The sequence below is a fragment of the Arthrobacter sp. UYCu512 genome (assembly GCF_040547075.1).
GTDB lineage: Bacteria > Actinomycetota > Actinomycetes > Actinomycetales > Micrococcaceae > Arthrobacter.
Genome location: NZ_JBEPPA010000007.1, coordinates 1 through 225,512, shown reverse-complemented (window position 1 = coordinate 225,512; position 225,512 = coordinate 1). Strand labels below are relative to the sequence as shown.

General features: G+C 66.5%; 214 protein-coding genes, 1 tRNA gene, 2 pseudogenes and 1 riboswitch (1 of these 218 running past the window's edge). Of the genes and pseudogenes, 96 read left to right on the top strand and 121 right to left on the bottom strand.

Features of this window, described 5'->3' with window-relative positions:
- Window positions 1–422, top strand: partial view of a potassium channel family protein gene (locus tag ABIB49_RS09775; protein ID WP_024365693.1) — the 3' portion only. Its footprint begins 217 nt before the window's first position; 422 of the gene's 639 nt are visible here — the last part of the coding sequence; the start codon falls outside the window, past its left edge; the stop codon is at window positions 420–422.
- A gap of 76 nt (window positions 423–498) precedes the next feature.
- On the opposite strand, the gene ABIB49_RS09770 is transcribed toward ABIB49_RS09775, so the two are convergent.
- From ABIB49_RS09770 to ABIB49_RS09735, 8 genes are all read right to left on the bottom strand, one after another.
- Entirely contained in the window at window positions 499–1,083 is a 585-nt protein-coding gene (locus ABIB49_RS09770; RefSeq protein ID WP_282358654.1) for an HhH-GPD-type base excision DNA repair protein, read from the bottom strand.
- A gap of 57 nt (window positions 1,084–1,140) precedes the next feature.
- On the bottom strand, window positions 1,141–1,974 hold the full coding sequence (gene proC / locus ABIB49_RS09765; RefSeq protein WP_226775488.1) for a pyrroline-5-carboxylate reductase: 834 nt from the start codon (window positions 1,972–1,974) through the stop codon (window positions 1,141–1,143).
- A gap of 369 nt (window positions 1,975–2,343) precedes the next feature.
- Window positions 2,344–2,685, bottom strand: coding sequence for a YciI family protein (locus ABIB49_RS09760; RefSeq protein WP_282358656.1), 342 nt, complete (start codon window positions 2,683–2,685; stop codon window positions 2,344–2,346).
- Between the two features lie 101 nt (window positions 2,686–2,786).
- Window positions 2,787–3,830, bottom strand: a complete 1,044-nt coding sequence (locus ABIB49_RS09755; protein WP_226775486.1) for a Ppx/GppA family phosphatase — start codon at window positions 3,828–3,830, stop codon at window positions 2,787–2,789.
- Between the two features lie 61 nt (window positions 3,831–3,891).
- Window positions 3,892–4,341, bottom strand: coding sequence for an SseB family protein (locus tag ABIB49_RS09750; RefSeq protein WP_226775485.1), 450 nt, complete (start codon window positions 4,339–4,341; stop codon window positions 3,892–3,894).
- Between the two features lie 111 nt (window positions 4,342–4,452).
- Window positions 4,453–5,493, bottom strand: a complete 1,041-nt coding sequence (locus ABIB49_RS09745) for a type IV toxin-antitoxin system AbiEi family antitoxin domain-containing protein (protein WP_354157000.1) — start codon at window positions 5,491–5,493, stop codon at window positions 4,453–4,455.
- Between the two features lie 129 nt (window positions 5,494–5,622).
- Window positions 5,623–8,361 carry a type I DNA topoisomerase gene (topA, locus tag ABIB49_RS09740; RefSeq protein WP_226775483.1) on the bottom strand — a complete coding sequence of 913 codons (2,739 nt, stop codon included), beginning with the start codon at window positions 8,359–8,361 and terminating at the stop codon, window positions 5,623–5,625.
- A gap of 182 nt (window positions 8,362–8,543) precedes the next feature.
- A complete protein-coding gene (locus ABIB49_RS09735) occupies window positions 8,544–9,212 on the bottom strand; it encodes an ArsR/SmtB family transcription factor (RefSeq protein ID WP_226775482.1) in 669 nt (222 codons plus the stop codon).
- Window positions 9,213–9,290: 78 nt separating this feature from the next.
- Here ABIB49_RS09735 and ABIB49_RS09730 point away from each other — a divergent pair.
- Window positions 9,291–10,547 (top strand): annotated as a pseudogene (locus ABIB49_RS09730) (MFS transporter); the annotation flags it as partial.
- Between the two features lie 27 nt (window positions 10,548–10,574).
- Here the strand turns inward: ABIB49_RS09730 and ABIB49_RS09725 are convergent.
- Together ABIB49_RS09725 and ABIB49_RS09720 are read right to left on the bottom strand one after the other, a co-directional pair.
- Complete coding sequence (locus tag ABIB49_RS09725; RefSeq protein ID WP_226775481.1) at window positions 10,575–12,209, bottom strand: DUF7059 domain-containing protein; 1,635 nt, start codon at window positions 12,207–12,209, stop codon at window positions 10,575–10,577.
- 35 nt (window positions 12,210–12,244) lie between these two features.
- Window positions 12,245–13,096, bottom strand: coding sequence for a MerR family transcriptional regulator (locus tag ABIB49_RS09720; RefSeq protein ID WP_226775480.1), 852 nt, complete (start codon window positions 13,094–13,096; stop codon window positions 12,245–12,247).
- Between the two features lie 163 nt (window positions 13,097–13,259).
- Between ABIB49_RS09720 and ABIB49_RS09715 the strand changes: the two genes are divergently transcribed.
- Window positions 13,260–13,742 (top strand): DUF6023 family protein, encoded by a 483-nt coding sequence (locus tag ABIB49_RS09715; RefSeq protein WP_226775479.1) that lies wholly within the window; start codon window positions 13,260–13,262, stop codon window positions 13,740–13,742.
- Window positions 13,743–13,781: 39 nt separating this feature from the next.
- Here ABIB49_RS09715 and trhO read toward each other — a convergent pair whose 3' ends face one another.
- On the bottom strand, window positions 13,782–14,675 hold the full coding sequence (trhO, locus tag ABIB49_RS09710) for an oxygen-dependent tRNA uridine(34) hydroxylase TrhO (protein WP_226775478.1): 894 nt from the start codon (window positions 14,673–14,675) through the stop codon (window positions 13,782–13,784).
- Between the two features lie 214 nt (window positions 14,676–14,889).
- On the opposite strand from trhO, the gene ABIB49_RS09705 reads away from it, so the two are divergent.
- A complete protein-coding gene (locus tag ABIB49_RS09705) occupies window positions 14,890–15,582 on the top strand; it encodes a GNAT family N-acetyltransferase (RefSeq protein ID WP_226775477.1) in 693 nt (230 codons plus the stop codon).
- Window positions 15,583–15,639: 57 nt separating this feature from the next.
- Window positions 15,640–18,027: a DEAD/DEAH box helicase gene (locus tag ABIB49_RS09700; protein WP_226775476.1), complete on the top strand. Its 2,388-nt coding sequence runs from the start codon at window positions 15,640–15,642 to the stop codon at window positions 18,025–18,027.
- A gap of 59 nt (window positions 18,028–18,086) precedes the next feature.
- Here the strand turns inward: ABIB49_RS09700 and ABIB49_RS09695 are convergent, their stop codons facing one another.
- The 7 genes from ABIB49_RS09695 to ssd form a co-directional block, all read right to left on the bottom strand.
- Window positions 18,087–18,500 carry an Rv3654c family TadE-like protein gene (locus ABIB49_RS09695; RefSeq protein WP_354156999.1) on the bottom strand — a complete coding sequence of 138 codons (414 nt, stop codon included), beginning with the start codon at window positions 18,498–18,500 and terminating at the stop codon, window positions 18,087–18,089.
- The gene (locus ABIB49_RS09690; protein ID WP_502913789.1) at window positions 18,497–18,880 is read right to left on the bottom strand and encodes a TadE family type IV pilus minor pilin; all 384 of its coding nucleotides are present in this window, start codon (window positions 18,878–18,880) and stop codon (window positions 18,497–18,499) included. Before ABIB49_RS09690 ends, ABIB49_RS09695 begins: the two co-directional genes overlap by 4 nt.
- 104 nt (window positions 18,881–18,984) lie before the next feature.
- Window positions 18,985–19,278 (bottom strand): DUF4244 domain-containing protein, encoded by a 294-nt coding sequence (locus ABIB49_RS09685; RefSeq protein WP_226775475.1) that lies wholly within the window; start codon window positions 19,276–19,278, stop codon window positions 18,985–18,987.
- A gap of 160 nt (window positions 19,279–19,438) precedes the next feature.
- Entirely contained in the window at window positions 19,439–19,993 is a 555-nt protein-coding gene (locus ABIB49_RS09680) for a type II secretion system F family protein (protein WP_226775512.1), read from the bottom strand.
- Between the two features lie 53 nt (window positions 19,994–20,046).
- Window positions 20,047–20,874 carry a type II secretion system F family protein gene (locus ABIB49_RS09675; RefSeq protein ID WP_396021295.1) on the bottom strand — a complete coding sequence of 276 codons (828 nt, stop codon included), beginning with the start codon at window positions 20,872–20,874 and terminating at the stop codon, window positions 20,047–20,049.
- A complete protein-coding gene (locus ABIB49_RS09670) occupies window positions 20,871–22,088 on the bottom strand; it encodes a TadA family conjugal transfer-associated ATPase (protein ID WP_502913790.1) in 1,218 nt (405 codons plus the stop codon). The genes ABIB49_RS09675 and ABIB49_RS09670 overlap by 4 nt, the downstream gene beginning before the upstream one ends.
- A gap of 119 nt (window positions 22,089–22,207) precedes the next feature.
- Window positions 22,208–23,326 (bottom strand): septum site-determining protein Ssd, encoded by a 1,119-nt coding sequence (gene ssd / locus ABIB49_RS09665; protein ID WP_354156998.1) that lies wholly within the window; start codon window positions 23,324–23,326, stop codon window positions 22,208–22,210.
- Between the two features lie 117 nt (window positions 23,327–23,443).
- Between ssd and ABIB49_RS09660 the strand changes: the two genes are divergently transcribed.
- Together ABIB49_RS09660 and ABIB49_RS09655 are read left to right on the top strand one after the other, a co-directional pair.
- Window positions 23,444–25,165 carry a bifunctional 3'-5' exonuclease/DNA polymerase gene (locus ABIB49_RS09660; RefSeq protein ID WP_354157012.1) on the top strand — a complete coding sequence of 574 codons (1,722 nt, stop codon included), beginning with the start codon at window positions 23,444–23,446 and terminating at the stop codon, window positions 25,163–25,165.
- Window positions 25,166–25,307: 142 nt separating this feature from the next.
- The gene (locus ABIB49_RS09655) at window positions 25,308–25,538 is read left to right on the top strand and encodes a YegP family protein (protein WP_253032009.1); all 231 of its coding nucleotides are present in this window, start codon (window positions 25,308–25,310) and stop codon (window positions 25,536–25,538) included.
- On the opposite strand, the gene ABIB49_RS09650 is transcribed toward ABIB49_RS09655, so the two are convergent.
- The 3 genes from ABIB49_RS09650 to ABIB49_RS09640 form a co-directional block, all read right to left on the bottom strand.
- Window positions 25,529–26,227, bottom strand: a complete 699-nt coding sequence (locus ABIB49_RS09650) for an NUDIX hydrolase (RefSeq protein WP_282358680.1) — start codon at window positions 26,225–26,227, stop codon at window positions 25,529–25,531. The two genes, ABIB49_RS09655 and ABIB49_RS09650, sit on opposite strands and share 10 nt — an antisense overlap.
- Window positions 26,224–27,039 carry an endonuclease III gene (gene nth, locus ABIB49_RS09645; RefSeq protein WP_354157011.1) on the bottom strand — a complete coding sequence of 272 codons (816 nt, stop codon included), beginning with the start codon at window positions 27,037–27,039 and terminating at the stop codon, window positions 26,224–26,226. Before nth ends, ABIB49_RS09650 begins: the two co-directional genes overlap by 4 nt.
- Before the next feature lie 74 nt (window positions 27,040–27,113).
- Complete coding sequence (locus tag ABIB49_RS09640; RefSeq protein WP_354156997.1) at window positions 27,114–28,436, bottom strand: hypothetical protein; 1,323 nt, start codon at window positions 28,434–28,436, stop codon at window positions 27,114–27,116.
- 410 nt (window positions 28,437–28,846) lie between these two features.
- On the opposite strand from ABIB49_RS09640, the gene acs reads away from it, so the two are divergent.
- The 5 genes from acs to ABIB49_RS09615 all read left to right on the top strand — a co-directional run bounded on the left by acs (window position 28,847) and on the right by ABIB49_RS09615 (window position 34,229).
- Window positions 28,847–30,877: an acetate--CoA ligase gene (gene acs / locus ABIB49_RS09635; protein WP_226775508.1), complete on the top strand. Its 2,031-nt coding sequence runs from the start codon at window positions 28,847–28,849 to the stop codon at window positions 30,875–30,877.
- Between the two features lie 43 nt (window positions 30,878–30,920).
- Window positions 30,921–32,159 (top strand): protoporphyrinogen/coproporphyrinogen oxidase, encoded by a 1,239-nt coding sequence (locus ABIB49_RS09630; protein ID WP_354156996.1) that lies wholly within the window; start codon window positions 30,921–30,923, stop codon window positions 32,157–32,159.
- Entirely contained in the window at window positions 32,156–32,578 is a 423-nt protein-coding gene (locus ABIB49_RS09625) for an SRPBCC family protein (RefSeq protein ID WP_226775468.1), read from the top strand. The genes ABIB49_RS09630 and ABIB49_RS09625 overlap by 4 nt, the downstream gene beginning before the upstream one ends.
- 119 nt (window positions 32,579–32,697) lie before the next feature.
- Window positions 32,698–33,171: a type II 3-dehydroquinate dehydratase gene (gene aroQ / locus ABIB49_RS09620; protein ID WP_354156995.1), complete on the top strand. Its 474-nt coding sequence runs from the start codon at window positions 32,698–32,700 to the stop codon at window positions 33,169–33,171.
- Between the two features lie 2 nt (window positions 33,172–33,173).
- A complete protein-coding gene (locus ABIB49_RS09615) occupies window positions 33,174–34,229 on the top strand; it encodes a DUF2332 domain-containing protein (RefSeq protein WP_282358686.1) in 1,056 nt (351 codons plus the stop codon).
- A gap of 4 nt (window positions 34,230–34,233) precedes the next feature.
- Here the strand turns inward: ABIB49_RS09615 and ABIB49_RS09610 are convergent, their stop codons facing one another.
- Complete coding sequence (locus tag ABIB49_RS09610; protein WP_282358687.1) at window positions 34,234–35,418, bottom strand: MarP family serine protease; 1,185 nt, start codon at window positions 35,416–35,418, stop codon at window positions 34,234–34,236.
- A gap of 203 nt (window positions 35,419–35,621) precedes the next feature.
- Here ABIB49_RS09610 and ABIB49_RS09605 point away from each other — a divergent pair, with 203 nt between their 5' ends.
- Complete coding sequence (locus ABIB49_RS09605) at window positions 35,622–36,299, top strand: Crp/Fnr family transcriptional regulator (protein WP_011693220.1); 678 nt, start codon at window positions 35,622–35,624, stop codon at window positions 36,297–36,299.
- Between the two features lie 259 nt (window positions 36,300–36,558).
- Here ABIB49_RS09605 and ABIB49_RS09600 read toward each other — a convergent pair whose 3' ends face one another.
- From ABIB49_RS09600 to sp36, 3 genes are read right to left on the bottom strand one after another with little or no spacing between them, the layout of a single operon-like run.
- On the bottom strand, window positions 36,559–37,470 hold the full coding sequence (locus ABIB49_RS09600) for an NUDIX hydrolase (protein WP_282358705.1): 912 nt from the start codon (window positions 37,468–37,470) through the stop codon (window positions 36,559–36,561).
- A 12-nt stretch (window positions 37,471–37,482) separates the two neighbouring features.
- The gene (locus ABIB49_RS09595; protein ID WP_282358706.1) at window positions 37,483–38,052 is read right to left on the bottom strand and encodes a RidA family protein; all 570 of its coding nucleotides are present in this window, start codon (window positions 38,050–38,052) and stop codon (window positions 37,483–37,485) included.
- A 2-nt stretch (window positions 38,053–38,054) separates the two neighbouring features.
- Window positions 38,055–38,210 (bottom strand): Sp36 family protein, encoded by a 156-nt coding sequence (gene sp36, locus ABIB49_RS09590; RefSeq protein WP_144671455.1) that lies wholly within the window; start codon window positions 38,208–38,210, stop codon window positions 38,055–38,057.
- Between the two features lie 37 nt (window positions 38,211–38,247).
- Here sp36 and ABIB49_RS09585 point away from each other — a divergent pair, with 37 nt between their 5' ends.
- From ABIB49_RS09585 to ABIB49_RS09565, 5 genes are all read left to right on the top strand, one after another.
- Window positions 38,248–40,548, top strand: coding sequence for a transglycosylase domain-containing protein (locus ABIB49_RS09585; protein ID WP_282358709.1), 2,301 nt, complete (start codon window positions 38,248–38,250; stop codon window positions 40,546–40,548).
- Window positions 40,545–41,492, top strand: coding sequence for a metallophosphoesterase (locus ABIB49_RS09580; RefSeq protein WP_226775461.1), 948 nt, complete (start codon window positions 40,545–40,547; stop codon window positions 41,490–41,492). The genes ABIB49_RS09585 and ABIB49_RS09580 overlap by 4 nt, the downstream gene beginning before the upstream one ends.
- A gap of 375 nt (window positions 41,493–41,867) precedes the next feature.
- A complete protein-coding gene (locus ABIB49_RS09575) occupies window positions 41,868–43,700 on the top strand; it encodes an ABC transporter ATP-binding protein (RefSeq protein WP_226775460.1) in 1,833 nt (610 codons plus the stop codon).
- Window positions 43,697–45,526 (top strand): ABC transporter ATP-binding protein, encoded by a 1,830-nt coding sequence (locus ABIB49_RS09570; RefSeq protein WP_282358712.1) that lies wholly within the window; start codon window positions 43,697–43,699, stop codon window positions 45,524–45,526. Before ABIB49_RS09575 ends, ABIB49_RS09570 begins: the two co-directional genes overlap by 4 nt.
- Before the next feature lie 88 nt (window positions 45,527–45,614).
- Window positions 45,615–45,691, top strand: a tRNA-Pro gene (locus ABIB49_RS09565).
- Window positions 45,692–45,836: 145 nt separating this feature from the next.
- Here the strand turns inward: ABIB49_RS09565 and ABIB49_RS09560 are convergent.
- Window positions 45,837–46,052, bottom strand: coding sequence for a hypothetical protein (locus ABIB49_RS09560; RefSeq protein ID WP_226775458.1), 216 nt, complete (start codon window positions 46,050–46,052; stop codon window positions 45,837–45,839).
- A gap of 129 nt (window positions 46,053–46,181) precedes the next feature.
- On the opposite strand from ABIB49_RS09560, the gene ABIB49_RS09555 reads away from it, so the two are divergent.
- Window positions 46,182–47,474, top strand: a complete 1,293-nt coding sequence (locus ABIB49_RS09555; protein WP_226775457.1) for a helix-turn-helix domain-containing protein — start codon at window positions 46,182–46,184, stop codon at window positions 47,472–47,474.
- Here ABIB49_RS09555 and ABIB49_RS09550 read toward each other — a convergent pair.
- Together ABIB49_RS09550 and purD are read right to left on the bottom strand one after the other, a co-directional pair.
- A complete protein-coding gene (locus tag ABIB49_RS09550; protein ID WP_226775456.1) occupies window positions 47,471–48,448 on the bottom strand; it encodes a phosphoribosylaminoimidazolesuccinocarboxamide synthase in 978 nt (325 codons plus the stop codon). The genes ABIB49_RS09555 and ABIB49_RS09550 overlap by 4 nt on opposite strands.
- Window positions 48,449–48,450: 2 nt before the next feature.
- A complete protein-coding gene (purD, locus tag ABIB49_RS09545; RefSeq protein WP_226775507.1) occupies window positions 48,451–49,761 on the bottom strand; it encodes a phosphoribosylamine--glycine ligase in 1,311 nt (436 codons plus the stop codon).
- Window positions 49,762–49,944: 183 nt separating this feature from the next.
- On the opposite strand from purD, the gene ABIB49_RS09540 reads away from it, so the two are divergent.
- Genes ABIB49_RS09540 through ABIB49_RS09530 form a run of 3 tightly spaced genes read left to right on the top strand, consistent with a single transcriptional unit; the run spans window position 49,945 to window position 53,060 of the window.
- A complete protein-coding gene (locus ABIB49_RS09540; RefSeq protein ID WP_282358718.1) occupies window positions 49,945–51,597 on the top strand; it encodes a molybdopterin-dependent oxidoreductase in 1,653 nt (550 codons plus the stop codon).
- 36 nt (window positions 51,598–51,633) lie between these two features.
- The gene (locus tag ABIB49_RS09535) at window positions 51,634–52,650 is read left to right on the top strand and encodes an asparaginase (RefSeq protein ID WP_226775454.1); all 1,017 of its coding nucleotides are present in this window, start codon (window positions 51,634–51,636) and stop codon (window positions 52,648–52,650) included.
- 2 nt (window positions 52,651–52,652) lie between these two features.
- Window positions 52,653–53,060, top strand: a complete 408-nt coding sequence (locus tag ABIB49_RS09530; protein WP_226775453.1) for a sterol carrier family protein — start codon at window positions 52,653–52,655, stop codon at window positions 53,058–53,060.
- Window positions 53,061–53,080: 20 nt separating this feature from the next.
- Here ABIB49_RS09530 and ABIB49_RS09525 read toward each other — a convergent pair whose 3' ends face one another.
- The 5 genes from ABIB49_RS09525 to ABIB49_RS09505 form a co-directional block, all read right to left on the bottom strand.
- Window positions 53,081–53,842, bottom strand: a complete 762-nt coding sequence (locus ABIB49_RS09525) for an SDR family oxidoreductase (RefSeq protein ID WP_253031990.1) — start codon at window positions 53,840–53,842, stop codon at window positions 53,081–53,083.
- Window positions 53,843–53,906: 64 nt separating this feature from the next.
- Entirely contained in the window at window positions 53,907–54,233 is a 327-nt protein-coding gene (locus ABIB49_RS09520; RefSeq protein ID WP_282358719.1) for a hypothetical protein, read from the bottom strand.
- A gap of 36 nt (window positions 54,234–54,269) precedes the next feature.
- Complete coding sequence (locus ABIB49_RS09515) at window positions 54,270–54,938, bottom strand: HAD family hydrolase (RefSeq protein WP_282359038.1); 669 nt, start codon at window positions 54,936–54,938, stop codon at window positions 54,270–54,272.
- An 85-nt stretch (window positions 54,939–55,023) separates the two neighbouring features.
- Entirely contained in the window at window positions 55,024–55,332 is a 309-nt protein-coding gene (locus ABIB49_RS09510) for a YegP family protein (RefSeq protein ID WP_226775450.1), read from the bottom strand.
- A 112-nt stretch (window positions 55,333–55,444) separates the two neighbouring features.
- Window positions 55,445–57,250, bottom strand: coding sequence for a glycoside hydrolase family 15 protein (locus ABIB49_RS09505; RefSeq protein ID WP_282358720.1), 1,806 nt, complete (start codon window positions 57,248–57,250; stop codon window positions 55,445–55,447).
- A gap of 262 nt (window positions 57,251–57,512) precedes the next feature.
- Here ABIB49_RS09505 and ABIB49_RS09500 point away from each other — a divergent pair, with 262 nt between their 5' ends.
- Window positions 57,513–58,481, top strand: coding sequence for an App1 family protein phosphatidate phosphatase (locus ABIB49_RS09500; RefSeq protein ID WP_282358722.1), 969 nt, complete (start codon window positions 57,513–57,515; stop codon window positions 58,479–58,481).
- Here the strand turns inward: ABIB49_RS09500 and ABIB49_RS09495 are convergent.
- Entirely contained in the window at window positions 58,478–59,962 is a 1,485-nt protein-coding gene (locus ABIB49_RS09495; protein ID WP_282358724.1) for a glycoside hydrolase family 1 protein, read from the bottom strand. The two genes, ABIB49_RS09500 and ABIB49_RS09495, sit on opposite strands and share 4 nt — an antisense overlap.
- Before the next feature lie 111 nt (window positions 59,963–60,073).
- Window positions 60,074–60,856 (bottom strand): phosphatase PAP2 family protein, encoded by a 783-nt coding sequence (locus tag ABIB49_RS09490; RefSeq protein ID WP_282358726.1) that lies wholly within the window; start codon window positions 60,854–60,856, stop codon window positions 60,074–60,076.
- A gap of 130 nt (window positions 60,857–60,986) precedes the next feature.
- On the opposite strand from ABIB49_RS09490, the gene ABIB49_RS09485 reads away from it, so the two are divergent.
- From ABIB49_RS09485 to ABIB49_RS09470, 4 genes are all read left to right on the top strand, one after another.
- Window positions 60,987–62,075: a DNA alkylation repair protein gene (locus tag ABIB49_RS09485; protein WP_282358728.1), complete on the top strand. Its 1,089-nt coding sequence runs from the start codon at window positions 60,987–60,989 to the stop codon at window positions 62,073–62,075.
- A 163-nt stretch (window positions 62,076–62,238) separates the two neighbouring features.
- Window positions 62,239–63,912, top strand: a complete 1,674-nt coding sequence (locus ABIB49_RS09480) for a purine-cytosine permease family protein (RefSeq protein WP_282358729.1) — start codon at window positions 62,239–62,241, stop codon at window positions 63,910–63,912.
- Between the two features lie 17 nt (window positions 63,913–63,929).
- Window positions 63,930–65,057 carry a cyclase family protein gene (locus ABIB49_RS09475; RefSeq protein WP_282358730.1) on the top strand — a complete coding sequence of 376 codons (1,128 nt, stop codon included), beginning with the start codon at window positions 63,930–63,932 and terminating at the stop codon, window positions 65,055–65,057.
- A gap of 108 nt (window positions 65,058–65,165) precedes the next feature.
- Window positions 65,166–65,375 (top strand): hypothetical protein, encoded by a 210-nt coding sequence (locus ABIB49_RS09470; protein ID WP_226775443.1) that lies wholly within the window; start codon window positions 65,166–65,168, stop codon window positions 65,373–65,375.
- 50 nt (window positions 65,376–65,425) lie between these two features.
- Here ABIB49_RS09470 and ABIB49_RS09465 read toward each other — a convergent pair whose 3' ends face one another.
- Window positions 65,426–66,196 (bottom strand): FadR/GntR family transcriptional regulator, encoded by a 771-nt coding sequence (locus tag ABIB49_RS09465; protein WP_226775442.1) that lies wholly within the window; start codon window positions 66,194–66,196, stop codon window positions 65,426–65,428.
- 89 nt (window positions 66,197–66,285) lie between these two features.
- Here ABIB49_RS09465 and ABIB49_RS09460 point away from each other — a divergent pair, with 89 nt between their 5' ends.
- From ABIB49_RS09460 to ABIB49_RS09450, 3 genes are read left to right on the top strand one after another with little or no spacing between them, the layout of a single operon-like run.
- The gene (locus ABIB49_RS09460; protein WP_282358733.1) at window positions 66,286–67,197 is read left to right on the top strand and encodes a proline iminopeptidase-family hydrolase; all 912 of its coding nucleotides are present in this window, start codon (window positions 66,286–66,288) and stop codon (window positions 67,195–67,197) included.
- 36 nt (window positions 67,198–67,233) lie between these two features.
- Complete coding sequence (locus ABIB49_RS09455; RefSeq protein ID WP_282358735.1) at window positions 67,234–68,667, top strand: APC family permease; 1,434 nt, start codon at window positions 67,234–67,236, stop codon at window positions 68,665–68,667.
- Window positions 68,664–69,608 carry an acetamidase/formamidase family protein gene (locus ABIB49_RS09450; protein ID WP_282358736.1) on the top strand — a complete coding sequence of 315 codons (945 nt, stop codon included), beginning with the start codon at window positions 68,664–68,666 and terminating at the stop codon, window positions 69,606–69,608. The genes ABIB49_RS09455 and ABIB49_RS09450 overlap by 4 nt, the downstream gene beginning before the upstream one ends.
- Before the next feature lie 48 nt (window positions 69,609–69,656).
- On the opposite strand, the gene ABIB49_RS09445 is transcribed toward ABIB49_RS09450, so the two are convergent.
- From ABIB49_RS09445 to ABIB49_RS09410, 8 genes are all read right to left on the bottom strand, one after another.
- On the bottom strand, window positions 69,657–70,493 hold the full coding sequence (locus ABIB49_RS09445; RefSeq protein WP_282358738.1) for a hypothetical protein: 837 nt from the start codon (window positions 70,491–70,493) through the stop codon (window positions 69,657–69,659).
- 68 nt (window positions 70,494–70,561) lie between these two features.
- Window positions 70,562–71,791: a D-mannonate dehydratase ManD gene (gene manD, locus ABIB49_RS09440; RefSeq protein ID WP_226775437.1), complete on the bottom strand. Its 1,230-nt coding sequence runs from the start codon at window positions 71,789–71,791 to the stop codon at window positions 70,562–70,564.
- 59 nt (window positions 71,792–71,850) lie between these two features.
- Complete coding sequence (locus ABIB49_RS09435) at window positions 71,851–72,840, bottom strand: sugar kinase (RefSeq protein ID WP_282358740.1); 990 nt, start codon at window positions 72,838–72,840, stop codon at window positions 71,851–71,853.
- Window positions 72,837–73,523 carry a bifunctional 4-hydroxy-2-oxoglutarate aldolase/2-dehydro-3-deoxy-phosphogluconate aldolase gene (locus tag ABIB49_RS09430; RefSeq protein WP_282358742.1) on the bottom strand — a complete coding sequence of 229 codons (687 nt, stop codon included), beginning with the start codon at window positions 73,521–73,523 and terminating at the stop codon, window positions 72,837–72,839. Before ABIB49_RS09430 ends, ABIB49_RS09435 begins: the two co-directional genes overlap by 4 nt.
- 5 nt (window positions 73,524–73,528) lie before the next feature.
- Window positions 73,529–74,677 carry a galactonate dehydratase gene (dgoD, locus tag ABIB49_RS09425; RefSeq protein WP_282358744.1) on the bottom strand — a complete coding sequence of 383 codons (1,149 nt, stop codon included), beginning with the start codon at window positions 74,675–74,677 and terminating at the stop codon, window positions 73,529–73,531.
- Window positions 74,678–74,684: 7 nt separating this feature from the next.
- Window positions 74,685–75,566, bottom strand: coding sequence for a carbohydrate ABC transporter permease (locus ABIB49_RS09420; RefSeq protein WP_282358745.1), 882 nt, complete (start codon window positions 75,564–75,566; stop codon window positions 74,685–74,687).
- Entirely contained in the window at window positions 75,563–76,516 is a 954-nt protein-coding gene (locus ABIB49_RS09415; protein ID WP_226775432.1) for a carbohydrate ABC transporter permease, read from the bottom strand. The genes ABIB49_RS09420 and ABIB49_RS09415 overlap by 4 nt, the downstream gene beginning before the upstream one ends.
- A 114-nt stretch (window positions 76,517–76,630) precedes the next feature.
- Complete coding sequence (locus tag ABIB49_RS09410; RefSeq protein WP_282358749.1) at window positions 76,631–77,926, bottom strand: ABC transporter substrate-binding protein; 1,296 nt, start codon at window positions 77,924–77,926, stop codon at window positions 76,631–76,633.
- 141 nt (window positions 77,927–78,067) lie between these two features.
- Here ABIB49_RS09410 and ABIB49_RS09405 point away from each other — a divergent pair, with 141 nt between their 5' ends.
- A complete protein-coding gene (locus tag ABIB49_RS09405; protein WP_282358750.1) occupies window positions 78,068–78,862 on the top strand; it encodes a FadR/GntR family transcriptional regulator in 795 nt (264 codons plus the stop codon).
- Between the two features lie 27 nt (window positions 78,863–78,889).
- Here ABIB49_RS09405 and ABIB49_RS09400 read toward each other — a convergent pair whose 3' ends face one another.
- Window positions 78,890–79,921, bottom strand: coding sequence for an aldo/keto reductase (locus ABIB49_RS09400; protein WP_282358751.1), 1,032 nt, complete (start codon window positions 79,919–79,921; stop codon window positions 78,890–78,892).
- Window positions 79,922–79,958: 37 nt separating this feature from the next.
- Window positions 79,959–80,831, bottom strand: a complete 873-nt coding sequence (locus ABIB49_RS09395) for an NAD-dependent epimerase/dehydratase family protein (protein ID WP_282358753.1) — start codon at window positions 80,829–80,831, stop codon at window positions 79,959–79,961.
- 190 nt (window positions 80,832–81,021) lie between these two features.
- Between ABIB49_RS09395 and ABIB49_RS09390 the strand changes: the two genes are divergently transcribed.
- The 4 genes from ABIB49_RS09390 (at window position 81,022) to ABIB49_RS09375 (ending at window position 83,998) form a co-directional block, all read left to right on the top strand.
- Window positions 81,022–81,486 carry a universal stress protein gene (locus ABIB49_RS09390; protein ID WP_226775427.1) on the top strand — a complete coding sequence of 155 codons (465 nt, stop codon included), beginning with the start codon at window positions 81,022–81,024 and terminating at the stop codon, window positions 81,484–81,486.
- Complete coding sequence (locus tag ABIB49_RS09385; protein WP_282358755.1) at window positions 81,483–82,355, top strand: hypothetical protein; 873 nt, start codon at window positions 81,483–81,485, stop codon at window positions 82,353–82,355. Before ABIB49_RS09390 ends, ABIB49_RS09385 begins: the two co-directional genes overlap by 4 nt.
- Window positions 82,356–82,470: 115 nt before the next feature.
- Window positions 82,471–83,181, top strand: coding sequence for an SRPBCC family protein (locus ABIB49_RS09380; RefSeq protein WP_282358757.1), 711 nt, complete (start codon window positions 82,471–82,473; stop codon window positions 83,179–83,181).
- Between the two features lie 91 nt (window positions 83,182–83,272).
- Window positions 83,273–83,998, top strand: a complete 726-nt coding sequence (locus ABIB49_RS09375; protein ID WP_282358758.1) for a hypothetical protein — start codon at window positions 83,273–83,275, stop codon at window positions 83,996–83,998.
- Between the two features lie 5 nt (window positions 83,999–84,003).
- On the opposite strand, the gene ABIB49_RS09370 is transcribed toward ABIB49_RS09375, so the two are convergent.
- From ABIB49_RS09370 to mgtA, 3 genes are all read right to left on the bottom strand, one after another.
- Window positions 84,004–84,417: a DUF302 domain-containing protein gene (locus tag ABIB49_RS09370; RefSeq protein WP_282358759.1), complete on the bottom strand. Its 414-nt coding sequence runs from the start codon at window positions 84,415–84,417 to the stop codon at window positions 84,004–84,006.
- Entirely contained in the window at window positions 84,414–85,775 is a 1,362-nt protein-coding gene (locus tag ABIB49_RS09365; RefSeq protein ID WP_282358760.1) for a phosphoribosyltransferase family protein, read from the bottom strand. Before ABIB49_RS09365 ends, ABIB49_RS09370 begins: the two co-directional genes overlap by 4 nt.
- 99 nt (window positions 85,776–85,874) lie before the next feature.
- Complete coding sequence (mgtA, locus tag ABIB49_RS09360) at window positions 85,875–88,616, bottom strand: magnesium-translocating P-type ATPase (RefSeq protein WP_354156994.1); 2,742 nt, start codon at window positions 88,614–88,616, stop codon at window positions 85,875–85,877.
- A 245-nt stretch (window positions 88,617–88,861) separates the two neighbouring features.
- On the opposite strand from mgtA, the gene ABIB49_RS09355 reads away from it, so the two are divergent.
- Complete coding sequence (locus ABIB49_RS09355; RefSeq protein ID WP_282358764.1) at window positions 88,862–89,611, top strand: GAF and ANTAR domain-containing protein; 750 nt, start codon at window positions 88,862–88,864, stop codon at window positions 89,609–89,611.
- On the opposite strand, the gene ABIB49_RS09350 is transcribed toward ABIB49_RS09355, so the two are convergent.
- From ABIB49_RS09350 to ABIB49_RS09320, 7 genes are all read right to left on the bottom strand, one after another.
- A complete protein-coding gene (locus tag ABIB49_RS09350) occupies window positions 89,608–91,647 on the bottom strand; it encodes a putative bifunctional diguanylate cyclase/phosphodiesterase (RefSeq protein WP_354156993.1) in 2,040 nt (679 codons plus the stop codon). The genes ABIB49_RS09355 and ABIB49_RS09350 overlap by 4 nt on opposite strands.
- A gap of 58 nt (window positions 91,648–91,705) precedes the next feature.
- A complete protein-coding gene (locus ABIB49_RS09345) occupies window positions 91,706–92,419 on the bottom strand; it encodes an esterase/lipase family protein (RefSeq protein WP_354156992.1) in 714 nt (237 codons plus the stop codon).
- Window positions 92,416–93,225, bottom strand: a complete 810-nt coding sequence (locus ABIB49_RS09340; RefSeq protein WP_282358767.1) for an alpha/beta fold hydrolase — start codon at window positions 93,223–93,225, stop codon at window positions 92,416–92,418. Before ABIB49_RS09340 ends, ABIB49_RS09345 begins: the two co-directional genes overlap by 4 nt.
- A gap of 69 nt (window positions 93,226–93,294) precedes the next feature.
- The gene (locus ABIB49_RS09335) at window positions 93,295–93,504 is read right to left on the bottom strand and encodes a hypothetical protein (RefSeq protein WP_226775416.1); all 210 of its coding nucleotides are present in this window, start codon (window positions 93,502–93,504) and stop codon (window positions 93,295–93,297) included.
- Window positions 93,505–93,630: 126 nt separating this feature from the next.
- A complete protein-coding gene (locus tag ABIB49_RS09330; protein WP_226775415.1) occupies window positions 93,631–93,987 on the bottom strand; it encodes a cupin domain-containing protein in 357 nt (118 codons plus the stop codon).
- Between the two features lie 57 nt (window positions 93,988–94,044).
- The gene (locus ABIB49_RS09325) at window positions 94,045–94,476 is read right to left on the bottom strand and encodes a VOC family protein (protein WP_226775414.1); all 432 of its coding nucleotides are present in this window, start codon (window positions 94,474–94,476) and stop codon (window positions 94,045–94,047) included.
- Window positions 94,477–94,649: 173 nt separating this feature from the next.
- Window positions 94,650–95,216: a type 1 glutamine amidotransferase domain-containing protein gene (locus ABIB49_RS09320; protein ID WP_226775413.1), complete on the bottom strand. Its 567-nt coding sequence runs from the start codon at window positions 95,214–95,216 to the stop codon at window positions 94,650–94,652.
- 251 nt (window positions 95,217–95,467) lie between these two features.
- On the opposite strand from ABIB49_RS09320, the gene ABIB49_RS09315 reads away from it, so the two are divergent.
- Window positions 95,468–95,719, top strand: a complete 252-nt coding sequence (locus ABIB49_RS09315; RefSeq protein ID WP_226775412.1) for a DUF2630 family protein — start codon at window positions 95,468–95,470, stop codon at window positions 95,717–95,719.
- Window positions 95,720–95,781: 62 nt separating this feature from the next.
- On the opposite strand, the gene ABIB49_RS09310 is transcribed toward ABIB49_RS09315, so the two are convergent.
- Window positions 95,782–96,498 carry a GAF and ANTAR domain-containing protein gene (locus tag ABIB49_RS09310; protein ID WP_226775411.1) on the bottom strand — a complete coding sequence of 239 codons (717 nt, stop codon included), beginning with the start codon at window positions 96,496–96,498 and terminating at the stop codon, window positions 95,782–95,784.
- A gap of 523 nt (window positions 96,499–97,021) precedes the next feature.
- Here ABIB49_RS09310 and ABIB49_RS09305 point away from each other — a divergent pair.
- Genes ABIB49_RS09305 through ABIB49_RS09295 form a run of 3 tightly spaced genes read left to right on the top strand, consistent with a single transcriptional unit; the run spans window position 97,022 to window position 99,924 of the window.
- On the top strand, window positions 97,022–97,339 hold the full coding sequence (locus ABIB49_RS09305; protein ID WP_283480840.1) for a DUF6221 family protein: 318 nt from the start codon (window positions 97,022–97,024) through the stop codon (window positions 97,337–97,339).
- Between the two features lie 34 nt (window positions 97,340–97,373).
- Window positions 97,374–99,245: a Na+/H+ antiporter gene (locus tag ABIB49_RS09300; protein WP_283480839.1), complete on the top strand. Its 1,872-nt coding sequence runs from the start codon at window positions 97,374–97,376 to the stop codon at window positions 99,243–99,245.
- The gene (locus tag ABIB49_RS09295) at window positions 99,223–99,924 is read left to right on the top strand and encodes an NADPH-dependent F420 reductase (RefSeq protein ID WP_354156991.1); all 702 of its coding nucleotides are present in this window, start codon (window positions 99,223–99,225) and stop codon (window positions 99,922–99,924) included. Before ABIB49_RS09300 ends, ABIB49_RS09295 begins: the two co-directional genes overlap by 23 nt.
- A 30-nt stretch (window positions 99,925–99,954) precedes the next feature.
- Here the strand turns inward: ABIB49_RS09295 and ABIB49_RS09290 are convergent, their stop codons facing one another.
- Window positions 99,955–101,643, bottom strand: coding sequence for a long-chain-fatty-acid--CoA ligase (locus ABIB49_RS09290; RefSeq protein ID WP_354156990.1), 1,689 nt, complete (start codon window positions 101,641–101,643; stop codon window positions 99,955–99,957).
- 128 nt (window positions 101,644–101,771) lie between these two features.
- On the opposite strand from ABIB49_RS09290, the gene ABIB49_RS09285 reads away from it, so the two are divergent.
- The 5 genes from ABIB49_RS09285 (at window position 101,772) to ABIB49_RS09265 (ending at window position 104,930) form a co-directional block, all read left to right on the top strand.
- Complete coding sequence (locus ABIB49_RS09285) at window positions 101,772–102,269, top strand: YidH family protein (RefSeq protein WP_309485695.1); 498 nt, start codon at window positions 101,772–101,774, stop codon at window positions 102,267–102,269.
- Window positions 102,270–102,271: 2 nt separating this feature from the next.
- Window positions 102,272–102,616, top strand: a complete 345-nt coding sequence (locus ABIB49_RS09280) for a DUF202 domain-containing protein (RefSeq protein WP_226775406.1) — start codon at window positions 102,272–102,274, stop codon at window positions 102,614–102,616.
- 98 nt (window positions 102,617–102,714) lie between these two features.
- Window positions 102,715–103,287, top strand: coding sequence for an MOSC domain-containing protein (locus ABIB49_RS09275; RefSeq protein WP_282468034.1), 573 nt, complete (start codon window positions 102,715–102,717; stop codon window positions 103,285–103,287).
- Window positions 103,288–103,375: 88 nt separating this feature from the next.
- Window positions 103,376–104,290 carry an alpha/beta fold hydrolase gene (locus ABIB49_RS09270; protein ID WP_354156989.1) on the top strand — a complete coding sequence of 305 codons (915 nt, stop codon included), beginning with the start codon at window positions 103,376–103,378 and terminating at the stop codon, window positions 104,288–104,290.
- A gap of 436 nt (window positions 104,291–104,726) precedes the next feature.
- Window positions 104,727–104,930, top strand: coding sequence for a hypothetical protein (locus tag ABIB49_RS09265; protein WP_226775403.1), 204 nt, complete (start codon window positions 104,727–104,729; stop codon window positions 104,928–104,930).
- Window positions 104,931–105,258: 328 nt separating this feature from the next.
- Here ABIB49_RS09265 and ABIB49_RS09260 read toward each other — a convergent pair whose 3' ends face one another.
- The 6 genes from ABIB49_RS09260 to ABIB49_RS09235 all read right to left on the bottom strand — a co-directional run bounded on the left by ABIB49_RS09260 (window position 105,259) and on the right by ABIB49_RS09235 (window position 110,523).
- Window positions 105,259–105,639 (bottom strand): hypothetical protein, encoded by a 381-nt coding sequence (locus ABIB49_RS09260; protein WP_282358786.1) that lies wholly within the window; start codon window positions 105,637–105,639, stop codon window positions 105,259–105,261.
- 14 nt (window positions 105,640–105,653) lie between these two features.
- Entirely contained in the window at window positions 105,654–106,376 is a 723-nt protein-coding gene (locus ABIB49_RS09255; protein ID WP_226775402.1) for an SDR family NAD(P)-dependent oxidoreductase, read from the bottom strand.
- A gap of 19 nt (window positions 106,377–106,395) precedes the next feature.
- Window positions 106,396–107,160: an SDR family NAD(P)-dependent oxidoreductase gene (locus ABIB49_RS09250; protein WP_226775401.1), complete on the bottom strand. Its 765-nt coding sequence runs from the start codon at window positions 107,158–107,160 to the stop codon at window positions 106,396–106,398.
- Window positions 107,157–108,551: an MFS transporter gene (locus ABIB49_RS09245; protein WP_226775400.1), complete on the bottom strand. Its 1,395-nt coding sequence runs from the start codon at window positions 108,549–108,551 to the stop codon at window positions 107,157–107,159. The genes ABIB49_RS09250 and ABIB49_RS09245 overlap by 4 nt, the downstream gene beginning before the upstream one ends.
- Complete coding sequence (locus tag ABIB49_RS09240; RefSeq protein ID WP_226775399.1) at window positions 108,551–109,438, bottom strand: polysaccharide deacetylase family protein; 888 nt, start codon at window positions 109,436–109,438, stop codon at window positions 108,551–108,553. The genes ABIB49_RS09245 and ABIB49_RS09240 overlap by 1 nt, the downstream gene beginning before the upstream one ends.
- A 68-nt stretch (window positions 109,439–109,506) precedes the next feature.
- Window positions 109,507–110,523: an asparaginase gene (locus ABIB49_RS09235; protein ID WP_354156988.1), complete on the bottom strand. Its 1,017-nt coding sequence runs from the start codon at window positions 110,521–110,523 to the stop codon at window positions 109,507–109,509.
- Between the two features lie 289 nt (window positions 110,524–110,812).
- On the opposite strand from ABIB49_RS09235, the gene ABIB49_RS09230 reads away from it, so the two are divergent.
- Window positions 110,813–111,838 carry a LacI family DNA-binding transcriptional regulator gene (locus ABIB49_RS09230; RefSeq protein ID WP_226775397.1) on the top strand — a complete coding sequence of 342 codons (1,026 nt, stop codon included), beginning with the start codon at window positions 110,813–110,815 and terminating at the stop codon, window positions 111,836–111,838.
- Window positions 111,839–111,898: 60 nt separating this feature from the next.
- On the opposite strand, the gene ABIB49_RS09225 is transcribed toward ABIB49_RS09230, so the two are convergent.
- Window positions 111,899–113,362: a PucR family transcriptional regulator gene (locus tag ABIB49_RS09225; protein ID WP_226775396.1), complete on the bottom strand. Its 1,464-nt coding sequence runs from the start codon at window positions 113,360–113,362 to the stop codon at window positions 111,899–111,901.
- Window positions 113,363–113,482: 120 nt separating this feature from the next.
- Here ABIB49_RS09225 and pxpA point away from each other — a divergent pair, with 120 nt between their 5' ends.
- From pxpA to ABIB49_RS09175, 10 genes are all read left to right on the top strand, one after another.
- Window positions 113,483–114,238, top strand: a complete 756-nt coding sequence (pxpA, locus tag ABIB49_RS09220) for a 5-oxoprolinase subunit PxpA (protein ID WP_354156987.1) — start codon at window positions 113,483–113,485, stop codon at window positions 114,236–114,238.
- Between the two features lie 35 nt (window positions 114,239–114,273).
- The gene (locus tag ABIB49_RS09215; protein WP_226775394.1) at window positions 114,274–114,513 is read left to right on the top strand and encodes an acetyl-CoA carboxylase; all 240 of its coding nucleotides are present in this window, start codon (window positions 114,274–114,276) and stop codon (window positions 114,511–114,513) included.
- A 2-nt stretch (window positions 114,514–114,515) separates the two neighbouring features.
- On the top strand, window positions 114,516–115,868 hold the full coding sequence (locus tag ABIB49_RS09210; RefSeq protein ID WP_354156986.1) for an acetyl-CoA carboxylase biotin carboxylase subunit: 1,353 nt from the start codon (window positions 114,516–114,518) through the stop codon (window positions 115,866–115,868).
- Window positions 115,865–116,770 carry a 5-oxoprolinase subunit B family protein gene (locus ABIB49_RS09205; protein ID WP_354156985.1) on the top strand — a complete coding sequence of 302 codons (906 nt, stop codon included), beginning with the start codon at window positions 115,865–115,867 and terminating at the stop codon, window positions 116,768–116,770. Before ABIB49_RS09210 ends, ABIB49_RS09205 begins: the two co-directional genes overlap by 4 nt.
- Window positions 116,760–117,746 carry a 5-oxoprolinase subunit C family protein gene (locus tag ABIB49_RS09200; protein ID WP_354156984.1) on the top strand — a complete coding sequence of 329 codons (987 nt, stop codon included), beginning with the start codon at window positions 116,760–116,762 and terminating at the stop codon, window positions 117,744–117,746. The genes ABIB49_RS09205 and ABIB49_RS09200 overlap by 11 nt, the downstream gene beginning before the upstream one ends.
- A 185-nt stretch (window positions 117,747–117,931) precedes the next feature.
- Window positions 117,932–118,954: a DUF6454 family protein gene (locus ABIB49_RS09195; RefSeq protein WP_354156983.1), complete on the top strand. Its 1,023-nt coding sequence runs from the start codon at window positions 117,932–117,934 to the stop codon at window positions 118,952–118,954.
- Window positions 118,955–118,989: 35 nt separating this feature from the next.
- On the top strand, window positions 118,990–120,705 hold the full coding sequence (locus ABIB49_RS09190) for a phospholipase C (protein ID WP_283480825.1): 1,716 nt from the start codon (window positions 118,990–118,992) through the stop codon (window positions 120,703–120,705).
- Between the two features lie 233 nt (window positions 120,706–120,938).
- On the top strand, window positions 120,939–121,283 hold the full coding sequence (locus ABIB49_RS09185) for a cupin domain-containing protein (protein WP_283480823.1): 345 nt from the start codon (window positions 120,939–120,941) through the stop codon (window positions 121,281–121,283).
- A gap of 173 nt (window positions 121,284–121,456) precedes the next feature.
- The gene (locus ABIB49_RS09180) at window positions 121,457–122,653 is read left to right on the top strand and encodes an NAD(P)/FAD-dependent oxidoreductase (RefSeq protein ID WP_354156982.1); all 1,197 of its coding nucleotides are present in this window, start codon (window positions 121,457–121,459) and stop codon (window positions 122,651–122,653) included.
- 118 nt (window positions 122,654–122,771) lie between these two features.
- Window positions 122,772–123,665 carry an alpha/beta fold hydrolase gene (locus ABIB49_RS09175; RefSeq protein ID WP_354156981.1) on the top strand — a complete coding sequence of 298 codons (894 nt, stop codon included), beginning with the start codon at window positions 122,772–122,774 and terminating at the stop codon, window positions 123,663–123,665.
- An 18-nt stretch (window positions 123,666–123,683) separates the two neighbouring features.
- On the opposite strand, the gene ABIB49_RS09170 is transcribed toward ABIB49_RS09175, so the two are convergent.
- The 5 genes from ABIB49_RS09170 to ABIB49_RS09150 form a co-directional block, all read right to left on the bottom strand.
- Window positions 123,684–124,172, bottom strand: a complete 489-nt coding sequence (locus tag ABIB49_RS09170) for a GNAT family N-acetyltransferase (protein WP_349359535.1) — start codon at window positions 124,170–124,172, stop codon at window positions 123,684–123,686.
- A gap of 52 nt (window positions 124,173–124,224) precedes the next feature.
- On the bottom strand, window positions 124,225–125,679 hold the full coding sequence (locus ABIB49_RS09165) for an MFS transporter (RefSeq protein ID WP_354156980.1): 1,455 nt from the start codon (window positions 125,677–125,679) through the stop codon (window positions 124,225–124,227).
- Window positions 125,680–125,796: 117 nt separating this feature from the next.
- Window positions 125,797–127,119 (bottom strand): MFS transporter, encoded by a 1,323-nt coding sequence (locus tag ABIB49_RS09160; RefSeq protein ID WP_354156979.1) that lies wholly within the window; start codon window positions 127,117–127,119, stop codon window positions 125,797–125,799.
- Entirely contained in the window at window positions 127,116–128,360 is a 1,245-nt protein-coding gene (gene argE, locus ABIB49_RS09155) for an acetylornithine deacetylase (RefSeq protein ID WP_354156978.1), read from the bottom strand. Before argE ends, ABIB49_RS09160 begins: the two co-directional genes overlap by 4 nt.
- A gap of 190 nt (window positions 128,361–128,550) precedes the next feature.
- A complete protein-coding gene (locus tag ABIB49_RS09150) occupies window positions 128,551–129,165 on the bottom strand; it encodes a helix-turn-helix domain-containing protein (protein WP_226775382.1) in 615 nt (204 codons plus the stop codon).
- A 272-nt stretch (window positions 129,166–129,437) separates the two neighbouring features.
- Between ABIB49_RS09150 and ABIB49_RS09145 the strand changes: the two genes are divergently transcribed.
- Genes ABIB49_RS09145 through ABIB49_RS09135 form a run of 3 tightly spaced genes read left to right on the top strand, consistent with a single transcriptional unit; the run spans window position 129,438 to window position 132,960 of the window.
- On the top strand, window positions 129,438–130,214 hold the full coding sequence (locus tag ABIB49_RS09145; protein WP_226775381.1) for an electron transfer flavoprotein subunit beta/FixA family protein: 777 nt from the start codon (window positions 129,438–129,440) through the stop codon (window positions 130,212–130,214).
- An 11-nt stretch (window positions 130,215–130,225) separates the two neighbouring features.
- The gene (locus ABIB49_RS09140) at window positions 130,226–131,209 is read left to right on the top strand and encodes an electron transfer flavoprotein subunit alpha/FixB family protein (protein ID WP_354156977.1); all 984 of its coding nucleotides are present in this window, start codon (window positions 130,226–130,228) and stop codon (window positions 131,207–131,209) included.
- Window positions 131,206–132,960 (top strand): cytochrome b/b6 domain-containing protein, encoded by a 1,755-nt coding sequence (locus tag ABIB49_RS09135; protein WP_354156976.1) that lies wholly within the window; start codon window positions 131,206–131,208, stop codon window positions 132,958–132,960. The genes ABIB49_RS09140 and ABIB49_RS09135 overlap by 4 nt, the downstream gene beginning before the upstream one ends.
- Here the strand turns inward: ABIB49_RS09135 and ABIB49_RS09130 are convergent.
- The 4 genes from ABIB49_RS09130 to ABIB49_RS09115 form a co-directional block, all read right to left on the bottom strand.
- Window positions 132,957–134,348, bottom strand: a complete 1,392-nt coding sequence (locus ABIB49_RS09130) for an HNH endonuclease signature motif containing protein (RefSeq protein ID WP_354156975.1) — start codon at window positions 134,346–134,348, stop codon at window positions 132,957–132,959. The genes ABIB49_RS09135 and ABIB49_RS09130 overlap by 4 nt on opposite strands.
- Window positions 134,349–134,470: 122 nt before the next feature.
- Window positions 134,471–135,130 carry a dihydrofolate reductase family protein gene (locus ABIB49_RS09125; protein WP_354156974.1) on the bottom strand — a complete coding sequence of 220 codons (660 nt, stop codon included), beginning with the start codon at window positions 135,128–135,130 and terminating at the stop codon, window positions 134,471–134,473.
- Between the two features lie 124 nt (window positions 135,131–135,254).
- Window positions 135,255–137,258 carry a vWA domain-containing protein gene (locus ABIB49_RS09120; protein ID WP_354156973.1) on the bottom strand — a complete coding sequence of 668 codons (2,004 nt, stop codon included), beginning with the start codon at window positions 137,256–137,258 and terminating at the stop codon, window positions 135,255–135,257.
- Window positions 137,259–137,288: 30 nt separating this feature from the next.
- Complete coding sequence (locus ABIB49_RS09115; RefSeq protein WP_282358813.1) at window positions 137,289–138,677, bottom strand: sigma 54-interacting transcriptional regulator; 1,389 nt, start codon at window positions 138,675–138,677, stop codon at window positions 137,289–137,291.
- A 109-nt stretch (window positions 138,678–138,786) separates the two neighbouring features.
- Here ABIB49_RS09115 and ABIB49_RS09110 point away from each other — a divergent pair, with 109 nt between their 5' ends.
- The 4 genes from ABIB49_RS09110 to ABIB49_RS09095 all read left to right on the top strand — a co-directional run bounded on the left by ABIB49_RS09110 (window position 138,787) and on the right by ABIB49_RS09095 (window position 141,355).
- A complete protein-coding gene (locus ABIB49_RS09110) occupies window positions 138,787–139,452 on the top strand; it encodes a histidine phosphatase family protein (RefSeq protein WP_354157010.1) in 666 nt (221 codons plus the stop codon).
- Window positions 139,449–140,168: an SCO1664 family protein gene (locus ABIB49_RS09105; protein ID WP_354156972.1), complete on the top strand. Its 720-nt coding sequence runs from the start codon at window positions 139,449–139,451 to the stop codon at window positions 140,166–140,168. The genes ABIB49_RS09110 and ABIB49_RS09105 overlap by 4 nt, the downstream gene beginning before the upstream one ends.
- Before the next feature lie 145 nt (window positions 140,169–140,313).
- On the top strand, window positions 140,314–140,970 hold the full coding sequence (locus tag ABIB49_RS09100; RefSeq protein WP_354156971.1) for a hypothetical protein: 657 nt from the start codon (window positions 140,314–140,316) through the stop codon (window positions 140,968–140,970).
- Between the two features lie 10 nt (window positions 140,971–140,980).
- On the top strand, window positions 140,981–141,355 hold the full coding sequence (locus ABIB49_RS09095; protein ID WP_226775372.1) for a hypothetical protein: 375 nt from the start codon (window positions 140,981–140,983) through the stop codon (window positions 141,353–141,355).
- Window positions 141,356–141,385: 30 nt separating this feature from the next.
- Here the strand turns inward: ABIB49_RS09095 and ABIB49_RS09090 are convergent, their stop codons facing one another.
- The 3 genes from ABIB49_RS09090 to ABIB49_RS09080 all read right to left on the bottom strand — a co-directional run bounded on the left by ABIB49_RS09090 (window position 141,386) and on the right by ABIB49_RS09080 (window position 146,251).
- The gene (locus ABIB49_RS09090; RefSeq protein WP_354156970.1) at window positions 141,386–143,425 is read right to left on the bottom strand and encodes an ABC transporter ATP-binding protein; all 2,040 of its coding nucleotides are present in this window, start codon (window positions 143,423–143,425) and stop codon (window positions 141,386–141,388) included.
- Window positions 143,422–145,161 carry an ABC transporter ATP-binding protein gene (locus ABIB49_RS09085; RefSeq protein WP_354156969.1) on the bottom strand — a complete coding sequence of 580 codons (1,740 nt, stop codon included), beginning with the start codon at window positions 145,159–145,161 and terminating at the stop codon, window positions 143,422–143,424. Before ABIB49_RS09085 ends, ABIB49_RS09090 begins: the two co-directional genes overlap by 4 nt.
- Window positions 145,162–145,264: 103 nt before the next feature.
- The gene (locus ABIB49_RS09080; RefSeq protein WP_354156968.1) at window positions 145,265–146,251 is read right to left on the bottom strand and encodes a DUF808 domain-containing protein; all 987 of its coding nucleotides are present in this window, start codon (window positions 146,249–146,251) and stop codon (window positions 145,265–145,267) included.
- Window positions 146,252–146,395: 144 nt separating this feature from the next.
- Between ABIB49_RS09080 and ABIB49_RS09075 the strand changes: the two genes are divergently transcribed.
- Complete coding sequence (locus ABIB49_RS09075; RefSeq protein WP_354156967.1) at window positions 146,396–146,833, top strand: VOC family protein; 438 nt, start codon at window positions 146,396–146,398, stop codon at window positions 146,831–146,833.
- 265 nt (window positions 146,834–147,098) lie between these two features.
- Here the strand turns inward: ABIB49_RS09075 and ABIB49_RS09070 are convergent, their stop codons facing one another.
- The 4 genes from ABIB49_RS09070 to ABIB49_RS09055 all read right to left on the bottom strand — a co-directional run bounded on the left by ABIB49_RS09070 (window position 147,099) and on the right by ABIB49_RS09055 (window position 156,469).
- Window positions 147,099–148,808, bottom strand: coding sequence for a copper resistance CopC/CopD family protein (locus ABIB49_RS09070; RefSeq protein ID WP_354156966.1), 1,710 nt, complete (start codon window positions 148,806–148,808; stop codon window positions 147,099–147,101).
- 99 nt (window positions 148,809–148,907) lie between these two features.
- Window positions 148,908–154,475, bottom strand: coding sequence for an Ig-like domain-containing protein (locus tag ABIB49_RS09065; RefSeq protein WP_282358824.1), 5,568 nt, complete (start codon window positions 154,473–154,475; stop codon window positions 148,908–148,910).
- Window positions 154,476–154,907: 432 nt separating this feature from the next.
- A complete protein-coding gene (locus ABIB49_RS09060) occupies window positions 154,908–155,159 on the bottom strand; it encodes a hypothetical protein (protein WP_282358825.1) in 252 nt (83 codons plus the stop codon).
- Between the two features lie 389 nt (window positions 155,160–155,548).
- Window positions 155,549–156,469, bottom strand: a complete 921-nt coding sequence (locus tag ABIB49_RS09055; RefSeq protein ID WP_282358826.1) for a 2-hydroxyacid dehydrogenase — start codon at window positions 156,467–156,469, stop codon at window positions 155,549–155,551.
- Between the two features lie 191 nt (window positions 156,470–156,660).
- On the opposite strand from ABIB49_RS09055, the gene ABIB49_RS09050 reads away from it, so the two are divergent.
- Window positions 156,661–157,563 carry a serine hydrolase gene (locus ABIB49_RS09050; RefSeq protein WP_354156965.1) on the top strand — a complete coding sequence of 301 codons (903 nt, stop codon included), beginning with the start codon at window positions 156,661–156,663 and terminating at the stop codon, window positions 157,561–157,563.
- Window positions 157,564–157,636: 73 nt separating this feature from the next.
- Here the strand turns inward: ABIB49_RS09050 and ABIB49_RS09045 are convergent, their stop codons facing one another.
- Window positions 157,637–157,804: a DUF8730 family Cys-rich protein gene (locus tag ABIB49_RS09045; RefSeq protein ID WP_226775362.1), complete on the bottom strand. Its 168-nt coding sequence runs from the start codon at window positions 157,802–157,804 to the stop codon at window positions 157,637–157,639.
- A gap of 176 nt (window positions 157,805–157,980) precedes the next feature.
- Between ABIB49_RS09045 and ABIB49_RS09040 the strand changes: the two genes are divergently transcribed.
- Window positions 157,981–158,817, top strand: a complete 837-nt coding sequence (locus ABIB49_RS09040) for an alpha/beta fold hydrolase (RefSeq protein ID WP_282358829.1) — start codon at window positions 157,981–157,983, stop codon at window positions 158,815–158,817.
- A 332-nt stretch (window positions 158,818–159,149) separates the two neighbouring features.
- Here ABIB49_RS09040 and ABIB49_RS09035 read toward each other — a convergent pair whose 3' ends face one another.
- From ABIB49_RS09035 to ABIB49_RS09025, 3 genes are all read right to left on the bottom strand, one after another.
- Window positions 159,150–159,437, bottom strand: coding sequence for a hypothetical protein (locus ABIB49_RS09035; RefSeq protein ID WP_282358831.1), 288 nt, complete (start codon window positions 159,435–159,437; stop codon window positions 159,150–159,152).
- 102 nt (window positions 159,438–159,539) lie between these two features.
- A complete protein-coding gene (locus tag ABIB49_RS09030; protein ID WP_282359041.1) occupies window positions 159,540–160,352 on the bottom strand; it encodes an IS3 family transposase in 813 nt (270 codons plus the stop codon).
- A 38-nt stretch (window positions 160,353–160,390) separates the two neighbouring features.
- Entirely contained in the window at window positions 160,391–160,858 is a 468-nt protein-coding gene (locus ABIB49_RS09025) for a helix-turn-helix domain-containing protein (RefSeq protein WP_240685157.1), read from the bottom strand.
- A gap of 425 nt (window positions 160,859–161,283) precedes the next feature.
- Between ABIB49_RS09025 and ABIB49_RS09020 the strand changes: the two genes are divergently transcribed.
- The 5 genes from ABIB49_RS09020 to ABIB49_RS09000 all read left to right on the top strand — a co-directional run bounded on the left by ABIB49_RS09020 (window position 161,284) and on the right by ABIB49_RS09000 (window position 166,415).
- Window positions 161,284–162,624 (top strand): MFS transporter, encoded by a 1,341-nt coding sequence (locus ABIB49_RS09020; RefSeq protein ID WP_226775360.1) that lies wholly within the window; start codon window positions 161,284–161,286, stop codon window positions 162,622–162,624.
- 68 nt (window positions 162,625–162,692) lie between these two features.
- The gene (locus ABIB49_RS09015; RefSeq protein WP_226775359.1) at window positions 162,693–163,376 is read left to right on the top strand and encodes a GntR family transcriptional regulator; all 684 of its coding nucleotides are present in this window, start codon (window positions 162,693–162,695) and stop codon (window positions 163,374–163,376) included.
- Window positions 163,373–164,197, top strand: a complete 825-nt coding sequence (locus ABIB49_RS09010; protein ID WP_226775358.1) for an aspartate/glutamate racemase family protein — start codon at window positions 163,373–163,375, stop codon at window positions 164,195–164,197. The genes ABIB49_RS09015 and ABIB49_RS09010 overlap by 4 nt, the downstream gene beginning before the upstream one ends.
- A 36-nt stretch (window positions 164,198–164,233) precedes the next feature.
- Window positions 164,234–165,673: an amidohydrolase family protein gene (locus ABIB49_RS09005; protein WP_282358834.1), complete on the top strand. Its 1,440-nt coding sequence runs from the start codon at window positions 164,234–164,236 to the stop codon at window positions 165,671–165,673.
- Window positions 165,674–165,683: 10 nt separating this feature from the next.
- Entirely contained in the window at window positions 165,684–166,415 is a 732-nt protein-coding gene (locus ABIB49_RS09000) for a maleate cis-trans isomerase family protein (protein ID WP_253031915.1), read from the top strand.
- A gap of 10 nt (window positions 166,416–166,425) precedes the next feature.
- Here ABIB49_RS09000 and ABIB49_RS08995 read toward each other — a convergent pair whose 3' ends face one another.
- Window positions 166,426–167,073, bottom strand: coding sequence for a uracil-DNA glycosylase (locus tag ABIB49_RS08995; RefSeq protein ID WP_354156964.1), 648 nt, complete (start codon window positions 167,071–167,073; stop codon window positions 166,426–166,428).
- Between the two features lie 94 nt (window positions 167,074–167,167).
- On the opposite strand from ABIB49_RS08995, the gene ABIB49_RS08990 reads away from it, so the two are divergent.
- Window positions 167,168–167,692 (top strand): DUF488 domain-containing protein, encoded by a 525-nt coding sequence (locus tag ABIB49_RS08990; RefSeq protein ID WP_283480716.1) that lies wholly within the window; start codon window positions 167,168–167,170, stop codon window positions 167,690–167,692.
- A gap of 4 nt (window positions 167,693–167,696) precedes the next feature.
- On the opposite strand, the gene ABIB49_RS08985 is transcribed toward ABIB49_RS08990, so the two are convergent.
- The 5 genes from ABIB49_RS08985 to ABIB49_RS08965 form a co-directional block, all read right to left on the bottom strand.
- Complete coding sequence (locus tag ABIB49_RS08985; protein ID WP_354156963.1) at window positions 167,697–168,680, bottom strand: aldo/keto reductase; 984 nt, start codon at window positions 168,678–168,680, stop codon at window positions 167,697–167,699.
- 2 nt (window positions 168,681–168,682) lie between these two features.
- Complete coding sequence (locus ABIB49_RS08980) at window positions 168,683–170,146, bottom strand: amidase (RefSeq protein ID WP_354156962.1); 1,464 nt, start codon at window positions 170,144–170,146, stop codon at window positions 168,683–168,685.
- Complete coding sequence (locus ABIB49_RS08975) at window positions 170,143–171,408, bottom strand: M20 family metallo-hydrolase (RefSeq protein WP_354156961.1); 1,266 nt, start codon at window positions 171,406–171,408, stop codon at window positions 170,143–170,145. The genes ABIB49_RS08980 and ABIB49_RS08975 overlap by 4 nt, the downstream gene beginning before the upstream one ends.
- 48 nt (window positions 171,409–171,456) lie before the next feature.
- Window positions 171,457–172,806, bottom strand: coding sequence for an MFS transporter (locus tag ABIB49_RS08970; RefSeq protein ID WP_226775350.1), 1,350 nt, complete (start codon window positions 172,804–172,806; stop codon window positions 171,457–171,459).
- Between the two features lie 376 nt (window positions 172,807–173,182).
- The gene (locus ABIB49_RS08965) at window positions 173,183–174,100 is read right to left on the bottom strand and encodes a LysR family transcriptional regulator (RefSeq protein WP_226775349.1); all 918 of its coding nucleotides are present in this window, start codon (window positions 174,098–174,100) and stop codon (window positions 173,183–173,185) included.
- A gap of 182 nt (window positions 174,101–174,282) precedes the next feature.
- Here ABIB49_RS08965 and ABIB49_RS08960 point away from each other — a divergent pair, with 182 nt between their 5' ends.
- Both ABIB49_RS08960 and ABIB49_RS08955 read left to right on the top strand, forming a co-directional pair.
- Entirely contained in the window at window positions 174,283–175,770 is a 1,488-nt protein-coding gene (locus ABIB49_RS08960) for a CoA-acylating methylmalonate-semialdehyde dehydrogenase (protein WP_226775348.1), read from the top strand.
- Between the two features lie 28 nt (window positions 175,771–175,798).
- Complete coding sequence (locus ABIB49_RS08955; RefSeq protein ID WP_354156960.1) at window positions 175,799–177,181, top strand: aspartate aminotransferase family protein; 1,383 nt, start codon at window positions 175,799–175,801, stop codon at window positions 177,179–177,181.
- A 148-nt stretch (window positions 177,182–177,329) separates the two neighbouring features.
- Here the strand turns inward: ABIB49_RS08955 and ABIB49_RS08950 are convergent, their stop codons facing one another.
- Window positions 177,330–178,178 carry an aldo/keto reductase gene (locus ABIB49_RS08950; RefSeq protein WP_354156959.1) on the bottom strand — a complete coding sequence of 283 codons (849 nt, stop codon included), beginning with the start codon at window positions 178,176–178,178 and terminating at the stop codon, window positions 177,330–177,332.
- A 150-nt stretch (window positions 178,179–178,328) separates the two neighbouring features.
- Between ABIB49_RS08950 and ABIB49_RS08945 the strand changes: the two genes are divergently transcribed.
- From ABIB49_RS08945 to purM, 7 genes are all read left to right on the top strand, one after another.
- The gene (locus ABIB49_RS08945) at window positions 178,329–179,234 is read left to right on the top strand and encodes a helix-turn-helix transcriptional regulator (RefSeq protein WP_354156958.1); all 906 of its coding nucleotides are present in this window, start codon (window positions 178,329–178,331) and stop codon (window positions 179,232–179,234) included.
- 31 nt (window positions 179,235–179,265) lie between these two features.
- Entirely contained in the window at window positions 179,266–179,427 is a 162-nt protein-coding gene (locus ABIB49_RS08940) for a glycine zipper domain-containing protein (RefSeq protein WP_226775344.1), read from the top strand.
- 177 nt (window positions 179,428–179,604) lie between these two features.
- Entirely contained in the window at window positions 179,605–180,084 is a 480-nt protein-coding gene (gene bcp, locus ABIB49_RS08935; RefSeq protein WP_226775343.1) for a thioredoxin-dependent thiol peroxidase, read from the top strand.
- A gap of 80 nt (window positions 180,085–180,164) precedes the next feature.
- Window positions 180,165–180,599 (top strand): DUF6855 family protein, encoded by a 435-nt coding sequence (locus ABIB49_RS08930; RefSeq protein ID WP_354156957.1) that lies wholly within the window; start codon window positions 180,165–180,167, stop codon window positions 180,597–180,599.
- A 75-nt stretch (window positions 180,600–180,674) separates the two neighbouring features.
- Complete coding sequence (locus ABIB49_RS08925; RefSeq protein WP_226775341.1) at window positions 180,675–181,007, top strand: hypothetical protein; 333 nt, start codon at window positions 180,675–180,677, stop codon at window positions 181,005–181,007.
- 65 nt (window positions 181,008–181,072) lie between these two features.
- Window positions 181,073–182,767: an amidophosphoribosyltransferase gene (gene purF / locus ABIB49_RS08920; protein ID WP_226775340.1), complete on the top strand. Its 1,695-nt coding sequence runs from the start codon at window positions 181,073–181,075 to the stop codon at window positions 182,765–182,767.
- Complete coding sequence (purM, locus tag ABIB49_RS08915) at window positions 182,764–183,936, top strand: phosphoribosylformylglycinamidine cyclo-ligase (RefSeq protein WP_354156956.1); 1,173 nt, start codon at window positions 182,764–182,766, stop codon at window positions 183,934–183,936. The genes purF and purM overlap by 4 nt, the downstream gene beginning before the upstream one ends.
- Window positions 183,937–183,995: 59 nt before the next feature.
- On the opposite strand, the gene ABIB49_RS08910 is transcribed toward purM, so the two are convergent.
- Window positions 183,996–184,778, bottom strand: coding sequence for a VOC family protein (locus ABIB49_RS08910; protein ID WP_354156955.1), 783 nt, complete (start codon window positions 184,776–184,778; stop codon window positions 183,996–183,998).
- Window positions 184,779–184,904: 126 nt separating this feature from the next.
- On the bottom strand, window positions 184,905–185,138 hold the full coding sequence (locus ABIB49_RS08905; protein ID WP_226775337.1) for a DUF3073 domain-containing protein: 234 nt from the start codon (window positions 185,136–185,138) through the stop codon (window positions 184,905–184,907).
- A gap of 291 nt (window positions 185,139–185,429) precedes the next feature.
- Here ABIB49_RS08905 and ABIB49_RS08900 point away from each other — a divergent pair, with 291 nt between their 5' ends.
- Entirely contained in the window at window positions 185,430–186,290 is an 861-nt protein-coding gene (locus ABIB49_RS08900; RefSeq protein ID WP_354156954.1) for a septum formation family protein, read from the top strand.
- 106 nt (window positions 186,291–186,396) lie between these two features.
- Here the strand turns inward: ABIB49_RS08900 and clpB are convergent, their stop codons facing one another.
- From clpB to betT, 4 genes are all read right to left on the bottom strand, one after another.
- Complete coding sequence (clpB, locus tag ABIB49_RS08895; RefSeq protein WP_283480726.1) at window positions 186,397–189,066, bottom strand: ATP-dependent chaperone ClpB; 2,670 nt, start codon at window positions 189,064–189,066, stop codon at window positions 186,397–186,399.
- Window positions 189,067–189,620: 554 nt separating this feature from the next.
- Window positions 189,621–191,198, bottom strand: coding sequence for a GMC family oxidoreductase (locus ABIB49_RS08890; protein WP_354156953.1), 1,578 nt, complete (start codon window positions 191,196–191,198; stop codon window positions 189,621–189,623).
- A 3-nt stretch (window positions 191,199–191,201) separates the two neighbouring features.
- Window positions 191,202–192,689 (bottom strand): aldehyde dehydrogenase family protein, encoded by a 1,488-nt coding sequence (locus ABIB49_RS08885; protein ID WP_282358863.1) that lies wholly within the window; start codon window positions 192,687–192,689, stop codon window positions 191,202–191,204.
- The gene (gene betT, locus ABIB49_RS08880; RefSeq protein ID WP_226775332.1) at window positions 192,686–194,845 is read right to left on the bottom strand and encodes a choline BCCT transporter BetT; all 2,160 of its coding nucleotides are present in this window, start codon (window positions 194,843–194,845) and stop codon (window positions 192,686–192,688) included. Before betT ends, ABIB49_RS08885 begins: the two co-directional genes overlap by 4 nt.
- Before the next feature lie 517 nt (window positions 194,846–195,362).
- On the opposite strand from betT, the gene ABIB49_RS08875 reads away from it, so the two are divergent.
- A complete protein-coding gene (locus tag ABIB49_RS08875; protein ID WP_226775331.1) occupies window positions 195,363–195,854 on the top strand; it encodes a carboxymuconolactone decarboxylase family protein in 492 nt (163 codons plus the stop codon).
- Window positions 195,855–195,908: 54 nt separating this feature from the next.
- Here the strand turns inward: ABIB49_RS08875 and ABIB49_RS08870 are convergent, their stop codons facing one another.
- From ABIB49_RS08870 to ABIB49_RS08855, 4 genes are all read right to left on the bottom strand, one after another.
- Window positions 195,909–196,997: a sulfate/molybdate ABC transporter ATP-binding protein gene (locus ABIB49_RS08870; RefSeq protein WP_282358867.1), complete on the bottom strand. Its 1,089-nt coding sequence runs from the start codon at window positions 196,995–196,997 to the stop codon at window positions 195,909–195,911.
- Complete coding sequence (locus tag ABIB49_RS08865; RefSeq protein ID WP_226775329.1) at window positions 196,994–197,782, bottom strand: ABC transporter permease; 789 nt, start codon at window positions 197,780–197,782, stop codon at window positions 196,994–196,996. The genes ABIB49_RS08870 and ABIB49_RS08865 overlap by 4 nt, the downstream gene beginning before the upstream one ends.
- 80 nt (window positions 197,783–197,862) lie before the next feature.
- Window positions 197,863–198,684, bottom strand: a complete 822-nt coding sequence (gene modA / locus ABIB49_RS08860; protein ID WP_354156952.1) for a molybdate ABC transporter substrate-binding protein — start codon at window positions 198,682–198,684, stop codon at window positions 197,863–197,865.
- Complete coding sequence (locus tag ABIB49_RS08855) at window positions 198,681–199,091, bottom strand: TOBE domain-containing protein (protein WP_226775327.1); 411 nt, start codon at window positions 199,089–199,091, stop codon at window positions 198,681–198,683. Before ABIB49_RS08855 ends, modA begins: the two co-directional genes overlap by 4 nt.
- A 173-nt stretch (window positions 199,092–199,264) precedes the next feature.
- Between ABIB49_RS08855 and ABIB49_RS08850 the strand changes: the two genes are divergently transcribed.
- From ABIB49_RS08850 to ABIB49_RS08835, 4 genes are all read left to right on the top strand, one after another.
- Window positions 199,265–199,477, top strand: coding sequence for a hypothetical protein (locus ABIB49_RS08850; protein ID WP_354156951.1), 213 nt, complete (start codon window positions 199,265–199,267; stop codon window positions 199,475–199,477).
- Window positions 199,450–200,595 (top strand): FAD-binding oxidoreductase, encoded by a 1,146-nt coding sequence (locus ABIB49_RS08845; protein WP_354156950.1) that lies wholly within the window; start codon window positions 199,450–199,452, stop codon window positions 200,593–200,595. Before ABIB49_RS08850 ends, ABIB49_RS08845 begins: the two co-directional genes overlap by 28 nt.
- A gap of 89 nt (window positions 200,596–200,684) precedes the next feature.
- Window positions 200,685–201,878 (top strand): AI-2E family transporter, encoded by a 1,194-nt coding sequence (locus ABIB49_RS08840; protein WP_226775325.1) that lies wholly within the window; start codon window positions 200,685–200,687, stop codon window positions 201,876–201,878.
- Between the two features lie 25 nt (window positions 201,879–201,903).
- A complete protein-coding gene (locus ABIB49_RS08835; protein WP_226775324.1) occupies window positions 201,904–202,776 on the top strand; it encodes a DUF4031 domain-containing protein in 873 nt (290 codons plus the stop codon).
- Between the two features lie 44 nt (window positions 202,777–202,820).
- Here ABIB49_RS08835 and ABIB49_RS08830 read toward each other — a convergent pair whose 3' ends face one another.
- On the bottom strand, window positions 202,821–203,333 hold the full coding sequence (locus ABIB49_RS08830) for an SRPBCC family protein (protein ID WP_226775323.1): 513 nt from the start codon (window positions 203,331–203,333) through the stop codon (window positions 202,821–202,823).
- Window positions 203,334–203,358: 25 nt separating this feature from the next.
- On the bottom strand, window positions 203,359–203,772 hold the full coding sequence (locus tag ABIB49_RS08825) for a YccF domain-containing protein (RefSeq protein ID WP_226775322.1): 414 nt from the start codon (window positions 203,770–203,772) through the stop codon (window positions 203,359–203,361).
- Between the two features lie 179 nt (window positions 203,773–203,951).
- On the opposite strand from ABIB49_RS08825, the gene ABIB49_RS08820 reads away from it, so the two are divergent.
- Window positions 203,952–204,347, top strand: a complete 396-nt coding sequence (locus tag ABIB49_RS08820) for a hypothetical protein (RefSeq protein WP_226775321.1) — start codon at window positions 203,952–203,954, stop codon at window positions 204,345–204,347.
- 19 nt (window positions 204,348–204,366) lie between these two features.
- Here the strand turns inward: ABIB49_RS08820 and ABIB49_RS08815 are convergent, their stop codons facing one another.
- The 3 genes from ABIB49_RS08815 to ABIB49_RS08805 all read right to left on the bottom strand — a co-directional run bounded on the left by ABIB49_RS08815 (window position 204,367) and on the right by ABIB49_RS08805 (window position 206,707).
- Entirely contained in the window at window positions 204,367–204,912 is a 546-nt protein-coding gene (locus ABIB49_RS08815; protein ID WP_226775320.1) for a YceI family protein, read from the bottom strand.
- 114 nt (window positions 204,913–205,026) lie between these two features.
- Window positions 205,027–206,064, bottom strand: coding sequence for an LLM class flavin-dependent oxidoreductase (locus tag ABIB49_RS08810; RefSeq protein ID WP_253031891.1), 1,038 nt, complete (start codon window positions 206,062–206,064; stop codon window positions 205,027–205,029).
- Between the two features lie 46 nt (window positions 206,065–206,110).
- A complete protein-coding gene (locus tag ABIB49_RS08805) occupies window positions 206,111–206,707 on the bottom strand; it encodes a phosphoribosylanthranilate isomerase (RefSeq protein ID WP_226775311.1) in 597 nt (198 codons plus the stop codon).
- Window positions 206,708–206,793: 86 nt separating this feature from the next.
- Between ABIB49_RS08805 and ABIB49_RS08800 the strand changes: the two genes are divergently transcribed.
- The 5 genes from ABIB49_RS08800 to ABIB49_RS08780 all read left to right on the top strand — a co-directional run bounded on the left by ABIB49_RS08800 (window position 206,794) and on the right by ABIB49_RS08780 (window position 210,114).
- Window positions 206,794–207,402, top strand: a complete 609-nt coding sequence (locus tag ABIB49_RS08800; RefSeq protein ID WP_226775310.1) for a HutD/Ves family protein — start codon at window positions 206,794–206,796, stop codon at window positions 207,400–207,402.
- Window positions 207,403–207,465: 63 nt separating this feature from the next.
- Window positions 207,466–207,534, top strand: a riboswitch (guanidine-III (ykkC-III) riboswitch).
- Window positions 207,535–207,543: 9 nt separating this feature from the next.
- Entirely contained in the window at window positions 207,544–207,867 is a 324-nt protein-coding gene (locus ABIB49_RS08795) for a DMT family transporter (protein ID WP_226775309.1), read from the top strand.
- 2 nt (window positions 207,868–207,869) lie between these two features.
- A complete protein-coding gene (locus tag ABIB49_RS08790; RefSeq protein ID WP_226775308.1) occupies window positions 207,870–208,277 on the top strand; it encodes a DMT family transporter in 408 nt (135 codons plus the stop codon).
- Between the two features lie 155 nt (window positions 208,278–208,432).
- Window positions 208,433–209,443 carry an aldo/keto reductase gene (locus ABIB49_RS08785; RefSeq protein WP_282468040.1) on the top strand — a complete coding sequence of 337 codons (1,011 nt, stop codon included), beginning with the start codon at window positions 208,433–208,435 and terminating at the stop codon, window positions 209,441–209,443.
- 20 nt (window positions 209,444–209,463) lie between these two features.
- Window positions 209,464–210,114: an MBL fold metallo-hydrolase gene (locus ABIB49_RS08780; protein ID WP_226775305.1), complete on the top strand. Its 651-nt coding sequence runs from the start codon at window positions 209,464–209,466 to the stop codon at window positions 210,112–210,114.
- A 114-nt stretch (window positions 210,115–210,228) separates the two neighbouring features.
- Here the strand turns inward: ABIB49_RS08780 and ABIB49_RS08775 are convergent, their stop codons facing one another.
- Both ABIB49_RS08775 and ABIB49_RS08770 read right to left on the bottom strand, forming a co-directional pair.
- Entirely contained in the window at window positions 210,229–212,124 is a 1,896-nt protein-coding gene (locus tag ABIB49_RS08775) for a DEAD/DEAH box helicase (RefSeq protein ID WP_226775304.1), read from the bottom strand.
- Between the two features lie 289 nt (window positions 212,125–212,413).
- Window positions 212,414–212,737 (bottom strand): hypothetical protein, encoded by a 324-nt coding sequence (locus ABIB49_RS08770; protein WP_226775303.1) that lies wholly within the window; start codon window positions 212,735–212,737, stop codon window positions 212,414–212,416.
- Window positions 212,738–212,920: 183 nt separating this feature from the next.
- On the opposite strand from ABIB49_RS08770, the gene ABIB49_RS08765 reads away from it, so the two are divergent.
- Window positions 212,921–213,586 (top strand): SAM-dependent methyltransferase, encoded by a 666-nt coding sequence (locus ABIB49_RS08765; protein WP_226775302.1) that lies wholly within the window; start codon window positions 212,921–212,923, stop codon window positions 213,584–213,586.
- Between the two features lie 29 nt (window positions 213,587–213,615).
- Here ABIB49_RS08765 and ABIB49_RS08760 read toward each other — a convergent pair whose 3' ends face one another.
- From ABIB49_RS08760 to ABIB49_RS08710, 11 genes are all read right to left on the bottom strand, one after another.
- Window positions 213,616–213,858, bottom strand: a complete 243-nt coding sequence (locus ABIB49_RS08760; RefSeq protein WP_226775301.1) for a ferredoxin — start codon at window positions 213,856–213,858, stop codon at window positions 213,616–213,618.
- Complete coding sequence (locus tag ABIB49_RS08755) at window positions 213,855–215,108, bottom strand: NADH-ubiquinone oxidoreductase-F iron-sulfur binding region domain-containing protein (protein ID WP_226775300.1); 1,254 nt, start codon at window positions 215,106–215,108, stop codon at window positions 213,855–213,857. The genes ABIB49_RS08760 and ABIB49_RS08755 overlap by 4 nt, the downstream gene beginning before the upstream one ends.
- Window positions 215,105–215,662, bottom strand: coding sequence for a ferric reductase-like transmembrane domain-containing protein (locus tag ABIB49_RS08750; protein WP_226775299.1), 558 nt, complete (start codon window positions 215,660–215,662; stop codon window positions 215,105–215,107). The genes ABIB49_RS08755 and ABIB49_RS08750 overlap by 4 nt, the downstream gene beginning before the upstream one ends.
- Window positions 215,655–216,611, bottom strand: coding sequence for an FAD:protein FMN transferase (locus ABIB49_RS08745; RefSeq protein WP_226775298.1), 957 nt, complete (start codon window positions 216,609–216,611; stop codon window positions 215,655–215,657). The genes ABIB49_RS08750 and ABIB49_RS08745 overlap by 8 nt, the downstream gene beginning before the upstream one ends.
- Window position 216,612: 1 nt before the next feature.
- Entirely contained in the window at window positions 216,613–216,894 is a 282-nt protein-coding gene (locus ABIB49_RS08740; protein ID WP_226775297.1) for a hypothetical protein, read from the bottom strand.
- 130 nt (window positions 216,895–217,024) lie between these two features.
- On the bottom strand, window positions 217,025–218,242 hold the full coding sequence (locus ABIB49_RS08735) for a sensor histidine kinase (protein ID WP_226775296.1): 1,218 nt from the start codon (window positions 218,240–218,242) through the stop codon (window positions 217,025–217,027).
- Window positions 218,239–218,907: a response regulator transcription factor gene (locus ABIB49_RS08730; RefSeq protein ID WP_226775295.1), complete on the bottom strand. Its 669-nt coding sequence runs from the start codon at window positions 218,905–218,907 to the stop codon at window positions 218,239–218,241. The genes ABIB49_RS08735 and ABIB49_RS08730 overlap by 4 nt, the downstream gene beginning before the upstream one ends.
- Window positions 218,908–219,059: 152 nt before the next feature.
- Window positions 219,060–220,520, bottom strand: coding sequence for an MFS transporter (locus ABIB49_RS08725; RefSeq protein WP_282468041.1), 1,461 nt, complete (start codon window positions 220,518–220,520; stop codon window positions 219,060–219,062).
- Between the two features lie 138 nt (window positions 220,521–220,658).
- On the bottom strand, window positions 220,659–220,793 hold the full coding sequence (locus ABIB49_RS08720; RefSeq protein WP_256446903.1) for a hypothetical protein: 135 nt from the start codon (window positions 220,791–220,793) through the stop codon (window positions 220,659–220,661).
- Window positions 220,793–221,515 carry an ABC transporter ATP-binding protein gene (locus ABIB49_RS08715; RefSeq protein WP_226775292.1) on the bottom strand — a complete coding sequence of 241 codons (723 nt, stop codon included), beginning with the start codon at window positions 221,513–221,515 and terminating at the stop codon, window positions 220,793–220,795. The genes ABIB49_RS08720 and ABIB49_RS08715 overlap by 1 nt, the downstream gene beginning before the upstream one ends.
- 73 nt (window positions 221,516–221,588) lie before the next feature.
- Entirely contained in the window at window positions 221,589–222,722 is a 1,134-nt protein-coding gene (locus ABIB49_RS08710; protein ID WP_226775291.1) for an FtsX-like permease family protein, read from the bottom strand.
- A gap of 176 nt (window positions 222,723–222,898) precedes the next feature.
- Here ABIB49_RS08710 and ABIB49_RS08705 point away from each other — a divergent pair, with 176 nt between their 5' ends.
- Together ABIB49_RS08705 and ABIB49_RS08700 are read left to right on the top strand one after the other, a co-directional pair.
- On the top strand, window positions 222,899–224,236 hold the full coding sequence (locus ABIB49_RS08705; protein WP_226775290.1) for a sensor histidine kinase: 1,338 nt from the start codon (window positions 222,899–222,901) through the stop codon (window positions 224,234–224,236).
- On the top strand, window positions 224,233–224,892 hold the full coding sequence (locus ABIB49_RS08700) for a response regulator transcription factor (protein WP_226775289.1): 660 nt from the start codon (window positions 224,233–224,235) through the stop codon (window positions 224,890–224,892). Before ABIB49_RS08705 ends, ABIB49_RS08700 begins: the two co-directional genes overlap by 4 nt.
- Before the next feature lie 28 nt (window positions 224,893–224,920).
- Here ABIB49_RS08700 and ABIB49_RS08695 read toward each other — a convergent pair.
- Window positions 224,921–225,412 (bottom strand): annotated as a pseudogene (locus ABIB49_RS08695) (MFS transporter); the annotation flags it as partial.
- Between the last annotated feature and the right edge of the window lie 100 nt (window positions 225,413–225,512).

The following is a 225,512-nucleotide window of genomic DNA, read 5'->3' as shown; positions in this document are numbered from 1 at the left end:
CGATCGAATCGTCGGTGCTGATCACGGTGAACCTGGTGGACCTGGGCATCGAGCACCTGTGGGTCAAGGCCATCACGCCCTCGCACGGCAAGATCCTGACCCGGATCGGCGCCAACCACGTGATCTACCCGGAGGCCGATGCGGGTGTCCGGGCGGCGCACCTGGTCTCCGGGCGGATGCTGGACTTCATCGAGTTCGACGACGACTTCGCGATCGTGAAGATGTACCCGCCGCGTGAGACCGTGGGCTTTACCCTGGACGAATCGAAGGTTCGGTCAAAGTACGGGGTCACGATTGTAGGGGTGAAGTCCCCGGGCGAGGACTTCACCTACGCCCGTCCGGAGACGAAGGTTTCTTCACGGGACATGCTCATCGTTTCCGGCCACGTGGACCTGCTGGAGCGGTTCGCGGCCCGGCCGTAGGGCAGCTCAAGCCGCGTCCGGCGCCGGGCCCACCTCAGCCACGGATTACGGATGCCACGCAAGGTATCGCGAAGGATCAGTTCCCGCCGGTCTTCGCAGCCTTGGCGGCGGCTTTGGCGGCCTGTTTGCTGGAGCGCACCTTGCTCAGCGACTCCGGATCAACAATGTCGGCGACGGACAGGAAGGCGTCTTTTTGGCCGTAATGGCCGGCAGCCTCGCGCCAGCCCTTGGCCTGGAGGCCGCACTGCTTTCCCAGCAGCGCCAGGAAGATCTTGGCTTTTTGCTCGCCGAACCCTGGCAATGCCCTGAGCCGGCGCAGCACTTCCGGCCCGTCGGGGTCTCCCTGGGTCCAGATGGCGGTGGCGTCCCCGTTCCAGTCACTGTGCACCGTTTCGGCCAGGGCCTGGACGCGGCCGGCCATTGATCCGGGAAAACGGTGGACGGCCGGGCGCTCCTTGAACACCTCAACGAACTCCTGCGGAGCGTACCGGGCGATCGCCGCGGGGTCCATCGACCCGATGCGCGTCCGGATCTTTTCGGGACCGGCAAAGGCCGACTCCATTGTCACCTGTTGGTCCAGCAGCATGCCGGTGAGCAGCGCGAACGCGTCGTCGCTGAGGAGTTTGTCCGCTGCGGGATCCCCTGTGATGTGCAGTTCCATGGGTCCTATCCTGCCATCAGGTCCGGTTTCCGTCATTGGCTTGCGCCGGCGTCGCAGCTAGGCCAGCTGTTTGGTGATTTCCCCGGCCCGTTCGGCGGCTGCCCGCGCGCCGTCGGCAATGATCCCGGGCAGGCCGCGCGCGTCAAAAGTGGCGATGGCCCGCTCGGTAGTGCCGTTGGGGCTGGTGACGGCCTTGCGCAGCGCCGACGGATCTGCGTCCGGCTCGGCCAGCATAAAGCCTGCCCCGGCGACGGTTTCCCGGGCAATAAGCAGCGAGAGCTCACGGTCAAGTCCCAGTTCGACGCCGGCGTCGGCCATGGCTTCGGCCAGATAGAACGCGTACGCCGGGCCGGAGCCGCTGATCGCGGACAGCGCGTCCACCTGGTGTTCGGGGATCTCGACGACGGTGCCGGCGGCGGCCAGGACGTCCTTGGCCAGTTGCAGCTGGGCCGGGGAGCAGTGGGTGCCCGGCGACACGGACACCACCCCGCGGCCCAGCTTCGCAGGGGTGTTGGGCATGGTCCGGATCACTGGTTGGCCAGCCGGCAGCGCGGCTTCCAGCTGCTCCAGTGACACGGCCGCCGCGACGCTGATGACAACCGTGTCCGGTGCCAGCGCCTCGCCGATCTCGCGGGCAAGGTCCGCGATCCCCACCGGCTTGACGCCCAGGATCACGACGTCGGCCCCGGTGGCAGCCTGTTTGTTGTTGTCCGGCTCTTCCGCCCCGGCGATGGCTGTAATGCCGTGATGCCGTTCCGCGAGTTCGGCGGCGCGGTCAGCGCGGCGGACGGTGGCGACGATGTCCGCCGGGTCAGCACCGCCCGCGATCAGTCCGCCAAGGATGGCCTCGTTCATTGATCCACAGCCCAGGAATGCGATTCGGTTACTCATGCACCCATCATGGCAGTCGGGCCCGATTCACAGCCAGTTCTCACCCTTGCGCCAGCGTCTTCACAACATCCGTGACTAACGTCGTAGTTACCTCATTGAGGGTGCGAGTGATGCAGCAGGCATGCGGATGCCTGCCGGGCACCGGTCGTCTGCAGCGGGTTTCCCCCCATTTTCCCGCAGCGGACGGCCGGTGCCTTCGTTCGTTAAACGACGTCGTCATTCACCCCGGGGGATGCCCCCTCCCCCGGTACCGCGGCCCGGACGCGGCAGCCGCAATTACCCGGGCAATATCCGCCGCCGGCGTCCCGGCGTCCCAGCGGACTCAGGCGGTGGTTCGGGCTCGGGGTCGCAGGCCATTGCCGGTGGTGCCTAGTGCTGGATCGGTCGTACTTCGATGGGGAGGGTCGTGGCGCGGGCCAGTTTGCCTGCCCAAACCAGCGCGGCGTCGAGATCCTCTGCGTCGATGACGGTGAACCCACCGAGATGTTCCTTGGCTTCGGCGAAGGGACCGTCCGTGATGAGCACCTCGGTGCCCTGCTGCCGCACGACCGTGGCGGTATCGGTGGGATGAAGGCCAGCGGCGAACAACCAGACTCCGGCCGCCCTCATTTCGCGGTTCAGGGCCGCAAGGTCAGCCATGATGGGCCCAAGGACTTCCGGGGCCGGGGCCGGGCCTACGGGCTGGTAGAGGCTGAGCAGGTACTGTGCCATGGTGCTGTCCTCCCTGGCGAATCGGCCGGCTCCCTGCCGGCCTCTCAACTACTAGACGAACGGCCGGCGGCCGGATCGACAACCCGCGGCCAGGAAATCGTTCACCGGACGACCGCGGGCCGGGACTTGTTTACCTCCGCCGGCTCCGGCTCGGGCAACTGCGGCTCAGCAGGGTGGCCGGACTGGGTCACATGGGGCGCCGGCTGCAGCGGACCTTCGAATACCAGCTGATCCAACCGGCGGAGGATGAGGCCTTCGCGAAGAGCCCACGGGCAGATCTCCAGGCTGCGAAACTCAAACATTTCGAGGGCGGCCTCCGCCACCAGGGCCCCAGCCAGCAGCTGGGGAGCGCGCGCTTCGGAAACACCCGGAAGGTTTAGCCGGTCCTCAACCTCCATGGCCGAGATACGCTGCGCCCACAAGCCCAGATCCGTCGCGAAGAGCTCACGCTTAACGTATGGCCCGGCGCCACTGGGCGCGGCCCCGGCGATCCGGGCCAGCGAGCGGAACGTCTTGGAGGTGCCAGCGACATGGTTGGCCTTGCCCAACTTTGCGAAGTCGCGCACCACCGGCTTGAGTGTGGCCCGGATGTAGCGGCGAAGCTCCTTCACGCTCTTGGCCGAGGGCGGGTCCTGTTCCAGCCAGTCCCGGGTCAGTCGGCTCGCACCAAGCGGGACCGACGTCGCATATTCTGGGAGCTCGTCCTCGCCGTAGGCCATCTCGAAAGAACCGCCGCCGATGTCCAGGTTCAGCACGGGTCCGGCGCCCCAGCCGTACCAGCGGCGCACGGCGAAGAAAGTCATGGAGGCCTCTTCGCTGCCGGTCAGTTCCCGCAGCGTCACGGTGGTCTCATGCTTGACCCGGGCCAGCACTGCGGACCCGTTGGCAGCCTCGCGGATGGCGGAGGTACAGAACGCCAGCAAGTCTTCGGCCTTGTGCTTGGCCGCGAATTCCCACGCCTCGAGGACGAACTCGATCAGCTCACGCTGGCCGGCGTCGTTGATACTGCCGTCGGGCTCGAGAAACTGCACGAGGGACAGGGGGCGCTTATGCGAGGCGAACGGCACCGGACGCGCCCCCGGGTGGGCATCCACAAGCAGGAGGTGGACAGTGTTTGAGCCAATATCGAGGACGCCTAGACGCATAGGGCCATTATTCCCCGGGGAGCGCCGCCCGCCTAACGGGCCGGCAGCGGCCGGGCCCTGGTTACGGCTGGTGGTCCCGGCCGGAGGCCTCGTCCGGCTCGTCGGCGGGCTTGAAGTCGCGTCGGATGTTGGCTACGCCTTCCGGGTCGATCTCAAAGCCGAAGGCAGCACCGGGGTTTATGACCATCCCAAGATCCTCGCCAAGGTTTCCGAGGATCGCGGCGCCTTGGGTGCCAAGGACGTTGGGTGCGGCCGTCAGGTACTGCTCGGAGACGCGGCTGGGGTGCGAGAACACCGCCAGGACGGGGCTTCCAGCGGAGTTGGCAAGCACCAGCGGCTCAACCTTGGCGTCGGCCCCTTCGAGCGCCTCGGAGCTGACGATGTAGACCTCGTTGTTGAGGAAAGCCAGGATGACGTCAACGGGGTTGGCGTCCGGCTGTTCGCCCCGGGCAAGCTTCTCTTCGAGGTCGTTGAGCGGCTGGAGGTCCAAGTGATCGGGCTGTTCAGTCATACTCCTACTCGATCACGTCGCGCCCCGGTCCGCAAACGCGAGTGTGACTCGCGGGTTCCGTCCGCCGTCGACGTTTTGACACCGCGAGCACGGACGGAACCCGCGAGCACTTCACGAGTCCAGGGCCCGGAGCAGCCTGGTTTTGAACTCGCTTTCGCGGAACAGGTCCCGCCACTCGACCCGGACCACCTTCCACCCGAGCTCCATCAAGGCCTTTTCTCGGCGCCGCTCCTGGAAGACTGCCTCCGCCGTGGGCGCGTAATCAAAGTACTTCCGGCGGCCATCAAATTCCAGTGCCACCCGCCGGTCCGGCCATGCACAATCCGTCCGGAACAGCCCCAACCTGGTCCGGACTTCGAACTGCAGCACGGGTGCGGGCAACCGCAGCCGTCGAATCAGGTCCCGGGCGAGGGTCTCACCGGGCGACTCGGACCGGGCGTCCGCACAAGCGAGCACCTTCCGAAGCGAACCGAGGCCGGGGACCCGGCGGAGCTGGCCCGCCTGGCGCTCCAGCTCCCCGGGGTCGAGACCAAGCCGAAGGGCATGATCCATAAGAATCAGGCCCTGGCGGAAGTTGAGGATCAGGCAGCACTCGAGTGCGGTGCGCGCGAGGGATGTCACCCGGTAGCCTTGGATTTCCGTGACATCTTCTGCCGGCACCGGACGAGTGTGCGCAATGACGTCGCCCGCGTGGCCACCGGACGAAGGCAGGAACGGCACCGTGAGGTGGATCGTATCGTCCACCTGCCAGAGAAACAGGCAGTGGAGCCTGGCTGCCGTCGTATGGCTGAAAACAAAGCTGCCGGTGGAGGTTGTCAGCGTCCTGTGTGCGTAGGCGTCGATCCTGGTCCGGGAAATCCCGTCCCGGTCCAGGGAGGACCAGAAGCTGCCCAGGACATAGCACCCCCGACGGACCCGGAGAATGGCACCCTGCTCCAATAACTGCCGCACCCGGCTGGCAGAAATTCCATGGTCCCGCAGTTCCTCGGTGCGCCACAGCCTGCCCACCGGCAGTACCCCGGCCCGCAGGGCGGGCGCGCCCGCCGGTGCTGGTGGTCCGGTGGGCGCTGGCCGGCCTGGGCCTGCGTTAGGTGCCCGCTGGCCCATAGCCACGGCAAGCTGGTCGGTCGGGTATGGCTCGGAGGGTCCCATGCCGCCCAGCATTTCGCGGTTACCAGGGCCCGGGCACCCCTCCCGCCGGCCATGTGGACAACCGCTCGCGGCCCCCGTCCGCCGCCGACGTTTTGACACGTCGAGCCGGGACGGAACCCGCGAGGCAGGCTACTTCTTGGCTGCGGCTTTGCGGGCCGGAGCCTTGCGGGCCGCCGTCGTGCGCTTGACCGGCCCCCTGGCCCGCTTGTCCGCGAGCAGTTCGACAGCCTGTTCGCGGGTAAGCTCCTCCACCGAGGTGGAGCGGGGAACTGTGATATTGGTGACTCCGTCGGTGATGTAGGGGCCGAAGCGGCCTTCCTTCACCACGATGTTCTTCTCCGAGACCGGGTCCGGACCGAACTCTGCCAGCGGCGGCACGGCTGCCCGGGCGCCTCGCTGCTTCGGCTGGGAGTAGATCTCCAGGGCCTGCTCGAGGGTGATGGTGAAGATTTCCTCCTCCGAGCCGATGGACCGGGAGTCTGTGCCCTTTTTCAAATACGGGCCAAAGCGGCCGTTCTGCACCGTGATCGGATTGCCTTCGGCGTCCTGTCCGAGGACCCGGGGCAAGCTCATAAGCTCCAGGGCCTCAGTCAGGCTGATGGATTCGACGCTCATCGATGCGAACAGCGACCCGGTGCGGGGTTTGGCCTTTACGGGCTTCTTCGCGGGCTTCGGCTTTCCGTTTTTGTAATACTCGACCGGCTGGTTGGCGAGCTGCTCCTCGGTCATCTCCGGGATGATCTCGGTGACGTAGGCGCCGTAGCGGCCATTTTTCGCGACGACGGTGTGTCCGGTATGCGGGTCCGCGCCGAGCACCCGCTCTTCGGGGGCAGCGGTTTCCATCAGCTCGACCGCCTTGGCCGCGGTGAGCTCGTCCGGTGCCAGGTCCTCGGGGACGTTGGCGCGGGCCGCATCAACCACTTCGCCGGTCTTCGGATCGACCATTGGAACGGAGCTTTCCAAATACGGGCCGAATTTTCCGACCCGGAGCGTGATGGCGTCGGTGATCGGAATCGAGTTGATGTCCCTCGCGTCAATCTCGCCGAGGTTGTTGACGATGCTCAGCAGGCCGGGATCAGAATCCTCGCCGAAATAGAAGTGCTTGAGCCAGGCCGGACCTGCCGCCTGGCCGTTGGCAATCTTGTCCAAGTCCGCTTCCATGTCGGCGGTGAATTCGTAGTCCACGTAGTCGTGGAAGTGCTGCTCGAGCAGCCGGACCACGGAGAACGCGATCCAGCTCGGGACCAGCGCGGACCCCTGCTTCCGGACGTAGCCGCGGTCCTGGATGGTGGAGATCGTCGAGGCGTAGGTGGACGGGCGTCCAATGCCCTTCTTTTCCAGCTCGGCGGTCAGGGACGCTTCAGTAAAGCGGGGCGGCGGCGACGTCTCATGTCCGACGGCGATGATATCCGATGCCGTGAGCGCGTCGTCCTTGGCCACGTTGGGCAACCGTCGGGCTTCCTCGGAGTCCTCGTCGCCCCGGCTTTCATCCTTGCCTTCTTCGTACGCGGCAAGGAAACCGGGGAAGGTGATCACGGTGCCGGAGGCCGAGAACTCGGCGTCGCGTCGTTCGGCTGCACCACCGGAGGTCACCGCACCAAGGCGGATCGTGGCGGTGGAGCCCTTGGCATCGGCCATCTGCGAGGCGACGGTGCGCTTCCAGATCAGTTCGTAGAGGCGGAATTCGTCGCCGGAAAGCTGCTTGGCCACCTGGGCCGGCGTACGGAAGGAGTCACCGGCGGGCCGGATGGCCTCGTGGGCTTCCTGCGCGTTGGCCGCCTTGCCGCTGTAGACGCGCGGCGAAGCCGGGACGTATTCAGCACCGTACAGTTCGGAGGCCTGGCGCCTTGCGGCCGTGACGGCCTCATTGCTCAGCGCGGAGGAGTCCGTGCGCATATAGGTGATGTAGCCGTTTTCGTAGAGCCGCTGGGCCACCTGCATGGTGCTTTTCGAGGAGAAGCGCAGCTTGCGGCCCGCCTCCTGCTGCAATGTGGACGTGGTGAACGGCGCGGCCGGCCGGCGGGTGTACGGCTTGGTATCGACGGAGCGGACGCGGAAGTCGGCGCCCTGCAGTCCCGCGGCCAGGGATCTGGCCAGCTCCTCATTGAGGTGCACGGCGTTGCGGGAGGTGAGCTCGCCGCTGTCGTTGAAGTCGCGGCCGCTGGCGACCTTGGCGCCGTCGACGAGGGCCAGTTTGGCTTTGAACGAACCGGACCCTGCGCCGAACTGGCCGGTCAGGTCCCAGTACGAGGCGGCTGTAAAAGCCATCCGCTCACGCTCCCGCGCCACCACCATGCGGGTTACAACCGACTGCACCCGGCCGGCGGAGAGCCCGCGGGCCACTTTGCGCCAGAGCACCGGGGAGATCTCATAGCCGTAGAGACGGTCCAGCACACGCCGGGTCTCCTGCGCGTCCACGAGGTCCTGGTCGACATCGCGCAGGTTGTCCATCGCCCGGTGGATGGCTTCCTTGGTAATTTCGCCGAAGGTCATGCGGTAGACCGGAACCTTGGGCTTGAGGACCTCCAGCAGGTGCCACGCGATGGCCTCGCCCTCGCGGTCCCCGTCGGTTGCGAGGTAAAGAGCGTCGGCGTCCTTAAGCTGGGCCTTGAGTTCCGCGACTTTCTTCTTCTTGTCCGGGGAGACCACGTAGTACGGCTTGAAGTCGTTATCAATGTCGACGGCGAACTTCCCCACCGAGGTCTTCTTCAGTTCCGCGGGCAATTCCGAGGGCTGCGGGAGGTCCCGGATGTGACCAACGGAGGCCTCGACGATGAAGCCCTCGCCGAGGTACTTGGCGATGGTCTTGCTCTTGGCGGGAGACTCCACAATCACGAGTTTCTTGCCGGTTTTGGCCTTGCTTGGCACTGTGCTCCTACAGAAAAAGGTTGCTCGGGCAGATGCGCCCATACCCGCCTAGTTCACCATATTTTGCGGATTCCCGCGCATTCGGCCCGAAATGGCGGGCATGCGGGCACGACTTCCGGGCGTCATGAACCCCGGCCCGGCAACGCGCGGCGGGGCGCAGCAGCCCCGGCCCGGCAACGCCTTCAGCCAGGACTCTGCGTGGCCCGTTGCGGAGGCCGGCCCCGGTCATCCGGGATCATCGACCACATGGTCGCCATCCGTTCCGCCCCTTCGGGGACCTGGTCCGGGTCCTCAAGCTCATAGTCGCGCAGCAGCTGAAAAAGCCGGCTGTTAAGCTCCGCACGCTGGTCAGTCGTCAGGTAGAGCAGATTGCTGGCCAGCACCACCGAAGAGGCTCCGTCCACGGGGTCGCCGCGCCGGCGCTGCTCGTCCCGGGTGCCGGCATAGGCCTTAACCCGACGTCGGTAAGCGTCCAGTTCAAGGTCCAGCACGGCGAACTCGGGGCTCGCTACTCCGCCGCCTGAATTGATGGTGAAGTCGGTCCCCGCGGCTTGCCAGCGGCGCTCACGCGCATCGCCGGCGGTGGCGGCGGGCACCACAATCCCCCATTTCTGCAGGGCACGCAGGTGGTAGCTCATCGCGCTCGGCGTGAGCCCCGTCTGGGCGGCGAGTTCCGTGGCCGTCCGGCTGACCTGGGTTGCATACAGTTCGGAAATGACCTCCAGCCGGGCCGCATGGGCCAGCGCCCGGATCGCCTTCGGGTCGGTGATCTCGACGTTCTTCTCCGGGCGTTGCCGGCGCGTTGTGCCCGCAGGGACCGGTGAGTCAGCAATGGGGGTTTCTGCATTCACTCCACCAGTCTACCGAGCACGGCCAAACTATGAAAGAAATGCTTGACATGCTAATCCCCCGCGGGTATTTTTCTATTAATGAAACAGGCCCTTCAGACCCCGCCGGGTGCATCCCGTGCTGCGCAGCCGCTCTGGCGGAACCGCGATTTCGTCCTTGCCAGCGGCTCCCGCTTTGTCGCCACGGCCGGCGCGGGCGCCGTCATCATCAGCGTGATGCTGCACCTGCAGAACCTGGCCGCGACCGGCCAGACCGCCGTGGCAGGGCCCTGGCTGGTGGCAGCCTACCTGTTCTGCTCCGCGCTCCCGCTGGCGCTGCTCGCCCCGTGGGCCGGCCGGTTGGCGGACACGCGTGATTCCCGGACGTTGGCGACGGCGTCCGCCGTGGTCAGTGCCGCGGCTGTCGCCGGCATGGGGCTGAGCCTGCAGTACGTGGAAAATTACCTTCCGGCCCTCTTCGCGATGACCTTCCTCCTCGACGCCGCGCAGGCTGTGGCCGGCCCTACCTGGCAGGCCCTGCTGCCCCGGCTCGTCGGTGAAGACCGGACCCCCCGGGCTCTGGGCACCATGCAGGCAACCATTATGATCGCCAGCATGGCGGGACCGGCAACGGGAGGCCTGCTCAGCGGCTGGGGCGGATCCGGCCTCGTCTTTGCCGTGGCCAGCGGGTGCTACCTGGCGATGGCCGCCGGCGCCCTGCTCATCCGGACGCGCCGGGGCACGGCCGCCGAGCGGGCGGGCAAGACGAACCCCGCTTTGCTGGACGGCCTGCGCCGAATCCGGCGGGACGGCCTGGTCTGGTCCCTGATCCTGGGTGTGCTGTTCTTCATTGCGGTCGGTGAGGCGACCAATGTCCTTGAAGTGTTTCTCGCCCGTGACGAGTTCGGCGCCACCGAAACGCAGTACGGGCTGCTGGTCGCGTTCTTCGGACTCGGGATGGCCTCCGGGGCGGTGCTTGCCAGCCGCATCAAGACCGCCGCAACCCGCCTGCGCGCACTGCTGGTCTCGATGGCCCTGACCTCCGCCTTCCTGGGAATCATGGCGCTGGTGCCCAGCCTGGAACTGCTTTTTGCCGCCTACACCGCGATGGGGGCGGCCTGTGGTGCGCTGAACGCGTGTTTCGGGGCGATTGTGATCCTGCGGGTCGCCGAAAGCGGCCGGGGCCAGGCGATGGCGGTCATCGGCGGACTGACCCGGGCCGTCTCCATCGGGGCGCTGGCGCTGGGCGGGCTGCTCGGCGCGTTGTTCCCCATCCGGGCGAGCTTCCTCGTCGCCGGCGCCTGCGGGGTGCTGGCCGGGCTGGCAGTCGCCGCATATGTCTTGCCGCGCTTCGGCAGCGACGCCGCGCCAATCGCTCCGGCCGCGTCAGGCCGGAAGCAGGAAGCCGTCCCGGACCAGATTCGCCACTTCGGCGCGGAGCCCGGCGTCGAAGGCCCGGCTGTCCCACCCCTCGCCGCCGCCAAGCAGCGCCTCAAGGGCGCCGATGATCTGGCTGACGGACAGATCCCCGTCGCAGGCTGAGACAAAACCGGCGAGCTCGGTGCTGAGCAGGTTGGTGCGGCGCAAGCCGGCACCCTGGCGCAGCAGGATCACGCCGGGGTGTTCGGCGCCGGGGCGCTGGTGCCGCTCCTCGGTAACGTCCTCCGCCACCAACAGGTGCGTGGCGGCCAACTCGTGGGCCGCCAGCCAGTCTGCGCGTTCCACGGCCGCACCGAGGTACGGACCAACGGGCTGCTCAATCGGATAGGTGATCTCCTCGAAGCGCCTCAGTACCGGGGAACCTCCGGCGGGGCGCCGCAGCCAGATCATGCCGAAACCGATGGCATCAACGTCGCGGGCAGCGAAGTCGTTAAGGTAGGCGGCGTAGGAATCCTGGTAGAGCAGCCGGTCACGCGCCGAGGAGGCGTCCTGCAGCCAGGTTTCTGCGTACTGTTCCGGGCTGACCTGCTCACGCTGGATGAACCAGACGTCCGCATCCGGTCCGGCCCAGCCCTGCGGCCGTTCGGCCCACTCGGCCCCGGCCGGGATTTCCCAGTTTCCCAGCAACTGGGCCGTCCCGCCGGGCGTCAGGACCGACGGAAGGTCCCGGACCAGCCCGGCGACGATGTCATCGCCCGGCAGGCCGCCGTCGCGATAGGTGAACTGGTCTGCGGCGGCCTCCCCCGAGCTTCGCGGCGTGATCACAAACGGCGGGTTGGAGACCACCAGCTCAAACTCCTCGCCCGCCACCGGATCGAGCAGCGAGCCCTGGCGCAGGCTCACCCGGGCTTCCAGGTCGAGGGGGTCAAGGTGCAGCCCACCGGCGTTGAGCAGCAGGTTGAAGCGGGTGAAGGCAAGGGCCCGTGCGGAAATGTCGGTAGCAGTCACGTGGTCGGCGTGGTGCAGCAAGTGGAACGTCTGGATACCGCAGCCGGTCCCGAGGTCCAGGGCCCGGGCCACATGCCGCCGGGCGGTAACCTGCACGAGGGTAGTGGATGCCTGCCCGATTCCGAGCACATGGTCGCGGCGGAGCACACCGGGTTGCTGGTGGGCGGCGAGGTCGCTGGCCACCCAGAGCTCCGCCCCGCCGCGGCCATCGGAGTCCTCGCCCGGGGTTCCGTCCCAGCCGTACGGCCGGAGATCGACTTTCGCCCGTATCAGGCCACCCTCGGAAGGCTCCACGAGACCGAGCTCCAGCAGGCCTGCTGTGCGGATGCCGGGCAGCGCGGCATCGAGTGTGGCACCGGTCTGCGGTTCGGCCAGCAGCCAGAACCGGACGACGGCGGCGAGTGCCCCCGTCGTTCCCTCCCCCGAGCGGGCCTTTTCCGTGCTGATCAGCGCCGGAACGAGTTGGTCACGGCTTAGGGCGCCGTGCGCTGCGGCGCCGAGAAGTTCTGCCACGCCGTCAACGGTGTAGCCGATGCGGCGCAGGTCCGCGGCCAGCGAATCGAGCAGGCCGGGCAGATCGCTGCGCGGGGCGTCGGGGGTGGTGCCGGCCGTGAAGTGCGTTGAAGGAGTCACCGGACAAGTTTAGTCCCGGCCCGGCGGTGTCTATCCTAGAAGTGTTTGCCGGCGTGGATGCGGAGGGCGTCACGGACAAAGGATGCCCCCGCTTCGCCGCCGTAATTCGCGGCGAAGCGGGGATCGGCAACGTACATCTCGGCCAGACCGGTGACGTAGCCTTTGACGTCGCCGCCGCCGCCGCCGGCGGACGGTGCTGCGGGTGTTCCGGGTGCTGCGGGTGCTGCGGGTGTTCCGGGTGCTGCGGGTGCTGCGGGTGTTCCGGGTGCTGCGGGTGCTGCGGGTGTTCCGGGAATGCCGACAAGCCATTCGACCTGTCGGCGGGCCAGCTCCTGCGCCTCGCTGCCGTCGGCCGGGATACCCGACTCCGCTGCCGCAATCCAGTCGTTGCCCAACTGCCGGGAATGCTGCTTCCAGGCGTCTTTCTCGGCCTGGCTCATCCCCCGCCACCAGGCGTCACTCGTCGCGTACGTCTCCGCGCCCCAGCGCTGCTCCACCTCATCCTGGAACTTGGTGTGGTCAAAACCGTCAAACATCGTCGCTGCCATAATCTCTCCTCCTGCTTTCAGCTCTGCAATCGTGCGCCGGACCGAGCTGATCTGGCGGGCCAGCCTCTGCTGTTCCTGCCGCAGCCAGTCCAGGTGCCGGTCGAGCGCCTTTTCGGCATCGGGCTCGTGGCCGGGGACCTCGGCGATGGCCGGAAGCCCAAGCCCGAGGTCCCGCAGCAACAGGATCCGCCGCAGCCGGAGCAGGGAAGCCTGGTCGTAGAACCGGTAGCCGTTGTTACCCGTCCTGCTGGGTTTAAGCAGTCCGAGGTCGTCATAGTGACGCAGCGTCCGACTGGTGGTCCCGGCGATCCTGGCGATGTGCTGCACGGACCATTCCATCTGGCTGACCCTTGGGCTGCAGCCGCTTCCGGGCCGTTCCTTCGATGTTAGAGGTTGACGTTACGTCAACGTCAAGCCCTGTGTGCTGCGGCGGGCCAAGCGCTGGCGGCCACCGGGTCGATGCGGAATCCGGTGCCGGCGTCAACGGCGGTAAGTTTGAGGAATGTTCCTTCATATTCCTGGCCTCCGGCGTTCCCTGACCCGCGTGCGGCCCGCCCGATCCCTTCGGCGTGGTGCCCTCAGCGCCGCGGCAGGTGCCGCCGTCGTCCTGGCCGCGACAGCATGTTCCGCAGCGGGCTCCGTCGAATCAACCGACGTGACCGCCTGGAAGGCCACGGCCCTTCCCGCTGCTGGCGGAATTGTGCTCGACGACGCCGGGAAAATCCTCAAGCGGGATCCGATCGTCAAATCCGCCACCGGGATCGGCGCGGGAAACTACGTGCTGACCATAAGCTGCGACGGCGGCGGCAAGGCCTTCTTCGAAGTCTCCCTGGACGGCGCCAGGCTGACCGAGGCCGGGGCCGCCTGCAACGGCAGCCGCGAGACGTCACGGATCAAAGTCCCGGCCGCCGGAACGGTGCAGATCAGCACGTCCAGCGTCGACGCTCCGCTCCTTTACGCCTACCAGCTGACACCCGCGCCGTAGCGGCAGGACCCGGCGGGTCTGGTATGCGGAGCGCGGGATTTAGGCCGCGCAGCCGTCCGGACACCGGAGCGTTGCAGGGCTGGCAGCGCACTCCGCGCAATACAGCGTCAACGTGCGGCAGGCCGCGTTGGAGCAGTTCTCAAACTTGCTCGTCGGCGCCGCACAGCGGACGCATTCGCCGATGGTCTTGGCCTCGGCACTGAATTCAAGGTGCATACGCTTATCGAACACGTAAAGGGACCCCTCCCAGAGGCCTTCGTCCTTGAACGTTTCGCCGTATCGGACAATCCCGCCGTCGAGCTGGTAGACCTCTGTGAAACCACGGTTCACCATCAGGCTGGAGAGGACTTCGCAGCGGATGCCGCCGGTGCAGTACGTGACCACGGGCTTGTCCTTAAGCCCGTCATACTTGCCCGAATCGAGTTCTTTGATGAAGTCGTGGGTAGTGGCCACATCCGGGACGACGGCGTTCTTGAATTTGCCGATCTGGGCTTCGAAACCGTTGCGGCCATCAAAAAAGACGACCTCCTCGCCGGCCTCCCGCCTCGATTCCACAAGCTCGTGCAGTTCCGCGGGTTTGAGGTGCGTGCCGCCGCCGACCACACCGCTGGCATCTACCCTGAGCTCCCCGGGCGCGCCGAAGGAGACAATCTCGTCGCGGACTCTGACGCTGAGCCGGGGGAAATCCGCGGCGCCGCCCTCGGACCATTTCACGTCGACGCCATGGAACCCCGGGTATTCGCGCGTGGTTTTAACGTATTGTTTGACCGCGCCGATCTCACCGCCAACGGTTGCGTTGATGCCGTCCTTGGAAAGGATGATGCGGCCCGTGAGCCCAAGTTTCTCGCAGAGGGCACGCTGCCAGAGCCGGACAGCCTCCGGGTCCGGGAGCGGGGTGAAGCCGTAAAAAAGCACAATTCTGTTCAGAGCCACATTTTAAGGGTACCGGCTGGGTCAGGCCCGGTGATCCGTCAGCCGTGCCAGCCGCTCCGCCGCAAGCTGGCCGCCCGTACCCGCCGTCCGGACACCGGTGCGTACCCGCCCCTTTCGTCCGACCGGTAACCCTGCCGGTCACAATTGGGTCAGCTGGACCGGTTCCCGGACCGGAACCCTGTTGCTTGCGGCAGGGCTGCAATACGCTCATCACATGAGTCTTGAGCGCATGGTTGAGGACACCACCCATCTGCTGGAAACCTGGGTGGCAGGCTGGGCTGGCTGCCGGGGTTACGAGACACGCAGAGAGGGCAGGTTTCCTGCAGCCTTCAGGGATGACACCACCACCGAGTGGGAATATTTCGCCCATGATCCCTCGGATCCGGAGTTTGCGCAGCTGGCCGCCGCCACGCTGGAAGTGCCCGCACGGATCCTGACCATTTTGAGCAATAACCCGGCGAAGTATACCAGTCTCGCGAAAGAACACGGCCTCAACGTCACATCAGCCTCGCAGAGCATGATGATCGTGGACATGGAGACCCAGGACGCCGAGGACCCATGGCTACCGGATGATGACCTTCGCTGGGTACCGTCCCGGGCTGACGGCGTCCACCATACTGTCGTCTATGCCGGTGATGAAGTGGCCGCGAGCGGGCGTCTGTTCGTTGTGGACCACACCGCAATCTTCGACAAGATCGTCACCAACCCTCGGTACCAGCGCCGGGGTCTTGGCAGCTTCATCATGCGGGCCCTGGCCGCCCAGGCTTTCGAACACGACGTGCAAACCGGATTGTTGCTCGCATCGCTGGACGGGCAGCAGTTGTACTCGCACCTCGGCTGGACGCCGGTCTGCCAGGTCCTGATGCTGTCCGCCTCGGACGAAGGCGCCGACTTGTCGGTCGGCTGAAGCGCAGCTGAAGCGCCCGCGCCAAGCCGATTTGAGGCCGGGTGAAAGAATGGCTGAGTGAACCCGCATGAGTCCCTGATTCCGTTGCTGGGCCGCGGCCCGGACCCGGAACAGCTCCGCCATGTGCGTACCATCGCCGCCCGCGAGGCCGTGCATGCCCCGTGGCCCGATTGGGCCCACACCGACGTGGTAAACGCCTATGGCTCGCTCGGCATTCACGAGCCCTACCGGCACCAGATCCAGGCCGCCGACCTCGCCCATGCCGGCGAACACGTGGTGATCGCGACCGGCACTGCCTCCGGCAAATCGCTGGCCTACCAGTTGCCGGCACTAGATGCCATCCACCGGTCGGAACTGCGGGTCCTCGCCGACCCGGGCAAGATCCACGACGACGGCGCGGTCACACTGTATCTTTCCCCCACCAAGGCTCTGGCTGCCGACCAGTTGGCTGCCATCCGGGCGCTGAAGATTCCCACCGTCCGGGCAGAGACGTACGACGGCGACACCGACCCTGCCTCCCGACGCTGGATCCGCGACCACGCGAACTTCATCCTGGCCAACCCGGACATGCTGCACTTCGGGATCCTCCCCAACCACGCCTGGTGGGCACGGTTCTTCCGCCGGCTGCGCTACGTGATTGTGGACGAGGCCCACAGCTACCGCGGCGTCTTTGGATCCCACGTGGCCAATCTGATGCGCCGGCTGCGCCGTATCTGCGCCTACTACAGCCCCGACGGACCCGGGCCGGTGTTTATCGCCGCCTCCGCAACGGCGTCCGAGCCCGGGACTTCCTTCGGCCGGCTCATCGGCGCTCCGGTCCGTGCCGTGTCCGAGGATTCGTCACCCCATGGTGCCACCACCGTCGCGTTCTGGGAGCCCGCACTGACCGAAGTCCGCGGCGAGAACGGCGCCAAGGAGCGACGCACTGCCGTGGCGGAAACCGCTGACCTGCTGGCCAATCTGGTGTCTTCGCGGGTGCGGACCATTGCGTTCATTAAATCCCGGCGCGGGGCCGAAACGATTGCCAGCATTACCAAGCGTCTGCTGGACGAGGTCGATCCCAGCCTGCCGCCCCGGGTCGCCGCGTACCGCTCGGGGTACCTGCCGGAGGAGCGCCGGGCGCTGGAAAAATCACTGCGGTCCGGCGAGCTGCTGGGCGTCTCCAGCACCTCGGCACTGGAACTCGGCATCGACATCTCCGGGCTCGATGCCGTGCTAGTTGCCGGCTGGCCGGGAACCCGCGCCTCCTTGTTCCAGCAGATCGGCCGGGCCGGCCGGGCCGGCCAGGACGCCATCGCCGCCTTCGTCGCGAGCGATGACCCGCTGGACACTTACCTGGTCAACCATCCCGAAGCGATCTTCGACGCCTCGGTCGAGGCCACCGTCTTTGATCCCTCCAATCCCTATGTTTTGGGCCCGCACCTGTGCGCCGCCGCCGCCGAACTGCCGCTGGGGTACGCCGAGCTGGGCCTGTTCGGTGCCACAGCCGAGAAGTTGCTGGACCAGCTGGTGGACCGGGGTTATCTGCGCCGCCGTCCCGCGGGGTGGTTCTGGACCCATCCGCAAAGCGCGGCCGGCATGGTGAACCTGAGGGCTGACGGCGGCGGCCCGGTAAGCATCGTGGATGCGGACACCGGGTCCCTGCTGGGGACCATGGATTCGCCGCAGACGCACTACCAGGCCCATACCGGCGCCATCTACGTCCACCAGGGCGAGAGCTACGTCGTGGAAGACCTGAACGAGGACGACCACTGCGTGATGGTCCGGCGGGCGAACCCGGACTATTACACCACCGCCCGGGACGTGACCCAGATCGAGGTGCTCGAAACACAGCGCACCACCGAGTGGGGCGATGTGGCAGTGCATTTCGGGGATGTGAAAGTGACAACACAGGTGGTCTCCTTCCAGCGCAAGGCGCTGATTTCCAATGAAATCCTTGGTGAGGAGCCACTGCAGCTCGGTGCCCGGGACCTGTTCACCAAGGCAGTCTGGTTCGTCATGGACAACCGCTCCCTGACCGGCGCGGGGCTGATAGAGGCCCAGTTCCCGGGCGCCCTGCACGCTGCAGAACACGCCGCCATTGGGCTGCTGCCCCTGGTTGCCTCCAGCGACCGCTGGGACATCGGCGGGGTGTCTACGGCCATCCACGCAGACACCGGGGTGCCGACCATCTTTGTATACGACGGCCACCCCGGCGGTGCGGGCTTCGCGGAACGCGGATACGACAAGGCCCGGACCTGGCTCGCCGCCACCCGCGACGCGATCAAGGCCTGCGAATGCGAATCCGGCTGCCCGTCGTGTGTTCAGTCGCCCAAGTGCGGCAACAAGAACAATCCCCTGGACAAGGACGCCGCCGTCACCTTGATCGACGTGCTGCTCGAGGATGCGACGGATCGGATGCAGGCAGGACAGCCGGACCACTCCCCGACGCCGCTGCAGGCGTAGTCCGGCCACTGTGGCCCCGGCTCACGGGGGTGGCCCCGGCTCACGGGGCTGGTCCCGGCTCACGGGGGTGGCCCCGCCCGGGCGAGTCCGGTGGCCACACCCAGCGGCAGACGAACCTCGAGTTCGGTGCGGACCTGGACCGTGTTCCCGCCGCCTTGCACGCAGCTAAGGACCCGGGCCCCATTGCGGTGTGCGACTTCCGCGGCGACGGCACAGGGTTCGCCCGGAGAAATGCCCCGGGCAGTATCCTCGGCGGCGAGGGCCGCAAGATCGGCGGCAGTAGCCGCCCTGGATCCCATCGTTGCGGACTGTGCGAGCAACAGGAGCGAGATGGCGGCGAGAATGACCAGCAGTCCCAGTCCTAGTGCCAGCACTGTGCCTGCACCACGCTCGTTGTGCCCGGCCCCCGCCGGGTCCCGCACGGCCGGCTGGTGACCGCCCGGCGGCATCCCCCGGCTGTCCGCGCGGTTCATACTGCCACACTCTCCAGCGGAAGAATCCACCGCCGTGGCTCCTGGGCTGCAGCTGCCGGCGCGGACGTTTCACCCCGGGTCCAGGCGCGGGCCGTGAGGGTCCACGGCAGCAGCGCGCCAACGGCGCCCGGAACCTTGCCGGAGACCGTGACGCTGAGCCATTCGCCGTCGGACGCCACCGCTGACGCAGCTGAGGCGCCCGCGAGCCGGCGGACGATCACGTCGACGCTGGCGGCGTCCTCACCCCGGGCCAGCGCCCGGGCACCGGCCCGGGCCGCTTCCTCCAGCCGCAGTTGGGTCACACCCGCCGCTGAACCGGCCAGCAGGAGGGCCAGCAGGAGCACTACGGCGGGTAGCGCCACCGCGAATTCCGCAGTCACCGCACCGCGGCACGTGACGCCATCCGCCGCCGTCCAGCGTGTGTGTCCGGCCGGAGGTGCGGGCATCACAGCCCGAGTCATCCGCGCCGCCGGCCACGGGCGGCTCATGGCAGGGCGAGCGCCGTGCGGATGAGGTTCAACAGAAAACCCCGCACCTCGTCACTGCGCATAATAAACACGAGAATGCCGGCAAACCCCACGGCGGCGAGCGTAGCAATCGCATATTCTGCCGTTGCCATCCCCGCCTCGGAGCCGAACAGCTTCCGCAGCCTCCGCGCCCGGCGCGGGGCAGCAATACTGGCGCCCGGATAGATCTCGTGGATCTCGGCGCCCTCCGATTCACGCTTGATTTGCTGCGCTTTGCGGGTGCCGGCGGACGCAGTGTGTTCAAGTAACATGAGCTTTCCTTTCCTTGGCTCCGGCGGGACCGCCGGTTGTTCTTCGACTCTTCCGGGCCGGACGCGGAGGCGGAAGGGGCTCATCCCGCCAAGTGGAAAACCTCAACCGGGTGCGGGCAGTGGAGGAAGGCTAAAGCATGCCCCGAGGTCCGGCGCCGGGTCAGCCTGGGAGCATCGACAGCAGCACCGGGATGACGCCAAGGCAGATGAAGGCCGGCAGCGAACACAGCCCGAGCGGCACAACAAGCTTCACCCCGAGTGCGGCGGCCCGTTTTTCTGCGGCTCGGAACTGTTCGCGCCGCATGCGTGCGGCCTGGGCATAGAGGATGGCGGAGGACGGGGCGCCGGTGAGCGCGGCGAATCCCAGCGCATCACGCACGGCCAGAAGTCCCGGTGACAGGAGCTCCGAACTGCGCCAGGCCGTATCCCAATCGGCGCCGATCGCGAGCGCGGCGACGACCGGGCGCAGTGGATCACGAATTTCCGGCGTTGCCAATCCGGCCAGCAGCGCCAGTGCGCGGCCGAGACCGGCGCCCGCTTCGAGCATCGCGCCGATCAGTTCCAGCATCATGGCCACGTCGTCGAGTCCCTGCCCGGCTGATTCCGCGGGTTTTTCGGTGCCGTCTTGGGGGCGGCCCGGGTTCCGGGCATCGGACGCGTGCTTCATCTGGCGCTGGAGTCTCCGCCTGGGCAGGCTTCGGTTGGCATGGACCATAACGGCAGCAGCGGCCAGAAATGCCACCACTGCAAGACTGGGCGCGCCGACTGTCACGGCCGCAGCCGTTCAGCCGCACGGACCAGCCGCGCCGACCAGATCCGTCCGGCCGCGGTGAGGGTCAGCCCGGTCGCGAGGACCGCCGCGCCCAACGGGGTTCCCAGCAGCACCCCGACGGGATCCGCTCCCAGCAGCGAGCCTAAGCAAAGGCCGAGAAACGGAAGCCACGTCAGCAACCGCACCGTCGCGCGCGGCCCGGCCAACGCCGTCTGGCGGGCGGCACCGGCGTCGTTTTCAGCTTCAAGCTGGGCGGCGAAACGCGTTAGCACGTCAGCCAGCGGGGAGCCTGTGGCTTCGGCCGCGTCAAGGCACGCTGCCAGCTGAAACCAGACGCGTCGCTCGCGTACGCTCTGGCCGTTACGTCCTCGCCACGTCCTCCCGTCGCCGGTACCCGCGGAGGTGGCCGCAACGGCTGAGCGGATTGCTGCCCCGACTGGAGCTCCCCGCATCGCCGCGGCGCGGGCTGCGGCCAGCATCCGCACGGATCCTGGCGCCAGCCCGGACGGCCGGACCGGCGTTCTGGCACCGGCCGAGGATACGTCGGCTTCGCCCACCAGCAGAAGCCAGAGCTCTTCCCACAACCGCGAGGGAGGACGTCCACCCTTCAACAACGCCGCCAGTTGCTGGACGAGTAGAGTCATCGGCGTTGTCGGCTCGTACCGGCGCCGCCAGCGGGGTCCTGCGCTGGGGGCCGCTTCGGAGCCGGCGCGAGCAACCTGTGACCCGGCCAACGCGGCACGAATACGTCGACGCGGCGCTCGACGCGCCGAAACCGCCAGGTACACCGCGGCGGCCAGCACGCCAGCCAAGACGGCTGTCACTCCCGCCCCCTGCCCGTGCCGGTGCCCAGTACGCTTTCGGCCGTCCCGACAGATCCCGCCGAATTCAGCCCTGCCAAGCTGCCGGTGTCAAAGCCGCCGGTTTCGATTGCGTCGGCATCCAATCCGAGGCGCAGCAACAGCAGCGGCCAGCCCGGCCCAGGCCTGGGCCGTCCGGCGAAAATCTCCAGCGCGGAGCCGACCACCAAGCCGCCCGGTCCGTCTTCCATCACCGCGATGCAGGCCACGCTGCGCCCGTGGCCCAGCCGTTCCAGATGGATGACGGCATCGATCGCGCTGGCTGCCTGCAGACGCACTGCCTCCTGGGACATCCCGGCGAGCGCCCCCAACGCAGTCAACCTCGCGGGAACGCCGGCCGCGGTGTTCGCGTGAATTGTTCCTCCGCCGCCGGTGTGGCCGGTGTTCATCGCAGCCAGCAATTCACGCACCTCGGCTCCCCGGCACTCCCCCACCACCAAGCGGTCCGGTCGCATCCGCAGTGACTGCCGAACGAGCTCGCCCAAATCCACGCCGCCGCCGCCTTCAAGGTTGCCGTGGCGTGCCTCCAGCGACACGACGTGCGGGTGGAGCGGGTTGAGCTCTGCGGCGTCCTCAATCAGGACCAGCCGCTCGCCCGGGGGACACAGGCCCAGGAGGGTGGCTAGGAGCGTTGTCTTCCCGGAGCCCGTGGCGCCGCTGATCAGGAAGCTCAGGCGGCGTTTCACCATACATTCGAGCACGGTCTGCACCAATGACCCGAACATCCCGTTCTGCCGCAGTTCAGCCATCGAGAAGACCTGCTCGCGCCTGATCCTGATGCTCAGCAGTGTCCCCGTCGTGGAAATCGGCGGCAGGACGGCATGAACCCTGAAGCCGCCGTCGAGCCTGACGTCCACGCACGGTGAACCCTCGTCCAGACGTCGCCCGCCCACCGATACCAGCCGCGCCGCGAGGGCCCGGACCTGTCCCTCGCTGGAGAACGCGACCGGCGCCCTTTCCAGTCCGCCGCCTCGGTCCAGCCAAACGGAGCCAGGACCGTTGACGAAGATATCTGTCACGGCCGGGTCCCGGACCAGCACCTGCAGGGGCCCGAGGCCATTGAGTTCCGCGCTGATCCCCTCGACCGCCGCCAGCGCACCGGCGGTCCCCAGCAGTCGCCCGCTCGCCTGCACGGCGGCCGCCACGCGCGACGGGGTCACCGGGCCGGCGTCGGACATTACCGTTTCGCGCACGGACTCCAACAGCCGGGCATCAACAATGGCACGGGCCGCGGGCCGGGAGTTCGGGGCGCCAAAGCCGACCGTTACGTCCGGCGGCCCGGCCGCCGAGTGGGCACTCACCCGGCCCCTCCAGTGCCGAAGTCCAGGACCGCGCCGGCAAACCTTCGAACGTTTCGCTGCCGCCCGATGTCCAGCAGCCGCCCGAGCTCCGTGGCGGCCGTGGCGTTTCTGACGTCCGGCATGATCCCGGCCAGGGGCAACGCGACGGACTCTGCAATCAGTTCCGCGTCCAGGCAGGCCCCGGGTCTTCCCCGCACCACCAGCGACGTCTCGACTGCGGGAAGTTCCTGCAGGAGCCGGGCCGTCGCCACGGCCGCCCGCAGCAGCGCCGGCAGGACCACAATCAGCCGGTCGCAGTCCCAGGCGAACATCCGCAGCGTCTCGGCACCCCGGCCGACGTCGACCACAACGAGCTCGAAGCCGCGCCGGGCCCCGTCCAGCACGCCCGCCGCCACGGCCTGGGCCACCCCGCTGTGGCCTTCCCTGTTCCCAGGCCAGGAAAGGAAGTGAAATCCGCCCGCCTGGGGCAGTGAATCGGCGAGCTGTCTGGGATCGATCGTGCCACTGGCATCGGCCAGATCCGGCCAGCGCAGGCCCGGTGTTTCCTCGGCGGAGAGCGCAAGCTCCAGGCCGCCGCCCCAGGGGTCGCCGTCCACGAGCAGGACACGGATACCCTGCCGGGCCGCTGCATGCGCCAGCCACACCGCTGCGGTGCTGGCGCCGCCGCCGCCACAGCCCCCGACGATCCCGAGGACGAGCCCGCCCGGGTCCGGGGTGCGGGACCGGCTCAGGTACTCAGCGAGCCAGGCCGCCGCATCGGGCAGCACGGCGACCCGATCGACGCCGAGCGCGGCGGCGAGCTGCCACAGGCTGTCGCCATCCTCGCTGAGGCCAACCAGCACCGCCGGGGACCGTCCGCGCGGCGGCAACTCCCGAACGTCGCTGCCGAGCAGCACCACCGCAGCCGTGTCCCAAAAGGGCGCCGCCGCCCTGATGTCCGGCACCGTCCGCAACTGGCCGCCGGACGCCGCCACAACGCGCTCCACCTCACCGCGCAGCACCTCGGACCCGGTGACCAGCACAGTCTCCGACGACTCGCGGGGCAGCCACCGCCCGGGCCCCGCCGCGCCGGCTTGGGTCCCGGGACCGGAACGTGATCGCTGGTGCCTGCTCATGCGGCTACTCTTCCGGTCCCCCGGAGCCGCAGTAACCCGCGCCGGCGGCTATGTGGACAACCGGGCTCTGCGGCTCAGTGAACACGGGACTGCGCCCGGCAGGGCAGAATTGTGACTATGTACCTGCTGCTTGCCGCCCACGCTGACGGCGCAGCCCTCCAGGAACTCACCGCGGACGGTGCCCCGCACCCGGACAAACCCGAACCGCGGGTCGTCAGCGCAGCCGGCTTGGCCGGCGTCGTGCGTGAACTGGAACAGCGGCGGCCACGCTGGATCTGGCACCGTACACAGAACTGGTACCCCGTTCTGCTGGCGGCCGGCGTCGAACTGGAACGTTGCTACGACCTCGCGTTGTGCGGTGCGATCCTGGCGCATTCGGAGTTCACCGCCCACACCGGGTATGCGCAGAACGCCGAAAAGTTGACCCAGGACGATGAGCTGGAGCTGCCGCGGGCGCTCCAGCCGCCGCCCCCGCCAGCCGACCAAGGTGCCTTGTTCGATGACCCCGGCGTGCATAATAAGCCGCGCCATAGCCTCGAGGAACTCCGCGCCGAATACGCTGCCCAGCAGCACGCGCTGGCCCAATTAGGCGGGACCGGCGTTGAACGCCCCGCCGACCACCGCAAGCAGCGCCTCCAGCTGTTGCTCGCCGCCGAGTCCGCCGGCGCCTTGATCGCGGCGGAAATGCAGCACACCGGAGTGCCGTGGCGTGCGGAACTGCACGAGCAAATCCTGGCGGACTATCTCGGCCCCCGGCCCCCGCTGGGCCACCGCCCGGCCAAGCTGGAGTCGCTCGCCGTAGAGTTGCGGCTGCTGCTGAATTCCCCGTCGCTCAATCCGGATTCCCCGCAGGAACTTATGCGGGCGCTGCACCGGAACGGCATCGAGGTGAAGACCACCAGGCAGTGGGAACTGCAGGAATTGACGCACCCGGCGATCGAGCCGCTGCTGGCGTTCAAGAAACTCTCCCGCCTGCACGCCGCCAACGGCTGGACTTGGCTGGATGCCTGGGTCAAGAACGGCCGGTTCCAGCCGGAGTACGTCGTAGGCGCGGTGGTCTCCGGCCGATGGGCTTCGCGCGGCGGCGGCGCGCTGCAGATTCCGCGCCAGATCCGGGGAGCCGTCCATGCCGATCCCGGGTGCAAACTGATCGTCGCCGACGCCTCCCAGCTTGAACCCAGGGTGCTCGTTGCGCTGGCACAGGATGCCAGGATGGCCGAGGCCGCGCGCGATAAGGACCTGTATGCCGGCATCGCTGCGCAGGGTTTCGGCGGCGACCGCGCCAAAGCCAAAGTGGCGTTGCTTGGCGCAATCTACGGGGCCACTACCGGTGAGTCCGGGCGCCTGATGCCGCAGCTGACCCGCACCTATCCGCGGGCCGTCGGCTTTGTGGAGCAGGCCGCCCGCGAAGGTGAAGCCGGCAGGACTGTCACCTCCCGTCTGGGCCGCAGCAGCCCGCCACCCTCTGAGCGCTGGCGGCAAAGCCAGCATTCGACCAGCGCCGAGGAGCAGCGCCGGGCCGAATCGATCGCCCGCTCACGCGGAAGGTTCACCCGCAATTTTGTCGTGCAGGGCTCCGCGGCGGACTGGGCTGCCTGCTGGCTGGCAGAACTGCGACGCCGGCTCCGCGCCATGCGCGCGGACGGTGGCCCCGCCGGGGAACTGGTCTTCTTTTTGCACGACGAGGTGATGGTCCACTGCCCCGATGCCGCGGTAGCCGACTGCATCCGCGCTATCGAAGAGGCTGCGAACACCGCCAAGGAACTGCTCTTCGGCCGGATACCCGTCGAATTCCCGGTGAGCGTCGCGGTTGTGGACTCGTACGACAACGCCAAATAGTCCGCCCGGGTCACCCTGCGTAAAGTACCCGCCGGTAGCGTTGTGGGGCACTCGGGGACGCGGCTACCCTCGGAGGAGGCCGGTAACCGATCGGACAATCCGCCGGCCGTGCGATGGAGCATATTTTTGGGGAGGCGCCACCTTGGCTGGAATTTTTGAGATCGCCGAGGCGAGCGGGAAGAAGTATTTCTTCAAGCTGACGGCCCCGGACGGAACGGTGGTCGCTGTGTCACCGCTGTTCAACACCGTCAAGAGCGCCGCCGCGGGCATCACCGCTGTGCGGGAGAACGCCGCGACCGGGCTGATCGTCGACAGGTCCCGGGCCAGCAGGCGCGGCCCGGCGACCGAAGCGGAAGAACTGCCTCAGCCGTAAAGCCTGCTCCACGCATCGACGCTGAGCAGGCTGTCGCTGTCCCAGGGGACCGCCCACCCCAGCTGATCGAAGAGCTGGTTGAGGATCATTCCGGTGAAGCCCCAAACCACAACATCGTTGACTGTGAAGGCAGGACTCTGGAAGGTTTGCCCGGCCCGGGACACGGTGGCCATCACGCGGTTGTCCGGATCCAGCAGGTCCCTGACCGGAACCCGGAATACCTGGGCGGACTCGCCGTAGTCCACCACCCGAACTGGCGACTGGGAAGCCCACCAGCCCAAGACCGGCGTCACCAGGAAATTACCGCGGGGAAGGGCAAGTTCGGGCATCACGCCGAGGACTTCGACGCCGGCCGGATCCAGTCCTGTTTCTTCCTCGGCTTCCCGCAGTGCGGCCGCGGTGACGGACTCGCCGGGGTCAATACCGCCGCCGGGGAAAGCGACCTGCCCCGGATGGTCATCCAGGGTCTGGGCACGCTGCAGCAGGAGCACATCCAGATCCGCCGGGGCCAGGAGTTTGACCGAGGTGGCCGGGACTTCGTCCAGCGAGCCAAAAAGCATCAGCACGGCCGCGCGGCGTACCCGATCGCCGGGGCCGACAACGAGTTCCTGCCAGCGCGGATCGGGCGGCAGCGCCGTCCCTGCCGCCACAGCGGCCACCAGATCAATCAGGTCCTGGCGGGCGGTCACAGCGGTTTCCTCTGGGATTCCATCCGGATTTCCGCGGCGCGGTGCGTCTCGGCCAGGAGCTTGGCGAGCAGCTCCTCCTGGCCAGGGGCCAGCTCGTACTTCAGCAGCTTCCGGGCTTTCTCGGGGTCGGTTTCCCCCATGCCATAGCTGGGACACCAGTTCGCGGCAGCACAGGCGCCGCACGCCGGTTTTCGGGAATGGCACACCCGCCGGCCGTGGAACACGACCCGGTGCGAGAGCATCGTCCAGTCGCGGGGCTCGAACAATTCCGCAACATCGGACTCGATCCGTACCGGGTCATCGGACTCGGTCCAGCCGAAACGCCTGGCGAGACGGCCAAAGTGCGTGTCCACGGTGATCCCCGGGATACCAAAGGCGTTACCCAGCACCACGTTCGCGGTCTTCCGCCCGACGCCGGGGAGCGTCACCAGGTCCGCGAGCCGGCCGGGCACCACACCGTCGTACTCATCCACGAGCCGGGTGGCCAGCGCCATCAGGTTCCGGGACTTCGCACGGAAGAACCCGGTGGGTTTGACGATGGCCTCCAGCTCGGCCGGGTCCGCCTCTGCCAGGCTCCGCGCGTCCGGGTAACGGGCGAACAACAGGGGCGTGATCTGGTTGACCGTGACATCCGTGGTCTGAGCGGACAGCACCGTGGCCACGACCAGTTCAAACGGATTGCGGAAGTCGAGTTCGGCGTGGGCGTAGGGGTACTGTTCGGCCAGCGCCTTGTTGATCCGCCGGGCGCGGCGCTTCAACGCCAGCAGCGATTCCCCCGCCGCGCGCGGGCGTGCGCTGGTGGTACGGGAGATCTTGGCGGGGGCACCGTTGCCCGGCACGACGCCGCCGGCGTAACGGTTGCTGGGCTCAGTGGCCACGGGGCTGGCTAACCGCGTTCGATGTTGCTCAGGTCGCGGAGCAGACCGACCCGGCCGTCGGTGTGCTGGACCAGGAATTCGTCGCCCCGGTCCTCCAGGGCGAGGACCCAGCCGCCTGGTTCAATCACAAAAGCTGCTGCGCCGCTGTGCTCGTCCACTGCAGTACGCGGCTGGGCAACGGCAAACCAGAATGCTTCATGGACAGGCTGGTCTCCGTAGGCCTCGGGGCGGCTGTCCGGGTCGACTGTGGCTCCGATTGGCTCCGCCTGGCGCACCTGCGGGTTCACTGTGGTGGGCATGCTGGCGCTGGATGCTGCGGGGACCTCCGCGGGACGGGTTTCCTCAGCCGCGGCCGGCGCGCTGGCCGGCGCGCTGGTCTGCGCGCTGGTCTGCGCGTCCGCGGCTTGCGCTTCCGGGGCCTGGGCCCCGGCGGCGGCGGAAGTTGCGGCCGGGGGCACAGCGCCGGGGGCTTGGGTCTGCGCCGTGGCCGACGGTGCCGCCGCCACGACAGCAGCGACCTGGGTTGCCGGGGAACCGGCATGCGGGGCGTTCATCGCAGACTGCACGGGTGCCTCCTGAGCCGAGGCCGGCGCCGCGGCCGGCTCAGGGGCGGCAGACTGCCCGCCGGAGGTCATCCGCTTCGCCCAGCCGGCAACAGCGCCGGCGCCGCTGGCTTTTGGCGTCGTCTCATCCGTGGCTTGCCCGGGGGCCATGGGCTCCTTGGGTGCCCGGGGCTTGCGGAAGGGGACCGCTGACTCGCGGGCCACTACGTGGGCTGGCACTTCTGCCCGGCCCAGGAAATCTCCGGCCAAGACCGGAAGCAGCCGGCCCAGCACTGTGGCCACGAAAAGCCCGAGGGCGCCCACGAGGGCCAGCAGCATGGTGGGGACGTAGTCGCCAGCGACGGCGAGGAAGAAGAACGCGACAGCAAAAGATGCCACCACGGAACCGAACTGGTCGACCGAAAGGGAGCCGATCCGGATCTTCGACTCCGGGCTGAGCCGGCGCGCCGCGAACAGGGCGGCAACAGTCACCGGCAGCAGGATTCCGAGCCCCAGGAAAAACAGGCTGCCAAGGTTCCACAGGTTGTAGCGGTCCGCAAACATGGGGATCAGGGAGGCAACAAAGAGAACCAGTGTCGAGCCGAAAACAGTGAGATCACGGACTGTGAACGGTCCGAGGACCGCCGCGTTTTTCTTGCCCGCCACTTTCCCGTTTGCCTTGTCCACGGTGAATCGGGGTGCTTCGCCGTAGCCGCCGGAGCGGTCACCGCCACCGTTGCCCTGGCCTTGGGCGGGCGGCTTTTGCTGGCTGTTTGTTTGCTCGTTCATTCGGTTCTCCTTAGCGTGGCGGCGCCCTGGACAGCGCCGCCTAACGGCAGGCCGAGCACGGACCGCAAGCGGTCCCGTCGCCTCCATCGGATGTCACAACTTCATCTCAGCCTAGTCAAGTGTCCGGCCGATCACTAGCTGACGAGCCGCGGACGGGGCTTCGGAACCGGGCTCGGAAGCCCCGTCCCAACGGTCGCCTTCCCCGCCATTCGGCGCTTAACAAACACCGCTCACGGTTCAGCGTGTGACGCGGCACACGTCCGGAGCGGCGCAGGCGTTAGGGTGTATTTCGGAACAGCTCTCTGCGGCACGTCCGTGACCAGCCGCCACCCGACGTCGTGTATGCGGCCCGGCAGTGCGGCGGAACGGCGGAGCCGCGCAGCAAGGATCGATGAATGATGAGGTTCACCATGTCCCAGCAGACCCCCGGCTCCACGACGACGCAAGTACCGCAAGGCGATGCCTTCGAAAACCTGTCCCAGGAGAACCGTAAGTTCGCCCCCTCCGCCGAATTTGCCGCGCATGCCGTGGTGACCGCCGCTGACTACGCCGAGGCCGACGCCGACCGGCCCGCGTTCTGGGCGAAGCAGGCCCGCGAGCTGCTGACCTGGTCCAAGGACTTCACCCAGGCCCTGGACTGGAGCACACCGCCGTTCGCCAAGTGGTTCGTCGGCGGCGAGATCAACGCGGCCTATAACGCGCTGGACCGTCACGTTGAAAACGGCCACGGCGACCGGGTAGCGATCTACTTCGAAGGCGAACCCGGCGATACCCGCACCTACACCTACGCCCAGCTCACCGAGGAGGTCAAGAAGGCCGCCAACGCCTTCGAATCCCTCGGCGTCGCCAAGGGTGACCGCGTCGCGGTGTACCTGCCGATGATTCCCGAGGCCGTCATTACGCTGCTGGCCTGTGCCCGGATCGGTGCCATCCACTCGGTGGTGTTCGGCGGCTTCTCCGCTGAGGCGCTCCGGTCCAGGATTGACGACGCCGAAGCCAAACTGGTCGTCACAGCGGACGGCACCTACCGCCGCGGCAAGCCCAGCGCCCTCAAACCCGCCGTCGACGAAGCCCTCTCCCACGAAGGATCCGGCGACGGCCACACGGTGCAAAACGTCATAGTCGTCAAGCGCAACGGCCAGGACGTCGATTGGCATGAGGGCCGGGACCACTGGTGGGACGACACGGTCGGGACAGCCTCCGCCGAGCACACCGCCGTCGGGCACGATTCCGAGCACCCGCTGTTTATCCTTTACACCTCTGGCACCACCGGCAAGCCCAAGGGCATCCTGCACACCACCGGCGGCTACCTCGCCCAGGGAGCCTACACCCACAAAGCCGTCTTCGACCTCAAACCCGACACCGACGTGTACTGGTGCACCGCCGACGTCGGCTGGATCACCGGGCACTCCTACGTCGCCTACGCCCCGCTCATTAACGGCGCCACCCAGGTCATCTACGAAGGCACCCCGGACTCCCCGCACCAGGGCCGCTGGTGGGAGATCGTGGAGAAGTACAAGGTCTCCATCCTTTACACCGCCCCCACCGCCATCCGGACCTTCATGAAGTGGGGCAAGGAGATCCCGGCCAAGTCGGACCTGTCCTCGATCCGCGTCCTGGGCTCCGTCGGTGAACCCATCAACCCCGAAGCGTGGATGTGGTACCGCGAGGTCATCGGTGCCAACGCCGGCAAGAACGGTGAGCGCAAGGAAAACCCGGCGCCGATCGTGGACACCTGGTGGCAGACCGAAACCGGCGCGCAGATGATCGCACCGCTGCCGGGGGTGACAGCGACCAAGCCCGGCTCCGCCCAGGTCCCGCTGCCCGGCATCGCCGTGGACGTCGTGGACGAGGCCGGCGAGTCCGTGCCCAACGGCTCCGGCGGCTACCTCGTGATCCGCGAGCCGTGGCCGGCCATGCTGCGCGGCATCTGGGGCGACCCGGAGCGCTTCAAGGAAACGTACTGGTCGCGTTTTGAGACGATGTACTTCGCCGGCGACGGGGCCAAGAAAGACGAGGACGGCGACATCTGGCTGCTGGGCCGGGTCGATGACGTGATGAACATTTCCGGCCACCGCCTCTCCACCGCCGAGATCGAATCGGCGCTGGTCAGCCACCCTGCGGTGGCGGAGGCCGCCGTCGTGGGTGCAGCGGACGAGACCACCGGCCAGTCGGTCGTCGCTTTCGTGATCCTGCGCGGCGACGCCGTGGACACCGGGGACGCGATAGTGCAGGAACTCCGGAACCACGTCAGCAAGGAGATCGGGCCAATCGCCAAACCCAAGACCATCCTGGTGGTACCGGAACTGCCCAAGACCCGATCCGGGAAGATCATGCGCCGCCTGCTCAAGGACGTCGCGGAAGGCCGCGAAGTCGGCGACGCCACCACCCTGGCTGACAACACCGTGATGGCCCAGATCGCGCAGTCACTAAGAAAGTGAGCAAGCCTCCGGCGGGGGCTGCGCGGTGCCGGAACGTGCAGCGATGACGGATTCGTGTGATGTGTTGGTGGTGGGCGCCGGCCTCGCCGGGTTGCAGTGCGCCCGCGAATTGGAAGCCGCCGGGCGCGGGGTACTGGTCTGGGAAGCCGCCGATGACGTCGGCGGCAGAATCCGGACGGACCGGATCGACGGGTTCCTCGTTGACCGTGGCTTTCAGGTACTGAATCCCGCCTACCCGGCGGTCCGGCGCTGGGTCGATGTCGAGGCGCTGGGCCTTCAGGCCTTCGGTGCCGGCATCCGCGTCCGCCGGCAGGACTCATTGTCGGTCCTGGCCCACCCGGTGCGCGAGCCCCGCCTGCTCCTCCAGACCCTGCGCAGCGGCCTCCTTGGCCCCCGCTCCGTCGCGGGACTGCTGCGGTGGGCGGCGCCGGCATTTTCCGGTCCCCGGCGGCGGGGCAAGGATGTTGCGCTGCGGGAAGCCCTGGACCGGGCCGGATGCTCCGGCGGCCTGCGCACGGTGGTGGACAAATTCCTTGCCGGCGTGCTGCTGGAGGACGAGGGCAGCACCTCCAACGACTTTGCCCTGGAACTGTTGCGGGTCTTTGCTGCGGGGGTGCCGGGACTGCCGCGGGACGGTATGCAAGCGCTCCCGCGGCAGTTGGCAGCCGCCCTGAGCGTCCCGGTACGGACCTCGACCCGGGTGGAGTCGATCACGCCGGACGGGAAAGGAACCCTGGTCACCGCCGCGGATTCGGCCATCCGGGCCCGCCACGTTGTTCTTGCCACCGATCCTGTGGACGCCGCCAGGTTGGCGGGGAGCCCTGCGCCAACCATGAAAGGTGTGCTCACGCACTGGTTTGCCGCCGACTCGGCACCCAGCGACGTGAACATGCTATGCGTTGACGGCCGCGGCAACCCCGGCGGCCCGCTGGTCAACGCGGCCGTCATTTCAAACTCGGCGCCGAGCTACGCACCCGCCGGTCGGCATCTGATCCAGACATCAGCACTGTTCGGCCCGGGCCGCCCGGTTCCGGCTGACGACGACGTCCGCCGCCATGCCGGCGAGATTTTCGGCTCCGCCACGGCCGGCTGGGAGCTCGTGGCAAGGCACGAGGTCCCCCGCGCCCTGCCGCTGCAACCACCGCCGCTGCGGTCCCCGGGGCCGGTGGAAGACCTGGCCGGGCCGATCATCTGCGGTGACTACCGGGACGCGGCATCCATCAACGGCGCGCTCGTCAGCGGCCGCCGCGCCGCGTTATCGGTCCTCGGACGGCCTAGGTGACGTTGGCCGTATCGCGCCGGGTCGCAGCGTCACCGGACGTGGTGTGGTCGCTGCTCACGGACATCAGGCAGTGGCCGGAGTGGGGACCGTCAGTCAGAGCCGTCGAGCCTGCCCCGGCCGGGTCAGCTTCCACGGCACTTGGGCTCGGCAGCCGCGGAAAGGTTCGAACCGTCCTGGGTCCGGCGCTGCCGTACACCGTGACAGCTTTTGAGGCCGGACGGTCCTGGTCGTGGTCCGTTGCGGGGATTCCGGCCACCGGGCACCGGGTCATCCCGCAGGACGGCGGCTCCCTCATCACTTTCACCGTCCCCTGGTGGGCAGCTGCCTACCTCCCGGTCTGCGCCCTGGCCCTGCGGCGGATAGAGCGGCTCGCCGCAACCCCACTGACCCGGGGCGCCGCCGACCCGCAACCCCACTGACCCGGGGCGCCGCCGACCCGCAACCCCACTGACCCGGGGCGCCGCCGGACTGTCCGCGTTTGGGTACTTCGCGGGCAACATCAGCGTTCTGCACGGTACAACGCGATAGATTGGCAGGCATGAGCGAAGCCACCACCGACGGCGCCGGCCGCGGCACCATCCTGGTCCTTAACGGGCCCAACCTGAACCTGCTCGGCACCCGCGAGCCCGAGAAATACGGCACGGCAACCCTGGCCGACGTCGAGCAGCTCGCCAAGGACGCCGGCGCGGCGCACGGCCTGGTCGTCGAGTGCTTCCAGTCCAACCATGAGGGTGCACTCGTGGATGCCATCCACGCCGCCCGCGGCAAGGCAGTCGGCATTGTCATCAACGCCGGCGCCTACACCCACACCTCCGTGGCGATCCGGGACGCCATCTCCGCCGTGCAGCTGCCCGCCGTCGAGGTCCACATCACGAACGTCCACGCACGCGAGGAATTCCGGCACCACTCGTACCTCTCGGGCATCAGCGCAGCCGTGATCGCCGGCGCCGGGATATTGGGCTACCGGTTCGCCGTCGAGTACCTCGCCGGGCTGCGGGCCGGCCGGAACTGAGCATGGCCGCCGTCGGCACCGCCGGCCGGGAACCGGATCCTGCGGAGTCCCCCACCGGGGAGTGGTACCGGCACTTCGGCACCGTGGACGCGCCCGGCAATTCCGAGTGCTACGCCGAATGGTCTGTGGGCATCGCTGCGGACCCGGAGCTGATTCGGCGGATCGATCAGTGGCCGTACAACAAGCGCCAGCCGCTGCTGATGCTGGCCGCGGCCCGGTTCCTCGGCGCCCGGATCAGCCCCTACCCGGAATTCCGGGCATTCCTGGACGCCCGCTGGGGTGACGTTTCGCGGACAGTGCTCAGCCGCGCAACCCAAACCAATGAGGCCGGGCGTTGCGCCACTTTGCTCCCTTCCCTGGCGCAGGCCGCCGCGTCCGGCAACGGGCGCCCGCTCGCGCTGATCGAAGTCGGCGCCTCAGCCGGGCTCGCACTTTATCCGGACCGCTACGGTTACGCGTTCGACGCCGGCGCCAGCGTCGTGCGGCTGTCCCCGGCGGGCGCCACGCCCGGTAGCTACCCCGTTCTGGGATGCACCGTCACCGGGCCGGCGCCGCTTCCGGCGGACCTGCCGCAAGTCGTGTGGCGGGCGGGGATCGACCTTAATCCCCTGGACGTCAGGAATCCCGGGGACGTCGCGTGGCTGGAGGCGCTGATCTGGCCCGAGCAGGACTTCCGCCGTGAGCGCCTGCGCCGGGCGATCGCCATCGCGCGCTCCGCCCCGCCCCTCCTGGTCTCCGGGGACCTCAACGACCAGCTCCTCGCCCTCGCGGCGCGGGCGCCGTCGGACGCCACACTTGTGGTCTTCCACAGCGCGGTGATGGCCTACCTTGATGCGGAATCCCGCGACCGGTTCCGGGCCACCATGTCCCGGCTCACCGCCGAACGCGGCTGCCACTGGCTCTCCAACGAGGGCCACACCGTCATCGTCCAGGCGGATGGTTCCAGCGTGGTCCCGGAGATGGACGAGGCCCGGCTCCGCGGCCGGTTCCTGCTGCTGCACAATGGTGCACCGGTGGCGATCACCGGACCGCACGGCCAAAGCCTCGACTGGCTCTAGCGCACTATTTCTGGATGCACTGGCCCGGCGAGACGGCACTGCCGAGACCTGGAGCTTGGGCGGCAACCGGTCCCAGATCGGACATTGTGATGGCGTAACCGAGCGAGGTATCCCCCGTGGCCTTGGCAAAAATCACCCCGGCGACCCGGCCGTCGGTGGTCAGCAGCGGGCCTCCCGAGTTGCCCGGCTGGACATCCCCGGCGAGCCGGTAGACGTCTTCCGGTACGGGGTTGTTGCCGTAGATGTCCGGGACCAGCACCGTCGTAATGTCCTGTACGGTGGCGGGTTTGGACTGGAACGGACCGCCGTGGGGGTACCCGGCAAACGCGGCCGGGCTGCCGGCGGGCAGTTCAGCGCCGAGGGGCAGCACGGCCGACCGCAGTCCGTCCACGGCCACCACGGCGAGGTCGTGCCGGCTGTCGAAGTACACCACACGGCCGGGCAACGCTCCGCCGCCGGGGATCTCAACGACCGGTTCCGGTACGCCGGCCACCACATGGGCATTCGTCACCACCCGGCCGGGCGAGACCACAAAGCCCGTTCCGGTCTGGTTTTGTCCGCACTGGTAGGCAGTCCCCGTGATCTTCAGCACGGAGGCCGCCGCGTTGTTCAGGGCCGGAGTATCGGTGCTGGCATCCGGGACAGCTACCGGCTGGCCTTGGCCTATTCCCTCGAAAAGAGTCGGAATGCCCTCGCCGATCACAGCGGAGCGGAGCTGGGCCATCGAAGTCTTTACCGGCACGGGGGTCACGCCGTCGATGAAGCGGATCACCTTGGACTCGGCCAGCGGCTGGGAAACAAAGGGAACACCGAGCGCACCGATGCTGAAGGCCAGCATCGACATCACAAGGGCGGCGACCACCACATTAACGCCGCCGCCGGCCAACCGGTCGACGGAGCGCAGCGGGCTGATCCGCACGATGCTGCGGATCCGGCGGCCGATTGCGGTGCCCAGCCCGTGGCCCAGGACCATCAGCAGCACCGCGGTGGCGATGATCGCCGTGAGGCGCCAGCCGCTGTCCGCCACCAGACCGCTGACGATCGGGACAGACACAAACGCCGCCACGGCGCCCGCAGCAAATCCGGCGATGCCGCCGACAGTGACGAGGAAACCGCTGCGCAGGCCGTGGAACAGGTAGGACAGCAGCGTCAGGATCAATACGAGGTCCAAGATGGTCAAGCCGAACACCGACGCTCCTTACAGGCAGGTAAGCCCCAATTCTACCGGTGGGGGCTGACAGTTTACCGACCACCTGTCGGACCTTTGGCGGGCTCCGGGTTTCCTCCGGCCGGATATTTGGCGCGTCTCAGTGCCAACTACGTCACAGACGCGCCAAAATTCTGAAAGAATAGCGGAAGCGCCCCAGCCGACACACCTAGTCAGGAGATTTTATGGATATCGAGGTATTGCGCCGCGCCCCCCTTTTCGCCACGCTCGACGACGAGGCGTTCCGTCTGCTGACGGACGAACTCACCGAGGTGGACCTCTCACGCGGAGCTTCGGTATTCCGGGAAGGCGACCAGGGCGACCAGCTCTACTTCATCGTCTCCGGCAAGGTTAAGCTCGGACGCACGTCCCCGGACGGCCGGGAGTCACTGCTCGCGATCCTCGGCCCGGGCGAGCTCTTCGGCGAAATGGCACTGTTCGATCCGAGCCCGCGTACCGCCACAGCCACGGCCGTCTCGGAAACGCGGCTGGCAGGGCTGAAAAACGAGAGCCTCAACGCCCTCCTTCGCACCCGCCCGGAGGTTTCGGCCCAGCTGCTGCAGGCCCTGGCCCGACGCCTTCGCCGCACTAACGATTCCCTCTCCGACCTGGTCTTCTCTGACGTTCCGGGCCGCGTCGCCAAGGCGTTGCTGGACCTCGCTGACCGCTTTGGCCGCCCCGCGACCGACGGCGTCCTGGTGGCCCACGAACTCACCCAGGAAGAGCTCGCGCAGCTGGTCGGCGCGTCCCGCGAAACGGTCAACAAGGCCCTCGCGGAATTCGTCCAGCGCGGCTGGCTGCGGCTGGAAGCCCGCGCCGTTGTGATCCTCGACATGCAGCGCCTCCGCCAGCGTTCCCGTTAGGCCTGTTTGGCAACACACCGAAGGCCGGCCCGTAACAACGGAGCCGGCCTTCGGCGGTTAAGGGGGCACGGCCATCTGCGCGGCGGGAGATGCCCATTCCCGGCCGCACCCGCGGGACATGCCCATCCCTGGCGGCCAAGACTGCGCACAACACCACCATGCCCAACGGTCCGAGCTGGCGCAGGACATGTCCAGTGGCCCGGCCGCGTGTCCGCTGAGCATGTCCAGTGGCAGCACCGGGTTGATGTGGGGCGGTGCGTCAGCGTTCGCGCTGGGGTTCGCCGACGACGGTTTTGGCCGCCTCGACCTCGAGCATTAGCCGGCCGTCTTCATCGATCAGTTTCGGCTGGTAGACGTGGGCCTTGCGTTTGTAGCTCAGGTACGCGATGCAGCCGTTCGCGGCAGCCATCTTCTCCAGCATGATCTCCGAGCCGGGCACCAGAAGCTGGCCGAGCGTCCGCCCCGCTGTGTTCTCCTGCCCAACCTCATCGCCGAGTGCCGGGGTGTTCCGTCCGTCAACGACCTTCCGGACGCAGACCCACCGGCCCCAGACACCCTTGCTCGCCAGCAACGACGGCTGCTGGTTCACCGGCACAGTGGCCGCAAAGTAGCGGGTGTTGAACCGGCGGTGGGCGAAGTCCGGACTCAGCCAGTTCACCAGCGGCCTCAACAGGTCCGTCCGCACGGAGAGCCCCCGTTTGGCGAGCACCTCGGTGAAGGATTTCTCCTGCTCCGCCACCGCCACGCGCGCCCGCATCCATTCTGCCGTGGACGTCGCCTCCACCGTGCTGGAGAGGTCGGTCCCGGCCAGCAGGATGCCGGTTTCCTCGAACAGTTCGCGGATGGCGCCCACCACGTGGCGGCGCGCCAGTCCGACGTCGGCTGTCCCCATAAAGTCTGCCCAATACTGCGGTGAGGGGCCAAGCCATCCGACGGCGTCGTGGTCGGAAGCCTCCAACGAACCGCCCGGGAAAGCGAGGACACCCAACGGCGACGAGCCGGGACGGTAACCCAGCCAGGTCTCCAGCCCGGTGGGCGAATCACGCAGCAGCACCACCGAGGACGCAAAGCGCGGCGCACGGGGGGTCCGCTCGCCGTGTTCAATCCAGCTGCGGGCGGCCCCCTCAAGATCGGGGGGAAGGGCAAAGAGGCGTCGGGCTAACTGAGGCAAGGGAACTGACCTCTACGCGAATTCAGCGATCAGTTCGACTTCTACCGGCGAGTCGAGCGGAAGGACGGCAACGCCGACGGCGGACCTTGCATGCTGGCCGGCGTCGCCGAGGACCTTGCCGAGGAGTTCGGATGCGCCGTTGATAACGCCGGGCTGGCCCGTAAAGGACGGGTCGGAGGCTACGAAGCCGACAACTTTGACAATCCGGGTGATGCGGTCAAGGTCGCCGATGACGCTTTTGACGGCGGCGAGTGCGTTGACTGCACACACGGCGGCATACTGCTTGGCAGCTTCCGGGGAAACCGTGGCCTCGTCCGAGGCGCCTTCGGCACCGGAGGACACCTTGCCGGTCTCCTCCAGTTTGCCGCCGATAAACGGCAACTGGCCGGAGGTGTAGACGTGGTTGCCCGAGATCACCGCAGGAACGTAGGCCGCCACCGGGGCGGCCACGTCAGGCAGGGTCAGCCCGAGCTCGGCAAGGCGCTGCTCGACGGCGGACGGCGCGCCGGTGACGGCGGTGCTGTGGGCCTGCGTTCCGGAGACCGCCGGTGCGCCCGGAGCGGCGGATGGTGTGGTGCTCATGGCTACTGCTTCTCCCGCTTCAGGTACGCAACCAGGCCGTTGCCCTCGGGGCCCGGGACTACCTGGACAAGTTCCCAGCCGTCGTCACCCCACTGGTCCAGAATCTGCTTCGTGGCGTGGATAATGAGCGGAATCGTGGCGTACTCCCATTTGGTCATGAGCTAAAGCCTAGTCCTTGCCGGTAAAGTGGAAAACATGGCGACTGGTAAGAACCCTCTATTTGACACGGCCACCACCCTCGGAAAGATCCTTCTTTTCCTGGGCGTGAGCGCCGTTTGCGGTGTCCTGGTGGCGGGACTGCTAGTCCCCGCGGCCGCCGTTACCGGCAGTTCGGCCAGCGGATCGATCAAGTTCTTCGAGACCCTGCCGGCCGAACTGCAGGTGGACCCGCCCAGCCAGTCGACGACGATCCTGGCCTCCGACGGCAGTGTGATCGCCAGCCTCTTCGCGGAAAACCGCACCAAAGTTTCCCTCGACCAGATGTCGCCGTTCGTCAAGGACGCAGTCATCGCCATCGAGGACAGCCGTTTCTACGAGCACGGCGGCGTGGACACCACCGGCATCATGCGCGCCCTCGTCAGCACCGCGCGCGGCAACAAGCAGGGCGCGTCGACCATCACGCAGCAGTACGTCAACAACGTCATCAACTCCTCCCTCGAGGCCGAGGGCAAGGGCGACCAAGTCCTCCTCAACGGCGTGAACAAGGGCGTCGGTGACAAACTGCGGGAAATGAAGCTCGCCATCGCCCTGGAGAAGAAGCTCACTAAGGAGCAGATCCTCGAGGGCTACCTCAACATCGTCTTCTTCAACCGGGATGCTTACGGAATCGAAGCCGCTTCGAAGTTCTTCTTCAGCACCACCGCCAAGGACCTCAGCCTCCCGCAGGCTGCGCTGCTGGCCGGCCTGGTTAACAGTCCGTCGTTCTACGATCCGATTACCAACCCGGAGAACGCTAAGGTCCGCCGCGACCTGGTGCTCAAGGCGATGCTCACGCAAGGCAAGATCCAGCAGGCGGCCTACGACAGCGCCGTCGCCACTCCGGTGGAAACGAAGGTTACGCCGGCGCGCCAGGGCTGTGCCTATTCGGCGACCGCCCCATATTTCTGCGACTACGTGCTGCACCTGCTGCTCAACAACCCGGCCTACGGCGCCGACGCCGATGCCCGGGTCCGGAAGGTCTTCCGCGGCGGCCTGACCATTAAGACGACGCTTGACCCCAACGCCCAGGCCGTGGCCCAGGCCCAGGTTGAAGGCTCCGCCGGGGCGAACCCGGATAAATGGGGCGCCTCCCTTGTCTCCGTGCAGCCCGGTTCCGGCAAGATCATCTCCATGGCCCAGAACACCCAGTTCCTGGAGGCCGAAGGCAAATTCAACAACGTGATCAATTTCAACGTTGACATGAAGGACGCCAAGGGCAACGACCTCGGCGGACTGGGCGGCTTCCAGCCCGGTTCCACGATGAAGCCGTTCACCTTCGCCGAATGGCTCGACGAGGGCCGGTCCATGAACACAGTCCTCAACGGCGCCGTGCGCAGGTACCCGTTGAACTACAGGTGGCGGAACACCTGCCCCGCACCGGTGGACGGGGCCTACAACACGGCGGAAAAGGGACTCGGCGCGGCCGATGACCTGCAGAACGCCGAAGAGGGCTACTACAAGAACATGACAGTCGTTGACGGCCTGGCGAACTCCATCAACACGATGACCTTCGCAACCGCGGCACAGGTGGACCTCTGCGGGATCCAAAAGATCGTCGACGCCGTCGGCATCCACGCCGGCCAGACCAACGAGCCGGTGCCCATGACGACCTTGTCCAACCTGATCGGCGCCACCCAGACCTCGCCGCTGACCATGGCCAGCGCGTTCGCGACCTTCGCCAACGACGGCAAGTACTGCGAGCCGATCGCCATTGAGTCGGTAACTGACGCGACCGGTGCAGCCATGCCGGCACAGGCCCCCAGCTGCCGCGACGCGATCAAACCGGAAGTCGCCCGCGGCGTGAGCTACGCGCTGCAGGAAGTCCTCAACCGCGGCTCCGGCTCGCTGATCCAGCCCCGGATCTCCACCCGGACCAGCTTCCCGATCGCGGCCAAGACCGGCACCAACGACCCCAACAACTCCACCTGGGTGGTCGGCTACACCTCCGGCCTGGCGACGGCATCGTGGTTCGGAGACGCACTCGGCGGCCAGGACCGGCCGGGACGCAACCTCACGTTCAACGGCAAGTTTTACCAGGCAATCGACGGGTATATGATTGCGGGTCCGCAGTTCTCGAACTACATGACCCAGGTGGCCCCGGCCTACGGCACCAACCCGTTCACGGCGCCGCCGTCGAACATGGTGACCGGCCCGGCACCGGCGCCCCGGCCGAGCACACAGTCGACGCCGGCACCGTCTGCCCCCGCTCCTGCCCCGGCTCCGTCCACACCGGCTGCGGCCCCCGCCCCGTCGGCGCCCGCTGAGCAGCCGGGCAACGCTGCCGCGCCCAAGCCGTGACGGCCCAAAACCAGTTAACCGGCCGCGCCCGACGCATCGGACGCGGCCTGGCCGTGTCCGCCGCGACCGGAGCCGCCACCGGCGCCGTCGCCGCCGGGTACGGGCTCTGGGAAAAGAACCAGTTTGTTGTGCGCGAAGAGACCCTGCCGATCCTCCCGGCCGGGTACGGTCCCATCCGTGTGCTGCACCTGAGCGATATCCACTTTGTCCCCGGACAGCACCGCAAGGCAGCGTGGCTGTCCTCGCTGGCCGGCCTGGAACCGGACCTGGTGGTGAACACCGGCGACAACCTCAGCCACGTCAACGCGGTGGACCCGCTTTTGGACTCGCTGCGTCCGCTGCTGAAGTTTCCCGGAGTCTTCGTCCCGGGGTCCAATGATTACTTCGCCCCGCGGCTGAAGAACCCGGCGTCGTATTTCCTGGGACCCTCCTCGAGCCCCAAGGGGCCGACCAAACTGGATTGGCCACGGCTGCGTTCGGGCTTTGGGATGGGCGGCTGGCTGGACTTGACCAACCGCTGCCAGTCCCTGGTGGTCAAAGGCTTGCGTCTTGACTTCTCCGGCGTCGACGATCCGCACCTGGGCCTTGAACGGTACGCCGGCTGGCCCCGCGGCACTAGGGGCCAGGATGCCAAACCGCACCTCCGGGTCGCGGTCATCCACGCCCCATACCAGCGCGTCCTGGACCACTTCACCGAGGACGGCGCCGATCTCCTGCTGGCCGGGCATACCCATGGCGGCCAGATCTGCCTGCCGGGGTTCGGTGCCCTCGTCGTCAACTGCGACCTCCCGACCTGGCGCGCCAAGGGCCTGCATGACTGGAACAGCAAGGGACGCACGACGCCGGTAAACGTCTCCGGCGGTATCGGCACCTCGCGCTTTGCCCCGGTCCGGATCGCCTGCAAGCCTGAAGCCGTGTTGCTGACGCTTACTGCGCAGCCCTGAGCCCGAGCCTCCGCCGCGCAGTGGACATGCCCGCCGGCAGCCTTCCCGGCTGGACATAATGGGCATATGTCCACCCTTCGCGCGCAGGAGTGGACATGCGCCGAGGGAAGCGCGGATTGTGTCCGCTCTCCGCGCCCGGAAGTGGACATGTCCGGTGGGGCAGCGGGGTTGATGTCCACTTTCAGCAGCCACGGGTGGACATGTCCCTGACGGGCCAAGCACCGTCCGAGCATTGCGGAACGTAATTACTGGACGAAATCCTGCCCTCCGCCGGTGTCCATGTGAACCGGCTCACGCAATGGCCTAGGGTAGTTGCTACAGGAAACTACATCCAGTTGCGCCGGCCCGCTGCCGTCGCGTGTGAAGAAGTCAGGCATGGCCCAGCAGACCTCATTTTTCTCCTCCATCAGCCGCCTTTACCCCCACGTTCAGCCGATTATTCCGCGGCTGGCCCTGGGCCTGCTTTCCGCCTTGCTGGCAAGCCTGGTGGCTCTGGCCATCCCCCAGGTGCTGCGGGTGCTGATCAACCAGTCCCTCCGGCCCGGCGGGAGTGCGGACGCAGTCTGGATCGCTTCCCTCGTTATTCTGGGCCTGGGCATAGCTGAAGCCGGCCTGGTAGCCCTGCGGCGGCAATTCGTGATCAACCCGGCCACCACTGTTGAGACCCGAATGCGGGTGTCCCTCTACGACCATCTGCAGGATCTGACAGTTTCCTTCCACGAACGCTGGGGCTCCGGTCAGCTGCTCTCCCGCGCCATGACGGACCTGAACTTCCTGCGCCGTTGGATGGCCTTCGGCGCCATTATGCTCGTGGTCACCACCCTGACGGTGGTGATCGGCGTTGTGGTGATGTTCACGATGAGCTGGCAGCTGGCCCTGATTTTCCTCGCCGCCGCAGTGCCGCTTATGATCAACGGTTTCCGTTTCCGCACCCGCTTCAGCAAGGTGGCGCGCCGCAGCGCGGACCAGGCCGGCGACCTCGCCACCACTGTCGAGGAATCGGTCCACGGGATCCGGGTGCTCAAGGCATTCGGCCGCAGCCGCGAGGCGTTGGAGAATTTCAACGAGCAGGCCGAAGGCCTCCGCCAGACGGAGATAGTTAAGGCCAAGCACCTGGCTACCTTCAGCCTGGTGGTCACCCTGCTGCCCGAGCTCGCCCTCGGCGCCGGCCTCGTCGCCGGTCTTATGCTCGCCTCCACCGGCGCGCTGAGCATCGGCGCCCTGGTGGCGTTCTTCGCCACCGCTGCCGTCATCGCCACTCCGGTGGAGTTCAGCGGCTTGCTTCTGGCCATGGCCCTGACCGCCAAGACGGCCGTGGACCGGCACTTTGAGGTGATGGACTCGGTGAACACCATCACCAGTCCCGAACATCCCCGCCGCCCCGAGGCCCTGACCGGCGCCCTGCGCTTCAACAGCGCCGGGTTCGCCTATGAGGACGCCCCGGACAAACCGATCCTCCGGAACATCAATCTTGACATCAGGCCCGGCGAAACGATGGCACTGGTGGGGATCACGGGCAGCGGCAAAAGCGCCTTGCTCCAGCTGGTGCCCCGGCTGCACGACGTCACTGCCGGTTCCATCACCATCGACGGGGTCGATCTGCGCGAATTCAGCGTCGAGGAGCTACGCACGGTTGTCGCCGTCGCCTTCGAGGACACCACCTTGTTCTCCAGCTCGGTCCGTGACAACGTGATGCTCGGCGCACCGGAAAACCACACGGCCGAGCGCCGCGAGGAGGCCCTCGCGGAGGCCCTCGACGTCGCCCAGGCCCACTTCGTATACTCGCTGCCGGACGGGCTCGACACCCTGATCGGCGAGGAGGGGCTCAGCCTCTCCGGCGGCCAGCGGCAGCGGCTCGCCCTGGCCCGCGCCATCGCTGCCGGGCCAAAGGTCCTGGTCCTGGACGACCCGCTCTCTGCCCTTGACGTCAACACCGAGGAACGAGTCGAGACCCGGTTGCGCGAGGTGCTCGCCGACACCACCACCCTGATCGTGGCCCACCGGCCGTCCACCGTGGCGCTGGCGGACCGGGTGGCGCTGCTGGAGGACGGCGGGATCGCCGCCGTCGGAACCCACACCGAACTGCTCGCGGCGAACCGCCACTACCGGCATGTGATCGCCAGCCTCGACCCGGAGCCCCGGGACCTGGACTCCGATCTGGTGGACTCGGACCTGACAAGCCTCAACGAAGAGGAGGTTTCCCGATGAGCAGCACAACTTTCGGCACCGCGAACGAGGACAACGCGCACCTGTCCAGGACCGAGAGCAAGACGGTGCGCCGCCGGTCCCTGGTCCTGCTTGGTTCGCTGATCCGCCCGGTCCGACGGCGGTTCTGGCTGACCATTGCCGCCGTGGTGCTGTCCCAGGCCGCACGGGTCGCCGGGCCGGCGCTGATCGCATTCGGCATCGACGGAGCCCTGCCGGCCCTGACTGCGGGCGACAACCTTCCGCTCCTGTTCACCGGCGCAGCCTACCTCGCAGCCGCCGTTGCGACGGCGGGCCTCACCGCCGTGTACGTGACCTCGACCGCACGGCTGAGCCAGGCGATGTTGCTCGACCTCCGGGTCCGGGTCTTCCGGCACACCCAGCGGCTCAGCCTCGAATTCCACGAAAAGTACACCTCGGGGCGCATCATCGCCCGCCAGACCTCGGACCTTGAGGCGCTGCGCGAACTCCTGGATTCCGGAATCAGCTCCCTGTCCTCGGGGATCCTGTTTATGCTCTTCACCGCGGTGACGGTGTTCGCCCTCGACTGGCGCAGCGGCCTGCTGATTCTGGCCGCAGGGCTGCCGATGTTCTTGCTGGCCCGCTGGTACCAGAAACACTCTCAGATCGCATTCCGTGAATCCCGCGCCGTCTCGGCCCGCCTGATTGTCCATTTTGTCGAAACCATGACCGGAATCCGGGCGGTCAAGGCCTTTCGGAAGGAACGCGACAACGCCGCACGGTATGCCGAACTCTCCGAGGACTACCGCCAGGTCACGGTCCGGTCCATCAATCTCAGCGGCATCTTCCAGCCCGGCCTGGTGCTGATCGGCAATGTCTGCGTCGCCGTCGTCCTGCTGCTCGGCGGTTTCCGGGTGCTCGGCGGAGACCTTGCCGTCGGTGTGCTGCTGGCCCTGATCCTGTCCACTAAACGCTTCTTCCAGCCGGTGGACCAGATGGCCATGTTCTACAACTCCTTCCAGAGCGCCCAGGCGGCGCTGGAGAAGGTCTCCGGGCTGCTCGAGGAGGTCCCCACCGTCCGGCCGCCCAAAAACCCGGTGGCCCTGCACCGGGCCAAGGGCACCATCGACTTCAACGGCGCCGAGTTCCGCTACGGCACCGGGCCGCTCATCATTCCCACCCTGGATCTGCATATTCCTGCCGGCCAGACGGTGGCCCTGGTGGGCCAAACCGGTGCCGGAAAATCCACCCTTGCTAAGCTGATCGCCCGCTTCTACGACGTCTCCGCGGGCTCCCTGACGCTAGACGGCGTGGATCTGCGGGAGCTGACGACGGCGGACCTGCGGCGCAACGTCGTGATGGTCACCCAGGAGGCGTTCCTGTTCAGCGGCTCCGTGGCGGACAATATCGCCCTGGGGCGTCCCACGGCCTCCCGGGATGAGATCGAAGCCGCCGCCAGGGCGGTAGGCGCGCACGATTTCATCCTGGCGCTTCCGGAAGGCTACGACACGGACGTCAACAAACGCGGCGGCCGGGTTTCGGCCGGTCAGCGCCAACTGATCAGCTTCGCCCGGGCGTTCCTGGCCCGCCCTGCCGTGCTGATCCTGGACGAGGCCACGTCTTCGCTGGACATCCCGTCCGAACGCCTCGTGCAGGCCGGCCTCGCGGGTCTGCTGCAGGGGGCCGGGGCGGACTCCGGCCGGACCGCCCTTATCATCGCGCACCGCCTGTCCACGGTGGAAACCGCCGACCGGGTGCTGGTGGTCCAGGACGGGCGGGTAGTCGAGGACGGCACCCCGGCGGAGCTAATCGGCGGCGGCGGACGCTTTGCCCGGCTCCACGGTGCCTGGAAGGATTCGCTGGTCTAGCCCTTCGGCGCAGCGAGACCCGCGGTTCGATTTCGCATCCGGGGCCACCATCGGATAGTCTTGTGAAGTTGCTTTTGAAGTAACGGATCGGGATGTGGCGCAGCTTGGTAGCGCGCGTCGTTCGGGACGACGAGGTCGCAGGTTCAAATCCTGTCATCCCGACCAATAAACAAGAGGGTCTTCCAACTGGAAGGCCCTCTTGTTGTATGTGTCCGGAATGTGAAACCCGACCGGGGGCGGGTGACGGGGATCGGGTGACAAAACAATGGCTCCGGGACATCGTGCCCCGGAGCCATCGAAGTGCCGCTGGCTACATCGGATCGGGCCAGTTGCCGACGTTGGTCGAGTAGACCATCGGATCTGGCCAGTTACCCACGGCCTGCGGTGCATTCATCGGGTCAGGCCAGTTGCCAACTGCCGTGACGCTGGTCCCAGCGGCGAAACCGGCAGACAGAACTGCCGGAGCGGCGGCGGTGAATGCCAGTGCGCCCGCCAGGATGGCGCCGGCAGCAATTTTCTTCAACATAGAGTTCCTCAATACGAGTTGGGGTCCTTACCAAGTCAGCACTACCCTTGTTGACATACATTGTAAAATGTTTTCCACAGAGCCTGTCAAGCATTTAGTACAAAGAGTGTCCGGAATGAGGAGGTATCCGTGGGGAACGGATTCGGTGAGAAGCTCCGAGCGGAACGGCTCGAGCGTGGCCTGACGCAGGCGGAACTGGGCCGCAATCTGTACTCTCCCAGCTATATCTCCCTCTTGGAGACCGGCCGCCGCGAACCGACCGCGGACGTGATCGAGGAACTCGCCCGGCGGCTGGAACTGGCACCTAAGGCGCTGGAAGCCTGGAGCCAGCCCGTATCCGTCAGCGACGCCGAATACGTGCTCTCCGGACTGTACGCCCGCCAGGCCTGGGACCTGCGGGATTATCCGCTGGCGGCCACCCATGCAGCCGCCGCAGCCCAGATCGCCCTGGAAGCCAAAAACACCAGCGCCTGGTGGAACATGACCTATATGCAGGCCGAATGCTTGATCAAACAGGGTCAGTGGCAGGAGTGCACGGACATCGTCCAGCGCCTGCTGGATCACCCGATGGCCGCCGAGTCGGCAGGCCTGGGCGTGCGGGCAAGGCAGATGCTCGCCGCAGCCTCACAGGGTCAAGGGCAGCTGGCTGCCGCCGTCGGACACGCCCAGGAAGCGGTGCGGCTCTGCGCACAGCTGCCCAAGGGCTCGACCCTGATCATCGGCGCGCTGCGCGCCCTCATCGGTGCGCTGGCCGAGAGCGGGCGGCTGGACGAGGCCTGGGAATACTGCCGGGCCATGAACGGGCAGATGGATGACCACTCCATGACCCAACTGGCCGGCGAAGTAGCCTGGGTGATCGGCAACGTGGCATTTATGCGCCATGACTACACCGAGGGCATCAGGCACCACGAACGTGCCTCCCGGTTGCTCTCCCCCGCCAACGACATCGACCTCTGGGCGCGGTTTAACAAAGCTTCCGCGGCCGTCCGGCTGTCCTCCGGCATTGTCGAGCCGGAAACCCTGAGCTCGATCGAGCGCGCCGAGCTGGCGCTCTCAATTGTGGGCGGCAACAAAACTGACGAACTTGAAGTCGCTTTTATCCGGGCCCGCTGGCTCTACCTGACCGGGGACATCGTGGCCGCAGTCCGGAAACTGCGCGACATCCACGCCGACAAGGACGCGCTCGCTAAGCACACCGCGGGCGAGGTCTCGCTGCTGCTCGGCAAAGCGCTCAAGGCCGCGGCCGAAGCCGAGGAAGCACTGGTCTACCTCGAGGAAGCCCAGAAGGAGTTCAGCGCCGCCGGCGCCTCGGACCGGGTCCAGCAGGCGATGGACGCCGTGCTGGAAATCCGGCTGGCCCAGCGCCGCGCTCAGGCCGCTGCCTTGGCCGGGACCCAGCACCGCGCGCCCGCGGAGGCCTAGGCGAACGTCCGGCCGGTGAGCTTTTCGTAGGCCTCGACGTAGCGGCCACGGGTCCGGACCACAACGTCCGCGGGCAGCGGCGGCGGCGGTGCGTCCGAGGAGCGGTCCCAACCGGATTCCGACGAGGTCAGCCAGTCACGGACGTACTGCTTGTCATAGGACGGCTGGGCTTGGCCGGGCTGGTAGGTGGCGGCATCCCAGAACCGTGAGGAATCCGGGGTGAGCACCTCATCGCCGAGGGTGACGACGCCGGAACTCGTGTCGACGCCGAATTCCACCTTGGTGTCGGCGAGGACGATGCCGCGCTGACGGGCAATTGCCTCGGCCTTTGTGTAGATCGCCAGCGTCAGCTCGCGCAGCGAGGAGGCGGCGTCGGCGCCCACGGTTTCCACAACGGCGTCGTAGGTGATGTTCTCATCATGCTCCCCGACCTCGGCCTTCGCTGAGGGGGTGAAGATAGCCTCCTCGAGCCGGGATCCGTCCACCAGCCCCTCGGGCAGGGGAATGCTGCACACCGTGCGGGACCGCCGGTATTCCTCGAGTCCCGAGCCGGTGAGGTAACCGCGGGCGATGCATTCGACCGGGAACATCTGCAGTTTTTTACAGATCATCGCGCGGCCCTCCACGGCGGCCGGCACCCCGGCCTCGACAGTTGACGCGAGCACATGGTGCTCCACGCCGAGCTGCTCGAACCACCACAGGCTCAGCTGGGTCAAAATGCGGCCCTTATCCGGGATCTCGCTGGCAAGGACGTGATCGTAGGCGCTGATGCGGTCGCTGGCGACGACCAGCACGCAGTCCTGGCCGATGCGCTCCGTGATGGACCCGTCCGCCGGAACGTAGAGGTCGCGGACCTTCCCCGAGTAGATGTGCTTCCAGCCGGGAAGATCCACCGCGGCGGTGTCCAGGCCGCCGCCCGGGGCGGACGGCGCGGGTTCGGCGGCTTCCGGCACGCCGGATTCGGAGGTGCTCATGCTCAAGCCTTCGCTTTCTGGGCTGCGGAGGTTCCGCGGTTCTGAACGCTAATCTCACCGCGGGCCGCTTTGCCGCCGATATCCGTGCGGAACTGGCTGCCCTCCAGCTGGACCAGTTCGACGCCGTCGTACGCGCGTTCCCGCGCCTCCACCAGGTCCGCGCCGAGAGCTACTACTGCCAGCACCCGCCCGCCGGCGGACACAACTTTGCCTTCGTCGTCAAGCCGGGTGCCGGCGTGGATCACGTGGACACCCTCGATCGACTCGACTTTTTTGAGCCCCCGGATCCGGTCGCCGGTGCGCGGCTCGTTCGGGTAGTTTTCGGCAGCGACGACGACGGCGACTGCGGTTTCCTTGGACCAGCGCAGCGGCTGGACCTTATCCAATTCGCCCTTGGCGGCCGCCATCAGCAGCCCGCCCAGGGGCGTCTTGAGGCGGGCCAGGACGGCCTGGGTCTCCGGATCGCCGAAGCGTACGTTGAATTCGATCACGCGGGTACCGCGGGAGGTCAGGGCCAGGCCGACAAACAGCACGCCGACGAACGGGGTGCCGCGGTGCGCCATCTGGTTGACCGTAGGCTGGGCAACGCGGTCCAGGACTTCCTGGACGAGGCCTTCCGGCGCCCATTCCAGCGGGGTATAGGCGCCCATTCCGCCGGTGTTGGGTCCTTCGTCGTTGTCGAAGATCCGTTTGAAATCCTGTGCCGGGGACAGCGCCACGGTGTTCACGCCGTCGCAGAGGACAAAGACGGACACCTCCGGGCCGTCGAGGAACTCCTCGATCACAACGGTGCCGCCGGCATCGAAGCAGCTCTGCGCGTGGGCGAGGGCCTCCTCCCGGTTGCTGGTGACAACAACACCCTTTCCCGCGGCGAGTCCATCATCCTTAACAACGTAGGGGGCGCCAAAGATATCGAGGGCGTCCGCGGCTTCACCGGCGTTGGACGCCACCCGGGCCATGGCGGTGGGGACGCCCGCCTCGGCCATCACTTCCTTGGCAAAGGCTTTGGAGGCCTCGAGCTGGGCTGCGTCTTTGCCGGGACCGAAGACGGGGATGCCCGCGGCACGGACGGCATCGGCGACTCCGGCGGCAAGAGGCGCCTCGGGGCCGACCACCACCAGATCCACTGTGAGCCTGGCGGCCAGCGCCGCGACGGCGGCGGGATCACTCGCGTCAATGGTGTAGGTGGGGACCAGCTTGCTGATGCCGGCGTTGCCCGGGGCCGCGTGGACCTCGGACACAACAGGGTCGGCAAGCAAGGATCGGACAATGGCGTGTTCGCGGCCGCCGGGGCCGATGACAAGTACCTTCACAGTTCCCAAGAGTACGTTGTGGACCGTGCAGGCTCCTAAGCTGTGACCGCCGCAGCACATGCCCAGCCCCGGCCGTGCCCACTGGACATAATGCCAACATGCCCATCCCCGCGCCTACCCGGCGGACATGTCCCTCCTGGGACGGCGGGCCATCCGGTGCAGAGGCCGCTACGAATTTCCGGTATGGACAAGCCCAGCACGCACAGACTCCGCGCGGATGAACCCGGCACAGCGAACGCCCGGCGGAAGCAGCCGGTCGTTCGCACCCCGGCGAAGGCGTTGTCCGGCCCCACCGGCCTGGCCGCGCTGGCCGGCGTCGCTGCAGCCGCCGTCGTCCTGTCCGTAGCGGAACTCATCGGCGCGTTCTTCACGGCGCGGGCGACGCCGCTGATCGCACTCGGCTCGACTTTCATCGACTTCACGCCGTCGTGGATGAAGGATTTCGCGATCGCCACCTTCGGCACCAATGACAAGCTCGCGCTATTCGTCGGTATGGCGGTTTCCATCCTGGTGCTCGCCTGTGTCCTGGGCGTTGTGGCCTACCGCAGGTGGGCACTCGGCGTCGCCGGCGTTCTGCTGATGGGCGCGGTCATCGTCGCCAGCGTCGTGACCCGGGCCGGGGTGCGGCCGGTCGACGCGATTCCCGCCCTGATCGGCACCGTTGCAGGACTCATCGCGCTCCGGATCCTCGTGACCCGGCTGTGGCGGATGCAGCAGTGGCCGGACCGGGCGGCCGACATCGCAGCCAAGGAACCCGAACGCCCCGCCACCAGCCGCCGCGCTTTCTTCGCCGCGACCGGGGTAACCGCCGCAGCCTCCGCCATCGCCGCGACCGGCGGGCGCCTGCTCAGCTCGGCCCGCAGCAACGTGGCGAAGGCCCGCGAATCCCTCCAGCTCCCCGCCCCGGCGGAACCCGCCGCCGCCGTCCCCGCCGGCGTCCAGTCCAGGGCAGCCGGGGTCACGCCGTGGCTGACGCCGAACACGGACTTTTACCGCATCGACACGGCGCTGAGTGTGCCGGAAATCAACGCCCAGGACTGGGAGCTGCGCATCCATGGCCTCGTGGACCGGGAAATCAGGCTCAGCTTCCAGGACCTGCTGGACGCGAAGCTGATCGAATCGCACGTCACTTTGACCTGCGTTTCCAACCCGGTGGGCGGGAACCTGGCCGGTAATGCCAAATGGTTGGGCATGCCCATCCGGGATGCACTCGCTATGGCCGGGCCCAAAGAGGGTGCCGACATGGTGCTCTCCACTTCAATCGACGGCTTTAGCGCCTCGACTCCGCTGGAGGTCCTGCAGGACGACCGGGACGCCATGCTGGCGATCGGCATGAACGGTACAGCCCTGCCGCTGGAACACGGCTACCCGGTGCGGATGGTCGTCCCCGGGCTGTACGGTTTTGTCTCCGCCACCAAATGGGTGGTGGACCTGGAAGTCACCCGTTTCGCGGACAACAAGGCGTACTGGACCCAGCGCGGCTGGTCCGAGCGGGGCCCCATCAAGACCATGGCCCGGGTGGAAGTCCCGAAGTCCTTTGCGAAGGTACCGGCCGGACGAGTCGCGATCGGCGGCACCGCCTGGGCCCAGACACGTGGCATCACCAAGGTTGAGGTGCAGATAGACAACGGCCCCTGGATCGAGGCAACCCTCGCCGGGGAGGCCTCACTCATCAGCTGGCGGCAGTGGTCCCTGGATTGGGAAGCGACACCGGGGCCGCACTACATCAAGGCCCGCGCCACCGACGGCACCGGCGAAGTCCAGACGGATAAACGTGCCGATCCGGTTCCGGACGGCGCGTCTGGCTGGCAGTCGCTGATGGTGACCGCGGAATAGCGCAGGTATCCCCGCCGGGCACCTTAGACTTGCTCCATGCCCTTGAATTCGCATGCCACGTTTACCGTCGAGTCCGCCGTCGAACTGGCCGTCGTTGAGCGCAGCGGCTTCGTGGAGTCCCGGCACATCGGTTCCGCCGTGCTGATCGCCGGTGACGGCACCATCGTCACCGAGCTGGGCGACATCACCACTCCGATCTTCGCCAGGTCCACGCTCAAACCGTTGCAGGCCATCGCGTCCATGCAGTCCGGCGTTCCGCTGCGCGGCGCGCAGGCAGCTATCGCCTGCGGCAGCCATGTCGGCTCGCTGGATCACATGGACGTCGTCGAGGGCATGCTCAAGGCGGCGGGGGTCACCGAAGAGCAGCTCCAGTGCCCGGCCGCCTGGCCCGAGGATGAGGACGCCCGGAACTGGCTGGTCCGCTCCGGGCGGGGCATGTCCAAACTTGCGTTCAACTGCTCCGGAAAGCACGCGGCTTTTCTTTGGGCCTGCACCGAAAACGGCTGGGACACGCACAGCTACCTTGAACCAAATCACCCGCTGCAGCAAAGCATCAGGTCGGTAATCGAGGAATACTGCGGCGAAAGCATCGCCCACCTCGGCATTGACGGGTGCGGCGCCCCGGTGGCGGCCGTCTCCCTGACCGGGCTGGCCCGGGCCTTCTCCAAACTGGCCAAGGCCCCCGGGGACAAGAACTCCAACGCCCGCGCCGCCACGATCGCCACGTCGATGCTTGATTATCCGTGGGCGGTGCAGGGCACGGGCGAGCCGAACACGATCGTTATGGACGATCTGGGCATCCTCGCCAAGATCGGCGCTGAGGGTGTGCTGGTGATGGCCACCCCGACCGGGGCCGCAGTGGCCCTCAAGGTCCTCGACGGCAACATCCGGGCCACCACGCTCGTCGGCTTGACCCTGCTCGCAGCCGCCGGCGCCGTTGACGTGCCGGAAGTGGCCAGCGTCCTGGACAAGGTGGTCTCCCCCGTTCTCGGCGGCGGCCGCCCGGTCGGCAAAATCCGCCTCGGCAACGCCGTCTCGGCGCTGCTGGACTAGCCATGGCCGTCGCCCGACGCCGGATCGCCATCGAGGAGGGCCGCGCAGCCCTCGCCGTGTGGCAGGCAGCCAACCCTCCGGCGCCGGAGGTTTCCGCACCCGCCGGCCAGGACGCCGGCCCTCCCGTCCCCCGCAGCACCCTCGCAACGGCGGTCCGCTACTGCCTGGAGGAGGTCACCGCGCGGGCACCGGGAAACTCCGTGGAGGTGCGGGTTCCGCCGTTCGGTGTCACGCAGTGCGTGGCGGGCCCGCGGCATACCCGAGGTACTCCGCCGAACGTTATCGAGTGCGACGCCGCCACCTGGCTGGCGATGGTCAGCGGGCAATTGAGCTGGGCAGAGGCCGTCGCCGCCGGGCAGGTGGCAGCGTCAGGGCTCCGTGCGGACCTATCCGGACTGCTGCCACTCTAGGGGGGCCGCTTTTTTCGCTGCTAACCGCGCCCGATGAACGGCATCCCGGCGGCGGTGACCACCAGGGATCCGACGCTGGCGGACGGCGGCATCCCGGCCATCAGCAGCACTGCACGCGCCGCGTCGTCGACCGGGAACGTCGGCTCCACACGGCTGCTGCCGTCGGCCTGGACGGCTCCTGAGCCGACTCCGATGGTGTCCATCAGTTCCGTGGCCGTATTGCCGATGTCGATCTGCCCGCAGGTGATGCCAAAACCACGGCCATCCAATTCAATGCTTTTGGTCAGCCCGGTCAGGGCGTGTTTGGTGACCGTGTACGCCACCGTCCGGGGCCGGGGCGAATGCGCGGCGATGGAGCCGTTGTTGATGATCCGGCCGCCCTGCGGCGTCTGTGCCTTCATGGCCCGGACGGCGGCAGCGGCGCACAACAGGGAGCCGGTCAGGTTAACTGCCACGGTGGCGTCCCAGTCCGCGATGCTGATCTCGTCCACGGATGCGGCAGGGCCGAAAACGCCGGCGTTGTTGAACAACACGTCCACCCGTCCCCAGCGCCCAAGGGCGGCCGCGAACAGCCGTTCGACGTCCTCCGGCACCGTAACATCGCACGGAACAGTCAGTGCCTGGGCATGACCTGCCCCGGTCTCAAGCAGTTGTGCTTCCCGGCGTCCGGCCAGCACCACCCGGTACCCGTCGGCGAGCATAAGTCGGGCGACGGCCCGCCCGATCCCCGAGCCGGCGCCGGTGACGATGGCGATCCGGCCGGGCAACTGATGTCGTGTCATCAGTCCAGCGTATGCCGGGTTGGCGTTTCACGGCAGTGATCCGGGCAAACATTGCTGCCATGTGTCACCGCGTGAGGGGCCGGCCGGCGTCCTTCCTGCCGGAGCGCTGTCCGGCACGGTAGCCAAACCAGAACGCGAACGTGGCGACGCCAAGTCCGATCAGCGCGAGGCCCGCCCATTTCCCGGCGTCCATGATCGTCAGGGCCTGGGGGGTGAAAGTCTGCTGGGACAGCGGGGCGTAGGCGAACCAGCCGAAACTCTCCTGCTGCACCGGCTGCAGGATCAAGACCAGGCCTACCGTCAGCAGCGCCAGGCCCGCAAGCGGCGCGGCGAACCGGGCCGGCCGGAAGCGGCGCCGCGGGTCGGAGACTGTGCCCTCTGTCGGATCCATGGACATACTGTAACCGGCCGCCGGCCGTCTTTGCCGCTAGCTCCGCCTGGTACGGGCTGCCAGCTGACCGATCGCACTGCCGGCAAGATTTTCCAGCAGTGCCCGGGGGCTTGAATGGACTTCGACGGCGCCGGCGTCCCGGAGTTCGGCTTCACCGGTGCCGCCGCAGGTGAGCCCGATGGCCGGGATCCCGAGTTCCCGGGCGGCGTAAATATCCCAGACCGCATCGCCCACGTAAACGGCGTCCGAGGCCAGCACGTCAACGGCCCGGAGCGCGGCCACGAGGATGTCAGGGGCCGGTTTGCTCTCCTTCGCGTCTGCAGAGCTGGTGGCGGCGTCGATGAAGGCGTCGGCACCAATCGTGGTTCGCAGTACTTCGAGGTCGCGCTCCCGGGCCGAGGATGCCAGCGCCACGGCCAGGCCGCCGTCGTGGCAGGCCGCCAGTAGCTCGCGCGCTCCCTCCAGCGGACGCAAAGCGGGCCAAAAGGTGGAAAACACTGCGGCATGGGAGGACATGATGGTGCCGTCCTCGGTGGTGTCCCGGTCAGCCGGCAGGAGCTTGCCGAGGATCCTGTCCCCACCCATCCCGATCAGGCGATGGATGTCCGCCATCGGCACCTCGTATCCTGCCTGCCGGAAAGCCTGCCACCAGGACAGGGTGTGGAGGTACGAGGAATCGACTAAAGTGCCGTCGACGTCGAACAGTACGGCGGCCTTGCCGGCGCCACGGCGCGCGGCAGAAGTCTGGGGAGCTGAGGCGTCCTGGCCACGGCTGGCTTCGGGACCTGATTCAGTGATGAGCCCGCGCTCGCTTTCCCGCAGCCAGCGATCCGCCGGAGAGCACGGTTCCGCGGCTGGTGCCGCCCGCGCTCCTACGGGGCACCTTGCCAAATGGCACGGCCTGCGCTGCCAGCCGCCCGGCACTGCGGTCCCGGATAAGTCCTGTGCCGGCGATTTCACGGGCCTGAGCGATGCCCGCCACGGCAGCCCTCTTCGTGGGGAAAGTGACCGAAACAGCCATCAGGCTGCCCGCGCCGTCAAGCATTCGAATCCGGTAGCCGCCGTCAGGCGCGTCCACGACCTCAAAATATCCAGCCATCGCACTCTCCTAATAATCCTCTATCCCAACGCCGGGATATATAGTAAGTGTACTTATCTAAGCGATGGATGAAAAGCTGTCCGGCTCAACCCGGGGGCCATGCACGGCCAACTCATCGGCCCGGATCACTGGCCGGGATGCGGGCTGGCGCCGCCGGCAGGCCATCGTCCTGCAGGATCAGGGCGCTCATCACGAGGGCAAAGTGGCTGAACGCCTGCGGCGTATTTCCCAACTGCCGCCCGTCCTCGAGGCTCCATTCCTCACTCAGGAGTCCGACGTCGTTGCGCAGCGCCAACAGGCGTTCGAACAGTTCCCGCGCCTCGTGGTGTCGACCCGCCCCCACAAGCGCCTCGACCAGCCAGAAAGAACAGGCGAGGAATACCCCTTCCCCGCCGGGCAGCCCGTCCCGGGATTCCTCCGGCTTGTAGCGGCGCACAAAACCGTCGTGGGTCAGCTCCCGCTGGATGGCATCAATTGTCCCGATCACGCGCGGGTCATCCGGAGACAGGAACCCGACGCGCGGGATGAGCAACAGGCTCGCGTCGAGCTCGGGCCGTCCGTACGACTGGACAAAGGTGTTTCGTCCAGCATCAAAGCCATTGGCCATCACGTCGGCATGGATGGTGTCCCGGAGTTCCTCCCAGCGGTCCGCGGGTCCGGGCAGGCCGAACTCCCGGACGCCGTTGACCATCCGGTCGGCCGCCACCCAGGCCATCACCTTGGAGTGGGTAAAATGCCTTCGTGGCCCGCGCATCTCCCAGAGTCCGTTGTCGGGCTCCCGCCAGACACTCTCGAGGTGGTCCATCAGTGCGAGCTGCACGTCCCAGGAGTCATCGGTGCCGGCCAGCAGCGAGGTGCGGGTCAGGGAGAGGCCATCCAGCACCTCGCCCCAGACATCAAGCTGCAACTGTCCCGCCGCCCCGTTTCCGGTCCGGACCGGCGCTGAGCCCTCATACCCGCGCAACCACGGCAGCTCCGTTTCGGGCAGCCGGCGCTCGCCGTGGATGCCGTACATGATCTGGAGTTCCTGCGGGCTTCCCGCCACCGCCCGCAGCAGCCATTCGCGCCAGGCGGCTGCCTCGTCCGTATACCCCGCCGCGAGCAACGCCTGGAGGGTCAGGGTGGCATCACGGAGCCAGCAATAGCGGTAGTCCCAGTTTCGCTCGCCGCCGAGCTCCTCCGGCAGCGAAGTGGTCACGGCCGCCACAATTCCTCCCGTGGGGGCATATGTCAGCGCCTTCAGGGTGATCAGTGAGCGCTGCACAACTTCACGGTAGGGTCCGGTAACCGTGCACCGGGCAGACCAGCGCTGCCAGAAGGACTCCGTCGAGGCCAGCGCCTGTTCCGGGTCCACCGCGCGGGGCCGCCCCAGGTGTCCCGGCGTCCAGGTCAGGACGAACGGTACCCTCTCCCCGGCCTGGACGGTAAAGTCGCTGATGGTCTGCATACGTTCGCCCCGCAGCGGCGCCTCGGTCACCAGGTAAGCCGCATCGGGGCCGGCGACGGCGCTGATCCCACGCTCGTCGCGCCGGACCCACGGGACGATGTGGCCGTAGTCGAAGCGCAGCACCAGCTCGCCGCGCATCCGGACGGTGCCGGTGACGCCCACAACAATGCGCACAATGTCCGCCGCCCCGTCGCGGGGCGGCATAAAGTCGATGACCTTCGCCGTCCCGGTCGGCGTCACCCACTCTGTTTCCAGGACGAGGGTGCCCTCGCGGTAGCTCCTTCGGGTGCATTCACCGCCACCCTCCGGGGCCAGCAGCCAGCGCCCCGCCTCGGGCGAGTCCAGCAGCGCGCTGAAGCAGGCCGGCGAGTCGAAGCGCGGCAGGCAGAGCCAGTCAATGGAACCCTCGGTACTGATCAGGGCTCCGGTGTGGAGATCGCCAACAAGTGCGTAGTCCTCTATGCGAGCCATGGGACCTACAGTGCCACACTGGTTTGGCTTGGACCACCGAACTCGGCGACCGCCGCGCGCTCCGTGCAAAGCGCCGGGCTGCTGGACCATTTGCTGACCGTCGATGAGACCGCGGCGCTTCCACCCCCGGCGAATCGGGCCCCTGTGAGAGGGTTGAGGCATGGAATTGGCCTCACACCACACCTCCGGGCGGCAACAGGTCTCCGGCACCAGGGTTTTTCGCTTGGCGCACACGGTCTCAGACACTTTCAACAGTCTGCGATTGAAGACTGCCCGGCGCTGGAATTTTGCCCCCAAGACGGTCGCCTACCAAGGCTACGGGTCGACGAGCTGGGTCCGGGTGCTCGGCCGGGTGGTCCTGACCAGCACGCTCAACCCCGGGAGCCGGGCGGCACAGGCTGCCCGGAACGGAAACCAGAACATCCGCGGCTGGCGGGCGTTTACCTCCGTGCCGGTGCAGTATTCCACGGTGGAGATCGAGATCGGCGGGGTGACTGCCCGCGTGCAGGCGGATCGCGGCGGGCTGGTGGATACCGTGGTGCAGGTGGAGTTGGCCCCGGGGTGGCACACTGCCGTGCTGCGCGCCGAAGGGACCGAGCCGGCCACAGCGAAGATCTTCGTCATTTCCCCGGATACCAAGCTTGGAATCGTATCCGACATCGATGACACCATTATGGTCACCGCGCTCCCCCGGCCGTTCCTCGCGCTTTGGAACACCTTTGTGCTCAATGAACGCGCCCGGATGGCGACACCGGGCATGGCGGTGCTGATGGATAGGCTCACGTTGGAGCACCCGGACGCTCCGGTGATTTACCTCTCTACCGGGCCATGGAACGCGGCCCCCACGCTGGCGCGGTTCATCACCAGGAACATGTACCCTTCCGGTGCCCTGCTGCTCACGGACTGGGGCCTCACCCACGACCGATGGTTCCGCAGCGGCCCCGAGCACAAACGCCGCAACCTTGAACAGCTGGCCCAGGAATTTCCGAACCTGCGCTGGTTGCTCTTCGGCGACAACGGGCAGCACGACGAAGCGATCTATTCGCACTTCGCCCGGCAGCACGGCGAGTGTGTGGCCGCCATCGGCGTCCGCCAGCTCTCCGCCAGCGAGGCCGTCTTCGCCGGCGGCCATTCGAACACCGGGGACCATACCGGTTCCAAGGTTCCGTGGATCTACTCCCCTGACGGTGCCGGCATGGCGAAGGGCCTGCAGGACCTGGGCATTCTCTAAGCCGGCACTGCCTCCGCGCCGGGAACCACCGGGCTGGCGGCCCTGTTCCGGGCCGAGAGCACTTCCTGGAGCCAGTAGTACGATGCCTTCTTTGTGCGCGTCTGGGTCCCGCTGTCCACGTGCAGCAGCCCGAACTGCTGCTTAAACCCGCCGGACCATTCGAAGTTGTCCATCAGCGACCACACGTAGTACCCACGCAGGTCGATCGACTCCGCCGCACCGCCAGGAGACGTCGCCTCAATGGCAGCTGCAATGTGGTCCGCCAGGTAGCGCACGCGGCGTTCGTCCGGGATGACGAGCCGTCCCTCCGGGTCCCGGATTTCGAGGTCTTCAAAGCTTGCCCCGCCCTCGGTGATGTAGACCGGCGGAAGGTCGGGGTATCGCCTGGCCATTTCCGCGAGCGCGACTCCCATGTATTCCGGTTTGATGGGCCACCCGTAGGCGGTGGTCTCGGTGTCCGGGAACGATGTGATGTGGAACGGGGAGCCGGACGCCGAGCCGCCCAGGTCATCCCCCATCGCCTCCGCCATTCCCTTGGGCACTGCGCCATCGCCCGGTCCGGCTGCCACCCGGGTGGGCATGTAGTAGTTGAGCCCGTAAAAGTCCAGCGGCTGCGAGATCAATGCCATGTCTTCGCTGGACGGGTCGAAGGAGGAGAAGAATGCGGCGGTCCGGACGGCGTCGGGGTACTTGCCCAGCAGCACGGGGTCCGCGTAGAGCCGGTTCTGGGCCATGTCCATCAGCCCGGCGCCGATCTTGTCCAGCGGGTTGATAGATGCAGGCACCATCGGCGAATAGACGTTCGTGATCCCGATCTCGCCCGGCACCTTGGCTGCCCGGAGTGCCTGGAGCGCCAAGCCATGGCCCAACAACTGGTGGTGGACGCTGGGCAGCGCCTTTAGCATCAGGGCTTCCCCGGGAGCGTGCAGCCCGAGCATGTAGCCGTTGGTACTGACGGTGGCCGGCTCGTTGACGGTTACCCAACGGGACACCCGGTCCCCGTAGGCGGCCGCCGCGATCGCGGCAAAGTCTCCCAGCCGGTAGGCCGTGTCGCGGTTCATCCAGCCGCCGGCGTCATCGAGCTCCAGCGGCGTATCCCAGTGATACAGCGTGGCCATCGGTGCGATCCCATTGGCCAGCAGCAGGTCAATCAACCGGTCGTAGAAGGCGAGGCCTGCCGGGTTGACCGGGCCACTTCCGCCGGGCTGGACGCGTGACCAGGACAAGGAGAACCGATATGAATCGATCCCGAGCTCCTTCATCAGGGCCACGTCTTCCGGCATCCGGTGGTAGTGGTCGCAGGCTATCGCGGGGCTGTGGTCCTCCACGATCGATCCGGGCTTGGCGGCGAACACGTCCCAGCCCGAGGGGCCGCGACCGTCCTCATCCAGTGCGCCTTCGATCTGGAAAGCCGCGGTCGCCACTCCGAGGGTGAAGCGCGGCGGCAGCAGGGCGGCCAAGCCCTTGGCGGAAGCATTCATCGGCCGGTTCCTCTTTGTCGTTTCAGGCAGTTGACTGATTTTACGCCGCTCCGAATCGCCGCGCCACGGGCTTCGGCTCAGTGCCCCGGACGACGCGGCAGCGGTCCGGTGTCAACCCTGGCTGGTGTCGGTTTTGGAAAGCGTTCCGGTGACGGGTTCCCCGTGAACGCGGGCAGTGCGCCAGGTGTCCAGGGCGATCACCCCGCCGAGGACCACCAACGAGATGGAGAGCGAGGCCAGCGCGTCAGTCAACCAGTGATAGCCCAGATAGAGCCTGCTGATCGCGGCAAAGAAGATCCCGACGCCGGCCAGGATAAAGCCCCATCCGGCGCCTGCACGGCCGGGTCGGCGGGAGAAGATCAAAAAGGTGCTGACAAGGAGGAAGTCGCAGGCGCCGAGAACGTGCCCGGACGGGAAGGAAAACGTGAAGTCGGCGCCGAAGAGCATCAGGTCTACGGGCGGGCGCTGTCGTTCGACAATGCGCCCGATGATCTGGGCAAGGATCACGCCGGTGAGCATGGCGCCGGCAAGGAGCATCGGGCGCCAGGCGTGCTTGGCGAACAGCCCCCAGGCCACCGTCACCACCAGGACGATGACCGGCAGGGCAACGGGGCCGAAGATGACAGCGAGGATGATCATGATCGTTGTAAGTGGTTCGGAGCGGAGGGCCACGAGCCCGGACCGGACAGGTTCGTCGCCCGCCGTGAGGCCGCCATGAAGGAGGACACCGGCAAGGATTGCGGCGAACAGCACGGCGCCACACACTACGAGGCCGACGGCGGTCCGATAGAGGCTTCGTCGGTCCTGCACGCTCAGGTAGCGTTCTTCGACCACAAATTTGTCGTGGAAGACCCGCCACCGTCCGGGCGACTTTCCCGTGATTTCCTTTGACATTCCTGCATCCGCCCTGCACTGTTCGTGGACATTCCGTCCGTGCAGAATATCCCGACTCCGGGTTCTCCTCCGTTTAACTGCGCTGCGGACCCGCCGGCCCGGTCGCCGGTAGCCTAAAACGATGGGCGCCATGAATGAACTAATCAACAACAGCGTGGTCGGCTCGCTGGAGCGCATCCTCGCCGCGGCCGGCCCGGCCATCCGCCTCCCCCGCCTGGCCGAAGCAGCCGGGCACCTCGACGAACTGAGCCTGCGCGAACGCACCGATCACCTCAGCCGCGCGCTGCTCACCGACCTGCCCGGCGGCTACCAGGCAACGGCGGCCATCTTCCGCCGGGCACTCGCTGAGCCGGACTTCACCGGCTGGATGATCTGGCCCGTGGGCGAGACAGCGGCCACCCTCGCCCTGGCCAGGACGGGCCCGGGCGATTTCGCGGACTGCCTGGCCCTGCTTGCCGAGCTGACTCCGCGGCTCAGCAGCGAATTCGCGATCCGGCGGCTTCTTGCCGCCGACCTGGAGCGGGCACTGCCCGTCATTCAGACCTGGACCTCGCACCCGGATTGGCACGTCCGACGCCTCGCCACCGAAGGCACCCGGGCCTACCTGCCCTGGGCAGTGCGCGTTCCGGCGATCATCGAGCACCCCGCCGCCACCTTGCCAATCCTCGAATCCCTCTACCGGGACCCGGTCGAGGACGTCCGTCGCTCGGTAGCCAACCACCTGAACGATCTGGCCCGGCACGCCCCCGAGGAGGTAGTTGCCACCGCCCGCCGATGGATGGCCGCACCCGACGCGGACACCTCCAGGGTGGTCCGCCATGGACTGCGAACCCTCGTGAAGAAGGCCCATCCCGGGGCGCTCGAGCTGTTGGGGTTTGCGCCTGCCTCGCTCGCGGTGACACCGCTGCGCCTGGACCGCACCGTCGTCGAACTTCCCGGCGAACTCGGCTTTTCCTTCGAGCTCGCCAACACCGGGACCGCGGAAGCCCGGCTCGCCGTCGATTACGTGGTGCACTACGCCAAGGCCAATGGATCCCTCGCCGGGAAAGTCTTTAAGCTCGGAACTGCCGTCCTCGGGCCAGGCGAGTCCCGGACCTTCTCAAAGCGTCACGCCTTCCGCCAGATGACCACCAGGGTCCACCATTCCGGGGACCACTTACTGCAGCTGCAGGTGAACGGGGTCCGCTTTCCGTCGGCCGGATTCACTCTGCTGGCGTAGCAGCACGGCCGCCTGCGCCAGCCGCAGGTTTTCGACAGATGCCGGCCGGTCCTTGCTGTGAGCCGCTTCACACTGTAGTTTAATCATCACTTGTAGCTTAATCAGCAACTTGTGATGCTTATTGAGCAACTCACGCAGGAATTTACGCTGGATGGAGAACACCATGTCCGAGGCACAGCACACCGCCGCCCGCAGGAGACAAACCCGGGGCAAAGTCACCGAAGTGGAAACCTACGGCATTGAGCGGATTCCGGAGAAGGACCGCAACGCAAGCCCCCTTGACCTGTTCAGGGTGTCGTTCGGCGGTGCCAACACCTTCGCGACAGCGTTCCTGGGTGCGTTCCCCATTCTGTTTGGACTCTCCTTCTGGCAGGGCCTCGCCGCAACAGTCACGGGGCTGGTGGTCGGTGCCCTCCTGCTGGCGCCGATGGCTGTCTTCGGGCCTACCAACGGAACCAACAACGCTGTGTCCTCCTCCGCCCATCTGGGGGTTCACGGCCGGGTGGTTGGATCATTCCTCTCACTCCTGACAGCCATGGCATTCTTTTCGATCTCCGTCTGGAGTTCCGGCGATGCCCTGGTGGGCGGCTTGAACCGACTGGTTGGCCTCCCGCAGGAGATGGGTTCCTTCGCCGTCGCGTACGGGGTCTTCGGTGTGCTGGTGCTCGCCGTCTGCGTCTATGGGTTTAAGTTCATGTTGCTCGTCAACAAGATTGCCGTCACCGCGGCCACGCTGCTCTTCGTCGTTGGTTTCATCGCCTTCGCCGGCGACCTCAACCTGAACTTCGAGGGCGCCTTCGGAACCGGGTTCGACGGCGTCGGCATCGCGGGCTTCATCCCCGCCTTCATCGGCGCAGCACTGATCGTGATGTCCAACCCGATCTCCTTCGGTGCCTTCCTGGGAGACTGGGCACGTTACATCCCCACCGACACACCCAAACGCCGGGTGATGGGGGCCGCGCTCCTCGCGCAGCTGGCCACCCTGGTGCCGTTTGTCTTCGGGCTCGCGACAGCCTCCATCATTGCCGCCAAGGCACCGGAGTTCATGGACCCGGCGGCTCCGAATTACGTCGGCGGACTGCTGGCAGTCTCCCCGGCCTGGTACTTTGTGCCGCTCTGCGCCATCGCCCTCATCGGCGGCATGTCCACCGGCGCGACCTCCCTCTACGGAACCGGCCTGGACTTCAGCAGCGTCTTCCCGCGCTTCAACCGGGTGCAGGCCACCCTGTTCATCGGCGTCCTGGCCATCGTCTTCATCTTCGTCGGCCGCTTCGCCTTCAACCTGGTCCAGAGCATCTCGACCTTCGCCACCCTGATCGTCACGTGCACCGCTCCCTGGATGGTCGTTATGATCATCGGCTTCATCACCCGCCGCGGCTGGTACGACGCAGACGCCCTCCAGGTCTTCAACCGCCGCCAGACCGGCGGCCGGTATTGGTTCAACCACGGGTGGAACCCACGCGGCATGGGTGCCTGGCTTGTCAGCGCCGCGGTCGGCCTGAGCATGGTCAACATGCCCGGCCAGTTCCAGGGGCCGCTGGGCAACCTGGCGGGCGGCGTTGACATCAGCCTGCCGGCATCGCTGGCGCTCGCCGCCGTCCTCTACCTCGGCATGCTGTGGATCTTCCCGGAACCGCGCGAGGTGTTCCCGGCCGCCGGGCCCCGCTGGATCCCCTCGAAGGACACCGCGGTCCGGCCGGTGCTGGACGCAGACGGGAACATCGTTCCGGCCGCTTTCGACGACGGTGCCAACGGTACCGGCGGCGCTGGCGACATCGATGCAACCGTGCCGCACCAGCGCAGTGGCCGTGAGCCGGAACTGGTGGCCGGGTCATGACCTGGATGGATCTTAGCGTGCCCCTGCGCACCGGGATGCCCGTCTACCCGGGCGACCCTGACGTCCGGATTGAAAGTGCGCTGACCGTTGACGCAGACGGCGCAAATGTCCTCTCGCTCGCCATCGGAACCCACTCCGGAACCCACGCAGATGCACCCCGGCACGTCAGTGACGAGTGGGAAGCCCTGGACGAGCTGCCGCTGGGCCTCTTCAGCGGCGCCGCTGAACTGGTGGATCTCCGCGGTGTGGATCGCGGCGCACCCATTACCGCGGCGCACCTCGCGGGGATCGCCCCGGCGAACAACGACGAACCGGGCGACGGCGAACCCGACGACGGCGGTCCGCAACGGATCCTGCTGCTGCGGACCGGGTTCGCCGGGGCCTGGGGAACTGCAGAGTACCTGGAGCACCCCTGGCTGGACGCCGCCGCGGCGCAGCTGATCATCGACCGCGGCTATCGGGCAGTGGGCCTCGATGCCCTGAGCGTGGATCGCACCCCGAACGCCGGCCACGATACTGGGGCAGCCGACCACGGGTTTCCGGCCCACAACATCCTGGCCGGGAACGGCTGCATCATTGTGGAAAACCTCACCGGGCTCGAACAGGTCCAGAGCACCCTCGAGGCCGGCGCCGCCGTCGAGGTCTTCCTCTTTCCGCTCAGCATTCCCGGCGCGGACGGCGCCCCGATCCGCGCCGTGGCACGGCCGCTGGCTGCCGCGCCACCGGCGCCGCAGCTGCCCGGCGGCCGGGACCTCAGCCGCACGGAGGTCCAGGACGCAGCGGATCGCCTTGTCGCAGCGTTTGCAGCCTGCGACACCGACGCCTACTTCGCCGCCTTCAGCGCCGACGCGACCTTCATCTTCCACCCGGAAGCGGAAAGTCCTTCCTCCCGGTCCGCCTACCGGGACCTCTGGCACAGTTGGCTCGAATCCGGCTGGCGGGTATTGGAGTGCCGCAGCACCGAGCAGAACATTCAGCTGCTGGGAGCCACAGCAGTGTTTTCGCATCGCGTGGCCACTACCGTCCAGACCGATCACACGGGAGGACGCTTTGCCAGCGACGAACGGGAAACCATCGTTTTCCACCGCTCAGAGGACGGCAGCATCCACTGTGTCCACGAGCACCTTTCACTGTTCCCCGCGTGATCACGGGTACCAACACCGGCGCGCGGGGATTTGACGCGCCCACAAGTATGACGTTACTGTCCTTTCAATCATTGGGGCCAACGAGAAGTACACACGAAAGACAGTGCAATGATCACCACCACCGACTCCATTGAGATCCAGGTCGAGAACCGCCACATCCTGGACGAGCGCCTTAACGCCGCCGTCCTCGGACTCCAGCAGATCGCGATGGCCACCGGGACCCAGGGCATCCTGATCACCCGGCACAAGCCCGGCCACTACACGGCGGAGCTGTCCGACCTGGTCCCTTTCGGCATGACCCGGGAAATCATTCACTAGTCCTGGCGCAGGGTTGCCGTCCGCTCCAGTTGCGGACGGCAACCCGACGCTCAGCTTCCCGCCTCAGCTCCGGCCCTCGTCAGCGCCGCCTCCAGCAGTTCAATATCGATCCGCGCGTGCATCACGCCGATGGTCGCTGCCTCTGCCGGGCGCTGCCCGCAGATGGCCTCCACCAGCCGCTCATGATCGGCTAGCGCCCGGAGCTCCATTTCCTGCATTCCCTCGGGGAAACCCCAAAGGTGGGCTGGTGCGCCGAGCCCGATCTGGGCCTCAAGTTCCAGGAGGATGCGGGTCAGCGTCAGGTTGTGGGAGGCCTCCGCTATAGCCAGATGGAGCCGAGCGTCCGCCTTTTGCGAGGCGCGGCCCGACTCGGCGGCACGGTAAGCGTCAAGTCGTTCGCGCAGGACCGCCGCATCAGCCGCATTTCTGTTTTCAGCCGCGGCCCGGGCGATCGCTCCGTGGAGCTGGACCATGGCTTCGCACGTGTCACGCAGCGATTCCCAGCGAGAGGTGAGTGTCCTTTGTACTGACGCGTTCGACGCATCAGTCCACTGTTCCCGAACAAAGGATCCCCCTGCGCGGCCGCGTTGGGTGGCGAGCAGGCCCTGGTCAACGAGTCGTCCGATTGCGGTCCGGACCGTCATTCTTCCAACGTGGAGCGACTCCGCGAGGTCGCGTTCTGACGGCAGGCGCGCGCCCGGCAGATACTCCCCGACGGCGATCGCCGTGATGAGCCGGTCGGTAATTTCATCCGCCCGGGACGACGCGGCCAGAGGTGTGTCCAGCGTCCTTTCGGGACCGTCATCTTTGCTCTTGGCCATGGGACAAACCTATACATATTTCTAAAAGGTCTTGGAATTAGACCATTTATGCGCAAGGATAATGCTCACGCCCGACCAAAGGATCGCACGTGACAAGCCTCACAACCCACCGGGTTCCCTTCGGCCAATGGGAGACCTGGACAGCAGTCTTCGCCCCTGATCTTCCCGTACCCGGCGCGCTTCCGCTCATCGTGCTTCACGGCGGACCGGGCATGGCGCACAACTACCTCAAGAACCTTGAGGCGTTAACGGCCACCGGGCGCACAGTCATCCTCTACGACCAGCTCGGCTGCGGAAACAGTTCGCACCTACCAGATGCGCACGACGGTTTTTGGGTACCGGAACTCTTTGTTGACGAGTTCCACAACCTGCTGGAGTACTTCCGCATCGGCAGCTTCCACCTGTTGGGGCAGTCCTGGGGCGGCATGCTGGGTGCCGAAATCGCGGTGCGGCAGCCCTCGGGCCTGGCAAGTCTTTCCATCTGCAATTCGCCGGCTTCGATGGAGCTATGGGCGAAGGCCGCCGCGGAGCTCAGGAAGGACCTGCCCCGCGAGGTCCGGGATGCGCTGGCTCTCCACGAGAAGGCGGGCACGTTGACTTCCCCGGAATATTCGGCGGCGACCATGGCCTTCTACGAGCGCCACGTCTGCCGCATCTCGCCGCTTCCCGCCGATTTTGAGCACAGCGTGGCTCAAATGGAAGCCGAACCGACGGTCTACCACACCATGAACGGCCCCAATGAGTTCCACGTCATCGGAACGCTCCGCGACTGGAGCGTCATCGACCGGTTGCACCTTGTGAGGGCCCCAACGCTGATTGTCGCCGGTGAATTCGACGAAGCAACCCCTGCCACATGGGCCCCATTCATCACCAATATTCCGAAGGTGGACAGCCACGTCTTCCCCGGGGCAAGCCACTGCACCCATCTGGAACAACCCGAGGAATTCCAGCGAGTAATCGCCGCCCACCTGGCCCGCCATGATCAGCCACGCCACTCCTAGCACCGCCTCCGCCACTCCCCTCCCAGAAAGTACCCGATGGCAAATTCATCCAGCTCCCCTGAACTCAGCGCCCAACAGCAGCTCGAAGCGTTCGGCTACAAGCAGGAACTGAAACGGTCAGTGTCCACCGCTGACTTGCTCGTCTATGGACTCGTTTTTATGGTCCCGATCGCCCCGTGGGCTATTTTCGGCGTTGTCTATAACGCGGCCGGCGGTATGGTCCCGCTGGTTTACGCTATTGGACTTATCGCCATGATCTTCACTGCCCTTGCCTATCAGCAGATGGCCAAGTCCATCCCCCTCGCCGGTTCGGTGTTCTCCTACGTGGGGCGCGGGCTACATCCCACCGCCGGGTTTTTTGCCGGGTGGGCAATCCTGCTGGACTATCTCCTCGTCCCGACGCTCCTGTACGTTTTTGCTGCCGAGTCGATGGTGGGCATCTTTCCTGACTCCCCGCGCTGGCTATGGGCGCTGATCTTTGTGGCTGTCAACACCGTCGTTAATCTGCTCGGCATCAGCTCGATCAAACGGATGAACCGCATCTTCCTGGCAATTGAACTCATCTTTGTCGTCATTTTCGTCGTGATCGCCGTTAATGCCCTGGCCACAAACGCTGTTCCGGGCGCCGAACTGACCATGAACCCGATCTGGGACGCAACCAAGGTGACGGGTCCGCTGATCGCCTCGGCCCTGTCCATAGCGGTCTTGAGTTTCCTCGGGTTTGACGGCATTTCCACCATGTCTGAGGAAGCCACCGGCGGCCGCAACGCTGCCGGACGGGCCATGATCATGGCGCTGTTCCTGGTGGCGTTCCTGTTCATCCTGCAGACCTGGCTGGCCAGCGCCCTGGCAGGCGGCCGGGAATCATTCAACGATGACGAGGTCGGCAATGCCTTCTTTACGATCGTCGCGGCCGCCTCGAACAGCGGCTGGATGACGGCGTTTTTTGTGGTGAACGTCCTCGCTATCGGAGTGGCGAACGCCATGGCCGCACAGGCCGCCACCTCCCGGCTGCTGTACTCGATGAGCCGCGACCGTCAACTGCCCCGGTTCCTGTCCCGGATTGACAGCCGGCAGGTTCCCCGCAACGCCATCATCCTGGTGTCCGCCATCTCGGCGGTCCTTGTCTTGTTCTTTGTGGGACAGATTGACGTCATCTCCGCGCTGGTGAACTTCGGCGCACTTTTCGGGTTTATGCTCCTGCACCTGTCGGTCATTTTTCACTACATCGTGCATCAGAAGTCGAAAAACTATGTGCTCCATCTTCTGGTGCCGGTCCTGGGCTTCCTGATCATTGGCTATGTGCTGCTCAACGCGGCTCCGGAGGCAAAAATCGGCGGCGCCATCTGGCTCGCAGTAGGAGCCGGAGTCTTCGCATACTACAAATACACCGGCCGGACACCTGACCTCAGCGAAGAGAACAACGGCGGGCCGGAGTTGTCCATGAGCGCAACGGAGTCCCAGCGATGACCGCCAGCGCTGAACATTTCCTCGACAAATCCCACGGGAAGTTCTCGTTCTCCGGAAGGGAAGAACCTGCGCTGCGAATCGCACCCGGAACCGGTGAGCGGATCGCGTTCGAGACCAGCGACGCCGTCTACGCGGAACTGCACGTTCATCACGACCTTGACCGGCTCACCGTTGGCATCAATCCCGTCACCGGACCGGTCTTCGTGGACGGGGCGGAGCCGGGCGACGCCCTGATCGTCACGATTCACGAGATCCTGCTCAACGACTGCGGCTGGTCCGTCAGCCTGCCGGGAACGGGGGCACTGCGCCACGTGATGGGTCGGGAGATGTTCACCAGGCGGATCCCGATCGACGCTGACGGAGTGCACGTAACCGACCGGCACGTCTTCGATCCCCGGCCGATGATCGGCTGCATCGGCACAGCACCGGCAGAGGGGGAAAACTCCACCGTTATGCCAAGCTTCGCCGGCGGCGGGAACATGGACCTCACGGGGTGCCGGCCAGGCTCGAAGGTGTATCTGCCGGTCATGGTGGAAGGCGCGTACCTCTCGATCGGAGACATCCATGCCCTGATGGCCGAAGGCGAGTCGTCATTCGTGGCCATCGAGGCCGAGGGAACAGCCGTAATCAGCATTGAGCTGGCAAAAGACATGAACCTCCGCGCCCCCCGGATCGAGACCGGTGAGGAATGGATCTTCGTCGGCCTGGGCAACCCAGTCCAGGAAAGCATCACCCGCGGCTACGAAGACATGTTCCACTTCCTCGTCAAGGACCACGGCTGGGAGCGGGAAGACGCCTACGCCGTGCTCAGTGCAGTCGGCGACTCCCGTCTCGGCGGACCGACAGGATCATCGGCGCCGGACCCGCTCCACCCGTTCACCCCCGTGGGGGCAGTCACTGTGCACCGCCTGCCCAAGAGTGTGCTGACGCCACAGTCCTGAACTGGAGCCGCTCAAAATGGCTGAGCCTGCCGCCTCGCCCCGGCAGGCTCAGCTTTCCAGCGGCTCAGGCGGGGTAAGCCCCCGAAAGGGCTCAAGCCGGGATTCAAATTCGGCGCGGTCCTCCGCTGCCAAAAGGCCGTTGGCCCCGTACCCCAGCGCCAGCGTATTGAGCTGCCACGGCGATCCTTCGGGCTGCTGGAGCCGTTCCTTGAAGGTGCCGCTGGTGTCCTTTGAAAGGTCCTGAAACCTGAAGGACAGCCACTGACCTGCCCGCCCAAGCGCCACCCCGGAAACAATAACCTGCTCCTCCGGGGTCAGACCGCCAAGGTCCCGGGTCCGGTCCTCTGCAGACCAGCCCTCCAGGGCGTTGATTGTCGGCGTCCCATAGCCGTACCGGCCACTGACCTCCCCGATGATGCCAATTGCCCGCTGCTTTTCTTCCCACGCCTGCGGCACTGTGGTGCTCTGGGATTCGGGACCGTTCACGTTAGTAAGGAGTGATTGGCCTCCGTAGTTATTCTCGGTCGGCCGCTGAAACGGACTGCCGCCGGCTTCGTCGCCCGCAGGGGACCATTCGAGCTGGAATTCCTCCGACAGGGCGGCCCTAATCTCGGCAACCATGGCCTGCCCCGCGTCGAAGCCCTCCTGCGGTGTAGGGCCGGCCAGGATCTGCCGGGAATCGACGCCGGCGACGCCGGGGTACTCGCGCCAGTAGACGGTGCGCTCAGCACCGTCGGCCCCTGCGTCCACTGTCGTCCGCCCGATGGCGCTCTCGAACATGTGCTGCAGGATGGCGGCAGCGGGAACCGCGACTATCCCGGCAACAGCGAGGAGTGCCGCCAGGATCCACAATCGACCGGACCAGCGGAACGTCAACTGTGACATCTAACCGCACCCCCATACAGTAGTTGCCACGACACTACAGGAGACCGGCGTATCCGTCGGACCCATGATTACCAGTCGTGGACCGTTCCGTCGACGAGGCGGTTGTAGGGCAGGTAGGCCTGCTGGTAGGGGTAGGCCGCGGCGGCTTCCTCATTGAACTCCACGCCGATGCCGGGCGTGTCGCCGGGGTGCAGGTACCCGTCCACGAAGGTCATGGATTGTTCGAAGACCTCGTTCGTTTTGTCCGAGTGCTGCATGTATTCCTGGATGCCGTAGTTGTGGATCGCCAGGCCCACATGCAGCTGCGCGGCGAAGCCCACCGGGGAAATATCCGTCGGCCCGTGGAAACCGGACTTGATCTGGTACTGCGCGGCGAAATCCATCACCTTCTTCAGCGGCGAGATCCCGCCGAAGTGCGTCGAGGCGGCCCGGACATAGTCGATCAGCTGTTCCTTGATCAGCGTCTGGAAGTCGAAGACGGTATTGAAGATTTCCCCGATCGCCAGCGGCGTTGTGGTGTGGGAACGGACAAGGCGCAAGGCCTCCTGGTTCTCGGCCGGGGTGCAGTCCTCCAGCCAGAACAAGTCATAGGGCTCCAGCGCCTTGCCCAGTTTCGCGGCCTGGATCGGGGTCATCCGGTGGTGCCCGTCGTGCAGCAGCGGCAGCTCCGGCCCGAATTCATTCCGCACCGCTTCGAACACCGTCGGCAGGTGCCGCAGGTACGCTCGGGTGTCCCAGTCCTCCTCCGCCGGGAACGCCCCGCGACCGGCAGGCTCATAGTCATACCGCTCCCCCGAAGCCTGTGCCTGCGCCGCTACGCCGTACACGGCCTTGATCCCGGGCACCGCGGTCTGGATCCGCACCGACTTGTAACCCAGCTCCAGATGTTCCCGGACCGAATCAAACAACGCGGGCAGGTCCGCCCCGGAGGCATGCCCGTAGGCGCGCAGCCCGTGACGGGACGCCCCGCCGAGCAGCTGGTAGACCGGCATCCCGGCGAGCTTGCCCTTAATATCCCACAACGCCATGTCCACCGCTGCGATCGCCGCCATCGTCACCGGACCGCGCCGCCAGTACGAGGACCGGTACAGGAACTGCCAGGTGTCCTCGATCCGGTGCGGGTCCTTGCCGATCAGCAGCTGCGCAACGTGTTCCTTCAGGTATGCGGCCACCGCGAGCTCGCGGCCGTTCAGGGTCGCATCCCCAATCCCGGTCACACCGTCCTCCGTGGTGATCCGCAACGTGACGAAGTTACGGGACGGGCTGGTCACAAAGACTTCAGCGGCAATGATTTTCACAGTGGGTCCAGGCTTTCTGAGTCGGTTTGACGTTGGGGGTTGAGGCGGCGGTGCCGGCCCTAGCGTTGAGTCGTTCCGCTGGGTGCGGTCCCCAACAGTTCCAGTTCGCCCCGGAAGGGCAGGCCTTCCCAGTCGCCGGCAGTGCTGACCGCGAAGGCGCCCGTCAGGGCGCCGCGCCGCAGGCGGCCGGCGACGTCCTCGCCGTCGAGCAGGGCGGAGAGGTAACCCGCAGTGAAAGCGTCACCGGCTCCCACCGTGTCGATGCTGGTGACCTGCACGGCGGGCGTTTCCCAGCGGCCCGCCGCGGTGTGGACCCCGGCACCGGCCGCGCCCCGCTTGACCACAACCTCCCGCACGCCCCGGGCCAGCAGTTCGGCGGCCATCGCCGCTTCGGCGTCGTCGGCCGCGCCGGAATACCCATGGCCGGAGGCGACCAGGCCGAGTTCATCGTCGGATGCGATCAGGATGGTGGCGTGCCGGGCCAGCGGGGTGAGGACTGCGCGCGCCTCTTCCCGGGACCAGAGCTTGCCCCGGTAGTTAACGTCGAGGGACACCTCCAGGCCTTCGCCGGCGGCCCGGGCGGCCGCATACTCGACGGCCTGCCGTGCCTCCTGGCTGAGGGCTGCGGTGATCCCGGTGAGGTGCAGGACCCGGGTACCGGTCCGGAAGGCCGCGTCGACGTCGGCCCGGCAGAGCGTGGATCCGGCGGAACCGGCGCGGTAGTAAAAGGCCCGGCTCACGTCGGCGGTGCGTTGTTCGAGGAACATCACCCCGGTGCCGCGGCTGCCGTGCTCCCGGTAGTGCACCCCGATGCCCTCGCTGCGCAACTGCCGGAGGATGAACTCACCATGCGGGTCGGCGCCAAGCACGCCGGCCCAGGCCACCCGGTGGCCAAGTCGTGCGGCGCCGACGGCCACATTCGACTCCGCCCCGGCAACGTGCATGCCGAGGGTTCCGCCAGCGGACAGCGGCCCGGCGGCGCGCAGCGACACCATCGATTCACCAAAAGTCAGCAAATCAACGGCCGGCAGCCCGGCTTCAGCGCTCACTGCGGACCCTTCGCGGCGCTGCGCAGCCCATAGTCGGCGGCCAGCGCCACAAAGTCCCGGGCCCGCGCCCGCATCGGCGCCAGCTCGCCGCCTGAACCGGTGTCACCGAAGAGCGGTCCGCCCAGGCCAACGGCGACGGCACCTGCCTGCCAGTAGCCGGACGCCTGCTCCAGCCCGACCCCGCCGACGGCGATAAACGGGATGCGGGGAAACGGGTCCCGCAGGGCTTTGAGGTAGCCCGGTCCGCCGATGGAGGCGGGAAAGAGCTTCACGGCTGTGGCTCCCCGGGTCATGGCCTCGTAGGCCTCGGTCGGGGTCAGCGCCCCGGCCAGGACTGGGATGCCCCGGGCCGCGGAGACAGCGATGGACTCGGCCAGGGCCGGGGTCACGGTGAACTGGCCACCGGCCGCCGCCACGTGATCCACGTCCTGCGCGGTCAACACGGTGCCGGCCCCAACGAAGCAGCCTGCCGGCGCGGCGGCGCGGACTGCGCTGATCGCCTGGAGTGCGTCCGGTGTGGTCAGGGCAATTTCGACGTAACGGAAGCCCTCTTCCATGGCCGCCAACGCCGCCGCTGCCGCGGCGAGGCCGTCAGTGCCGCGCACAATGGCGACGAGCCTGGTCTCCTGGATTCCGGCCAGCAGGCTCTCGGAGGTCAGGACATTGCTGGGGTTCACGGTCATGTTGTTCACCATTCTGCGAAGGCTCCGTCGGGGTGGCGCCAGACGGGTCCGCGCCAGGCGTGGCCGCGTTTGTCCGCGGCGCGGACCACTGCCTCGTCGATTTCGATCCCAAGGCCCGGGCCGGTCAAGCGTTCGATGTGCCCGTCCACGAATCTAAGCGGGGATTTGTCCAGGACATAGTCCAGGACTTCGGCGCCCTGGTTGTAGTGGATTCCGATGCTTTGTTCCTGGATCAGGAAGTTGGGCGTGGCGAAGCCCACCTGCAGGCAGGCGGCAAGGGCCAGCGGACCGAGCGGGCAGTGCGGGGCCAGCTGGACCTCGAAGATTTCGGCGAGCGAGGCAATCTTGCGGACCTCGGTGATGCCGCCTGCGTGCGAGAGGTCCGGCTGGGCCACGGCGATGCCCGCCTGCAGCGCGGGCAGGAATTCCTGCCGGCTGTAGAGCCGTTCTCCGGTGGAGACCGGCGTCGTCGTCGACGAGGTGAATTCGCGCAGCAGGTGTGTATTCTCCGGAACCACCGGTTCCTCAAGGAAAAACGGCCGGTAGGGTTCCAGCAGCGGCGCCACCCGCCGGGCGTTGGCCAGGCTAAAGCGGCCGTGGAAGTCGACGGCGACATCGCGGTGGTCCCCGAGGACCTCGCGGGCGGCGGCGACCCGGCGGACAACGCCGTCGAGCTCCGCCACCGAGGCAATGGGGCTCATCCGGCCGCTGGCATTCATCTTGACGGCGGTGAGACCGACCTCAAGCTGCGCGCTGATCTGGTCGGCCACCTCGTTGGGCTCGTCACCGCCCACCCAGCCGTACATCCGGATCCGGTCGCGGACGTGGCCGCCCAGGAGCTGGTGCACCGGTGTGTTGAAGTGCTTTCCGGCGATATCCCACAGGGCCTGGTCCAGCCCGGACACAGCACTGGCGAGGATGGGTCCGCCACGGTAGAAGGAACCCTTCGTCATGACCTGCCAGTGGTCTTCGATCCGGAGCGCATCGTTGCCGATCAGCAGCTCGGAGAGCTGGTCGACGGCGGTGCGGACCGTTTCGCTGCGGCCCTCGCAGCTGGCCTCGCCCCAGCCGACGATCCCGGACTCAGTCTCGATCCGGACGAACAGCCAGCGCGGCGCGACCAGGAAGGTTTCAATCCTGTTGATGAGTGTCATCTGCCTGCTACCCTTTGGTCGCGCCGGCGGTCATGCCGGAGACGATGTATTTCTGCGTGAACAAGGCAATGACCATGATCGGGATCGTGACCACCATGGCGGCCGCCATCAGCCCGCCCCAATCGATGGAGGCGTAAGAGACGAAGTCGAAGATCGCGACCGGGAGCGTCTTGGTTTTGGACCCGGACAGTACGAGGGCAAACATAAAGTTGTTCCACGAAAAGATGAAGGACAGGATCCCTGCAGTAGCCATGCCGGCCACGGAGAGCGGCAAGGTGATGCGGCGGAAAGCTCCGATCGGGGTGAGCCCGTCCACCTGGGCCGATTCCTCGAGTTCCAGCGGAAGGGAATCGAAGTAGCTCATCATGATGTAGACGATCAGCGGGAGCGCTACGAACATGTGGCTCAGAATCAGCACTTCAAATCCGCCCACCATCTTCAGGTTGGAGAAGACGTAGTACCAGGGCACCAGCAGGGAGACGCCCGGAATCACGCGGGCCATCAGTACCACCAGGGCCGAACGGTGCATCGTGAAACGGCTCATGGCATAGGCGGCAGGGACGCCGAGCACCAGCGAGAAGGCGGTGGAAACGAAGGCCACCCAGAAGCTGTTGATGATAAAGACGAAGTAGTTGTTCCGCTCCAGCACGTTCGTGTAGTTCTCGGTGGTCGGGGTGAAAAAGAAGGATTTCCCCGTGTCGTAGATGTCCACGTTGGTCTTGAATGAGGCCAGCAGCATCCAGAACAGCGGCGCGACCAGGAACAACACCACCGCCACGAGGGCGACCACGCGGAAGACCTTGTAGGCGCGGGGGCCCCTGGCCTTCCGGCGGCGCGGAGCCGGGGCGGGCCGCGTGGCGGGGATTTTGGATTCGGTCTGTACGGTCATTTGTTTGCCGCCTTCTTGCGCATGGTGAGCAGCCACATGGTGCCGATGATGATCATAAAGAACAGGATCAACACCGCGGAGGAGAGCCCGTACTGGTTGTAATCGAAGCTCAGCCCGTAGGCGTAGACGTTCAGGGTCTCTACCTCGTGGAATGAACCGCCGCCTTTGCCTTTGGTGGCATAGAGGATGTCGAAGGTTTTGAGGGCGTCGATGCCGCGCAGCAGGATGGCGACGATCACCGTTGGCAGCATCAGCGGAAGGGTGATGTAAAAGAAGCGCTGGAAGGCGTTGGCGCCGTCCATCCTGGCGGCCTCATCGGGTTCCTCGGACAGCGAGGTCAGGCCGGCGAGAAGGATCAGCACCACCATCGGGGTCCACTGCCACACGTCCATAAAGATCGTGGTGCCAAGGGCCGTGTCCTGGCCGGAGAGCCAAGGCTGGGCCGGAATGCCGATCAGTCCGAGAAGCTGGTTGGCGAAGCCGATGTTGGGATCGAAGATCAACCGCCACATCATGCCGACCGCCACCGGGGTTGCGACGAGCGGCAGGAGAATGGCCACCCGGACCCACTTTTCGCCGCGGAACGGCCGCCACAGCAGCAGCGCGATGCACATGCCCAGAACCACTTCGCAGGCCAGGGCCACGCCGGTGAAGGACATGGTGCGGCCGACGGCGGGCCAGAACCGGTCGACGTCGGAGAGGACAGTGATGTAGTTCTGCAGGCCAATGAACTCAGAGGCCGCGCGGACGGATCCCTGGGAGTCGGTCAGGCTCAGGAACAGCGTCCAGGCCAGGGGGAAAACGATCAGGACGCCGACGAAGATCATGGCGGGGGCCGCGAAGAGCCACTTGCGGTGCCGGTTGGCCCAGGCGGAAAAGTTCGCGCGCGGACCCGGCGGGCGGCCGGCGCTGCGGGCTGGTGCGCTGCGGGGAGGGTTCAGTACAGACATGGTTCACCTAAGGAGTTGGGGGTGAAGTGAGAAGCTGGCACCGGCGGAACGGCAGCGGGCCGCCGTTCCGCCGGTGCTGTGCAGGGCGACCAGTACGAGGTGCGCCGCGGTGTGCTACTTCTTTTCGGTATCCAGGAATTTCTGGAAGTCGCCGTTGGCGGCATCGGCCGCAGCGGGGACGTCGGCTCCGGTGATGGAGGAGACAATCGGCCCGCCGACAATTTCGCGGGCCTTGCCTACCGTGATGACCTCGGGCCGGTCGTGGCCGACGCCGTTCTTGGCGCTCGCGGAGATAGCCTCGGCCAGATCCTTCGGGTACGTGGACGTTCCGGCCGGGTCGGCCCAGACCGAACTGCGGGGTCCGGGAACGCCGGCCTTCTGCGCGGCCAGGGTGCGTTCCTTGCTCGTGGCCCACTGGATGAACTTCCAGGCGTTGTCCTGATTGCTTGAAGCCTGGTTCACGGCTAGGCCCCACGACGGGATGTTGTACGGCTTGGAACCGGCAGGGCCTGCCGGCAGCGCGGCAAAACCGACAGTGTCGGAAACCTTGGATTTGGCCGGGTCGGTGGCGTTCTTGTACAGGGAGTCGGCCTCGGTATAGAACGCGGCCTTGCCCTGGGTGAAGATGGCCATCGCTTCGGGCCAGCTCATGTCGGTGCTGACGTTGGCCGGGCCGTAGTTCTTGATCAGGCCGCCGTAGTACTCATAGGCCTTTTTGGCAGCGTCGGAGTTGATGGCGGATTTGCCGCTGGCATCAGTGAAGTCGCCGCCGAAGCTGTACAGGAAGCTGGAGAACTGGGTGACGGCCGCGGACTTGCCGGTCCGGGCCACAAAACCTGCCGTGTCCGGTGTGGCGGCCTTGATGGCCTTGGCGGCCGCTTCGAGCTCTTCCATGGTCTTGGGCACCTCAAGGCCGGCGGCCTGCAGCAGGTCCTTGCGGTAGTAGAGCACTTCGCGTTCGGTGATAATCGGGACGCCGACGACCTTGCCGTCGGCTGTAGTGGCCTTGACCGGGCCCTCCTGGTAGTCCTTCCAGTCCCAGCTGGCGTCCGCGGAGACCTTGGACGTCAGGTCGGCGAGGTAACCGTTCTTCGCGAACGCCTTGCCCTCCTGCAGGGGGCGGTACATCATAACGTCGATCTCGTCGCTGCCGGCGTTGAGCTTGACGTTGTACTGGTCTGAAAGCTGGTCCTCGCCGAGCTGGGTCAACTCAACTTTGAGGCCGCTGGACTTCTCGAATTCCGGAATCGCCGCTTTGATGCCTTCGGTCCAGACGTGGTTCGCGAGGGTCACCCGGACGGTGCCGGCGGCTTTGGCATCGCTGCTGCCGCTGGCTCCGCCACAGGCAGTGAGGCCCAGAGACAGCGCAGCTGCGACAGCCGCGTACTGCATGATTGAACGTCGCTTCATTACGACTCCCTTGGTTCATTTAGGGCTGGGCGTCACTGTCCAGCCGGCCGCAAATGCATCTTTACATCTGCTCTGGAAGCGATCTTAGGGAAATAAAGCAGACTTAAACAACCCCTTGCGCCTTATCGGTATGATTTATTTATGAAAACCCCAAAGGCGGAGTTCCCGGCCGACCTGCATTCCGTGCTGGTCCAGAATCTGGGACTTGCCATTGCCGAGGGGACCCTGGTGCCGCACTCGATCCTGCGCCTGGACGAACTTGAGGCCCAGTACGGGGTGTCCCGCTCGGTGGTCCGGGAAGCCACGCGGGTGCTTTCCTCCAAGGGGATGCTGGAATCGCGGCGGCGGCTGGGGACTGTAGTCCAGCCGGAAGAGTCCTGGAACGCTTACGATCCGCAGGTGATCCGGTGGCGGCTGGCCTCCTCCAAGCGGCTGGAGCAGTTGCAGGCGCTGAACGAACTGCGCGGCGCCATCGAACCACATGCTGCCCGGCTGGCCGCCGAACGCGCCTCCTGGGATACCGGCAGCGACCTGGTCTCCGAAGCGGCCCGGCTCTGGGCCGCGGGCCAGCAGGGAGACCAGGATGAATTCCTGCGCCTGGACATCGAATTTCACGCGGCAGTACTTCGCGCCTCCGGGAATCCGATGTTTTCCCAGCTGCACAACCTTGTCACGGAGGTTTTGACCGGCCGCACCCAGCATGGGCTGATGCCACATCTGCCGCAGCACGAGGCCCTGCAGCTGCATGTGGACGTAGCCAGCGCCATTCAGCGCGGCGAGGCGGACGCCGCTCACGCGGCTATGAGCCGGATCGTGGAGCAGTCCTCCGAGGAAATGAGTTACATCTGGTCCAGCAACCAGCAGCCCGCCGGCCCGGCACCGGCCCCCGCAGCACAACGCGGGGCCACCGAGGGCTCATCCCCGGTGGTGGGATAGGCCCGCGCTGACCCCGCGTCGTTGACGCTAGCGGCCGCCCTCGATCTTCCGGCTCCGCTGTTCCTGGGCCATCGGCCCGTACGGGTAGATTCCGACGCGCGGGCGGCTCACCTCGCTGAGGCGCATCAGTTCGCCCTCAGTCAGCCGCAGGTCGGCCGCCGCGAGGTTGTCGGCAAGCTGTTTGGTGCTGCGGGCGCCCAGGATCACCGACGTCACGGCCGGCTGGTCCGCCAGCCAGGCCAACGCCACCTGGGCGGCACTGGCCTCGTGCCGGCCGGCGATCTCCTGCACTGCCTCCACGATTTCCCAGGTGCGAGGGTCCGCGTTCCTGGCCTTCCAGGCCTCCATGCCCCGTTCCGGATTTTCGCCCAGCCGGGTGGCACCCGCGGGCGGCTGGTCCTTCTTGTATTTGCCCGAGAGCCAGCCGCCGCCCAGCGGGGACCACGGCAGCAGGCCGATCCCGGCGTCGAGCGAAGCAGGAACGATCTCGGACTCGATCTCACGGACCAGCAGGCTGTACTGCGGCTGCAGCGTCACCGGGGCGCTGAAGCCAAGGGCCTTCGCCAGATGCACTGCCTTCGTCAGCTGCCAGCCAAGGAAGTTCGAGAACCCGTAGTAGGCTATCTTGCCGCTGCTGACGGCGTCGTGCAGGAACCTTAGGGTCTCCTCCAACGGAGTGATCGGATCCCAGGCATGCAGCTGGTATAGGTCGATCTGCTCCACGCCGAGCCGGCGCAGCGAAGCATCGAGTGCCTGGGTGAGGTGGCGCCGGGAGGTCCCGACGTCGTTTGGGGCGGCCCCCATCGGAAACCGGCCCTTGGTGGCCACGACGGCCCGGTCCCGGACCTCGGTCCGGTCCGCGAGCCACCGTCCCACAATCTCCTCAGAGACCCCGGAGCTGTAGACGTCCGCGGTGTCAATGAAGTTTCCGCCGGCCGCGAAGTAGTCGTCAAGGATCGTGCGTGACTGCTCCTCTGTGGCCTCGGCGCCAAAGGTCATGGTGCCCAGCGCGTAGGTGGAGACGACGGCGCCGCTGCCGCCCAGGGTGCGGTATTTCATGGAACTCCTTAGTGGAAAGTGAATGAATGCAGCTGATTCAGTCTTCGGTGGGGGTGGTCCGCTCCGGGTGGTAATCGCGCCAGCTGTGCTCAGGGGCGTAACCCAGGAGCCGCTTGGCCTTCTCGATCGAGAGCATGGTTTCGTGTTCGCCCAGTTCCTTGACCACGGTGACGTCCGGGAACACTTCTGCGGCGAGGCTGGCACTGGAGCGGCCCATCACGGTGTCCTCGTTGGCGATGATAAACGCCTCGAACCCGGGCTTGTCGTGCTCCAGGGCGCGTGCGACGGCCTGCGCACCGTCCCGGCCGTCAATGTAGCCCCAGAGATTCCACTTGCGCAGGGACGCATCGTGGTCGAACGAAGGAAACTCCTCGTAGTCCTCCGGGTCCATCACGTTGGAGAACCGCAGGCCCGTGATGCTCAGCTCCGGGTCCCAGCGGGTCAGCTGGATGGCCATCTGCTCTTCGAGGTGCTTGACCAAGGAGTAAGTACTCTCGGGCCGCGCCGGGTATTCCTCGTCAACCGGAATATAGGGAGGGTCGACGTCGAACGGCAAACCCAATACCGTCTCGCTGGAGGCGTAGACAATTTTCTTGATCCCGGCCCGGCGGGCTGCCTGGAACACGTTGTAGCTGGACTGCATGTTGTTCTCGAACGTCGCCGCGTCGGGGGCGAGGCCGGGAGCCGGGATGGCGGCCAGGTGCACCACCGCGTCGAAGCCGGCGTGACGGTCCTCCAGGCCCAGGAAAACATCCACGACCTGACCATAGTTGCGCAGGTCCACCTCGGTGAAGTCCCGGCCGCGGGCACCGACCCGGTCCAGGCTGGTCACCTCATGACCGTCCTCGCTCAGTCTCCGGACTACGCTCCGTCCCAGTTTTCCGCTTCCTCCGGTAACAGCAACTCGCATCAAGATCTCCTCTGGTGGTCTTCGTCACTCCACCCTAAAGGCGGTAAAGAGTGCTGCCCAGCCCCCGTGGCAGGCCCTGTGCGTCCTAGGAAGATCCAGTCCCCCTCACCTGCCCGGCCACGGACCGCCAGCAGGGCCGCCGTGACTTTCGGCCCTAGGCACTCCGCCAGACCGGGAGCAGGCTGGGGCCATGAACGGTGATCAGCGCGTAGTCGTGGGCGTGGACGGTTCGGATTTCTCGACGGCGGCGCTCCGGCTCGCCGGCCGTATGGCCAGGGGCCTGGATGCGCCCCTGGCGGTCGTGACCTGCCTGGGCACCTCGGATCTCTTTCTGGCATCCCACCTGCCCGAAGAGAGCTCCCCTACGACCACCCAACTCGAAGAGACGGCCAAGCGGCTCGTCGACGAAGCCCTGGAGCGTGCCTTTGGCACCGACCTGCCGGAAGGCCTGAGCCGGACCGTGAAGTTCGGCGCCCCGGCCAAGGTCCTCGTGGCGGAGAGCCGGAACGCCCAGCTCCTGGTGGTCGGCCGCCGCGGCCGCGGTGGCTTCCTTGCACAGGTGATGGGATCAGTCAGCGGCGCCTGCGCGGCCCATGCCCATTGCCCGGTGCTGGTGGTCGGTCAGGACCCGGACAAAGACCAGGCGGGAAGATGAACCACAGCCAGTGGCCGGTCCGGGCACTCTGGATGGTCATTGGCTTGCTGACCGTCACTGCCGCGGTGGCCGGGCTGGTCTTCCCGGACATCTACCGGGGCGTCGTGGCAGCGGACCTGCTTCCCGGCGCCGTATCGCAGGACCTGATGTCAGGTGTTGCGGGCATCGCCCTGATCGTCCTGGCGCTGACGGTGCGTCGGGAGCAGACCAAGGCGCGGCTCGTGGCGCTGGGAATCTTGGGCTACCTGTTCTACGCCTACGGCATCTACTCCATCGAGCGGACCTACAACGGCTTTTACCTCGTGTATCTCGCCATCTTTGCGTTGTCTTTCTGGGGGGTGCTCTACACCGCAATGGAGGTCAGGGCGGAGGGGCCAAGGAGGGTGCGTGTTCCTGCGGGCATCCGCAGGCTTTCCGCCACGGGCGCGCTCCTGCAGCCGCTGATCTTTTACCCGCTGTGGATTGCCATGCTGCTGCCGCTGATGCGCACCCGCGAGCAGATCGATTCACTCTATTCCGTGTTCGTCCTTGACCTGTGCTTCATCATGCCCGCGTTCCTGATCCTCGCCGTCCTGACGTTCCGCGGCCGCTGGCCGGGTCTGGTCTTTATGCCCGCGCTGTTCCTGCTCGGCTTTACGCTCATTTTCTCCCTGGCCCTGGGGGAGCTGTTCAAACCGCTGTTTAAGCTCCCAGTGTCGGCGGCGTCCCTCTGGTCCTCGGTGCTGTTGTCTGCCCTGTTCCTGGTACTGGGAGTGCTGCACCTGTGGAAACTCGAGCTGAATCCCGGCGGCGTCGGCAGGCGCAACCGGGGCAGCCGCCCCGTCGGGCAGCATACCGGCGCCGGTACCGTTTCCGGCCCTGCTGGGTAGCACCGGTGGCCCGGCTGGAGATCCCGGCGGTGAAGCGTCCCTGTGCTGGGGCTCTTCGTTACGTCCGCAATCGCGCAGTGGCGCCGCCGGCAAAGCGTTTGGAAGGCCGCGTCCCATGAGCCGGCTCGCCTGTTCCTTCCGGTTCCGCGGTCCAGTGGCCGCCCTGGCCGCAGCCGCCGCCGCTGCCGGCTTTGTCCTCGCCGTCCGGCCCCGGCTGCTGCATTGGGGGGCGACGGCTCAGGAATCAGCTGCCGCGCTTCCCGGCGACGAGATCGTCCCGGTGCCGCGGATGCAGAGTACGCGTGCCGTCACCGTCCACGCTCCTGCTGCGGACCTCTGGCCCTGGCTCGTCCAGCTGGGTGCGGGACGCGGTGGCATGTATAGCTACGACCTGCTCGAAAACGCGGCAGGCCTTGGTATGCACAGTGCGGACCGGATCCTTCCCGAATACCAGCAGCTCGCCGTCGGCGACGTTATCCCGCTGGGCCCGGGCACGGGGATTCCGGTCCGGAGGGTGGAGCCCGGATCCGTGCTGGGCCTCGGCGGCACCATGGACCCGCGCACCGGAAAAATCATCTCCTCCGCCGGGGCAGCTGCGGGCCTGCGGCTGGAGCTCGGCTGGACATTTGTGCTGCATCCCGTCGATGCGCGCACCACACGGCTGCTGTCCCGGACGCGGTACGACTATTCCCCGCTTCCTGTTGGGCTGATTCTCCGGCCACTGCTGGAACCCCTGCAGTTCCTCATGGAGCGGCGTATGCTCCTGGGCATCAAGTCCCGGGCCGAGGGCCGCGGCCGCCAGCCCAGCCGCGTGCGGCGCCCGTGACCTTGTGCCCTACCCTGTCGGGCAGTGCCGGCATAACCTCGAACTTGCCGGGCAGCCTTCAGCCGCCCGCCGTGTTCCGGGGAGGCAAACGGTGAAATCAGCACGAACAAGCATCATCGTGGGAATCGCGCTGATGGTGTCCGGATTCCTGCTTTTGTTGGACCTGCTCGGCTACCTCGACAGCGCTGCTCTGGTGTGGCCGCTCTTCTTTGCGGCGGCCGGCGTCGTTTTCGTCGTTGTGTTCTTCCGCAGCCGGGGTAACTGGTGGGCTGCCATTCCCGGTTCGGTCTTCCTGGGCCTTGCGTCGGTTATCCTGGTCACCCAGCTTTGGCCGGGGCGGGCCGGAACTTGGGCCGGGGCTTTCCTTTTCCTGTTCATGGGCGCAGGATTCGGCGCTGTTTACCTGCGCGAGCGCGCCAACTGGTGGGCCCTCATCCCCGCCGGCGTGATGCTGACGCTTGCCCTCGTGGTGACACTCCCGCAATCCTGGCAAGGCATGCCGGTGGCCGCGGTGCTCTTGCTGGGCCTCGCCGCTACATTCGCGGGACTTTCCCTGGTTCCCGTCCAAGCCGGGCCCGGCCTGGCCCGGCCGGCAGCCAGCCGGGTCGGGTCGGCAGAATCAGCGAGGATGAAGTGGCCGCTGATACCGGCCGCGGTCCTGGCCGTGCTGGGTGTCGTCTTCGCCGTGCAGGCTACGGCGCTGCTTACCGCGAGCGAGTTCTTTGTCCCGGCGTTCTTAGTGCTCGCCGGTGTGGCGCTGCTGGTCTACGCCTTCCGGCACCGCTCCGGCGGCCGCCATGGGGTGCGTGGGGCCTGACCGTATCAGCGTTCTCCTGCCAGTTCGGCTATGGCCGCACGCAGGCGGGTGCCGGCGTCGTCCGCAACGTCGCGGACTGCCGGGGTAGCGCTGAGCTGGACCATGGTTTGCGGGTCGATGGCATCGACAGTCGTCGCGGTGGCCCCGGTCCCGCGGCGCACCACCACGTTGCAGGGCAGCAATGCCCCCATTTCCGGCTCCGCGGCCAGCGCCTTGCTCGCGAGCACCGGATTGCAGGCTCCGAGGATGACGTAGTCCCCCAGGGCTTCCGCTGCGTCCGCGCCGAGTTTAGCGGCGAAGGTGGCACGCACATCGATTTCCGAGAGTATCCCAAAGCCCTGGGTGGCGAGCACGGCACGTGTCTTTGCCACAGTGTCTTCCCAGTTCAGCGGCACGACGGCAGTGTAGGTGTAGCTCATTCGGTGGCTCCCGGGGTTTTGGTTTCGGTTGGCAGCAGGTACTCGACGAACCAGTCCCTGGCGAGGATGGCAGCCGCGGCCAGCGTACCGGGTTCTTCAAAAAGGTGGGTGGCGCCCTGCACGACGGCCAACTGGTTCGGACAGCGCATCATGGACTTCGCTTTGCGGTTGAGCGCCAGCACTCCGGAGTCGTAGCTTCCGACAATCAGGAGGGTGGGCGCCCGGACCGCGGAGAGCCGGGGCCCGGCCAGATCGGGCCGGCCCCCGCGGGATACGACGGCGCCGATCCTGGCGGTTGGTTCGGAGGCGGCCCAAAGCGCAGCCCCTGCACCCGTGCTGGCCCCGAAATAGCCAAGCGGGCAGGACGCCGTGTCCTGCCGGCCGGCGAGCCAGTCCGTGGCCGAGGACAGCCGGCGGGCCAGCAGCTCGATGTCAAAGACGTTGGCGCGGTTTCGTTCCTCCACCGGGGTCAGCAGGTCAAGCAGCAAGGTGCCGAGTCCCGCCTGCTGGAGCACCCCGGCCACGAACCGGTTCCGCGGGCTGTGCCGGCTGCTGCCGCTGCCGTGCGCGAACAGCACCACGGCACGGGACGGGACCGGCAGGTGCAGGTGGCCCTGGAGTCGAACCCCGCGCGACGGGATTTCGACTTCCGCATCGAACTCCGTGGCGGCTGCCATGCTGGTCCCCTCCGGCGTGCGGGACGCCGGCGGGGAATTGTGCAGTCGCTTGGCTGCGGCGTCGAGCAGTTGCACCACCTCATCGTCTTCGGTGGGGGAGAAATCGCGGTAGTGGTATCCCACCGCGGAGAACTGCTGCGGTGTGGCGAGGCAGATCAGCTCGTCGGGCTCGGTCAGGGTCCGGAGGGTGTCGGCGGGGGCGACCGGGACGGCCAGGACCACCCTCGCGGCCCCAAGCTTCCGGGCGATCATGCAGGCGACCCTGGCGGTGGACCCGGTAGCGATGCCGTCGTCGACGATCACCGCGATACGCCCGGTAAGGTCCTGCCGGGTCCTGCCCTTCCGGAACCGGGCCACCCTGCTCTCGAGCACCGCCCGCTCGTGGTCTTCAACGGCCCGCAGTTCCGCGTCACTGACCCGGGCGTGGGCCAGCACGTGGTCTTCGAGCACCCGGGCGCCGCCCTCCCCGACCGCTCCCATGGCAAGCTCCGGCTGGTAGGGAAGGCCCAGCTTCCGAACCACAATCACGTCAAGGGGTGCATCGAGGGCGGCGGCGACTTCCGCGGCCACCGGGACTCCGCCGCGGGGCAGGCCCAGGACCACGATGTCCTGGCCCCGCAGATCCGCGAGCCGCCTTCCCAGCTGCCGGCCGGCGTCGACCCTGTCTTCGAAGATGCTCATCAGTGCGGCTTTCCAATCGGGACGTCCACCGGCGCCTCATCACGGTGTGCACTCCGCGGGCTGGGAAACTAGCCGGTTGGCCGTTCCTCCCACTATCTGTCAGGAGCGCTCTGGGTGTGAGGGCCTTTGGGCCCGGATTCGGCCGCGCCGGCGCCCCGGTCCCCGGTTGTGGAGCAAGGGGCCCGCAGTTGCGATGCTGAAGCGTGCAGCCCGGCGGGCGATGCGGTGGGTCCGGCCGCGGCGCCGCACCCCAACAGGCGTGGGCGGTCGCTGCAGGGCGGCGCGGGCATAAAACCAGAGTTTGGCCATTTCAACCAGTACCAGGTACACGGCCCCCATGCCCAGCAAGGCGAGAAAAAAGGGGACGGGCAGCGGGTCGAACCCAAGCACGCCGGCCAGCGGCGAGAGCGGCAGGTAAACGCCGACTGCCACCACGCCCAGGGAGGCGCCGACCAGGCCCAGCGACGGTCGGCTGCGGAAGAAAGGCACCCGCCGGGTGCGGATGACAAAGATGATCAGTGTCTGCGTGACGATGGATTCGATAAACCAGCCGGCGCGGAATTCGCCGGGAACGGCATCAAAGACGAACAGCATCAGGGCGAATGTGGCAAAGTCGAACAGCGAACTGATCGGGCCGAAGACGAACATAAAGCGCCGGATAAAGCCGATATCCCAGCGCGACGGCGCCACGAGTTGGTCCTTGTCCACCCGGTCCCCCGGGATGGCGAGCTGGCCGGCGTCGTAGAGCAGGTTGTTCAGCAGGATCTGCCCCGGCAGCATCGGCAGGAAGCTCAGCACCACCGAGGCCGTTGCGGCGCTGAACATGTTGCCGAAGTTGCTGGAGGTGCCCATCAGGACGTATTTGATGGTGTTGGCGAAGATCCGCCGGCCTTCCATCACTCCTTCGGCCAGGACGCCCAGGTCCTTGTCCAGCAGCACAACGTCGGCGGCATCCTTCGCTACGTCGGTGGCGCTGTCGACAGAGATGCCGATGTCCGCCGCGTGCAGCGCCAGCGCGTCGTTGACGCCGTCGCCCATAAATCCGACCGACCCGCCGCTGCGCCGCAGCAGCCTGATGATCCGGGCCTTCTGTTCGGGCGAGACGCGGGCGAAGATGCTGGCCTCACGCGCGGCAGAGGCCAGTTCCGGATCGGACATGGCCTCGACTTCGGCGCCGGTGAGTGTTCCGCCGGAGGGGACCCCGAGTTCGTCGCAGACTTTCTCCGCCACCTTGGCGTTGTCGCCCGTGGCGATTTTGACAGTAATGCCGAGTTCCGCGAGCCTGTCCAGGGAGGCGCGCGCGGCGGCCTTGGGCCGGTCCAGGAAGATGAGGAAACCGGCGAGAACCAAGTCCTTTTCGTCGGCGGGACCGATAGCCGTCAGTCCGACAGCCGCTCGGGTGGCGACAGCAACCACCCGTGAGCCGGCGTTGAACTGTTCGTCCAGCATCGCCTGGACACTGGCCGGGATATCTCCGCAGAGCGCCAGGACGTCTTCGGGGGATCCCTTGGTGACGATGCGGGGCGCGGCGCCGGCTTCGCTGACCAGTATGCTGGTCCGGCGCCGCAGATGGTCGAAGTCGATAACGTCGAGGCGCTTGTACCGGGCGGGCGCGAAGTCAGCGCCCCCTGCGGATGCCCACAGCGCGGCGTCCAACGGATTCAGGCCCACCGGTGAGGCCTGGGCTTCGGTGTAGTCGGCTTCGGTGGCAAGCAGCCCCAGGGTCAGCAGCTCACCGGCGGTGATGCCGGTGCCGGCGGTGATGCCGGTGCCGGCGGGCAGGGCGGCGGTGAAGCTGATCCGGCCCTCCGTCAGGGTTCCGGTCTTGTCCGTGACCAAAACGTCCATGTCGCCAAGGTCCTCGATGCAGACCAGGCGTTTGACAAGCACCTTGCGTTTGGCCAGCTGCTGGGTTCCGGTGGCAAGGCTCGTGCTCACAATGGCTGGCAGCAGCTGCGGCGTGATCCCGACGGCGATCGCTAGTGAGAACAGCAGCGACTCGATTAACGGCCGTTGCAGGAGCAGGTTTGCGATGAAGATCAGGGATGTGAGGCCGATCGCGACCTGGAGCAACAGGTAGGAAAAGCGCTGGAGGCCCAGCTGGAATTCGGTCTGGGGCTGCCGTTCGCCGAGGCCCAGGGCGATCCGGCCAAATTCGGCCCGCCCGCCGGTGGCGACCACCGCGCCGGTACAGTTACCGGCCTGGATCACGGTCCCCATAAACAGGCATGAGGTCAGGTCCCCCAGCGCCGCCGCGCCGGGGACCGGGGCAGGGTCTTTGGCGACAGGCATCGATTCCCCGGTCAGGATGCTTTCATCGCACAGCAGGTCCTTGGCGCTCAGCAGCCGGATATCGGCGGGGATGATCGCGCCCAAAGCCAGGTGCACAATGTCGCCCGGCACCAGGGCGGTGACGTTCACTTCCTGCACGGTTGCGTCGCGGACTACAACGGCACGGTGGGTGACACGGGAGTGCAGTGCCTCCGCGGCGCGTTCGGCCCGGAATTCATTGCTGAACCCGAGACCGACGCTGACCAGCAGGATGACACCGATCACGATCGAGTTCGTGGCGTCGCCAAGGAACAGGGAGAGCCCGGCGGTGACAAGCAGCAGGATCAGGATGGGGCTGCGCAGTTGACGGGCCAGAACTGACCATCCGCTGGCCTGGTGGGTGCGTAACGCGTTCGGTCCCAGCGACACGAGCCGCCGGGCGGCCTCGGTGCTGCTCAGGCCGTTCACGCCTGCTCCCAGCTGCGCCAGGACCTCTTCCACCGGCCGGTGGGCGGCGTCTGCAATGGTGAGTGGCAGGGAACGCGGTTCCCGGATATCGAGATCTGGCATGGAGCTTCCGTTCCAACGTCGGGTTATGTCCAAGGGTACGTCCGGGAGCTTGCCGTTGCGGGCCCCGACGGTGGCGGGCGCGGTCAGGGATGCGGGCACCGGCTGTATATAATTTCCCGGTACGGTTTTGCAGCAAGCCGTTGGATTGTTCTGCGATCCCGCCGCCTGCATCCGCCACAGCCGCTCCGCTGCACGTGGGGCGCAGACCGTCCGGATCGTGTTGACCTGAGTGAAACGGCACGGCAGTGGCCAGCGAATCGACCGCAGCTTCAATTGACGAAACTTCAACCCACCAGCACCTGCATGAATTGGTGCTTCACAGCTCCGACGTGGAGGAGTTCTTGCGCGAATTGGCGCGGATCTCCGCGCGCAGCCTTTCGGAGCCCGGAGACGAGATTCTCTGCGGAATTACCCTTTTCCGGCAGCGGAAGGCAGCGACGGTCGCCAGCAGCAGTCCGGCCGCCCAGTCCATGGACGAAATCCAGTACGCCTTCGGTGACGGCCCGTGCGTGACCGCCTCGCGGGAACAGGAAACCGTGCATATCAGGGATCTCGAGGAGTGCGGGCGCTGGCCCCGGTACGCCATGACCATGCGCGGCCACGGGGTCCGGTCCATCCTGGCGTTGCCCTTCCTGCTCGACGGCGACACGCGGGCCGCGCTCAACCTGTATTCACACAGGTCCGGAAGGTTCGATGGCAGGGCGATGGACCTGGCCCAGGACTTCGTCAGCCAGACTTCCCTGGCGTTGCGGCTGGCGGTACGTTTTGCGCACTTCAGCGACACTGCCGCGAACCTCAAGGCGACCCTGGAAACACGGACCGGGATCGACGTCGCGGTCGGTATCATCATGGCCCAGAACCGCTGCAGCCAAGCTGAGGCCTTCGAACTGCTCAAGGCTGCTTCCAGTGCGCGCAACGTTAAGCTGCATGCTGTGGCGGCCAGAGTCGTGGAGTCGCTCGGCAAGGGTCCTGCCAGGACGCATTTCGAGGTTTAGGCCCCGCGCCGGATCTCCCGGACCAGCCTATCCACGATCATCCGGCTGGCACCGGAGCTGCTGCCGGCCCTGTGCTGCTGGGCATGCCAGCGGTCGACGTCGTCCGGGCGCCCGCTGCGGGCGGCAAGGTATCCCGTGAAGGGACAGTCCTCAATCTTGTGCGGGTGCGGGGAACCGAGGCGCAGGAATTTCCAGTGGTATGCCAGCGCCCCCAGAGCCGTCCGGACCTGGTGGGGGTATTCCCGCGATTCGAACTCCGCGGTCCATTCGGGTACCTCGGAAGCAGGCATCGGGCGGGCAAGGTGGTAGCCCTGGCCGTACCCCGCGCCCATCACGGCCGCCGCCTCGGTCATCCCAAGATCCTCAAGGCCTTCGGCTACGACCGTCATGCCAAAATCCCGTCCGATTTGCACCAGTGTGGCGATTAGGCTGAGTGATTCCAGCGGACTGGTTCGCAGTCCGCTGAGCATGTCCCGGTCAATCTTGACCGCCGTGAACGGCAGCATGGACAGCCGCTTCAGGCTGCTGTAGCCAGCCCCCAAATCGTCCATTGCAAGGCCTACACCCAGCTGGACCAGCCTGCTCAGCGGAGCGTGCACCGCGTCCCAGTCCGTCGTTCCGGTTTCGAGCAGTTCCAGGACAAGCCGCTGCGGCGCGATCCCGTGCCGCTGAAGCGACTCTTCAACAAACGTCGGGCAGTCCCGATCCAACAGGGTCGATGGCGCAATGTTAACGGAGACCTTCGCGGAAAGTCCCTCCCCGTCCCAGGCCGGGAGGCAGGCCAACGCCTGGTCCAGTCCAAGCCGGAACAGCCTGTCGGTCTCCGCCTCGCTCAGGTACTGGAGGAACGCTGCCGGCGGCAATACGCTGCCATCCACCAGCCTCAGCCGGGCCAGGGCCTCGAAAAGGTAGACGCTGCCGGCGCCGAGGTCTACGGCCGGCTGCATAAACATTTCCAACCCGCCGCCGAACAGCCGTTCCTTCAAGAGGTTCACGGGGCCGCTGCCGGCGCCCGGGTGCACCGGCATGCTGCCGGGGACGCGCGTGCCCGGCAGGGTTCCGGGAGCCACGCGGCCGTCGGCTGCATCCGCGGCCAGTTCCCACCAGCTCTCCGGTCCGCCGGCACGGGTTTTGGCCACATTAAGGGCGGCGTAGGCGCCGCGCAGCAAGGTGCGCGTTTCCGTGCCGTTGCGGGGCGAAGACGCCAGTCCCGCGCTCATGGTCAGGGAAATCCTTTCGCCGGCCGCCGCAAAACTTTCTTCAACGCTGCGGCCGAGGCGTTTGAGCACCCCGTCGAGCGCCACGGCGGTGTCATCGCCGGCCGCGTATTCCACCACGAGGACAAATTCGTCGCCTCCCATCCGCGCCAAGAACTCCGCCGGCTGGAGGAGAGCCTGCATCCGGGCGGCCCAAGCTGCCAGGATCGCGTCACCGGCACTGTGACCGACGGCGTTGTTCACGTCCTTGAACCGGTCCAGGTCGATCAGCCCGAGGGCGACGGCCGGCCTGACGCCATCGTCGGGGTCCAGCACTTTGGCAAGGTGGGCGTCCAAGGCGGTGCGGTTAGGCAGGCCGGTCAGCTGGTCGTGGGTGGCCTGGAACCGGAGCTGTTCGTGCATTGCCATCCGGGCGTTGATATCGCGCTGCACGCTGACGAAGTGGGTAACCTGGCCGTCCTCATCCAAGAGCGGGGTGACGGTCAGGGCGTTCCAGAACGGCGAGCCGTCCTTGCGGTAGTTGAGGATGTCGCCCCGGAACTGCTCACCGCGGAACAAGGCGTCGCGGATGGCCTTGGCGGTCTCGGGTGCGGTGCCCGGACCTTGGAGGATCCGGCAGTTGTTTCCCAGCACCTCGGCCTCCGCGTAGCCGGTAATAGCACTGAAGGAGCGGCTGGCATGCATGATTCTCTGAGCCGAGTCCGTGATCAGGGAGATCTCGGAGGTGGCTGAGAGCGCCCGCACCAAGAGCTCCGGGGGAACGCCGTCGGCAACGTGCGGCGATCCCGCCGGCTCGGGAGATGCCCTGGGAAGTGGCATGCTGAAAGCCCCTGAAAGGTCAGTCCGGGGTCCGGAATTTGATAAGTCCATTGACAGACTAACCCCCTGCCTCCCGGGGGCGGACCGCTAGTGCCGGCCCCGGCGCGGCTGTTATGTCCAGGACAGTGCGGATTGTGTCCTCGTGAGCCAGGATCCTGAAGTGGCCGGCGGTGTCCAGCCGGATGTTCCGGGCGCCGGGAAGCGCACTGCCTTCTGGGATATGCGGATCAAACAGCCCGTAGACCGAGGTGATGCGCTCGTTCACGCGTTCCTCCCTGGACAGCTGCAGGGTCACGGCATTCCGGGGCGAAAAGGCGCGCAGGCTCGGCAGCAGCATAAACGAGGCGTAGCGCGAGCCGGAGAACGGCGAGCAGACCGCCACCATACCCGTGATCCTGCGGTCGGGGTCCAGCTGCATCATCACGAATTTACCGATCAGTCCGCCTTTGCTGTGGGCGACGATCATAGCGTCGGAGAGGTCACGATCCCGGATGTAGCCGGCAATCGCATCCGCGGCCCTGGGCACGGGAAGCCGGTTCCGGTGCAGCAGGGCCAGCACATGCACCGGATGTCCTGCCTTGTGAAGCCGCCGGACCAGCGGCAGCATAAAGCGCCAGTCCTCGTAGATTCCGGGAATCACAACGACGGGCCGGGCCGTCCCGCTGAGGAAATCCTCCGGCCCGGTCCGGGAAGCTGCGCTCCGGACTTGCCGGCCGGCGGCGTAAAGGTAGTCCTGGATCCACCATTGGACCCGCTGCAGGACCCCGCTCATCCGGGGCGCCCCGGGTGAACTTCCTCTGCCGGACGGCGGATCCCGGCGAAGTCCAGGATGGCTGCCGCCACGTCCTCGGATCGGTTGTGCTGCACCACATGCCCGGCGCCTTCGATTTCCAGCAGCTGCCCGTTCGCTGCGCGTCCGGCCAACCGGCGGCACCAGTCTACGGAGGCCACGGGGTCGTCGGCACCGCGGATCACAAGGACCGGCGCAGTGACCCCGGGGATGCGCTTTTCCGTCGGATAGTCCATCATGACGCGCAGCGTTTTCAGGTACCAGCTGGCGCCGCACCGGAAATAGTCCGTGAGGACAAGGGCGTTCGAGGACGGGCTTTCGTAAAACAGGCTGTCCCGGCTGAGCGCCAGGGCCTGCTGCAGCACGGTCCGCCGTTTCGAATCAACTACCGGCCCCATCAGGACCAGCTGGGCGATCCGGTGGGGCTGCTGCAGGGCCGCAGCCGTGGCGAACTGCGCGCCCATCGAGTGCCCGACGAGCACAAACTCCAGGACGCCGAGCTGTTCGAGGGCACCCAGGATGTAGGTGGCCTGGTCCTCAACGGAGAGGGTGCGCTCCGGACGCGGTGTCGCTCCGAAACCGGGAAGGTCTATCGCGTAGGTGTCAACGGATTCCGCCAGCAGACCCTGGAGCCGGGTGAAATAGCGGTGCGAGACGCCGATACCGTGGATCAGCACAACGGCGGTGCGCGGCGCCCCCGCCCGGGCCGGGGTACTGGACGCGAACACGTGGCCCAGATGGCCTGCGGCCTCAACCTGAACGGGTGCGGGCCAGCCTCCGCTTTGCATTTTTCGTTTCCACGCCGTCTTAGTTTTTTGCCCCGTGCCAGCGTCGGGTAAGCGTCCAGGCAGCACGCCTCAGCCTTGCCGCTTGTCCCGTTCGCTGAACTCCTCATCGAGGTCGTAGTGCCTGAATTCGGTCTCCGGATTCGGTTCGCCCTCAGCCACGTATTCGTAGTCCAGCTGCCGCTGAACTTGGCTGTCAAGGACCTGCAAGTCCTTGTCCGCCACTGCGCTGAGGTCCTCGGGGAATTCATCCTCCGGGGTGAGGTGTAACTTCTCAGTCATGGCATGCCTCTCTCGGCCGGAAAGGGGTCTCGAACGGGGAGTAACGGCCGTATACAGGATACCCTCGGCCGCGCGGAGACGGTAGCCGGGGCATCAGCCTGGGGCGGTCAGCGGCCCGGGTGCCGGCTAGCTCCCTGACGGGCCGAGCGGCGGCGGTACCCCGTCATCCGGATTCTTCCCGGGCGGTGGTTCTTTGAGTTCAATGAAGACGGTGTGGGTTTCCGTGTCCCCGGTGTTCTCGCCGGAATGGTCCTGAGCGGCGAGCCAGCGGGCCGCCCCGGCCGGGATTTCGACGTCGACGTCGCCACCTTGGCCGGAGAGCCTCCGGCGGAAGGAACTCAGTGTGACCATCACGCTGTCCGGGTGCCCGTGGGGCACTGTCTTATCGCCCGGCACGTCGCGGTACTCGAGGACTCGGACCCGGTCGTTTTCGAAAATGACCCGGTACAGCGAGGGGTTTGCTACCACCGGATCCTGTCCCATGGCGCGAGCATACGCCCGTCCCGACGCCCCCGCCAGAGGGGCGGGGCGGCAGGTGGCCTAAGATTCGGCCGGCGCCTGTCCCGGCTCGGAGCCGACGTTGACGAGCCAGTCGGTCCCGTACTTATCCGTGCACATTCCAAAGACGTCTCCCCACGGAGACTTCTCCATCGGCACCGTCACCGCTCCGCCGTCGGCAAGACGGTCGAAGTAGCCGCGCAATTCGGTCTCGTCGGAACCGCTGAGTGAGACCGAAATGCTACTGCCCGGCTTGTAGCCCATCGCTTCCGGCGTGTCAGCCCCCATTAGCACCATGCCGTTTCCCGCGGTCAGCCTGGCGTGCATGATTTTGTCCTGCTCGCCGGCGTTCTCACTCATCTGGTAGTCGCCGAAAGTGCTTATGGTCAGTTCACCGCCAAACACGGACTGGTAAAACGTCATGGCTTCCTTCGCGTTGTCGCGAAAGCTCAGGTAGGGGTTCAACGTGGTCATGTCCAGGACTCCTAGCGGCTTGGATCCGGCCGGTACAGGGAGGGTTGGGGCGGCGGAGGCCGGTGCACCGTGCAGCCATATCATCCCGCAAATCGGTCCCTGAGGGTAGGGGTGAACACTGCCGTTTGCAGAGCGAGCGAACCCCCTACGCTGTCCTGGTGGAGCGGCGCCGGCTACGCGGTCTGTCCGGCGTGCTCGCCCTCTGCGATCTCTTCGAGCAGCTTGTCGTTAAAAGCCGGGAGGTCGTCCGGGTTCCGGCTGGTCACTAGGCCCTGGTCCACCACCACCTCCTGGTCGCTCCAATTGGCGCCGGCGTTTTTCAGGTCGCTCTGGAGTGTGTGGAAGGACGTGACATTGCGGCCGCGCACGACGCCGGCGTCGATCAACAACCACGGCCCGTGGCAAATCGAGGCCACCGGCTTATGCTGCTCAAAGAATGCCCGAGTGAAGGCCTGGGCGTCCTTGTCGACCCGAAGGTTGTCCGCGTTAACGACGCCGCCGGGGATCACCAAGGCGTGGAAATCGGAAGCGTTTGCGTCGGCAACAGTGAGGTCGACGTCGAACACCTGACCCTTCTCGGTGCCGTCATAGCCCTGAAGCTTGCCCCGGCCGGGCGCCACGAGAGTGGGCTCGCCGCCGGCCTCCTTGACGGCGTTCCAGGGACTGGTCAGTTCCACCTGCTCCACGCCGTCGGTCAGCAGGAAGGCAACCTTTTTACCGGAAATGTTGTGTTCTGACATGGGTCCTCCTTTGGTATCCGGGGAGGTCCACGCAGCCATCGGACGGGCCGGGTCCTCCACTCGGAGAGATTAATTCCTTACGGCATCCACCCTAAGAAGCCCCAAACTCATAAGCAAGCTGATTATGCTGGCGGCTGATGCCGGGCGGCGGCGGGCATCCGGATGAACCACCACCACACGACGGTCCTCTGGCCAGCCCACCAACACCTCGCTACTCTGGCACAAGGACAGCTACCCGAAAGAAGGCCGTTATGGACGAACAACACATCCTGAAGCGAATCTCAGCCCTGGTGGAAGAAGAGCAGACTCTCCGCGAGAAGGCGCCCTCATCTTCGGCGGATTACGAACACGGCCCGGAGCATGCCCGCCTCAAGGGCATCGAAGAGGACCTTGACCAGTGTTGGGACCTGCTGCGCCAGCGCCGGGCCAAGCGGCAGTATGGCGAAGATCCGGATGAGGCGCAGCCCCGCCCCACCAATCAAGTGGAAAACTACGACTCCTAGCTCCACGGCACACAGCCCCGGCGCGGTGAGCGTCCTGCGGGGTGATTGCGGCCCGGCCGGTCTCAGCCCTTGCTTGCCATTTCCCCGCTGACGGTTAAATTCTCGGCGACGTCGCGCAGCTTGATGTTCAACTCCGAACTGGCCCGCGAAAGGAGCAGGAAGGCCTGCTGGGCAGTGATCTTATAGCGCTCCATCAGGATTCCCTTGGCCTGTCCAATCAGGTCCCGGGTGTCAAGGGCCTGGGTGAGCTGGCTGACCTGCTGGCTACCGGCCAGCGCCACTGCCGCATGGGCTGCCACCATTGCCCCGATCCGCTCCGATTCGGCGTCGAAGGCGCCAGCCTCCCGACCAAAGAGGTTTAGGGCTCCGAGGTGGTTTCCGTTCACAAATAGCTGGAAGGAGAGCATACTTCTCGCCCCGAGCTTGAAGGCCGCCGCGGAGAAATCCGGCCAGCGCTGGTCCGTGCTGAGGTCTGGAACGCTGACAACCCGTTTGTCATAGGAGGCGTCCAGGCACGGCCCCTGCCCGGTCTCGCTCTGGAGCGCATCCACCCGGCGCGGAAGATCGCTGGAAGCGGCACGCGAGTCAATCTTCCGGCCGGGCGAGACGAGACTGACCGAAGCCTCGGCCGCGTGCGGCACCAGTTCCAGGGCCGCGTGCACCACGCCGGCCAGCATGGACTCGGGGTCGTCCTCGTGCTGGAGCGCGCGGGCGATGTCACCGAGGCGGACGGCAAGTGCCGCCGCGCTGATCGGAGAAATTCCGCGTGTACCGTCCATCCGATCACCGTTTTGCGCTACACCTAGCACCATCGTGGCGTACCTCATCTTGGCCGGGTAAATCCAATGTCTCTTCACTGTGAAATATACGCCTTTGCCGGACCTGGTCCCGTCGCCCGCCAGGAGACCCGGACCTTCCCGAATGGTAACCCGGAGTTAATCCGGGGGTGCGAGGCTGGTCTTGCCGCCCCTTTCGAGAGACGGACCCATCCGGCACGGCATACTCTCCAAGGAGCTGCAGATATGAACAGTCCAGAAGGCAATCCACCCAGTGGCCCCCCGAATGGGCACCCCAGCCAGGACCGGCCAGATGCCAGCAGCTCGCACATTCGCGAGGACGTAGCCATGACCGGCCGTTGCGGCAACGTGCACCTGCCCTCGGGCCGGACGTGCGTCCTGCCCGAACGGCATCAGGGTTCGTGCCGCTTCGTCAGCCCCGGGGACACCGGCCACCCGGCAGGTAACTAGCTGCCTCGGCGGGCGGGGCTGGTTGCCGGCCAAGGACGGCGCGTACGCTCACGATGTGGACATTGTCGAATTTTTGTCTGAGCGGATCAGCGAGGACGAGGCCGTGGCGCGGACCCTCCTCGGCGACCGGACCGTCTCGCAATCCGGCGCCTGGTACGAACAGCGCCTCTTGCTCGAATGCGAGGCGAAAAAACGCCTGATCCGAATCGTGGAATCAGCCCGCCAGGCGGCACTTGCAGCCCTGGTCAGCGCCCCGACTCAGGACGCCGGCTGGATCCCGCAGTCCCTCGAATGGATGGAGCGCTCACTGAACGCCCTCGCCCTGCCGTACATCGACCACCCTGACTTCGAGCAGGACTGGCACCAAACCTAGACTCTCCTCCGACGGCGCCTGACAGAATGGCTACATGGAAGTTGCTCTTGGACTGATTGCGCTTGTGTCGGTGGTTTGCGCGGGCAGCGCACTGGGCCGGAAAATCAACATTTCCGTTCCGCTGTTACTGGTGCTGGCGGGAGTGATCGGATCTTTCCTGCCGTTCGTACCGGACATCGAACTGAACCCCGAACTTGTCCTGGTGGGGTTGCTGCCGCCCCTGCTGTACGCCGCGGCCCTGCAGACCTCGCTGTTCGATTTTGGCTCCAACCGGCGGGCCATCGGCCTGCTTTCGGTCGGCTATGTCATCTTTGGCACGCTCGCCGTGGGCTTCGTTGTCTGGTGGCTGTTCCCCGAGATTCCGCTCGCTGCAGCGATTGCCCTGGGCGCCGTCGTCGCGCCACCGGACGCCGTCGCCGCCACTGCGATCGCGCGCAAGGTGGGCATGCCCCGCCGGATCGTTACGATCCTGGAAGGCGAGTCGCTGGTCAATGACGCGACCGCCTTGGTCTGTCTCCGGGCGGCTATCGCCGCCATTGCGGGAACCGTCTCCGCCGCGCAGGTGGCCGGCGGGTTTCTGCTCGCGGCCGGCGGCGGACTGGTGGCCGGGCTGGCAGCGGCTTACGTCCTGACGCAAGTGCGCAAACGGACCCGAAACGTCGCAATCAACACCTCCATTTCGCTGATGGCACCGTTTGTCGCGTACCTCCCGGCGGAGGCGATCCACGCCTCCGGCGTCCTCTCCGTCGTCGTCGCCGGCCTGGTGATGGGCACAAAGTCGCCGTCCATGCCCAACGGCGCCGCGCGGCTGAGCCAGCGCAGCAACTGGCACACGGCCCAGTTCCTGCTCGAGAATTCCGTGTTCTTGCTGATCGGCCTCCAGGTTCGGACCATCATTGACGGAGTCCAGGGCGATTCACTGGGGGCATCCCGGATCTGGGCAGGCTGTGCCGTGATTCTGCTGGCAGTGCTGCTGCTCCGTCCGGTCTGGGTGTTCCCGGTAACCTACCTGCCCCGGCTGATTCCTGCCATCCGCCGGAAGGATCCGTCCCCGCCGTGGCAACATGCAGCCATCGTCTCCTGGGCAGGTATGCGCGGTGTTGTTACGCTCGCCGCCGTGCTGGTGCTGCCGGCGGACCTGGAACACCGGTCAGTCCTGGTGCTTGCGGCCATGGTGGTGGTCGGCGGAACCCTGGCGTTGCAGGGCTTTACCCTTCCCGCGCTGGTCCGGCTGCTGGGGGTCCAAGGTCCGGACCAGCGCGAAGATGCCCTCAATCAGGCGTCCCTGATGCAGCTGGCCACGGCAGCCGGGGTGGAACGGCTGGCGGAAATCGGCACCGAGAACGATCCTCCGGAAGTCATGGCAATGCTTAAGCGCCGCACCCAGGAGCGCGGGCTGGCCGCCTGGGAACGGCTCGGCCGGCCGTCGGCGGAGACGGCGACACCGAGCCAGCGCTATGCGCATCTGCGCCTGGCCATGCTGGACGCTGAACGGACGAAAGTACTGGAACTGCGGCGCGGCGGCGCGTATCCGCATGAGGTCCTCAGTTCGGTCCTGGACCGGTTGGATGTTGAGGAATCGATGCTGGACGCTGCGGCGGAGGACTTGGACCTCTCCAGCGGCGGTGGCGAGGGAGTTGCCCAGCCCGGCGGGGTGTGCGATCACCTGGCATCCGCGCCGGACGCCGGCGCGCCGCGCAACCCGTTTTGCGCGGAGTGCGTCCGGGAAGGCACAACGCCGGTCCACCTCAGAATGTGCCTGAGCTGCGGCGCCGTGGGGTGCTGCGATTCGTCGCCCGGAACCCACGCCTCCCGGCATTACACCGCGACCGGCCATCCCGTCATGCGGAGCATCGAACCGGGTGAGGACTGGCGCTGGTGCTATGAGGACGACCTTCTGGGCTGAGCGAAATATCCTGCCCCCGTGCGGTGTTGGCTCTGACATGACAACAATCGGAATCATCGGTGCAGGACACATTGGCAGCCAGATTGCGCGCAAAGCGGTGCAGCTCGGCTACGACATCGTCATCAGCAACTCCCGCGGACCGGAAACCCTCACGGACCTCGTCGCGGAACTCGGCCCGCACGCCCGGGCCGCGACCCCGGCCGAGGCAGCAGCGGCGGGCGACTTCGCCGTCGTAACCGTACCGCTCAAAAACCTTGGGTCCGTTCCCGTGGAGCCGCTGGCGGGCAAGGTCGTGGTCGACACAAACAACTACTACTGGGAACGGGACGGCCATTTCCCGGCACTGGACAACGGGGAAGCCACCACGTCCGGGCTCCTGCAGGAACACCTGCCCGCCTCCAAGGTGGCCAAGGCCTTCAACCACATTATGTTCTCGCAGATCACCACCGACGGGGAGCCCGCCGGCATGCCCAACCGCCGCGCATTGGCCACGGCCAGCGATTTTCCCGAGGCTGCGGATCTGGTCACCCGGCTTTATGACGAATTCGGCTTCGACACGGTCAATATCGGCCCGTTGTCCGAGAGTTGGCGGGTGGAGCGGGACCGGCCTGCCTACGGCCAGCGGCAGAATGCCGCCGAGCTGGAAGAGAACCTGGCCCGGGCTCCGCGCACCGTCTAAGACCGCGGAAGCCTTCGGTGCGGGGGCAGGTCAGAGCATCGGTAAGACCTCCTCCCGCACCTGCTTGCGCAGGATCTTTCCGAGCATCGACCGCGGCATGTCCGGGATGGCAACGATCCGTTTGGGCACCTTGTAGCTCGCCAGGTGCCCACGGCAGTGCCCGCGGAGGGCGTCCTCGTCGAGCGTGGCCCCCGGCTCCAGTTCGACGGCGGCAACCACCATCTCGCCTCCCCGCTCGAGCGGCTTCCCAACGACGGCGGCGTCCTTGACGTCCGGATGAAGGCGCAGCACTGCCTCGGCTTCGGTGGGCGAGACGTTGAATCCGCCAGTGATGATGAGCTCCTTGGCCCGGTCAACGACTGTGGTGAAACCGTCCTCGTCCACGGTCACGACGTCGCCGGTTCGCAGCCACCCATCGGCGGTGAGTGTTTTCGCTGTTTCTTCCGGGTTGTTCCAGTAGCCCTGGAACACCTGCGGGCCTTTCAGCATCAGCTCCCCCGGCTGGCCCGGCGTTACTTCCACGGCAGGATCATCCAGGCTGACGACCTTCATCAGGGTCGATGGGAACGGCACGCCAATCGTGCCGTTGCGGCGTGTGGGGTGGAAGGGGTTGCCCAGCGCGACCGGTGAGGACTCGGTCATGCCGTAGCCTTCAACCAGCAGCCCGCCGGAGACCGACTCCCACAGTTCCACCACATGGTCGGGCAGGTTCATGGCACCGGAGATGCAGTATTTGCAGGACCGGAGCGAGATGCCCTTCTCCTTAGCGGCCATCGCTGTGCGCTCGTAGATCGGCGGCACCGCACAGTAGACCGTCGCAGGCGACTTCTTCATCGCAGCCAGGACCAGCTCCGGCTCGAATTTGGGGAACAGCACCAGCAGGCCTTGCTTGCGGATCCCGTAGGTCAGGTAGAGCGTCATGCCAAAGGCGTGGAACATGGGCAGGATCGCGTAGAACACTTCCTTGCGGTACTGCGCCCCATGCATCCACGCTTCGCCCTGCAAGGCGTTGGAGTAGAGGTTGAAGTGCGTCAGCATCGCGCCTTTTGGGCGGCCGGTGGTTCCCGAGGTGTACTGGATCGCGGCGAGGTCATCCACAGCGGGGCGGGGATGTCCCGGATCCAGCCTGCCGTGGCTCAGCAGATCCTTCCACGGCGTCGTTCCCGGGGCCGGTGCGGTCAGCGCGTCGCGGGACTCGCGCAGCTTTTTCACGGGCAGGTGCAGGGCAAAGCGCTTGACGGCGGGGAACGCCGCGAGGATGTTGACGGAGACGACGTGGTCGATCTCGATGTCGGACGGGAAGTCACGGATGGCCGCAGCGGCTTTGTCCCAGGTGATCACAACGCGCGCCTGGTGGTCTTCAAACTGGTGCCGGAGTTCCCGCGAGGTGTAGAGCGGGTTGTGCTCGACGACGACAGCCCCGAGGCGCAGCACCGCGTAGAACGCGACCACGTGCTGCGGGCAGTTCGGCAGGATCAGGGCTACCCGGTCGCCGGCGCGGACACCAAGCCGCCGCAGCCCCTCGGCGGCCCGGTCGACCTGTTCACCGAGTTCGGTGTAGCTGGTGCGGCGGCCGAAAAACTCCATCGCGGGTGCTGTCCCTGCCTCAGCCACGGACCGCTCCAGCATCGCGGAGAGGGACTCGGTGGGCAATTCAATCTCCGCAGGGACACCCGGCTGGTAGTTCTTCACCCAGGGCTGCTGGTCAGTGTGCTCCATGCTCACATCTTGCCGTTAACCGCCGTCCCCGGGAAATCTCGGCCCGGCACCTCCCGCCAACCACCCCTCGGGTCCGCAGGAGCGGCCGAGTGGGACTTTTTCCGTCCGGGTGACATCCTGAGGGCACTATGACCGCACACGAAGAGGCACCCAGCCCGTCTCCCCTCACCGGCAAGGCTCCCGGCGCCGCCCCAGCCGCGACCGGCGCTGAGGCCGCCGGGGCTGAGGCCGCCGGGGCTGGTTCGGGCACGGACCGCAGCCGGCGCGGGTTGCTGGCCCGGGCCCTGGGCGGAGGGACCGACCCGGACCCCCGTTTCACGCTGGCTAACGAGCGCACGTTCCTGGCTTGGATCCGCACGTCGCTGGCGCTGGTAGCCGGCGGCATCGCCGTCGAAGCGTTCACGTCGGCGCTGTTCGGACCGGAACTTCGAAAGTCCGTGGCCGTGCTGCTGCTCCTGCTGGGACTGTTGACCGGCGGCGGCTCCTTCTTCCGCTGGCTCAACGTCGAACGTGCCATGCGCCTGCAGGAACCGCTCCCGGCGCCGCTGCTCACCCCGCTCCTGGCGGTCGGCGGCGCCATCGTCGCTGCAGTGCTGATCGTCTTTGTGATCGTTCGGCCGGCCTAACCATGGCGACATCCAGGCCCGCCGCGGTGCATAACGATCCCGGGCTCCAGCCCGAGCGTACGGACCTTGCCTGGCGGCGGACCTCGTTCACGCTGATTACGGCGGCGTGCATCTTCCTGCGCTGGGTGCCGCACCATGGCTGGTTTGCCGGCACACTTGTGGCAGCGTCCCTGATCGTCGCCCTGGGCATCGCCATAACGCAGCGTCGCCGCTACCACCACCACGCCAGCGGCATCGCAGGAGCCGTGATGGTACCGAATTTCAGGGGCGCGGCGGCCATCGCCGGCAGCGTTGTGGTCCTCTCCGTCCTGGGAATCTACACAGTGCTGTTCCTGCCGCTGCCGTGAACGCGGCACCGCCTCCCACAATGGGCCGCGCAAAGCGGCAGCCGACCCGGCCGCCGGCACTGGGGCCCTGCCGCTGCCCGGGAGGATAGTTTGAGGCCATGATGGAAAGTTACAGGTACAACATCGAGGTCCTCCACCTCCTCGTGTCCCCCGCGCACGCCTACTTCGGCCGGGCCCGCGAGGGCGCAGCGGACGTCCCGACGACCGATGCGGACCGTGCCGAGCTGGTGACCGGCAAGGGAATTGTCGGCGACCGGTTCTTTGGCAAGGCCGCGCATATGGATGCCGCGGTCACCCTTATGGCGGTCGAGGCTCTCGAAGCGATGGCCACGGAGCTGGGCACCGGCGCCTTCGACCCGCTCCTGACCCGGCGCAATGTGGTCCTCCGCGGCGCCCAGCTGGCTCCGCTGCTGGGCGGGGAATTCGCCATCGAATCGCGGGGACACCTGGTGCGGCTCCGGGCCGGGCGGCCTGCCCACCCCTGCGCCTGGATGGACCAGATGCTCGCGCCGGGAGCCCACGCGGCGATGCGCGGGCGCGGCGGGGTGAGATGCCAGCCTCTTTCGGACGGCCTGCTGCACCGCGGACCCGCCGTGCTGATCAGCCCCGTGCCCCTGGATCCCGGGCAGGCGGGCACCCCGAGTGCGCTCCGACCGTCGCGGCTGCCCTAGCCGGGGTGGCGGCCGGCGCAGCCGTGACGCCGGTCCGGGACCGCTGCGGCTACGAATCACTTTCTGAAACCACAAACAGAAGGTGACGATGAGTGTTCAGCAGGAAACCGCTCCCTCGGGGGCCGCGACGCTGCGGCGGAGCATCCTTGGGACCGAGCTGGGCCCCTGCACGGTAAGGGTCCAGCACGGCACCGATGGTCTCCGCCCGGCAACCGGCACCCCGGATGTCTACCTCCACGGGGCCGCGGGATCATGGACGACGTTCCTGCCGCTGCTTTCCCGGGCGCCGTCCCATGACCGGGTGCTCATTGATTTGCCGGGCTGGGGAGATTCCACGAGCGGCTGCCGGCCGGAGCGATTCAGCATCGAGGCGATGGCACGCGCCGTCACCGAGGTTCTGGACTCGCTCGGCTACCAGCGGTGGAACCTGGTGGGACACTCGATGGGAGGCTTCCTGGCCTTGCACGTTGCCGCGACGTCGCCGGAGCGGACAGCCAGCGTTGCCACCATCTCGGCCACCACCTTCGGTGTGGCCGGCGCGGCCCGGCGGCCGCTGCGGTCCCTGTTCCGGTTCCCGGCTTTTGTTGGCATGCTGACGGTGATGCGGGCCATGGCGGCCCTCGGCCCGGCCGGATCCGCACTGATCCGCGCCGTCGGCACCACACCGGTCATGCGGCCGCTGTTGGCACCCTTCTTCGCAGACCCCGCAGCCATCTCCCCGCAGGTCATTCGCGGATTGGGCCTGGACGCCCGACCGGCCAGCTTCCTGGCGGCTGCCCGGGCCGCGGCCCGCTACGATTTTTCCCAGTGGCGCGGCGTCAGTTGCCCGGTGCTGGCCCTCCGGGGCGACCGGGATGTCTTTACGCCGGCATCGGACCTGATCCGGCTGGCCGCCGTTATCCCGCATATCCAGCCTGCCACGGTCCCGGTCTGCGGCCACTTCGCCAACATCGAGCGTCCGGAGTACGTGCAAGCCCTGCTCGATGACCTGCGCCGCCCCTAAGCCGGCCGCCACCGACGACGACGCGGCTGCCGCCGAACCGACTCGCCGGGAAGGGGCATGATCAGGGCACCGCTGAATCCTGGTAGCTTCACGTTTTTTCCCGATGATTGGCCGGCCCCTGCCGGATCGCACTGTGATCAGTCTCACCCTGCAATATTGGCCATCCGGCTTGAGACTCCAGCCCGGCACTGTGCATCATAAAAGGGCACGGCAGGGGCCTCCAACGTCCCGCCGGGCCAGCCCGCTGACCGCGCCGACTCCGGCGCCGAAGTGAATCAGGGGCGACGGTTTTACCCATCCTGGTGGACGCAATGAAGCCAAACCGGTGAGCTCGCAGAGCCGCCCGACGGTCTACGGCGTTCCTGGTGTGGCCGCACGGCGGCTCCGCAACGTTGCGGCAGCCGGACATCCGGAACATGAATGGAAGCACTGAACAATGACGTTTGAAACTGCCAACTCTGTCACCCACAAGCTCTGGGACCGCTCCAACATGCACAGCGAACTGGACGCCCTGGTGCACGATCTCTCGGTCCGCCACAATACGCCCAAAAGCAGCATCGCGGTGCACGCCAGCGGGCCCAACACCTTTACGCTCAGCCTGAACCACGGCGCAGCCAACACCGAAACGGTCAATCTGTAGCAGCAACAACTGACGACGGCGGGAGGCCTCAACCTCCCGCCGTCGTCAGTTAAGCTCTCATCCCCTACGCCGCTTCCTGGAGCTCGAAAGAGGACGAGGTACTCACCGGCGGGCCCGCCTCGGTGGCCCGACAGCTGGCCCAAGACGTCCCAGCGGGCGCTGCAATTACGGAACCATTCAGTCAAGGTCGACTGCGTCGCGGCCGGGCAGCCGGTCTCCCGGACAGCCGTGAACTTCATCCTCCAAGGGCCGGGATACCCAGGATTTCCGCTCCCCCCGCTTGAGTCCAGGCAGACCGGCAACTCCCGGCCCAGAACACCTAGGGCACTTAACCCGGGCCGGCTCCGTTGACCGACGCAGTGGCACGTTCCTGCGATAGTCGGTGCCCAAGGGCCAGGACGCGTACGGAAATGTCCGCCGCATCCCGTCCCGGGAGACCGGTTGAGAGGTCAGGCAGTTCCAGGGACCGCGCGCCGGTGGCGCCCCGCAGGACAGCTCTCCAGAGCATTTCCACCGTCGAGACGGTTTCGATGGCACCTGTCGGCCCCGACACCAGCCACCCCCCGCTGGTGGCAGCCACCTTGGAGGCCCCGGCCCAGGACCGGCAGGCATCGTTGACCGTTTGGGCGACGATCAGGTGTTGCCGGATCGTTCTCTCCGGGCCCAGTACGGGATCTGCTACGACAGTTTGTCCGCATGCACCACACATAGAATCTTCCCTTTCTAGGGCATAACGTCGCCGGAATTTGGTCCCAACGTCTGGCCGACATACAGGTTGCCGCCCGGATCGCTCGCGAGAAGCAACGCAGTGGGAGCTACCTCGGCCGGGAGCCCGAAGCGCAGCAACGGGAGTTCGGCACGCTTGGCGGCTTTCCACTCCGCTGAAATTCCTTCCACCAACGGCGTTTCGATGGGCCCCGGGGCGATGCTGTTGACCAGCACATTGTCGCCGGCGGTTTCCAGGGCCAGGGCCTTGGTCAGCCCCACCACCCCAGCCTTGGCTGCACTGTAGTGGCTGAGCCCGGTTCCGCCCTTGATGGCCAGCTGGGAGGCGATGTTGATGATGCGGCCCCACTTCTGTTGCCGCATCTCCCCCACGACTTCGCGGCAGCAGAGGAAGACCCCGGTCAGGTCAACGGAAACCGTTTCGTTCCACATGGCCAGGGTCATGTCTTCCAGCCGTGATTCGGTCAGCAGGCCCGCGCTGTTGACGAGAATGTCGATGCTGCCGAGCTGCGAGCGCGCCGCCGCAAAAGCGGCTTTTACGCTTGCTTCATCTGAGACGTCGACGGCGATGGTTCCCGCCGCGCCGGACCGGTCCAGGACAGCCACTCTGTCTCCATTGGCGGCAAAGGCTTCGGCGATGGCCTTGCCGATGCCGCTGGCTCCGCCCGTAACCACCACAGCCCGGCCCGACGCCCTAGGGGAGGTGTCAGTGTTGTTCATGCTTTCCCTCCAATGCCTCTCAGGCACGCATCTTGATGGTGAGACCGCCGTCGACGATCAGCGACTGGCCGGTAACGTAAACAGCGTCATCGGAGGTCAGGAAGCCGATCACGCTGGCAACCTCTTCCGGCCGGCCGACCCGGCCCCAGGGGATCTCCCGTCCGGCACGCTGCAGGCCGTCGGGCCCAAGGGAGTTCACCGGGTCCAGGGACTGGGGCGTCTCAATCAGCCCGGGGATGACAGCGTTGGCGCGGATGCCGCGCGGCCCCAGCTCCGCGGCCACGCTGCGGATCAACCCGAGCACACCGGCCTTGGCGGCCGCGTAGTGGGCATGTTCCTCCCACCCGTAGACGCCGCCGGCAATCGACGACACCGCAACCATTGCTCCGCCGTCGGTCATCTTCGCCGCCCCGGCCCGCAGGGTTCGCAGCACGCCGGTGAGGTCTACGTCGAGCATGTCGTGCCAGCGCTCGTCGGTCATCTCGCCCAGGGGCGAGTTGCGGAGGATTCCGGCGTTCGCCACTGCGAAGTCCAGCCGCCCGTATTCCTCGACGGCGCGTTCGGCGAACGCATCGACGGAAGGGGTGCTGCGGACATCCACTTCGTGGATGACGCCCGCACCCCCTGCCGCATGCACCAAGCGGAGGGTTTCCTGCGGGTCGTGCGGGTCGCCGGGAAAGGTTCCGATAACCGACCGCACCCCGTGTCCGGCGTAGTAGACGGCAAGCGCGCGTCCGATTCCGCTGGCCGCCCCGGTGATTATCGCGACCTTTCCCGCGCTCATGCTCCGACCTCGTGCGGGTGGTCCTCCATCAAGGCCTCCGTTGGCGGCTTAGCGGCGATCATCAGGAGGCCGGAAACCAGCGTTCCCAGCGCACCCACCCAGACGGCTGCGGTGCCGGTCCCGCTTCCGGCGGCAATTGCGGTGAAGATGGCCCCGCCGATGATGGTGCCCGGCTGGCTCATGGCGCCGATGAAAGCGGTGCCGGTGGCTCGGCAACTGACGGGGTAGCACTCAGCCATAAAGTACTGGATCGCAGCGTACGGGCCGACAAGGAAGAACAGGCCGGCGCCGTAGGTGAGGATGATCATGAACGGGCTCGTGGCGATGGGGCTGAGCATGATCGTGAAGGAAATGCCGGAGAGGATCCAGCCGCCGATGATGGTCCGCTTGCGCCCAATCTTGTCCCCGAGCCAGCCGTGGAAGACGTAGCCGAAGTACGCCAGCAGGTTGATCACGATGAGCATCCAGAAAGCGTCGGAGAGTTCCACGCCCTTCGCGTTTTTCAGGACGGAAGTGCCGAGGACACTGAAGATGGTGATGCCGAAAAAGTTTACGATCCAGGCCAGGGAAAACACGATGGTGTTCCGGCGCAGCTGCGGCTCCCAGATCCGCTTGAGCGGTGCCGCGGAAGAGTGTTCGACGCCGTAGGCGTGGGCCAAGGAGTGGGCGTCGGCGGACTTGCCGCTCTTCTCCAGTTCGGTCAGTTTGTGGTGCAGTTCAAACTGGGGGGTCTCCTTGAGCTTCCGGGCGATGACCCACACAATGATGGCTGCCGGAACGGTGGCCATCAGGTAGAGGGCACGCCAGCCGAGGGTCGGCAGGAAGGCCAGGGCGAGGGCACTGGCGAGCAGGAAGCCCAGCGGCCAGCCGCCCTGGATGAAGGAGTAGTGGAAGCCGGGGCGCTTGCGCTTATCGGCGACCTCGGTCACCTGGTAGACCTCGTTCATGTACGTCGCGTTGACGGCCTGTTCCGAGAATCCGAGCCCACCGAAGGAACGGACCAGGACCAGCAGCCCGTTGCTCAGAAACGGGATGCCAGTCGGAATCAGAGCCGTCAGGCCGGAGACGACGGCGGTGCCGCCGACGGTGACCATCATGCCTTTGCGACGGCCGAGCCGGTCAATAACAGGTCCGATCCCGAAAGCAACGACTGCGGTGCCGACAGCGATCCAGGTGTTGATCGCGTAGGCTTCGGGTGCCGTCCAGCCGAACTCCTCCTGCATGGCCGGCAAGAGGGTGCCGAAGAGCCCGTAGTCGAAGACGGCCACGGTCCAGGCGAGCAGGGCAAGAACGGTGGCGGTGGTGGTGTGGCGCTTGGAGAAGACCGGGAAACGGCGCTTCTCATCGGGTGCGGGTTGCGTCAGATCGACGGCAGGCTGCTGGATGGTCATTACTGGTTTTCCTTTCGGGGGCTGCGGGTGAGGAAGGAGTCCGCGATCTGGTCGAATGTGTGCCAGCTGACGCCCTCGTGGGAGTTGATGTGTTCGATGAGGCGTTCGAGCATCAGCAGGACCTGGGGCCGGCCGGAGACGTCCGGATGGATGGTCATGGTGAAGACCGCCTGGTCCATTTCGCGGTAGACCCAATCAAACTGGTCCTTCCACATCTGTTCGATGTCCCGGGGGCTGACGAAGCCGTGCGAGTTTGGCGATGCCTTGATGAACATCATGGGAGGCAGGTCATCGAGGTACCAGTTGGCCGGGATCTCCACGAGGTCGGTTTCGCGCCCCCGGACCAGCGGTTCCATCCAGGTTTCGGCGTCTTTGGTGTAGTCGATCTTCTTCCAGCTGTCGCCGACCCTGACGTAATAGGGCTCAAAGTCGCGGTGCATCAGGGAGTGGTCGTATTTGATCCCGCGTTCCAGGAGGATCTCATTGGTAACCCCGGAGAATTCCCACCAGGGTGCGACATAGCCTGTGGGACGGCGGCCGGAGACCTTTTCGATGAGTTCGATGGACCGGTCCAGGATGGCCGTCTCCTGCTCGCGGGTCATGGCGATGGGGTTCTCGTGCGAGTACCCGTGCACGCCGATTTCGTGGCCTGCGTCCACGATCATCCGGGTCAGCTCCGGGAATGTCTCGATCGAGTGACCGGGCACGAACCAGGTGGCGGGAAGTCCGTACTTCTCAAAAAGACGGATGAGGCGCGGGCCGCCGACTTCCCCGCTGAACAGGCCCCGGGAGATATCACACGGGGAGTCTTCGCCGCCGTAGGAACCGAGCATTCCGGCAACGGCGTCCACGTCGACGCCGAACGCGACTTGGATGTCCTTAGTCATGAGATCAACCTTTCACTGCGCTTTTTCTTGGGTTTTGGTTATTGGGGTTTGGTTCGGTGCGGTAACTGTCAAGGGACCTTGCCCCGGAGGGCGAAGGTGTCCGCAATGCGGTGCTGGGGAGTACCGAGCCTGAGCAGCAGGCTGAGCAGGACCAGGGACTGGGATGGCCTGAGCAGGCCGGAGGAAATGGCGCCTGCGGCACGCAGATCTTCACCGCCGCCGTCGCCGTACCTGGGCACAACGGCGCCGGCCTCCACCCTCGTGCTCGTCACCACCACGACGCCGGCCGCGCTGGCGTCCGCTACTGCCCGGCACATCGTGCGGTTGGCATTGCCAGTACCCGTCCCCTGGAGCACTATGCCCGCCGCCCCGGCCTGGAGGCTGGCCCGCAACAGGGTCGAGTCGGACCCGGGGTAAGCGGCGATGAGGTCCACGCGGGGTGAACCGGCCGCCGCTCCCGGCAAGGGAAACGGGTCGTATGCGGGCCGGGCACGGTCGAGGCTGACGTCACCTGAACCGGATACCGATCCTGCCGTGCCGAAGTCCGGGTTGGCGAAGGCATCGAGCCTCGTTGTGTGGCTCTTCCGGACTCCCGCCGCGGGGTAGATGGTCCCCGCGAAGGCGAGCAGTACGCCTTTTCCACGCGCCTGCGGGGAGCCGGCGACTGCAATCGCGCGGGCGAGATTGTCGGGACCGTCCGGTGCCTGGGAGTCGGCGGGGTGCTGCGCTCCGGTAAAGACGACGGGCCGGGGATCATCGTGGATGAGGTCCATCAGGTAGGCGGTCTCCTCCATGGTGTCCGTCCCGTGGGTGACCACAATTCCCAGAACCTGCGGGTGAGCAAGGGCCTGCCGGACCTTGGCGCAGATGGCGATCATGTCCTCAACCGTCAGCAGGTACGAACCTTTCCGGAAAACATCCACCACACGGACCGGATGCCGGGCCGGAATCCCCATGCCGGCGAACACCTGCTCGCCCGTGTCCGACGCCACAGCGGCACCCCCAGCCTCGGCCGCACGGGAAGAAATTGTTCCTCCTGTGGCCAACAGCACCACGTGGGGGCCCTGCAGATCTGTGACAGTCATTTCCACTCCGTTAGTTAAGCGCCTGATGCCTGAAGCGCACCCAATCGATTGGGTAGTTGGCTAAAAAGTTATCGCCGCGATGTTTCGGCTAAATGCTTCCGGGTGTTTCGAGGGTGTAAACACTGCGCAGCCTGATTCCGGCCTGCTCGGTACCCAATCGATTGGGTTAGCCGGTGAGATGACTATAGAATGTGATGTGCGGCACGTCAAGAGCTCACGAAGCAGGGATCCGCACGTTTTCGGGCAGTCTTGGTGATGACGTCTTTATGAGCCGAGCCAGGGGGAAAGAATGAACGAAGCCGCAGGCGATGGCCGGGCCGTCACGCTGAAGGATCTTGCCAACGAGCTCGGGATCCACCCGTCGACGGTGTCCCGGATCCTGCACTCGGGCACTGACGTTGCGCGGGGGGCCGCCTCCGTGGCGACGGCCGAGCGGGTGCGTGATCTGGCGCGGAAGCGCGGCTACTCCCCCGACCCCCAGGCGGCTGGCCTCCGGACACGGCGGACCCGGCTCATGGGCGTAATCGTTCCCCGGCTTTCGGACCTTGTCCTGGCAATCATGTACGAGGGCATCGACGAGGCCGCGGCGGAACTGGGCTATTCGACATTTGTGATGAACTCGCGCGATGACCCTGAGGAACAGCGACGCAAGACGGACACCATGCTCGCCCGGCGGGTGGACGGGCTGATCATCGGTGACGCCCATTTGGACACTGGGCTGCTGGTGGAACTGACCGACCGGAAGGTGCCGTTTGTGCTGATGAACCGCCGCGTCCCGGGCTACCCGGCGGCTACCTGCGACGACGTCCTGGGCGGGGAGCTTGTGGCCGAGCACCTGTGGAAGACCGGGCACCGGAATGTCGCGGTGATCGCCGGCGAGCCGTACGCCAGCACGGCTGTCGACCGGACGGCCGGTTTCGTCGACCGCTGGCGTTCGCTGGGGGGAAAGCTGCCCGGGAACGCCGTGGTGTGGTCCCGGTTCGATACTGCCGGGGGCCGTGAAGCGGCCGAGACCATCCTGACGCACTGCCGTCCCCGCCCGACGGCGCTTTTCGCCGTGAATGACTTCGCCGCGATCGGGGCCATGGGAGCGCTGCGGTCCCATGGCCTCACCGTCGGTACCGATGTGGCAGTGGTCGGCTTTAATGACACGTCACTGGCCGCGGAGCTGCCCATTCCGCTGTCCTCCGTCCGCTCGCCAATGCTGGATATCGGACGTACGGCGGTGCAGCTGCTAAAGGGGGTGCTCGACGGCGCACACGTCGAGTCCGTGAAGCTGGTGCCGACCTTGTGCGTCCGGGAAAGCAGCGCCTAAACCAGCGCAGAAACGACTCGCCAACGGTGCGGGGTCGTCCGCGCGGCCGTCGTCGCCGGACTAGACGAGCTTTGCGTCGAGCTGCAAAGAGGCAACGATGCTGAGGGCGAGCATGCAGGTGGCCCGGACCTCTCCGTCGGACAAATCCAGCTGCAGGAGCGCCTCGATCTTCCGCAGCCTGTAGCTGAGGGTGTTTCGGTGGATAAAAAGCTCATCGCAGATCCTGGCGGAATTTCCGCTGTGGCGGAGGTAGGCGTCGAAGGTCTCGTGCAGGGCGCCACCACCATCGGCGGCCAAGGGTGCCAGAAGCCGCTGGCACATTGCCACCAGACCAGGGCTGGGCAGCCCCTGCACTATGCCGGCGAGATCGGCCGGCGGCGCGTGATGGACCCCGGGCCGCCCCATCTGACGCCGGGCCAGCTGCAGAGTCAGCGGCAGTTCGCCAAGGCTCGCGGACTCCGCGACGATGACGGACAATTCCGGGGCATCCACAAAGAACTCACTGACGGCAGCGAGCAGATCAGCAGGTCCGTGCCGATGCTGCAGCAGCAATGTGGTGAGCCCGGACTCCTCCATAAACCTGACCGTGCCATAGGCGCCCTGCAAGCCCACCCGGGCCCGCCAGGCGATGGCACGAAGCCTGGCGGGCGCCACCTCGCCGGAACTTCCGACCAGCACAGTGTCCCAGCCGCCGTCGGGATCGCAGCCGGATTCGAGGGCATAGCGTCGCAGCGGGGTAGAAGGATCACCGCGATCCTCGTAGAGGGCCTCCATAAACCGCGCGGCTTCGACGGAATGCAGTGGCGAATGCGACCCGAGTGTATAACTCAGCTGCATTCCAATGACGGCAGCCACCGGACCCAGGATCGGCTGCAGGACGATATTGCTCCCGATACCCTCAATGGCCAGCCGGAATTGAGCGGATTCACCGCTGGGCAGCCGAAGCGCGGTCCGGGTGGTCCCGCCATGAGCCGTGCCCGCGGCAACGAGCTCGAAGGCATTTTGATCGATCACCGCTACCCTGGCGTCGACGGCGTCCGCCACCCGCTCCAAAACCTCGGCCAGGGAATGCCCGTCGGCGGCCAACCGGGTGCATTCATCCGCCAGCTCCCAGCCCTTGCGCAACTCCTCGTAGCGCTCGGCGGCGATCACCCGGTCCACGTGGCGCATGATCAGCACAAACGGCACTTCCGGCGGGAGTTCCAGCAGTGGCAAGCCATGGGTCTCGCAGGCCCGGACCAGGCCGACCGGCAGCTCGCGGTGCGCGGCGCCCAGCCCAAACGCCAGTCCGGAGACCGGGACGGCGACCAGCCGTTCCACGTAGGCGTCCCAGATCCTGAAGTCTGTAACGTTCAGGCCCATCCCGTTGGTCAGCACCAGGGCATTCACGCTGAGGAACGGCGTGGGGTCCATGTGCTCGGTAGGGGCGCACCAGGTGATGGGCCTGGCCAGCCGTCCGGCGCCGCCCGGAACACGCAGGCGGATGTTGAGGTCGGGATCTCCGACCAGGTCTGAAATTCGCAAGGATCCTCCAGGAACGGCAGGCTCAAGATCTTTGGCTAGTGCGGTAAGCATAAGTGAGGGAATCAAATTCAGCGAGCTGCACAATATCCGTGAGCCCCGATGCTGAGTAGCGTTGCACCCATGCAACGCAATGTGACTCCCGACACCCCCGCTTACCCGCCAGGCCGGGTGCTGCTGAACTCCGACATGGGCGAAGGCGTGGGCCTCCACGAGTTCGGCAACGACGAAGAACTTATGCGGATCATCGACGTCGCCAATGTGGCCTGCGGCTACCACGCGGGCGATCCGGACGTGATGAACCGGACCGTTGCGCTGGCCGCAGAGCACGGCGTGGCCGTCGGTGCGCACCCTGGCCTCCCTGACCTGGTCGGATTCGGACGCCGCCGTATGACCATGAGCCCCGGTGAAGTCGAGTCGATCATCCTCTACCAGACCGGCGCCCTGGCTGCGTTCCTCGCAAAGCACGGGCTGGAACTAAACCACATCAAGCCCCATGGCGCCCTGTACGGAATGCTGGCCGGCGACGAGGAACTGATGCAGGCCGCCGCCGGAACCGCTTCGCAGTTCGGCGTCCCCTTTTTCGGACTTGCAGGGACGGCCCACGAAACCGTGTGCCGGGCCATGGGCGTCGAGTTCGTGCCCGAACTCTACGTTGACCTCAATTACGGTCCGTCCGGGGAGCTGCTGATCCAGCGCCGCCCGGCTCCGACCGACCCCGACGCCGCCGCCGAGCGGGTGCGCGGGGCGCTGGCCGGACGGCCCGTCCTGGCCGTTGACGGAACCGAACTGGACATCACCTTCCGCAGCGTCTGCGTCCACTCCGACGCGCCCAACTCCGTTGCAGTGGCCGGCGCCGTTCGTGCGGTCCTGGCCTGAACCGCAGTATCCAACTTCCCGAAAGAGAGCACCCCGTGGCAACCATCATTTCCCCGCTTCCCGGCATCTTCTACCGCAAGCCCGGTCCGGGCAAGCCGCCCTTCGCCAATGAGGGCGACACCATCGAGGTAGGACAAACCCTGGGCATTATCGAGATCATGAAGCAGTTCACCGAAATCCAGTCCGATGTCGCCGGAACACTGGAATCCTTTGAAGTCAAGGAAGGCGACATGGTCAACCCGGGCGACGCCGTCGTTATCATCCGGGAGGGATAGCCATGAGGAAACTGCTGATCGCCAACCGCGGCGAGATCGCGGTGCGGATTGCCCGAACCGCCCGTGCAATGGAAATCGAGACGGTCCTGGCTGCCAGCGAAGCCGACGTCGAGTCCCTGGCTGCCCGGACCGCCGACCACGTGATTGTGGTGGGTCCGGCTCCTGCCCCCGCCAGCTACCTGAACCAGGATGCCATCATCGCTGCGGCGCTGGAGACCGGCTGCCATGCTGTCCACCCTGGCTACGGGTTCCTCTCCGAGAACGCGGTATTCGCCCGGAAGGTCGCAGCTGCTGGCCTGATCTGGGTGGGGCCGGATGCCGACGCGATCGAGATGATGGGCAACAAGTCCTTGGCGAGGGAATCCGCCCGCAAAGCCGGAGTCCCGGTCCTCCAGGGGTCGGACGGACCCCTGGAGCCGAATGCCGACGCCGTGGAGGTCGCCCGCAGGGTCGGCTATCCGCTCGTCGTCAAAGCCTCCGCCGGCGGCGGCGGCCGGGGCATCCGCTTTGTGCACAGCGAAGATGAGCTCCTGGACACCATCGAGATCGCGCGCGGCGAAGCGGCCTCCGTATTCGGGGACCCGACAGTCTATCTGGAACGTTTTGTGCAGCACGCCCGGCACGTAGAAGTACAGATCCTCGGCGACGGAATGCGTTTCATCCATCTCGGGGACCGGGACTGCTCCATGCAGCGGCGTTCGCAGAAGGTCATTGAAGAGGCTCCGGCGCCGGACCTCCCGGACACTGTCCGGGAAAGAATCCGGGAATCCTCCGTGGAGCTCGCCCGCGAATGCCGCTACAGCGGCGCCGGAACAGTCGAGTTCCTCTACGACCCGGTCAATCATGAAGCTGCGTTCATCGAAATGAACACCAGAATTCAGGTTGAGCACCCGATCACCGAGCAAATCACGGGCGTCGATCTGATCCGCGAACAACTGCTGATCGCATTCACCGGTGAGATGTCCTTGCGGCAGGAGGACATCACGTTTGCCGGCCATGCCATCGAGTGCCGCATTAACGCCGAGGACCCGGAGAACAACTTCTTCCCCAGCCCCGGCCTCATCACCGCCTTGGACTGGGCCGCAGGCGGCGGCATCAGGGTGGACACCGGCGTCGAGGCCGGATCCACGGTCAGCCCGTACTACGACTCGATGCTTGCCAAGCTGATAGTCCATGCGAAAAGCCGCGACTCCGCCATTGAGGCCATGCTGGCTGCGCTGGACCAGACCGTGATCGAAGGGGTCAAAACCACGATCCCGGTGCACAAGCTGTTGCTGGCCAGGCCCGAATTCGCCGCGGTCAGCCACCACTCGAAGTTCATAGAAACCGTTGCCGATCTAATGGAGGCGCCATGAATAGCCCCGCACCTGCAGTACCGGAGGCTCGCTACACCTGGGGCGGGGACGAATTCCTGTTCGTTGAAGTTTCGGAGTCCATGAGCCTGGCCGCCAATTTCAAGGTGATGTCCATTGCCGCGAAGCTTTCAGCCATGGAATTGCCGGGCATCGTGGATGTCTGTCCTGCCAACGCTTCGCTGCTGGTGCGGTTCGATCCTGACATCCTGCCGCCGTCGACCTTGGAAAAGACCGTCCGGACGATTGAAGGGGACCTGTCCCATCAGGAGGATCGGGCCCTGGAAACCCGGATCGTCGAAGTCCCGGTCTGGTACGACGATCCCTTCACCGCAGAGGTGGCCGGGCGGTTCCGCGAAGGATTCCATCAGGAGCCGGACGGCACGGACATCGACTACGCAGCAAAGGTCAACAACCTCAAGGACGCCGCCGAATTCATCCAGCGCCATCATGAGCAGCCGTGGCTTGTCACCATGGTTGGATTCGTCGCCGGCTTGCCGTTCCTGTTCCAGCTAGTTGAGCAGGACAAGCAGCTGGAAGTGCCCAAGTATCTGAGTCCCCGCACCGATACGCCCAAGCTGACGGTGGGCCACGGCGGCTGCTTCGGCTGCATCTACTCCGTGCGGGGTGCCGGGGGCTACCAGATGTTCGGGGTAGCCGCCGCGCCGATTTTCGATCCGGCCCAGGCACTGGCTGACTTCAAGGACTTTATGGTCTTCTTCCGGCCGGGCGACATCGTGAAGTTCAAGCCGGTCACCGAAGCCGAATACAACACCATCCAGGCCGAGATCTCGGCGGGGACCTTCCGCTACCGGCAGGCGCCCGTGACATTCGATGTGTCCAAGGCGCTGGCCCATCCCGAAGCGTACAACCAGGAACTTATGGGGGCCCTCAATGGCATTTGATATCAAGAACCCCGGGCTTGCCACCACGGTCCAGGACCAGGGCCGCACCGGCCACTACAACGTGGGCATCCCGCAGAGCGGATCCATGGACCAGTACTCTGCCGAACTTGGCAATGCCCTGGTAGGCAACACCGCCCGGGAAGCAGTCCTGGAATGCACGTATCTGGGCCCGGTGCTGACCACCGGCGAGGACGCCGTCGTCGCCATCACCGGGGCTCCAGTGGAGGTGAAAGTCAACGGCGAAGCCCGCCCCCAGTGGACGCGGCTGCGGCTGGGCGCCGGAGATGAGCTGAGCTTTGGGGTTATCCGCGGCGGGACGCGCTACTACATCGCTGTCCAGGGCGGCGTCGACGTTCCCGAGGTGCTCGGCAGCCGGTCCACCTACAGCCTGGGCGCGATCGGCGGCTTCCATGGCCGCAAGCTGGAGGCCGGCGACCAGGTTCCGGTCGGAATTCCGCTGAACGGCGGTGTTGTACCCAACGGCGACACGATTCCGGAAGAATTCCGTCCAGGGTTCGCAAAAGAACAGGACGTCAGGATAGTCCTTGGCCTGTACGACCACCGCCTCACCGCCGAAGGACTGGACAATCTCCTGAACGGCGAGTGGAAAGTGACCCCGGTGGCTGACCGGATGGGCTTGCGGTACTCCGGCCCCGGCGTGAAATGGATAGAGCGCGAGCAGCCTTTTGGGGCCGGTTCCGATCCGTCCAACATTGTGGACGCCGGCTACGCCGTCGGCTCCATCCAGATTCCCGGCGGTACCCAGCCGATCATCCTGCATCGCGATGCTGTCTCCGGCGGCGGCTACGCCATGGTGGGAACCGTCATCAGCGCCGACATGGATCTGGTTGCCCGTGCCGCTCCCGGGACCTCCACCCGATTCGTTGCCGTCAGCCAGGATGAGGCGCTGGTGGCGCGCAAGGAACTCGCTGAACGCAAACAGGAGGCGCGGGCAGCCCTCGGCTCCAGCCTCTGATGCACGGCACAAAAGCAGGAACCGGGAGGACTGCCGGTTCCTGCTTTTGTGTTTCCGGCTGCTGTGCGGCCCGGATACTCGCCAATCGTCGATCCCTGCCGTTCACCGCCACTCCACAATGGTTTCATTGCCACTGAGTACGTTGGCGGGGTCCTGTTGAGATCCACCCTTTGAGAGGCTCCCCCATGAGCACGACTCGCACCCGAGGCATCCTCACGGCCGCCGCAGCCATCGTCCTGACAGCGGCCGCAATCGGCGGCACTGCGGCCGCCCAGGCCGCCGGCAACAACGATCAGCAGGGCGGGGGCGACGCCGGCAGCCACCACGTAACTGGCACGGCACTGTCCGAGGCGTTCAGCGGCGTCGACCGTGCCACAGCCTGGCAGCAGACCGGCAAGCTGAAGTTGAACTTTCCCACGTACCACACCGAAGGAATCGCCTTCAGTGAGGACCACATTTTCCTCTCGGCTGTCCAGATCCTGGAACCGACCACAAAGCTGCCCGCCACACAGGACGGTTTTGACCGTACGCCCGGCAAGGGCGTCGGCCACCTGTTTGTGATGGACAACGCCGGGAACCTCCAGAAGGACATCATCCTTGGCGAGGGCGACATGTACCACCCCGGCGGCATCGACTTCGACGGCACCAACGTCTGGGTGCCGGTTGCCCAGTACCGGCCCAACAGCAGCGCCATCGTGTACCGGGTGGACGCGAGAAGCCTCGAGGTGCACAAGCAATTCGAGGTCAAGGACCACTTTGGCGGCATCGTTATGGACAAGCAGACGGGCCGCCTCGTCGGCAACACCTGGGGGTCGCGACGCTTCGCCGAATGGGACCTGCACGGCCGGCAGCTCGCTAGCTGGCAGAACCCGAACTACTTCATCGACTACCAGGACTGCCAGTACGTGACGAACTCAAAAATGCTCTGCGGCGGGATCACCAACCTCCCCCAGGCCACGCAGTCCGGCGGAGCCGGCGCAAGCTACGAACTCGGCGGAATGGCGATGATCGACCTCAAATCCCGCAGCGTACTCCGCGACGTCCCCTTCCAGCAGTGGTCCACCGCCGGTCACGCGGCGACGCGCAACCCGTTCAAAATGACCGCCGACGGCGACCACCTCACCATGAGGGTGGCTCCCGAAAACGGCGATGAGGGCAACGGCACCGAAATCCTCAGCTACGAGGCCACCGTTACCGCAACCGAGTAAGCCCCTTGCACCTCCTATAAATGAATGGACACCCTATGCCTCATCCAGCACGCTCCACCCGAAAACGCCTCGCCGCCGTCACCGGCGCCGCGGCTCTGGCCGCGTCGACGCTGGCAGCCGGCCTGATCGGCGTCGGCGCCGTCCCGGCCTCGGCCGGAGATAAGCACGCCGAAACCGCGACCCCGATCAAACATGTGGTGGTGATTTTTCAGGAAAACGTCTCCTTCGACCACTATTTCGCCACCTACCCGGAGGCCGCGAACATTCCCGGCGAAACCCAACAGGGCACCGGCACCCCGGCGGCCACCTTCACTGCCGCCAAGAGCACGCCCAAGAAAATCGACACCCTGGCCACCGCGGGCCTGCTAGCCCCGAACAACCCCAATACTGCCCAGCCGGCCCGCCTCTCGCCCATGCAGGCCGTCACCTGCGACCAGGACCACAACTATGGCGCCGAGCAGAAGGCATACAACGGCGGCTTGATGGACAAGTTTGTTGAGTTCACCAGCCGGGACGCCTGCGGCACCAACCAGTACGGCCGCAGCGGGCTGACAATGGACTACTACGACGGAAACACCGTCACCGGCATCTGGAACTACGCCCAGAACTACGCCATGAGCGACAACCACTTCAGCACCGTCTTCGGACCGTCCACTCCGGGTGCGCTGAACCTGGTCTCCGGCCAGACCCACGGAGCCACCGAATACACGGCGGCCGGCCAGCCCGCTAAACCGGCGGCCAGCGACTACACCGTCCGCCGGCCGGACGCGAAGGGCGTCGGCACCATCATCAACGACCCGGACCCGGTCTACGACGACTGCTCCAACAACAGCCACGCCAAAACCAACAACCTGGCCGGCCTAGACGGCAAGAACATCGGCGACCTACTTAACTCCAACGGCACGTCCTGGGGCTGGTTCCAGGGCGGCTTCGCGCCCACCACCCCGGCGTCCGGGAGCACACCCGCATCGTGCCTGTCCAGCCACACCAACGCCGCGGGCGCCGACGTCGTGGACTACTCCCCGCACCACCAGCCGTTCCAGTACTACGCTTCCACCGCCAACCCGCACCACGTCGCCCCGGCGTCGGACGCGGAAATTGGCCACAACGGCCAGGCCAACCACCAGTACGACCTCACGGCGTTCAACACGGTGGTCAACACCGACAACATGCCCGCCGTGTCCTTCCTAAAGGCGGGCATGTACCAGGACGGCCACGCCGCCTACTCCGACCCCATCGACGAGCAGAACTTCATTACCAGCACCGTTAACCAGATCCAGAATTCCAAGAACTGGGAGGATACGGCCGTGGTGCTCGCCTACGACGACTCGGACGGCTGGTACGACCATGTCGCCGCCAAGGTGAAGAACTCCTCCAACACTGAAGACGACGCCGCCTGGTGCACGGACGCCGCCGCCAGCGGAGTTCCGCTGGCGGGCGGCTACGCCGACCGCTGCGGACCCGGCCCACGCCAGCCGCTCGTGATCATCTCCCCCTACGCAAAGAAGAACTTCGTAGACCACACCGAGACCGATCAAACCTCGATCCTGCGCTTCATCGAGGACAACTGGCACACCGGACGGATCGGTGACGCTTCCGCCGACTCCGCGGCCGGCTCGCTGAACGAGATATTCAACTTCCACAAGCAGCGCACCGGCAAGGTCCTGCTCGACGAAAACACCGGCGCCGTCGCCTCCATCACAAACAGGAACGACGATGACGAAAAGCACGGCAGGGACGACGAGAGGTAGGCACCCTCGCGCAGTCCCTGCGCGTCCTCAACACAGCACCCCCAGGAACCGCCTCCGGCCACGCGCCGGAGGCGGTTCCTTTTCCTTGGCAGGCGGTCTTGATGCAGGAACCGTTTTCGGAGTAGACCAGCTAATACAGCCAACAGTCCGTCGCCCGGGCCGAGAGGTCCTTGCCGTAGCCGTGCAGACTCCGGGTGCCGGCGGGCGGAACAGCAAGGACAGAGGAGAGCACCATGAGCGAAGAGCAGGCGGCACCGAAGACAAAAGGTGTTGCGGCGCAGCTGCTGGGAACGGTTGACCTGGGGCCCGAGATCGAAGGCATGGCAGGACGCCTGCTCCGGATGCGGATGGTGACCATCGAGCCGGGAGGCGTCTTCGGCCCTGTGCATGACCATAAAGACCGGCCCGGCATGGTCTACATCCTGCAAGGAACCATCACCGACCATCGCAATGGAGCGGCCACGGACTATGGCCCGGGAATGGGTTGGCCCGAGGACGGGAACACCTTTCACTGGCTGGAGAACAGGGGGGCCGCTCCGGCGGTGGAGATCTCGGTCGATATCGTCAGGCAGGCGTAGGCGCCCGCAGCGGCCCCGGATCAGGACGGGAGGATCTTCCGGTTCACGCCCCCGGTGAAGCTATGCAAAATACCCCCCAGGGTATAGAGTGATTGGCATCACAGTGTGTAACAACACGAAGAGAACGGCGTCCGCGCTGAAGCGACGCCCGGTTCGAGAGAGGCGTCTTATCCATGACTATGCACCACGAGATCCTGATCGTCGGAGGCGGCAATGCGGGACTGAGTGTCGCCGCCCGGCTCCGCCATGCTGGCCGGACTGATATCGGCCTGATTGAGCCGAGCGAGTACCACTACTATCAGCCGTTATGGACCCTGGTGGGAGGCGGTTCGGCCAGCCAGACGGAGTCGGTCCGTCCACAGGCAACCGTAATGCCGCAGGGAGTTGCGTGGATCAAGGACGCCGCGACGGATATCGATCCTGAGCGGCGAAGCGTCGCACTGGCGTCCGGCGGATCCGTCACCTATGACTATCTGGTGGTCTGTCCCGGCATCCAGTTGGACTGGGACAAGATCCCGGGCATGGCCCAGGCCCTGGAGTCGCCGACCGTCTCCAGCAACTACCGCTTCGACTTGGCACCAAAGACCTGGGACATGATCAGGAACCTGAAGTCCGGAACGGCCGTTTTCACCCAGCCCTCAGGGCCGATCAAATGTGCCGGCGCGCCGCAGAAAATTGCGTACCTGGCCGCCGATTACTGGCAAAAGCAGGGGGTGCTGGACAAGATCCGGGTCGTGATGGTTCTGCCGACGCCGGGTATGTTCGGGGTCAAGGTGTTCGCCGATGAGCTTGAGCGGGTGGTGGCCAAGTACGGCATCGAAGTCCGCTTCAACAGCGAGATGACCTCGGTGGACCCGGCCGCTGGCGTGGCAGTGATTACTGACAATGCGGCAGGCTCCCAGGAATCCTTGCACTACGACCTGCTCCACGTTGTGCCGCCGCAGTCTGCGCCGGACTGGCTCAAGCGCACCCCGCTGGCGGACCCGGCCAACCCCGCCGGCTACGTGGACGTTGACAAGCACACCATGCAGCACAAGCGGTACCCGGAAGTTTTTGCCCTGGGCGACGCGGGGTCTACACCGAACTCGAAGACCGGCGCTGCGATCCGCAAGCAGGCCCCGGTGCTGGTGAAGAACCTGCTGGCCGCCATTGAAGGGGAGGCCGCGGCCGCCCAGTACGGCGGGTACTCCTCCTGCCCGCTGACCACGGCGCGGGGGAAAATGCTGCTGGCGGAGTTTGATTACACTTTGCAGCCCGCCCCCAGCATTCCGTTCATCGACACCACGAAGGAACGCAGCGACATGTGGCTGCTGAAGCGCTACGGGCTTCCGTTTATGTACTGGAACCTGATCCTCAAGGGGCGCATATAACTCCACGGGCAGCAGGAGAACTCCGACGGGGCAGTGGCTCCGCCCCGATCCCATCGGCGGGCAGGCGCGCCCACGGCAGGTTCCGGGGGCGACGCCCCGCCGGGCCCAGAATGGCACCATGAGCTTTTTATCCTCCGGCCGCGTTCAGACCCCCGTCCTGGACATCGGATACGAGTCCGCGGGCGACCCGGGCGGGCCCCCGGTCATCCTTCTGCACGGATTCCCGTATGACGTTAGGGCCTTCGACGACGTCGCCCCGATCCTCGCCGGCCAGGGCGCGTATGTGCTCGCGCCCTACCTCCGCGGGTTCGGTCCGACCCGGTTCCTCGATCCCACGACCATCCGCTCGGGCCAACAGGCCGCCCTCGGCCAGGACCTCATCGACTTTATGGATGCCCTCAGCATCGGCCAGGCAGTCGTGGCAGGCTACGACTGGGGCGGCCGGGCGGCCTGCGTCGTGGCGGCCCTGGAGCCCGGACGGGTTGCCGGCCTCGTCTCCGTGGGCGGCTACAACATGCACAACCTTGCCCGGTCCGGCGAGCCTGCCCTCCCGGAATGGGAGCGAAGCTACTGGTATCAGTACTATTTCCACTCGGAGCGGGGGCGCCGCGGGCTGGAACTAAACCGCGAGGAATTGTGCGGGCTGTTGTGGCGTACCTGGTCGCCCGGCTGGGATGGTGCACGGCAGGCCTTCACCGCGAGCGCCCCGAGCCTGCACAACCCCGACTTCGTCGACGTTGTCATCCACTCCTACCGCCACCGCTACGGGCTGGTCGACGGCGACCCCCGGTACCAAGGGCTCGAGGAGCTGATCGCCCGGGAGCCGCAGATCAGCGTTCCAACGGTAATACTCGAAAGCGGGGACGACGGCGTCGGCGGCCCCGCGGCGGCAGCCGGCAGGGGGCACTTCACCGGCCCCTACCGCCACCGGGTCCTGCCGGGCATTGGGCACAACGTGCCGCAGGAGGACCCGGACGCGTTCGCGCAGGCGGTACTGAGCCTGGTCGGCTAAGAGACTCGAAGCGGGCCCTCAGAGCATAAGTTTGAAACCGAGGTGCGACGCTTCGAAGCCAAGCCGCTGATAGAACCGGTGCGCCGCGACCCGGGAGCCGTCGGACGTGAGTTGGACCAGTCTTGCGCCTCGCCGGCGGCCCTCGTTGACCGCCCAGCTGATCATGGCGCCCCCGAGTCCGTTGCTCCGCAGGTCCGCCCGGACCCGCACCGCCTCAATCTGCAGTCGAGTCGCCCCACCACGGGCGAGTCCGGGGATGAATGTCAGCTGCATCGTCCCAACTACCTCCCGATCAGTCGTCACGACGGCGACCAGCAGTTGCGCAGGATCGGCGTCAATGGCTTGAAAGGCGCGATCGTACGGCCCCCGGTCCTCGGCCGCTACCGAGTCGGTGGAGGCCCTGAGCTGGTCGTCCGCCAGGAGCCGCAAAATCGGGCCGACGTCGGAGGGTTCGGCTTTCCGGATCGTAAAGGGTCCACCGGGCAGGTCCAGTGCGGCGAGCATCATGGGCCCAGTATTTCAGCCCCCTGTGACCAGCTGGGACAACCGATGCCGCCGGCTAGTTTTCGATTGCCTCGGCGCGGCGGTGCTGCCCGGCTGAACCTGCGTTGTGGCTGGTGGCCGGCATGGCGATGACGGCGATCACCGTGAGCACGGCCCCGACCAGCACCGAGAGGAACACTGCCCCGGAGGCCGAGACGATGGTGTGCGGATCCGTGCTGCCGCCCGGGGTGCCGGAGTAGATCGCGTTGGCAACCGCCCCGAAGACTGCCACGCCGATGGCGCTGCCGATCGAGCGGGCGAAGAGATTGGTGCCGGTGACTACCCCGCGCTCGTTCCATTCGACGCTTGACTGGGCGGCAATGAGGCTTGGGGTCGCGACCAGCCCAAGACCGAGCCCGACGATGAAACAACTTATGGCGACTAAAAGAATGCTGGGTGTGGAGGCGGTCAGGGCAAGCACCGCTGCGCCGATGACAGTGACCGCGACGCCGATCATGGCGGTCCGCCGGAACCCGATCCGAAGATAGACCCGGCCCGACTGGGAGGCACTGATCGGCCAGCCAATCGTGAGCGCCGCCAGCGCCAAGCCGGCCAGGATCGGGGAGGTGGAGAGGGCACCTTCGAGGAACGTCGGCACGTAGGAGGTGAGGCCCAGCATGATGGCTCCGACGCCAAAGGAGATCATCGCAGTCGTCGCCAGCAGCCGCCGCGATACCACCCACGGCGGCAGGACCGGTTCCGCTGCCCGCCGCTCAACGAGGATAAACGCTGCGAACAAGACTGCGCCGGCGGAAAAGACGGCGATGCTGATCGCGGAGTTCCAAGCCCACGCCTGGCCGCCCTCGAGGGCGCCGAGGATGATCAGGCTGAGCGAGACTGTCAGCAACCCCGCCCCCAAGTAGTCAACGCGGTGCTTCACCCGCTCGATGTCCTCGTGGAAGGACCGGATCAGCATCCACCCGGCCAGGAGGCACAGCGGGATGTTCACCAGGAAGATCCCCCGCCAGATGCCCAGCGAGGAAAACACGCCCCCGAGCGTTGGACCCACGACTGAGGAGACAGCCCAGACGCTGGCCAGGTAGCCCTGCACCTTGGCCCGTTCGGTCAGTGTGTAGATATCGCCGGCGATGGTGATGGCCATCGGCTGGACCGCCCCGGCGCCCAGTCCCTGCAGCACACGGAACGCAATGAGGGCCGGCATGCTCCAGGCGAGCCCGCACAGGATCGAACCGAGCAGGAACAACCCGATCCCGATCAGGATGATCGGTTTGCGGCCCACGATGTCGGAGAGCTTTGCATAGACGGGCACCGAGACGGCTTGGGCCAACAGGTAGGCGGAAAAGAGCCACGGAAAGGACGTGAATCCGCCAACGTCATGCACAATCGAGGGCACGGCGGTCGCGACGATCGTCGAGTCGATCGCCACCAGGCCGGTCGAAAGCATCAGGGCTATCAGGATGGGCCCGCGTTTGGAGCGGAAGCCGACTCCCTCGGCAAGTGTTGTTTTCACGTGATCGTCTCTTCCCGTCCGCGCCGAACCGCGTAGCAGCCGAAACCGGTTCCGGCTCCGATTCCATAACTGCACCTTGGCGCGAAATAGTCCCGGCCAGGCCCGGGCAGGTAGTGCTCAGGCCTGGCGGTAGACCCTCCGCGCAATGGTCAGGCTCACGGCGGCGAGGACCGCAATGCTCACCAGGTAGAACCCGGGCACCAGCAGGGAACCGGTGGTGCCGATCAGCCAGGTCAGGATAAAGGGCGCGAATCCGCCGAAGACTGTGACGCCGATATTGTAGCCGAGGGAAAGCCCTGTGGAGCGGATGCGGGCCGGGAACATCGAAGACATAATGGCCGGCAGCGGTGCAAAGTAGCTGGTGGCCAATACCGAGAGCACCAGTTCCACCACGACCATGGTGGGCAGGGCCGGCGCGGCGATGAGGAGCATAAACGCCGGGATGCCGACGACGATTGTGCCGGCAGCAGCCCAGGTCATCACCCGGGCCGGCCCCACTTTGTCCGCAAGCATGCCGATGAACGGCGAACCCAGGCTCATCACCACACCGAAGATCAGGGTGGAGAGGAAGGCCACGGATTTCGGCATCCCCAGGTTCACGATCGCGTAGGTGGGCATAAAGAGGGCAATGTAGACGCCCACGGATCCCAGCGATACAACGCCCACGATCGCCCAGAGCCGGCCGCCGTTGCCGATGAACGTCTCCCGCAGCGGCGAAGTGGACTTTTCGGTGGCGAGAAACTCCGGGGTTTCCTCCATCTTGGACCGGATGTACCAGCCCACGGGTCCGATGGCCAGCGCGAAGATGAACGGCAGCCGCCAGCCCCAGGACTCGAGCGATTGGGTGCTGAGGTAGGAGTTGAGTACAAAACCGAAGATTCCGGCCAGCAGGATGCCGCCGCCTTGGGTGGCCACCTGCCAGCTGCCGTAGAACGCCTTCCGGTTCGGCGCGTACTCGATCAGGTAGGCCGTGGCCGTGCCGAATTCCCCGCCGGTGGCGAAGCCCTGAAGCAGCCGGGCGACCAGCACCAGGATGCTGGCGGTGACCCCGATGGCGGCGGCCGTGGGTGCCACCACAATCAGTAAGGTGCCAACAAACATCACCAGGATGGACACCAGCATGCCGGCCTTGCGTCCGGCCTTGTCGGCGTAACGGCCGATGATGATGCCGCCCAGCGGGCGCATGATGAAGGACACCCCGAACGAGGCGAAGGTCAACAGCAGTGATGCGGCTTCATTGCTGGTGGGGAAGAACAACTTGGAGATGGTGACGGCGAACGTGCCGTACACAATCAGGTCAAACCACTCCAGTCCGTTGCCGATCGAGGCGGCGACGACGGCTTTTCGGGCATTTTTTTGTTCCAGCGCCAGGGTGGCCGGCGGGCGCTGGCCGGTAGCCTGGTCACCGGAACCGAGGCTGGGGGCAGTTTGATGGCTCATGGCTGGGCAGTCCGTTCGGTTGGGGAGAGGTGGGCGGAGAGTGCCTGCAGAAAGCTCTCGCACGCGGCGATCTGGGACAGCTCGATGTATTCGTTGGCCGTGTGGCCTTGGTCCATGTTGCCGGGACCGCAGACCACTGTGTCGATGCCGGCCCGCTGGAAAAGTCCCGCCTCGGTGGCGTAGACCACGGTCTCTTCGACGGCGTGTCCGCTGAGCTGCTGGGCCAGTTCCAGGGCGGCACGCGGGCCTTCCGGGCTGAGCCCCGGGACCGTACCCCGTGGCACCATCCGGATGTCTGCGGCCGGGTTCTCCTGTTGGATTTCGGCCCGCAGCTGCGCCAGGTGCTCCTCGATACAGGAGATCACCGTCGCCGGGTCCTCACCCGGAATGGTCCGGAACTCAAAGTCGAAGTCGCAGTGTTCAGCAACGGTGTTCACTGCCGCACCGCCGCTGACCAGGCCCACGTTGGCGGTGGTGTAGGGGACCACAAAGGTGTCATCAAACGGGCCGGACAGCCGGTGTTCGTCGGCGAGCGACCTGATAAAGGCAATGGACCTGGCCGCGTATTCGATGGCGTTGACACCGGTGGGGGTCATGGAGGAATGGGCGGCGATGCCCCTGACGCTGACGCGGAAGAGCTGGCTGCTCTTGTGCGCCGAGACGGGACGCATGCTGGTCGGCTCGCCGACGAAGGCAATCCGGGGATGGATCCCGCGTGCAGCGAGCTCGGTCAGCAGGATGACTGCGCCGTGGCAGCCGACCTCTTCGTCGTAGGTCCAGGCGAAGTGCAGCGGTTCGGACAGTTCGCGGGACAGGAACTCGGGAAGCAAACCCAGGATGGCGCCGCTGAAGGCCTTCATGTCGGTGGTGCCGCGGCCGTAGAGCCGATCCTCGCGAATCTCGGGGGTGAAAGGATCGCTGTGCCAGTCCTGGCCGTCCACGGGTACGACGTCGGTGTGGCCGGCGAGCATAACACCGCCGGTGACGGCGCCGTCCCGGGCCGGGATCGTGGCGAAGAGGTTGGCTTTGGTGCCGTCGGGGCTGGGAACGATGACCGGGGTGATCCCGTGGGCGGTGAGCTCGTCCGCTATGCAGTGGATCAAGGCAAGGTTGGAATTGCGGCTGGTGGTGTCGAAGGAGACCAGCTTCGCCGCCCAGGCCAGACCCGCGGCGCTGGGGGCGGCGGCAGTTGGATCGTCGGTGCTGGGTACTGCTGTTGCCGGTGTGGTGGCGGACGTCATGGGCTGGTTCCTCGCAGTGTTTGACGGCTGGGTGCGGTGGGCGGCAGCAGCTGGTTATGCCTGCGGGCCTATTCCGCTCTCTTCCCCAGTATTTGACCGACTCACCACTCATGTCAACACTTTGAACACGATTTGTTCATTAAATTGAACGCAGCGCATCGCCCGCAGGTCCGCCGTCGGCCGTGGTCCGTTAGAAGGAGGGCGGCGTCATGGCGCCGATCAGCGCCGCGTCTTCCGAGGTGGAGTTGCGGTACCAGTGCGGCAGCGCGGAGTCGTAGGTCAGCGAATCGCCTTCCTCCAGGTCATACCCCACGCCGTTGACGCAGACGTGGAGCCGGCCCTGCACCATGGTCACGCATTCTTCGCCGGCGTGTTTGAAAGGAGCATCCTCGTTGTCCCAGCCCGGGGCGATCTGGGCCCGCAGCATCCCCAGCTGGCCGCTCATGTGCGGTGTCAGGAGTTCGTAGATGAGGTTGTCCTCGGCAACTTCGAGCCGCCGCCGGTCCTCGCGCCGCACAAGCGCCCCGCCTTGGTCTTTGCTGTCAAAGAAGCGTCCCACCGGTACTTTCAGGGCCTGGGAGAGTTTGATCAGCGTGGTCAGCGACGGGTTTCCCTGGCCACGCTCGATCTGGCTCAGCAGGCCGGGGCTGAGGCTGGCCGCCGCCGCAAGGCTGCCGATGCTGTACCCAGCCTCCCGCCGTAGCTGCAGGACCAAAGCGCCGACGGCGGTCATCGCGCGCTCGGCCTGATCCTCTACCGGGGGATATTCCAGTCCTGCCCCGGGGCCGACGCCGTGATTCTCCATCCCACGATCGTCCGCCATAGTGAAGATATCGTCAAGATAATGAAGTGGTTGCGCCAGCCGAGGACACGCAGCAGCAACGGGACGGTGGCGGATGGTGGCGGGTTCGCCGTCGAGGGCAGCGGTCAAAAGGCGCGGCAAAAGGCGCGGCAAAAGTGGGTCCTCCATATTCGCGACACGCGCCCAGTCAACCAAGCAGCGCGCCACTTTCGTAGACTCAGTGGAGACTCGACATGTTTCCGCTAGGGACGTGCCAGCCACAGGAAGAGCCATCAATGAAGATTGTCGTCCTCGTCAAGGAGGTTCCCGACACGTACGGGGACCGAAAACTGAACCATGAAACAGGCCTCGCCGACAGGGAAGCCAGCGAGGCGGTCATCGATGAGATCGGTGAGCGGGCGCTGGAGCTGGCGCTGGCGTACGCCGACGCGAACGCGGGCACCAACGTCGCAGTCCTCTCCCTCGCTCCCGGGAATGCGACGGCAACCATACGCAAGGGGCTTGCGATGGGCGCGGGGAGCGCCACCCATGTCTCGGACGAGGCGCTCCGGGGTGCTGATCTTGGCCTGACCGCCGAAACCCTCGCCGCAGCGCTCCGCCGCATCGAGTTTGACCTGGTGATCACCGGGAACGTCTCCACCGATGGATCCGGGGGCATGATTCCCGCTATGCTTGCGGAATTGCTGGACGTGCCCCACGCCACCGGGCTCAGCTCCGTACAGATCCGCGACGGAGAGGTGTCCGGCTCCAGGGCCGTTGAATCCGGAGTGCAGCAGGTATCAGCGACCCTGCCCGCGGTGATTTCCATTACCGAGGCGCTTCCCGGGGCACGCTTCCCCAATTTCAAGGGAATTATGGCTGCGAAGAAGAAGCCCTTCGAGACGCTCACCCTCGCAGACCTCAGGATCACCGCCGACAGCCCGGACGCGGCGCGTTCGATTATGCTGACCGTCGCCGAGAAGCCCCCGCGCGCGGCCGGCGTCAAAATCATCGACGAGGGTGATGCCGGCGAAAAGCTCGCTGACTTCCTGATCGAAAACCGACTGGCGTAAGGAGTAACGACATGACTGAATTCCCTCGTGACGCAATCCTCGTCGTTGTGGAAACCCGGGCTTCCGGTGAACTTGACAAGGCTGCAGCCGGACTCTTCGGCGCTGCCGCCGCAGCTGGCACGCCCGTTGCCCTGGTTCTTGCCGCACCCGGGGCCGGGAGCGCAGCCGCCGCGGAGGCTGCGGCCTTCGGCGCCGCACGCATCCTGATCGCCGAGACCCCGGATGCTTCCGCGCTCGGCGTTCCGGGCGTTGACGCGTTGGCGGCCGCTGTGGAGCAGGTGCAGCCGGACGCGATCCTGATTTCGCACTCACTGAACGGGCGCGATCTCGCCGGCCGGTTCGCGGCGCGTTCGCGTGCGGCGGTTTCCGTCGATGCGATCGGCGTCTCACGTGATGAGGAGGGCGTCGTGGCTCACCATTCCGTCTATGGCGGCGCCTACAATGTGACCTCAACGTCCACGTTTGGGCCGCCGGTGATCACGGTTCGCCAGGGCTCCATCGAGGCCCGCGCCACGGCTCAGCCGGAAGCGGCGGAGACCCTGGCAGTGGCGCCCTCCGGGAAGCCGGCCGCGCGGATCGATTCCTTCGAAGAGGTTGTGGCGGCCACCTCGCGGCCGGAGCTGCGCGGGGCCGCGAAGGTTGTTGCGGGCGGCCGCGGCCTCGGGTCCGAGGAACAGTTCGCCCTCGTCGGACAGCTCGCCGACACACTCGGCGCTGCCATTGGCGCGTCGCGCGCCGCGGTGGATGCAGGCTTCATCCCGCAATCGCACCAGGTGGGCCAGACCGGGGTTTCCGTGTCATCGCAGCTATATATCGCGCTTGGCATTTCCGGCGCGATCCAGCACCGGGCCGGCATGCAGACCGCTAAGACGATCGTCGCCATCAACAAGGATGCAGACGCACCCATCTTCGAGATCGCCGACTTTGGTGTGGTGGGCGATATTTTTAAGGTTGTACCCCAGCTGATCAGCGCCCTTGAGGCTCGGAAGAAGTGACGGCAACCCAGTCCCGGCCGCTGCGGCGGGGCCTGCCGCGCGTGCCGGGTGGTGACCCCTGGCCCGCAGCAGGCCAGGCACCCGCACCCATCGTTATGGAACGAGCGGAGGGGGCCACCGCTCCCGCCGCTGCCCATCCAACGGAGCCGGCAGCTCCGGATCCGGCCGCTCCGGATCCGGCAGTGAACGCCGACGCCGGGACGCGGCAGCTTCGCCGCGGTCTGCCCCGGGTGCCCGGCGGCGAGCCTTGGCCGCCCGCGGCCCTGGGCTCGGTGCCGGTGCCGGCGTCGGCTATGTCCGGGGCGCCCGCCGCGGGCGAAGCTGCAGCGCCAGCGCTGGACTCTGATTCTGCTGAGCCGGCTGCGCTGGTGGCACCTGCGACGGCGGCAGCGACCCCTGCCCAAGCAATCCCGGCGGCGACGCTACCCGCAGCTACCTTGGCGACCGCACCGGCCACGACGACGACGGCGGCAGCGACCCCGCTGCGTCGTGGGCTTCCCCGTGTCCCCGGCGGGGAGCCGTGGCCGCTGGCTGGACTTGCTCCCTCGGCCGCCGTTGCACCTACAGTTCAGGCAGCTCCCGGGCACATTGTCCAGGCTCCTGCGCGGGCTACCAGCGTGGAGCACGCCGTAGCCGAGGCCGAACCGCCGGTGGCAGCGAGCGCACAAGAGGCCCCCGTGGTCCCGGCGACCACCGTCGCGAGCGTACCCGCCGTCCCGGCATCAGCACCGGCGTCGGCGTCGTCGTCGGGACCCGTACCGACAGCGACAGCGACAGCGGCACCGGCAGCGGCAGCGGCGGCACCGTCCGTTGCCGCGCAAAAGCCCGTCCGGCCAAAAGCCGAGGCGCGGCTCTACGGTTCCCGGACCCTGGGTCAGTGGATAAAGCTGGTGGTAATCCTCGCAGCCGGCGCGGTGGCCGCTGCCGGCATTTTGGTGCTCGCCGCGCGCGGTGTGACCACGCTGCCCGGTGTGCCGGCGTTCCTCGACCGATACCCGGGCGAATACAGCCTGCCCGAGACGGCGGAGCCTGGCTTTCCGTGGTGGGCGCAGTGGTCACACTTCCTGAATATCTTCCTGATCGCGCTCATCATCCGCTCCGGTTACCAGGTGCGCACCCAGCAGAAACCGCCGGCGTTCTGGACGCCGAAACGCGGTGGCAAGAAAATTAGCATCAACCTATGGCTGCACCAGTCGCTCGACATTTTGTGGCTGGTCAACGGACTCATCTTTGTGGTGCTGCTGTTTGCCTCCGGCCACTGGATGCGGATCCTCCCGACCAGCTGGGAGGTGTTCCCGAACGCGCTCTCCGCGCTCCTGCAGTACATAACACTCGACTGGCCCGTCGAGAATGGCTGGGTGAACTACAACAGCCTGCAGCAGCTGATGTACTTCATTGTCGTCTTCGTCGCGGCCCCGCTCGCGGCGATCACTGGCGTACGCATGAGCGAATTCTGGCCGAAGAACACAAAGACGTTGAACAGGGCCTACCCGATCGAGATTGCGCGCGCGGTCCATTTCCCGACGATGCTGTTTTTCGTGGCGTTTATACTCGTCCATGTGTTCCTGGTGTTCGCTACCGGTGCGCTGCGCAACCTCAACCACATGTTCGGCGGCACCGACGCGGTGAACTGGGCAGGCTTCTGGCTCTTCGCCGCCGCCATCGCCGTCACCGCCGCCGGGTGGTACGCCGCCCGCCCGATCGTGCTCGCGCCGTTGGCGAGGCTGTCCGGGCAGGTGAGCAGCCGCTAGTATCGACCCGCGGCTGGCCAGGGAGCCGGTTCCCAGTCCTGTTGTTCGCTGGGGTAGGAGCGTCCCGAGGGCGAGATCCAGCGCGGCGGCTGGTCCCTGGTCGCACCATCAGGCCGCCAGGGCGTGAGGTGTTTGAGGCGGTGGTGCTTTCGGCAGGGCTGGCCAAGGTTTGCGACGCCGGTGCCGCCTCCCTCCGACCACGCCAAGAGATGGTCCGCCTCGTTGTCCAGGGAATGGTTGCTGCAGCCGGGAAAAGGACACCGGCCATCCCGGAGCCGGAGCCATTGGCGCATCGCCTTCGGAACCCGGTAGCTGGTGCGTCCGATTTCCAGCGGCGCTCCGCTGGAAGGATCGGTCAGCACCCGCAGGAACGATCCGGCACCATCGCCGACCAACCGGCGGGCCATACTCCCCGGAATGGGACCGTACCCATCCAAGAGGGCCGGTTCCTCCCCTGCGCCAATCAGCGTCAACACCGGAACGGTGACCAGGACCTGAGCCGCGGGTGATGGGGTTCCATCCGCCACTCCAGCCAGCAGCCACGTGGCGGCGACGTCGACCCGCAACTGGGATAAGGTCCGGGATTCGGACGGACCCTGCAGGGCACGCGCCGCCTCCGTGGCACGTGCCCAGACCCCCGCCGCAGCGTCCGCCGGCAGGTAGGCTGAGAGCCACGCCATGCCGTCCCGGTCCGGGGCATATTCCAGCCGCCGGTCCTGCATGCTTCTGCGGTGGCGCACCTCCATGTTCACCGGATGGTGCCGTTCACGCCAACTGCGCGCCTTGGCCCGAAACCTGCCTGGCACCAGCTCTCCCGCCGGGCAGCCGCGCGCTGCAAAGGGAGCCTCCGGGTCCAGGAAATGAGCCTCCAGGGCGGCGGCCGCGGCGGGCTCCAGACCGGACGTCTCATCGCACATCACCCGTGCGTGCTGCCACGAAATGTTCCCCGACAGCAGCGCCGACAGCGTCAGCGGCAACCCTGTTGTAAGCGTGGCGGACTCCGCGAGGAGTGCCGCGGCCGACCTCTCACTCACTGTCAGCACGCAGGCAACTTCAGCCGTCACCGCCATCTGCCGGGCGATGCGTTGCTGCGGGGACACGGCCGGCGCCGTCATGGCCACCCCCGCGGCGGCGTAGCCGGCGGCGAAATGTACCTTCAGCGCGGCCAACCGGGCTTCCATACGGCCCACCTCAGCAAGACCATCCAGACACGCATCCGCCTGATCCCGAATCGGGTCAGCACCCAGCGCACCCACAATCGTGCCTGCGGTCGCGCTTTCGGTTACGGTCCCGCGGCCGGCGCAAACACCCCCACAGACATGAACAGACAGAGCGGCAACGGCGGCCGCCATGGCCGCCACCGTCTCCAGCACTGCTTCGCCTTCCATACCCACAGCATCTCAGGAGGCACTGACAATTTAGCCGCCGGCCCGATCGTGCTCGCCCCGATCGCGAAGCTGTCCTGACAGGTGAGCGGCCGGGAGCCCGCGGGGCCCGTTCCGACGTCGGCCTACCGGGCCGTACGTCGAGTGAAGACCAGATGGAGGACACCGAGGGGGGACGGAGTCGCTTCGATGTCAAAACGTTCTTCGAGTCCTTCGAGTCCGTCCCAGAGCCGTTGGCCCCGACCAAGGACGATCGGCACCAGGACAATGTGCATGTGGTCAATCAGATCGGCCTCGAGGAACTGCCGAACCGAACTGACACCGCCACCGATCCGAACATCGAGGTCGCCGGCCAGGGCCCGAGCCTGCTGGAGCGCGGAGACGGGGTCGGCGTCCACGAAATGGAAGGTTGTTCCGCCTTCCATCTCGAGTACCGGCCGAGGATGGTGTGTCAGCACAACAACAGGAGTGTGGAAGACCGGGCTTTCGCCCCACCAGCCCTTCCATTCCGCGTCCTCCCAGGGACCGCGCTGCGGGCCGAACTTGTTCCGTCCCATGATCTCCACGCCAACCCCGGGCCCCCACTGGCTGGCGAATGCCTCGTCGACCCCGCGGGATCCCGGCGACTCCCCGTGGATCCCCATTTCGCGGAAGGTGCGCGTTTCGAACGCCCACTCCACTAGCCGTGTGCCTGCGTGACCGAACGGGGCGTCGAGTTGCTGGCCCTCGCCGGTGCCGAAGCCGTCGAGGGAGATCGAGAAGTTATGCACGCGGACGAGGGACATGTCATCTCCTGGAGTGGTTGTGGTTCGCAGTCACTGTATGGTCATCGATCCCACCGACTCCAGACCAACGCTGAAAGAACCGTACCGCCGTCGAGCAAAAACTGAACTCGCGCGGGCCGGCCGCCTAACTTGCCCAATCGGAGTCGCCGTAGGGGCGGCCACGGAAGTGTGCGCGGAGGTATTCACCCACTACTGCCGCTCCCAGATCGTCGGTTTCCGGCGCCACCACACGCGCATCGATGCGGCGGGCCATCTGCTGGACGAAGCGTTCCAGGCCCGGGTCATCGCCAAGCCGGAAGAACGTGGACTGCGCACCGGCTCGGCCCACCTTGTCCAGTTCCTCGACCGTGCGGCGGATGGTCTGCGGGTGCGGCGGCCAGGAGAAGACCGATTCGCCGTCGGGCAGCAGGTGGGCGGTGGGTTCGCCGTCGGTCACCACCAGCAGGACCGGCTGCATGGACGGGTGCCGGCGGAAGAAACGGCCGGCCAACAGCAGGCCGTGTTGCAGGTTGGTGCCTTGCTCGCGCACGGCCGGCAGGGAGGTGAGCTCGCCAATGTCCATCGACTGCGCGTAGCGGCCGAACGTGATCAGCTGCAGCCGGTCGCCGCGGAACTTGGTGGAGACCAGGTGGTGCAGGGCCAGCGCGGTGCGTTTCATCGGCACCCAGCGTCCCTCGGCGGCCATGGAATAGGAAACGTCGACCAGCAGGACGACGGCGGCCTGCGTGCGCGCTTCGGTCTCCGTCACCTCAATGTCGTCCACCGCCAGCCGGAGGCCGTGGCTGGTATCGCCGCCGTCGGCGACGGTCCGGCGGATCGCGTTGGTGATGGTCCGGGTGACGTCCCAGGGTGCGGCGTCGCCGAACTCCCACGGCCGGCTGGAGCCGGTGGGCTCCCCCGCTGCCCCGGACTCCCGGGTTTCCCGGCTGCCCTGCCGGCCGGAGAGTTGCTTGGCGGCGTCGCGCAGCAGCGACCTGCCCAGCCGGCGCATGGCCTGGGGTGAGAGCTGCAGTTTCCCGTCCTCGTCACGCTTGAGGTAGCCGCCGTCGTGCATGGCCTTTTCAATCGCGGCGAGCGTGCGGGCGGTGACCGCTGCGTCGTCGCCGAGCTGTCGAGCCAGGGCGCCCAGGTCCAGGTCATCCATATGCGCACTGTCATAATCCTGGGAAAGTTGCTCGGCGAGGTCGTCCAGTTCGGCAAGGTCCTGGAGCGCGCCGGTGCCATCGCCCAGGCCCATCCCTTCCTGGCCCTCGAATTGTTCGGAGCCATTCCAGTCCTCGCCGGGGCGCAGGGCCTGGAGGGTCTGGTCCAGTTGGCCCAGCTGTGCCATCAGCTCCGGTGAGCCGAATGCTTGGGCGGAGAGCCGCATCAGCTCTTCGCGCTGTTCCGGGGACATGGACTGCATCATCCGCTGGGCGGCGGCTGCCCGCTTGGCCAGCGCGTCCACCAGCTCCTGAACCGACTGCGGGTTCTCCGGGAAGTGCTGGCCGTGGCGGGCCATGAAGTCCTGGAAGTCCTGCTCGGTGTCCACGCCGCGGCGGTGCTTGTCCAGGAGCTCGTTGAGGTCGCGCAGCATCTCGCTGATGGCGGCCCTGTCCTCCTCGGTGGCGCTTTCCAACGCCTGCTTCATGCCGGCGAACCGCTGGTCCAGGACTTCGCGGCCCAGCAGGTCCTTGATCCGTTCGTACGTTTCCTTGGCGGTGCTGGACTGCCAGTCGTAGGAGGACAGCTCCTGGACGGCGGCTGCCGTGGACTGGGGCAGGTTCTGCAGCTGCATTTCGCGGAACGTGCGGTCGGCGTTGTCCATCATGGCGTCGCGGGCCAGCTGTTTGCGCTCCTCCAGCACGGCGGCGTCCAGCAGCTTTTTGACCTCGTTGAGGGTGCCGTCCAGGTTGTGCTTGCCCAGCAGGTCCTTGCGGCGCTGCTGGATGCGGCCGGCAAGATCGTCCAGGCCTTGCTGTTTCCGGCCGCCGCGCCGGAGGAACTCCTGCAGCGCGCGCCGGGGCGAGTAGCCGGCCATCACGTCGTCGGCGACGGCATCCAGCGCCTCCGCCAGGTCCACCGGGGGCGCCAGCGGGTCGGGTCCGCCGGCGTAGCGGCCATACCTGGACCGGTTGTGAAGGCTCATGGCGCTTCCTGTCCTCTGCCTTGGAACTACCTAGCCGTAAATGGTGGCCTCGTCGTCGGACTCCTTGGAAATCCGGCGGCTGAGGTAGAGCCCTTCGAGTGCCAGTTCGACGGCGGCGGCGCGCTGGCCGTCGTTGTCCGCGCCCAAGCGTTCGCCGATCTCCTCGTAGAGGCCGGAGCCGTTGAGGGAGGGGAGGTTGGCCAGGAACTCCTTCGCGGTGACCAACTCGCCGGTGGTCACCGTGGCGTGCCCGTCCAACGCGGTGACCAGCGGTCCCAGATCCAGGCCGTGGAAGTGCTCCCGCACGGCCTCCATGGTGGCGGTGCGCAGGAGGTGGTCCAGGATGTCCTGTTCGCGGCCCTCCTCGCCGGATTCGAACTCGATTTTTCCGGTCAGGACTTCCACGGCGGCGTCCAGGTCGATGATTCGGGCCACGGCTTCGTCCTCGCCGCGGACGCTGGCCCGGCGCAGGGCTGCGGCTGCCACCGTTTCGGCGCCGGCAATGGCGAACCGTGCGGACACACCGGAGGTCTGGTTAATGGCCGGGGACTGGCGCAGGGCCCGGGTGTAGCGGGCCAGGATTTCCAGGATGACGGCCGGTACGTTGGCCACCAGGTGGCCCTCCTGAGCGATGACGGACACTTCGTCGTCGAGCTCGATCGGGTAGTGCGTGCGGATTTCGGCGCCGAAGCGGTCCTTTAGGGGCGTGATGATCCGGCCGCGGTTGGTGTAGTCCTCCGGGTTGGCGGAGGCCACCACCAGGACGTCCAGGGGCAGCCGCAGCACGTAGCCGCGGATCTGTATGTCGCGTTCCTCCATCACGTTGAGCATGGAGACCTGGATGCGCTCGGCGAGGTCCGGGAGTTCATTGATGGCCACGATCCCGCGGTTGGAGCGCGGGATCAGGCCGTAGTGGATGGTTTCCGGGTCGCCCAGCCTGCGGCCCTCTGCCACGCGCATGGGGTCGACGTCGCCGATCAGGTCCGCGACCGAGGTGTCCGGCGTCGCGAGTTTTTCCACATAGCGTTCCGAGCGGTGGCGCCAGGCCACGCGCAGCCTGTCCCCCTCCGTGAGCGCCAAGGCACGCGAATGCGCGGTGATGGGCTCGAAGGGGTGTTCGTTCAGTTCCGAGTCCTCGATCACCGGCGACCACTCGTCCAGCAGCCCGGCCAGGGTGCGCAGCAGGCGGGTCTTGCCCTGCCCTCGCTCGCCGAGGAGGACAATGTCATGGCCGGCGAGCAGGGCCCGCTCCAACTGCGGCAGCACGGTCCGGCCGAAGCCGAAGATGCCGGGCCACGGATCACGTCCCGCCGACAGCGCGGCGAGGAGGTTGTCGCGGATTTCCCGGCGCAGGTCCTTCTGGACGTGGCCGGAGGCTCGCAGTTCACCAACTGTGAAGATTTCAGGGCGTTCAGTCACCCCTCCACCGTAGACCTCGCCTCGGGACCATGGCACCCCCTACCGCTCCGCAGTTTCCCCTTCCCTCGCAAGCTCGGGCGGGGACCCCTCCCGCTACGCTTAGAACTTGATGACTGCAGCAACGCCTGGACTTTCAGCGGAGCCCCCACGGCAGGGCACGCTCCTGCTCCTGGTGCGTCACGGGGAAACGCCGACGACGGGCACCGTGCTGCCGGGCAGGGCGCCGGGACTGCATCTGTCCGACCGGGGCCGGGCCCAGGCCGAGCGGGTGGCTGAACGGCTCACCGGCTTGTCCGTCAGCGCCCTGTATTCCTCGCCGTTGGAGCGCGCCCGCGAGACGGCGGAGCCGACGGCGGCCCGCACCGGGCTGGAGGTGCAGCACGAGCCCGGGCTGCTGGAGTGCGACTTCGGCGACTGGACCGGCGCGGCAATCGCTGACCTGGCGGTCCTGCCGGAGTGGCGGACCGTGCAGAACAGCCCGTCCACCTTCCGCTTTCCCCACGGTGAGAGCTTTACCGAGATGCAGGACCGGATTGTTGGGTCGCTGGCAGCGCTCTGTGCGGCGCACCCGGGCGGCGTCGTCGTCTGTTTCTCCCACGCCGACACCATCAAGGCGGCGGTGGCCCATGCACTGGGCACACCCCTGGATCTGTTCCAGCGCATTATGATCAGCCCGGGCTCGGTGTCCGCGGTGCAGTTTGTGGATGGCCAGCCGTCCTCGGTGCCGATGGTGAATTCCCATTCGGAGCCGCTAAGCAAGCTGAGGCCGCGGTGACGCAGGAATCTGCGGGGGCCGGGCGGGAGCTGACGCTGCTCACCGAGGGCGGTGTGGAGCTGGTGGGCCAAATTCTGCGCAGCAGCAACGAAACGTTCCTGGTCCAGCTCAGCCACGGGGAGGACAGCGCACAGGCGGTGTACAAGCCCGTGGCCGGGGAACGTCCGCTGTCCGACTTTGAGCCCGGGCTGCACCGGCGCGAACGTGCTGCGTATCTGCTCAGCGAGTCGCTGGGTTGGGGCATGGTGCCGCCCACGGTGATCCGCGAGGACGCGCCGCTGGGGGTGGGCTCGCTGCAGTGGTTCATCGACTGCGACTTCCGCGAGCACTATTTCACGCTGGCATCCGAGGACCCTTCCACGCACCCCGACATGGCCCGGATGGCATTGTTCGATTACGTCGCCAACAACACCGACCGCAAGAGTGGGCATGTGCTGCGCGGCGACGACGGGCGGATCTGGGGCATCGACCACGGGCTGTGTTTTTCGGCAGCGTTCAAACTGCGCACCGTGATCTGGGACTTCGCGGGCGACCCGATTCCCGATGCCCTGCTGGCGGACCTCGCTCCGCTCGCCGAGGCCGCGCCTCCCGAGCTGGCCGAGCTGCTCGACGACGACGAGGTCACAGCCCTGAAACGGCGCGTTCAGCGCATGCTGGTCACGGGGGTGCTGCCCGTGGATCGCACCGGGTCGCGGTACCCGTGGCCGCTGGTTTAGAAAACACCCTGTATCTCAGAGATCATGAAGCCCGGTCGGCAGGAGCTGCACCAGCCTCGTGACAAACCCGAAACAAATCCCTTTGGACCGCACCCCGCATCAGGGGCGCCTTGACAGACGTTGTCACAATTCGAGATTTCATCCATTGCTGGACGAATCGCTGGGCCTTACTCTCGTCATTAAGAATTGGGGAAACATAATAAGAAAGTTCCACCGATTGATCGCCGTGCTCTGCTGCGCTTTGGTAGGGCTCTCGACGCCAACATCGGCATCAGCGGCATCGTTCGCAGAAGCGGGCGAGCCCTCGGCAGGACAACAGGCAATCGCAATGGATAACCTCCGCGAGCATATTGCGGCTGACCCCACCGACTTCCAAGAGCGAATGAACATCCTGGAGGACGCGCCGGCAATCGACACGTATCTCGAGCGGTTCGATAACGTCGACGTCGACCCGCAGAAGGCGTTCTTCGCGGCCTCCATGCCGACCGAGGCGTTGCGCAGTTTTGTTGACATGACCAACAAGGGCGCCCTCGATATCAGGGTGACTTCAATGTCCGACGGCACCCTGGCCACCAGCGTCGAGATCGATCCGACATACGGCTTCACGGCCCCAGCAAAAAATCAGGGCGAGACGACGGCCCTTCCTTCATGTCCATCAGCGTGGGCTGCGTTCTGGGCCTGGTATGCAACGGAAGCAGCGTTCTGCGGCGCAATGGGATTCTTCGGCCCTGGAGCCGCTCTCGCTTGTGCCCTGGCCATGGGCTTGGGCGGAACAGCCCTCGACTTCAACCGCGGTTGCTAGGATCGAACTAATGAACCAAAAAATCCGAAATGGTCAAACTAAAGACGCTTACTGGCTACTCCTAAGCTTCTTTTTCGCTGCTGGAGTCGTTGTCATTGGCCTTGCCGAGGGGTTGATTCTACTCGGAGCGGCAATCGCACTCGTGGTCGCCATCGTCGGCCTCACGGCTCTGCATGGACAGTTCAGGAAAGACGTTTTGCGGCACATCTCAACTGCCTCACCGGGCGTCGGCGTCACGGCGGCCACCGTCGTTGCCGTTGCCGTCCTGCTGCGCGGCACTGATTCCGCAGTTTGGGCCGTCCCGCTGCTGGCCGTCGGCGCCTCAGTTGGCCTTTACATGTGGCTGCGCCGTCATGGGCGCTACGACGAGTCCGCTGCAGTCTAAGGTCTGAACACCGGTCCGGCCGGGTCCCCGCTAGACCTCCGCCACAGGCGCCGCGAACTGCGCCGCGTACAGCGCGGCGTATGCCCCGCCGGTTTCCAACAATGAAGCGTGGTTCCCCTGCTCCACGATCTGGCCTGCCTCCATCACCAGGATGAGGTCGGCGTCGCGGATGGTGGAGAGCCGGTGGGCAATGACAAACGACGTCCGGTCCGAGCGCAGGGCGCTCATGGCCTTTTGCACCAATACCTCGGTACGCGTATCCACCGACGATGTTGCCTCGTCCAGGATCAGCACCGAGGGCCGGGCCAGGAACGCCCGGGCAATGGTGAGCAGCTGCTTCTCCCCCGCCGAGACGTTGGCGCCCTCGTCGTCGAGCACGGTGTCGTAGCCCTCCGGCAGGGACCTGACGAACCGGTCCACGTACGTCGCCTTCGCCGCTTCCATGATCTCCGTCTCGGAAGCGGAAGGCCGGCCGTAGGCGATGTTGTCCCGGATGGTCCCGCCGAACAGCCAGGTGTCCTGCAGCACCATACCCATCCGTGAGCGCAACTCGTTGCGGGTCATCGCGGTGACGTCCACGCCGTCCAGTGTGATCCGCCCGGCGTCGAGCTCGTAGAAGCGCATCATCAGGTTCACCAGGGTGGTCTTGCCGGCTCCGGTGGGGCCCACAATGGCCACGGTCTGCCCCGGTTCGGCCACCAGATTCAGGTCCGCGATCAGCGGCTTGTCCGGCGTGTACGCAAAGGACACGTCCTCGAACACCAGCCGCCCGCGCTTGGACTCGGGAACCACCGCAACATCCGGATCAGCCGATTGCTCCTCGGTGTCCAGCAGATCGAACACCCGCTCGGCGCTGGCCACACCGGATTGCAGCAGGTTCGCCATGGACCCCAGCTGGGCCAGCGGCTGGGTGAACTGCCGGGAGTACTGGATGAACGCCTGCACGTCTCCGAGCTGCATGGCTCCGGAAGCCACCTGCAGCCCACCCACCACGGCGATCCCCACGTAGACCAGGTTCCCGATGAACGTCATGGCCGGCATGATCAGCCCGGAAATGAACTGCGCGCCAAAGCTCGCCTGGTACAGCTCCGCGTTCTTCTGCCGGAACGTCTCCTCCACCTCGCGCTGCCGGCCGAAGACCTTCACCAGCGCGTGCCCGGTGTAGGTCTCCTCGATCTGGCCGTTCAACTCACCGGTGTGCTTCCACTGGGCCACAAACAGTTTCTGCGAGCGCTTGGCGATCAGCGCTGTCGTCACCAGCGTCAGCGGAATTGTCACCAGTGCGATTAGCGCCAGCGTGGGCGAGAGGATGAACATCATGATCAGCACGCCCAGCACGGTCAGCAGCGAGGTGACGGCCTGGCTGATGGACTGCTGCAGGCTTTGGGAGATGTTGTCCACATCATTGGTGACGCGGCTGAGCAGCTCGCCGCGCTGCACCGAGTCGAAGTAGCGTAGCGGCAGCCGGTTGATCTTGGCTTCGATCCGCTCGCGCAGCCGGAACACGGTGCGCTGCACAATCCCGTTGAGCACGTACGCCTGCACCCAGCTGAACGCCGAGGCCAGCACGTAGAGCACCAGCGCCCACAACAGCACTGAGGACAGCGCGGTGAAGTCGATCCCAACCCCGGGCGTCAGCGTCATGGCGCTGAGCATGTCCGCTTTTTGGTTCTCCCCCGCGGCGCGCAGCTGGGCGATCAGTTGGGCCTGGCTCACCCCTGCGGGCAGCTGCTTGGACACGACGCCGGCGAAGATCAGGTTGGTGCCCTCACCGAGGAGCCGCGGGCCGATCACCGAGAACGCCACGCTCACCACCGCGAGTCCCAGGACCAGGGTCAACCACAGCCGCTCCGGGTGCAGCTGGCCGAGCAGCCGCTTCGCGGACGGGCCGAAGTTCATCGCCTTCTCCGCGGGCACGTTCATCCCGGCAAAGGGTCCGCCGTGGCCGGGGCCGCCGCGCGGACGGGGAATGCGCTCGACGGCGGCAGGTCCGCCGGGTTTCCCGGTTCCCCCGCCGGGCACCCGTCCGTCAGCTGCGGTCCGCGGGCCGGTGCTGTTGGTGCCGCTCATGCTGCCTCCTCCGCTGCGAGCTGGGAGTTCACAATCTCCTGGTACGTCTCCGAGGTCTCCAGCAGCTCCTCGTGCGTGCCGTCCGCGACGATCCTGCCGTCGTCGACGACGAGGATCTGGTCCGCGTCCACAATGCTGGAGACCCGCTGGGCGATGATCACCAGGGTGGCGCCGGCGGTGTGCTCCTTGAGCGCCCGCCGCAGCCGGGCATCGGTGGCGGTGTCCAGCGAGGAAAAGGAGTCGTCAAAGATGTAAAGCTCGGGCCGTTTCACCAGCGCCCGGGCGATCGCGATCCGCTGCCGTTGCCCGCCGGAGACGTTGGTGCCGCCTTGGGAGATGGCCGCATCCAGCCCGCCGTCCATCTCGCGGACAAAGTCCTCCGCCTGCGCAATGGACAGCGCTTGCCACATTTCATCCTCCGTGGCGTCGGGTTTGCCGTAAAGCAGGTTGCTGCGGACGGTCCCGGAAAACAGGTAGGGCTTCTGCGGGACCAGGCCGATGTGCCCCCAGAGCAGGTCCGGGTGCAGCTGGCGCAAGTCCACGCCGTCGATCCGGACCGAACCGGAGGTGGCGTCGAAGAGCCGCGGCATCAGGTTCACCAGGGTGGTCTTGCCGGAACCGGTGGCACCGATGATCGCCGTCGTCTGCCCCGCGCGGGCGGTGAAGCTGATCCCGGACAGGACCGGCCGTTCGGCACCCGGGTAGGCGAAACCGACGTCGCGCATCTGAAGCTCACAGCGGCCGGTGCGCCCGGAAAAGTCGACCGGATGCTCCGGCGGGCGGACGCTGGACTCGGTCCCGAGCACCTTCCCGATCCGGTCGGCCGAGACCGCGGCGCGCGGGATCATGATCGCCATAAACGTCGCCATCATAACGGACATCAGGATCTGCATCAGGTAGCTCAGGAACGCGATCATGGTGCCCACCTGCATGGAGCCGTCCTGGATCCGGAACGCGCCGAACCAGATCACGGCCACTGAGGAGACATTCAGCACCAGCATCACGGTGGGGAACGCGAGCGCCATCAGGCGGCCGGCGCGCAGTCCGGTGTCTGTGACGTCCGCGTTGGCCCGGCCGAAGCGGGCGCTCTCCACGTCCTCGCGGACGAAGGCCCGCACCACCCGGATGCCGGTGAGCTGTTCGCGGAGCACCCGGTTTACGGTGTCGATCCGGGTCTGCATCAGCCGGAAAAGCGGCACCATCCGGATGATGATGAGCCCCACGGCGACCAGCAGCACCGGCACGCTGACCGCGATCAGCCAGGACAGCTGCAGGTCCTGCCGCATCGCCATGATCACCCCGCCGATGCTGAGCATGGGCGCGGTGACCATCAGGGTGGCGGACATCAGCACCAGCTGCTGGACCTGCTGGACATCGTTGGTGGAGCGGGTGATCAGGCTCGGCGCGCCGAAGTGGGTGACCTCCTGTTCGGAGAAGGCCGCTACCTTACTGAAGATCGCCCCGCGCACGTCCCGGCCCAGCGCCATCGCCGCCTTCGCCCCGAAGTACACGGCGGCGATGGCGCACACGATCTGCAGCAGGGTCACCAGCAGCATCACGGCGCCGGTGCGCAGGATGTAGTCGGTGTCCCCCTTCGCCACACCCTGGTCGATGATGTCCGCGTTCAGCGTGGGCAGGTACAGCGACGCGATGGATTGCGCCAACTGGAAGACGACGACGGCGAGCAGCAGCCGCCGTTGCGGCTGTAAGTATTCAACGAGCAGTTTCCAGAGCATCCGAACTCCAAGCCACGTGTCACACAAAGTGATTCGAGGCTCAGTTTACGTCCGGATGCTTGGAACGGACGGGGTTCCTCTGAGGGCTGATCCGGGTTGGATCTCAGTCGACCGCGGCGCGGACGTCGCCCTCTTTGTGCCCGCCCTCCTTCTTGCCGAACGGCAGCACTTTGAGCAGCGGATGCAGGACAGCCATGACGACGAGGCCCCAAGCGAGACCAAGGACGGCCGAGCACAGGGTGTTCACAAGCCAGGCCAGGAAGCCGCCCACCACCGGGATCCCGGCGAAGGGAGCTTCCAGGACGTGGACCAGGTCATACGGCAGGTGCCAGCCAAGGTCGTAGGCCCCCTGGAGCATGATGTGGCCGCCGACCCACAGCATGGCGACCGTCCCGATAACGGTGATCGTGGTCAGGACGGCGGGCATGCCCTTGACGAGCAGCTCGCCGAAGCGCTGGGAGCCCGCCGACTCCTTGGTGGTCAGGTGCAGGCCGATGTCGTCCATCTTGACGATGAGCGCGACGGCTCCGTACACGCCCACCGTGATCGCGAGCGCCACAATCACCAGGATGACCGCCCGGGTCCACAGGGACTCGGCGGACACCTCGTTCATCGCGATGACCATGATCTCGCAGGAGAGGATAAAGTCCGTAGTGATCGCGCCCTTGGTGACCTTGGCCTCCGCCTCCGGGCCCCGGTCGACCGCCGGCGTCTCTTCATCGGCCTCGTGGTGGCCGCGGAGCCTATGCCAGACCTTCTCGGCACCCTCATAGCAGAGGTAGGTGCCGCCCAGCATAAGGATGAACGGAATGACCCCAGGGATGAAGGCGCTGATGAGCAGCAGCGCCGGCAGGATGATCAAAAGTTTGTTTCGCAGCGAGCCCCAGAAGATCCGCTTGATCATCGGCAGTTCGCGGGACGGGTCCGCCCCGGACACGTACTGCGGGGTGACGGCGGCGTCGTCAATGACCACGCCCGCTGCCTTGGCCCCCGCCTTGGCCGCTCCGGCTGCGACGTCGTCCACCGAGGCGGCCGCAATCTTGGCCAGGGCTGCGATGTCGTCCAGAAGGGCGACGAGACCGCCGCTCACAGCTCGCTTCCGGACTGCTGGAGGGCGTACGGCTGGACGAAGTTGCTTCGGTCAAGGCGCGTGATTGGCATCCTCGAATTATATGGTGGCGTGTAGCCCGTCGACGCTGGATCTGGACCGGGCCGGCTCGGTAGCGTGAAGGGCATGAACATCAGACTTGAGAACGTCGGCATCGCCGTCCGCGACTTGGAGGCAGCGATCGCTTTCTTCACCGACCTCGGTCTCGCGGTCGTTGGCCGGGACACCGTCAGCGGCGATTGGACCGACACCGCCGTCGGGCTTGACGGCAATCACGCCAACATTGCCATGCTCGAAACGCCGGACGGTCACGGCCGCCTCGAACTCTTTGAGTACATCCACCCCGATGCGATCGAGACGTCGCCCACGCGTCCCAACGAGATTGGCATGCACCGGGTCGCGTTCTCAGTTGCTGACATCGACGAGGCCCTGGAAATAGCCGCAAGGCACGGCTGCTATCCGCTTCGCGGCGTGGCGACCTACAAAGACATCTACAAGCTCACGTACGTCCGCGGGCCCAGCGGCATCCTCGTGATGCTCGCCGAGGAATTGAAGAAAAACTGAGCGCCTGGCCGGTGCGCCCGGTCGCCGGCCCGGTGTAGCTCGCGTGGTGGACACCGCGGGGACCGGAGACCCGGCAGCCACCGGAGGAAACACACGGACTGGAAAGCGCGCGTAGCCGGGGTGCCACCGTCGAAGTCGGCCGGTTTTGGGCGGCGGCGCTCGGCTGGGGTGTTTCCAGCGAGGGCCCCGGCGGCAACGAGTTTTGCGTCCTCACCCCGGGGGACGTCCGGGGCGGCGTCGCACGCCAAGTTGGGACCGGCCTGCCTCAGCGCACCACGACCACATCGGCGACGGCCGCGGGCTGCTCCAGCTCGTTGACCCGGACGGCGGCGGTGATCTTCCATTGACCCGCCACCGGCAACACGACCACGGCCCGGTAGCTGCCCGGCGTTTCTCCGGGCTGGACCTCGGCGGCCAGCGGTCCGAGACTCAGGTTCGGCTCAGCCACACTGACCTGCGGCATGCCGAGGGGCACGATGGGAGCGCCCCCGGCGTCGGTGAGGTCGAAGGTGATGACATTTGTCCCTGCCGTGCCCGGGCTGAACCGTCCGGTCAGGTGGCCGGTGCCGAGCTCGGCAAGCACCGGGGTGCCGACTGAAGTGGATGCCTCGGCTGCCGCCGCAACCAGTTCAGCGGGGTTATCGGTGGCGCGGGGGTTCTGCAGCGTCAGGGCCGAGGTAAGTCCAACGACCAGCACCACCCCCACCGCTTCCACGCGGATGGCCAGCGCCAGCCGGGGCCAGGCGCTCCCCGTGATTCCCTCGCGCTTCAGGCGAGGGACGAGCCCGAATCGGTTCCACGCCGCAAGTGCGCCAATGATGACGACCATGCCAAGTTTGGCCAGCAGAAGCAGACCATACGAACTGCCAACGAGGGCCGCCACCGAACCGACCATCACCACGGCCAGGACGGCGCCGGTGACGCCCAGCAGGACAACGATGCCACCGGCCAGCGTGGAGAACCTGCCCAGGACCACGGCCGCCTCGGCAGCGTCGCCCTTCCGGCGTCGGGCGCGGGCGAGGTGGATGACCAGGGCCGCGAGGCCACCCAGCCAAACAGCTGCCGTCCCGGCGTGGACCAGGTCGGCGCCCATCACCAGCCAGCTGGGTCCGAAGGTCCGGGTGTGGCCGACAGGCAGCACCGAGACCAGCGCCGCTCCGGCTCCCACCGTCCCGACCCAGAAGCCCTCCCGGCGCGGCAGCAGTGGCCGCAGCAGCATCAGTGCCACCCCGGAGGCGGCAAGGACCAGGGTCAGCGCGGCAGCCCCGAACCATCCGGTGAGGACGAGAGCCGGATCCATTAGCGCGCCGAGACCCAACCCTCGCTCCCGCACCACGGTGAGTGGCACGAGCACGACGTAGGCGCTAACAGCGACGAGTGCGGCCACCCAGGGTAGCCGACGACCCGCTGCGGTGGTGCGGGCAACAAACAAGTCGAAAACCGTGAAACCCACGAGACAGAACAAGCCCAGATATCCGAAAGCGCCGAGTGCCCCGTACAGGACGTCCACCGGCCGGGTGTCACTTTCGACGATGGTCGGGACCGCTGCGCTGGCCCTGCCCACTGCGAACGACAGCACCCCGGATTCAGGGTGCGAGTCGTCGGAAACCACCCGCCAGCCAAGCACGTAGCTGCCCTCGGCGAGATCCGGTGGCAGGGTAACCCGGACCGTCGTGTCCAGCGCCTCGACAGGCACGGGGCGATGACCCCCGCTGCCGTCGTAAAGCTGAAAGCCGTCGGGGACCAGGAAGACCGGCTCGTCGAAGGCGAGTTCTACCGATCTCTGCGCAACGGCCAGCACGGCGCCTTCGTCCGGCGTCGTGGATACAAGCTCGGCGTGCGCCCATGCCGGGGCCGCGGGCACCGCCAGCACCAGGGTGAGCGCTGCGAACAACATCCCGAGGAGCCGCCGGACCAGGGGTCCCCGGGCTCGGGATTCCCGCTCCCGGGTCCGATGGGGCGTTCCTCTCGACATGATCGTCTCCTCGTTCTGGGTAGCAGTGCCGATGCGGGGCTAGCAACGCTCACCGCCGCCCGGCCTGGGGGCCGGGCGGCGGTGAGCGTTGCTAAAATGCTAGTTGCCCGTTGTGAAGTTCCAGGTGACGGGCGTTAGCAGGTTGCCAGCGGTGTCCTTGATCCCGCTGCTGAGGGTGACGGTGTACTGGGTGTTGGCCAGCAGCGTGCCGGTCGGATTCAGCGTTGCCACCCTTGTGAGGCTGGAGTAGCTGACCGTTGCGGTGAAGGCGGCGCCGTTCGACGTCCGCTTGATAGTGAAGTTCCCGTTCGCCGTGGCCGTGTTTGGCAGACCGGTGACCGCCTCGCTAAATGTGGCGGTGATGTTCGCCGTCCGGCTGACCCTGGTGGCGTTGATCGCCGGGGTCCGAGCCGTGACGACTGGGGCGGGACCGGTGATGAAGGTCCACGTTTTGGCGGTGAGCGGGTTGCCGGCCACGTCCTTGACTGCGTTGCTCAGGGACAGCGTGTAGGTGCGGTCACTGGCCAACGGAGCGTCCGGCGTCAACGTGGCGACCCGGGTGATCGCGTTGTAGGTCACCTTCGAGGCGATGGTCGCCGCCCCCAGCTTCAGGGTGAAGTTGGGCGTACTGGCGGCGGTGGCGGGCAGGCCGGTCACGGCTTCGCTGAACGTTGCACTCAACGGTGTCCGCGCGAAGATCGTGCCCAGACCGACGCCGGTGGCCCCGGCGGCGGGGTTGGTGGTGGTGACTGTCGGGCCGGGTCCGGTGATGAAGCCCCAACTCGTCGCCGCTACCGATCCGCCCGAAACGCTCTTGATGGCCGTGGTCACCGAGAGGGTGTAGGGCTTGTCAGCGGCCAGTGCAGCCGTAGGGACGAGGGTGGCCGTCAACGTCGTCGCGTTGTAGGTCACCGAAGCCGGAACGGCCGTGTTGCCCTGCTTCAACGCGAACGAGGTGTTGCTGACGCCCGTGACTGCTTCGTTGAACGTGACGGTCGGCCGGATGTTGGTCGCCACCCCGGTCGCCCCGGATGCGGGGCTCTTAGTGGTCACCGTCGGCGTGGTGGAAGCGGTAAGCAGCGGTGCGGACACCGTGTTCCCCGCCGCGTTCCACGCCGTTACCCGGTAGGCGTACTGCCCGGTCCCGGCGGTCTTGTCGATGTAGGTGGAGACGTTCGCCAGTGTGGTGCCGACCTGTGCGAAGGCGCCGACCGTGCCGTTGGTCAGTGGCGCACGCTCGATCCTGTAGCCGATCTCGTTCTTGGCGTTGCCCCAGGTTGTGGGATCGGTGATCGACACCGGGGTCCCGTCAGTCCAGCTCAGCAACACGTCATTGGTGGGTCGAGTGAAGCTGACCACCGACGCGTCGGGGAGCGTGCGAGGCGTGCTGACCGAGATGGGCCGCATCATGTCCATCTCCTCGTGGCTGAGGATGTGGCAGTGCCACACGTACTCCCAGCCGAAGTTGGTCATGTCGTTGCTGATCGGGGCTATCGGGTTACCGTTGGTGTCGGTGTTGTTGAACCCGGCTTCGGACCCGTTCGGGCCGGTCGTCGAGCCTTTGGCGCCCAGCGGCATCATCGGGTTGAGTGGCCGGTTGCTGTCCGGGATGGCGAACGGGAGTTTCGGCACGATGGGACGGACCGCCACAATCGTGTCCTCCAGTGGGCTGACACGCACGGTGTCCTTCCAGCCGAGTTCTGTCGGTTCGGGCGGGATGATGATGTTGTCCCAGGTGACCCTGTTCAACACCTGCACGTCGTTGAGGTGGAAGTGCAGCGGGTGGGTGTCCACGCCGTTGTGGGTGATCTTCCAGATCTGCGTGCCGTCGGCGTTGGTGGAGATCGGGGTCACGTTGAGGCTGTTCGTGCCCTTGGTGCCGTCCAGCTTCTCCGTGACGGGGTTGACGAACGGGTAGAGAATGACGTTTTGCAATAGCGGTGTTGCTCCGGGCGCCTCCAACCCGATGTTGCCGCTCATCCGGCCCCACTCGTCAAAGTTAGCCGAGTTCATCTCGTCGTGGACGCTCTTGCCCTCAATGGGGATGCTGAGCTGCGGGCCCAACAGGGTGTCGAACTTGAACGTGTCTCCTCCTTGCTCGGCGATCCTGGCGAAGCCGTCGCACTTGGCTGCGGGGTTGGCGGCCGCGTTGCAGTAGCCGCTGTTGACGAAGCTCTTCCCGTAGGCCTGGTTGTAGGCTGCCTGGCCGACCACGATCGGGTTCTGGCTGGACTCGAAGACCCCGGCGGGGTTGCCGGCCGCGTCGGTGTGGTGATCGAAAGCCGCCATCAGCTTGCCCATCTGGTCGGCCGTGGTGTTCGGCCGGTCGAAGGCGAGCGCGGGTGCGGCGTTCGAAATCTTGACCTGCATGACCGAACGGGTGTCGGGTCCGTAACCGGGCAGGGTCGAAGGAGCGCCGGCCGGGGACATGTCCGGTCCTCCGGTGTAGTAGTCGTAGCCGGGGATCCGGCCCGGGAACGCCGCCGGTGCGTCGTTGTAGAGGATCAGCGTCTTCCCCTTGTAAGCCGAGAAGTCGACGATCACGTCGGCCCGTTCGGCCGGCGCGAGCAGCAGCGAGTGCTGGTCGACGTTGCCGACGTCGAACCGGGTCGGGTCGGTGATCCACGTCGTCTCGTGGGCCGGGACCACCGCCGGGGTCGGCAGGAAGCCGCCCTCGTTGCCGATCTGGATCCAGTCAGGGCCCTTGGGGCTCTTTGTGGTGTCCGGCGTCGGTGTGACGACGGGGTCGGTCTGCGCCATGGAGACCTCGCTGGACTTCAGCGCGACCTCGGTGCCGGTGGCGGGATCGGCGACGTACCAGGAAAGGTTCCAGAACCGGTCATCGGAGCCATTGAGGATCCGGAACCGGTACGTCTTCGGGTCCATGGTCGTCGTTGGGTAGGCGGTGCCGTTCACAACCGGCGTGTCGTGGAAGGCCTCCATGCCGACCGAGTTGTTGGGTGTCGACGGGATCACGGCCGGCTCGCAGAAGTCAGCCACGTTAGGGTCGCAGGCGGGGTCGTAGTAGGGGTTGGCCATCGGCGGGTACTTGGCGTCCTTGGCCGGCGGCCAGAACCATGGGCCGTAGAACCAGCGGCCGAACGCACTCATCCCGCTGGGGTCGCTGGGGTTCTGCGCGGGCATGTAAACGTGCGGCTGCCAGAGGTTGCCCTCACCGCCCCACTTCTTCGGGTCCCAGGTCGGGTCAAGCTGGGCCATCCGCTTCGCGCTCGGCACGAAGGTTTTGTCCTGAATGGTGAGCGAGGTCCCCATGCCGAGACCGTCGAGGGCCCCGCCGGGAGCCATCAGCTTCTGCTCGGTGTCGTCGGTGATCATGTAGCCGGCTTCCTCGCCGGCGTACACGTTGAGCCGCGTGATGCCCCACGAGTGGTCGTGGTAGAACATCATCCGCGCGCTCTGCTGGTTGGTGTAGAAGAAGGTCTCCGCGCCGGGGCCGGGATCCGGCATGTCCGGCACATTGCTGACGCTCACGCCCTTCGGGTACGCGGTGTTCTCACCGGTCGGGGTGACCCACTGGTGCGGTGTGCCGTCGCTGATCCACGGGGTGATACCGCCGTGCAGGTGCAATGTGGCACGGTTCTCCGAGTAGCAAGTAGTCGGCTTCGGCGTCTCGCCGCACATCGGGTTGCGCACGCCGTCGAGGACGCTCTTCTCATCCTTCGCCATGTCCACCGGGATCTTGGTGGTGGGGTCCAGCGTCATCATGCTGGGACCGGCACCCGCACCCATCACAGAGGTGTCGACCGGAAGGAACAGGTCACCATCCACGCCGGTGGGCAGCAGGTTGCGGAACAGTACCCGGACGGGCTTGTTCTTCGTTGCGATGATCGTGGGGCCGAGGTAGTGCGGCTTATCCACTCCGCTGAAGCTGATGGGACTGTCGGGAATGACGGGGTCGAGGTTGGCGTTGCCGAGGGCGACCTTTTTGCCCGGGACGACGCTGGTCGAGAGCTGAACGTACCCGCGGAGCAAAGTGGCCGGCAGGTCGCGGTGGAACTTCATCCGGTACTGCACGACCGCGATCTCGTAGTAGTCGGTGCCGGGGTAGGTAGTGGTGTCCGGCACCGCGACCGGGATGTACTGGCCCAGGTCGTTGGCGTTCGCCTCTCCCTGCCCCGGAAGGGTGTCGACGAACTTCTTGATCCCCGGGGTGAGGTATCCCGCTCCGGGGGTGGTGACCACAATGTCGGTAACCGAGCCCTTGACCGCCACCTTGGCGGTGGCGCTGGCGCCCTTGTCTGGAGTGCCTACGGTGTCGGCGATCGTCACGGTCGGTGCTGAACCGTAGCCCGCGCCGCCGTCGGTGACGTCTATGCGGGTAACGCCGATGGTGGCCTCAACCTTGGCCTCCTGGTCGGGAGCGGTCTTGCTGGCGTCGCTGACGGTCACGGTAGGGGCTGAGGTGTACCCGCTGCCGGCGTTCGCAATCCCGACGCCGGTGACCACGCCGTTGGCGTCCATCGTTGCGCTGCCGGTGGCCTGCTCGCCGTCGGCGAGGTCAGGCTTGGAGATGTTCACCAGCGGCTGGGTCTGATAGCCCTTGCCGCCGTCGGTCAGCTTCAGGTTGTCGACTGTACCGCTGGCCAGCGCATGTGCCTCGGAGCCCGCAGTGGGATTCCCGCCCGCCAGGGTCACGGATGGCGCGGTGAACCCGTAGCCGGTCTCGTTGACGTCGATGCTGGTGATGACGCCGGTGGCGATCTTGGCGGTGGCCTTGGCCATCGTGGTCGGGGTGACGCCAGCGGTCGTGATCTCCACAGTGGGCGGGACCACGTAGCCAGCGCCCGGGCTGGTCACGGTGACACCGGAGATGGCACCCGTCTTCGGGTCGACAGCGGCCGTCGCTTCCGCACCCGTGCCCGGGTCGGTGATGCTCGGCGTGACGTCGGCCCCAAAGGAGTACGTGCGGTCGTGGGAGAAGTCCGGGTAGTTCGAGGCACCGAGCTTGACCGTGCTGTCCTTGGCCGGGACGACGTTGGTGGCCAGCGCCGGGTCACCGCTCGCCGGTGTGCTTAAGGTGTCGCCATTGGCGGGGACTCCGGTGTCGATCGGAATGCCTTGGCCGTAGAAGCCGATCACGTCGTCCTTCTGCACCGTCACCGCTGGCACGGAATAGGTCTCGACCTCACCGGTGCTCACCGTCGGGGTGGGCACCTTCAGCTCGTTGCTGGCGTAGACGACGGTGTACTCCCCCGCGGTGCCGGTGGGTCGGAGCACCAGCGCGTAGAAGGTGTTGCCCGCCGAGGTGGTCGGGCTCGCTCCGGCGGTGCCCTGGTTCCAGCTCTGAAAGTCGTTGAGTGTGCCGGCAGGCAGCTTGGTATGGTCGAGCACCACCAGCACCGGACCCAACTCACCCGTCGGCTTCGCGTAGTCGGTTGCGTACTTGCGCTCGACCAGCGGGTTGCCGAACAGGACCGGCGTCGGGGTCCCGACGCTGATCTTCACCATCGCGTCCGCCAACGTTTGAGGGCTGTTCGCCCAGTTGGGGTAGGGGCCAAAGTAGTGCGGTACCTTCGTCATATCTGTGGCGCTCGAGGGAACCGCGGCCTCGGCCACATCGGGCCGGAAGAGGTTGTGCATCCCCCCCAAGGGGCCGAAGCTGCTGATCAGCAGCGCGAGCGCCACGATAATGGCCGTCCTGGCCAAGCGGCGCCTCGGGGCCCGGTGGAAGGGTGGGCGGGCAGATGGTTGCATGGTTGGTTCCCCTAACAATCGGAGCGCTTTCTGACTGGATACCCCCGCCGAACCAGAGCATACGATGGTGCCACGCCTGGGGCTCGCGTACCCGCAACCCGTCTTTCCACCGCCCCTACGCAGGATCTTGGGCTGCATACCCGCCCCGGGTTGCATCATTGGGGGAACGCCACCCGGAGCGTTCAGGGCTGCCGTCTTTCCATACCTGCAACGGACCACGGCGGCCCGGTTCGCCAGCGCCCCCGACGCTTGGACCGCAGGCTGCTCAGGGTCGTTTAGCCCTCATCCCTGCCGGCCTCGAATAGCTGGCCCGCGCCAGGGAACGTTTGGCTCGGAGGGCTGTGAAGTGACGATCTCGCGGGGGTGGGCAGATGCCGGCCGGCCCTAACGGGTGATGCTCAGTGGTTTCATTGGCGTAACACACGACGCCCGTTGCAAAGTGGCAGCTGCGCCGTCGGCCCTGGTGTTCTTGCCAGTGTCATCGCACCAGTCGATGTTGAACGGGATGGCAGTGACAGCCGCCTCGCCGGCGGCCATTTGAGCTGGGACCTCAAAGCTGTAAATGAAGCCACCCGCGTCATTCATCGGGGCAGTGGTGTTGATGACCGCGACGCTCGTCGCATCGGTGACAGTCACTTGGATGCTGGCGTTCTGGCCGTAGCGGGGATTGCAGTCAGCGTCTGGTGCCCTGACCGTCACCTTGTCGCCGGGCTTCGCGCTGGACGGGTTCACTGCAAAGGCGGGCGGGAAACAAGCAGGTTCTTCGTTCCCTGGCGAGGAAGCACATCCGGAGGCAGCGCCAGCTGCCAGGATGGCACTGACCGCCAAGACCACCGAAGATCGTCCGCCGGGATCGAAAACTGGGTGTCTACACGGGGCCGTCATTTCCTCATTATTAGTGGGTTAGCACCGAGCGGATACTCTGGCCAAACACTCGTCCCCGAATTGTTGCCCGGCAGCCGATACCAATGAGCGAACGGTTTCTTTGCGGGGATAACCAAGGAGCGGGCCGGTCCGCAGCTGGTTTAGCCGCCCAGCACCACGTTCGCCGGCGGCTCGCCCGTCAGCATCAGGTCGATCTGCCGCTGGAGCAGCCGGCCCATCCGCGGGAGCATCGCCGAGGTATCCCCGCCCACATGCGGGCTGATGATCACGCCTGGCGTCCGCCACAGCGGGTGGTCCTGCGGCAGCGGCTCCGGATCAGTGACGTCCAGGGCCGCCCGGATCCGGCCAGTGGCGGTATGCCGGATCAGGGCTTCGGTATCCGCGACGGGTCCGCGGGCCACGTTGACCAGCAAGGCGCCGTCGGGCATGGCCGCGAGGAAGGCATCGTCGATGAGGTGATGCGTGGCGTGGTTGAGCGGGACCCCCACGATCACAATGTCGTGCTCCGGCAGCAGGGCGGGCAGTTCGGTGATGCCGTGGACGTGGCCCCGCGGCTCGGCCCGTTCCGTGCTGGCCACGCGGGTGACGGTGGTTTCAAAGGGCAGGAGCCGGTCCTCGATCGCCTTGCCAACGCCGCCGTAGCCGACCAGCAGTACCTTGCGGTCCGCGAGGCTGGCCGTGGAGCGGGTCTCCCAGCGGCCCTCCTGCTGGTTCTGCAGTTGCCGCGGGAACTCGCGCTGGCTGGCCAGGACCAGGGCAAGGGCCAGCTCCGCGGTGGAGGTTTCGTGGACGCCGGCGGCATTGGCAAACACCCGGCCCGGCGGCAGCGCCTCCGCAACACCGTCATATCCAATCGACTGGCCCTGCACGAGCCCGGTTTCCACGGCCGCCAGGCTGCGCAGGACGCCCGGACCGCCCATGTAGGGCGGCACCACAATGTCGATCCGCGGCCGGGGAGGTTCCCCGGACAGGTCCCACTCGACGACGTCGACGTCGGGGTGCGGCCTGAGGTACTGGCGCAGGGTCGCATCCGGCAGGCTGACAGTAATTTTCCTCGGCATACCTGCCAGCCTAGCGGGGCCGCACGGGCCGACGGCGCAGGCTGCGCCGACCGCGGTGGCACGCCCGACAAAGTCAGAGCTGGGAGTTTCCCCTCAGCTTGGCGCCGCCCCGCGCGGGGCGTGGACTTGCCCCGCCTCCCGGCATACATTTCAAGGAATCCCCCTCTTGTTGACCCGGAAGGTCCTGCACCATGAACACCTCGGGACCCTCCCGCCCGGCCGCCAAAACCCTCAGCGCCCGGAGCAAGCTGCTCCTGGTCTGGGCGGCGACGGTCCTGGTGCTGCTCGGCGTGGGAATCCTGGCCGTTGTGCGCACCGGTCCCGTTCCGGCCTCGGGCTTCCTGTCCAGCCTGAAGGACCAGTGGCCCGGTCAGCCCGGTGCGGCTCCGGCGGCGCAGGCTCCGCGGGCCGCCGTCGACCTCGACGCCGAGATCCCGCGGATCCTGGCCGAGAACTCCCGCTACCGGATCGGCGTCGCAGTGGCGGACACCCGCGGCGGGGAGCCGCGCAGCTACGGCGACGGGGCCGAATTTGTGGCAGCGAGCACGGCAAAGATCATCACGGCGGCTGCCTACTACCATCTGGTGGAAACCGGCGAGAAATCCCTGGACGCGCCGCTGGGCAGCTATGACGCCGCGTTCCAGCTCCAGGCGATGGTCAACACGAGCAGCGACGACTCCTGGCTGCTGCTGATGCAGGACATCGGCTACCCGAAGCTGATCGCGTACGCCGCATCGATCGGGATCAGCTACGACCCGGAACTGAACCTGCTGACACCGGCCGAGATGGCGGGGTTGCTCCAGCAACTGTCCACCGGGCAGCTGCTCAACGCGGAGCACACCCGGGAGCTGCTGGGCTACATGCAGGAGACCAACAACGAACGGCTCATTCCCGCCGCAGTCGGCCCGGAGATCACTGTGCAGCACAAGTACGGCGAGGTGGAGGGCTACGTCCACGACGCGGCGCTCCTGACCACCGGCGAGCGGTCCTACGCGCTCACGATTTACACCTGGGGCGAGGACCTCGAGAGCGAGGAACGGTTGGCCGTGATCCACGAACTGACCGACGTGGTGGCGAGGGCGCTGCTGGACTAGGGCCGGTTAACGGAAAAGGCCCCTGCTGCAGCGGGTGCGGCAGGGACCTTTTCGTTCCGGCGGGAGAATCGGTTTAGCGGCCGAAGAGCTTGGCGAAGAAGCCGGTCTTGGTGCTGACTTCACCCTCGTGACCCTTGCAGCGGTCGGCGCCCTTGACGCCCCGCATGACCTGGTCAACGTGCTGGCCGCAGCCCGCCCAGGTGGTCTTACCGCACTTCTTGCATGCAACCTGTCGGCACATCTGGTTCTCCTTTGGGTAGGTCCGTCACGACGACTATACCCCCAGGGGTATGCCCGCACCAAATGCGGCCCCGGGAACACTCGCTGGCCGGACGGCGTTGGTTCCCTACAGTGGCAGCTGAACCGTGCCGCTCCCGCACAAACTGACTTCCGAACCGTACCGAGAGGACCGCTGATATGGCTTACATCAAGGTTGGAACCGAGAACAGCACCGACATTGAGCTCTACTACGAAGACCACGGGAGCGGGCAGCCGGTAGTCCTGATCCACGGCTATCCACTGGACGGATCCTCCTGGGAGAAGCAGACCACGGCACTGCTGGGCGCCGGCCACCGGGTGATCACCTACGACCGCCGCGGCTTTGGACAGTCCAGCAAGCCCACTGACGGCTATGACTACAACACCTTCGCCGCCGACCTCGACACCCTGCTCACCACGCTTGACCTGAACGACGCCGTGCTGGTGGGCTTCTCGATGGGTACCGGCGAGGCGGGCCGGTACCTCGGCACCTACGGCTCGGCCCGGGTGGCCAAAGCCGTGTTCCTCGGCTCCCTGGAGCCGTACCTGCTGCAGGCCGACGACAACCCCGACGGCGTCCCGCAGTCCGTATTCGACGGCCTGCTGGAGGCCGTGACCACGGACCGCTACGCCTTTTTCACCGAGTTCTTCAAGAACTTCTACAACAGCGACACCTTCCTGGGCACCCCCCGGCTGAGCGAGGAAGTGATGCGGGCCGGGTGGAACCTGGCATCCTCGGGCGGCGCCACGGCCTCCGTGGCCGCCCAGCCCTCCTGGCTCACGGACTTCCGGGGCGACATCCCGAAAATCGACGTCCCCACGCTGATTGTCCATGGCACCGCAGACAATATCCTGCCAATCGACGCCACCGGCCGGCGGTTCGCCAAGGCGCTGCCCAGCGCCGAGTACGTGGAGATCGAGGGCGCCCCGCACGGCATGCTGTGGACGCACGCCACCGAGGTTAACGAGCTGCTGCTGGGGTTCCTGGCAAAGTAGCGCCGCCCGGCTCGCCGGGATACCGAGGCAGCCAGGCACAACAGCTCCCGACGCAACACAAGAAGGGCCCGCGGCGCTGAACTGCTCCCCGAAAGTTGGACTCGCAATTGCGATGTATCCACTTTAGTGGCTAGTGATCGGCTCTTCGCAGAAGTCCCCGTCCCATTTGGGGCGGGGACTTCTGTCGTTGCTGGAAGTTCTGGCTGTTGAGGTAGGTGTCCGTTTGAGGTTTCTCTGGGGGCAGCGCACGATGAGTCTCGATCTGGAGGCCAGTCCGGCACGGTGCAGCGGTCATCCGCAGCGCGGGAATGAGGGTGTCGTCGTCATCGGCGCTACAGATGAACCCTCCGGGCCCAGCTCGGCCAAGCGTCCGGTCGAGTGTCGAGGTCGATACCTTGCAGACGAACCAAGCAGACCTCACCTGGGAGGCGCGTTACCGCCCAGAGGCTGTGGGAGCGACCTCGAGAATGGGCAGGAATCCACTCGAGCACTTCATTGAGGTCCGCGCCCGAAAGCTCCCACTCCTGTTTCGCGGCGTCTTCGGCCCAGAAGTAGACGCGGTACGTCGGATCGTTGACCTGCATGGTTTGATCCCGTGGATCGATGAGTTCTGCTCTCATCCAACGACCGTACATCTTGCGCCAGAGCATAGGTTAGGGCATCCGTTGTCTGTGCCCTCCGCCAGACGGATTAGGGGACCGATAAGGGCGGCTAAGAGGGACCTATGCCGCAAGCATCTGGGCACGATACCGTACCGGACTCAGACCCTTGAGCTTGGTGGAGATTCGTTCGGTGTTGTACCAGCGGATGTATTCGTGCAGTGCCGCGGCCAGGGCGTCAGCGTTGAGGAACCGGACACGGTGGAAGAGCTCTTCTTTGAGGTGACCGAAGAAGTTCTCCATGACGGCGTTGTCATAGCAGTTGGCTTTGCGGGACATCGATTGGACCGCGCCGGCGTCCGCCAAGAGCGTGCGCCAGGAGTTGTGCTGATACTGAAATCCCTGGTCGGAGTGCACGAGTGGTTTCTGCCCGTCCTCCAGCGTGGCCAGGGCGCCGCGCAGCGATGCATTTGCCAGCTCGAGATTGGGTGAAGTGCCGATTGCGTAGGAGATGATCTGCCGGTCAAACAGGTCCATGACGGGTGAGAGGTAGAGCTTCCGGTCACCGACGCTGAACTCGGTCACATCGGTAACCCACTTCTGATTTGGGGCATCCGCTTCGAACTGGCGTTTCAACAGGTTCGGGGCCACGACGCCCTGCTCGCCCTGGTACGAGCTGTACCGCTTCCTGCTTCGGACCTTGCAGACCAGCCGCAGGAAACGCATCAGCTTCAGGACGGTCTTCTTGGCGACCGTCCATCCTTGCTTCAGCAGCTCGATATGGATACGGCGGTGCCCATACCGGCCGTGGTTCTTCGTGAAAATCTCTGTAATGGTGGCCTTCAGAGAGGCCCGTGGATCTGGGCCTTTGAGGCGGGACTGGTGGTAGAAGAACGTGGACCGGGCTAACCCGGCTACCTCCAGGAGAACTTCCAGACGGTGCTCAGCCTTGAGAGCGATGACAGCGCGGACCTTTAGCGCCGTTCCTCGTCCCTCAAGGCGTTTACTTTTCCCAGGAAGGCCACCTCTGCGCGCAGGCGTTCGTTCTCACGCCGAAGACGCTGCAGCTCCGGTTCCTGCTCTGCTGGGGCATCTGGGCTCTTCCTCGGCCGGCCTTTCGGTTTCGGACGGAGGCCTTCCTCGCCTTCAGCCCGATACTTGCCCGCCCACACGGTAATCAGGTGTGGCGAGGACAGTTCGAGCTCCTTGGCTAGAGCGACCCTGTTCTCGCCGGAGAGATATCGCTGCACAGCGTTGAGCTTGAACTCGAACGAATACAGTCTGCTCGGTTTGGTCACTAAAGCAGTATCTCCGCGAACACGCCATCTGTCGTACAGCCGAAGGACTGCCTTCGTTCCTACCCCGAGCTTTGTTGCTACCGCCCGGGTGCCCCAGCCGATGTCAAACAGCGCCACCGCGGCCTCGCGCTGCTCCTCGGACAACGAACTTCTTCCATCCATAAAACTGCTCCCCGAAAGTCAGAACTGATTTCTCAGTCCAACTTTCGGGGAGCAGTTCACGCCGCCGCGGGCCCTTCTGCGCGCCCATCGCCGGCCCCTCAGCGCCTCCGCGCCCGGCCCAACCGCACAGTGAGACGATCCCCACGGCAGTCACAATCGGTAATTTGGCCCAGCTGGGCCACAACGCAGGAAAATCCCTTGACAGTGGCGGAGGTCACTTCTACTCTGAATTTTGGGATCCCAAAATGGGATCCCAAAAGATCGCGTTACGGATCCCGAGCCGCAGTCAGTTACTTGCCCGGCGCGTCCGGATTGGACCCAGGGTGCCCCACCAACCGGCCTCCTGCCCCGCGAACACCCACGTCTTTTTCCCCGCCTGCAATCTTCCTCTCTGCAAAGGAGAAGTTGTGTCTGTTCAAAATACTGAAACCGCAGTACCCCTACCCGACGACAAGACCGGCAAGGACGGCGTGCAACGTCGCACCAACGTCCGCTGGAAAATGTTCCTGCTCCTGCTGGTCCTGGTCGCCGTCAACTACATCGACCGGGGCTCCATCTCGGTGGCCCTGCCGATCATCCAGAAAGAATTCAACCTCGCCCCCGAACTTGTGGGCCTCTTGCTCTCCGCCTTCTTCTGGACCTACGCGCTGATGCAGGTCCCGGTAGGCCTCCTGATCGACAAATTCGGTCCCCGCAAGGTCATGACGGCGTCCTGTGTTGGCTGGGGCGCGGCCACGGCAGCGTCCGGGCTGGCCGGCGGCTTCATCAGCATGTTCATTGCCCGGCTGGGCATCGGCGTCACGGAAGCCGGCGTTATGCCGGCCGGCGGCAAGCTCAACGCCATCTGGATGCACAAATCAGAGCGCGGACGCGGCGCCACGATCCTCGACGCCGGCGCGCCCCTTGGCGCCGGCCTGGGCGGCATCCTGATTGCCGGCCTAATCGCATCCACCGGCAGCTGGCGCATCGCCTTCATCATGGCCGGCGCCGCCACCGTACTGATGGGCCTTGCCGTCTGGTGGTACGTCCGGGACAACCCCCGCCAGCACCGCGGGGTCAATGCTGCCGAGGCTGAATACATCGAAGCATCCCACGCTGCCGAGGACGCCGCGGCCGAGCTCGACGGAAGCAAGGGCAAGCGCGCACTCCTGCCCTACCTGAAGTTCCGTTCCTTCTGGGCCATGTGCTTCGGCTGGCTGGGCTTCAACGGCGTCTTCTACGGACTCCTGACCTGGGGCCCGCTCTACCTGGCCCAGGACAAGGGCTTTGACCTGAAGACCATCGGCTGGTCCACCTTCGTAATCTTCGGTGCCGGCTTCGTCGGGGAAATCCTGGGCGGCGCGATCGCCGACAAGTGGCAGTCCACCGGCGCCTCCGCCAACCGCGTGATGCGCACACTCCTGGGCACCTCCAGCGTGGTTGTGATCGGCGGCCTGATTGGCGTCACCGTCGTGGCCGATCCCACCACCGCCGTTGTGCTCCTGTCCGTGGTGATGTTCTTCCTCCGCTGGGTGGGCCTGTTCTGGAGCATCCCCTCCATCCTGGGCGGCCGGACCAACGCCGGCGTCCTCGGCGGCGCGATGAACTTCAGCGGCAACATCTCCGGCTTCGTGACCCCCATCGCGGTCGGCCTGATCGTGGGCGCCACCGGCTCCTACACCTGGGCGCTGCTGTACTTCGTCGGATCCGCGATCATCATGGGCGTCTCCGTGCTGACCCTGAACTACAACAAGCGGCTACCTGTCTAAGCTGGCCACACGCACCTGTTCCTGAAGCCGGGAACGCTATGCCGGAAAAGAACCGAAAGTGGAGAAACATGCACAGCGCAGAACAGACCCAGGACAAGGAACGCCCCCTTCGGGAGTCCGTCCGGGACACCCTCCGCACCAGGATCTTCGAAGGGCATTACGTTCCCGGCACCAGGCTGGTGGAACGCGACCTCGCCGCTGAATTCAACGTCTCCCGCCTCCCCGTCCGCGAAGCGCTCCGCATGCTGCGCCAGGAAGGGCTCATCAGCGACCGGGGCGCCCGCGGGGCCGAGGTCAGCACCCTGAGCCCCAAAGACGTCGAGGATCTGTTCGACGTCAGGCAGTCCCTTGAGGTGTTGGCCTGCCGCCTGGCCGCGGCCCGCGCTACCGCGGAGGACCTCGGCGGCCTCAAGGGCCTGCTGGACGAGGCAGACCGCTGCCTGGCCAGGGGCGACATTATGGAAGCCCACCGCGCCAACAGCGAATTCCACGATGCCCTCACCCGGATCGCGGACAACGGCTTCCTCAGGTCCGCCCTGGAACCGCTCCAGGGCAGGATGCACTGGCTCTTCCGTCACGTCAGCGACCTGCCGGAGCTCATCGAAGAACACCGTGCCCTCTATGCCGCCATCGCCAGCGGCGACCCGGAACGGGCAGCTGCCCAATCGGCGTCGCACATCGGCAAATACCGTGAACAGTTTCCGGAGGATTTCAGCCGGACAGAACCCGCCCTTCATCGGAAGAACCCATGAAACTTCTTGTTATCAACCCCAACATCAGCGACGACGTTACGGCGCTGATCGAGGCGGAAGCCCTACGCTCCGCCGCCCCCGGCACCGAACTTGTGGTCCGGACCGCCGGATACGGCGTGGAATACATCGAAACCCGTTTTGAGTCACTGATCGCGGCGGGAGCAGTGGCCGAAATCGTCGCGGAATACACCCGTGACGGGCCGGGATCCGATACCAGCGTCGACGCCGTGGTGGTGGCCGCCTTCGGGGACCCCGGGATGCCGGCACTGAAGGAACTCACCGGCATCCCCGTCCTTGGCATCACCGAGGCCGCCCTTTGCGCCGCCGCCCTGCAGGGACACCGCTTCTCCATCATCGCCATCTCGGACCGGATCCAGCCCTGGTACCGGGACTGCGTGGAACGCTTCGGCCTCGGCGGCCGGCTCGCATCGATCCGCTCCCTCAACGAAGCGCTCCACGGCATCGCCTCGGTCCAGCAGGACTTCAAGGCAGCCTTGCTGGCACTCAGCCACCAGGCCGTCGCCGAGGACGGGGCCGACGTCGTCATCCTCGCCGGAGCGCCGCTCGCCGGGCTGGCCCGCGAACTCCGAGGGCAGATCGGGGTGCCCGTTGTGGACGGCATCTCGGCGGGCATCCGCCTGGCCGAAGCCGTTGTCGGACTTGATTCCGGCCCGCACCGCGCCGGTGCCTTCGCCGCTCCCCCGGCCAAGGCCCGCCGTGGCCTCTCGGAGAACCTGGAGGCGGCCCTCACCACCGCGCAGAACGCCGCCCGCGGCGAAACCGCCGCGAACCGCGCCATCCGGCAACCGGTCATCACCTAACCGGCCAACCAGCTACTTCTCCCCAGGAGGACACCGATGTCAGACACCCCAGAACTCGTCATCGCCAACGGCACAGTGGTCAACAGCTTCGGCCGCCAAGAGGCCCACGTTGTGGTCCGGGAAGGGCGCATCGACCGGCTTGTCGACGCTGCCGAGCCCATCCCCGCCGGCGTTCGCATCATCGATGCCGCCGGCCGGCTCGTTATTCCCGGCGGCGTCGACGGACACTGCCACGTTGCCCAGATCACCGGCCGTTTCCGCACCCTCGATGACTACCGGACCACGTCGACGGCCGCCTTGTGGGGCGGCACCACCACAATCATCGACTTCGGCATCCCCCGCGATGCCCGGGAGACCCCGCTCGCGGCCGTGCTGCACAAGAAGGAACTGGCCCGGGAGTCCCGCTGCGACGTGGCGCTGCACGGCTCCGTGGTCAGCTGGGACGAAACTGTGCCGTGGCAACTGGAGCAGCTCGCCGCCGAAGGCGTCAGGTCCGTCAAGATGTACACCACCAACCGCGGCAGCACCATGGCGGACGGGGACACGATCCTGAAGGTCATGCGCGAGATGGTGCGACTGGACGGGCTCACCTACATCCACGCCGAGCACGACCCCATCATCGCGGACTGTACGCAGCAGCACGCGGACGACGGCCGGATCGGCATCGAATACCTGCACCGCACCCGCCCCGAACTGGCCGAGGAGGTTTCGGTCAAGGAAACCCTGGCCATGGCCGAATACACCGGAGCCCCCGTCTACTTTGTGCACCAGTCAACCCCCGGCGCCGTGGACCTGGTCACCGAAGCCCGCGAACGCGGCCAGGAGGCGTACTCCGAGACCTGCCCGCACTACCTCACCCTCGACGACAGCGTCTACGGCTCGGTGATGCCCGAATGGTACGCCTGCTGCCCGCCCATGCGCAGTCCGCAGACAGTCGCCGCACTCCGGGATCGGCTTGCCGACGGCGCCATCCATACCGTCGCCTCCGACCACTCCTGCTACGACCTCACGCAAAAGCGGGAGCGCACGGACGACATCCGCGAAATGCCGCACGGACTCCCGGGCGTCGAAACCCGGATGCCCGTCACCTTCACCGCCCTGCTGGAGGCCTCCCGCGGAGCACGGGTGGAGGACTTCGTGGAAGTCTTCTCCGCCGGGCCGGCCCGCATCAACGCCCTCCCGGGCAAGGGAAGCATCGCGCCCGGGTTCGACGCCGACCTGGTCATCTTCGATCCGGCGGAGGAACGCGTTGTCGACGGCGGCGCCCTCCACATGGGCACCGACTTCTCGCCCTTCGAGGGCCGGACGCTCACAGGCTGGCCCGCCGTCGTCGTCTCCGCCGGACGTGTGGTGCTCGACGGCGGCGGGTTCCATGACCCCGGCCCGGTCGGGAACTTCGTGGCCCGCAACGGTTTCCGCGAGCATCAGGCCACCACTGCATCCGTCCGTGTTCCCGCCGCCCAGTCCACCCGCTAGGAGCCCCGCAATGCCTTCCGCAACCCGCGCTACCCGCATCGGCATGATCGTGCCGTCATCCAACACCTGCCTCGAACCGCAGAGCTACCGGATCCTGGGTGACCGTGAGGACGTCACCATCCACTTCGCCCGGATCCCCGTCACCCGGATTGCCCTGGACAAATCCTCGGACAAACAGTTCGATGCCGCCGTCATGCGCTCGGCCGCTGAACTCCTTGCCACCGCCGATGTGGACGTCATCGCCTGGAACGGTACTTCCGGTTCCTGGCTGGGCGTCGACTACGACCGCCGGCTCGCGGCGGACATCACGGACGCCACGGGCATCCCGGCCACCACCTCCACCCTGGCGTACATGGCTGCGTTCAGCTCGTTCGGCACGGAACGCATCGGGCTCTTCACCCCGTACACCGCGGACGTCAACGAGCAGATCGTGGCGTCCTATCAACGGGACGGCATCAAAACCCTCGACCATCGGTACCTGGGCCTGAGCGACAACGAATCGTTCGCCCGCGTGGCGGATGAGGAGATGCGTCCGGGCTCGCTGGAGCTGGCGGCAGCCGGGCCCGATGCCATCATCTACCTCTGCACCAATCTCTATGGCGCCAACATCACCGCAGAAATCGAGGCAGAGACGGGCGTTCCCGTCCTGGACTCGGTGGCCGTCACGCTGTGGCACTGCCTCAAGCTGGCCGGCGCACCGCTGCTGGATCGGCGCTGGGGCAGGCTGCTCGCCTCGGCCTGAGCCGGCGCACTTACGCCGGGAGGCCCGAGCCGAGCAGCTCCTGCAGGCCACGCTTAAAACCGGACCGGCCGCCATGCGCGGGATGCCTGATTTTCGGCACATCCAGGCCGCTCCGCTGCAGGCTGCGGTGCGCCACGTTGCCCACGGCCACCACTGTTTCGATCGCGAAGGCGTCGGCCAGCGCCCGCCAGAACGGAGATCCGAGTGCTGTTTCGGCGGCTGTTGGAGTGCGGTTGGACAGCGGCCGGCCGGCCACGTGGGTATGCCACGGACACGCACTCCAGAGCAACGGCAGGAAGTCCAGCTCGGCAAGGACCTCCCACATCACCGTTGCTGTGGGCTCTGCCGCAACGCCGTCAGCATCCGGCGGCAGCACGTATCCGCTTCCCGGCCCGAACAGGCCAAACCCGTGAGGATTCTGGAGGGTGGTGCGGCTGGTGAACGGGACTCCGGTGAGCTTCATGCCCCGAAAGCCCGGGGCTTCCCCTACCAGCAGCACTTTCGGGGACCGATCCAGCATTTCCCGCAGGTACATCGCCAGATTCCGCCGGCGCAGCGCATTCGCGGGGATGCTGTGATCGAAGAAGTTGGCGCAGCCCGGACCCGTTTCCACCGACGCCAGCCTGGCAACAAAGTCCTCAATGGCGGATGGTGCCATGGTGGTGCCGCTCCCTTGGCAGTTCGTTGGTTACTTAGACTATCCGGGCGCTGGGCCGCCGGCACCAGCCCTTGTGGCGCCATATCATGGGGACATGACGGACATGACCATCTTTACGGTGGGGCACTCCACTCATCCCATCGACGAATTCATCAGCATCCTCAAAGCCCACGGCGTCAAGAAACTGATCGATGTGCGCACCGTCCCGAGGTCCCGGCACAATCCGCAGTTCGCTGCGGAAGTGCTTGCGGCGAGCGTGCGTGCCGGCGGGATCACCTACCGGAGAATGGCATCCCTCGGCGGTCTGCGGCCCACCAGCAAAGGAAGCCCCAATGGCGCCTGGCGGAACGCGTCGTTCCGGGGATACGCGGACTACATGCAGACCGAAGAATTCGCCGCCGCCGTCGGGAAGCTGATGGAACGCGGGCGGACCAACGATGCGGCGATTATGTGCGCCGAAGCCGTCCCGTGGCGCTGCCACCGTTCCCTGATCGGCGACGCCCTCCTGCTCCGGAATGTCGAAGTGCTGGACATCATGACGGAAAAGTCCACCAAACCTCACGCACTGACTTCTTTCGCCCGCGTTGACGGGCACCGGCTCTGGTACCCGGCAGAGTAACCGCCTACCAGCGCGGGTGGATCGATGCGCGGAAATAGCGGTCGTAGACTTCGTGGACCCCGGCGTCGAACGTCGCGTCGATGCCGCCGACACCCGCCGCTGCGGCACAGGACCGGGCCTGGTCCGGGTTCCGCGCCCCGGGGATCACGGTGCTGACGCCGTTCTGGGCCGTGATCCAGGCGATGGCCGCCTGGGCGGTGCTGACGCCGTCGGGCACCAGTTCCTCGAACGCCGCCACCGCGGCCAAGCCCTGCCCGAAGTCCACACCGGAAAAGGTTTCCCCTACGTCGAAGGCCGAACCGGTGCGGTTGTAGTTCCGGTGGTCGTCCGCCGCGAAGGACGTGTCCGCGGTGTATTTTCCGGAGAGCAGCCCGGAGGCGAGCGGCACGCGGGCGATGATGCCTACGCCGGCCGCTGCCGCCGCGGGCAGCACCTCGTCCAGGGGTTTGAGCCGGAAGGCGTTGAGGATGATCTGCACCGTCGCCGTTCCGTCGTGGCGAAGGGCTTCGAGGGCTTCGTCCGTCCGCTCCACGCTGACGCCGTAATTCCGGATGGCGCCGTCGTCCACAAGTGTGTCCAGCGCGTCGTAGACTTCGGCGTTGCTGTACACGGCGGAGGGCGGGCAATGCAGCTGAACCAGGTCCAACTGCTCCAGGCCCAGATTCCGGCGGGAGCGGTCCGTCCACTCGCGGAAGTTCGCCAGGTTGTAGTTCTCCGGCAGTTGCTCCAACCGCCGCCCCATTTTGGTGGCCACGGTGATATCCAGGCCCGGGTTGGTCCGCAGAAACGCACCGATGGCCTGCTCGCTGCGGCCATCGCCATAGACGTCGGCGGTGTCGAAGAACGTAACGCCGGCCTCCACGGATGCGCCCAGCACAGCCTGCGCCTGCGCGGAATCCACGTTTCCCCAGTCCGCGCCCAGCTGCCAGGTCCCCAGTCCCACGATGGAGACGTTCCGTCCGGTCTTACCCAAGATTCGCTTTTCCATCATCAGACTATAGCCACCGTGCCGCGGGGAGGACCGGCGGACGCCACCAGGTCCGGGCGCCGGTCCGCCCACGGGCGCACCGTTTCGACGGCGGCACCCACGGCGAAGACCGTCGCATCATCGAACGGATGGCCCACGATCTGGACCCCCGTGGGAATGCCGCACTCGGCCATGCCGCTGGGCACTGCAAGCACCGGGCACCGGTTGGCGATATTAAACGGCGCCGTCATATGGGCTTGCCAGTAGTGCCCAAGCCGGACGCCGCCGGCGTCGATCCCGTCAAGATACATACCGTCGGCATCCAGCGCCGCGACGGCCGAGGCGGGGCAGATCAGGGCATCAAAGCCCGCCATCGCCGCGGCAAGCTCGGCCTGGATTCGGGTCTCCGCCCGGACCCCGTCGATGAAACGATTTTCCCCGGCAGCTTTTTGTGCGTCGGCCATAAAGCGCCGGGTGTAGGCGGCCAGCAGCTCCGGCGCATCGGCAGTGTCATCTTCCATGACCGGGCCCAGCAGGTAGCCGAAGTGCGTAAATATCGTCCGGCTGATGTGCTCCACGGTCCAGGGCAGTTCGATCTCCTCCACCACGGCGCCCGCTGCGGCCAACGCCGATGCCACGGCGCGTGTGTTGGCCTCCACATCAGCAGCAACCGGGTAGTTACCCAGCCGGATGCACAGTGCAATCCGCAGGCCGGCCACCGAATCGGCACCTGTCGGCGGCACGGCCAGCGCCAGGCCGCCGCCCAGGGACGTATGGTCAGCGGCATGCCGTCCGGCCATCACGTTTGCCAGCAGCGCCGTGTCCGCGACGGTCCGCGCCATCGGGCCGTCGCCCCGGTAGTGGTCTGCGGAAAGCGGCGGCAGGCCCGGGATCCGTCCGTACGGCGCCTTGTAGCCGACGGTGCCCGTAAACGAGGCCGGCAGCCGGGTGGAGCCGGCGATGTCCGAGGCTGTGGCGAGCGGTGCCAGCCCCGCGGCGAGCGCCGCCCCGGAGCCTCCCGAGGAGCCGCCGGGGGAATATTGCGGATTCCAGGGATTGCGGGTCACACCCCACAAGGCGCTGTGGGTGACCGTGGCGCAGCTGTATTCCGGGGTTGTGGTGCGCGCATGAATGATTCCCCCGGCCCGCCGGATTCGATCGATGACTGGATGGTCTGCCTTTGCACGGTCCCCTTTGCGGGCGACGAGCCCCTGCGAGAGGGTGCGTCCCTTGAGCCCGTGCTTCTCCTTAGCGGCGACCGGCAATCCGAGCAGCGGTGTCAGGTCCCGTCCGCGTGCATAGCTGGCGGCCGCCTGCCGGGCGGCCGGGAGCGCTTCCTCAAACAGGGTTTCCGTCAGGGCATTGATGCCCCCATTCACGGCTTGGGTCCTTGCCGCTACCGCTTCCAGCAATTCCACCGGTGAGAGTTCCCGGGCCCGGAAGAGCCGCAGTGCCGTCGTAGCGTCAAGGTAGTGCAGCTCGGTCATGCCACGCCCGACGCCGGCACATCGGCAGCTTCCGCGAGGGCACCGTCGATGAGCTGGCGGGCGACTCCGGTGAGCATGTCCACTCCGGTGACCATGTCGGCGTCGGACGTGAACTCGCGTTCGCAGTGCGAGACGCCGTCGACGCTGGGAACGAAGAGCATCACGGCGGGCGCCACGGTGTTCATGGCCACCGAGTCGTGGCCCGCCATGGTCCGGATACGGCGGGAGGACAGGCCCAGGTCAGCGGCGACTTTGTCCGCAAGTTCCAGTCCGGCCTCGGGGAACCGGCGGATCGGGCGCACGTCGAAATCCTTGACGTTGACCTTGATGTCGTGTGTGCGGGCCAGCAGGTCGATGTCAGCGATGAGCTTGGCCCGGGCAGCCGCGACGATGTCCGGATCGCCTGATCGGAGGTCTGCCACAAGATGCACCCTTCGCGCCACCACAATGGGCGAGTTCGGTTCCAGCGTCAGCTGCCCAACGGAAGAGACAAGGGCCTGGTCCGCGAAGTCCTCGGTGACGTCGTGGACCATCAGGATGATTTTGGACGCGGCCACCAGGGCGTCGTGCCGGTCAGCCATGGCCGTCGCTCCGGTGTGGGACTGTTCGCCCAGCACTTCGATGTCCAGTTTCTGGGTGTACCAGCTGCTCTCAACCAAGCCGATATTGATCCCCTCCCGCTCCAGGATCCGGCCCTGCTCGATGTGGATCTCCGCGTAGCCGGCCACCTCGGGCCCCTCGGACGTACCGAGATACCCAATGCCCTCCAGCGCCTCGCGGACGCTGGTGCCGTGCAGGTCCCTGACGTCCAGCATCCGCTCCAGCGGCAGCAACCCGGCGAAGACTGAGCTGCCCATAATGCTCGGGGCGAAACGCCCGCCCTCCTCGTTGAACCAGTTCACCACCGCCAGGTTGAACCCCGGAGCCGGCCCGCCCGCAGCGACGTCGGCCCCGATCCGCCGTGCCGCGTGCAGTGCGGCGATGACGCCGTAGGCACCATCGAACCGTCCGCCGAGCGGCTGGCTGTCCAGGTGCGAGCCAATGAGCACATACGGTGCTCCCGGCGTCCACTCGAGCAGGGCGAACATGTTGCCGATCCCGTCGACCCGAAGTTCCCAGCCGGCGTCGTTGACCCAGTTGGCGAACCAGTTGCGGGTCTGCGCATCCTCGGCGGTGGCCGCCTGCCGGTCGACGCCGCTATTGGGCGTGGCGCCGATGGTGGCCACGAAATGGAAGTCTTGGAGGAAAGCTGCTGAGTTCATGGGAAGTCCTTTGTGTGGTGGGGTGTCGAGGAACCGGCGGCGGCGGGCTTAGCCGACGCGCCCGCGCGTCTCGGGCACCTTGGTGAACAGCACGAGCAGGAGCACAACGACGGCCGCGGCGGCCATGTAGAAGCCGGGTGCGTGGGGAACACCTGTGCTGCCGACCAGGGCCGTGCCGATGAACGGCGCTGTGCCGCCGAAAAGGGCGTAGGCGCCGTTGTAGCTGATCGCCGCCGAGGTGAAACGCGTCCGGGTCGTGAAGATCTCGACGAAGAAGGTGTAGCAGCCGCCGCCGTAAATGCAGAGCGCGACGACGAAGAGTGCCTGGCCCAGCAGGGCCAGGGGCAAGCTGCCGCTGGTGACCAGCATGAAGCTCGGAACCGAGAGCAGCGCCAAAGCTGCCGAACCTGCAATCAGCATCGGTTTGCGGCCGAAACGGTCCCCGAGGCGGCCGCCGATCGGAAGCAGGACAGCGTAGAGGGCGAGGGCTGCAGCGTTGGCCATCAGCGACTGCTCGCGGCTCAGGTGTCCGGTGGTCTGGACATAGGAGACGAAGTAGGCGGAGAGGAAGTAGAACCCCATGGCCGTCAGCCCCATCACAAAGATGACCTGCACCATCCGGAGCTTATTCTCGCGGAAGGATTCGCGGACCGGGCTGAATTCCTTGGTCCGGGCCGCCTTGGCCTCGTTGAACGCTTCGCTCTCCACCGTCCGGCTGCGGATCCAGGCGCCGAAAAGCGCCAGCGGCAAAGCCAGCAGGAACGGCAGGCGCCAGCCCCAGGCCGTGAAATCCTCGTTCGACAGGGACTGGCTGAGGATCAGGATCATCGTGCCGGCAAAGACTGAGGGCAGCGCAGTGGCGGCGATGGTGATGTTGAGCCAGAACCCGCGGCTGTTGACCGGTGCGTGTTCGAAGACAAACGACGGCGCTCCCACAGATTCACCGCCGGCGGAGAAGCCCTGGATAAGGCGGCAGAGGACCAGCAGGACCGGTGCCCATGCGCCGATCTGGGCATAGGTGGGAAGCAGCCCCATCAGGGCGGTTGCCCCGCCGATGGCAATAAGCGTGATGGTCAGGACGTGACGCCGGCCGATCCGGTCGCCGAGGGCCCCGAAGAACAACCCGCCGATGGGGCGGACCACAAATGCCACGCCAAAGGTCGCGAAGGTGGCCAGCATGGCCGTGACGGGATTGCTTCCCGGAAAGAACACCTGCGAGAAGATGACGGCGGTGAGGCCGTACAAGGTGAAGTCGTAGAACTCGATGAACTGGCCGATGCTGCCGCCAGCCAGCACCCGGCGCTGCATCTTGGTGATGCGGGGCACGGCAGGGGCGGAGCCCTGTTCTGTTGCGGTTCGGGCGGACTGCGGCTGGTCTTTGATGTCGTTGCTTGTCATGACAGCCACGCTAGGGGCGCCGTGTTTCCGATGACCTGTGCCAGGTTACGGCCGCGGAAATTGAATTCTGCGGTTGTTGCCGCGGTGTTGCCTGCCTGACTCGGCCTGGACATGTTTCGGACACGCGGGCTGTGAATCGGAACCATGGAATCTCCTTTGATCAGAATGGCTTTCGAGCTGAGGGATTCGGCCTAGGCCGTCGCTGCGGGGATTTTTTCACCGGTAAGTCGCCAACGCCGCCGCACTGCAGCAACTCTGTGTGATCCGCTTCACATCTGTCCAATTGATTGTTTTTGATCGATCGATCGATTTTGCCAATGCCAAAACGGCTGGCCGGCATGGCCGCGGCTGGTTTCGGGCGGCTAGTTCCGGGCGGCTAGTTCCGGGCGGCACCGTAGAGGCGGATACATGTCTGCTCAAAAGCCAGGGCCCTGCGGGTGGGGGTGACGCCGTCGGGGCGGACCAGCATAACTTCGATCGGCGGGAAATCATCCGTTAGGGTGAGCGCCACAACACGCCCCCCGGAGTACGTCAAGTCGCTGTGGAGCCGCTGGTTGAGCATGGCGTACCCGTGGCCCTTGGCCACAAATGACCGCACCGTTTCATAGCCGGCAAATCGGTGCCGGACATTCGGGGTTACACCGGCGATGGCATAGAGCTGCTCGTAGTATTCCCGGCTGTGCGGCAGATCCAGCACTACCGAAGGTTCGCCTTCAAGGTCCTTCAGCGCGATGCTGCGCTCGGGGCGGTTGGCTGCGGGATGCTCCGCGTGGACGAGCACATGGGGCGGCACGCGCTCCAGGACGGTGTGCGTGAATCCGCGGCCCAGGCCAAGACCGTACATAAGTGCAACATCGCACAAGCCCTCAAGCAGGGCGGACTGCAGACTCGCAAGATCGGCTTCGAGGAAGGAGACCTCCACTCCCGGGTGCTGGCCTTCGAAGGTCTGAAGAATTGCCGGGAGCCTGAACGGCGCCAGCGGCGAAAAGACACCGACTTTGAGCTCCCCCACCAGGCTCGTCGCGAGCCCCCGGGCCGACTCGTACAGGGAATCGGCGTGTTCCAGCAACACCTTGATGTCCTGGGCCAGTTGCCTGCCGGACGGCGTCAGCCGCAGGCCGCGGGTCCGGAGCCGGACGAACAACTGGGTAGCCAGGCTGGCTTCAAGCTGGGCCATCGCCGTAGAGAGTGTGGACTGGGTGACCAGCAGCCGCTCGGCCGCGTTGGTCATATTTTCGAGCTCGGCCACCACCGCGAAGTACCGAAGCTGGGTGAGGGTAAAGGGCTTCGTCATCCTCAATGGTCGCATTCCCGCCCGCAGCACCATTGCCGCGCGGGCCCGATGGCGCGGACAGCGGAAATATTTACAATGTGCAAAACGCGCAGCGATTCTCTTTACGCACCCGCACTTTTGCTGCGCCGCCGCGCCGGACACACTGAAGGCAAACAACTGACCACCCCGCATGAGGAGACACCTTGAACATCATCGAGCACTGGATCAACGGCCGCTACGTCCCGGCCGGGGCGCGCACGGCCCCGGTTACCAACCCGGCGACGGGCAAGGTCACCGGCCTGGTGTCACTGGCGAGTGCGGACGAGGGCAACTCCGCTGTCGCGGCGGCCCGGGCCGCGTTCCCTGCGTGGCGGGACACCTCCTTGGCCCGCCGCACACAGGTCCTCTTCGCCTTCCGCGAACTGCTCAACTCACGCAAAGGCGAACTCGCCGCCATCATCACCTCGGAGCACGGCAAGGTTTTGGATGACGCCCTCGGTGAGGTGACCCGCGGGCAGGAAGTCGTCGAGTTCGCCTGCGGCATCCCGCACCTGCTCAAGGGCAGCTACACGGAGAATGCGTCAACCAATGTGGATGTCCACTCGATCCGGCAGGCGCTGGGGCCGGTCGCCATCATCAGCCCCTTCAATTTCCCGGCCATGGTGCCGATGTGGTTCTTCCCCCTTGCGATCGCGGCCGGCAACACCGTCGTTATCAAGCCCAGCGAAAAGGACCCCACGGCGATCAACTGGATGGCCGAACTCTGGAAGGAAGCCGGGCTGCCGGACGGTGTCTTTAATGTCCTGCACGGCGACAAGGTGGCAGTAGACGCCTTGCTCGGCCACCCCGATATCAAGGCCGTTTCCTTCGTCGGATCCACGCCGATCGCCAAGTACGTCTACCAGACGGCAACCGCCAACGGGAAGCGTGTGCAGGCCCTCGGCGGCGCCAAGAACCACATGATTGTCCTGCCCGACGCCGACCTCGACCTCGCGGCCGACGCAGCAGTGAACGCCGGCTTCGGTTCGGCCGGCGAACGCTGCATGGCCATCTCCGCGCTCCTCGCCGTGGGCGGCATCGCCGATGAGCTGGTGGCGAAAATTGCCGAGCGTACCCGGCCGCTCCGCACCGGAGACGGCATGCGGGGCTGCGACATGGGCCCGCTTGTCACGGCCGTCCACCGGGACAAGGTGGCCGGTTACATTGACGCCGGCGAGGCCGCCGGCGCCACAGTGGTGGTTGACGGACGCCAGGTGGCCCCCGATTCGGAAGGTGACGGCTTTTTCGTCGGCCCCACCTTGTTCGACAACGTCACGCCGGACATGTCCATCTACCAGGACGAAATCTTCGGCCCTGTACTGTCGGTGGTCCGGGTCGACAGCTACGAGCAGGCGCTCGAACTGATCAACACCAACCCCTACGGCAACGGCACCGCCATCTTCACCAACGACGGCGGCGCTGCCCGCCGCTTCGAAAACGAGGTGGAGGTCGGTATGGTCGGCATCAACGTTCCGGTTCCGGTCCCCATGGCCTACTACTCCTTCGGCGGCTGGAAAAACTCGCTCTTCGGTGACACCCACGCCCACGGCACCGAGGGCGTCGGTTTCTATACCAGGGGCAAGGCTGTCACGTCCCGCTGGCTTGACCCCAGCCACGGCGGGATCAATCTTGGCTTCCCGCAGAACGCCTGACCGGCATCACACCAGAAAGGCATTTGATATGACTTCCACAATTGACAGCAGCATCCTGGACATCAAGGACACCGCCGAGACCGCCCGTCGGGCGTACGAGCTGGACCGCAAGCACGTTTTCCACTCCTGGTCCGCCCAGGACCTCCTGGACCTCCTGGACCCCATGGTTATCACGGCAGCTGCGGGATCCCACGTCTGGGACGGTGAGGGCAACAAATATCTGGACTTCTCCTCCCAGCTGGTCAACACCAACATCGGTCACCAGCACCCCGCCGTCGTAGCCGCGATCGCTGCCCAGGCCGCGAAGCTGTGCACCATCGCGCCAAGCTACGTCAACGACGCCCGTTCCGAGGCGGCCCGCCTGATCACTGAGCGGACCCCCGGGGAGCTGAACAAGATCTTCTTCACCAACGGCGGCGCGGATGCCAATGAGCATGCCGTCCGGATGGCCCGGCTCCACACCGGCCGCCACAAGGTGCTCTCCGCCTACCGCTCGTACCATGGCGGCACGCAGCTCGCCGTGAACCTCACCGGAGACCCGCGCCGCTGGGACAGCGACAACGCCAGCACCGGAACCATCCATTTCTTCCCGCCGTACCTGTACCGCACCGCGTTCCACTCCACCACCCAGGAAGAGGAAAGCCAGCGGGCCCTGGAGCATTTGGAGCAACTGGTCAGTTTTGAGGGCCCGTCCACCATCGCGGCGCTGATTCTCGAATCCATTCCGGGAACGGCCGGCATTTACCTGCCTCCGCCCGGCTACCTCCAGGGGGTCCGGGACCTCTGCAACCGATACGGCATCGTCCTGATCTGTGACGAGGTGATGTCAGGTTTCGGCCGGACCGGCAAGTGGTTCGCCATCGAGCACTTCGACGTCGTCCCGGACCTGCTGACCTTCGCCAAGGGAGTGAACTCCGGCTACGTTCCGCTGGGCGGGGTGGCGATCAGCCCCGAAATCGCGGCCACCTTCGGCAAGCGCGTCTACCCCGGCGGCCTGACCTACTCCGGACATCCGCTGGCCACCGCGGCCGCCGTGGCCACCCTCAACGCCATGGAGGACGAAGGGATTGTGCAGCATGCAGCGCTGCTCGGGGAAACCGTGATTGGGCCGGCACTCGCCGGCTTCGCGGAAAACCACCGCTCGGTGGGCGAAGTCCGTGGAACCGGGGTCTTCTGGGCCATCGAGCTGGTCAAGAACCGTGCGACGCGCGAGCCGATGGCTGCCTATGGCGGCTCCAGCCCGGAAATGAACCAGCTGGTGGCCGCCTGCAAGTCCCGCGGCCTCCTGCCGTTCGCGAACTTCAACCGCATCCACGTCGTCCCGCCCTGCAACACCAGCATCGAAGACACAGCGGCCGGACTCGCCATCCTGGACGAGGTCCTGGACATCGCGGACGGCTTCGCGGCCTGACGAAGGGCGGACTTCACCACGAACTGACGATCCACGCAAGGACGCCACGGCCCCGCGGACGAACATCGACCGCTGGGCCGTGGCGTTGTCGCAGACGGTTCAGGCCATCCGAGGTCCGGACGGTGTTCCCTTCCCGAGCGCAGGCTGGCTACATCTGGCTGAATGCTGCCACGGCAGGATCTGCGCCGGCCCGGGCGCCGGACTCCAGCGCCGTGATTTCCGCCAGCTCGGCAGGGTCGAGTTGGAGGGCCACGGCACCGAGGTTTTCCCGCATGCGGGTTGAGTCGGCCGATTTCGGGATGACGATAGTGCCCTGGCTGAGGTGCCAGGACAGCACGATCTGGGCCGGGGTGGCACCGTACGTGTGGGCCAGGGACTTCACCGCGGCGGCATTCAGGTCAGCGCCCTGACCCAGCGGGCTGTACGCCTCCACGGCAATGCCCAGCGCCCGGCTCTTGGCGGCCAGCTCCTGCTGCTGGAAGGTGGGGTGGATTTCGATCTGGTTCACGGCCGGGACAACGTCCGACGCCGACAGGAGGGTGTCCAGGTGGTCGGCCAGGAAGTTGGAGACCCCGATGGCACGGCTCCGGCCGCTGGCGTGGATTTCCTCCAGCGCCTTCCACGCCTCGGTGAACATCCCCTGGGACGGCACCGGCCAGTGGATCAGGTAGAGGTCCACATAGTCCACCGCGAGCGCCTTGCAGCTGTTCTCAAACGCTTCCCGGGCCTGGGCCTGCTCACCGTTACGGAGCTTGGTGGTGATGAAGATTTCCTCGCGCGGAATACCGGACGCGGCGATCGCCGCACCCACGCCGGCCTCGTTCCGGTACGCTGCGGCGGTGTCAATGTGTCGGTAGCCGGCCGCCAGGGCATCCTCGACAATGCGCTGGGTTTCCGCGGGCGGAACCTGGAACACGCCGAAGCCCAGCTGCGGGATGCGCAGGCCGTTGTTGAACGTCACGGTGGGAATGGTGGTTTCGTGTGCGTGGGTCATCATCACTTCTTCCGTTAGGGGATGGGCCTGCACACGATGCTACGCAGGCAGCGAAGTGAAGTCAGCGGATTTTCCACTCCCTGCGATTCCTAGGACTGGGAGTCCTACCTTCGGCGTAGAAAGCCAAGCGCCGGGCACGGCAGAATGGAGCGCATGGGTCAGAGCGCCGAGTTTGGAAAATTCCTGAAAGCCATGCGGTCACGGCTGACGCCGGAGAACGCGGGGCTCGCCTCGGGCTCTGCCGGCAGGCGGGTCCCCGGCCTGCGGCGCGAGGAGATCGCGCGGCTGGCTGACGTTAGCACCGACTACTACACCCGGCTGGAGCAGGGCCGCAACATCCACCCGTCCCGCGCCGTGCTGGATTCCGTGGCCCGGGCGCTGCGCCTGGACCCGAGCGAGCAGGCGCACATGATCGACCTCCTCGAGAACTGCGCGAACACCCAGCGTCCGCAGGCTTCGGCCCAGGGTGTTCGGCCCGCACTGCGCCAACTCCTGGACGCCGTCGGCAATGTTCCCGCCCTGCTGCTGGGCCGCCGCACCGACGTGTTGGCCGGAAACCCCCTGGCTTTCCTGTTGCTCGCCGACTTCCCTGCCCTGCCGGCGGCGGAGCGGAACCTGACCCGGTGGATCATCCTTGATCCGCTCGCGCGCGAGCTTTTCCGGGACTGGCCCGCGGTCGCATCCGAGGCCGCCGGGTCCCTGCGAGTGGACGTCGGCCGGCATCCCAACGATGCCCAGGCCAATCAGCTCGTCGGCGAACTCGCGGTCCACAGCGAGCAATTCCGCCAGTGGTGGGCCGGGCACCGGGTGGCCAGGGGCTCCGCGGGAAGTGTCCGGCTCCACCACCCCGTCGTCGGGGACCTGGAACTGAATTTCGAAGACCTCTCCCTGCGCGACGACCCGGATCAGGTGCTTCGGCTCTATTCAGCAAAACCAGGATCGCCCTCCGCCGATTCGCTCGCGCTGCTCGGCAGCTTTGGCGCCGGGTCAGCAGCAACAGAGGAAAGTCCGCTATCACAGGAAACCCGGGATGCATCCGGCGCCGCCAACACCGGCTGACCCGCTTGCTGACGCTTGCTAGCCTGAAGCTGTGAAATACGAATCCCTGTGGATCGGCATGCTCCTCGGCGCGGCCCTTGGCTTTGCCATCGGAGTTGCCACCGCCGACAAGCCCTTTACCGGGCTGTTGATCGGCGTTGCCGTCGGGGCGCTGGTGGGCCTTGCTGCCCGAAAGGACCCCACCAAGAGGTAGCTGGAGGCCTCCGCGGCGAAAAAGCCCGATGGCTTTGAAACCGGTGGTTCCGCGCTGCCCGTCCGCTTGGCCAACTGGCAAAGTCGGAATACCCTACCTAGCGCGGTGGTTGTGGGGGGAAAGACTGCAGTGCCAACAGACGGACCCGCAGACCTCCGCAGACCCGAAGGACCCTTTATGAGCCCCCAGCTGACTGTCAAACTCCAGCCCGGAACCCCTGCCCCGGACTTCACCCTTCCGGACGCTGCGGGACAGCACGTCTCACTGGCCGACTACCGCGGCAAGAACGTCATTGTGTACTTCTACCCGCAGGCCGCCACGCCGGGCTGCACCACCGAGGCCTGCGACTTCCGTGACAACCTGGCGTCCCTGCAGGGTTCCGGCTATGAGGTGCTCGGCATCTCCCCCGACGCGCCCGAGGCGCTGGCGCACTTCACCGGCGACTTCGCGCTGACCTTCCCGCTGCTGGCCGACGAAGACCACGCCGTGGCGCTGGCCTACGGCGCTTGGGGCGAGAAGCTGGTCGGCGGCGAAGTCACCGACGGGATCGTCCGCTCCACGGTGGTCCTGGACCCCGAGGGCAAGGTCAAGCTGGCGCAGTACCAGGTCAAAGCGCAGGGCCACGTCGCTGCGCTGAGGGACGAGCTGGGCCTCTAAGCTCTCGCGTTGGCCGGGCGCACTGGGTAGGCTCAGTCCAAACAGCGCCGGACAGCGGCCCAACCGAAGGCGGACACCAAGTGGCAACTGGAACCAAGCTGGATCCGTGGGTCCTCAAGACAGCCCCGGGGACCTCCGAGTACACGATGTACCGCGACGAGGAATCTGATCCCCCTGCGCTCGTCTGCCAGGTCGGCTCCACCACACTGAAGTATCACCTCCGGGCCCTCGAAGACCTGCCGCTGTGGCTGATGGAGAAAGTCGATTGGGTGCCATTGGGTGCCGCCGATGAGAACAAAGCGGCAGCCGAGGGAACTGTCGAGGCCTGGGGGCGGCACCCGGACAACCCGGTGGGCGGCTGGTACGGGCTGCGGAAGGGATACCGCGGCCGGTTTGGCATGTACTTGCCGCCCTTGCTGGAAGCGTTGGGCCTGGTGGAGCTCACACATAACAAGCGTAATAACTCCGTCCGAGCCATCATCGCCGACGCCTCGGGACCGGCTATTCCAGCCTAGGCGGGCCCGTCCGCGTTTCGGCAGCGCAGCCGGATCGGCGGCAGCAGTGGCTGCCGGGGCAGTAGGCTTAACGGCATGTCTACCCCCGAAGAATCCGGCACCGCAGGCGAACAGCACGTCCCCGAGCGCCGCAGCGTTACTGTCCGCCGGGCGCCCAAGTATGTGCCATTCCTGGTCCTGGGCGGACTTCTGGGCTTCGGCGTGGCCGCCTTCCTCGCCTACGGACTCCCGGGGGATGAAAGCTACGACGCCAGTGCGGTGTTTGGTTTCTTTATGATTCTCTGCGGCGCGGGCGGCATTATTGCCGGCGGCGTCGCGGCCCTCATCCTGGACCGCCTCAGCGTCCGCCGGGCCGAGCGCGCCGTCGTCGAATCCGTTCCGGACGCCGGGGATCCGCAGGGGCCCTGAACGGGCCGCAGGTCATAATCCGGACGCCGCAAACGTCCTCGCGCACAACGTGAGATAATCGACCAGTGGCACGCGGCGATGGAAAACTTTCTCATGACCTTCTCTCTGGCGAAAAGGGCCCCCAAGACGCATGTGGCGTCTTCGGGGTCTGGGCGCCCGGTGAAGAGGTTGCAAAACTCACCTATTACGGGCTGTATGCGCTACAGCACCGCGGTCAGGAGTCGGCTGGCATAGCCACCAGCGACGGCAACCGGATCAGCGTCTACAAGGACATGGGGCTTGTGTCCCAGGTCTTTGACGAGACCACCCTCAACACCCTGACCGGGCACCTGGCCGTCGGCCACTGCCGCTATTCCACGACCGGCGCGAGCCACTGGGCCAACGCGCAGCCCACCTTGGGCGCGACCGCGACCGGCACCGTGGCTCTGGCCCACAACGGCAACCTGACCAACACCGCCGAGCTCAAAGCCATGATCGCGGACCGCAACGCCGGCCAGCTCACCGGTGAAATGAAACAGGGAAACACCTCCGACACGGCCCTGGTCACTGCCTTGCTGGAGGGCGAAGAGGGTAAGTCGCTCGAACAGACCGCCATGGAGCTGCTGCCCAGGATCAAGGGCGGATTCTGCTTTGTCTTTATGGATGAAGGCACGCTCTACGCGGCCCGCGACACCTATGGAATCCGCCCGCTGGTCCTCGGCCGGCTGGAGCGCGGCTGGGTGGTCGCTTCCGAGCAGTCCGCCCTCGCCACCGTCGGCGCCAGTTTCATCCGCGAAATCGAGCCCGGCGAGTTCATCGCCATTGACGAAGCCGGTGTCCGCTCCGAGCGCTTCGCCGAGGCGACGCCGGCCGGCTGCGTTTTCGAGTACGTCTACCTCGCCCGGCCGGACGCCTCCATTGCAGGCCGTTCCGTGTATGAGTCCCGCGTGGAAATGGGCCGTCAGCTGGCCCGCGAAAACACCCAGGAAGCGGACATCGTCATTCCGGTGCCGGAGTCCGGCACCCCCGCTGCCGTGGGCTACGCCGAGGAATCCGGCATCCCCTTCGCACACGGCTTCGTCAAGAACGCCTACGTGGGCCGGACCTTCATCCAACCCTCACAGACCCTCCGCCAGCTCGGCATCCGGCTCAAACTCAACGCCCTGGAATCCGTGATCCGCGGCAAGCGTGTGGTGGTGGTGGATGACTCGATCGTCCGCGGCAACACCCAACGCGCCATCGTCCGAATGCTCCGCGAAGCCGGTGCCGCCTCCGTCCACGTCAAGATCTCCTCCCCTCCGGTGCAGTGGCCGTGCTTCTACGGCATCGACTTCGCATCCCGGGCTGAGTTGATCGCCAACGGCGCCACCATCGAGGAGATCTGCCAGGCCATCGGCGCCGACTCGCTCGCCTACATCTCCGAAGACGGCATGATTGACGCCACCCGCCAGCCGCGCGAACGCCTGTGCACCGCTTGCTTCACTGGCAAGTACCCGATTGAACTTCCGGGGGCCGACAAGCTGGGCAAGAACCTGCTCGAACGCACCGACCTGGGGGGACTTCCGGCCGCCGGCGCCCCTGCCGGCCCGGCGCCTGCCACCACCGGCCCCACCGCGGTTGCCACCGACGCCGGGTCCGGATTTTCCCCGGACGAGGATCCGGCCGGGAAACCGGGGGCCACCGGCTGCGATCCGGGCCCCGACGCCGAATTCGAAGAACTGCTCACCGATGCCGATCGCATTGATCGTTCCATTGCTGCCGACAAGAAAGAGCCCGTATGACTTCCGCCTCCCCGGCCGCTGAGATGAACGCCGCCCAAAATGCTGTCGGCATCACCTACGCCTCCGCCGGCGTCGACGTCGAAGCGGGCGACCGCGCCGTCGAACTTATGAAGGGCGCCATCAAGGCGACCCATAACTCCTCGGTGATTGGCGGCGTCGGCGGCTTCGCCGGCCTGTACGACGTCTCGAAGCTGCTCAGCTACAAGCGCCCGCTGCTGGCCACCTCCACGGACGGTGTGGGCACCAAGGTTGCGATCGCGCAGGCCATGGACATCCACGACACCATCGGCTTCGACCTGGTTGGTATGGTCGTTGATGACATCGTAGTGGTGGGTGCCGAGCCGTTGTACATGACCGACTACATCGCCTGCGGCAAGGTGGTCCCGGAGCGGATTGCCGACATCGTCCGGGGCATCGCCGCCGCCTGCTCCGTTGCCGGTACCGCCCTGGTGGGCGGCGAAACCGCAGAGCACCCCGGGCTGCTGGGGGAGCACGAGTACGACGTCGCCGGTGCCGCCACAGGTGTTGTTGAAGCCGCCGACCTCCTGGGCCCGGACCGCGTCCGCGCCGGCGACGTCGTGATCGGCATGGCCTCCTCCGGGCTGCACTCGAACGGCTACTCCCTGGTCCGGCGCGTCATCAACCACGCCGGCTGGGCGCTGGACCGCCATGTCTCCGAATTCAGCCGTACCCTGGGCGAGGAACTGCTTGAACCGACCCGCGTCTACGCCGCCGACTGCCTGGACCTGGCCCGCACCTTCCCGGTGAACGGCTCGGCCGCCGGCGCAGCCGTGCACGGCTTCAGCCATGTGACCGGCGGCGGACTTGCCGCCAATCTGGCCCGCGTGCTGCCGCAGGGGCTGCTGGCCACAGTGGACCGCTCCACCTGGCAGCTCCCGGCCATCTTCCGGCTGGTCGCCGAACTGGGCAACGTCCCGCTGGCCGACCTGGAGCGTACGCTGAACCTTGGTGTGGGAATGGTGGCGATCGTCTCACCGGAGGCGGCCGACGCCGCAGTGAACCGCCTCAACGAACGAGGCCTGCCGTCCTGGCTGATGGGCACCGTCGAGGAAAACTCGGACTCGGTCATCAAAACCGGCCCGGACTACGTACAGGGCGCCAAGGGCGTCGACGGCGGCGCCGTCCGGCTGGTCAACGCTTACGCATAAGCCGCCCCGGGTGCTCCCGCACCGCCGGGTAACCGGCGGTACGGGAGCACCCGTGCTTTTTAAACCTCCAGGACGCTGAAAACGCCGCCCTGCGGATCCGCGAGGGTGGCGATGGTGCCGGCTTCCTCGGCCTCGTCCGGTTCGATCAGGACCGTGCCGCCGGCCGCGACGGCCGCCGCAACGGCTTCCGCGACGCTGGACACGCCGAAGTACACCTGCCACCCCGGCTTGAGCGTACCCACGGCGTCCGCCGGGACCCCGGCGACCCCGGCCACTTCCGCGCCGTTGACCATCAGTGTGGTGTATCTGCCGCCGTCGTCTTGCGGATACTCCGTCACGTCGTGCCCAAACAGCTGTTGGAAGAACCCGACGGCGGTCTGCGGCTCGGGCGTCAGCAGTTCGGCCCAGGCCAGGGAGCCGGGCTCCCCGCTAAGGGCAGCGCCGATGTGGCTTCCGGCTTGCCAGGCACCGGTGGTGCCGCCTCCAGGCGGGGCGAAAAGGACCAACACTCCGGTGCCGCCCACCGGCTCCGGCCCAAACTCAAGGCGTCCGCCGGCGTCGACCAGCCCGGCAGCGAGGTCACCGGCGTCGGAAGACGCAAAGTGCACGTTCCACTGCCCCGGCACCCCGGCGCTCCGCTGCTGCGGATTCTGCGGCGCTAGCACTGCCACCAGGTCATCGCCCAGGAAGGCCTGGGCGCAGCTGCTCCCGTCCGGGGCCGGCAGATCGTTGTAGTGCCAGCCGAAGACCGCGGCGTAGAACGCCTTGGCAGACTCAACGTCGCTGCTCTGCAGGTCCGTCCGGCAGATCTCGCCGTCGGTGTACTCCGTATGGGTGGTCATAATATTCCTTCCGGAACAGAGTGCAGAAAACCCGCCGGTCGCTCCCGTACTGGGGGCGGCCGGCGGGCCTGAAATCGTGTGGTCGGCAATCCGCAATCGGAGGAGCATGCCGGAAGGAAGTTTCGACTAACCTATCCGACGGGAATCTACCTCGTCGTCGTCCTCTTCCACATCGTCCGCGTACTTATCCACGTAGGCCGAATAGTCCGGCTCCACTGGCTCAGCCGAGAATCGACTCGGTGCACGAACTTCAGAGCTCTTGAGCTCACGCTGAAGGGCAGTGTAGTCAGTGTTCGGGGAGTAGTACTTGATGTCCCGAGCCTGCTTGGTAGCTTTTGCCTTTTGACGGCCGCGCCCCATGGCGTGACCCCCTTTTTGTACTCGGACCGGAGGTGGTCACCATTGGCGTTAGTGAGGCCCCGGAATGTTTGGTCAATTTGTCGTACACCTAGATTACATGCTTTCAGCGGTAACTGCTCCCCGCGGCAACAGCCGTGGACAGTGTGGCGTGCGCCGCCACCCCTATCGGTCACCCGGCGGCATGCAGCCGGGCCAACATCTTAGATAGAGTTCCGTTGTGGGCTCCCGGAAACGGTCCCCTCCGCCGGACGTCCGGCCCCGGCAAAAACGCACGAAAGTGGTGAATTCTCAGTGACCGAAGAGAACGAAAGGCCCGGGGACGCCGGCACACCCGGGGTTCGCCCGGCCGGTGGATCCGGCGAGCGGCCGGTCCCCCCGAGGCCCTCGTCGCCGCCTACCTCCGGCACACCGGTCGTGCCGCCAGCGGCGCCGCTCCCGCCCCCCGTCCGCCCGTCCGTTCCGCCGGTTAACCGGCCCGACGCCGGGGAAGCCGGCGCGGGCGCGCCTCGAGGTGCCGGGGAAGCCGGCGCGGGTGCGCCTCGAGGGGCCGGGGAAGCCGCGGGAACAGCCGGCACAACCCTCGCAGGGGCAGGGAAGGCCGCCGCGAAGAACGCCAGGCGGCTTGGCGGGTGGGTTCGCCGGCAGCGTCCCGCCAGGATCGGCGCAGCCGCGGCCGCAGTCGTCCTTGCGGGCGCGCTGATCTGGTGGCTGACGTCGTTGGGCGGCGGCACCCAGCAGCCCGCTGCGGATGCCTCGCCCGCTGCCAGCGCCCCGTCGGCGCCGGCAAGCCGTGGGCCGCTCCCGCTGGAGGGTGTAGGCCCGTTGGATTTCCAGCTTGGAGACTGCTTCAAGGATTTCGACCCGGAAGCTCAGACGTCAACGGTCGTCGAGTGCAGCTCCGGCCACTCCGCCCAGCTGGTCGCCGTCGCGCGCTACGCTGACGCGGACTCCTACCCGGGACGGGACGCGCTCAAGCAAAAGGCCCTGGACACCTGCAAAACCGCATCGCTGGCGCCGAAGGAGTCCGACTATCTGCTCGGTTACAGGCTCGCGTACCCGAGCTCCACTAGCTGGGACAAAGGCGACCGTCGTGTGGACTGCTACGTGGCCATAGAGTCCGGGAACACCATCATGGAATCGCTGATTCCCTAGCGGCACCCCGGTCCGCCGGGATTTTTTGGCCCTCACACGAACTGCCAGCCGGAGAAAGGTCCGGCTGGCAGTTGGTGCTTACGGCCGCGCTAGAGGCGGTGGGGCGCTATTCTTTCCGGCGGACGGAGAGACCGTGGCCGGTGGCGGCGCCGCCGTCGGGCCGGTCCGACGCTTCGGCACCGCCCGTGGTGAGCTGGGTCAGGTCCGGGGCGGTATCCACCAGAACGGTGTCACCGTCCGTGATCTCGCCGGCCAGGATGGCTTTGGCGAGCCGGTCGCCGATTTCGCGCTGCACCAGGCGGCGAAGGGGGCGGGCACCATAGGCCGGGTCGAAGCCGGTGACGGCGAGCCAGGCCCTGGCGCCTTCGGTCACTTCCAGGTTGAGGCGGCGGCCCTTGAGCCGTTCGCCGAGTTCCTTGACCTGCAGTTCCACGATCCGGGACAGCTCCTCGACGCTGAGCGGATCGAACAGCACCACCTCGTCGAGCCGGTTCAGGAACTCGGGCTTGAAGGAGGCGTGCACGGTGGCCATCACGGCCTCGCGCTTGGCGTTCGCGTCCAGGGTGGGGTCCACCAGGAACTGGCTGCCCAGGTTGGAGGTCAGCACCAGGATCACGTTCCGGAAGTCCACGGTGCGCCCCTGGCCGTCGGTGAGGCGGCCGTCGTCGAGCACCTGCAGCAGGATGTCGAACACTTCCGGGTGGGCCTTCTCCACCTCATCGAGCAGGAGCACCGAGTAGGGCCGGCGGCGGACGGCCTCGGTCAGCTGTCCGCCCTCCTCGTAGCCAACGTAGCCGGGAGGCGCTCCGACGAGGCGCGCGACGGAATGCTTCTCCGAGTATTCGGACATGTCGATCCGCACCATGGCGCGTTCGTCGTCGAAGAGGAAGTCGGCCAGGGCTTTTGCCAGCTCGGTCTTGCCGACGCCGGTGGGGCCCAGGAACAGGAAGGAACCGGTGGGCCTGTTCGGGTCGCTGATCCCCGCGCGGGCGCGGCGGACGGCGTCGGAGACCGCGGTGACGGCCTTGGCCTGGCCAATCAGCCGCTCGCCCAGGACGTGCTCCATGTCCAGCAGTTTCTGGCTCTCGCCCTGCAACATACGTCCGGCCGGGATGCCCGTCCAAGCGGAGATGACCTCGGCGATGTCATCGGCGGTCACCTCTTCGGCAACCATAAGGTCATGCTTGGCACCACCGCCGGCCACCCGGGCCGACTCGGCCTCGGCAGCTTCGTTGAGTTCACGCTCCAGGGCGGGAAGTTCACCATAAAGGATCCGGGAAGCGGCTTCGAGGTCGCCTTCGCGCTGGTACTTTTCGGCCGCGGAGCGCAGTTCGTCAATCCTGGCCTTAAGATCGCCGACCCGGTTCAGGCCCGCCTTCTCCGCCTCCCAGCGGGCGTTGAGCCCGGCGAGCATTTCCTTTTTGTCAGCCATGTCCGCCCGGATGGCGGCAAGCCGCTCCACGGACGCGGGATCAGTCTCCTTGGCCAGGGCCAACTCCTCCATGGTCAGGCGGTCCACCGACCGTCGCAGCTGGTCGATCTCCTCCGGGGCGGAATCGATTTCCATCCGCAGCCGGGACGCGGCCTCGTCCACGAGGTCGATCGCCTTGTCCGGCAGCTGCCGCCCGGAGATGTAGCGGTTGGAGAGCGTGGCAGCAGCGACGAGGGCGGAGTCGGCGATGGCGACCTTGTGGTGGGCCTCGTAGCGTTCCTTGAGCCCGCGCAGGATGCCGATGGTGTCCTCCACACTGGGCTCCCCGACGAAGACCTGCTGGAAGCGGCGTTCCAGCGCGGGGTCCTTTTCGATGTTTTCGCGGTACTCGTCCAGCGTGGTCGCGCCGATCAGCCGGAGCTCACCCCGCGCGAGCATGGGCTTGAGCATGTTCCCGGCGTCCATGGAGCTATCCCCGGAGGCGCCGGCGCCCACCACGGTGTGGATCTCGTCAATGAACGTGACGATCTGGCCGTCGGATCCCTTGATCTCCTCCAGGACTGCTTTGAGCCGTTCTTCGAATTCGCCGCGGTACTTGGCGCCGGCCACCATGGAGGCGAGGTCCAAGGCGATCAGGGTCTTGCCGCGCAGGCTTTCGGGGACGTCGCCGGCGACGATCCGCTGGGCGAGACCTTCGACGACGGCGGTCTTGCCGACGCCGGGCTCGCCGATGATGACCGGGTTGTTTTTGGTCCGGCGGCTCAGCACCTGGATGATACGCCGGATCTCTGCGTCGCGGCCAATGACAGGGTCCAGCTTGCCGGAGCGGGCAATCGCCGTAAGGTCGGTACCGTACTTCTCCAGCGCCTGGAAGGTGTTTTCGGGGTCGGCGCTGTCCACCTTCCGGTCGCCGCGGACACCCGGCAGTGCGGCGAGCAGGGCCTCGTGCGAGGCGCCGGCGTCGCGCATCAGCTTGCCGACGGCGTCACTTCCGGAGGCGAGCCCCAGCAGGAGGTGTTCGGTGGAGACAAAGGAGTCGCCCAGCCGCTCGGCCTCGTTCTGGGCGTTCTTGATTGCCTGCAGCGCGGTGCGGGACAACTGCGGCTGCTGCACCGAACCGCCGGAGGTGGACGGCAGCGCTTTGATGGCGGAGCTGGCCTGGACACTGACCGAATCCGGGTCCGTGCCCGTTGCGCGCAGGAGTGCAACAGCGACCCCCTCGCGCTGGTCCATCAGCGCCTTCAGCAGGTGGGCGGGTTCGAGCTGGGGATTGCCCGCCGTCGAGGCGTTCATGGCGGCTGCCGCAAGAGCCTCCTGGCTCTTGGTGGTGAATTTCGCGTCCAAAGAGAGCTCCTTCCGGGAAAAATGCTGATATTAAAGTTGAGTCTACTCCGCTCAACTTTGTGCGCAGTCCCTTTGGCTCCATGTTTGCCGACGGCGAAACTGCTGTCTAGGGCCAGAGTCCCCCCGGAGCGGCGCACCCCCTTGGGACATGCCCTTTCCAGCGCCGCACCAATGGACATGTTCCCAATATGCCCCCCCTCCGGGCCCGGGGCTGGACATGCCCCCCGGGGATCGGACGCGGAGATCGGGCATGTCCACTGGCGCACGGGTACGGGCCTGACCCAGGTCGCGGAGTAAAGTTCAGTCCGCAACCCAAGTGTGGACATGTCCCACGGAATGGGCACGCGGGAGTGGACATGTCCCACCTACCGCCGCACCCATGGACATAATGCAACATGCCCACAGGCTGGCCAGAGGAGTGGACATGTCCCCCAACGGGTCTAGCTCACCTCAATGATGCGCGCGGGCGCGGCGCTTGCCGCGGCCCTGTTCGCGCCGCCGCCGGACCGGCGTCGTGGTCCGGCAGCGCGAACAGGACGCCCCCGCAGCGGGATCTAGGCGAGCCGCGCTTCCTTGACCAGCTCGGCGCAACGCTCCCCGATCATCATGGTGGTGATGTTGGGGTTCACCGTGGTCAGTTCCGGCATCACCGAGGCATCGGCCACCCGCAGGCCGGTGACGCCTTTGACCCGAAGCTCCGGATCCAGCGGCGAGAGGACATCGTCCACGGCACCCATCCGGACCGTGCCCGCCGGGTGGTAGACGGTGTTGTGTGTTTTGCGGATGTAATCGGTGATCTCCGCGTCGCTCTGGATCGCTTCGCCAGGGTAGAGCTCCCGGCCGGCCCACTCCGCCATTTCCGGGAGCGCCACAATCTCGCGGGCCTTGCGGATTCCGGCTACCATCACCCGCATGTCGTGCGGGTCGGTGAAGTAACGCGGATCCACCCTCGGCTTGTCCCGGTAGTCGCTGCTGCGCAGCTTAACGGTGCCGCGGGACCGTGCATGGGTGACGTTAGGTGTCAGGCAAAAGCCGTTTTCCGTCGTCGGGAATCCCTGGCGCAGGGTGTGCATGTCGAACGGTACGGAGCCGTAGTGGAACATCAGGTCCGGGCGGTCCAGCCCTTCCTCCGTGGCGGCGAAGATCCCGATTTCCCACCACTGGGTGGACGTCTCCGGCATGGGCTGCTTGGCTTCCCACTGGATGACACCTTCCGGGTGGTCCTGCAGGTGCTCGCCGACGCCGGGGGAATCCACGCGGACCTCGATGCCGAATTCTTCCAACTGCGCGGCCGGCCCGATCCCGGAGAGCATCAGGAGCTTCGGGGAGTCAATCGCCCCCGCGGAGAGGATCACTTCCGCGTGCGCCGTCAGCGTTTGGGTCTTGCCGAAACTGTTATCCACCACGTCGACGCCGGTGCACCGGTTATCGGCGTCGAAGTTCAATTTGCGGGCCCGGAGGTCGGTCAGCAGCGTGAAGTTTTTACGATCCATGATCGGGTGGACATACGACACCGACGACGATGCGCGGGTGCCGTCGGCTTGCCGGTTGATCTGGAAGAAGTTCGCCCCGTTGATGACTGTTTCGCCGGAGTTGAACCGCACCTGAGGAAGACCAGACTTTTCGCAGGCCGCCAGCAGTGCCTTGCCGCTGGGGTCCGAGGGCGGGACGTTCATCAGGTGCACCGGGCCGCTGTCGCCGTGGTGCTGACCTTCAGCTCCGGCATCCTCGTTGGTTTCGAGCTTTTTGTAGAGCCGGTACGCCATCTCGGCGTTCCAGCCGGCGGCGCCGAATTTCTGCTCCCACTCGTCAATGTCCTCCCGGGGCGCCCAGAATGCGATGCAGGAGTTGTGGCTGGAACAGCCGCCCATGACCTTGGCGCGGGCGTGGCGCATAAAGGAGTTGCCGTTTTCCTGCTCCTCGATGGGGTAGTCCCAGTCGTAGCCGGATTCCAGCAGTTCCATCCAACGGTCCAGCCGGAGGATCACGTCGTTGCCGCGGTCATCCGGCCCGGCTTCCACGAGGGCAACCTGCACCGCGGGGTCCTCGCTGAGGCGCGATGCCACGGCGGCCCCGGCGGAGCCGCCGCCGATCACAAGGTAGTCGAATTCGGTGTTGTTCAGATCCGTCATGTGCTACTTCCCCCCGTTGTGGTCAGCGAACCAGCCGGTGACCTGCGGATCGGTGTTGTGATAGACATGTTTGGACTCTTGGTACTCCGCCAGGCCGGTGGGGCCAAGCTCGCGGCCCACGCCGGACTGGCCGAAGCCGCCCCACTCCGCCTGCGGCAGGTAGGGGTGGAAGTCGTTGATCCAGATGGTGCCATGCCTCAGCTTGCGTGCCACCCGCTGGCTTTTTCCGGCATCCTGGGACCAGACCGCGCCGGCGAGTCCGTAGTCGGTGTCGTTGCCAAGCCTGATGGCCTCGGCTTCGCTGCTGAACGTCTCCACGGTGACGACCGGGCCAAAAGCCTCATCGCGCAGCACCGACATCCCGCTGGTAACCTGGTCCAAAATGGTGGGCAGGTAGTAGAAACCCTTGGCAAGGTCGCCCTCGCCCCACTTTCCGCCGCACCGCAGCCGTGCGCCTTCGGCGATGCCCTTGTCCACGTAGGCGGTGACTTTGTCCCGGTGGGCAGCGGAGATCAGCGCCCCGGTTTCAGCCTCGGGGTCGAAGGGTCCGCCGAGGCGGATCTGGCCGGCACGGCGAACGAGTTCATCCACAAAGCGCTCCGCGATCGATTCTTCAACGATCAGGCGGGCACCGGCAGAGCAGACCTGGCCGGAATGCACAAAAGCGGCGTTCAGGGCGTTGTCCAGCGCTGCGTCGAAATCGGCGTCGGCAAAAATAATGTTCGGGTTCTTGCCGCCGAGTTCGAGCGCTACCTTTTTTACCGTCGCGGCCGCCGAAGCAGCAATGGTCTTGCCTGTTTCCAAACCGCCGGTAAAGGAGACCATGTCCACATCCGGGCTTCCGGTCAGGACCGGTCCGACGACGCCGCCCGCTCCAAGGACCAGGTTCGCGACACCGTTTGGGAGTCCCAGTTCGTCCAGGACGTCCACCATCAGAATGGCGGTGTGCGGCGTTAGTTCGCTCGGCTTGAGGATGAAGCTGCAACCGGCGGCCAGCGCTGGCGCAATCTTCCACGCTGCCTGCAGGAGCGGGTAGTTCCACGGAGCGATCAAGGCGCACACACCCACCGGCTCGTACTCGATCCGGCTGATCACCGAGCTGGTGCCGGCGTCGACTACCCGGCCGGAGTCCTGCCCGGAGAGCTTGCCGAAGTATTCGAAGCAGTTGGCGATGTCGTCGATGTCGATTTCACTTTCCACCAGGCGTTTGCCGGTGTCCAGTGTTTCGGCGCGGGCAAATTCTGCCTTCCGCTCACGCAGCCGGGCGGCGACACGGAGCAGGAACGACCCGCGCTCCAGCGCCGAGGTACCAGCCCATTCGCCGCCGTCGAACGACTTCCGCGCGGACGCGATCGCCCGGACCGCGTCCGCAGCAGCAGCTTCGGACACAACGCCGACGACTTCGCCGTCCGCCGGGCACCGGATCTCCCGGGTGTCACCGTCGGCTGCTGCCGTCCACGTACCGTCGATGAATAGCGTTTCCGCGCTCATTTGTTTTCCTCCTGGGGTTCGAAATCGGCTTCCCAATTATCTTTTGCTGCGTGTTCCTCGATCAGGACCGTATTGCCGGGCTCGGCACGGTTTGAATGGAGGAACTGCAGATGTTGCTCGTAGTGGTCCAGCACATCGGTGATGACCTGCTCTTTGGTGTAACCCATCAGGTCGTACCCGTGGCTGCCTTCCAGGGCAAAGACTTCCATCCGGTAGTAGTGGTCGCCGGAGCCGGTGCTGCGGGTGGCGTAGGACGGCGTCTCGTACTGCACCGGGTAGACCTGGTACTTGAAGGCCCGCTCGTCGCCCATAGCAACCGCCAGGTCCACACTGTTGATCCTGATCGTGTCGACCTCCGTCACGGAGACCTCGGCCCCGGCACCCTGGGAGACAAGCTCGGCACTGACTTCGCGCAGGGCCGGGAGGGCCACTGTCTCCACGAAGCGGTTGGCCTGCCGTCGTCCCGGGTAGCTCATGGCCCGGGTCAGCCGCTGGCGCCAGTTCAGACCGTCGCGGTGTTCGACGCCGGCCCGGCCGGCAATCATGCCGGGCAGGCTGGCCCGGAAACTGTCCGTCAGGGATGCTTCCACACGCAGGGCCTTGAACAGCCCCAGCATAATGAACACCAGCAGCAGCGACAGTGGCAGTCCCATAATGATGGTGGCGTTCTGCAACGTGGTCACACCTCCGACCATCAGCATGGCCAGGGTCAGCAGGCCGGTGACAACTGCCCAGAAGACGCGCATCCACTTGGGACCGTCGGAGTCGGCGTCCTTGAGGTGTGAGGTGAAGTTGGACATCACCAGTGCGCCGGAGTCCGCGGAAGTCACATAGAAGAGCAGCCCGGTGAAGGTGGCCACCGCCGCGCTGATAGGCACTGCCGGGAATTCGGCGAGCAGGCTGTAGAAGCCCCGTTCCGGGTTGTTCATCGCGATCTCGCCGAACGCGGCATTACCGCCCATGATGAGGTCCAGGCTGGAGTTTCCGAAGATGGAGATCCACAGCAGAATAAACAGGAACGGCACGGTCATGGTGCCCACGACGAACTGGCGGATCGTGCGCCCGCGCGAGATCCGGGCGAGGAAGAGTCCCACAAACGGCGCCCAGGCGATCCACCAGGCCCAGAAGAACAAGGTCCAGGCGTTCAGCCAGTCCGTGGGGCGGTCGTAGGCGAAGGTATCCAGGGTCATGCCCGGGAAACGGCTGATCACGTCGCCGATGTTCTGCACGATGCCGTCCATCAGGAAACTCGTTTTGCCGGTGACCAGCACAAAGAGCATCAGGCCGACGGCGAGGATCACGTTCAGCTCTGACATCCGTCGGATGCCCTTCTCCACACCGGAAACCACGGATACCGTCGCCATCACCACGGACAGGGCTATCAGGCCGATCTGGACGCCGAGGTTTTCCGGGACACCGAACATAAAGGTGAGGCCGTAGTTGAGCTGGACCACGCCGATCCCCAGCGAGGTCGCGATGCCGAAGATCGTACCCAACAGCGCTGCGATGTCCACTGCATGGCCGATGGGACCCTCGATCTTCTTTCCGAAGATCGGGTACAGGGCTGACCGGATGCTCAGCGGGAGGTTGTGCCGGTAGGCAAAGTAGCCCAGCGCCAAACCCATTAGTGCGTAGAGGGCCCAGCCGGTGATGCCGTAGTGGAACAAGGTCCAGACCAGGGCCTGTCGGGCGGCATCAGCGGTACTGCCTTCACCCGTTGGCGGTGCAAGGTACTGGCTGACCGGCTCGGAGACCGAGAAAAACATCAGGTCGATACCGATCCCGGCGGCAAAGAGCATCGCGGCCCAGGTAAACATTCCGAACTGGGGCTTGGAATGATCAGGCCCCAACTTGGTTTTGCCCACCTTGGACATTGCGATGATCACAACAAACACCACAGCGGCGGTGACGATCAGGAAGTAGTACCACCCCATATTGGTCGATACCCACCCGACCAACGAGCCGATCACGGCTTCGGCGTTGTCCTTGGCAAGGATGGCCCAGAGTGCAATGGCAAGAACGCCAATGGCGGAACCAAAAAATACTGTTTTGTTGACCCGGGTCCGGCGTTCCGGAGGGGTGGCGCTGGCGGCGCCGGGCGGAGGATTTTCAGGAGTCCCGGACAAGTCCGTACTCGGCGGTGCTGGCTGGCTCATTGGGGGCCCATTTCAGTTTTCACGCTGCGGTGCGGACGCAGATTCCGCAGCTGTTACTGGTACCGGCGGGGCCTTGCTGGCGTGCGAGACCCGGACGGCGTGCGTCCGGCTGGGTGTCTTTTCGAGTTGTGCGCGGCTTTCGACGCTATCAAGTCACCAACACTCTCCCCCAAACAAGTGAGCCCGGTCACTGTCTCATAGCACACTATCCCATCGGCGAATTCTGAGCTCCCCGCGGGCAAGGCGGCCGGGCAGCGGCTCCGGGCGGGGCGGCGGACGAGACCGGTGAACGTGAGCCAGGGGGCGCCACCGTCGCGCTGTGCGTCCGCTGTCGCGGTGGCCGTTGCGGTGGCGGCCAATCGTGCAGATGACGACGGCGGGGCTGCTGCGGACGCGGCCGGCTCCCCCAAGGAACCGGCCGCGGCGCCGCACTTCACTCCATCAACGATTCTGTCACGAATATGACAAATCTGTCACGCTTCGTGCTTCGCCGTCCGCCGTCGGTATCCTGTGAACCATGGATGAGAACGCGCAAGGCCCGCACGACACCCACCGCCGGCTGTTCCTGGACAAGGCCGATCCGGCCGCCTGGCGCGCGCTCAACGGACTCGGGCTCAAGGCCAAGGAGTCGGCCGACGCGGCTGGACTGGAGCGCGGGCTCATTGAGTTGCTCAACGTCCGCGTCTCACAGATCAATGGCTGCGCTTTTTGCCTCGACCTGCACGTCCGCGATGCCTTGGCCAATGGCGAATCCTCGCAACGCATCGCCGTCCTTCCGGCGTGGCGCGATACCGGGATCTTCAACGACAAAGAACGCGCCGCCCTGGCCCTCGCCGAAACCATTACGAACATTTCCGACGCCGGGACCCGTGAGCAGGCCGGCGCAGCGGCCCGGAAACACCTGTCCGACGATGAATTCGCCGCCGTCAGCTGGCTCGCGATCACGATGAATGCCTTCAACCGCGTCTCCATCGTCAGCGGCCACCCGGTGAGGCCCGCATCCGACTAACGTGCGGTGGCTAAGCCGCCGCGGCCGGCCCGAGCGCGTCCGGCCCGGCCGCGGTTAGACCGGGTAAATCGCGACGGCGGCGGCCTTGATCACAAAGTAGGCCACGGCCCCCGGGACCAGGCCCAGGTCCGCCGAGGCCGCCGGGGTGATGTCCGCGGCGAGCCCGCCGGCACGGACCCGGATCTGGTCCCCGTGCGGTTCGAGTTCAGTGACCACCACCGGAAACGCGTTTCGCGGGCTGCCGTGCGGTAGCTCCGGAAAGACCGAAACTGCCGACGGGGCGAATGCAGCCACCCCGGCGCTGCCGGCGCCGCGGCCGCCGACACGGCCGGCGTCGTCAGTCCCGCCGTCTTCGGCGTCATCATGTTGGCCTGCGATTTCCAGCCCCTCGGGCGTCCGCAGGCCCGCCGCCGTGATCGTGCCGGCGAGCAGGTTCAGCCCGCTGAGGCCGGCCGCGAAGCTGCTGCGCGGACGCTGGAGCACCGCGCGGGTGGGCCCGTCCTCGCTGACCCTGCCATCCTCCAGGACGATCACGCGGTCCGCGAGGATCAGGGCGTCCAGGACGTCGTGGGTGACGATGATGGCCCGGCGCCCGGCCAGCACACGCTTGAGGAGCCGCCGCAGCAGTGGTGCGGCGTGAATATCCAGGGCCGCCATCGGTTCGTCCATTAACAGCAGCTCCGGCCCGGCCGCCAGCGCCCTGGCCACGGCGACCCGTTGGGCCTGCCCGCCAGAGAGCTGCCCGGGGCGACGGTCGGCGAGCTCGGCGGCCCCCACTTCCTGCAGCCAGTGCCGCGCCGTTCTTCTGGCCTGCCCCGGCGAAGCGCCTGCACTGCGGGGGCCGAAAGCGACGTTGTCCAGGGCACTCAAGTGCGGAAACAGCAGGGCGTCCTGCGCCAGCAGGGCGGTCCCCCGGCGGTGCGGTGCCGTCCAGACCGAGGCCTTGGCGTCGAGGTCAAAAAGTTGCTGCCCGCCGAGGGAGGCGCTGCCAGTATCCGGGCGGAGCAGGCCGGCGATCACGGCCAGCAGCGTGGATTTACCGGCGCCGTTGGGACCGAGAATCGCCACAGTTTCCCCTGCCCCAACGCTGAGCGAGACCTTGAAATCCCGGGCAGCCACCGTTGCCTCAAGCCGGAAGGTCACCGTGCAGTCCCCGCCGGAGTCTGGACGGCGCGGGGACGCCGGTATGAGAGCCCGACGACGATCACGGCCACCGCAACGAGGACCATGGACAGGGCAACGGCGGCGTCGGCGTCGGTTTCCCGCTGCAGGTAGATTTCCAGCGGCAGGGTGCGGGTGACGCCCTGCAGGCTGCCGGCGAACGTCAGGGTGGCACCGAACTCGCCCAGACTTCGGGCGAAGGACAGCACCGCTCCGGAGGCAAGTCCGGGCAGCACCAGCGGCATGGTGACGCGGCGCAGGACGGTACCGGGGCTGGCGCCCAGGGTGGCAGCGACCGCCTCGTACCTGGTTCCGGCGCTGCGCAGTGCACCTTCCAGGCTGACTACCAGGAAGGGCAGCGCCACAAACGTCTGGGCCAGAATCACGGCCGCAGTGGAAAAGGCGATCTGGATCCCGGCGAGCTCCAGGCTCCTTCCCAAAAGACCCTGGCGGCCGAAGGTGTAGAGCAGCGCAATCCCGCCTACCACCGGCGGTAGCACCAAGGGCAGCAGCACAAAGGCGCGGAGCAGGCGCTGGCCGGGAAAATCGCCCCGCGCCAGGACCAGCGCCAGCGGGACACCGAAGACAATGCACAGGGCAGTGCTCGCGGCTGCGGTCCGCAGGCTTAACCCCAGCGCCGTCAGCGATGCCTCGGAGGTAACCAAGGGGATGAACTGAGCCCAGTTAACCCGGGCAGCCATGGCCGCGAGGGGCAAGAGGACCAACAGGGCACCCGCCGCCGCGGCGGCAAAAATCCATGCGGGCATCCCGCTGAAGCCGGACGGCTGCCGCACTGCGCTTCCCCGGCCTGCAGGGCGGGCACCGGCAGGGCTGGTGGGGCGGGCCATCACGGCTGCGGGGCCCCGAAGCCGGCGTCGGCGAGGACCTTCTGGCCTTCGACGCCGGTCACAAAGGCAATGAATTCGGCCGCCAGTTCCTGGTTCCGACTCGCAGCAACGGTAGCTACCGGATAGGTATTGACCGCTTCCCGGGCGGCGGCAAAATCGATGCCCTGCACCTTGCCCCCCGCCGCCCTGACGTCGGTAACGTACACCAGCCCGGCGTCAGCCTGGCCCGAGCTGACCTTGCCCAGCACATCGGTGACGGACGATTCCTCGCTGACCGGCCGCAGCGCCACGCCGGCGACCCTTTCAACCGTCTTCGCGGCGGCGCCGCACGGAACCTGGGCGGCGCAGATGACCAGCTTCACGCCGGGCCGGGCGAGATCCTCCAAGGAATCGACGGCCGCCGGATTCGACGGCGGCACGGCGATGGTGAGGATGTTGCTGGCGAAGTTCCGGGAAGCCCCGGCCAGAAGCGATGCGTCGGCAAGTTTGGCCATGTTAGCGGTGTCCGCGGAGGCGAAAACATCCGCTGGCGCACCCTGGCTGATCTGGGTGGCGAGGTCGGACGAACCGGCGAAGCTGAGTCTGACGGCGGTGCCGGGATGGCTGGCCTCGAAGTCGGCAGCAAGTGAGGTAAACGTTGGCTTCAGGGATGCCGCGGCGAAGACGGTCAGGGTCCTGTTCGCGTCCCCGCCGGACCCTGACCCGGCAGCGGCGCAGCCCGAAAGGCCGGCCGCCAGCACCCCGGCCGTGATCACCGCAACGGCATACCGCAGGACAACAGTCCGCCGTGCCGCCAGGCCCGGAGTCGGGCCCCGCCTCATACGGCGCCCTTACCGCGCGGCGTCTCCAGGATCACCGTGGTGGCCTTCACAACGGCAGTGGCGACAGAGCCAAGTTCCAGCCCCAGTTCGTGCACAGCTTCGCTGCTCATCAGCGAAACCACGCGGAACGGCCCGCACTGCAGTTCCACCTGGGCCATAACGGTGTCGGCGGTGATTGCTGTGACGAGGCCAACGAAGCGGTTGCGGGCCGAGCTGCCCGCTCTGGCCGGGTCATCGGGAAGCTGGGCCTGCTCCCGGGCGAGCCGCGCGAGTTCCAGCCCGTCCACGGCGTGGCGCCCGGCGTCGTCCTTGTGCGGGGTCAGGCTTCCGTTTTCGGTCCAGCGCCGGATGGTGTCATCACTGACACCCAGCAGCCGGGCCGCCTCGGAAACGCGAATATTAGGCATAGGGCTACTCTAGCCCGCGTTTGCGGATCTTCAGTTGGTATTTGGGCGCAAAATCGAAAACCCAGACTGACGCCCGGCAGGTTCTTCGAAGCCGGGCCCCATAGCTTGGGCGCTGTTGTTGGGCCTAAAATCTTTGCGAGGGGTGGAGCCTCGGTCGTCCAAGGAGCAGCGCCATGAAATGGGTCAGGCCGGAGAACCCGGACTACGACGAAACACGCAAACTTTTCAACGCGATGATCGATCGGCGCCAGGCCGTCATCGCCCAATGTGCGGACCCGGGCGAGGTGGCCGAGGCTTTGCAGTACGCCAAGGACAACAGCCTGGCCGTTGCCGTCCGGGCTGGCATTCCGTTGCCGGTATGTCAACCAATGACGACGGTTTGGTAGTCGACGTCCGGCCGATGAGGTCAATCTCGGTGGACCCGGACAACAAGACGGTGACGGTGGGAGCCGGCGTGACGTGGGGAGAGTTCGACCGGGCCACGCAGGAACACGGCCTCGCCTGCACCGGCGGGCGGGCTTCCACCACCGGCGTCGCGGGATTCACACTGGGCGGCGGTTCGGGGTGGCTCGAGCGCTCCTACGGCTTCGCCTGCGACAACCTGCTTTCCGTCAAGCTCGTGACAGCCTCCGCAGAGCGGGTGACTGCCAGCGCCCAGGAGAACCCCGAGCTGTTCTGGGCCCTCCACGGCGGCGGAGGCAATTTCGGCATCGCCACCGAGTTCACGTTCCGCCTGCACCACCTTGGTCCTGGGGTTCAGGCGGGCCTGATGCTCTGGCCCGGCGATGCCTCGACCGAGATCAGCCGCGCCTACCGCGAACTTTGCCTTGCCGCCCCCGACGCCGTGGGCACTGCCCTGGTGTTCCTGACGGCACCGCCGGAACCGTTCGTTCCAGCCGGGATGGTGGGGAAACAAGGAGTCGGGATCGCCTATCTTTATGCGGGAGACCCCGCTGACGGTGCTGAACACGCTGCGCCGTTCCGGGAGTTGGGCCCGGCAGTGGATCTGGTCAGCGAAATGAACTATGCCGATTTCCAGTGCATGATCGACGACCCGCCAAACCTGTACAACTACTGGAGCGCCGATTACCACAACGAGTTGCCGGACACCGCCCTGGACGTGCTCGTGGAGTCAGCGCAGAACCTGCCCGGCCCCCACTCCCAACTTCTGGTTGCCAGCTGGGGCGGGGCGGTGGCGGGGCCGGCGGCTGCCCAGACACCGCTGCAGAACCGCAACGCCAGGTGGGTCTCGCACCCGTTCGGGCTGGAGGAAACACCGGAAGGCGGCCAGGTGGCCAAGGCCTGGGTGAAGAAGTTCCGCCAGGACATCTCCCCCTATGCCACGGGCGGCGTCTGGCTGAACTTCGTCGGCGACGAAGGCCAGGACCGGGTCCGGGCAGCCTTCGGCGAGGAGAACTACAACCGGCTGGCCCAGGTGAAACTGGAGTTCGATCCGGAGAACACGTTTCGCGGCAACCAGAACATCCGGCCCGCCGCTACCTGATTGCCCGGCCGGTCCCCCGGCCTGCACCCTCCGGCTGTGAGACGGTTGGTAAGTAAGATGACCATCCGAGAGTGGGAGAGAAAAACAGCATGGGCAGTCCGGAACAGACAACCCCCTGGAGCGACAGCCTGGGCCGCGCCAGCATCAGGACCGCACAGGTCCTCCTGCTGCTGGTCCTTTCAGTGGTGGTGGTCTATGCCCTGATCCAGGTGCGCCTCGTGGTGATTCCCGCGCTGCTGGCCCTGATCCTCGCCGCCGCGATCGCACCCTTCGTCCACTGGCTGCGCCGCCGGGGCTGGCCCAGCACCGCCGCCACCACAGTCTCGTTCCTGGCGCTCCTGATCGCGTTCGGCGCTGTCATCACGGGCATCGTGGTCGCCGTCGTCAGCCAGGCCGACCAACTGGCCAGCAAGGCCACGGAGGGCTTCGACCGGGTTCACGCATTTATTCGTACGGGTCCGATCCCGGTTGATGACCAGCAGATCCAGCAGGCGCGGGACGCCGTCGTCGATTTCGCCACCAGCAGCACCGTGGGCGCGGGCGCCATTTCCGGGCTCAGTGCGGCCGGCAACGTCATCACCGGGGCCCTCCTGATGGCTGTCATCCTGTTCTTTTTCCTCAAAGACGGCCAGAGCATCTGGGCCTTTGTGCTGCGGGCGTTCAAGGGCCCGAACCTGGTGAAGGCACGCCGTGCCGGGGAGCGAAGCCTGAACGTGCTCGGCGGCTACGTGCGCGGAACATCCATAGTGGCCCTGGTCGACGCCTTTTTTATTGGCCTGGCTCTGGTAATAATGGGCGTTCCGCTCGCGCTGCCGCTGGCCGCACTGACCTTCATTGGCGCCTTTATCCCGCTGATCGGCGCTACCCTTGCCGGCACGCTCGCGGCCCTTGTCGCGCTGGTTGCCAACGGCCCGGTCGCGGCCCTGATCGTTATCATCGTTGTGATCGCAGTCAACCAGCTGGAGGGGAACTTCCTGCAGCCCGTGGTGATGGGCCAGGCCCTCAGCGTCCATGCCCTGGTGATTCTGCTGGCCCTAACGGCCGGCACCATCCTCGCCGGCATCATCGGCGCGATCCTTGCCGTCCCCTTGGTGGCTGTGGCCTGGGCCGCGATCAAGGCCTGGAATTCCGGAGACGACATTACCCCCGAGGCCATTGCAGCGGCCGAACACGAAACCCGACTGAACGAAAGGGGCGACGGCGTGCGGTCCAAGCCTAGGCGTGGGCGGGGCCGGCAGAACGACGGGTCGGACGCTGCCGCCGCCGATGTCCCACAGGACTGACCGGCGGCCGGATTAGACTTCCGTCATGGCCATCTACCTCGATCCGCCGCTCTGGCCTGCACACGGAACGCACTTCTCGCATCTGGTCTCGGACGCCTCGCTGGCGGAACTGCACGACTTTGCTGCGGCCGCGGGCATTCCGGAGAGGGCGTTCGACGGTGACCACTACGACGTCGCCGAGGCCCGCTACAGCTCCCTAGTGGCGGCCGGAGCCATCCCGGTGGAGGGGCGGATCCTGGTCCGGAGGCTGATCGCCAGCGGGCTGCGGATCCCGGCCCGGCGGCGCAGCGGCTCACTCAAGCTGCCCCTGCTGACCCGGTGGAACGGGACCCTCCCCGGCCACGACGCCCTGTTCCTGGACCTGCTGGATCGCTGGGGCGAGGAGCACCGGAAGTATCACGGCCGCACGCACCTCCTGGCGGTCCTTGAGGCGTTGGACCTCCTCACCGGGCCTGCGGAGCCGCCCCGGACCGTGTTGCTCGCCGCCTGGTTCCACGACGCGATTTACCGGGGGGTCGCCGGCCAGGACGAGGAGGAGTCGGCCCGGCTCGCCGAGGACCGTCTGGCCCATGCCGGCCTTCGTCCGGCTGAGGTGGAGGAAGTTGGCCGGCTGGTAAGGATGACTGCGGACCACCGGCCGGAGCCCGGCGATGACGATGCAGCACTGCTCAGCGACGCCGACCTCTCGGTGCTGGGCGGAACCCCGGCAGCCTATGCCCGGTATCTGGCCGCCGTCCGGGAGGACTTTGCGCACATCGGCGACGACGACTTCGCCGCCGGACGCGCCGGCGTCGTCCGCCACCTCCTGCAGCTGGACCCGCTGTTCCACACCCGACGCGGCAGGGAACTGTGGCTGGAGCCTGCACGGCGAAACCTCAAGGGCGAGACACAGCCCTAGCAAAAACCCGCTGGCCAGGCCCCAGCCGCGGCGTCCGGATGCGTTCAGGTGCCGCGGCGGAGGTGTCCGGCGAGTCGGTCGAAGGACTGACGCCAGCCGACGCCTTGAGCGTCTCTGTTGTCGATACTGTCGAAAGGTCCCTGGAAGAACGTCATCCTGGTGCCGCCGTCGATCTCCTCCAGCTGGAACGTCACCTCGGTCTCGAAGCCTCGGGTTCCGTCCGCACGGTCCCAGGCATGGGTGAAGACGAAGAGATGGGGCGGTTCGATGTCTGTGTGGACGCCGCTCCACCAGTGTTGCTCGCCGGTGCTGTCCTGGATCATGCAGGCCCGGTAGAGGCCGCCGATTTCCAGATCCGCATCGATGCTGTCCCGTGGAGTGTGGAATCCCCGCGGCCCCCACCATTCCGCAGCTTGGTCCGGGTCCGTCAAGGCGGACCACACCCGGGCAATGGGCGTCTGGAATTCGCGGGTGACCACCAGCATCAGGTCCTCTGCTGCAGCCGGGGCGGTTCCCTGCCCGGACCTGGCCGGACCTGCGCTGACGTGCTCGGACATCTCGGGACTCCTGCTCTGAAAGGGACTAGCGGTAGGCCTTGCTGTAGCCCGTCGCAAAGGGCCTGTCACTTGGGACGACCTGTTTGCCAAGCGGCATCAGCGAGACCGGAATCAGCTTGAGGTTGGCGATGGCAAGCGGGATGCCCACGATGGTGGCGGCCATTGCAATGGCGGTGACCACGTGGCCAATGGCAATCCAGATACCGGCGACGAAGAGCCAGATGACATTCCCCAGCAGCGAAAACACGCCCGTTCCACCGGGGCGGTCCACCACGGTTCGTCCGAAGGGCCACAGCGCATAGTTCGCGATCCGGAACGACGCCAGCCCCCACGGGATGGTCACTATCAGCAGGCAGCAGACGATACCGGCCGCGAAGTAGCCAAGCGAAAGCCAGAGGCCGCCGAAGAGCAGCCAGATGATGTTCAGCAGTGTCTTCATGGCTCCATTCTCCCCCGCCGGAGCCCATTCCGGCCTAGGGGTTCACCCTGAGAAATTCCTGAAATCCCCCGGGCCGCCCCGGCACGGCGCCCGGCGCTTTGCGAACGCACGGAAGGGCATAATACTGGGACCATGCCTGCACTCCTGAAGCTTGCCCTGATCGCGCCCGGGAGACGCAGATGACAACCATCGGAGACCTTCTTGGTCCCATTCTCGAAGTCATGACGTGGGTGGGTTTCGTCCTGGGCCTGCCGCTTCTGGTGTGGGGCTGGATTCGTCGCCGGCGCCGGTGCCAGTGGACCGGGACCACCGGGACAGTTATCAGCGCGGGCGGATTCACCGGCTACAGCTGGACGGACCACTACGACGCCGGCCACCGGTCCCTGCTGCCGGCGGCCGAGTCGGGCGGCCTGGTGGTGGGCACCGACGTCGAGCTGTTCTACGACGTGTGCCACCCCTCGCGCTGGGGGCTGACCCCGCCAAAGCACGACAATGCGGCCTGGACCCTCGGCTGGATCCTCACCGGGGTGGGGATCCTGTCCACGGTCGGCGGCTTTGTGCTGCTGCTCTTCTGAATCCTGCGGAACCGGCCGGCTAGGCCTGCTTGACCATTGCGGCTTCGACATTGATCTTGACCTTGTCACTGACCAGCAGGCCGCCGGTTTCGAGCGCGGCGTTCCAGGTTAGGCCGAATTCCTTGCGGCTGATGTCCGCTTCCGCGCTGAACCCGGCACGGGTGGCGCCGAATGGGTCCACGGCAACTCCGGTGAACTCGACTTCCAAATCCACCGGCCGGGTAACGTCCCGGATGGTGAGGTCACCGGTCAGCACGTAATCCTCGCCGTCGCCCCTGATGCCCTGGGCGCGGAACGTCATCTCCGGATACTTTTCGACGTCGAAGAAATCGGCTCCGCGGACGTGCGCGTCGCGGTTTGCGTCACCGGAATCAAAGCTGGCGGTCTTGATGCTGGCATGCAGGCTGGAGTCCGGCAGGGACTCACCGACACGGGCCTCCGCCGTCGCCTCATTGAAGCGGCCCCGGACCTTGCTGATGCCGGCGTGGCGGACGCTGAAGCCGACTTCGCTGTGGGACATGTCCAGTGTCCAGACGCCTTGGCTCAATCCTTCGGGCAGTGTCACAACGGTCTCCTTCGCGGCTGGCGGGCCGGGCCCGCCGGATCATCGGGGTACTCCCCCAAGGAGCCATGCTAGCCACGCCAACGCGGCGCGGCTAGCCTCTCGGAACCCGGCCGGCTACGACGCCGGCTGCGGCGCCCAGCCGATCGCCGGTGCGATGTGCCGGACGACGGTGCCCAGCAGCTTGGCGTTGAAGTCCACACCAAGCTGGTTGGGGACGGTGAGCAACAGGGTGTCCGCGGCCTGGACGGCGGCATCGGCGGCGAGTTCCCCGGCAATGGCGTCGGGCGCGCCAACGAAGCTCCTGCCAAACCGGGCCACGAGCCCGTCGATCACCCCGACCTGGTCGCGTTTCTCCCGCAGGGCGCTGAGGCCGAAGTACCGCCGGTCCTCATCGTCGACGATCGGCAGGACGCTGCGGCTGACCGATACACGCGGTTCGTGTGGATGGCCGGCGTCGGCCCAGGCCTGGCGGAACATGCTGATCTGCTCGGCCTGGAGCTGGTCGAAGGGCACGCCGGTGTCCTCCGTGAGCAGTGTGGAACTCATCAGGTTCATGCCCTGCTCCGCAGTCCAGACGGCGGTGGCGCGCGAGCCGGCGCCCCACCAGATCCGCCCGCCGAGGCCGGCGGAATGAGGCTGGACGGGCAGCAGCCCGGATCCGCCGCCGGCGTAGCGCGGCTCGGCCTCCGCCATCCCGGCGCCCGAGATGGCGCGGCGGAACACCGCCGTGTGCCGCCGCGCCATGTCCGCATCGGTTTCGCCGTCAGCCGGCACATGGCCGAACGCCGCGGCGCCGTCACGGGCGGGTTCGGGTGAACCGCGGCTGATTCCCAACTGCAGCCGCCCACCGCTGATCAGGTCCGTGGCGGCGGCCTCCTCGGCCATGTACAGCGGGTTCTCGTAGCGCATGTCAATCACGCCGGTGCCCATTTCGATCCGGCTGGTCCGGGCGGCGACAGCGGCCAGCAGCGGGAACGGGGACGCCTGCTGCCGGGCGAAGTGGTGCACCCGGAAGTACGCGCCGTCCACGCCCAGTTCCTCCGCGGCAACGGCCAGTTCGATGCCCTGCAGCAGGGCGTCGCGGGCGGTCCGGGTGCGGGAGCCCTCGCCGGGGCCCCAGTGTCCGAAGGACAAAAATCCGATGCGCTTCATGTCAGGGGCAACACGGTGCGGACCGGCGGCATTCCTGCGGCAGCGGTCAGGGCTTCGCCGCCGTCACGAAGTCCCGGATTTTGGCCAGGTCCTTCGCCCCGCGGGAAGATTCGACGCCGGAGGAGACGTCCACCCCCCAGGCATCTGCCTGCGAGGCCGCGCCGGCGACGTTGGCGGGATCCAGCCCGCCGGCCAGGAGCCAGTTGCGCCCGGCCAGCCCCTTGGCGCGGACCGAGGCGTAGTCCCAAGCCTCGCCGGAGCCGGGGACGGCGGCGTCGATCAGGAGCAGGTCCTCGCCCCAGTCCGCGAACGCCTCCGCCGCGGCGGACATGGTGACGGCCCGGATCAACTTGAGTCCGGCGTCGTGCACGGTGCGCACGTCTGCCGGGGTGCGGTCGCCGTGGAGCTGGACCCAGTCCAGCCCGGCTGCCTGGGCTGCGGCGACGGCGTCCGCCACGGTTTCGTGCCGGAAAACACCGACGGCGGGGAGCCCGGCCGGGACGTGGGCCAGGAGTTCCCGCGCCTGCGCCGGTGTCACTTCCCTGGGGCTGCGGGTCAGGACAAAACCGACGGCGTCCGCGCCGGCTTGCACCGCGGTCCTCACCGACTCCGGGGTGCTGAGCCCGCATACCTTGACGAACATTCGGCTCCTTCTGCAGTGTGCCTGAGTTTTCTGCCTCTGACGTTACCAAGACCGCACGGGCGGCGGAGCCTCGCTAAGGTGAAGGGATGGAGATCATCCGTTATGCCGAGTTGAAAGCCCACCCCTGGCCCAACGGCGGCGGGGTGACCCGCGAAGTGGCGCGCCGTCCTTCGTCCGGCGTTCCGCAGGACAACGCCGCAGGTGCCGGCTGGGACTGGCGGGTCAGCATCGCCGAGGTAGCCAAGGCGGGCGAGTTCTCGGCGTTCACCGGCATGGACCGCGTTCTGACCGTAATCGAGGGGGAGCTGTTGCTCCTGACCGTCGACGGCGCCGAACACCCGCTGGAGAAATACCGCCCCTTCCGGTTCTCCGGCGACGCCGCCGCGGCCGGGGCACTGCCAACGGGCGACATCCGCGACCTGAACGTCATCACCCGCCGGGGAGCCTTCAAGGGCTTCACCTCCATCATCGAACTCTCCAAAAAACGGGCACACCCGGTGTTCGAGGGCCAGCTGGGCATCCTGCTCCAAGGCCAGGCGGCCGTCGCGCCCGGTGGCCCAGCCGACGCCGAGCAAGTCACCGAGCCGCAGGCGCTGGACCGCTATGACGCCGTCGTGGGTTCGGACACCGCGTCCCCCGAGATCCTGGGCCGCGGCTTCCTGGCCGTGGTCTCCATCGACGCAGTCACCGACTAGCCATCCCGAACCCCGTCGGAAGAGCGTACGTTCGCCGCACCGCGGGGGCATTGCTAGGCTGGAACCAAGGCCGACTTCTTTGCGGCCTCCGGACGACGGATCAGTACCCGGCACGCGACAAGACTGGCCACAGGAGCTGTTATGGCGTGGTTAATACTCGTACTGTCCGGATCCCTGGAAGCCGTCTGGGCTGCGGCCCTGCACCGGACAACGCAGGCCTCCGGCCGCCGCCGGATTGCGCCGGCCGTGGTCTTCCTCATCTCCGTCTTGGCCAGTACCGGCGGCCTCGCGGTCGCCATGCAGTCCATCCCGACCGGCACTGCTTACGCAGTCTGGGTGGGGGTCGGTGTGGTGCTGACCTCCGCCTACGCGATGATCACCAAAGTTGAGCCAGCGACCCGGGGACGGATCCTGTTGCTCGGCGGAATCGTCGCCTGCGTCGCCGGCCTGAAGCTGGTGGTGTGACAATGGCCGCGAAACGTACGCCGAAACTGCCGGCCAAGGCGCCCACATCCACCCTGTCCTGGCTCATCCTGCTGGCCTCTGCTGTGCTGGAGGCCGTTTGGGCCACAGCCCTGGGGCAGTCCGACGGCTTCACCCGTCCGCTGCCCACCCTCGTGTTCGCGTTGAGCGCGACCCTGAGCATGGTGGGGTTGGGGCTGGCGGTGAAAAGCATCCCGCTCGGTACGGCCTATGCCGTCTGGGTGGGGATCGGCGCGGCGCTGACGGTCGGCTGGGCGATGGCCACCGGCGTCGAGCCTGCGAGCCCGCTGAAACTGCTGTTTATCGCAGGGATTGTGGGCTGCGCGGCCGGACTGAAGCTGCTGCCGGCGCCACAGCAGCCGCAATCCGCTGCCGGATCTCCCCGCGTTTGAGCCAGAACGACGGCGTGTCCCGGCGACGCGCCGTCGGACCGGCCACACAGCGTTCAAAGGGTGGGGAGACTCTGGCGCCGCCGCCCGGAATACTCTTGCCTCGAGTGCGGTTCTTGGCTGGGACGGCAATTCCGGCAGCGAAAAGGAGTCCAAAGATGAATGCAGCGACAGTCCAACTCGGCGACGGACTGGTGGTCAGCCTCCTCGGGTTTGGCGGCATGGCCCTGACTCCGGTCTACGGCGACGTGGACCCCGCCGAGGCCCTGGCCACTCTGCACCATGCAGTGGATGCCGGCGTCAGCTTCATCGACACGGCGGACATCTACGGTGCAGGCAGCAACGAGGAACTGATCAGCAGGCTCCTCAGGGAACGCCGCCATGAGGTGCAACTGGCCACCAAATTCGGACTCGTAGGGAACCCGGCAGCCGGCTACTCCGATATCCGCGGCGACGCAGCTTACGTTCGGCAGTCCGTGGACCACAGCCTCCAGCGCCTCGGCACCGACACCATCGACCTGTACTACATGCACCGCCGTGACCTCCGCGTTCCGATTGCGGAAACCGTGGAGGCCATGGCGGGGCTGGTGCAGGCCGGCAAAGTGCGGCATCTCGGCCTGTCCGAGGTGACGGCCGAGGAACTTCGTGAGGCCGTCAGTATCCACCCGATCGCTGCAGTCCAGAGCGAGTGGTCCATCTGGAGCCGCGATGTGGAACGCCACGTTGTCCCCACGGCGGCCGAACTTGGTGTGGGTTTTGTGCCCTATTCCCCGCTGGGCCGGGGATTCCTCACCGGCACCGTGGACGGCTCGAAACTGGGAACCAACGACTTCCGCCGCAAGATTCCCCGGTTCGCCGCGACGGCCCTGGACGCCAATCAGGGCGTGGTGGCCGCCGTACAGTCTGTCGCGGCCGAGCTTGCCGCTGCCGGCCAGCCCGCAACTCCTGCCCAGGTGGCTCTGGCCTGGCTGCTCACGCAGGGCCGAAAGCTTGGACTGCCGGTGGTCCCCATCCCCGGCACCCGCAGGGCGGCGCGGATCGACGAAAACCTCGGCGCGCTGACGCTCGACTTCACCGCAGCCCACCTCGAGAAACTCGACGCCGCCGCGGACGCCGTCGTCGGCTCCCGCTCGGCGGACCCCAGCTGGGTGTCCGAGGGCCGCGAATAGCCGATCCGTAGACTAACCCCATGGACACGCTTATTCACTCGTTACGGGACATCACCATCCGCCGGATTTCGGTCAGCGAGATGGACAACAACGTATATCTGCTCACCAGCAAGGACTCCGGCGCGCAGCTCCTGATCGATGCGGCCGATGATCTGGCTGCCATCCAGGGCCTACTCACCGACGCCGCCGCGGATACCTCCGCCACGCCGAAGCTGGCGCTGATTGCCACCACCCACCAGCACTGGGACCACGTCCGAGCGCTCCCGGGCCTGGTAGCGGCCACCGGCGCCAAGACGGCCGCCGGGACGGATGACGCCGCCGCACTCCCCGTTCCGGTGGACGTGCCGCTCGATCACGGGAACATCGGGAACTTCGACGGCTTTGATGTGACAGCGGTGCACCTGCGCGGGCACACCCCCGGTTCGATCGCGCTGGTCTACCAGGATCCGGACGGTCCGGCGCACATCTTCTCCGGAGATTCGCTGTTCCCCGGCGGGGTAGGCAACACTCAGAAGGATCCCGTCCGGTTCGCCCAGCTGATCGACGACGTCAGCGCACGCCTGTTCGATGTGTATCCGGATGAGACCGTCGTGCACCCCGGCCACGGGAAACCCACCACCCTGGGTGCGGAACGCCCGCACCTAAAGGACTGGCGCGCCCGCGGCTGGTAAGACTTCATCGAGTGCTCCGTAACTGCCCTTTTGAATCTTCTCAACAGCAGTTACGTGGGCCCACGACCGCCGGGTTCCCTGACCGGGCTTGCGAGGTCAGGGAGCGGCTGGGGCTTAGCGGCTGCGGCGTTCGTTCGACGCCGGAGCGGACGCCCGGCGGGGTCCGCCGCTGCGTGCCGGACGGCCTTCGCTGGACCTGCCGTTGCCGCCGCCCGCGTAGGACCCGCCCGAGGTGCCACCGGTGTTCGAAGACCAAACAGCCGAGTTCGCTCCGGTCTTGCTTCCAGCGGGCTTGGCGCCGGCGGCTGCCCGCTGGCCCGTAGCCGGACGCCCGCCGCGCTGGCCGCCAGCGGCAGCACCCGTGCGGGGTGCGCCGCTGCGGGGTGCGCCGCTGCGGGGAGCCGAAGCGCCCCGGGCGTCGCTGCGTCCTTCGGCGGCCCGTCCGTCCGAACCGCGGCCGGCCGCAGCGCGGCCACCTGCAGCGGGAACATCGTTACGGTGCGCGCCGTATGAGGTGGAGCGGGCCCGGGCGCTGCGGCGTTCTGCACGCTCGGCATCCATCCGGTCCTCGTTCCGCTCGATCACACGATCTGCGGCGTTACGCGCAGCAGCCTGGCCTTCGTAGGCCACGGCGCGGCGCTCGGCCCGGGGAAGATCGGTGCGGGGAGCTTCAGTTCCAACGCGTCCGCGGCCGCCGCGGCCACCACGGCCACCGGCGGTGGGTGCCGCCTGGGTAGTGCGGCGGGCGCGCTTACGCTCGGCGTTGGCACCGGTGGAACTGCCGCCGCCCTGGTTGGACTTGGCAGCCAGCAGCGCGGCGCGGGTGCGCGGATCAATCTTGTCGGCCATGTCGCCCACCAGCTCGGCAACCAACGGGGAGTTGGCGGTGACGCGCTCGAAGTTGACGTCGACGCCGGCAGCCTTCATCAGCTTCTTGACGTCGGACTGCTGCTCCGGCAGGGTCAGCGTGACCACTGTGCCGTCGGAACCGGCGCGGGCGGTACGGCCCGAGCGGTGCAGGTAAGCCTTGTGCTCCGTGGGCGGATCCACGTGGATGACCAGCTCGACGTCGTCGACGTGGACGCCGCGGGCTGCGACATCGGTGGCGACCAGGACGCGGACCTCGCCGGAGGAGAACTCGGCCAGGTTGCGGTCACGGGCATTCTGCGAGAGGTTGCCGTGCAGGTCGACGGCGGGGATACCGGCGTCGGTCAGGGTCTTGGCAAGCTTGCGGGCGTGGTGCTTGGTGCGCAGGAAGAGCACCCGGCGGCCGGAACCCGAGGCAAGCTCAACAATCAGCTGCTTCTTGACGGTCTGGTCGTTGACCACCAGCACGTGGTGCTCCATGGTGGTGACCGCGGCCTGTGACTCATCCACGGCGTGGGTCAGCGGGTTGGACAGGTACCGCTGGACGATCTTGTCCACGCCGTTGTCCAGGGTGGCGGAGAACAGCATGCGCTGGCCCTGGCTGGGGGTCATGTCCATCAGCTTCTTGACCACCGGGAGGAAGCCGAGGTCGGCCATGTGGTCGGCCTCATCGAGGACGGTAATCTCGACGCCCTCGAGGGTCAGGATGCGTTGGCGGATCAGGTCCTCCAGGCGGCCCGGGCAGGCGATGACGATGTCGACGCCGGCGCGCAGTGCCTTTTCCTGGCGGGCCTGGGAGATACCGCCGTAGATCACTGTGGTGTTCAGTCCCATGGCCTTGGCCATCGGCTCGATCGTGGCATTCAGCTGGGTGGCCAGTTCGCGGGTCGGGGCCAGGACCAGGCCCATCGGGCGGCCGGGCTTGCGGAAGTGCTTCGCTTCCCGCTCAGCGAGTCGTGCTACAAGCGGGATGGCAAAGGCAATGGTTTTTCCGGAGCCGGTTCGGCCGCGGCCCAGGACGTCGCGTCCGGCCAGGGTGTCCGGCAGCGTCTTGACCTGGATGGGGAACGGTTCCACGATCCCCTGGGCGGTCAGGGTGTCGGCCAGCGCTTTGGGCGTGCCGAGGGCAGCAAATGTAGTCATAGGTTTCAAAGTCTTTCAGGCGGTATCCGTGCGGATATCGGCCCCCGGCGCCGGTTGGCTCAGGGGTTCGCCGAAGAAAAGTCAGGTGATCAACCGGCCAGCTGCTGGGTAAGCCGGCGGCCGGGACCAAATAGAACGCGTTCATCGACGCAGGATGTGCCTCTCACATGAAAAAACCCACTCCCTGAACGAAAACCGAAAGGAATCCGGCAGGGGAACCGGTTGATGAACCGGACCGATCATTCAAGACCAAAGTGGGCATCACTGCACATCAAGTTCACCTAGTCTATCATCCGGCAAGGCCAGAGCCGTTTCCTGCCCCAGCTGAGCACCCCGGGGCCAGGAACAGCGGGATGTGCGAGGGCGGCCGGGCCGGTAGCTGCGCGGCGGCCGGAATGTTCGCCGCCTCCGCCCGCAGGACCAGCAGCGCCTCCGTGTCGATCAGCTTGCGGGCTCCGGTCCGCTCGTCCAGGATCCAGAACAAGTCCATGGCCGCCACCGTCCGGATTACCTCACCCCGATGGAAGAGTTTCCCGTTGTGCCACGCCTCAATCCGGTCCCCCACCGACAGCTCCGCGCACGAATGAACCTGCCGCGCACCCCCTGCAGTCATTGCCCGTTCCCTCCCGGATCTTGTTCCTAGGTCCGGCTCCAGAGTCCCCCGCCGACGTTTCGCGAGCGTTTCCGGGCCGTGATTTTTGTGTGTCAATATTTCGGCAGCTCCGCTTTACCGGTGTCCCCGGCTGCCTTCCCCTGCCATGATGTGGGAAGGAACACACGAGCGGCGAGGACAGCAATGGCAGAGCACAATCATCCCGAGCACACCGACAACAGCGGCGCCGCCCAGATGTGGGACGAGCGGTACCGCAGCAGGGACAGGATCTGGAGCGGGCAGCCGAACCCGCAACTCATCGCCGAAGCCGCTGCCCTTCCGCCCGGAACGGCTCTGGACCTGGGCTGCGGCGAGGGCGCGGACGCCATTTGGCTCGCCAGCCGCGGCTGGGAAGTGTCCGGCGTCGACGTCTCCGCTGTCGCCTTGGAACGGGCCGGTGCCCATGCGCGGGAACGCGGCCAAAGCGGGAGCATCACCTGGCTCCGGCAGGACCTCAGCACCTGGGTGCCCACCGAGCTCTTTGATCTGGTGACGGCCCAGTTCCTGCATTCCACCGTGATGCCCTGGCAGCAGGCGCTGCAGCTGGCGGCCGCAGCAGTGCGTACCGGAGGGACGCTGCTTATTGTTGGCCACCACCCGGACGGGTTGCCGCCGTGGAGCCAACACCACGACCACTCACCGGAACGGTTCTATACCGCCGAAGACCTGGCCCGCGAGTTGGGGATTGCGGCGCCGGAATGGCAGCTCGACGTCGTCGACACCCGCCATCGCAGTGCCACCGGGCCTGACGGCGAGGCAGCCGCGCTGACCGACGCCGTACTGCGCGCCACCCGGCTGGCAGCCCGTTAGGCAGGCGGACGTACACGGCGGTTCAGGGTCTAAGCCCGCTTGTTGTTTCGCTCGTGCACGAGCGACAAGGCCAGCTTGGGACACAGCTGGACGGCGTCCCGCGCGGCTTCCAGGCTTCCCGCGCTGACAGGGACGTCGGTGCGGTTGCCGGACCGGCTCCGCCGCGGCACCGGGTAGCCCCAATCGTCGCGGGCCAGCAACGCCGGCAGCAGCTCGGTGCACAGCCCGCGGCCGTCGCATTTGGTCCAATCGATATGCAGCGAGTCGCTCATGCCGCACGTCCGCCCTGCCGCAGGCAACGGCCGGTGAGATGGGCCTTGACATCGTCGGCAAAGATGTCCAATGCGCTGCTGACCAGTTGGACGGTGCCGTCGGGATGATGGCAGGCACCTCGGCCGGAGACGAGTTTGCCGAGCCGGTTCAGCTCCCCGGTCAGCCGCGGGTTGGGTTCACCGGAGGCAATCCGGTTCAGGACGCCGGCCATGGCGGGAAGGCCAAACATACACGGTCCGCATTGTTGGGCGGATTCCCCCGCCAAATAGCTAAGGATCCGTGCCGTGGCCGCCAGCCCGCACTGGTCCGCGGGCAGCGCATGGATCACGCCGGCCCCGGGGCGCACCGTCTGCCCGTCCGGGCCGGCGGGCGATATCCGGTAGTCCAGCGGCCTGACCCAACGGCCGTGATATCCGCCGACCAACACGGCGGAGAGGGAACGGGCGTCAATTCCGGCGTCGCGAAGGATCACGCCGAGGGCAGCGTTTCCGGCAACCTCCTGCACTTGTGCCGGCCCCGGTCCGGAGACCGTGACGAGGCGGGTGCCGGGGTCCGCCGGTGACCCTGCGCTGCGGAACCAATCGGCACCATAGCGGGCGATGAGACCGATGTGGGCCAGCGTCTCGACATTCAGAACCAGGGTGGGGCGGCCTTTGAGCCCGGATTCGGCCAGCCGGCGCCGCTTGTCCAGCGGACGGGCGGCACCGGTGGCAATGGCATTGACCGCGGCGCTGGCTTCCCCGGCGATGAAAGCCTCCGGTGCCTGAACCAACCGGATCCGGCGTGCTGCCGGCCGCTCGGCAATCGCAGGTGCCGCCTCATCGAGGCTCCCTGACGCTGCGTAGAGGTACATCTGCGAGCCTGCCACTGCGCGGTTGGCCACCAGCAAGCCGTCAATCACCAGGTGCGGGGCATTGGCCAGCAGCGTCCGGTCCTTGAAACTGAGGGGTTCGCCCTCGGCTCCGTTGGCAATCACCACCGGACGCGCCGGCAGGATTCCGGCCGAGCGGGATTCCGCAGTCACCGCCATCTTGCGCCAGGAGGCGAACGAAGCACCGCCCCGCCCGGTCAGCCCGGAGGCTTCCAGCACACGGATAAAGTCCGGTCCGATCGCTTCAATATCCAGTGGCCCAAAGGCCTCGAGATGGTCCTGCAGTCCAGCGTGCGCCCCGGCGGCGAAGAGCCGGTAGGTCCCCACCGGCGCCTGGGGCCGGAGAGCTTCGGCAAGCGAGGTGTTGGGCGGGGTCATGGCAGGCCTCCTTGACGGGCTTTGGACGTTTCGAGGAAGACGGCGGAAAGCCGCCAGATTACGGCGCCGCCGACAGCCGCCACCGACGCTGTGGCCAGAATCAGGAACCACGCGCCGGTCCCGTCGGTGCCGTTGCCGATAGCGTGGGCCAGCGCGATGGGCCAGACTGCGTAGCTAAGCAAATGGACGGCCTTGAAGGTTCGTTGCCCGATGCGATGGCGGAGCAGCCCCGTAATGACAATGGCAAGCACGAGGTCCAGGGCAACCGTTCCCAGCCCCTGCCAAAACGGCCGATAGCCACTGAGGAACGGGACAACCACATCGACCACGTTGAGCTTGGCGAAGGAATCCAGCAGCAGCGACCCCACGTGCAGGCCAAGGAATACCGAGGCGAGGACGGCGAAGTTGCGGTGCAGGAGGGTGACGGAGAACCGCGGCAGGATCAGCAGCGGCCTGCCCGAACGGGTCAGGATGCCCAGCAATACCGTTGCTGTGAACAAAGCCAGGGAGATAAAGCCGCTCACCCGCCCAAAAGCCCACATGGCCTCATCCACGGTGGTGGCCTCCCAACGCCGTCGGCTGCTCGCTGGGCCACCCACCGGTGGTGATGATCCGTCCTTGCTGGTCAACAAAACGGCCGGCAATGCCCCGGTCCCGGAACCAGTCCACGGCACGAAAACCCCGGACGACGCCGGCGGTACTGAACGCGTTGGCCTCCAGGCACGTCGGGGCCGCGACTGTGACGGAGCGCCACACAGTTTCGGCGGGGAGGCCGAAGCGCGGATCCAGGATGTGGTGGACCTGCGCACCCGCGTGCTGCCACCGTCGTTTCTGGGTGCTGGAGGTGGCCATCGCGGATCCCGCACCGAGGCTCAACTGCTGGGCCGGATCGTCATTGACATCCTGGACGAGCACCTGCCACCCGCCGTCCGGTGCCGGACCGGCAGTGGCCAGGTCCCCGCCAAAGCAGGCCAACACACCGCAGCCCAACTCGGAGTAGACCTGATCGGCCGCCCGATCCGCGGCGATGGCCTTGGCGGTGGCGCCAAGGTCCAGGCGGATGTCGCCAGGGACTTTCAGAGTCCGCCCGTCGATGCTAATGCGGGTCCATCCTGCGCGCGCCCTGGCAACGGGATGCCCCGCAGGGCCCGAAGCCGTCCCGCGCCCGCCGCGGGGGAACAGCCTGACGCTCACGATGTCCCGGTCGTAGCCCAGGGCTTCCAAGTCCCTGCCCAAGGTGGGATCAACGTCGCCCTCGGTCCAGAGGGCGGCGTCGAGGGCGCGTTCGACGAGCAGCGCCAGCAGCGGGCTGACCTGGGCGCCCGCGGCAAGTTGCGGACCCAGCCTGGCCAGTTCCGAATCGTGCCTGAACCGGCTGCAAGCAACGTCAATATCGGCGAGGGTCCGCCGGACAATGCCAGCGGCCGCTGTGAGCGCGCCCGGTTCGGTTACGGTGACGCCGGCTTCCAGGCCCCAGACGGTCCATGATGCGCTGGCAGTCATTTCAGGATCCCGACGATTTGCCGTGGACGGCTCCGCCGCTGCCCGGCTGCACGGGTGTTATTCCGGAGTAGCTTTTGATCTGGCGCCCACTACTGCTATTCGAACTGCCGCTCCCGGTGGACGACGAACCGGTGGACCCGGTGCTGGTGGTGGCTGCCGTCTTCGTGCTTGGGGTGGCGGCGTAGACGACAGCCGATGCGATCCCCGCGGTCACAAGGCTGCCCGCCGCGACGGTGACGGTGATGCCGGCGGCCAGTCGTTTGCCGCTGCTTCGAGTGTCCATGGCCTGCTCCTAGAATTCCGCGGTGAGAATGCCGCTACCTCAATAGTCCTCCCGGATTCTTTGTGTTTTCTTAGACAATGCTGTCCCCCGGATTTGAGTCTTCCCGGCTTGTCAGCGGCCGGCGAAGCGCTCAGGCAAGCGGCAGGGTGACCACAATAGAGGCCCCGCCCTCCGGTGGATGCGGCTCTACGCGCACGGTTCCGTGGTGCAGCGAGACAATCTCGGCCACAAGCGCCAGCCCAAGCCCGTAATGGCGCGGCTTCCCGGTGGCGGGAGCCTCGGGGCGGGCGGAGGCGAACCGTTCAAAGGCGCGCGCCTCTGTCCCGGCGGCAAAGCCGGCTCCGTCGTCGGTGACCCGAAGCACTGCGTCCCTGCCGCGGGTACTGACGCTGATGCGGACTGCGGTCCTGGCGTGGTCCAGTGCATTGGAAATGAGCGCGGTGAAGACCCGGCCCAGCGACACCGCGGACCCGCGGACGACGACGGGCTCCTGCGGGAACTCTGTTTCCAGCCGGAGGGACTGTGACTCTGCCTGCCCGCCGGCAAGGGCTGCGGCGCCGCCCCCGACGACACAAAGGTTGACCGGTGTGAAGTCTGCCGCTCCCCGGGGGTCGGCCGCCATCAGCAAGTCGTCCAGGATCCCTGTCAGCAGCTTTGAGTCATTGACGATGCCTTCGACGCCTTTCGCGATCTCCTGCGGTGCCGGAGCCGCACCGGAGCCCATCAGCCGCCGGCGCAGCAGCTGCGCCCTGGTGCTAAGCAACGTCAACGGAGTCCGCAGTTCGTGGCTGGCGTCGGCGATGAACCGGCGCTGCAGTGCCACACTCTCCACCAGCGGAAGCATGGCACGCCTTGCCATCCATACGGAAGCGGCTGCGGCGAGGACCGCGGCGGCCGCTCCGGCAACCACCAGTGCGAGGATCAGCCGGTCCGACTCCTCCTGCCGTTCTCGCTGGTCGACGGCGGCCTGGACCACCCTGCCGTCGTGGAAAGCGGTTAAAACGGCATAGGTCCGGCCCGCTACCTGGACTTTCCCCCGTTCGCTCCCGCCGGCCACACTCACGCGGGAGATGGCAGCGACGTCCGGCAGTCCTGCCGGCATGTTGCGTGAAACACTCAGCTGGCCGTTGCTGGAGATGGCCAGGAAGACGTCCAGCGGGGCATCCCGGGTTGAGTCAATCAGGGTGGCCCCCACCAGTTTCCGGTTGTCTGCTTCATCGGCGCCGGCGGCCACGACGGAGAGCATAAGTCCACCCATAAGCGCGAGCAGAACCACGATAAGCGCAGCGAACTGAACGGCGAGCCGCACCACCGCGCCCTTCGAGTCAGTGCTGGCACGGGACCTCAACGGATTTCTCCGAGCCGGTAGCCGACTCCGCGGACTGTCAGCACCGAGGACCGGCCCAGTTTCTTCCGCAGGTAGTGCACGTAGGTGTCCACGACGCCGTCGTCGTCGGCATCCGGGAATACCGCGCTGACAAGGCCTTCCCGGGTGAAGATCTGGCGGGGGCTGCGGGCCAGCTGGGCCAGCAGCTCACTTTCCCGCTCGGACAGGACAATGACCGTTCCGGTGGCTGAGGTGACCGTGCGGCCGTCAACGTCCAGCATGCCGCCCGGGACCCGGACGGCGCCGGCCCGCGTCGGATGGCGGCGCAGCAGGGACCGCAGCCGGGCAAGGAGCTCGTCGACGTCGAAGGGTTTGCCCAGGTAATCCTCCGCGCCCCGGTCAAGGCCTTCCACGCGGTCCGCAGGATTGCTCAGCGCAGAGAGGATAAGTGCAGGGGCATCCACGCCGCGGTCCCGAAGCCGCTCAAGAACGTCCAGTCCTTCGATGGCCGGGAGCCCCCGATCCATCAGCAGCACGTCGAACTCCTGGCTGAGACCCTCATGCAGGGCGCGTTGCCCGTCCTGGGCCAGCACCACGGTGTAGCCCTCGCCCGCAAGCAGCTCGCTGAGCATTGCGGCCAGGCTTGAATCGTCTTCCACCAGCAGCACCCTCGGCCCAACCGTCATGGTCTGAAGTATAGGTCCGGCGCCAGCGCCGGAGCCGTGCGGGGGTGCCGTGCGCGGCTGGCCCGCGGGGGTGCCCTGCGGCGGTGCCGTGCGGGGCTGGCCCGGCCACCCAGCTCGCGGCAACCGGGCAACATAAGGGCGGACGCCGGGCCCTAACCCTTCGACCTCCCCCGGCCGGGCCTCGCCGATGCCTGCGGCGCGGCCACCCGCGGGGCGACCACGACGACGGCGGCGGCGATCACCGCTGTAAGCGCGAAGACGCCGGCAAAGGAGGCCGCCAGCGCGCCCGCCGTGGTGAACGCGGAAAAGACAATTCCCGTGGTGGCGAGGGACAGGGCACCGCCGAGCGAGTCGGAAATGGACATCGCGGAGCTGTTGAAGCCCTCGTTCTGCTTGCTGGACAGGCCCAGGGTCATCACGCTGAGGCGGGCGTACATCAGCCCCATGCCGCCTCCGGCGAGTACCCACGCGGCGATCGCGACGACGGCTGGCCAGCCGAGGACCGTGGTCACCAGCACCAGGGCGATTGCGGCAAGCACCAACGCCGCGCCGATTCGGACTGCTCGGCGGTGATCCAGGCGCTCCCCGAGCCGGCCCTGGACTGCGGAGCCGGCGGCCCAGGCGACGGCGCCGCCGGTCAGGGTGAGCCCGGCGAAAGTGGGTGTGAAGGAGTATCGCTCCACCAGCAGGTAGGGCAGGTAAACCTCGGCGCCGAAAAACGAAGCAGCCGCTAAGCCGCGGGTGAGGATGACGCTGGGGAGGCCGCGTTGGGCGGTCAAAGTGCCCTGCGGCACCAGCGGGCGGACGGCGATCAGGGCCACGGCCACGGCGGCAACGGCCACGACTCCGCCGGCCACCGGAAGCCGGACGGAGAGGTTCAAGCCGAGGACGGCGAGCGCCGCGAGGGTAGCCCACGCAAGCCGGCCATAGCCCCAGGCCTTCCGCGCACCGCCAGTGGACATGTCCACCGGCGGTGCGCCTTCCGGGATGTCGGCGTCGGGCGTGCCGTGCAGTCCGCGCAGTGCCGGCACAATCATGAGCAGGGCCGGAACCACAAGCCCCACTACGCCCAGGAAGACCCAGTGCCAACTGGCCAGCTGCGCCACGAGGCCGGCGGCGAAGGGGCCCACCAGCGAAGGAATCACCCAGGCCGCGGAAAAAGCGGCGAAAATCTTCGGGTGCAGTGCCCGCGGATAAACCCGGGCGATCACGACATACAGCGCCACCGTAATTGCGCCGCCGCCGAGGCCTTGGACCAGGCGGCCTGCCACGAGGGCCGGCATACTCCCGGCCGTTCCGGCGGCCAGCAGCCCAACCGCAAACATGGCCACGGACGCGTACAGCGGCCCCACCGGGCCGTGCCTGTCAGACCAGTTGCCAGCGGCCACCATGCCAATAACGCCCGTGGCGAACGGCCCGGCAAACGCCAGGGCGTAGAGGGCAGCCCCATCCAGCTCACGGCTGACCACCGGCATGATCGTGGTCACCGCCAGCGATTCGAAAGCGGCCAGGAACACCAAGGCGCAGGCACCCAGGGTCACGAGTAAATAGTCGCGGTCGAAGATGCCTGCTGAATTTAGGCTCGAAACGCGGGCGGGTCGGAGTGCGGGCATGGCCTGATCGGTGGTCAGGGACGCAGCTCTAAAACATCAACCAAAACTGAGGTAGTGCCGGTCCGGGGGTTTGCTGGAGCTTTCAACGAATAACGCCAGAAGGTTAAGGGAAGCATGCCACAGCAGGCCCTTCGCGCCCTAGCGCGGGATTCCCGGCTCACGCTGCCGCAGCGCCAGCGCGGCGGTCACGGCCGCGGACGGCGAATGCAGCCATTTAGTGAAGCCGGCGTCCGGCGCTTCCAGGTTTAAAGTCACATCCGGGGTGCTGGGCATCAGACGGTGGTCAGCACGGGGGCGGTGAGCTTGCCGTCGCGCATGGTGGCGACCGAGTCGGTCAGCGGGACGAATTCGGTGTCGTGGGTGACCATAACGGTGGCGACCATAAAGTCGTCGGTGACACGGCGCAGGAGCCGGACGATCGAGCCGCTGCGTTCGTGGTCCAGGGCCGCGGTGGGTTCGTCCACGAGCAGGACCTTGGGATCGCCCATCAGGGCGCGGGCGATGTTGACCCGCTGGCGCTGGCCGCCGGAGAGCTGGTGCGGCCGTTTGTCCGCACTCGAGGAGAGTCCGACGACGTCGAGCAGTTCCGCGGCTTTCGCACGGGCGGCTTTGACGGACTTTCCGCGCAGGTGATCGCCGATGATGAGTTGTTCGGCGGCCGTCAGGGACGCGAGCAGGTTCGGTTGCTGGAAGATGATGCCGATCTTCTCCCGACGCAGCGCGGTGAGGTCCTTGTCGCCGAGCCCGGTGGCGTCAGTTCCGTCGATGATCACGAGGCCACGGGTGGGGCGGACGAGGGTGGCGGCGGCGGCGAGGAGACTGGATTTGCCGGAACCTGACGGACCGACGAGGGAGACCATCTGACCCGCCTGTACGGTGAGGTTCACGGCGTCAAGGGCCTTGATGGTTCCGTCCCCGTCCGGGTATTCGAGGCTGACGTTGACGAGGTGGAGGGGACCGCGCTCGGAGGTGCGGGAGCTGGAGGTAGAGGACATGGTGTTGTTTCCTTTCAAAATGTGCACGGGCCGGGATCTGCGCTGCGGACGCGGCCAGGCGTCCGGGGAGGTTTTAGTTCCCGCCGAGGGCGATGAGGGCGTCGACCTTGGTGACGCGGCGGACCGCCAGCGCCGCTCCGGCAAGGCCGAGGGCGATGATTCCAAGGATGGGCAGGAGTGTTGTTGCGGGGTTGACCAGGAAGGGGGCTGCCTGGGCGGCGAAGAAGCCGCCGAGGATGCCGATCCCGCCGCCGAGTCCGGCCCCGGCCAGCAGCACGACAGCGGCCTGGGTGATGGCGTCACGCAGGATGTAGGCACTTGATCCGCCCATCGCCTTCAGCACGGCGATGTCGCGGGTCCGCTGGACGGTCCATACGGTCAGGAAGGCCACGATGACCAGGGCGGAGATGCCGTAGAGGAACGCCTGCATCAGAAGCAGGGAGCCGTTCTCGCTCTTGTAGGACCCCAGTGCCTGGAAGGATCCGGTGCGTGTCGCACTTACGGTGCGGGCTGCTGCGTTCGCGGCTGCCTCGTCAACGGAGGCGCCGTCGTTGTAGGTGACGGCGGCGACGGTTCCGAGCTGCTCCGGGTCGCTCAGGTGGGCCAGCTTCGACCAGGCGGGAAGCGCTGTCCAGACGACGCTGGTGTGCGAGTACCACTGGTCCTCGACCACTGCACTGACGGTCAGTTCGATTCCCCCGACGCTGGCCCTGTCCCCGATTGTCATGGAAAGGGCTTTGGCGACGGTTTTGCCGATCACCACGGTGTCCGCGGTGACCCGGGACGGCGCCAGCCGGGCGTCCGGCGAGACACCGAAGACTGCGACGTTGGTGGTGCCGGTACCCGCCCCGGTATCCGCGGCCACGGCCTGGAACCGGGTCTGGCTGATGCCCACTGCCTCCGCGTTCCGGACGCCGGCCCGGTTTCTCCAGCTGTCGAGCTGGGCGGCGGTGACTTCGCTTTCGGTGAAGGAGGCCTTGGGCTCGTTGGTGCCCGGGGCGCCAAAGACGATGCTGTCCACTGCCTTGGCGTCGACTCCCCCGCCGTTGGTGGCGCCGAGTTTGTCAATGGCCGACGTCGACTGGTCGCCCAGCCCGGCTGTGAGTCCCGAGAGCATAACGAGCAGCAGGGTGATCAGGGCAACGACGCCGCCCATCAGGGCAAACCTGCCCTTGGCGAAGCGGATATCGCGGATGGCAAGAAACACGTTTGTTCTTCTTTCAGTGGGTGAGGCGGTGGCCGGAAAAGCTCCTAGATCCACTCTCCCGCGGGCAGGCGGCGGCGCCATCGTGCAGTTGATTGAGCCGCGGTCGAAGAATGGTTGAGCCCCGGGTCAACCATTTGATTGATCCGGCCCGGGCCGGGCAGGCATAAGCTGATCCAATGCCTGCCACGGAACCACTCCACGCCCGGAACGGGACCGGTCTTAGCCGACCCGGCGACCCGCTTCGCGGACTGGACGCTGCGCCCTCCGTTGCGATCCTGCGCGTACTGAGGGTCACCCTGCACGTCGGCTTCGCCGCCCTGCTCGGAGTGGCTGTCCTGAGGCTCCTGGTGTCCAATGAGAGGGACCCCGGGCGGTATGCCTTGGCCGGGACAGCGCTTGTTCTGGCCGGGGTTTACCTCACCGGCACCATGATGGAAAAGCGCTTCGCCGCCGGCAGCACAGAGCGCGATCCGCGCCGCTACGGTGTCCTGTGGCTGGGAATCGTCACCGCTTTGTGGGCCCTCCTGCTGGCCGGAAGTTCCGACTTCGCATGGCTGGCTTTCCCGCTCTTCTTCCTGCATTTGCACCTGTTGCCGCGACCGGTGGCGCTGCCGATGATCGCGCTGATGACGATCGCGGTGATTGCGGCCCAGTGGGGGGCCAGCGGACTTCCCGCCCCGCAGCTCGCCGTGGTCCTTGGTCCGCTGTTTGGCGCGGCGTTTTCGGTCGTGACCGGGCTGGCCTACCGTGCCCTGTACCGCGAAGCCGAGAACCAGCGCCGTGCAGCCGATGAACTCCGCCGGACCCGTGCGGAGCTGGCAGCAACCCAGCACGACGCCGGTGTCCTGGCCGAACGCGAGCGGCTGGCCCGGGAAATCCACGACACCCTTGCCCAGGGGCTCTCCAGCATTGTGCTGGTGGCCCGCGCGGCCGAAAAGTCGCTCGCCGCCGGGGACACGGCCACCGCGGCGGCACGTTTCGCGCTGGTGCAGCAGACAGCCTCGGAGAACCTCGCCGAAGCCCGGAACTTCGTCCGCGGACTATCGTCCCCTCATCTGCAGGAAACCTCCCTGGTGGAAACCCTTCGCAGGCTCTGCGACACCACGGAGACCAGCTCCGCGGCCGGGGGCGTTGGGCTGCGGTGCCGGTTCGAGCTCGACGGGACCCCCGCGGAGCTGCCGCAGCCGTACCGGGTGACCCTGCTCCGGGCAGCCCAGGCCAGCCTCGCCAACGTCAGGGACCACGCGAAAGCGGGCAACGCAGTTGTGACCGTCGCGTTTCTGGGCAGTGAAGTCACCATGGACATCTACGACGACGGCATCGGCTTCGACCCCGCCGGGTTGGCTGCCCGGATGAACGAACGGACGGATGGAAGCGGTTTCGGAATCCGGTCACTTCAGGAAAGGGTCACGGCGCTCAACGGCTCGCTCGAGATCGAATCAGCCCCCGGGGAGGGTACGGTGGTGGCCATCCGGCTGCCACTGGACGACGCCCCGGAGAGGGAACAACAATGAACGAGATCCGCATCCTGCTGGTCGATGACCACCCCGTTGTCAGGGCGGGGCTGCGGGCCATGCTCACCGAATTCGAGGGCATCTCGGTGGCAGCCGAAGCAGCCGACGGCGACGCAGCGCTCAAGGAACTCAAACGGTTGAAAACCCTGGGCGACCGCGTGGATGTTGTGCTGATGGACCTGCAAATGGGCGCAGGCATGGACGGAGTCACAGCGACCTCGCAGATCAAGCTGCTGGAGGCCGCCCCGCCGGTCCTGATCCTGACCACGTACGACACGGATGCGGACATCCTGGCCGCCGTCGAGGCGGGGGCCAGCGGCTACATGCTCAAGGATGCACCGCCAGAACAGATCCGGCAGGCCGTGCTGGCTGCCGCCGCCGGACAGACTGCCCTGGCTCCCAAAATAGCGGCCCTGCTGATGAACCGGATCAGCAATCCCACAGCTGTCCTCACGCAGCGGGAGGTCCAACTGCTGGAATTGCTGGCGACCGGGCTCAGCAACCGCGCTATCGCGAAACAGAGCTTCATCTCGGAGGCAACCGTAAAGACGCACCTGGTGCACATCTACGGCAAACTGGGTGTGGACAACCGCACCGCAGCCATCGCGGCAGCAACCCGGCGCCGAATCATCCGGGCCCCCGGCCAGCAAGGATAGGACACCCTCGGCGCTCTTTCCGGGTCCGTCAGCCTCCGACGAAACGGTTCCGCCCGGCCCGGTAGCCGAACACCGCGGCCAGCGAACCAACCGCGAGGAAAATCACACCGGCCGCCGCGAAGGACCCGGTAGCCTGATGCAGCTGGCCGACCATCAGGGTGCCGGTGGAACCCACCCCGTAGCCCACACCCTGCATCATGCCGGACAGGTGCGCCGCGGTGTGCCCGTCGTTCGCGCAGGATCGGGGCCAGCCAAGCGAAAACGCTGAAGGACATCATGGCTTGGAGGACCATAAAGAGGGTCACCTGCCATGCCACCGCCGAGCGCCACACATTGACGCCGCCGCGCGAAGCGTGGTGGGTGCCGTGGGGCTGCCTGATGGCCAGCGGCACAAACAGCAGAAGAACAACGCCGGCGGGCAGCGCCCAGAACCGCAGCGCCGCGGTCCATTCCCGGTCGCGCTGAAGACCGGGTAGGTGAACCCTGCGCCAAGCGCAGCGGAGGCGCAGATCGCGGTGGTCTAGATGTATTAACCACGGAGGTTAGTGACGCGGCTTGCTGGTGGCTGACCCTTGAGTGAGGTGTGGCCTCGGTGATGATTGTAGTCATGGAGCCAGGCT

Bases quoted from the DNA above. Each gene is read 5' to 3' on its own strand.
- ABIB49_RS09280 (WP_226775406.1), top strand. From the start codon at position 102,272: ATGGCGACATCCAGGCCCGCCGCGGTGCATAACGATCCCGGGCTCCAG.
- ABIB49_RS09415 (WP_226775432.1), bottom strand. From the start codon at position 76,516: ATGTCTGTACTGAACCCTCCCCGCAGCGCACCAGCCCGCAGCGCCGGC.
- ABIB49_RS09760 (WP_282358656.1), bottom strand. From the start codon at position 2,685: ATGGCACAGTACCTGCTCAGCCTCTACCAGCCCGTAGGCCCGGCCCCG.
- ABIB49_RS08990 (WP_283480716.1), top strand. From the start codon at position 167,168: ATGACGGACATGACCATCTTTACGGTGGGGCACTCCACTCATCCCATC.
- modA (WP_354156952.1), bottom strand. From the start codon at position 198,684: ATGAGGCGGGGCCCGACTCCGGGCCTGGCGGCACGGCGGACTGTTGTC.
- ABIB49_RS09125 (WP_354156974.1), bottom strand. From the start codon at position 135,130: ATGTCCCTCGTCCGCGTGCATAACTTCTCGATCTCCCTCGACGGCTTC.
- ABIB49_RS09670 (WP_502913790.1), bottom strand. From the start codon at position 22,088: ATGTCCGACGCCGGCCCGGTGACCCCGTCGCGCGTGGCGGCCGCCGTG.
- ABIB49_RS09310 (WP_226775411.1), bottom strand. From the start codon at position 96,498: ATGGACGGTACACGCGGAATTTCTCCGATCAGCGCGGCGGCACTTGCC.
- ABIB49_RS09095 (WP_226775372.1), top strand. From the start codon at position 140,981: ATGAACCAAAAAATCCGAAATGGTCAAACTAAAGACGCTTACTGGCTA.
- ABIB49_RS08845 (WP_354156950.1), top strand. From the start codon at position 199,450: ATGTCAACCAATGACGACGGTTTGGTAGTCGACGTCCGGCCGATGAGG.
- ABIB49_RS08720 (WP_256446903.1), bottom strand. From the start codon at position 220,793: ATGCCCAGCACCCCGGATGTGACTTTAAACCTGGAAGCGCCGGACGCC.
- ABIB49_RS08945 (WP_354156958.1), top strand. From the start codon at position 178,329: ATGGGTCAGAGCGCCGAGTTTGGAAAATTCCTGAAAGCCATGCGGTCA.
- ABIB49_RS09210 (WP_354156986.1), top strand. From the start codon at position 114,516: ATGAGGAAACTGCTGATCGCCAACCGCGGCGAGATCGCGGTGCGGATT.
- ABIB49_RS08925 (WP_226775341.1), top strand. From the start codon at position 180,675: ATGTCTACCCCCGAAGAATCCGGCACCGCAGGCGAACAGCACGTCCCC.
- ABIB49_RS09585 (WP_282358709.1), top strand. From the start codon at position 38,248: ATGGCGACTGGTAAGAACCCTCTATTTGACACGGCCACCACCCTCGGA.
- ABIB49_RS09290 (WP_354156990.1), bottom strand. From the start codon at position 101,643: ATGGAGCACACTGACCAGCAGCCCTGGGTGAAGAACTACCAGCCGGGT.
- ABIB49_RS08825 (WP_226775322.1), bottom strand. From the start codon at position 203,772: ATGAAGACACTGCTGAACATCATCTGGCTGCTCTTCGGCGGCCTCTGG.
- ABIB49_RS09075 (WP_354156967.1), top strand. From the start codon at position 146,396: ATGAACATCAGACTTGAGAACGTCGGCATCGCCGTCCGCGACTTGGAG.
- ABIB49_RS09615 (WP_282358686.1), top strand. From the start codon at position 33,174: ATGGCCGCCGTCGGCACCGCCGGCCGGGAACCGGATCCTGCGGAGTCC.
- ABIB49_RS09390 (WP_226775427.1), top strand. From the start codon at position 81,022: ATGAACGGTGATCAGCGCGTAGTCGTGGGCGTGGACGGTTCGGATTTC.
- ABIB49_RS09350 (WP_354156993.1), bottom strand. From the start codon at position 91,647: ATGCCACTTCCCAGGGCATCTCCCGAGCCGGCGGGATCGCCGCACGTT.
- ABIB49_RS09345 (WP_354156992.1), bottom strand. From the start codon at position 92,419: ATGAGCGGGGTCCTGCAGCGGGTCCAATGGTGGATCCAGGACTACCTT.
- ABIB49_RS09275 (WP_282468034.1), top strand. From the start codon at position 102,715: ATGATGGAAAGTTACAGGTACAACATCGAGGTCCTCCACCTCCTCGTG.
- ABIB49_RS09550 (WP_226775456.1), bottom strand. From the start codon at position 48,448: ATGAGCACCTCCGAATCCGGCGTGCCGGAAGCCGCCGAACCCGCGCCG.
- purM (WP_354156956.1), top strand. From the start codon at position 182,764: ATGACTTCCGCCTCCCCGGCCGCTGAGATGAACGCCGCCCAAAATGCT.
- ABIB49_RS09110 (WP_354157010.1), top strand. From the start codon at position 138,787: ATGACTGCAGCAACGCCTGGACTTTCAGCGGAGCCCCCACGGCAGGGC.
- ABIB49_RS08800 (WP_226775310.1), top strand. From the start codon at position 206,794: ATGGAGATCATCCGTTATGCCGAGTTGAAAGCCCACCCCTGGCCCAAC.
- ABIB49_RS09050 (WP_354156965.1), top strand. From the start codon at position 156,661: ATGAACACCTCGGGACCCTCCCGCCCGGCCGCCAAAACCCTCAGCGCC.
- ABIB49_RS09525 (WP_253031990.1), bottom strand. From the start codon at position 53,842: ATGACACGACATCAGTTGCCCGGCCGGATCGCCATCGTCACCGGCGCC.
- ABIB49_RS09755 (WP_226775486.1), bottom strand. From the start codon at position 3,830: ATGCGTCTAGGCGTCCTCGATATTGGCTCAAACACTGTCCACCTCCTG.
- ABIB49_RS09465 (WP_226775442.1), bottom strand. From the start codon at position 66,196: ATGGCCAAGAGCAAAGATGACGGTCCCGAAAGGACGCTGGACACACCT.
- ABIB49_RS09750 (WP_226775485.1), bottom strand. From the start codon at position 4,341: ATGACTGAACAGCCCGATCACTTGGACCTCCAGCCGCTCAACGACCTC.
- ABIB49_RS08765 (WP_226775302.1), top strand. From the start codon at position 212,921: ATGGCAGAGCACAATCATCCCGAGCACACCGACAACAGCGGCGCCGCC.
- ABIB49_RS08740 (WP_226775297.1), bottom strand. From the start codon at position 216,894: ATGGACACTCGAAGCAGCGGCAAACGACTGGCCGCCGGCATCACCGTC.
- ABIB49_RS08770 (WP_226775303.1), bottom strand. From the start codon at position 212,737: ATGACTGCAGGGGGTGCGCGGCAGGTTCATTCGTGCGCGGAGCTGTCG.
- ABIB49_RS09190 (WP_283480825.1), top strand. From the start codon at position 118,990: ATGCCTCATCCAGCACGCTCCACCCGAAAACGCCTCGCCGCCGTCACC.
- ABIB49_RS09010 (WP_226775358.1), top strand. From the start codon at position 163,373: ATGAAACTTCTTGTTATCAACCCCAACATCAGCGACGACGTTACGGCG.
- ABIB49_RS09595 (WP_282358706.1), bottom strand. From the start codon at position 38,052: ATGAGCACCACACCATCCGCCGCTCCGGGCGCACCGGCGGTCTCCGGA.
- ABIB49_RS09605 (WP_011693220.1), top strand. From the start codon at position 35,622: ATGGATATCGAGGTATTGCGCCGCGCCCCCCTTTTCGCCACGCTCGAC.
- ABIB49_RS09385 (WP_282358755.1), top strand. From the start codon at position 81,483: ATGAACCACAGCCAGTGGCCGGTCCGGGCACTCTGGATGGTCATTGGC.
- ABIB49_RS09260 (WP_282358786.1), bottom strand. From the start codon at position 105,639: ATGTGTGGTGCATGCGGACAAACTGTCGTAGCAGATCCCGTACTGGGC.
- ABIB49_RS09365 (WP_282358760.1), bottom strand. From the start codon at position 85,775: ATGAGCATCTTCGAAGACAGGGTCGACGCCGGCCGGCAGCTGGGAAGG.
- ABIB49_RS09540 (WP_282358718.1), top strand. From the start codon at position 49,945: ATGGACAAGCCCAGCACGCACAGACTCCGCGCGGATGAACCCGGCACA.
- ABIB49_RS08885 (WP_282358863.1), bottom strand. From the start codon at position 192,689: ATGAGCGCGGAAACGCTATTCATCGACGGTACGTGGACGGCAGCAGCC.
- ABIB49_RS08950 (WP_354156959.1), bottom strand. From the start codon at position 178,178: ATGATGACCCACGCACACGAAACCACCATTCCCACCGTGACGTTCAAC.
- argE (WP_354156978.1), bottom strand. From the start codon at position 128,360: ATGACGTCCGCCACCACACCGGCAACAGCAGTACCCAGCACCGACGAT.
- betT (WP_226775332.1), bottom strand. From the start codon at position 194,845: ATGAGCCAGCCAGCACCGCCGAGTACGGACTTGTCCGGGACTCCTGAA.
- ABIB49_RS09085 (WP_354156969.1), bottom strand. From the start codon at position 145,161: ATGCTCTGGAAACTGCTCGTTGAATACTTACAGCCGCAACGGCGGCTG.
- sp36 (WP_144671455.1), bottom strand. From the start codon at position 38,210: ATGACCAAATGGGAGTACGCCACGATTCCGCTCATTATCCACGCCACG.
- ABIB49_RS08905 (WP_226775337.1), bottom strand. From the start codon at position 185,138: ATGGGGCGCGGCCGTCAAAAGGCAAAAGCTACCAAGCAGGCTCGGGAC.
- ABIB49_RS08760 (WP_226775301.1), bottom strand. From the start codon at position 213,858: ATGAGCGACTCGCTGCATATCGATTGGACCAAATGCGACGGCCGCGGG.
- ABIB49_RS09235 (WP_354156988.1), bottom strand. From the start codon at position 110,523: ATGACTGTCACAGATCTGCAGGGCCCCCACGTGGTGCTGTTGGCCACA.
- pxpA (WP_354156987.1), top strand. From the start codon at position 113,483: ATGCAACGCAATGTGACTCCCGACACCCCCGCTTACCCGCCAGGCCGG.
- ABIB49_RS09295 (WP_354156991.1), top strand. From the start codon at position 99,223: ATGAGGACGACCTTCTGGGCTGAGCGAAATATCCTGCCCCCGTGCGGT.
- ABIB49_RS09040 (WP_282358829.1), top strand. From the start codon at position 157,981: ATGGCTTACATCAAGGTTGGAACCGAGAACAGCACCGACATTGAGCTC.
- ABIB49_RS09510 (WP_226775450.1), bottom strand. From the start codon at position 55,332: ATGGCTGGATATTTTGAGGTCGTGGACGCGCCTGACGGCGGCTACCGG.
- ABIB49_RS09255 (WP_226775402.1), bottom strand. From the start codon at position 106,376: ATGAACAACACTGACACCTCCCCTAGGGCGTCGGGCCGGGCTGTGGTG.
- ABIB49_RS09640 (WP_354156997.1), bottom strand. From the start codon at position 28,436: ATGAACGAGCAAACAAACAGCCAGCAAAAGCCGCCCGCCCAAGGCCAG.
- ABIB49_RS09245 (WP_226775400.1), bottom strand. From the start codon at position 108,551: ATGACCATCCAGCAGCCTGCCGTCGATCTGACGCAACCCGCACCCGAT.
- ABIB49_RS09680 (WP_226775512.1), bottom strand. From the start codon at position 19,993: ATGGTCCATGCCAACCGAAGCCTGCCCAGGCGGAGACTCCAGCGCCAG.
- ABIB49_RS09270 (WP_354156989.1), top strand. From the start codon at position 103,376: ATGAGTGTTCAGCAGGAAACCGCTCCCTCGGGGGCCGCGACGCTGCGG.
- ABIB49_RS09265 (WP_226775403.1), top strand. From the start codon at position 104,727: ATGACGTTTGAAACTGCCAACTCTGTCACCCACAAGCTCTGGGACCGC.
- ABIB49_RS09405 (WP_282358750.1), top strand. From the start codon at position 78,068: ATGAAAACCCCAAAGGCGGAGTTCCCGGCCGACCTGCATTCCGTGCTG.
- ABIB49_RS09530 (WP_226775453.1), top strand. From the start codon at position 52,653: ATGGCCGTCGCCCGACGCCGGATCGCCATCGAGGAGGGCCGCGCAGCC.
- ABIB49_RS08970 (WP_226775350.1), bottom strand. From the start codon at position 172,806: ATGACAAGCAACGACATCAAAGACCAGCCGCAGTCCGCCCGAACCGCA.
- ABIB49_RS09535 (WP_226775454.1), top strand. From the start codon at position 51,634: ATGCCCTTGAATTCGCATGCCACGTTTACCGTCGAGTCCGCCGTCGAA.
- ABIB49_RS09560 (WP_226775458.1), bottom strand. From the start codon at position 46,052: ATGTTGAAGAAAATTGCTGCCGGCGCCATCCTGGCGGGCGCACTGGCA.
- ABIB49_RS09170 (WP_349359535.1), bottom strand. From the start codon at position 124,172: ATGATGCTCGCCGCACTGGACCTGCCCGGTGGACCCTTTACGATCCGG.
- ABIB49_RS08995 (WP_354156964.1), bottom strand. From the start codon at position 167,073: ATGGCACCATCCGCCATTGAGGACTTTGTTGCCAGGCTGGCGTCGGTG.
- ABIB49_RS09495 (WP_282358724.1), bottom strand. From the start codon at position 59,962: ATGAATGCTTCCGCCAAGGGCTTGGCCGCCCTGCTGCCGCCGCGCTTC.
- ABIB49_RS09630 (WP_354156996.1), top strand. From the start codon at position 30,921: ATGACGGATTCGTGTGATGTGTTGGTGGTGGGCGCCGGCCTCGCCGGG.
- ABIB49_RS08725 (WP_282468041.1), bottom strand. From the start codon at position 220,520: ATGCCCGCACTCCGACCCGCCCGCGTTTCGAGCCTAAATTCAGCAGGC.
- ssd (WP_354156998.1), bottom strand. From the start codon at position 23,326: ATGAGCAGGCACCAGCGATCACGTTCCGGTCCCGGGACCCAAGCCGGC.
- ABIB49_RS09420 (WP_282358745.1), bottom strand. From the start codon at position 75,566: ATGACCGTACAGACCGAATCCAAAATCCCCGCCACGCGGCCCGCCCCG.
- ABIB49_RS09055 (WP_282358826.1), bottom strand. From the start codon at position 156,469: ATGCCGAGGAAAATTACTGTCAGCCTGCCGGATGCGACCCTGCGCCAG.
- ABIB49_RS09715 (WP_226775479.1), top strand. From the start codon at position 13,260: ATGTTCCTTCATATTCCTGGCCTCCGGCGTTCCCTGACCCGCGTGCGG.
- ABIB49_RS09330 (WP_226775415.1), bottom strand. From the start codon at position 93,987: ATGGGACAGGATCCGGTGGTAGCAAACCCCTCGCTGTACCGGGTCATT.
- ABIB49_RS08875 (WP_226775331.1), top strand. From the start codon at position 195,363: ATGGATGAGAACGCGCAAGGCCCGCACGACACCCACCGCCGGCTGTTC.
- ABIB49_RS09485 (WP_282358728.1), top strand. From the start codon at position 60,987: ATGAATGAACTAATCAACAACAGCGTGGTCGGCTCGCTGGAGCGCATC.
- ABIB49_RS08955 (WP_354156960.1), top strand. From the start codon at position 175,799: ATGACTTCCACAATTGACAGCAGCATCCTGGACATCAAGGACACCGCC.
- ABIB49_RS09380 (WP_282358757.1), top strand. From the start codon at position 82,471: ATGAGCCGGCTCGCCTGTTCCTTCCGGTTCCGCGGTCCAGTGGCCGCC.
- ABIB49_RS09770 (WP_282358654.1), bottom strand. From the start codon at position 1,083: ATGGAACTGCACATCACAGGGGATCCCGCAGCGGACAAACTCCTCAGC.
- ABIB49_RS09120 (WP_354156973.1), bottom strand. From the start codon at position 137,258: ATGAGCCTTCACAACCGGTCCAGGTATGGCCGCTACGCCGGCGGACCC.
- ABIB49_RS08830 (WP_226775323.1), bottom strand. From the start codon at position 203,333: ATGTCCGAGCACGTCAGCGCAGGTCCGGCCAGGTCCGGGCAGGGAACC.
- ABIB49_RS09070 (WP_354156966.1), bottom strand. From the start codon at position 148,808: ATGTCGAGAGGAACGCCCCATCGGACCCGGGAGCGGGAATCCCGAGCC.
- ABIB49_RS09205 (WP_354156985.1), top strand. From the start codon at position 115,865: ATGAATAGCCCCGCACCTGCAGTACCGGAGGCTCGCTACACCTGGGGC.
- ABIB49_RS09045 (WP_226775362.1), bottom strand. From the start codon at position 157,804: ATGTGCCGACAGGTTGCATGCAAGAAGTGCGGTAAGACCACCTGGGCG.
- ABIB49_RS09520 (WP_282358719.1), bottom strand. From the start codon at position 54,233: ATGGATCCGACAGAGGGCACAGTCTCCGACCCGCGGCGCCGCTTCCGG.
- ABIB49_RS08795 (WP_226775309.1), top strand. From the start codon at position 207,544: ATGGCGTGGTTAATACTCGTACTGTCCGGATCCCTGGAAGCCGTCTGG.
- ABIB49_RS09300 (WP_283480839.1), top strand. From the start codon at position 97,374: ATGGAAGTTGCTCTTGGACTGATTGCGCTTGTGTCGGTGGTTTGCGCG.
- ABIB49_RS08980 (WP_354156962.1), bottom strand. From the start codon at position 170,146: ATGACCGAGCTGCACTACCTTGACGCTACGACGGCACTGCGGCTCTTC.
- ABIB49_RS09240 (WP_226775399.1), bottom strand. From the start codon at position 109,438: ATGACTAAGGACATCCAAGTCGCGTTCGGCGTCGACGTGGACGCCGTT.
- ABIB49_RS09150 (WP_226775382.1), bottom strand. From the start codon at position 129,165: ATGGAGAATCACGGCGTCGGCCCCGGGGCAGGACTGGAATATCCCCCG.
- ABIB49_RS08965 (WP_226775349.1), bottom strand. From the start codon at position 174,100: ATGACGAAGCCCTTTACCCTCACCCAGCTTCGGTACTTCGCGGTGGTG.
- ABIB49_RS08820 (WP_226775321.1), top strand. From the start codon at position 203,952: ATGACAACCATCGGAGACCTTCTTGGTCCCATTCTCGAAGTCATGACG.
- ABIB49_RS09185 (WP_283480823.1), top strand. From the start codon at position 120,939: ATGAGCGAAGAGCAGGCGGCACCGAAGACAAAAGGTGTTGCGGCGCAG.
- ABIB49_RS09370 (WP_282358759.1), bottom strand. From the start codon at position 84,417: ATGAGCTACACCTACACTGCCGTCGTGCCGCTGAACTGGGAAGACACT.
- ABIB49_RS08805 (WP_226775311.1), bottom strand. From the start codon at position 206,707: ATGTTCGTCAAGGTATGCGGGCTCAGCACCCCGGAGTCGGTGAGGACC.
- ABIB49_RS09450 (WP_282358736.1), top strand. From the start codon at position 68,664: ATGACCGCCAGCGCTGAACATTTCCTCGACAAATCCCACGGGAAGTTC.
- ABIB49_RS09470 (WP_226775443.1), top strand. From the start codon at position 65,166: ATGATCACCACCACCGACTCCATTGAGATCCAGGTCGAGAACCGCCAC.
- ABIB49_RS09230 (WP_226775397.1), top strand. From the start codon at position 110,813: ATGAACGAAGCCGCAGGCGATGGCCGGGCCGTCACGCTGAAGGATCTT.
- ABIB49_RS08755 (WP_226775300.1), bottom strand. From the start codon at position 215,108: ATGACCCCGCCCAACACCTCGCTTGCCGAAGCTCTCCGGCCCCAGGCG.
- ABIB49_RS09335 (WP_226775416.1), bottom strand. From the start codon at position 93,504: ATGACTGAGAAGTTACACCTCACCCCGGAGGATGAATTCCCCGAGGAC.
- ABIB49_RS09490 (WP_282358726.1), bottom strand. From the start codon at position 60,856: ATGTCAAAGGAAATCACGGGAAAGTCGCCCGGACGGTGGCGGGTCTTC.
- ABIB49_RS09015 (WP_226775359.1), top strand. From the start codon at position 162,693: ATGCACAGCGCAGAACAGACCCAGGACAAGGAACGCCCCCTTCGGGAG.
- ABIB49_RS08835 (WP_226775324.1), top strand. From the start codon at position 201,904: ATGGCCATCTACCTCGATCCGCCGCTCTGGCCTGCACACGGAACGCAC.
- ABIB49_RS08785 (WP_282468040.1), top strand. From the start codon at position 208,433: ATGAATGCAGCGACAGTCCAACTCGGCGACGGACTGGTGGTCAGCCTC.
- aroQ (WP_354156995.1), top strand. From the start codon at position 32,698: ATGAGCGAAGCCACCACCGACGGCGCCGGCCGCGGCACCATCCTGGTC.
- ABIB49_RS08715 (WP_226775292.1), bottom strand. From the start codon at position 221,515: ATGTCCTCTACCTCCAGCTCCCGCACCTCCGAGCGCGGTCCCCTCCAC.
- ABIB49_RS09445 (WP_282358738.1), bottom strand. From the start codon at position 70,493: ATGTCACAGTTGACGTTCCGCTGGTCCGGTCGATTGTGGATCCTGGCG.
- bcp (WP_226775343.1), top strand. From the start codon at position 179,605: ATGAGCCCCCAGCTGACTGTCAAACTCCAGCCCGGAACCCCTGCCCCG.
- ABIB49_RS09430 (WP_282358742.1), bottom strand. From the start codon at position 73,523: ATGACCGTGAACCCCAGCAATGTCCTGACCTCCGAGAGCCTGCTGGCC.
- ABIB49_RS09195 (WP_354156983.1), top strand. From the start codon at position 117,932: ATGAGCACGACTCGCACCCGAGGCATCCTCACGGCCGCCGCAGCCATC.
- ABIB49_RS08910 (WP_354156955.1), bottom strand. From the start codon at position 184,778: ATGACCACCCATACGGAGTACACCGACGGCGAGATCTGCCGGACGGAC.
- ABIB49_RS09140 (WP_354156977.1), top strand. From the start codon at position 130,226: ATGACTGAATTCCCTCGTGACGCAATCCTCGTCGTTGTGGAAACCCGG.
- ABIB49_RS08840 (WP_226775325.1), top strand. From the start codon at position 200,685: ATGGGCAGTCCGGAACAGACAACCCCCTGGAGCGACAGCCTGGGCCGC.
- ABIB49_RS09250 (WP_226775401.1), bottom strand. From the start codon at position 107,160: ATGAGCGCGGGAAAGGTCGCGATAATCACCGGGGCGGCCAGCGGAATC.
- ABIB49_RS09400 (WP_282358751.1), bottom strand. From the start codon at position 79,921: ATGAAATACCGCACCCTGGGCGGCAGCGGCGCCGTCGTCTCCACCTAC.
- ABIB49_RS08985 (WP_354156963.1), bottom strand. From the start codon at position 168,680: ATGGAAAAGCGAATCTTGGGTAAGACCGGACGGAACGTCTCCATCGTG.
- dgoD (WP_282358744.1), bottom strand. From the start codon at position 74,677: ATGACACTCATCAACAGGATTGAAACCTTCCTGGTCGCGCCGCGCTGG.
- ABIB49_RS08855 (WP_226775327.1), bottom strand. From the start codon at position 199,091: ATGCCTAATATTCGCGTTTCCGAGGCGGCCCGGCTGCTGGGTGTCAGT.
- ABIB49_RS09325 (WP_226775414.1), bottom strand. From the start codon at position 94,476: ATGACCACGTTGAACCCCTACCTGAGCTTTCGCGACAACGCGAAGGAA.
- ABIB49_RS09175 (WP_354156981.1), top strand. From the start codon at position 122,772: ATGAGCTTTTTATCCTCCGGCCGCGTTCAGACCCCCGTCCTGGACATC.
- ABIB49_RS09035 (WP_282358831.1), bottom strand. From the start codon at position 159,437: ATGAGAGCAGAACTCATCGATCCACGGGATCAAACCATGCAGGTCAAC.
- ABIB49_RS09160 (WP_354156979.1), bottom strand. From the start codon at position 127,119: ATGAGCCATCAAACTGCCCCCAGCCTCGGTTCCGGTGACCAGGCTACC.
- ABIB49_RS09090 (WP_354156970.1), bottom strand. From the start codon at position 143,425: ATGAGCGGCACCAACAGCACCGGCCCGCGGACCGCAGCTGACGGACGG.
- ABIB49_RS09660 (WP_354157012.1), top strand. From the start codon at position 23,444: ATGTACCTGCTGCTTGCCGCCCACGCTGACGGCGCAGCCCTCCAGGAA.
- ABIB49_RS09315 (WP_226775412.1), top strand. From the start codon at position 95,468: ATGGACGAACAACACATCCTGAAGCGAATCTCAGCCCTGGTGGAAGAA.
- ABIB49_RS08775 (WP_226775304.1), bottom strand. From the start codon at position 212,124: ATGACTACATTTGCTGCCCTCGGCACGCCCAAAGCGCTGGCCGACACC.
- ABIB49_RS09285 (WP_309485695.1), top strand. From the start codon at position 101,772: ATGACCGCACACGAAGAGGCACCCAGCCCGTCTCCCCTCACCGGCAAG.
- ABIB49_RS09000 (WP_253031915.1), top strand. From the start codon at position 165,684: ATGCCTTCCGCAACCCGCGCTACCCGCATCGGCATGATCGTGCCGTCA.
- ABIB49_RS08890 (WP_354156953.1), bottom strand. From the start codon at position 191,198: ATGACGGATCTGAACAACACCGAATTCGACTACCTTGTGATCGGCGGC.
- ABIB49_RS08850 (WP_354156951.1), top strand. From the start codon at position 199,265: ATGAAATGGGTCAGGCCGGAGAACCCGGACTACGACGAAACACGCAAA.
- ABIB49_RS08745 (WP_226775298.1), bottom strand. From the start codon at position 216,611: ATGACTGCCAGCGCATCATGGACCGTCTGGGGCCTGGAAGCCGGCGTC.
- ABIB49_RS08780 (WP_226775305.1), top strand. From the start codon at position 209,464: ATGGACACGCTTATTCACTCGTTACGGGACATCACCATCCGCCGGATT.
- ABIB49_RS09145 (WP_226775381.1), top strand. From the start codon at position 129,438: ATGAAGATTGTCGTCCTCGTCAAGGAGGTTCCCGACACGTACGGGGAC.
- ABIB49_RS08705 (WP_226775290.1), top strand. From the start codon at position 222,899: ATGCCTGCCACGGAACCACTCCACGCCCGGAACGGGACCGGTCTTAGC.
- proC (WP_226775488.1), bottom strand. From the start codon at position 1,974: ATGAGTAACCGAATCGCATTCCTGGGCTGTGGATCAATGAACGAGGCC.
- ABIB49_RS09320 (WP_226775413.1), bottom strand. From the start codon at position 95,216: ATGTCAGAACACAACATTTCCGGTAAAAAGGTTGCCTTCCTGCTGACC.
- ABIB49_RS09695 (WP_354156999.1), bottom strand. From the start codon at position 18,500: ATGAACCGCGCGGACAGCCGGGGGATGCCGCCGGGCGGTCACCAGCCG.
- ABIB49_RS09575 (WP_226775460.1), top strand. From the start codon at position 41,868: ATGGCCCAGCAGACCTCATTTTTCTCCTCCATCAGCCGCCTTTACCCC.
- ABIB49_RS09480 (WP_282358729.1), top strand. From the start codon at position 62,239: ATGTCCGAGGCACAGCACACCGCCGCCCGCAGGAGACAAACCCGGGGC.
- ABIB49_RS09410 (WP_282358749.1), bottom strand. From the start codon at position 77,926: ATGAAGCGACGTTCAATCATGCAGTACGCGGCTGTCGCAGCTGCGCTG.
- ABIB49_RS08730 (WP_226775295.1), bottom strand. From the start codon at position 218,907: ATGACGGTTGGGCCGAGGGTGCTGCTGGTGGAAGACGATTCAAGCCTG.
- ABIB49_RS09200 (WP_354156984.1), top strand. From the start codon at position 116,760: ATGGCATTTGATATCAAGAACCCCGGGCTTGCCACCACGGTCCAGGAC.
- ABIB49_RS09180 (WP_354156982.1), top strand. From the start codon at position 121,457: ATGACTATGCACCACGAGATCCTGATCGTCGGAGGCGGCAATGCGGGA.
- ABIB49_RS09745 (WP_354157000.1), bottom strand. From the start codon at position 5,493: ATGGGACCCTCCGAGCCATACCCGACCGACCAGCTTGCCGTGGCTATG.
- ABIB49_RS09505 (WP_282358720.1), bottom strand. From the start codon at position 57,250: ATGGCTCGCATAGAGGACTACGCACTTGTTGGCGATCTCCACACCGGA.
- acs (WP_226775508.1), top strand. From the start codon at position 28,847: ATGTCCCAGCAGACCCCCGGCTCCACGACGACGCAAGTACCGCAAGGC.
- ABIB49_RS09340 (WP_282358767.1), bottom strand. From the start codon at position 93,225: ATGCAAAGCGGAGGCTGGCCCGCACCCGTTCAGGTTGAGGCCGCAGGC.
- ABIB49_RS09570 (WP_282358712.1), top strand. From the start codon at position 43,697: ATGAGCAGCACAACTTTCGGCACCGCGAACGAGGACAACGCGCACCTG.
- ABIB49_RS09395 (WP_282358753.1), bottom strand. From the start codon at position 80,831: ATGCGAGTTGCTGTTACCGGAGGAAGCGGAAAACTGGGACGGAGCGTA.
- mgtA (WP_354156994.1), bottom strand. From the start codon at position 88,616: ATGCCAGATCTCGATATCCGGGAACCGCGTTCCCTGCCACTCACCATT.
- ABIB49_RS09720 (WP_226775480.1), bottom strand. From the start codon at position 13,096: ATGGAATGGTCCGTGCAGCACATCGCCAGGATCGCCGGGACCACCAGT.
- ABIB49_RS09005 (WP_282358834.1), top strand. From the start codon at position 164,234: ATGTCAGACACCCCAGAACTCGTCATCGCCAACGGCACAGTGGTCAAC.
- ABIB49_RS08700 (WP_226775289.1), top strand. From the start codon at position 224,233: ATGAACGAGATCCGCATCCTGCTGGTCGATGACCACCCCGTTGTCAGG.
- ABIB49_RS09705 (WP_226775477.1), top strand. From the start codon at position 14,890: ATGAGTCTTGAGCGCATGGTTGAGGACACCACCCATCTGCTGGAAACC.
- ABIB49_RS09130 (WP_354156975.1), bottom strand. From the start codon at position 134,348: ATGGAAGGCGAAGCAGTGCTGGAGACGGTGGCGGCCATGGCGGCCGCC.
- ABIB49_RS08810 (WP_253031891.1), bottom strand. From the start codon at position 206,064: ATGAAGCGCATCGGATTTTTGTCCTTCGGACACTGGGGCCCCGGCGAG.
- ABIB49_RS09455 (WP_282358735.1), top strand. From the start codon at position 67,234: ATGGCAAATTCATCCAGCTCCCCTGAACTCAGCGCCCAACAGCAGCTC.
- ABIB49_RS08790 (WP_226775308.1), top strand. From the start codon at position 207,870: ATGGCCGCGAAACGTACGCCGAAACTGCCGGCCAAGGCGCCCACATCC.
- ABIB49_RS08865 (WP_226775329.1), bottom strand. From the start codon at position 197,782: ATGCCCGCATGGATTTTTGCCGCCGCGGCGGCGGGTGCCCTGTTGGTC.
- ABIB49_RS09685 (WP_226775475.1), bottom strand. From the start codon at position 19,278: ATGTTACTTGAACACACTGCGTCCGCCGGCACCCGCAAAGCGCAGCAA.
- ABIB49_RS08975 (WP_354156961.1), bottom strand. From the start codon at position 171,408: ATGAACTCAGCAGCTTTCCTCCAAGACTTCCATTTCGTGGCCACCATC.